The organism is Haloferax elongans ATCC BAA-1513, assembly GCF_000336755.1.
Classification (GTDB): domain Archaea; phylum Halobacteriota; class Halobacteria; order Halobacteriales; family Haloferacaceae; genus Haloferax; species Haloferax elongans.
In genome coordinates this window covers 106733-330982 of record NZ_AOLK01000022.1, presented here as the reverse complement: position 1 = coordinate 330982, position 224250 = coordinate 106733, and the positions used below count along the sequence as shown (strand labels likewise).

General features: G+C 62.4%; 227 protein-coding genes and 4 tRNA genes (2 of these 231 only partly in view). 118 read left to right on the top strand and 113 right to left on the bottom strand.

Annotated features, from left to right (window positions below; translation table 11 throughout):
- Positions 1-383: the 5' portion of an undecaprenyl diphosphate synthase family protein gene (locus C453_RS16150; protein ID WP_008326089.1), read on the bottom strand. It extends 226 nt beyond the left edge of the window; only the first 383 of its 609 coding nucleotides appear in the window; its start codon is at positions 381-383; its stop codon lies off the left edge, out of view.
- Positions 384-494: 111 nt separating this feature from the next.
- Here C453_RS16150 and C453_RS16145 point away from each other — a divergent pair, with 111 nt between their 5' ends.
- The gene (locus tag C453_RS16145; RefSeq protein ID WP_049907759.1) at positions 495-1808 is read left to right on the top strand and encodes a DUF92 domain-containing protein; all 1314 of its coding nucleotides are present in this window, start codon (positions 495-497) and stop codon (positions 1806-1808) included.
- Between the two features lie 8 nt (positions 1809-1816).
- Positions 1817-2221, top strand: coding sequence for a GNAT family N-acetyltransferase (locus C453_RS16140; protein ID WP_008326084.1), 405 nt, complete (start codon positions 1817-1819; stop codon positions 2219-2221).
- A gap of 6 nt (positions 2222-2227) precedes the next feature.
- On the opposite strand, the gene dnaG is transcribed toward C453_RS16140, so the two are convergent.
- Positions 2228-3661, bottom strand: a complete 1434-nt coding sequence (dnaG, locus tag C453_RS16135) for a DNA primase DnaG (RefSeq protein WP_008326083.1) — start codon at positions 3659-3661, stop codon at positions 2228-2230.
- 152 nt (positions 3662-3813) lie between these two features.
- Positions 3814-4551 (bottom strand): sugar phosphate isomerase/epimerase family protein, encoded by a 738-nt coding sequence (locus C453_RS16130; protein WP_008326080.1) that lies wholly within the window; start codon positions 4549-4551, stop codon positions 3814-3816.
- Between the two features lie 157 nt (positions 4552-4708).
- On the opposite strand from C453_RS16130, the gene C453_RS16125 reads away from it, so the two are divergent.
- The 8 genes from C453_RS16125 (at position 4709) to C453_RS16090 (ending at position 10464) form a co-directional block, all read left to right on the top strand.
- A complete protein-coding gene (locus tag C453_RS16125; RefSeq protein ID WP_008326076.1) occupies positions 4709-4924 on the top strand; it encodes a DUF3311 domain-containing protein in 216 nt (71 codons plus the stop codon).
- Positions 4924-6423, top strand: coding sequence for a sodium:solute symporter family protein (locus C453_RS16120; protein WP_008326074.1), 1500 nt, complete (start codon positions 4924-4926; stop codon positions 6421-6423). The genes C453_RS16125 and C453_RS16120 overlap by 1 nt, the downstream gene beginning before the upstream one ends.
- Before the next feature lie 84 nt (positions 6424-6507).
- A complete protein-coding gene (locus C453_RS16115) occupies positions 6508-6792 on the top strand; it encodes an amphi-Trp domain-containing protein (RefSeq protein ID WP_008326072.1) in 285 nt (94 codons plus the stop codon).
- Positions 6793-6859: 67 nt separating this feature from the next.
- Positions 6860-7333, top strand: a complete 474-nt coding sequence (locus tag C453_RS16110) for a GNAT family N-acetyltransferase (protein WP_008326070.1) — start codon at positions 6860-6862, stop codon at positions 7331-7333.
- An 88-nt stretch (positions 7334-7421) separates the two neighbouring features.
- Positions 7422-8219 carry a YqcI/YcgG family protein gene (locus C453_RS16105; RefSeq protein WP_008326069.1) on the top strand — a complete coding sequence of 266 codons (798 nt, stop codon included), beginning with the start codon at positions 7422-7424 and terminating at the stop codon, positions 8217-8219.
- Positions 8219-8809 (top strand): cysteine hydrolase family protein, encoded by a 591-nt coding sequence (locus C453_RS16100; RefSeq protein ID WP_008326067.1) that lies wholly within the window; start codon positions 8219-8221, stop codon positions 8807-8809. Before C453_RS16105 ends, C453_RS16100 begins: the two co-directional genes overlap by 1 nt.
- A gap of 62 nt (positions 8810-8871) precedes the next feature.
- Positions 8872-9258: a hypothetical protein gene (locus C453_RS16095; protein WP_008326064.1), complete on the top strand. Its 387-nt coding sequence runs from the start codon at positions 8872-8874 to the stop codon at positions 9256-9258.
- Positions 9259-9342: 84 nt separating this feature from the next.
- Positions 9343-10464 (top strand): putative sulfate/molybdate transporter, encoded by a 1122-nt coding sequence (locus C453_RS16090; RefSeq protein WP_008326062.1) that lies wholly within the window; start codon positions 9343-9345, stop codon positions 10462-10464.
- An 80-nt stretch (positions 10465-10544) separates the two neighbouring features.
- On the opposite strand, the gene C453_RS16085 is transcribed toward C453_RS16090, so the two are convergent.
- Entirely contained in the window at positions 10545-10736 is a 192-nt protein-coding gene (locus C453_RS16085) for a hypothetical protein (protein WP_008326059.1), read from the bottom strand.
- A 167-nt stretch (positions 10737-10903) separates the two neighbouring features.
- On the opposite strand from C453_RS16085, the gene C453_RS16080 reads away from it, so the two are divergent.
- Both C453_RS16080 and C453_RS16075 read left to right on the top strand, forming a co-directional pair.
- Complete coding sequence (locus C453_RS16080) at positions 10904-11830, top strand: HFX_2341 family transcriptional regulator (protein WP_007542667.1); 927 nt, start codon at positions 10904-10906, stop codon at positions 11828-11830.
- A gap of 165 nt (positions 11831-11995) precedes the next feature.
- The gene (locus C453_RS16075) at positions 11996-12418 is read left to right on the top strand and encodes a DUF6789 family protein (RefSeq protein WP_008326056.1); all 423 of its coding nucleotides are present in this window, start codon (positions 11996-11998) and stop codon (positions 12416-12418) included.
- A gap of 65 nt (positions 12419-12483) precedes the next feature.
- Here C453_RS16075 and C453_RS16070 read toward each other — a convergent pair whose 3' ends face one another.
- Together C453_RS16070 and C453_RS16065 are read right to left on the bottom strand one after the other, a co-directional pair.
- Entirely contained in the window at positions 12484-13539 is a 1056-nt protein-coding gene (locus C453_RS16070) for an enolase-like domain-containing protein (RefSeq protein WP_008326054.1), read from the bottom strand.
- A gap of 160 nt (positions 13540-13699) precedes the next feature.
- On the bottom strand, positions 13700-14464 hold the full coding sequence (locus C453_RS16065; RefSeq protein ID WP_008326052.1) for a DUF1405 domain-containing protein: 765 nt from the start codon (positions 14462-14464) through the stop codon (positions 13700-13702).
- 121 nt (positions 14465-14585) lie between these two features.
- On the opposite strand from C453_RS16065, the gene pdxS reads away from it, so the two are divergent.
- The gene (pdxS, locus tag C453_RS16060) at positions 14586-15494 is read left to right on the top strand and encodes a pyridoxal 5'-phosphate synthase lyase subunit PdxS (protein WP_008326050.1); all 909 of its coding nucleotides are present in this window, start codon (positions 14586-14588) and stop codon (positions 15492-15494) included.
- 105 nt (positions 15495-15599) lie between these two features.
- Here pdxS and C453_RS16055 read toward each other — a convergent pair whose 3' ends face one another.
- The 3 genes from C453_RS16055 to C453_RS16045 all read right to left on the bottom strand — a co-directional run bounded on the left by C453_RS16055 (position 15600) and on the right by C453_RS16045 (position 18889).
- Positions 15600-16091: a universal stress protein gene (locus C453_RS16055; RefSeq protein ID WP_008326048.1), complete on the bottom strand. Its 492-nt coding sequence runs from the start codon at positions 16089-16091 to the stop codon at positions 15600-15602.
- 133 nt (positions 16092-16224) lie between these two features.
- On the bottom strand, positions 16225-17106 hold the full coding sequence (locus tag C453_RS16050) for a homoserine kinase (RefSeq protein ID WP_008326047.1): 882 nt from the start codon (positions 17104-17106) through the stop codon (positions 16225-16227).
- Between the two features lie 61 nt (positions 17107-17167).
- A complete protein-coding gene (locus tag C453_RS16045; protein WP_008326040.1) occupies positions 17168-18889 on the bottom strand; it encodes a sensor histidine kinase in 1722 nt (573 codons plus the stop codon).
- A 97-nt stretch (positions 18890-18986) separates the two neighbouring features.
- Between C453_RS16045 and C453_RS16040 the strand changes: the two genes are divergently transcribed.
- The 3 genes from C453_RS16040 to C453_RS16030 all read left to right on the top strand — a co-directional run bounded on the left by C453_RS16040 (position 18987) and on the right by C453_RS16030 (position 22592).
- On the top strand, positions 18987-20303 hold the full coding sequence (locus C453_RS16040; protein ID WP_008326039.1) for an NAD(P)/FAD-dependent oxidoreductase: 1317 nt from the start codon (positions 18987-18989) through the stop codon (positions 20301-20303).
- A 208-nt stretch (positions 20304-20511) separates the two neighbouring features.
- Positions 20512-21111, top strand: a complete 600-nt coding sequence (locus C453_RS16035; protein ID WP_394295330.1) for a TetR/AcrR family transcriptional regulator — start codon at positions 20512-20514, stop codon at positions 21109-21111.
- Positions 21108-22592, top strand: a complete 1485-nt coding sequence (locus C453_RS16030) for an MATE family efflux transporter (RefSeq protein WP_008326037.1) — start codon at positions 21108-21110, stop codon at positions 22590-22592. Before C453_RS16035 ends, C453_RS16030 begins: the two co-directional genes overlap by 4 nt.
- Before the next feature lie 15 nt (positions 22593-22607).
- Here the strand turns inward: C453_RS16030 and C453_RS16025 are convergent, their stop codons facing one another.
- Positions 22608-23210: a DUF6149 family protein gene (locus tag C453_RS16025; protein ID WP_008326036.1), complete on the bottom strand. Its 603-nt coding sequence runs from the start codon at positions 23208-23210 to the stop codon at positions 22608-22610.
- Positions 23211-23345: 135 nt separating this feature from the next.
- On the opposite strand from C453_RS16025, the gene C453_RS16020 reads away from it, so the two are divergent.
- From C453_RS16020 to C453_RS16000, 5 genes are all read left to right on the top strand, one after another.
- Entirely contained in the window at positions 23346-24254 is a 909-nt protein-coding gene (locus C453_RS16020) for a winged helix-turn-helix domain-containing protein (protein WP_049907794.1), read from the top strand.
- Between the two features lie 88 nt (positions 24255-24342).
- Positions 24343-24729 carry a hypothetical protein gene (locus C453_RS16015; protein WP_008326033.1) on the top strand — a complete coding sequence of 129 codons (387 nt, stop codon included), beginning with the start codon at positions 24343-24345 and terminating at the stop codon, positions 24727-24729.
- A 105-nt stretch (positions 24730-24834) separates the two neighbouring features.
- Positions 24835-26076 (top strand): NAD(P)/FAD-dependent oxidoreductase, encoded by a 1242-nt coding sequence (locus C453_RS16010; RefSeq protein ID WP_008326032.1) that lies wholly within the window; start codon positions 24835-24837, stop codon positions 26074-26076.
- A gap of 256 nt (positions 26077-26332) precedes the next feature.
- On the top strand, positions 26333-26572 hold the full coding sequence (locus C453_RS16005) for a hypothetical protein (RefSeq protein WP_008326031.1): 240 nt from the start codon (positions 26333-26335) through the stop codon (positions 26570-26572).
- 147 nt (positions 26573-26719) lie between these two features.
- A complete protein-coding gene (locus C453_RS16000) occupies positions 26720-27118 on the top strand; it encodes a DUF7124 domain-containing protein (RefSeq protein WP_193788081.1) in 399 nt (132 codons plus the stop codon).
- A 100-nt stretch (positions 27119-27218) separates the two neighbouring features.
- Here the strand turns inward: C453_RS16000 and C453_RS15995 are convergent, their stop codons facing one another.
- Positions 27219-27545 carry a NifU family protein gene (locus tag C453_RS15995; protein WP_008326029.1) on the bottom strand — a complete coding sequence of 109 codons (327 nt, stop codon included), beginning with the start codon at positions 27543-27545 and terminating at the stop codon, positions 27219-27221.
- Positions 27546-27733: 188 nt separating this feature from the next.
- On the opposite strand from C453_RS15995, the gene mptA reads away from it, so the two are divergent.
- A complete protein-coding gene (gene mptA, locus C453_RS15990) occupies positions 27734-28660 on the top strand; it encodes a GTP cyclohydrolase MptA (RefSeq protein ID WP_008326028.1) in 927 nt (308 codons plus the stop codon).
- A 16-nt stretch (positions 28661-28676) separates the two neighbouring features.
- Here mptA and C453_RS15985 read toward each other — a convergent pair whose 3' ends face one another.
- Together C453_RS15985 and C453_RS15980 are read right to left on the bottom strand one after the other, a co-directional pair.
- Positions 28677-29480: a TrmB family transcriptional regulator gene (locus tag C453_RS15985; RefSeq protein ID WP_008326027.1), complete on the bottom strand. Its 804-nt coding sequence runs from the start codon at positions 29478-29480 to the stop codon at positions 28677-28679.
- Positions 29481-29554: 74 nt separating this feature from the next.
- Positions 29555-31204 (bottom strand): DUF255 domain-containing protein, encoded by a 1650-nt coding sequence (locus tag C453_RS15980; RefSeq protein WP_008326026.1) that lies wholly within the window; start codon positions 31202-31204, stop codon positions 29555-29557.
- A gap of 126 nt (positions 31205-31330) precedes the next feature.
- Here C453_RS15980 and C453_RS15975 point away from each other — a divergent pair, with 126 nt between their 5' ends.
- Both C453_RS15975 and C453_RS15970 read left to right on the top strand, forming a co-directional pair.
- Positions 31331-31828, top strand: a complete 498-nt coding sequence (locus C453_RS15975) for an FxsA family protein (RefSeq protein WP_193788076.1) — start codon at positions 31331-31333, stop codon at positions 31826-31828.
- Positions 31829-32019: 191 nt separating this feature from the next.
- Positions 32020-32093 (top strand) — tRNA-Ile (locus C453_RS15970).
- 242 nt (positions 32094-32335) lie between these two features.
- Here C453_RS15970 and C453_RS15965 read toward each other — a convergent pair.
- Positions 32336-33286, bottom strand: coding sequence for a sensor histidine kinase (locus tag C453_RS15965; protein WP_008326024.1), 951 nt, complete (start codon positions 33284-33286; stop codon positions 32336-32338).
- A gap of 408 nt (positions 33287-33694) precedes the next feature.
- Here C453_RS15965 and C453_RS20865 point away from each other — a divergent pair, with 408 nt between their 5' ends.
- On the top strand, positions 33695-33823 hold the full coding sequence (locus C453_RS20865; protein ID WP_007542708.1) for a hypothetical protein: 129 nt from the start codon (positions 33695-33697) through the stop codon (positions 33821-33823).
- Positions 33824-34005: 182 nt separating this feature from the next.
- A complete protein-coding gene (locus C453_RS15960; RefSeq protein ID WP_008326023.1) occupies positions 34006-35679 on the top strand; it encodes a DUF3604 domain-containing protein in 1674 nt (557 codons plus the stop codon).
- A 33-nt stretch (positions 35680-35712) separates the two neighbouring features.
- On the opposite strand, the gene C453_RS15955 is transcribed toward C453_RS15960, so the two are convergent.
- Positions 35713-36735, bottom strand: a complete 1023-nt coding sequence (locus tag C453_RS15955; protein ID WP_083881615.1) for a sodium:calcium antiporter — start codon at positions 36733-36735, stop codon at positions 35713-35715.
- A 79-nt stretch (positions 36736-36814) separates the two neighbouring features.
- A complete protein-coding gene (locus C453_RS15950; protein ID WP_008326021.1) occupies positions 36815-38050 on the bottom strand; it encodes a GNAT family N-acetyltransferase in 1236 nt (411 codons plus the stop codon).
- Between the two features lie 141 nt (positions 38051-38191).
- Here C453_RS15950 and C453_RS15945 point away from each other — a divergent pair, with 141 nt between their 5' ends.
- From C453_RS15945 to C453_RS15935, 3 genes are all read left to right on the top strand, one after another.
- A complete protein-coding gene (locus tag C453_RS15945) occupies positions 38192-38422 on the top strand; it encodes a hypothetical protein (RefSeq protein WP_008326020.1) in 231 nt (76 codons plus the stop codon).
- Positions 38423-38530: 108 nt separating this feature from the next.
- Positions 38531-38782, top strand: a complete 252-nt coding sequence (locus C453_RS15940; RefSeq protein WP_008326019.1) for a hypothetical protein — start codon at positions 38531-38533, stop codon at positions 38780-38782.
- Positions 38783-38853: 71 nt separating this feature from the next.
- Positions 38854-39384, top strand: a complete 531-nt coding sequence (locus tag C453_RS15935; RefSeq protein ID WP_008326018.1) for a DUF5815 family protein — start codon at positions 38854-38856, stop codon at positions 39382-39384.
- Positions 39385-39412: 28 nt separating this feature from the next.
- Here C453_RS15935 and thiC read toward each other — a convergent pair whose 3' ends face one another.
- Together thiC and C453_RS15925 are read right to left on the bottom strand one after the other, a co-directional pair.
- Positions 39413-40810 (bottom strand): phosphomethylpyrimidine synthase ThiC, encoded by a 1398-nt coding sequence (thiC, locus tag C453_RS15930; RefSeq protein WP_049907792.1) that lies wholly within the window; start codon positions 40808-40810, stop codon positions 39413-39415.
- Positions 40811-40990: 180 nt separating this feature from the next.
- Positions 40991-42013, bottom strand: coding sequence for a S66 family peptidase (locus C453_RS15925; protein ID WP_008326016.1), 1023 nt, complete (start codon positions 42011-42013; stop codon positions 40991-40993).
- Between the two features lie 144 nt (positions 42014-42157).
- Between C453_RS15925 and carB the strand changes: the two genes are divergently transcribed.
- Both carB and C453_RS15915 read left to right on the top strand, forming a co-directional pair.
- Positions 42158-45412: a carbamoyl-phosphate synthase large subunit gene (carB, locus tag C453_RS15920; protein WP_008326015.1), complete on the top strand. Its 3255-nt coding sequence runs from the start codon at positions 42158-42160 to the stop codon at positions 45410-45412.
- A gap of 126 nt (positions 45413-45538) precedes the next feature.
- A complete protein-coding gene (locus C453_RS15915) occupies positions 45539-46264 on the top strand; it encodes an SDR family oxidoreductase (RefSeq protein ID WP_008326014.1) in 726 nt (241 codons plus the stop codon).
- A 25-nt stretch (positions 46265-46289) separates the two neighbouring features.
- Here C453_RS15915 and C453_RS15910 read toward each other — a convergent pair whose 3' ends face one another.
- Positions 46290-47111, bottom strand: a complete 822-nt coding sequence (locus C453_RS15910) for an NAD(+)/NADH kinase (RefSeq protein WP_008326013.1) — start codon at positions 47109-47111, stop codon at positions 46290-46292.
- A 140-nt stretch (positions 47112-47251) separates the two neighbouring features.
- On the opposite strand from C453_RS15910, the gene C453_RS15905 reads away from it, so the two are divergent.
- Positions 47252-48493 (top strand): KaiC domain-containing protein, encoded by a 1242-nt coding sequence (locus C453_RS15905; protein WP_049907752.1) that lies wholly within the window; start codon positions 47252-47254, stop codon positions 48491-48493.
- Positions 48494-48537: 44 nt separating this feature from the next.
- On the opposite strand, the gene C453_RS20255 is transcribed toward C453_RS15905, so the two are convergent.
- From C453_RS20255 to C453_RS15890, 4 genes are all read right to left on the bottom strand, one after another.
- On the bottom strand, positions 48538-48699 hold the full coding sequence (locus tag C453_RS20255) for a hypothetical protein (protein ID WP_160163410.1): 162 nt from the start codon (positions 48697-48699) through the stop codon (positions 48538-48540).
- Between the two features lie 58 nt (positions 48700-48757).
- On the bottom strand, positions 48758-49429 hold the full coding sequence (locus tag C453_RS15900) for a nitroreductase family protein (RefSeq protein ID WP_008326010.1): 672 nt from the start codon (positions 49427-49429) through the stop codon (positions 48758-48760).
- Between the two features lie 196 nt (positions 49430-49625).
- The gene (locus C453_RS15895; RefSeq protein ID WP_008326009.1) at positions 49626-50060 is read right to left on the bottom strand and encodes a universal stress protein; all 435 of its coding nucleotides are present in this window, start codon (positions 50058-50060) and stop codon (positions 49626-49628) included.
- Positions 50061-50145: 85 nt separating this feature from the next.
- The gene (locus tag C453_RS15890) at positions 50146-52089 is read right to left on the bottom strand and encodes an ATP-binding protein (protein ID WP_008326008.1); all 1944 of its coding nucleotides are present in this window, start codon (positions 52087-52089) and stop codon (positions 50146-50148) included.
- A gap of 132 nt (positions 52090-52221) precedes the next feature.
- On the opposite strand from C453_RS15890, the gene C453_RS15885 reads away from it, so the two are divergent.
- Complete coding sequence (locus tag C453_RS15885) at positions 52222-52572, top strand: DUF7113 family protein (RefSeq protein WP_007542737.1); 351 nt, start codon at positions 52222-52224, stop codon at positions 52570-52572.
- Here C453_RS15885 and C453_RS15880 read toward each other — a convergent pair whose 3' ends face one another.
- Complete coding sequence (locus tag C453_RS15880; protein WP_008326007.1) at positions 52573-53847, bottom strand: DNA double-strand break repair nuclease NurA; 1275 nt, start codon at positions 53845-53847, stop codon at positions 52573-52575.
- Positions 53848-53978: 131 nt separating this feature from the next.
- Here C453_RS15880 and C453_RS15875 point away from each other — a divergent pair, with 131 nt between their 5' ends.
- Positions 53979-54638, top strand: coding sequence for an HAD family hydrolase (locus tag C453_RS15875; protein ID WP_008326006.1), 660 nt, complete (start codon positions 53979-53981; stop codon positions 54636-54638).
- 67 nt (positions 54639-54705) lie between these two features.
- Here the strand turns inward: C453_RS15875 and C453_RS15870 are convergent, their stop codons facing one another.
- Both C453_RS15870 and C453_RS15865 read right to left on the bottom strand, forming a co-directional pair.
- Positions 54706-55104 (bottom strand): hypothetical protein, encoded by a 399-nt coding sequence (locus tag C453_RS15870; protein WP_008326005.1) that lies wholly within the window; start codon positions 55102-55104, stop codon positions 54706-54708.
- 64 nt (positions 55105-55168) lie between these two features.
- The gene (locus C453_RS15865) at positions 55169-55615 is read right to left on the bottom strand and encodes a DUF2240 family protein (RefSeq protein ID WP_007542741.1); all 447 of its coding nucleotides are present in this window, start codon (positions 55613-55615) and stop codon (positions 55169-55171) included.
- Between the two features lie 150 nt (positions 55616-55765).
- On the opposite strand from C453_RS15865, the gene C453_RS15860 reads away from it, so the two are divergent.
- The gene (locus tag C453_RS15860; RefSeq protein ID WP_008326004.1) at positions 55766-56143 is read left to right on the top strand and encodes a 30S ribosomal protein S8e; all 378 of its coding nucleotides are present in this window, start codon (positions 55766-55768) and stop codon (positions 56141-56143) included.
- 174 nt (positions 56144-56317) lie between these two features.
- On the opposite strand, the gene C453_RS15855 is transcribed toward C453_RS15860, so the two are convergent.
- The gene (locus tag C453_RS15855; protein WP_008325997.1) at positions 56318-57319 is read right to left on the bottom strand and encodes a phosphate signaling complex PhoU family protein; all 1002 of its coding nucleotides are present in this window, start codon (positions 57317-57319) and stop codon (positions 56318-56320) included.
- A gap of 346 nt (positions 57320-57665) precedes the next feature.
- Between C453_RS15855 and C453_RS15850 the strand changes: the two genes are divergently transcribed.
- The 5 genes from C453_RS15850 (at position 57666) to phoU (ending at position 63093) form a co-directional block, all read left to right on the top strand.
- Positions 57666-58727 (top strand): PstS family phosphate ABC transporter substrate-binding protein, encoded by a 1062-nt coding sequence (locus C453_RS15850; protein ID WP_008325995.1) that lies wholly within the window; start codon positions 57666-57668, stop codon positions 58725-58727.
- Between the two features lie 62 nt (positions 58728-58789).
- Entirely contained in the window at positions 58790-59749 is a 960-nt protein-coding gene (gene pstC / locus C453_RS15845) for a phosphate ABC transporter permease subunit PstC (RefSeq protein ID WP_008325994.1), read from the top strand.
- Position 59750: 1 nt separating this feature from the next.
- Positions 59751-61379 carry a phosphate ABC transporter permease PstA gene (gene pstA, locus C453_RS15840; protein ID WP_008325993.1) on the top strand — a complete coding sequence of 543 codons (1629 nt, stop codon included), beginning with the start codon at positions 59751-59753 and terminating at the stop codon, positions 61377-61379.
- 50 nt (positions 61380-61429) lie between these two features.
- The gene (gene pstB, locus C453_RS15835) at positions 61430-62278 is read left to right on the top strand and encodes a phosphate ABC transporter ATP-binding protein PstB (protein WP_008325992.1); all 849 of its coding nucleotides are present in this window, start codon (positions 61430-61432) and stop codon (positions 62276-62278) included.
- A 134-nt stretch (positions 62279-62412) separates the two neighbouring features.
- The gene (gene phoU, locus C453_RS15830; RefSeq protein ID WP_008325989.1) at positions 62413-63093 is read left to right on the top strand and encodes a phosphate signaling complex protein PhoU; all 681 of its coding nucleotides are present in this window, start codon (positions 62413-62415) and stop codon (positions 63091-63093) included.
- Between the two features lie 576 nt (positions 63094-63669).
- Here the strand turns inward: phoU and C453_RS15825 are convergent.
- The 3 genes from C453_RS15825 to C453_RS15815 form a co-directional block, all read right to left on the bottom strand.
- Complete coding sequence (locus C453_RS15825; RefSeq protein WP_008325988.1) at positions 63670-64764, bottom strand: DUF418 domain-containing protein; 1095 nt, start codon at positions 64762-64764, stop codon at positions 63670-63672.
- Positions 64765-64981: 217 nt separating this feature from the next.
- Positions 64982-65551 carry a GNAT family N-acetyltransferase gene (locus tag C453_RS15820; protein WP_008325987.1) on the bottom strand — a complete coding sequence of 190 codons (570 nt, stop codon included), beginning with the start codon at positions 65549-65551 and terminating at the stop codon, positions 64982-64984.
- 286 nt (positions 65552-65837) lie between these two features.
- Positions 65838-66044: a hypothetical protein gene (locus C453_RS15815; RefSeq protein WP_049907747.1), complete on the bottom strand. Its 207-nt coding sequence runs from the start codon at positions 66042-66044 to the stop codon at positions 65838-65840.
- A gap of 114 nt (positions 66045-66158) precedes the next feature.
- On the opposite strand from C453_RS15815, the gene C453_RS15810 reads away from it, so the two are divergent.
- Entirely contained in the window at positions 66159-66530 is a 372-nt protein-coding gene (locus tag C453_RS15810) for a hypothetical protein (RefSeq protein ID WP_008325985.1), read from the top strand.
- A 146-nt stretch (positions 66531-66676) separates the two neighbouring features.
- Here C453_RS15810 and C453_RS15805 read toward each other — a convergent pair whose 3' ends face one another.
- Positions 66677-68905, bottom strand: a complete 2229-nt coding sequence (locus C453_RS15805; protein ID WP_008325984.1) for a CDC48 family AAA ATPase — start codon at positions 68903-68905, stop codon at positions 66677-66679.
- A 196-nt stretch (positions 68906-69101) separates the two neighbouring features.
- Here C453_RS15805 and larC point away from each other — a divergent pair, with 196 nt between their 5' ends.
- On the top strand, positions 69102-70586 hold the full coding sequence (gene larC / locus C453_RS15800) for a nickel pincer cofactor biosynthesis protein LarC (RefSeq protein ID WP_008325983.1): 1485 nt from the start codon (positions 69102-69104) through the stop codon (positions 70584-70586).
- An 18-nt stretch (positions 70587-70604) separates the two neighbouring features.
- Here larC and C453_RS15795 read toward each other — a convergent pair whose 3' ends face one another.
- The 3 genes from C453_RS15795 to C453_RS15785 form a co-directional block, all read right to left on the bottom strand.
- Positions 70605-71024, bottom strand: a complete 420-nt coding sequence (locus C453_RS15795) for a VOC family protein (RefSeq protein WP_008325982.1) — start codon at positions 71022-71024, stop codon at positions 70605-70607.
- 46 nt (positions 71025-71070) lie between these two features.
- A complete protein-coding gene (locus C453_RS15790) occupies positions 71071-71994 on the bottom strand; it encodes an alpha/beta fold hydrolase (RefSeq protein ID WP_008325980.1) in 924 nt (307 codons plus the stop codon).
- A gap of 135 nt (positions 71995-72129) precedes the next feature.
- A complete protein-coding gene (locus C453_RS15785; RefSeq protein ID WP_008325979.1) occupies positions 72130-72861 on the bottom strand; it encodes a hypothetical protein in 732 nt (243 codons plus the stop codon).
- Positions 72862-72957: 96 nt separating this feature from the next.
- Here C453_RS15785 and radB point away from each other — a divergent pair, with 96 nt between their 5' ends.
- Complete coding sequence (radB, locus tag C453_RS15780) at positions 72958-73647, top strand: DNA repair and recombination protein RadB (RefSeq protein ID WP_049907745.1); 690 nt, start codon at positions 72958-72960, stop codon at positions 73645-73647.
- A gap of 74 nt (positions 73648-73721) precedes the next feature.
- Here the strand turns inward: radB and C453_RS15775 are convergent, their stop codons facing one another.
- Positions 73722-74864: a CBS domain-containing protein gene (locus tag C453_RS15775; RefSeq protein WP_008325977.1), complete on the bottom strand. Its 1143-nt coding sequence runs from the start codon at positions 74862-74864 to the stop codon at positions 73722-73724.
- A gap of 470 nt (positions 74865-75334) precedes the next feature.
- Between C453_RS15775 and C453_RS15770 the strand changes: the two genes are divergently transcribed.
- The 6 genes from C453_RS15770 (at position 75335) to C453_RS15745 (ending at position 85082) form a co-directional block, all read left to right on the top strand.
- Positions 75335-77425, top strand: a complete 2091-nt coding sequence (locus C453_RS15770; RefSeq protein ID WP_008325976.1) for a type II/IV secretion system ATPase subunit — start codon at positions 75335-75337, stop codon at positions 77423-77425.
- Complete coding sequence (locus tag C453_RS15765; RefSeq protein ID WP_193788075.1) at positions 77415-79547, top strand: type II secretion system F family protein; 2133 nt, start codon at positions 77415-77417, stop codon at positions 79545-79547. Before C453_RS15770 ends, C453_RS15765 begins: the two co-directional genes overlap by 11 nt.
- A gap of 4 nt (positions 79548-79551) precedes the next feature.
- Entirely contained in the window at positions 79552-81759 is a 2208-nt protein-coding gene (locus C453_RS15760) for a hypothetical protein (protein WP_008325974.1), read from the top strand.
- 3 nt (positions 81760-81762) lie between these two features.
- On the top strand, positions 81763-83547 hold the full coding sequence (locus tag C453_RS20535; protein WP_008325973.1) for a DUF7289 family protein: 1785 nt from the start codon (positions 81763-81765) through the stop codon (positions 83545-83547).
- 85 nt (positions 83548-83632) lie between these two features.
- A complete protein-coding gene (locus C453_RS15750; protein WP_008325972.1) occupies positions 83633-84010 on the top strand; it encodes a hypothetical protein in 378 nt (125 codons plus the stop codon).
- Between the two features lie 151 nt (positions 84011-84161).
- Positions 84162-85082 carry a hypothetical protein gene (locus tag C453_RS15745; protein ID WP_008325971.1) on the top strand — a complete coding sequence of 307 codons (921 nt, stop codon included), beginning with the start codon at positions 84162-84164 and terminating at the stop codon, positions 85080-85082.
- Between the two features lie 72 nt (positions 85083-85154).
- On the opposite strand, the gene C453_RS15740 is transcribed toward C453_RS15745, so the two are convergent.
- The 4 genes from C453_RS15740 to C453_RS15725 form a co-directional block, all read right to left on the bottom strand.
- Positions 85155-86537 carry a dihydrolipoyl dehydrogenase family protein gene (locus tag C453_RS15740; protein ID WP_008325970.1) on the bottom strand — a complete coding sequence of 461 codons (1383 nt, stop codon included), beginning with the start codon at positions 86535-86537 and terminating at the stop codon, positions 85155-85157.
- A 107-nt stretch (positions 86538-86644) separates the two neighbouring features.
- Positions 86645-87565 (bottom strand): DUF7282 domain-containing protein, encoded by a 921-nt coding sequence (locus C453_RS15735; RefSeq protein WP_049907744.1) that lies wholly within the window; start codon positions 87563-87565, stop codon positions 86645-86647.
- Between the two features lie 399 nt (positions 87566-87964).
- Entirely contained in the window at positions 87965-88399 is a 435-nt protein-coding gene (locus tag C453_RS15730; protein WP_008325966.1) for an ester cyclase, read from the bottom strand.
- A gap of 194 nt (positions 88400-88593) precedes the next feature.
- Complete coding sequence (locus tag C453_RS15725; protein ID WP_008325950.1) at positions 88594-89073, bottom strand: hypothetical protein; 480 nt, start codon at positions 89071-89073, stop codon at positions 88594-88596.
- A 114-nt stretch (positions 89074-89187) separates the two neighbouring features.
- Between C453_RS15725 and C453_RS15720 the strand changes: the two genes are divergently transcribed.
- Positions 89188-89589 (top strand): hypothetical protein, encoded by a 402-nt coding sequence (locus C453_RS15720; protein WP_008325949.1) that lies wholly within the window; start codon positions 89188-89190, stop codon positions 89587-89589.
- Between the two features lie 152 nt (positions 89590-89741).
- On the opposite strand, the gene C453_RS15715 is transcribed toward C453_RS15720, so the two are convergent.
- The 5 genes from C453_RS15715 to C453_RS15695 form a co-directional block, all read right to left on the bottom strand.
- Positions 89742-89816, bottom strand: a tRNA-Val gene (locus C453_RS15715).
- Positions 89817-89886: 70 nt separating this feature from the next.
- Positions 89887-90135 carry a hypothetical protein gene (locus tag C453_RS15710; RefSeq protein WP_008325948.1) on the bottom strand — a complete coding sequence of 83 codons (249 nt, stop codon included), beginning with the start codon at positions 90133-90135 and terminating at the stop codon, positions 89887-89889.
- 263 nt (positions 90136-90398) lie between these two features.
- The gene (locus tag C453_RS15705) at positions 90399-90605 is read right to left on the bottom strand and encodes a hypothetical protein (RefSeq protein WP_241430783.1); all 207 of its coding nucleotides are present in this window, start codon (positions 90603-90605) and stop codon (positions 90399-90401) included.
- Positions 90606-90769: 164 nt separating this feature from the next.
- Complete coding sequence (locus tag C453_RS15700) at positions 90770-91303, bottom strand: cob(I)yrinic acid a,c-diamide adenosyltransferase (protein WP_008325945.1); 534 nt, start codon at positions 91301-91303, stop codon at positions 90770-90772.
- Positions 91300-91542: a glutathione S-transferase N-terminal domain-containing protein gene (locus C453_RS15695; protein WP_008325942.1), complete on the bottom strand. Its 243-nt coding sequence runs from the start codon at positions 91540-91542 to the stop codon at positions 91300-91302. Before C453_RS15695 ends, C453_RS15700 begins: the two co-directional genes overlap by 4 nt.
- A gap of 199 nt (positions 91543-91741) precedes the next feature.
- Here C453_RS15695 and C453_RS15690 point away from each other — a divergent pair, with 199 nt between their 5' ends.
- The 5 genes from C453_RS15690 to C453_RS15675 all read left to right on the top strand — a co-directional run bounded on the left by C453_RS15690 (position 91742) and on the right by C453_RS15675 (position 96080).
- The gene (locus C453_RS15690; RefSeq protein WP_008325941.1) at positions 91742-92833 is read left to right on the top strand and encodes a metal ABC transporter substrate-binding protein; all 1092 of its coding nucleotides are present in this window, start codon (positions 91742-91744) and stop codon (positions 92831-92833) included.
- A complete protein-coding gene (locus C453_RS15685) occupies positions 92830-93630 on the top strand; it encodes a metal ABC transporter ATP-binding protein (RefSeq protein WP_049907743.1) in 801 nt (266 codons plus the stop codon). The genes C453_RS15690 and C453_RS15685 overlap by 4 nt, the downstream gene beginning before the upstream one ends.
- Positions 93630-94625, top strand: a complete 996-nt coding sequence (locus tag C453_RS15680; protein WP_008325936.1) for a metal ABC transporter permease — start codon at positions 93630-93632, stop codon at positions 94623-94625. The genes C453_RS15685 and C453_RS15680 overlap by 1 nt, the downstream gene beginning before the upstream one ends.
- Before the next feature lie 123 nt (positions 94626-94748).
- Complete coding sequence (locus C453_RS20860; protein WP_275039779.1) at positions 94749-94877, top strand: hypothetical protein; 129 nt, start codon at positions 94749-94751, stop codon at positions 94875-94877.
- A 147-nt stretch (positions 94878-95024) separates the two neighbouring features.
- On the top strand, positions 95025-96080 hold the full coding sequence (locus C453_RS15675) for a phosphotransferase family protein (RefSeq protein ID WP_049907742.1): 1056 nt from the start codon (positions 95025-95027) through the stop codon (positions 96078-96080).
- Between the two features lie 10 nt (positions 96081-96090).
- Here C453_RS15675 and C453_RS15670 read toward each other — a convergent pair whose 3' ends face one another.
- Positions 96091-96486, bottom strand: a complete 396-nt coding sequence (locus tag C453_RS15670; protein WP_008325928.1) for a hypothetical protein — start codon at positions 96484-96486, stop codon at positions 96091-96093.
- Positions 96487-96661: 175 nt separating this feature from the next.
- Between C453_RS15670 and C453_RS15665 the strand changes: the two genes are divergently transcribed.
- Complete coding sequence (locus C453_RS15665) at positions 96662-96844, top strand: DUF7838 family putative zinc beta-ribbon protein (protein WP_008325915.1); 183 nt, start codon at positions 96662-96664, stop codon at positions 96842-96844.
- Positions 96845-96866: 22 nt separating this feature from the next.
- Here the strand turns inward: C453_RS15665 and gcvPB are convergent, their stop codons facing one another.
- Genes gcvPB through gcvT form a run of 4 tightly spaced genes read right to left on the bottom strand, consistent with a single transcriptional unit; the run spans position 96867 to position 101104 of the window.
- On the bottom strand, positions 96867-98288 hold the full coding sequence (gene gcvPB / locus C453_RS15660; protein WP_008325914.1) for an aminomethyl-transferring glycine dehydrogenase subunit GcvPB: 1422 nt from the start codon (positions 98286-98288) through the stop codon (positions 96867-96869).
- Positions 98288-99631, bottom strand: coding sequence for an aminomethyl-transferring glycine dehydrogenase subunit GcvPA (gcvPA, locus tag C453_RS15655; RefSeq protein ID WP_008325913.1), 1344 nt, complete (start codon positions 99629-99631; stop codon positions 98288-98290). Before gcvPA ends, gcvPB begins: the two co-directional genes overlap by 1 nt.
- 1 nt (position 99632) lies before the next feature.
- Entirely contained in the window at positions 99633-100013 is a 381-nt protein-coding gene (gene gcvH / locus C453_RS15650; RefSeq protein WP_008325912.1) for a glycine cleavage system protein GcvH, read from the bottom strand.
- Entirely contained in the window at positions 100013-101104 is a 1092-nt protein-coding gene (gcvT, locus tag C453_RS15645) for a glycine cleavage system aminomethyltransferase GcvT (protein ID WP_008325911.1), read from the bottom strand. The genes gcvH and gcvT overlap by 1 nt, the downstream gene beginning before the upstream one ends.
- Before the next feature lie 182 nt (positions 101105-101286).
- Between gcvT and C453_RS20855 the strand changes: the two genes are divergently transcribed.
- Positions 101287-101409: a hypothetical protein gene (locus tag C453_RS20855; protein ID WP_275039778.1), complete on the top strand. Its 123-nt coding sequence runs from the start codon at positions 101287-101289 to the stop codon at positions 101407-101409.
- A 40-nt stretch (positions 101410-101449) separates the two neighbouring features.
- On the opposite strand, the gene C453_RS15640 is transcribed toward C453_RS20855, so the two are convergent.
- A complete protein-coding gene (locus C453_RS15640; RefSeq protein ID WP_008325910.1) occupies positions 101450-101662 on the bottom strand; it encodes a hypothetical protein in 213 nt (70 codons plus the stop codon).
- A gap of 502 nt (positions 101663-102164) precedes the next feature.
- On the opposite strand from C453_RS15640, the gene C453_RS20850 reads away from it, so the two are divergent.
- Positions 102165-102296 carry a hypothetical protein gene (locus C453_RS20850; RefSeq protein WP_275039777.1) on the top strand — a complete coding sequence of 44 codons (132 nt, stop codon included), beginning with the start codon at positions 102165-102167 and terminating at the stop codon, positions 102294-102296.
- A gap of 72 nt (positions 102297-102368) precedes the next feature.
- Here C453_RS20850 and C453_RS15635 read toward each other — a convergent pair whose 3' ends face one another.
- Positions 102369-103625: an aminoacyl--tRNA ligase-related protein gene (locus C453_RS15635; protein ID WP_008325909.1), complete on the bottom strand. Its 1257-nt coding sequence runs from the start codon at positions 103623-103625 to the stop codon at positions 102369-102371.
- A 688-nt stretch (positions 103626-104313) separates the two neighbouring features.
- Here C453_RS15635 and tuf point away from each other — a divergent pair.
- Positions 104314-105576: a translation elongation factor EF-1 subunit alpha gene (gene tuf / locus C453_RS15630; protein WP_008325908.1), complete on the top strand. Its 1263-nt coding sequence runs from the start codon at positions 104314-104316 to the stop codon at positions 105574-105576.
- Between the two features lie 52 nt (positions 105577-105628).
- On the opposite strand, the gene C453_RS15625 is transcribed toward tuf, so the two are convergent.
- From C453_RS15625 to C453_RS15615, 3 genes are all read right to left on the bottom strand, one after another.
- A complete protein-coding gene (locus C453_RS15625; protein ID WP_241430782.1) occupies positions 105629-105895 on the bottom strand; it encodes a hypothetical protein in 267 nt (88 codons plus the stop codon).
- 359 nt (positions 105896-106254) lie between these two features.
- A complete protein-coding gene (locus C453_RS15620; protein ID WP_008325906.1) occupies positions 106255-107547 on the bottom strand; it encodes an ATP-grasp domain-containing protein in 1293 nt (430 codons plus the stop codon).
- Between the two features lie 253 nt (positions 107548-107800).
- The gene (locus C453_RS15615; RefSeq protein ID WP_008325905.1) at positions 107801-109360 is read right to left on the bottom strand and encodes a S8 family serine peptidase; all 1560 of its coding nucleotides are present in this window, start codon (positions 109358-109360) and stop codon (positions 107801-107803) included.
- A 218-nt stretch (positions 109361-109578) separates the two neighbouring features.
- Between C453_RS15615 and C453_RS15610 the strand changes: the two genes are divergently transcribed.
- The 7 genes from C453_RS15610 to hmgB all read left to right on the top strand — a co-directional run bounded on the left by C453_RS15610 (position 109579) and on the right by hmgB (position 120230).
- Positions 109579-110055: an NYN domain-containing protein gene (locus tag C453_RS15610; protein ID WP_008325904.1), complete on the top strand. Its 477-nt coding sequence runs from the start codon at positions 109579-109581 to the stop codon at positions 110053-110055.
- 52 nt (positions 110056-110107) lie between these two features.
- A complete protein-coding gene (locus C453_RS15605; RefSeq protein WP_008325903.1) occupies positions 110108-110956 on the top strand; it encodes a TatD family hydrolase in 849 nt (282 codons plus the stop codon).
- Between the two features lie 138 nt (positions 110957-111094).
- The gene (locus tag C453_RS15600; protein ID WP_008325902.1) at positions 111095-111682 is read left to right on the top strand and encodes a DUF2150 family protein; all 588 of its coding nucleotides are present in this window, start codon (positions 111095-111097) and stop codon (positions 111680-111682) included.
- A 79-nt stretch (positions 111683-111761) separates the two neighbouring features.
- Complete coding sequence (locus C453_RS15595) at positions 111762-113954, top strand: LamG-like jellyroll fold domain-containing protein (RefSeq protein WP_049907741.1); 2193 nt, start codon at positions 111762-111764, stop codon at positions 113952-113954.
- 44 nt (positions 113955-113998) lie between these two features.
- A complete protein-coding gene (locus C453_RS15590; protein WP_008325900.1) occupies positions 113999-116020 on the top strand; it encodes a hypothetical protein in 2022 nt (673 codons plus the stop codon).
- Between the two features lie 100 nt (positions 116021-116120).
- On the top strand, positions 116121-118829 hold the full coding sequence (locus C453_RS15585; protein ID WP_008325899.1) for a PKD domain-containing protein: 2709 nt from the start codon (positions 116121-116123) through the stop codon (positions 118827-118829).
- 63 nt (positions 118830-118892) lie between these two features.
- Positions 118893-120230, top strand: coding sequence for a hydroxymethylglutaryl-CoA synthase (gene hmgB, locus C453_RS15580; protein WP_008325898.1), 1338 nt, complete (start codon positions 118893-118895; stop codon positions 120228-120230).
- A gap of 89 nt (positions 120231-120319) precedes the next feature.
- Here the strand turns inward: hmgB and C453_RS15575 are convergent, their stop codons facing one another.
- Both C453_RS15575 and C453_RS15570 read right to left on the bottom strand, forming a co-directional pair.
- The gene (locus tag C453_RS15575; RefSeq protein ID WP_008325897.1) at positions 120320-120622 is read right to left on the bottom strand and encodes a DUF5789 family protein; all 303 of its coding nucleotides are present in this window, start codon (positions 120620-120622) and stop codon (positions 120320-120322) included.
- Between the two features lie 139 nt (positions 120623-120761).
- Complete coding sequence (locus tag C453_RS15570) at positions 120762-121469, bottom strand: helix-turn-helix domain-containing protein (protein ID WP_049907790.1); 708 nt, start codon at positions 121467-121469, stop codon at positions 120762-120764.
- A gap of 141 nt (positions 121470-121610) precedes the next feature.
- Between C453_RS15570 and C453_RS15565 the strand changes: the two genes are divergently transcribed.
- Positions 121611-122249, top strand: a complete 639-nt coding sequence (locus C453_RS15565; protein WP_008325895.1) for a metal-dependent hydrolase — start codon at positions 121611-121613, stop codon at positions 122247-122249.
- A 50-nt stretch (positions 122250-122299) separates the two neighbouring features.
- Positions 122300-122827 carry a GNAT family N-acetyltransferase gene (locus tag C453_RS15560; protein ID WP_049907789.1) on the top strand — a complete coding sequence of 176 codons (528 nt, stop codon included), beginning with the start codon at positions 122300-122302 and terminating at the stop codon, positions 122825-122827.
- Between the two features lie 24 nt (positions 122828-122851).
- On the opposite strand, the gene C453_RS15555 is transcribed toward C453_RS15560, so the two are convergent.
- The 4 genes from C453_RS15555 to fabG form a co-directional block, all read right to left on the bottom strand.
- The gene (locus tag C453_RS15555) at positions 122852-123433 is read right to left on the bottom strand and encodes a hypothetical protein (RefSeq protein WP_008325893.1); all 582 of its coding nucleotides are present in this window, start codon (positions 123431-123433) and stop codon (positions 122852-122854) included.
- A 102-nt stretch (positions 123434-123535) separates the two neighbouring features.
- Complete coding sequence (locus C453_RS15550) at positions 123536-124261, bottom strand: GNAT family N-acetyltransferase (protein ID WP_008325892.1); 726 nt, start codon at positions 124259-124261, stop codon at positions 123536-123538.
- Positions 124258-124896 carry a GNAT family N-acetyltransferase gene (locus C453_RS15545; protein ID WP_008325891.1) on the bottom strand — a complete coding sequence of 213 codons (639 nt, stop codon included), beginning with the start codon at positions 124894-124896 and terminating at the stop codon, positions 124258-124260. Before C453_RS15545 ends, C453_RS15550 begins: the two co-directional genes overlap by 4 nt.
- A gap of 260 nt (positions 124897-125156) precedes the next feature.
- Positions 125157-125894 (bottom strand): 3-oxoacyl-[acyl-carrier-protein] reductase, encoded by a 738-nt coding sequence (fabG, locus tag C453_RS15540; protein ID WP_008325890.1) that lies wholly within the window; start codon positions 125892-125894, stop codon positions 125157-125159.
- A gap of 141 nt (positions 125895-126035) precedes the next feature.
- Here fabG and C453_RS15535 point away from each other — a divergent pair, with 141 nt between their 5' ends.
- Complete coding sequence (locus C453_RS15535; RefSeq protein WP_008325889.1) at positions 126036-127499, top strand: replication factor C large subunit; 1464 nt, start codon at positions 126036-126038, stop codon at positions 127497-127499.
- A gap of 30 nt (positions 127500-127529) precedes the next feature.
- Here C453_RS15535 and C453_RS15530 read toward each other — a convergent pair whose 3' ends face one another.
- The 7 genes from C453_RS15530 to C453_RS15500 all read right to left on the bottom strand — a co-directional run bounded on the left by C453_RS15530 (position 127530) and on the right by C453_RS15500 (position 134176).
- Positions 127530-128234, bottom strand: a complete 705-nt coding sequence (locus C453_RS15530) for a UbiA family prenyltransferase (RefSeq protein ID WP_008325888.1) — start codon at positions 128232-128234, stop codon at positions 127530-127532.
- Between the two features lie 163 nt (positions 128235-128397).
- Positions 128398-130056 (bottom strand): histidine kinase N-terminal 7TM domain-containing protein, encoded by a 1659-nt coding sequence (locus C453_RS15525; protein WP_083881610.1) that lies wholly within the window; start codon positions 130054-130056, stop codon positions 128398-128400.
- A 400-nt stretch (positions 130057-130456) separates the two neighbouring features.
- On the bottom strand, positions 130457-130690 hold the full coding sequence (locus C453_RS15520; RefSeq protein WP_008325886.1) for a hypothetical protein: 234 nt from the start codon (positions 130688-130690) through the stop codon (positions 130457-130459).
- A 58-nt stretch (positions 130691-130748) separates the two neighbouring features.
- Positions 130749-131477 carry an amino acid ABC transporter ATP-binding protein gene (locus tag C453_RS15515; protein ID WP_008325885.1) on the bottom strand — a complete coding sequence of 243 codons (729 nt, stop codon included), beginning with the start codon at positions 131475-131477 and terminating at the stop codon, positions 130749-130751.
- Positions 131474-132307, bottom strand: coding sequence for an amino acid ABC transporter permease (locus C453_RS15510; protein ID WP_049907740.1), 834 nt, complete (start codon positions 132305-132307; stop codon positions 131474-131476). Before C453_RS15510 ends, C453_RS15515 begins: the two co-directional genes overlap by 4 nt.
- Positions 132308-132354: 47 nt before the next feature.
- Positions 132355-133158: a basic amino acid ABC transporter substrate-binding protein gene (locus C453_RS15505; RefSeq protein WP_049907739.1), complete on the bottom strand. Its 804-nt coding sequence runs from the start codon at positions 133156-133158 to the stop codon at positions 132355-132357.
- Between the two features lie 226 nt (positions 133159-133384).
- Positions 133385-134176 (bottom strand): COX15/CtaA family protein, encoded by a 792-nt coding sequence (locus C453_RS15500; protein ID WP_193788080.1) that lies wholly within the window; start codon positions 134174-134176, stop codon positions 133385-133387.
- A gap of 250 nt (positions 134177-134426) precedes the next feature.
- Between C453_RS15500 and C453_RS15495 the strand changes: the two genes are divergently transcribed.
- Both C453_RS15495 and C453_RS15490 read left to right on the top strand, forming a co-directional pair.
- On the top strand, positions 134427-135533 hold the full coding sequence (locus C453_RS15495) for a M24 family metallopeptidase (RefSeq protein WP_008325881.1): 1107 nt from the start codon (positions 134427-134429) through the stop codon (positions 135531-135533).
- 131 nt (positions 135534-135664) lie between these two features.
- Positions 135665-137920 (top strand): NADP-dependent malic enzyme, encoded by a 2256-nt coding sequence (locus tag C453_RS15490; protein ID WP_008325879.1) that lies wholly within the window; start codon positions 135665-135667, stop codon positions 137918-137920.
- 167 nt (positions 137921-138087) lie between these two features.
- Here C453_RS15490 and C453_RS15485 read toward each other — a convergent pair whose 3' ends face one another.
- Complete coding sequence (locus tag C453_RS15485) at positions 138088-138774, bottom strand: twin-arginine translocase subunit TatC (protein WP_008325878.1); 687 nt, start codon at positions 138772-138774, stop codon at positions 138088-138090.
- A gap of 128 nt (positions 138775-138902) precedes the next feature.
- On the opposite strand from C453_RS15485, the gene C453_RS15480 reads away from it, so the two are divergent.
- Entirely contained in the window at positions 138903-139679 is a 777-nt protein-coding gene (locus tag C453_RS15480) for a sulfite exporter TauE/SafE family protein (RefSeq protein WP_008325877.1), read from the top strand.
- 107 nt (positions 139680-139786) lie between these two features.
- Here C453_RS15480 and C453_RS15475 read toward each other — a convergent pair whose 3' ends face one another.
- On the bottom strand, positions 139787-140419 hold the full coding sequence (locus C453_RS15475; protein ID WP_007542884.1) for a ribonuclease H family protein: 633 nt from the start codon (positions 140417-140419) through the stop codon (positions 139787-139789).
- Between the two features lie 152 nt (positions 140420-140571).
- Here C453_RS15475 and C453_RS15470 point away from each other — a divergent pair, with 152 nt between their 5' ends.
- The 6 genes from C453_RS15470 (at position 140572) to C453_RS15445 (ending at position 147810) form a co-directional block, all read left to right on the top strand.
- Entirely contained in the window at positions 140572-142197 is a 1626-nt protein-coding gene (locus tag C453_RS15470) for an ABC transporter substrate-binding protein (protein WP_008325874.1), read from the top strand.
- Positions 142198-142200: 3 nt separating this feature from the next.
- Complete coding sequence (locus C453_RS15465) at positions 142201-143199, top strand: ABC transporter permease (RefSeq protein ID WP_008325872.1); 999 nt, start codon at positions 142201-142203, stop codon at positions 143197-143199.
- 16 nt (positions 143200-143215) lie between these two features.
- Entirely contained in the window at positions 143216-144280 is a 1065-nt protein-coding gene (locus C453_RS15460; RefSeq protein ID WP_008325870.1) for an ABC transporter permease, read from the top strand.
- Between the two features lies 1 nt (position 144281).
- Positions 144282-145448, top strand: a complete 1167-nt coding sequence (locus C453_RS15455) for an ABC transporter ATP-binding protein (RefSeq protein ID WP_008325868.1) — start codon at positions 144282-144284, stop codon at positions 145446-145448.
- Positions 145441-146772 (top strand): ABC transporter ATP-binding protein, encoded by a 1332-nt coding sequence (locus tag C453_RS15450; protein WP_008325867.1) that lies wholly within the window; start codon positions 145441-145443, stop codon positions 146770-146772. Before C453_RS15455 ends, C453_RS15450 begins: the two co-directional genes overlap by 8 nt.
- A 99-nt stretch (positions 146773-146871) precedes the next feature.
- A complete protein-coding gene (locus tag C453_RS15445; protein ID WP_008325865.1) occupies positions 146872-147810 on the top strand; it encodes a DMT family transporter in 939 nt (312 codons plus the stop codon).
- Between the two features lie 6 nt (positions 147811-147816).
- Here C453_RS15445 and C453_RS15440 read toward each other — a convergent pair whose 3' ends face one another.
- Positions 147817-148098 (bottom strand): hypothetical protein, encoded by a 282-nt coding sequence (locus C453_RS15440; RefSeq protein WP_008325858.1) that lies wholly within the window; start codon positions 148096-148098, stop codon positions 147817-147819.
- Positions 148099-148463: 365 nt separating this feature from the next.
- Between C453_RS15440 and C453_RS15435 the strand changes: the two genes are divergently transcribed.
- From C453_RS15435 to C453_RS15420, 4 genes are all read left to right on the top strand, one after another.
- A complete protein-coding gene (locus C453_RS15435) occupies positions 148464-148727 on the top strand; it encodes a hypothetical protein (protein WP_008325857.1) in 264 nt (87 codons plus the stop codon).
- Positions 148728-148854: 127 nt separating this feature from the next.
- Positions 148855-149838, top strand: a complete 984-nt coding sequence (locus tag C453_RS15430; protein ID WP_008325856.1) for an aldo/keto reductase — start codon at positions 148855-148857, stop codon at positions 149836-149838.
- Positions 149839-149907: 69 nt separating this feature from the next.
- The gene (locus C453_RS15425; protein WP_008325855.1) at positions 149908-150477 is read left to right on the top strand and encodes a DUF1684 domain-containing protein; all 570 of its coding nucleotides are present in this window, start codon (positions 149908-149910) and stop codon (positions 150475-150477) included.
- A gap of 53 nt (positions 150478-150530) precedes the next feature.
- On the top strand, positions 150531-150719 hold the full coding sequence (locus C453_RS15420; RefSeq protein WP_007542906.1) for a hypothetical protein: 189 nt from the start codon (positions 150531-150533) through the stop codon (positions 150717-150719).
- A 51-nt stretch (positions 150720-150770) separates the two neighbouring features.
- Here C453_RS15420 and C453_RS15415 read toward each other — a convergent pair whose 3' ends face one another.
- The 4 genes from C453_RS15415 to C453_RS15400 form a co-directional block, all read right to left on the bottom strand.
- Positions 150771-151244, bottom strand: a complete 474-nt coding sequence (locus C453_RS15415; protein ID WP_008325854.1) for a type IV pilin — start codon at positions 151242-151244, stop codon at positions 150771-150773.
- 99 nt (positions 151245-151343) lie between these two features.
- On the bottom strand, positions 151344-151814 hold the full coding sequence (locus tag C453_RS15410; protein WP_008325853.1) for a type IV pilin: 471 nt from the start codon (positions 151812-151814) through the stop codon (positions 151344-151346).
- A gap of 104 nt (positions 151815-151918) precedes the next feature.
- Positions 151919-152377: a type IV pilin gene (locus tag C453_RS15405; protein ID WP_008325852.1), complete on the bottom strand. Its 459-nt coding sequence runs from the start codon at positions 152375-152377 to the stop codon at positions 151919-151921.
- Positions 152377-152808, bottom strand: coding sequence for a type IV pilin (locus C453_RS15400; protein WP_008325851.1), 432 nt, complete (start codon positions 152806-152808; stop codon positions 152377-152379). Before C453_RS15400 ends, C453_RS15405 begins: the two co-directional genes overlap by 1 nt.
- Positions 152809-153665: 857 nt before the next feature.
- Here C453_RS15400 and C453_RS15395 point away from each other — a divergent pair.
- Entirely contained in the window at positions 153666-156392 is a 2727-nt protein-coding gene (locus tag C453_RS15395) for a BGTF surface domain-containing protein (protein WP_008325850.1), read from the top strand.
- 491 nt (positions 156393-156883) lie between these two features.
- On the opposite strand, the gene C453_RS15390 is transcribed toward C453_RS15395, so the two are convergent.
- Positions 156884-157032 (bottom strand) — tRNA-Met (locus C453_RS15390).
- Positions 157033-157160: 128 nt separating this feature from the next.
- Here C453_RS15390 and C453_RS15385 point away from each other — a divergent pair.
- The gene (locus C453_RS15385; protein WP_008325849.1) at positions 157161-158222 is read left to right on the top strand and encodes a DUF7115 domain-containing protein; all 1062 of its coding nucleotides are present in this window, start codon (positions 157161-157163) and stop codon (positions 158220-158222) included.
- Between the two features lie 26 nt (positions 158223-158248).
- On the opposite strand, the gene C453_RS15380 is transcribed toward C453_RS15385, so the two are convergent.
- Entirely contained in the window at positions 158249-158620 is a 372-nt protein-coding gene (locus C453_RS15380; protein WP_008325848.1) for a DUF5830 family protein, read from the bottom strand.
- A 90-nt stretch (positions 158621-158710) separates the two neighbouring features.
- On the opposite strand from C453_RS15380, the gene C453_RS15375 reads away from it, so the two are divergent.
- Positions 158711-159352 (top strand): TVP38/TMEM64 family protein, encoded by a 642-nt coding sequence (locus C453_RS15375; protein WP_008325847.1) that lies wholly within the window; start codon positions 158711-158713, stop codon positions 159350-159352.
- A 6-nt stretch (positions 159353-159358) separates the two neighbouring features.
- Here C453_RS15375 and gpmI read toward each other — a convergent pair whose 3' ends face one another.
- Positions 159359-160942 (bottom strand): 2,3-bisphosphoglycerate-independent phosphoglycerate mutase, encoded by a 1584-nt coding sequence (gpmI, locus tag C453_RS15370; RefSeq protein ID WP_008325846.1) that lies wholly within the window; start codon positions 160940-160942, stop codon positions 159359-159361.
- 124 nt (positions 160943-161066) lie between these two features.
- Here gpmI and C453_RS15365 point away from each other — a divergent pair, with 124 nt between their 5' ends.
- Both C453_RS15365 and C453_RS15360 read left to right on the top strand, forming a co-directional pair.
- On the top strand, positions 161067-161759 hold the full coding sequence (locus tag C453_RS15365) for a DUF1405 domain-containing protein (RefSeq protein ID WP_008325845.1): 693 nt from the start codon (positions 161067-161069) through the stop codon (positions 161757-161759).
- 65 nt (positions 161760-161824) lie between these two features.
- Positions 161825-162496 (top strand): ArsR/SmtB family transcription factor, encoded by a 672-nt coding sequence (locus tag C453_RS15360; RefSeq protein ID WP_008325844.1) that lies wholly within the window; start codon positions 161825-161827, stop codon positions 162494-162496.
- A gap of 12 nt (positions 162497-162508) precedes the next feature.
- Here the strand turns inward: C453_RS15360 and C453_RS15355 are convergent, their stop codons facing one another.
- Both C453_RS15355 and C453_RS15350 read right to left on the bottom strand, forming a co-directional pair.
- Positions 162509-163009: a hypothetical protein gene (locus C453_RS15355; protein WP_008325843.1), complete on the bottom strand. Its 501-nt coding sequence runs from the start codon at positions 163007-163009 to the stop codon at positions 162509-162511.
- Between the two features lie 120 nt (positions 163010-163129).
- Entirely contained in the window at positions 163130-163333 is a 204-nt protein-coding gene (locus C453_RS15350; RefSeq protein ID WP_008325842.1) for a PLDc N-terminal domain-containing protein, read from the bottom strand.
- A gap of 274 nt (positions 163334-163607) precedes the next feature.
- Here C453_RS15350 and gatD point away from each other — a divergent pair, with 274 nt between their 5' ends.
- Both gatD and C453_RS15340 read left to right on the top strand, forming a co-directional pair.
- On the top strand, positions 163608-164855 hold the full coding sequence (gatD, locus tag C453_RS15345) for a Glu-tRNA(Gln) amidotransferase subunit GatD (RefSeq protein WP_008325831.1): 1248 nt from the start codon (positions 163608-163610) through the stop codon (positions 164853-164855).
- A gap of 4 nt (positions 164856-164859) precedes the next feature.
- A complete protein-coding gene (locus tag C453_RS15340; RefSeq protein WP_008325829.1) occupies positions 164860-165777 on the top strand; it encodes a GNAT family N-acetyltransferase in 918 nt (305 codons plus the stop codon).
- A gap of 18 nt (positions 165778-165795) precedes the next feature.
- Here C453_RS15340 and C453_RS15335 read toward each other — a convergent pair whose 3' ends face one another.
- Together C453_RS15335 and carA are read right to left on the bottom strand one after the other, a co-directional pair.
- Complete coding sequence (locus tag C453_RS15335) at positions 165796-166818, bottom strand: sensor histidine kinase (RefSeq protein WP_008325820.1); 1023 nt, start codon at positions 166816-166818, stop codon at positions 165796-165798.
- Between the two features lie 151 nt (positions 166819-166969).
- Complete coding sequence (gene carA, locus C453_RS15330; protein WP_008325819.1) at positions 166970-168052, bottom strand: glutamine-hydrolyzing carbamoyl-phosphate synthase small subunit; 1083 nt, start codon at positions 168050-168052, stop codon at positions 166970-166972.
- A 97-nt stretch (positions 168053-168149) separates the two neighbouring features.
- On the opposite strand from carA, the gene C453_RS15325 reads away from it, so the two are divergent.
- The 4 genes from C453_RS15325 (at position 168150) to C453_RS15310 (ending at position 170392) form a co-directional block, all read left to right on the top strand.
- Positions 168150-168563: an Lrp/AsnC family transcriptional regulator gene (locus C453_RS15325; protein ID WP_008325818.1), complete on the top strand. Its 414-nt coding sequence runs from the start codon at positions 168150-168152 to the stop codon at positions 168561-168563.
- 91 nt (positions 168564-168654) lie between these two features.
- Positions 168655-169224 (top strand): NUDIX hydrolase, encoded by a 570-nt coding sequence (locus tag C453_RS15320; protein ID WP_049907738.1) that lies wholly within the window; start codon positions 168655-168657, stop codon positions 169222-169224.
- On the top strand, positions 169211-169630 hold the full coding sequence (locus C453_RS15315; protein WP_008325804.1) for a desampylase: 420 nt from the start codon (positions 169211-169213) through the stop codon (positions 169628-169630). The genes C453_RS15320 and C453_RS15315 overlap by 14 nt, the downstream gene beginning before the upstream one ends.
- A 63-nt stretch (positions 169631-169693) precedes the next feature.
- A complete protein-coding gene (locus C453_RS15310) occupies positions 169694-170392 on the top strand; it encodes an SDR family NAD(P)-dependent oxidoreductase (RefSeq protein WP_008325803.1) in 699 nt (232 codons plus the stop codon).
- Between the two features lie 51 nt (positions 170393-170443).
- Here the strand turns inward: C453_RS15310 and C453_RS15305 are convergent, their stop codons facing one another.
- The 9 genes from C453_RS15305 to C453_RS20845 all read right to left on the bottom strand — a co-directional run bounded on the left by C453_RS15305 (position 170444) and on the right by C453_RS20845 (position 179012).
- Entirely contained in the window at positions 170444-170629 is a 186-nt protein-coding gene (locus tag C453_RS15305) for a hypothetical protein (protein ID WP_008325802.1), read from the bottom strand.
- 44 nt (positions 170630-170673) lie between these two features.
- Positions 170674-171951: a kynureninase gene (gene kynU / locus C453_RS15300; RefSeq protein WP_008325801.1), complete on the bottom strand. Its 1278-nt coding sequence runs from the start codon at positions 171949-171951 to the stop codon at positions 170674-170676.
- A gap of 95 nt (positions 171952-172046) precedes the next feature.
- Entirely contained in the window at positions 172047-173072 is a 1026-nt protein-coding gene (locus C453_RS15295; protein WP_008325800.1) for an AIR synthase family protein, read from the bottom strand.
- Positions 173073-173392: 320 nt separating this feature from the next.
- Positions 173393-174343 (bottom strand): alpha/beta fold hydrolase, encoded by a 951-nt coding sequence (locus C453_RS15290; RefSeq protein ID WP_008325799.1) that lies wholly within the window; start codon positions 174341-174343, stop codon positions 173393-173395.
- A 153-nt stretch (positions 174344-174496) separates the two neighbouring features.
- The gene (locus C453_RS15285; protein ID WP_008325798.1) at positions 174497-176722 is read right to left on the bottom strand and encodes an amino acid permease; all 2226 of its coding nucleotides are present in this window, start codon (positions 176720-176722) and stop codon (positions 174497-174499) included.
- Positions 176719-177192 carry a universal stress protein gene (locus tag C453_RS15280; RefSeq protein ID WP_049907786.1) on the bottom strand — a complete coding sequence of 158 codons (474 nt, stop codon included), beginning with the start codon at positions 177190-177192 and terminating at the stop codon, positions 176719-176721. The genes C453_RS15285 and C453_RS15280 overlap by 4 nt, the downstream gene beginning before the upstream one ends.
- Before the next feature lie 208 nt (positions 177193-177400).
- The gene (locus C453_RS15275) at positions 177401-177799 is read right to left on the bottom strand and encodes a hypothetical protein (protein WP_008325796.1); all 399 of its coding nucleotides are present in this window, start codon (positions 177797-177799) and stop codon (positions 177401-177403) included.
- Positions 177800-177879: 80 nt separating this feature from the next.
- Complete coding sequence (locus tag C453_RS15270) at positions 177880-178884, bottom strand: YeiH family protein (RefSeq protein ID WP_008325795.1); 1005 nt, start codon at positions 178882-178884, stop codon at positions 177880-177882.
- A complete protein-coding gene (locus C453_RS20845) occupies positions 178881-179012 on the bottom strand; it encodes a hypothetical protein (RefSeq protein WP_275039776.1) in 132 nt (43 codons plus the stop codon). Before C453_RS20845 ends, C453_RS15270 begins: the two co-directional genes overlap by 4 nt.
- 207 nt (positions 179013-179219) lie before the next feature.
- Here C453_RS20845 and C453_RS15265 point away from each other — a divergent pair, with 207 nt between their 5' ends.
- The 4 genes from C453_RS15265 (at position 179220) to C453_RS15250 (ending at position 182433) form a co-directional block, all read left to right on the top strand.
- Positions 179220-179846 carry an adenylate kinase gene (locus C453_RS15265; protein WP_049907737.1) on the top strand — a complete coding sequence of 209 codons (627 nt, stop codon included), beginning with the start codon at positions 179220-179222 and terminating at the stop codon, positions 179844-179846.
- 114 nt (positions 179847-179960) lie between these two features.
- Positions 179961-180878 (top strand): DUF106 domain-containing protein, encoded by a 918-nt coding sequence (locus tag C453_RS15260; protein WP_008325793.1) that lies wholly within the window; start codon positions 179961-179963, stop codon positions 180876-180878.
- Positions 180879-180982: 104 nt separating this feature from the next.
- Positions 180983-181561 (top strand): (d)CMP kinase, encoded by a 579-nt coding sequence (gene cmk / locus C453_RS15255; RefSeq protein WP_008325792.1) that lies wholly within the window; start codon positions 180983-180985, stop codon positions 181559-181561.
- 2 nt (positions 181562-181563) lie between these two features.
- Positions 181564-182433, top strand: a complete 870-nt coding sequence (locus tag C453_RS15250) for an RNA-guided pseudouridylation complex pseudouridine synthase subunit Cbf5 (RefSeq protein WP_008325790.1) — start codon at positions 181564-181566, stop codon at positions 182431-182433.
- Between the two features lie 33 nt (positions 182434-182466).
- Here C453_RS15250 and C453_RS15245 read toward each other — a convergent pair whose 3' ends face one another.
- Positions 182467-182745: a hypothetical protein gene (locus C453_RS15245; protein ID WP_008325786.1), complete on the bottom strand. Its 279-nt coding sequence runs from the start codon at positions 182743-182745 to the stop codon at positions 182467-182469.
- A 146-nt stretch (positions 182746-182891) separates the two neighbouring features.
- On the opposite strand from C453_RS15245, the gene C453_RS15240 reads away from it, so the two are divergent.
- From C453_RS15240 to C453_RS15225, 4 genes are all read left to right on the top strand, one after another.
- Positions 182892-182962, top strand: a tRNA-Pro gene (locus C453_RS15240).
- 1161 nt (positions 182963-184123) lie between these two features.
- A complete protein-coding gene (locus tag C453_RS15235) occupies positions 184124-184429 on the top strand; it encodes a hypothetical protein (RefSeq protein WP_008325784.1) in 306 nt (101 codons plus the stop codon).
- A 92-nt stretch (positions 184430-184521) separates the two neighbouring features.
- Positions 184522-184875 carry a hypothetical protein gene (locus C453_RS15230; RefSeq protein ID WP_008325782.1) on the top strand — a complete coding sequence of 118 codons (354 nt, stop codon included), beginning with the start codon at positions 184522-184524 and terminating at the stop codon, positions 184873-184875.
- Between the two features lie 79 nt (positions 184876-184954).
- Entirely contained in the window at positions 184955-185404 is a 450-nt protein-coding gene (locus C453_RS15225) for a VOC family protein (protein ID WP_008325781.1), read from the top strand.
- A 47-nt stretch (positions 185405-185451) separates the two neighbouring features.
- Here the strand turns inward: C453_RS15225 and C453_RS15220 are convergent, their stop codons facing one another.
- Positions 185452-186198 carry a sensor domain-containing protein gene (locus C453_RS15220; protein WP_008325779.1) on the bottom strand — a complete coding sequence of 249 codons (747 nt, stop codon included), beginning with the start codon at positions 186196-186198 and terminating at the stop codon, positions 185452-185454.
- A gap of 101 nt (positions 186199-186299) precedes the next feature.
- On the opposite strand from C453_RS15220, the gene C453_RS15215 reads away from it, so the two are divergent.
- Positions 186300-186653 (top strand): helix-turn-helix domain-containing protein, encoded by a 354-nt coding sequence (locus C453_RS15215; protein ID WP_049907784.1) that lies wholly within the window; start codon positions 186300-186302, stop codon positions 186651-186653.
- On the top strand, positions 186650-186988 hold the full coding sequence (locus tag C453_RS15210; protein WP_008325774.1) for a DUF7521 family protein: 339 nt from the start codon (positions 186650-186652) through the stop codon (positions 186986-186988). Before C453_RS15215 ends, C453_RS15210 begins: the two co-directional genes overlap by 4 nt.
- On the opposite strand, the gene C453_RS15205 is transcribed toward C453_RS15210, so the two are convergent.
- The gene (locus C453_RS15205) at positions 186968-187480 is read right to left on the bottom strand and encodes an HPP family protein (protein WP_008325768.1); all 513 of its coding nucleotides are present in this window, start codon (positions 187478-187480) and stop codon (positions 186968-186970) included. The two genes, C453_RS15210 and C453_RS15205, sit on opposite strands and share 21 nt — an antisense overlap.
- Before the next feature lie 110 nt (positions 187481-187590).
- Here C453_RS15205 and C453_RS15200 point away from each other — a divergent pair, with 110 nt between their 5' ends.
- Entirely contained in the window at positions 187591-188163 is a 573-nt protein-coding gene (locus C453_RS15200) for a GNAT family N-acetyltransferase (RefSeq protein ID WP_008325766.1), read from the top strand.
- Position 188164: 1 nt separating this feature from the next.
- On the opposite strand, the gene asd is transcribed toward C453_RS15200, so the two are convergent.
- Positions 188165-189199 (bottom strand): aspartate-semialdehyde dehydrogenase, encoded by a 1035-nt coding sequence (gene asd / locus C453_RS15195; RefSeq protein WP_008325763.1) that lies wholly within the window; start codon positions 189197-189199, stop codon positions 188165-188167.
- Positions 189200-189395: 196 nt separating this feature from the next.
- Here asd and pccA point away from each other — a divergent pair, with 196 nt between their 5' ends.
- Positions 189396-191198 (top strand): propionyl-CoA carboxylase biotin carboxylase/biotin-carboxyl carrier subunit, encoded by a 1803-nt coding sequence (pccA, locus tag C453_RS15190; protein WP_008325762.1) that lies wholly within the window; start codon positions 189396-189398, stop codon positions 191196-191198.
- 66 nt (positions 191199-191264) lie between these two features.
- A complete protein-coding gene (locus tag C453_RS15185) occupies positions 191265-192236 on the top strand; it encodes a biotin--[acetyl-CoA-carboxylase] ligase (RefSeq protein WP_008325760.1) in 972 nt (323 codons plus the stop codon).
- A gap of 1 nt (position 192237) precedes the next feature.
- On the opposite strand, the gene C453_RS15180 is transcribed toward C453_RS15185, so the two are convergent.
- Positions 192238-192777, bottom strand: a complete 540-nt coding sequence (locus C453_RS15180) for a universal stress protein (RefSeq protein ID WP_193788078.1) — start codon at positions 192775-192777, stop codon at positions 192238-192240.
- A gap of 213 nt (positions 192778-192990) precedes the next feature.
- On the opposite strand from C453_RS15180, the gene C453_RS15175 reads away from it, so the two are divergent.
- The gene (locus tag C453_RS15175) at positions 192991-193425 is read left to right on the top strand and encodes a hypothetical protein (protein ID WP_008325758.1); all 435 of its coding nucleotides are present in this window, start codon (positions 192991-192993) and stop codon (positions 193423-193425) included.
- 16 nt (positions 193426-193441) lie between these two features.
- Here C453_RS15175 and C453_RS15170 read toward each other — a convergent pair whose 3' ends face one another.
- From C453_RS15170 to C453_RS15140, 7 genes are all read right to left on the bottom strand, one after another.
- Entirely contained in the window at positions 193442-194455 is a 1014-nt protein-coding gene (locus tag C453_RS15170) for an amidohydrolase family protein (RefSeq protein WP_008325757.1), read from the bottom strand.
- A gap of 82 nt (positions 194456-194537) precedes the next feature.
- Positions 194538-195761 (bottom strand): HD domain-containing protein, encoded by a 1224-nt coding sequence (locus C453_RS15165; protein ID WP_008325755.1) that lies wholly within the window; start codon positions 195759-195761, stop codon positions 194538-194540.
- Between the two features lie 119 nt (positions 195762-195880).
- Positions 195881-196942, bottom strand: coding sequence for a lipid II:glycine glycyltransferase FemX (locus C453_RS15160; RefSeq protein ID WP_008325754.1), 1062 nt, complete (start codon positions 196940-196942; stop codon positions 195881-195883).
- A 2-nt stretch (positions 196943-196944) separates the two neighbouring features.
- A complete protein-coding gene (locus tag C453_RS15155) occupies positions 196945-198582 on the bottom strand; it encodes an alkaline phosphatase family protein (RefSeq protein ID WP_008325753.1) in 1638 nt (545 codons plus the stop codon).
- Entirely contained in the window at positions 198579-200573 is a 1995-nt protein-coding gene (locus C453_RS15150) for an asparagine synthase-related protein (RefSeq protein WP_008325751.1), read from the bottom strand. Before C453_RS15150 ends, C453_RS15155 begins: the two co-directional genes overlap by 4 nt.
- 129 nt (positions 200574-200702) lie before the next feature.
- Positions 200703-202121, bottom strand: a complete 1419-nt coding sequence (locus C453_RS15145; protein ID WP_008325750.1) for an oligosaccharide flippase family protein — start codon at positions 202119-202121, stop codon at positions 200703-200705.
- Between the two features lie 103 nt (positions 202122-202224).
- Entirely contained in the window at positions 202225-203394 is a 1170-nt protein-coding gene (locus C453_RS15140) for an HD domain-containing protein (protein WP_008325749.1), read from the bottom strand.
- A 131-nt stretch (positions 203395-203525) separates the two neighbouring features.
- Here C453_RS15140 and C453_RS15135 point away from each other — a divergent pair, with 131 nt between their 5' ends.
- The 6 genes from C453_RS15135 to C453_RS15110 all read left to right on the top strand — a co-directional run bounded on the left by C453_RS15135 (position 203526) and on the right by C453_RS15110 (position 207393).
- Positions 203526-203786, top strand: coding sequence for a hypothetical protein (locus tag C453_RS15135; RefSeq protein WP_008325744.1), 261 nt, complete (start codon positions 203526-203528; stop codon positions 203784-203786).
- A 91-nt stretch (positions 203787-203877) separates the two neighbouring features.
- Entirely contained in the window at positions 203878-204873 is a 996-nt protein-coding gene (gene cofD / locus C453_RS15130) for a 2-phospho-L-lactate transferase (RefSeq protein ID WP_008325743.1), read from the top strand.
- The gene (locus tag C453_RS15125; RefSeq protein ID WP_008325742.1) at positions 204873-205664 is read left to right on the top strand and encodes a tRNA-dihydrouridine synthase; all 792 of its coding nucleotides are present in this window, start codon (positions 204873-204875) and stop codon (positions 205662-205664) included. Before cofD ends, C453_RS15125 begins: the two co-directional genes overlap by 1 nt.
- On the top strand, positions 205664-206518 hold the full coding sequence (locus C453_RS15120) for a triphosphoribosyl-dephospho-CoA synthase (RefSeq protein ID WP_008325741.1): 855 nt from the start codon (positions 205664-205666) through the stop codon (positions 206516-206518). Before C453_RS15125 ends, C453_RS15120 begins: the two co-directional genes overlap by 1 nt.
- Positions 206515-207180, top strand: a complete 666-nt coding sequence (locus C453_RS15115; RefSeq protein ID WP_008325738.1) for a DUF447 domain-containing protein — start codon at positions 206515-206517, stop codon at positions 207178-207180. The genes C453_RS15120 and C453_RS15115 overlap by 4 nt, the downstream gene beginning before the upstream one ends.
- A 24-nt stretch (positions 207181-207204) precedes the next feature.
- Positions 207205-207393: a 30S ribosomal protein S17e gene (locus C453_RS15110; RefSeq protein WP_007543007.1), complete on the top strand. Its 189-nt coding sequence runs from the start codon at positions 207205-207207 to the stop codon at positions 207391-207393.
- 20 nt (positions 207394-207413) lie between these two features.
- Here the strand turns inward: C453_RS15110 and C453_RS15105 are convergent, their stop codons facing one another.
- The 4 genes from C453_RS15105 to C453_RS15090 are packed head-to-tail and all read right to left on the bottom strand — an operon-like array spanning position 207414 to position 211712.
- A complete protein-coding gene (locus C453_RS15105; RefSeq protein WP_008325736.1) occupies positions 207414-208592 on the bottom strand; it encodes an ABC transporter ATP-binding protein in 1179 nt (392 codons plus the stop codon).
- Between the two features lies 1 nt (position 208593).
- On the bottom strand, positions 208594-209454 hold the full coding sequence (locus C453_RS15100) for a carbohydrate ABC transporter permease (protein ID WP_008325735.1): 861 nt from the start codon (positions 209452-209454) through the stop codon (positions 208594-208596).
- A 1-nt stretch (position 209455) separates the two neighbouring features.
- The gene (locus C453_RS15095) at positions 209456-210349 is read right to left on the bottom strand and encodes a carbohydrate ABC transporter permease (protein WP_008325734.1); all 894 of its coding nucleotides are present in this window, start codon (positions 210347-210349) and stop codon (positions 209456-209458) included.
- Positions 210350-210371: 22 nt separating this feature from the next.
- Positions 210372-211712 carry an extracellular solute-binding protein gene (locus C453_RS15090; protein ID WP_008325733.1) on the bottom strand — a complete coding sequence of 447 codons (1341 nt, stop codon included), beginning with the start codon at positions 211710-211712 and terminating at the stop codon, positions 210372-210374.
- Between the two features lie 169 nt (positions 211713-211881).
- Between C453_RS15090 and C453_RS15085 the strand changes: the two genes are divergently transcribed.
- Entirely contained in the window at positions 211882-212559 is a 678-nt protein-coding gene (locus C453_RS15085) for a glycerophosphodiester phosphodiesterase (protein ID WP_008325732.1), read from the top strand.
- A 6-nt stretch (positions 212560-212565) separates the two neighbouring features.
- Here C453_RS15085 and C453_RS15080 read toward each other — a convergent pair whose 3' ends face one another.
- The 6 genes from C453_RS15080 to C453_RS15055 all read right to left on the bottom strand — a co-directional run bounded on the left by C453_RS15080 (position 212566) and on the right by C453_RS15055 (position 219532).
- On the bottom strand, positions 212566-212835 hold the full coding sequence (locus C453_RS15080; protein WP_008325727.1) for a hypothetical protein: 270 nt from the start codon (positions 212833-212835) through the stop codon (positions 212566-212568).
- Complete coding sequence (locus tag C453_RS15075; RefSeq protein WP_008325725.1) at positions 212832-214376, bottom strand: acyl-CoA carboxylase subunit beta; 1545 nt, start codon at positions 214374-214376, stop codon at positions 212832-212834. The genes C453_RS15080 and C453_RS15075 overlap by 4 nt, the downstream gene beginning before the upstream one ends.
- 217 nt (positions 214377-214593) lie before the next feature.
- On the bottom strand, positions 214594-216012 hold the full coding sequence (locus C453_RS15070; protein ID WP_008325723.1) for a sodium-dependent transporter: 1419 nt from the start codon (positions 216010-216012) through the stop codon (positions 214594-214596).
- 171 nt (positions 216013-216183) lie between these two features.
- Positions 216184-217521, bottom strand: coding sequence for a sodium-dependent transporter (locus tag C453_RS15065; RefSeq protein WP_008325721.1), 1338 nt, complete (start codon positions 217519-217521; stop codon positions 216184-216186).
- A gap of 264 nt (positions 217522-217785) precedes the next feature.
- Positions 217786-218493, bottom strand: a complete 708-nt coding sequence (locus C453_RS15060) for an SDR family oxidoreductase (protein ID WP_008325720.1) — start codon at positions 218491-218493, stop codon at positions 217786-217788.
- Between the two features lie 73 nt (positions 218494-218566).
- Positions 218567-219532: an NADPH:quinone reductase gene (locus tag C453_RS15055; RefSeq protein ID WP_008325718.1), complete on the bottom strand. Its 966-nt coding sequence runs from the start codon at positions 219530-219532 to the stop codon at positions 218567-218569.
- A 138-nt stretch (positions 219533-219670) separates the two neighbouring features.
- Here C453_RS15055 and C453_RS15050 point away from each other — a divergent pair, with 138 nt between their 5' ends.
- The 3 genes from C453_RS15050 (at position 219671) to sucD (ending at position 222245) form a co-directional block, all read left to right on the top strand.
- A complete protein-coding gene (locus C453_RS15050) occupies positions 219671-220153 on the top strand; it encodes a hypothetical protein (RefSeq protein ID WP_008325717.1) in 483 nt (160 codons plus the stop codon).
- Between the two features lie 80 nt (positions 220154-220233).
- Entirely contained in the window at positions 220234-221379 is a 1146-nt protein-coding gene (gene sucC, locus C453_RS15045) for an ADP-forming succinate--CoA ligase subunit beta (RefSeq protein WP_008325715.1), read from the top strand.
- Complete coding sequence (sucD, locus tag C453_RS15040) at positions 221376-222245, top strand: succinate--CoA ligase subunit alpha (RefSeq protein WP_008325713.1); 870 nt, start codon at positions 221376-221378, stop codon at positions 222243-222245. The genes sucC and sucD overlap by 4 nt, the downstream gene beginning before the upstream one ends.
- 11 nt (positions 222246-222256) lie before the next feature.
- Here sucD and C453_RS15035 read toward each other — a convergent pair whose 3' ends face one another.
- Positions 222257-222556 carry a zinc ribbon domain-containing protein gene (locus C453_RS15035; protein WP_007543035.1) on the bottom strand — a complete coding sequence of 100 codons (300 nt, stop codon included), beginning with the start codon at positions 222554-222556 and terminating at the stop codon, positions 222257-222259.
- A gap of 213 nt (positions 222557-222769) precedes the next feature.
- On the opposite strand from C453_RS15035, the gene C453_RS15030 reads away from it, so the two are divergent.
- On the top strand, positions 222770-224250 hold the 5' portion of the coding sequence (locus C453_RS15030) for a methyl-accepting chemotaxis protein (protein ID WP_008325712.1). It continues 859 nt past the right edge of the window; the window shows 1481 of its 2340 coding nt (coding positions 1-1481); its start codon is at positions 222770-222772; its stop codon lies off the right edge, out of view.

The window sequence follows — 224250 nt, the reverse complement described above, 5'->3', positions numbered from 1 at the left end:
TCCAACTCGCCGTCGTCGACTTCTTCGGCCAACGACCGAACGACGTTTGCGAACTCGCGTTTGCCACCGAGGCCGATGTTCACCTGTACGGGTTCGTCGACGCGTTCGGTGTCGCCGGGTTCGCGGACTGCGACGGGATGGGGACTCTCGATATCGCGGAGTTCGCGCGAGAGAGTCGGAATCACTGCTTCGTCGAGGACGCTCACGGAGACGGTGACGCGCTCGGTGCCGTGCTCGAACGCCCAGTCGAGGAACTCGGCGAGCGTGTCGTAGGCACCCTGTTCTAACAGGTCGCGTTCGGTGATGACGACCGCGACGTGGTCCGGGGTGTCGGCACTGTCGAATCGAAACCGGAGGGCGAGGTAGTAGTCGTACAGTCCCACACGATGTCGTCGCGCCGCGGACGCCCCTAATGCTTCGGGTTCGCCGTGGGAGCCGTCCCCGAAGTCACCGATGTCGGGAGGGTTAAGTGCGCGTCGGGGAAACCGAACGATGTGACTTCCACACTACGGCGAGCGGGTGGATTCGCGGTTGTCGGGACGTTGGCCCTCGCGGCCCCCAGTCTCGGCTCGGCCGCGTTTGCACCGTTCGCCGCAGTCGCGCTCTTGGCGGCCTTCGTCATCGACGACGGGCCGCTGTTCGAGCTGTTCGCGCGACCGGGAGACCGCGAGGACGGCCGTCTCAACGGACTGGCCGGATTCGCGCTCGCCGCGACCGGACTGGCACTTCTCGCGACGGTCCCCCGGGTCAAGATGCCACTCACGGCGTTCGTCGCTGCCGTGTTGGTACTCGCCTACGGGAACCTCGGAGGGCGACTGGCTGACGCTCGCCTCGACGACGAGTTCTTGCAGACCGCCGGATTTGTCGGCGCGGGACTCGTGGCCGCGACTGTCGGCCAATTGGCCGTCGCCAACGTGACGGGAGCGCCAGCGCCGCTCGCTCGGTTTACGTTCGTCGCAGCACTGGGCGCTCTCGTCGCTGCACTCCTCCGAACGGCCTTCTACGAGCGCGACGACCCGCTGGTCATGATTACCGTCGGGTTCGTCCTGTGGGGTGTCGAAGTCCTCGCAGGCCCCGTCTCACCCACCCAGACCGGCATCTCCATCGCGCTGACGGTCGCACTCGGTTATGCCGCCTACGCGCTCGGAACCGCGTCACTCGCCGGGATGCTCACGGGCGTCCTTCTCCTCTTGGTTGCCATCGGTCTCGGCGGGTTCGGCTGGGCTATCGTCCTCGTCTCGTTCTTCTCTATCGGCGGCCTCGCCACCAAGTTCCGCTACGACCACAAGGCGGAACGCGGCGTCGCAGAGAAGAACGAAGGGGCTCGCGGGACGGGCAACGTCCTCGGCAACTCTGCGGTGTCGCTCGTCGCGGTCGTCGGCTACGCTGCCACACAGACTATGGGGCACAATCTCGGTAGCAACCTCTTCATCCTCGCGTTCGGCGGCTCCGTCGCCGCCGCGATGAGTGACACGCTCTCCAGCGAAATCGGCGGCCTGTTCGATAACCCGCGGCTCATCACGACGTTCAAGCCCGTTCCCCCGGGAACCGACGGCGGTGTCACGTGGCAGGGCGAAGTCGCCGGTATCGTCGGTTCGGCACTCGTCGCCGCGCTCGCGTACGTCCTGTTGCCGCTTTCGACTGAGCCTGCTGCACTCGCGGTGCTCGTCGGCGGCGTTGCGGGCATGACAGTCGACAGCCTCCTCGGCGCGACCGTCGAAGGCTCCGGCCTCGGCAACCAGGCGGTCAACTTCCTCGCGACCCTCGCCGGGGCGCTGGCAGCCGTCGTTGCGTGGCTTCCGCTGTAACTGTGCCTGTGAGACCTGCGCGTCCGGGCGACCGCTCGGCTCTCTCGTCGCTCCAGCGACTCATCTCTGAGCCGTCGCCCGAACTTCTCGATGCGTGGCCAGCGGTCGGGACAGTTCTCGTCTCTGTCGATACTGCTGACCGCCCGGTCGGGTATCTTCTCGCCACCGGCGACCACATTGCCGAACTCACAGTCTCACCCGATGCACGACGCGAGGGGCGTGCCACCGCGCTGGTCGATGCACTCCGAACCCGGCGAGGAGACGCGTCGCTCACCGTGTTGGTGCATCCCGACAACGAAGCCGCCCGAGCGTGTTACGAGGCTCTCGGATTTCGCCACGATGGGCGCGTCGCCGACGCGTTCGAGGACGCCGACGCGATTCGGCTCGTGTCCGACTCGCCCGACCAGCGATGAGTCGTCTCAGGCGAGCAGCTGGTCAGCCGTTCTGACGCGGACGCTAACGGGCTTTTTGACGAACTCTCCGATAGAACGCCCGACGACGTGCTCGACGCCGCGCTGGGCCGCGATATCGACGAGTTTCTGACTCGTTTCGCCGTCGACGACCACGAGCAACGGCACCGATTCGATGTCTTCGAGCGCGTCGTACACTGCTTCGACTGCGACTTCTTCGAGGAGGTCGAGTTCGTCGTCGAGGAAGCGAGCGCGGCCACTCTCTTCGGTGACGACTTCGCGCACGTGGTCGGCGAGCGACTTCGATTCCGGAACCTGTTCGTCGGCGGTCGTCTCAGCTGTGGTGGCAGCCTCCGGCGGTGCACCGGCGAGGACCTCCGGTTTCGGAATCGGTTCCTCTGCTGTGGCGTTCGGCGGCTCGCTCGTCGTTTCGACGGTTATCGTTCCGCTGTTATCCGATTCTGTCTCGGTGGTCGCATCGGTGGTCGAGGTAGCGGATGCGTCGGTACTCGGGGCGGCGGATGTGTCGGAGGTTGAGGCGGCCGACGTGTCGTCAGGACCTGGTGACTCCGGTCGTGAGTCTGAATGCACGCCCGACGCGTCGCCAGCGGCTGCGACAGCCGCCCGCAAGTCGCCGTCGTCCGGCAGTGCCGAGAAGGCAATCTTGTTCCGAAGAGACCGGAGCACGTCGCTCCGGTCGAGGTCTTCGACCGACTGCCCGTCTGGTGCGAACGCGACGTAGTCCACGTCGCCGACCTGTGCGAGTTCCCGAAGGATGAGTTCCCCCCCGCGGTCGCCGTCGAGGAAGGCGGTGACTGTCCGGTCCTGGGTGAGCGATGCGACTGCGTCGGGGACGTTCGTCCCCTCGACCGCGACGGCGTTCTTGATGCCGAAGCGGAGGAGCGTCAGCACGTCGGCACGGCCTTCGACCACGATGATTGCGTCGGAGTCGGTGACACGTGGTCCGGCCGGAAGTCCGTGGTACTCGGAGATGTCTTCGACGCGGACACTCTCTTTGACCTCTTCGAGAATTTCGGTCGAGGACATCACGGTGTCGTCGAAGGATTCGGTGAGGAGTTCCTTCGCCCGCTCGACGACCTTGCGGCGTTTCGCCTCGCGAACGTCTTCGATACTCGTGACCTCGATGGCCGCCTGACAGGGGCCGACGCGGGTGAGCGTCTCCAGCGAGGCCGCGAGGATGGCTGTCTCGACCTTGTCGAGACTGCTCGCGATGGTCATCTGGCCGAACGAGTGGCCGTTTTCGGAGTCTATCTGTACGTCTATACGTCCGACTTTGGAGGACTGCTGGAGGTCACGGAGGTCGAGTTCGTCGCCGAGCAACCCTTCGGTCTGCCCGAAGACGGCGCCGACCACGTCGCTCCGTTCGACAACTCCATCGGCGGAGATTGAAGCGTGGATGAGGTATTTTGCGGTGTCGTCCATTGGTGAAACCCCCCTGCAGGGGGTGGTGTGATGATGATGGTGATGATGCTGTTGCAGGTCGCTCCTGCGAACGTCGTTATATAAATTGTGCTGCAGGGAAATATCTATCGCGGCTGGTGTGTCGGCTCGGTAATTTCCTTCGTAACAGCGCTCTATCGGTAGGTAGCGAACGTCTCGCCGGCGTCTCGACAGAACTCTGCTGGGTCGTCTGGGTCGTCGTGTTCCGCGATGACCCACTCGACGAACTCGGCGTCGGCTGCGGCGGCCAGACAGTTGTCGATGTCCAGTTCGCCCTCACCGAGTGGGACGGGACGCCCGCCGCGCTCGGCCGCGGAATCGATGACCACGTCTTTGAGGTGGACAAGCGGCGTCCGGTCGGCATACGTCGTCAGATAGCTGACCGGGTCGTAGCCAGCGGCCAGAACCCATGCGAGGTCGAGTTCGAATCCGATGCCTGAGTGGTCGGCCAGTCGGTCCAAGGCGGGTCCACCGTCGACTGACCGGAGTTCGTGCTCGTGGTTGTGATAGAGGAGCCTGATTCCTCGGTCGTCACACCGGGCAGTCAAGTCGTCGAGACGGCGTGCTGTCTCGTCTACCGAGTCGGCGTCGGCGAAGTCTTCCGGTGGAAGATACGGGACGACGAGCGTCTCGACTCCCAGTTCCCCGTACTGTTCGCACACCGCGTCGAGGTCGGACTCCAACTCCTCGATTGGGACGTGGGCGGCGGGCGCGTCGAGTCCCGTCTCCGAAAGACTCGCTCGAATCGCATCGGTGTCGTCGAGCCCTGCGAACTCGACCCCGTCGAACCCGGCGTCGGCAGCACGCTCGACCAGTTGGGCTGTCGATTCTCCGAGATTTCGGAGTGAATAGAGCTGAATCCCGAATTCCATACGGGTTCCTCGACCCGCATCGAGGAAATTGTTTCCACCACACTGGACGAGCAGGGAAGTTCGACGTAGACGATTGAAGAAAATTCTTCTTCAGTAGCTCCCGACGTAGGAGAATAGAGTAACATTTACGTCCGGTTATCAACTATCGTTTCCAGTAATGACGAGAACGCGCACCGATTACCTCTGGATTGCGACTTTCGCAGTCCTCGTGGCGCTCGCCGTCCCGTGGTTTCTCTGGGGCGATAGCCGCGTGTTCGCTGGCCTCCCACTGTGGCTCTGGTGGCACATCGGCTGGATGTTACTGACTGCTGCGGTCTTCCACCTGTTCACGCGCCGGGCGTGGGACCGCGGGATGGGCGAGGTGAGCAACTGATGGTCTCCGCGCTCGGCATCCAACTCGGCGTCGTCGGCGTGTACCTGGTAGTCGCGCTCGCTATCGGGCTACTCGCCTACCGACTGACCAGCAGTGACGCCGAGGATTACTACCTCGCAGGGCGCTCTATCGGCACCGTCGTCCTGCTGTTCACGACGTTCGCGACGCTGCTTTCGGCCTTCACGTTCTTCGGCGGGCCGGACCTCGCGTTCCGCGCTGGACCGGAGTGGATTCTGGTCATGGGCGTCATGGACGGTGTGCTCTTCGCCATCCTCTGGTACGTCGTCGGCTACAAGCAGTGGCTCGTCGGCAAGGTCCACGGCTACGTCACGCTCGGCGAGATGCTCGGCGACCGCTTCGGGTCCAAGCGCCTCCGCGCCTTGGTCGCCGGAATCAGCCTCTTTTGGCTCTTCCCGTACGTGATGCTCCAGCAGATGGGTGCTGGCGAGGCTATCGTCGGCCTCACGAACGGTGCCATTCCCTACTGGGCGGGTGCCGCCGGAATCACGGTGTTCATGATTGCTTACGTCGTCATCGCGGGACTCCGCGGCGTCGCGTGGACTGACACGCTCCAAGGGCTGTTCATGCTCGGTGTCGTCTGGCTCGCCGTCGGGTGGGTCGCAGTCGCGGCTGGCGGGCCAACCGCGCTCTCGAACGCGCTCGCGACCAACAAACCCGAATTCCTCGCACTCGGCGGCGGTCTGTACTCGCCGCAGTTCATCATCTCCACCGCCGTCACTATCGCCTTCGGCGTGGCGATGTTCCCGCAGATAAACCAGCGTTTCTTCGTCGCCAAGTCCGGCAAGGTTCTCAAGCGCTCGTTCGCGCTGTGGCCCGTGCTCGTCGTCTTGCTGTTCGTGCCAGCGTTCCTCCTCGGGACGTGGGCTGCCGGGCTCGGTATCTCCGTTCCCGAGGGCGCGAACGTCCTGCCAGTCCTGCTCAACGAGTACACGCCGGTCTGGTTCGCTGCGCTCGTCGTCGCCGGCGCGATGGCGGCGATGATGTCCTCGTCGGATTCGATGCTTCTCTCGGGGTCGTCGTACTTCACGCGTGACCTCTACCGGCCGTTCGTGAATCCGAGTGCGACCGACGCCCGCGAAGCGTGGCTCGCCCGCATCGGCGTCGCCGTGTTCGCGACGCTGACCTTCGTCGCCAGCCTGTTCCGCCCCGGAACGCTCGTCGAAGTCGGTGACACTGCATTCGGCGGGTTCGCACAGATGGCGCTCCCCGTTATCGTTGCACTCTACTGGCCGAAGACGACGCGCTCGGGGATGTTCGCCGGTATCATCGGGAGTCAGGCGTTCTACCTCGCGCACGTGTTCGTCCCGCCTGTAGACCTTGCCGGTGTGACGCTCTTCGGCGCGACGTACCTCACGTGGGACTTCGCCCTCTGGGGCATGCTCCTCTCGGCGCTGTTGACCGTCGGCGTCTCCGTGCTCACTGTCGCTGCCCCCGAAGAGAACCAACAGCGGTTCTCTGAGGGAATTCGCGCCGACTGAGGTCGGCGACCACAAACACCCTCGCGTTCCTCCGAATTGGGAGGCGGGGGAGGATTAATCTCCTCGGACGCCGTCTGTTGTTCTATGCCTGAAGAAGTCCTCTTCAAATCCGAGAGCAAGCAGTCGCGCGCGGACATCGCATCGTACCTCCGAACCGTCGCCGACAAACTCGACGCCGGCGATTCGATTACGCTGACCGCTGGCGACCAGTCCGTGACGCTCGACCCACCCACCTCGCCGACCTTCGAGGTGAAAGCTGAACGCGAGGGACCGACCGGCCGTCCGGGCGAACTGAGTATCGAGTTCGAACTGGAGTGGGACGAAGACGGCGGCGATGGCGGCGGGTCCGGCAGTCTCGAAATCGAATAAGCGAACCGTCGCCGTTCATCGAGAGAAACAATAGATTTTTGACACACAGTCGAGTGGTCGAAGACCAATGGACGTCCGGCCCCTTCGACCCGACGAGGTCCCCACGTTCGTCGACGACCTCTGGCTCCCGTTCGCCACTGAGATGGGTGACCTCGACGAGTACGACGCCCTCGCCGGTGACGAGTACGTCCGAGTCAATGCACTCGCGTATCGTCAGGCGCAGCTTGCGGACGAGGACGTACAGACGTTCGTTGCCGAAACCGATGGGTCGCAGACGGGGTACACGACTGTCTCGTACTCGGAGTCACCGCCAGTGTTCGACCGCGGGGCGACGGCGAAGGTGACTGAACTGTACGTCGAGCCGGACGCTCGTGGTAGTGGTCTGGGGACGGCACTTCTCGAACGGGCACACGAGTGGGGCGAGAGACGCGGGTGTGAACACGCGGAGCTGTCTGTCCACACCCGCAACGAGACGGCACAGGCGTGTTACGAAGCAGCGGGCTACGAGACGCGGTACCTGAAAATGGACCGACAGCTCTGAGTCGACGTCGACAAACACCCGTCGTTTCGAGGGGGTGATTCGGGTAGTAAACCCGAACTCTCAAATCGTCACACGCCAACTCCCGCGCATGAACGAGTCGGGACTGCAAGTGCTCATGGAACAGGACGTGCTCCGCCGCCGCATCGACGATGGCGACCTCCCCGAGTGGGCGGTGAAGCACTACGAGACGTTCCGCGAGACGATGCTCGGCGAGCGCGACGGTGCACCATTCCCGTGTTACTTCGGGGTCGAATCCGAGCGCAACGGCGACGCACTTTACACGTTCGTCGAGTCCTCGACGGACAAAGACGCCCTGCTGGCGCTTCGCGACAACCTGCTCGAGTACCTCGACGTGTATCGAGACTACTCGGACGCGTGCTCGCTCGTCACGTTCTTCAAGCCACCCGAAGAGGACCTGACGGAGGCCGATTATCACGAGCGTCTGTGGCACATCCTGCAGTTCCTCCACGTCAACGACCCCGAACCGTGGCCGGAAGACATCCCCACCGACCCCGACACCCCGACGTGGGAGTTCTGCTTCGGCGGCGAGCCTATCTTCCCGACGACGCGCGCGCCGTTCTACGACGAGCGACTGAGTCGCTACTGTCCGTGGGGCCTCGAAATTACGTTCCAGCCCCGACCGCTCTTCGATGGCATCACTGCCGACACCGAGGCCGGACAGAAAGCTCGTGCGGTCATTCAGGACCGCATCGAAGAGTACGACGGCGTCTGTCCCCACGCCGACCTCGGCGACTGGGGCGTCGACGGCGACCGTGAGTGGCCGCAGTACATGTTCTCCTCGGACGAGTCACAGGCCCCCGACGAGTGCCCGATTCGAATCACCCGCGAGCACCCGAAGGTGCCGATGGCACCGGCGGACGACTGATGGCTGACGACGACACCACACCGACACCGGGGCTCGAACTCCCCGAGGACGCTGTGCTCGTCTGCATCGACATGCAGGTCGGCTTCGACGCGCCGGGCTGGGGTGACAGAAACAACCCCGAAATGGAAACCCGTATCGCCGACTTGCTGGCGGCATGGCGCGGCGTGGACGCTCCCGTGGTGCACGTCCGCCATGAGTCCACAGAACCCGACTCACCGCTCCGCAGCGATGGCGAAGGTTTCGACTGGAAGCCCGAAGCCGAACCCGTCGAGGGCGAACCGGTGTTCACGAAACACGTCAACAGCGGGTTCATCGGCACCGACCTCGAAGGATGGCTCCGCGAGCGCGACTACGACACGCTCGTCGTCTGCGGCCTGACGACCGACCACTGCGTCTCGACGACGACGCGGATGGCCGAGAACCTCGGATTCGAGGTGTATCTCCCGTCCGACGCGACCGCGACGTTCGACCGCGAGGGGCCGGACGGCGAATCCTACTCGGCCGACGAGATGCACCGAACCGCGCTGGCGCATTTGAACGGCGAGTTCGCGGCGGTAGTACCGACGGAAGCAGTGTTGCAGGCGCGGTAGGCCGACTTACGCGCCACAATAATGTCGGTGGATTTACACCGTCACTGGGTGAGGTCACCCGTGTGAAACGACGGTTTCTCTTCGGACTCGGCGTGTTCGACATGGTCGTTCTCGCCCTCCCGATAGCACTCTTTGGCTCGCCCGAACACCTCCACCAATGGGTCTGGATGGGCGGGTTCGCCATGGCCGGACTGCTCTTGATTACCGCCGCACTGCGCGACTCGGTCGGCGTCGGAGCAGCATCGCTCGACTGGCACGTCGTCGCAGGCCTCGGATACCTCTGTTTCGGCATCGGGATGGTCGCAAACGTTGCGCCAGAGCTCGGTGGAACGCGCGGAGACGTCTTCTTCGGCGCGCTGGCCATCGTCACAATCGTCCCCATGATGGTCTTCATGGGAATCGACTTCATCCGTGGCGGCGTCCACCTCGACATCTCGAAGTGGGAGTAACTGAATCCAGTTTCAATTCACTCTGTCTGCGCACACCTATCGTTACGCAAACATATTTGCAGGAATCCATCGTACTGTGTCTGGATGGCCGTATCGCTGCCGTATCGCGACGAACTCGCCGTCGATTTCGCGTGGAACGAGTTCACCGGTGCGGTCGGTGATTCGGTTACGGTCCTCCCCATCGTGGTCGCCGTCGCACGGCTGACCGACCTCTCGCTGACGCTCGTCCTCGTCTGGTTCGGTGTCTTTCAGATCGTGTGGGGCCTGTACTACGCGGCCCCGCTTTCGGTCGAACCGATGAAGGCGCTCGCGGCCCTCCTCCTCGCCGAGACAGTCACCACTGGTGAGGCGCTCGTCGCCGGTCTCGTTCTCGGTGTCACCCTCCTCGCTATCGGTCGAACGAACTCACTCGGCCGACTGAGCCACTACATCGGCGCGCCCGTCGTTCGCGGCGTCCAGTTCGGCGTCGCACTCGTTCTCCTCTCGACGGGCATCGAACTGGGTGTCGGCGACCCGCTTTTGGCCGGTGTTGCGGTCGGCATCGCCGCCTTCGCGGCTCTCGCCCGGCGCTGGAATCTGAGCGCTCTCGCCGTCCTCGTGGTCGGTGCCGGGATTGCAGCGTCCGACGTTGGAACGCTCGGACTCACGATTCCGTCGCTCGGCGACAGCGCGCTGTTCACGCCTGCAACGTTCACGCTCGCGACTGTCACCCTCCCGGCGTTCGAAGCGGCGGCCGCCCAGTTGGCGATGACCGTCGGCAACGCCGCCCTCGCGACATCGGTCCTCCTCTCGGATTACTTCGACCGCGACGTGTCGGCCGACGAACTCGCCTCCAGCATGGGCGTGATGAACCTCCTCGCGGTCCCCTTCGGCGGCCTTCCGATGTGCCACGGCAGCGGCGGGGTTGCCGGGAAATACGCCTTCGGTGCCCGGACTGCGGGCGCGAACGTGGTGTTGGGGGTTGGATACGTGCTCGTCGCCCTGTTTGCCGTGGACGTTGCGGCCGCGTACCCGGTTTCGATGCTCGGCGTCGTACTTGCGATTATTGGGGTACAGTTAGGCCGGACGAGTCTTCGGGAGGTTGGGGTCGGTGCGTCCCCGTTTGTCGTCGCGATTGGGGTCGTTGGCGTGGTGGTGAATCTGGGAGTGGCGTTTGTGGGTGGAGTTGGGGTTTGGTTGGTGTGGGAGTGGTGGAGTGGCGATTGAAGCCCTGCGAAGATGTGACAACGAGAATCTGCTGTGGAATTACTGTCAGTCGAATCGTGGTCTCACGAGTGGGTCGGAACTTACTGCTTCGATAATTCGTCTTTCTTCGTGTGGACGATTAGTGTCAAGACCACACCGAATGCGGTCGTCAACAGGCGGAGTTGGTTGAGACTGACGCTGGTAGAGAGCTTCGTGAGTGCGGCCACGAAGACAATCCCAAACAGGAGACACGGGAGGATGACGTACACCGTGAGCGCCTTGTTTCGTTCCATGGGCGACCTGCAGTAGTGTCAGCAATAAAATTACTTTCCTTCGCCTCTCTGTGGAGTCGTTCGTCGGGTCCTCGAACTCCACGGTGCAGAAGAGACACACCGCCAGCGCCCGGCTCACCGACCGACAGTCTGGCCATTTTTATAACTGCCACACCACCGTTCAACGTATGCAGACGCACATCGTTCCCGTCGGGTTCGACTACGACCGACTCATCGCGCCGCTCATTCGCGACCAGTTGGACGTCGACCGCGTCATCCTGCTGGAGGGGGCCGTCGGGAGCGAGGCGAACGTCGAGTACTCGAAGGACCTCTCTGGAAAACTCGAAAAGGACTTCCAGAACCTCCTCGGCGCGGAGACCCACCGGGTCGTCGTCGACGACGTGTACGACTACGACGCCGCCTTCGAGCAGGCGTACGACCTCATCAACGCGGAACTCGACGCCGACGACGAACTCCGGGGCGACGACGACGAACCGGGCGAAGTCTGGGTCAACGTGAGCGCCATGCCGCGGCCGGTCTCCTTTGCCTTCGCGACCGCCGCGCACTCGATTATGGTCGAACGGCAGGCCGACCGCGAGCGCATCCACACCTACTACACGGCCCCGGAGAAGTACCTCGAAAGCGAACTCGCCGAGGAGTTGCGCACGGGGCGTGACCTCCTCGAAGACATCCTCGAATCCGGCGAGATAGACGACGAGCGACTCCGCGAGCGAATCGAGAGTTCGTCGGACCTCCTGGCGGAGTTCGACGAGCGCGGAACCACAATCGGCGCGAAGCAAATCGACGACCGACACATCGTCGAACTCCCGGTCGCGTCCTTCTCGAACGTCAAGCCCTTCGAGGAAGTCATCCTGTTCAAACTCGGCGAACACGGCGAGTTCGGGTCCGTCTCCGAACTCGCGGAGGCGCTCGCCCGCGAGATGAACGAGGAGTACACCGACTCCTTCCGGTCGAAGGTCATCTACAACGTAGACCGCCTCGGTCCCGGTGGCAAAGGCTACATCGAACAGCAGGAACGCGGGAAATCCTACCGAACGCGACTCTCGCGCATCGGTGAGTTGTGGGTGCGCGCCCACGCCGACAGCGACGAGTAAGCCGCGTGAACCAACCCATGGGCGGAACGATGTGCAAGACGGGACGGGGCTGTGCGTTCTGGTCACTATCGTGTATATAAGCCTAGGGGCGCGGTGCATCCGGCAAACCGTGCCGCCTCGCGCTTAATCGGGTTCCGCCCCCAGTTTTAGCCGGGTGAACAACACGTGGCGTCGATACTCGCAGGCCTCGTCGGTGGGCTGCTCGCGACCGTAGTCATGACCGCCTTGATGATGACGATGGGAGACGATTCTCCGCCGCCGACTGCGGCCTTCTGGTCGAAGTACGTCGGCGACGACCCCCCGGCGGAGTACATGATGCAAGGCATGGCCCTGCACTTCCTGTACGGAACCGTCGCAGGCATCGTCTTCGTGCTCGTCGTCCCGCTAGTGCTGAGCGTCTCGACGCTCACTGCGGGCATCATTGCTGGCCTCGCCTACGCAATCGTCCTGTTCGTCGTCGCCGCCGTGTTCTGGATGCGACTCGTCCTCGGCATGCAAGCCGATATGCAACAGGCGGTCGGCTTCCTCGTGTTCCACCTCGCGTACGGGCTGGTACTCGGGGGCGTCGTCGGCCTCAACGTCCTCTAAGCTGGCACGGACGCACGTCGTTCACCCTTCCTGTACACCTTCCCCCATCCCTCATTTTTTGGTCCTCAGAAGTCGAGCCCCGCTGAACCTTCGCTCGGCGTGAGTGGACTCGTCGGCAACCCTGCCGGTGGTTCCGGGAGGTTGAACTCTCGGGGCGCAACGTCGTTCGGCCCGTCGGGGTAGAACACCGACGCGAGCAACTGAATGTGGTCGCGGCCGACGTCGAGTTCGAACTGACCGCCGCCGTAGAGTGACATCCCTCGTTCCTCGGCGTACTCGATAGTTTCGAGGAGCGATTCGACGGTTCCGAACCGCGAGGGCTTGATGTTCAACCACGAGGGCTCGAACGGGAGTGCTTCGACCGATTCGACGCCCGTAATGGGTGCGTCCCACGAGACACGGTCTTCCGCACCGTCGAACACCGGGCGCGTTTCGTCGGTAAAGGCCGGGTCTTCGACGACGGCCTCGGGGAACCCGGTGACGACTCGCTCGTACAGTTCTGGGTCGGGGTCTTGGTCGACGTCCGTGCCTTCGTACTGGCCTTTCAAGTCGAGGATGCGGACACAGTCTCTCTCCGAGAGCGACTCCACGAGGTCGGCGTCCCAGTCGCTCGTCGGGTCGAGTTTGAACTCGCAGTCGGGGTCACGTTCGAGGAGCATCTCGACGCGGTCGGCCGACGGTGGGTCGCCGAGACGTGTGCTCACGACGAACCGGACCGGGTCGCGCTCGCGGTCGAGCACGCTCGCGAGGTCTGTGTCGTTCTGGCGGAGTGCGAGGTCGAGCCCGGCCGATTCGAGCGCCCACCGTCGGTAGTGAAGCGAGGGTTCGCGCTCGGGAACTTTCGTCGGAAAGAGGTCGGTCCCGTCGAGTGCGGCCGAGAAGTTGACGAACGAGTCGTACGACCCGACGATGTCGAACACGTTCCCGGGCGTCTTGGTCAGCGCGTCGTGGTCCTCAACGTCGTAGGTCACGTCTTCGCCTCGCCCCGTCTCGCCCTCCCCGGAGAGCTTGAAAACGGTCGTCTTGCGGTGAAAGCCACTCGACGTGTCGCTCTCGAATTGCTCGCGCGAGACGGACTCGATGGTGAGCGGCAGGTCGGCCACGCGGTCGAAGAGAGTCATTGCGCGGCGATTTGCACGCGACGAGCAAAAGGCTAGTCCGGGGTCGTATCGAGTTCGGAACCCCAGGGCCGTATCGAGTTCGGAACCCCAGGGCCGTATCGAGTTCGGACCCCCGAGCCGTATCGAATCCAGAGGCGTCAGGCGGCCCGCCAGCCCCGACTCACGCGAGACCGCCGAGTTCGAGCTTTTTCACGCGAGTTGCGAGCGCGAGGAACGTCGCAAAGAGCGTCAGGAACACTGCGCCGGCGGCCGCGACCTGAAGCACCGTCGTCCCGTAGGCGGCCGCCGAGTCAGCGACCGGGAGCGCCGTGTGGTGCGGGTCGCCGACGAGTGGAACGAAGTAATCGACGAGGTCGTTGAAGCCGTACCACGCGACGGCGACGGCGACGGCGCGAATCGGGAACGCCGAGTAGCGCTGGATGAGGAACGCCTGGACCACCATGGCGAGGTGGCTGAAGAACAAAAACAGATACATCGGGAACCACGTGACCGCGAGGAACGAGTCGGCGAAGGCCGCGAGGACGAACGGCGTCCACAAGCCGAGCTTCCAGCAGCCGAAGAAGGCGAGCGCGTTTATGTACTCGTTCGAGCGTCCGAGTTTCCAGAGCGCGAGCGAGAGAGCGATAAAGAGTGTCGCCACCGGGCTGTCGGGGACGAACGGCCACATCACGAGTGGTTCGCTGGCGAACTGCAGTTGGACGATTGGGTCAGAAAACGGGTGGATGCCGTAGTACCAAAACCCGAACGCGGTGCCGACGAGGTTGATGGCGACGACCAGCCACGCGACGTTGAGGCCGAAGTTCTCCAGCCACGTGGGAAGCGGCGCGAGCCACCACGGCAGGTTCGTGTTCGGTGGGAGGTCGTCGTCACCGAAGAGGCGTCTCGGGTCGTCGAGTATGCGGCGCAGTCGCGTCGCCTCGTCCATAACCGGGCGAAAGCGTGGCCGAGTAAAAGCGGTGCCGGTCTTCCCCATGCGGCCGCCGCCCGTGGGAGTGACTGACGACCGGAAGCGACCGCTTAAGTGTACCCAGTCGCAAGCCAGAAACATGGCAGAGGAGACCGACCTGGAGGAACTCCGGCGCGGGACGGAACTCGTCAAGCGCGGGTTCGCCCAGATGCAGAAGGGCGGCGTCATCATGGACGTCGTCGACGCTGAACAGGCGAAGATTGCCGAGGAAGCTGGCGCGGTTGCCGTCATGGCCCTCGAAGCCGTTCCGGCCGACATCCGCAAACGCGGTGGCGTCTCTCGCATGGCCGACCCAGAGAAGGTCAAAGAAATCATCGACGCCGTCTCCATCCCGGTGATGGGGAAGGCCCGAATTGGCCACTACACCGAAGCGCAGATTCTCGAATCTATCGGCGTGGACATGGTCGACGAGAGCGAAGTTCTCACCCCCGCCGACAACGACTATCACATCGACAAGCGCGAGTTCACCGCCCCGTTCGTCTGCGGTGCTCGCAACCTCCCCGAAGCGCTCCGCCGCATCCACGAGGGTGCTGCGATGATTCGCACGAAGGGCGAAGCCGGCACGGGCGACGTGAACCAGGCTGTCACGCACCAGCGCACTATCAAGAACCAGATTCGCACGCTGACGGGTCTGAACCACGACGAGCGCGAGAAGTGGGCCCGCGAACACGAAGCCCCAGCCGACCTCGTCCACGAGACGGCCGAGATGGGCCGCCTGCCGGTCGTCAATTTCGCCGCCGGTGGCATCGCGACGCCTGCCGACGCCGCGCTCATGATGTACCACGAGTGTGACGGTATCTTCGTCGGCTCCGGTATCTTCGGCGCAGAGGACCCAGAGACGATGGGCAAGGCAGTCGTCGAGGCGGTCAACAACTGGGACGACCCCGACAAACTCGCCGACATCGCCTCCGGCATCGGCAAGGGCATGAAGGGCGAAGCGAACGTCGACATGCCCGAAGAGAAGAAGCTGCAGGGCCGCGGCGTCTAAGCCGAGTTCTTCACTTTCTATTCGTTCGACGCATCACAGAGCGAAGCCGCCCGCAATCGAGCAGTTGCTCCGGGGTGGCTGAGAAAAGAGAACTAGTCGTCTGTCTCAGGCGAACAGCTCGCGGTCTTCTTCCGCTTCTGCTTCGTCTTCTTCGCCGAGGAGGACGGTGACTGGCCCGTCGAACTGCAGCATCAGCGTCTGCGTCAGGTCGCGCGAGATGAGCTTTCCGGCTGGCGAGCGGCGGCGACCCGAGATGAACAGGTGGTCGCACGCTTCCCACTGCGCCGTCTCCAGCACGGAGTCGACTTCTGGGCCGATGTCGGCGACGATGCGGTAGTCGACGTCGAGTCCGTCGAGGGCTTCGCGAGCGACGCGGTCCGCACGGCGACGCGCGGATTCGGTCGCTTGGTCGATACCGTAGACGACGTCCGACGAACCAACGTCAGCGAGTGCCGAGCGTGTTCGCTCGAACTCCTCGCTGGGTGTGACCGTGAGGACGACGAGTTCCGCTCCACTGCCGGCGGCGAATTCACCGGCTTCTCGGAGGATGCGCTTCGACCGCTCGTTCGGCGAGACGACGACGAGTGCTCGTTTCATACCCACAACGTCTCGCGTTAATGAGAAAAGTCTTCTCGGAATCGTGCTAGCACGAGCCATGTCAATTCGTTCCAGTAGCTTACAGCGCTGAATACGGGACCATAAACGGAACGCACGTCTGTCTAACTACTACTCAGAATTCGAATATTTCTGCGCCACTGCCGACGCGAGTCTTGTAGGCTTGGGCGGATACGTCGACGTCGTCGAAGGCTTCGAGCATCGCGGCGGCGACGCGGGTTCGGTCGTTCGAACCGCAGACAGCGAGAATCGACGGGCCTGCCCCGGACACAGTCACGCCGTCTGCTCCGGCGGCGAGTGCAGCGCTGCGGACTTCGTCGTAGCCGGTGATGAGTTCCGCACGCGCTGGCGTGACGACTCGGTCGTCCATTCCAGCACCGACGAGTCTCGGGTCGCGGCGGCACATTCCCACAGAGAGCGTCGCTGCGCGCCCGACAGTGTGGACGAGGTCGTCGATACTCGCCTGCTTCGGGACGACTCGGCGCGCGTCCCGCGTCGAGACGACGATTTCGGGGAGGCACGCGACGAGCGGAATGTCTGCGTCGATGGTGGTGACGCCTTCGTCGGTTGCGACGGTGAACCCACCGAGGAGCGCAGGCGCGACGTTGTCGGCGTGTGCCTCGCCGGAGACGACCGCTTCGCCTTCTGCGGCGATTGGGACGAGTTCCTCACGCGAGAGGCCGCGGTCGTACAGTTCGTTCAGTGCGAGGGCGGCGGCCGCGGAACTCGCTGCCGACGACCCGAGCCCAGAGGAGGGTCGAACACCCTTGTCGATGCGGATGTGCGCCGGTGCGTCGAGCGCCTCGGCGACAGCCCCCACGACGTTGCGGTTCGGGTCGGTGGGGATGTATTGGCTGCCGACGCCGGTCACTTCGATTGTTGTGCGGTCCGCTCGCTCGACGTGAACCACGTCGGCGGGACGGTCGAGTGCCACACCGAAAACGTCGAACCCGCTGCCGAGATTTGCGCTCGTGGCGGGTGCGCGGACCGTAACCATGCCCCGCTGTTGCCGTATCGCAGATAAAAATGTGGCGAACGTCGCAACTGCGGCGAATATCTCAACCCGTAGTGATTTCGGGCGTCGCGGTGTCTTGAACGTCTTCGACACCGTAGAACTCGAACCGAGCACCGCCGGTCTCGCCCGTGGTCAGTTCGATTGTCCACCCGTGTGCTTCTGCCACCGAGTGAACGATTGGCAGTCCAAGTCCGGTCCCGTCATCGTGGGTCGTATAGCCGCGCTCGAAGACCTGCTCGCGGTCTGCTTCGGGAATCCCGGGGCCGTCGTCTTCGACGTAAAACCCGTCGTCGAGCGTGTCGACGACGATGGCGACTGACGAATTCCCGTCGGTGACACCGTGTTCGGCGGAGTTGCGAAAGAGGTTCTCGAACAGTTGCCTGAGTCGTCCCCGGTCGGCCATGATGGTCCGGTCGACTGCTACGTCGACGGTCACGTTCGCCGCGGCCACGCCGTCCCACGCCTCGCGTGCGACAGTTGCGATATCGACCGGCGAGAGGTCCGAGAGCGTCTCGCCCCGTCTGGCAAGCGTCAGGAGGTCTTCGATAATCGCTTCCATCCGGTCGTGGGACTCTTCGATGCGCTCGAAGTGCGCGTCCTCACCCGTCTCGTGTGCTAACTCCAGATAGCCACGCGCAACCGTGAGTGGATTTCTAAGGTCGTGTGAGACGACAGATGCGAACTCGTCGAGGCGTTCGTTCTGGCGTTCGAGTCGTCGCTCTCGCTCTTTGCGGTCGGTGATGTCGCGGACGAGCAGCAATCTGCCCGCGGCGACTGCGTCCTCGCCGAGCGAGTTCGTCTCGACCAGCACGTCTTTCGTGTCGCCGTCGCAGGTGAGGACCACCTCCGAGTTGGTTTCGTCTTCGAGCGTCGCGACGAGTGTATCGGGAAGGACGGCAGACGCGGGGCGGCCGTAGGCGTCGTCGAGGTCGACGCGGAGGCACTTTTCGCCCGCCGAGTTCGCAGCGAGTATTATGTCGTTCGCGTCGAGGACGAACGCTGCGACGTCCATCGATTCGACGGCCGACTCCCACGCCACTGGGACGAGCGTGAACAATCGGTGGCGGAAGACGCTCCACGCGACGGTTCCCGCAGCGAAAGAAAACGAGAGCGTCGGAAGGTTGAGGCCGGTGACTGGGCTCGCGCCGAGGACGTAGACGAGACCCGCAACTGCGGGGACCGCCCCGCCGACGAGCAACCCAGCGGTCTGCTTTTGGTAGATGCCGTCGGCCCGGACGAGTTCGTGGACGAGAACCGCGAGACCGATGACGATGAGGACGTACGCGTAGACGATGTACCCTAGGAACGCGATTCCGTGGTCGTTGACGAGGATAGCGTACCCGCTGTCCATGGATATCCAGAGGTGACGCCAGATGAGATGGTGCCAGTCGTTCGTCAGCACGAGACCGATGACGACGACCGGAACGGTCCCGAGCGCGGCCCAGACCGACCGCGGGAGGTCGGCAATGTCGGTGTGGCGCATCACGTAGGCGAACCACAGGACCGGAATGGGGGCGATACCGACGTAGCCGAGTTGGTTCAAAAGCACCTTCGTCGCGAAGTCGGTCCGAGAGAGTTCGAGGGCGTACATCCCCATCCACAACCCAGAAGCGAAAAGCAGGAGCGCTCCGAGTACCGTCCCCGGGACGAGTCGCTGTTCCGAGCGTCGTCGGAGCAGGTACACACCGAGTGCTACGAAGACTCCTGCACCGACCCCGAGCGGGAGCGTATAGGGCGTAGCCTGCCAGTGAGACACGCCGTTCATGCTCGTTGAGTTGTTTGACGTGGGATAAATCCCTCTACTTCTCGTACGGGAGCAGTCAACCAGAAAGGCCTTTCGTGCCCCCGGCAAACTCCGGCGCATGATAGGTATCGTCGGCGGCGGCATCGCGGGTCTCGCCGCGGCGTATCGACTCCGGAAACGGGGTCACGACGTGCGAGTCTTCGAGGCGAGCGACTCGCTCGGCGGACTCGCAGCGACGTACGAGACGAACGGCGACGACATCGAACGGTACTACCACCACCTCTCGAAGTCCGAAGAGACCATCGTCGAACTCGCCGACGAACTCGGCCTCGGCGACGACCTCGAGTGGCGCATCGGCAAGAACGCCTACTACGTCGACGGCGTGGTCCATCCGCTGGACACGGCGTGGCAAATCGCCGCCTACCCGCATATGAGCCTCTACGACAAGTTCCGCCTCGGCATGCTCACGCTCGGTATCGACGTGCGCGGTGGCATCCCCGACTTCGACGCCTACGAGGAACTCGCCGAGTACGAACACACGCCAATCGAGGACTTCGTGGTCGAACACACCACGCGAGGCGTCTACGACAACTTCGTGGACCCGCTTCTCGACGGCAAGTTCGGCGAGCGTAAACACGACGTGTCGGCGGCGTGGTTCCTCGGCCGCGTCCGCTTCCGCGGCGAGCGTGACCTTCTTCGCGGCGAACTGCTCGGCTACTTCGACGGCGGATTCGCCCCGCTTATCGATGCGCTCATCGACGCCGTCGGTCGCGAGAACATCCAAACCGGGTCGCGAGTGACCGAACTCGACACCGAGGGCGACGAAGTCGACACCATCACCGTCGAAACGGCAGACGAGACTGAGGTCCACGAGGTGGATTCGGTGGTCGTCGCGGCGATGCCGAACGTCCTCGAAGACCTGACCGGGTTCGAGTGCGAAATCGACTTCCAAGGGGCGGTCTGCGGGCTTGCCACCATGTCCGAGTCGCTGATGGACACCTACTGGCTCAACATCGCCCACGACGCACCCTTTGGCTCGCTTATCGAACACACGAACTTCGTCCCGACCGAACGCTACGGCGGCGACCACCTGCTGTACGTCGCAAGCTACGTTCAGGGGCCGCACGAAGACCTCTGGCAACTGTCCGACGAGGAAGTCGAAGACGTGTGGTTCGACGAAATCGAGGACATGTTCCCCGACTTCGACCGCTCGGCCGTCGAGGAGTTCAAGGTCTCACGAAACCCCCGGGCTGGCCCGGTCTACGAACGCGGCTACCTCGACCTCGTCGTCCCGTACGACCTCGCAGACGACGTCGCCGAGGGCGTCTACTACGCGGGGATGGCCTCGGAAGCGCAGTATCCCGAGCGCTCCCTCAACGGCGGTATCGTCGCAGGCTACGAAGTCGCCGACAGAATCGACAAGCGGCTGCAGTAACCGACTGACTGACGACTGCAACAACCGACCGGCGACTGTAGCACGCTCTCGTTTTTTAGTCTCACTCGGCACGACACACCGAGCCACGCTTACCGGCAATCTGTTTCGGATTCGGAACCCCTTTTCACGTCGCTGACTGACTAGTCAGTTAGTGACTACGGACTCCACCTCGGACCGGTCGGTCCCCGACGAGGTCCACGAGACGTTGATGGAGGCGACCTATCGGGCGTTGTGTGCCCACGGGTACGCCGAGTTGACGATGCAGCGAATCGCCGACGAGGCTGGAAAGAGTAAGTCCCTCCTCCACTACCACTACGGGACGAAACGCGAGCTGCTCGTCGCGTTCCTCGATTTCCTCCTCGACCACTTCGAACAGCGAGTCGAAGAGACCGAAGGCGACGCGCCCGAGGAGCGACTTCGGTTCCTCCTCGACAAGATGGTCCCCGACGAGGACGACGACGGCGAGTACGACCGCTTCGGTCTCGCCCTCGCCGAGATTCGGACCCAAGCCCCCTACGTCGAGGCGTACCGCAAGCAAATCGCCCAAAACGAGGCGGCGATTCGAGGACGCCTTGCGGACGTCATCCGCGACGGTATCGAGCAGGGTGTCTTCCGCGATGTCGACCCTGACCGGACGGCCACACTGCTGTTCGCTGCACTCGACGGGGCACGGCTCCAGCGGGTCGTCGTCTCGGAACCGGACGCGGAGAACGAACAGACGGCAGCGACTGAGGCACCGAACGAGGTTCGGGCGGCGCTCGAAACGTTCGTCGTCTCGGACCTCCTCCGCGAGGAGGGGTCGCAGTGAGCGCGAAGCCGAAAGACGTCAATCTCGTCGACGGCGAACTCGTCAAGCCGATGTTGGTGCTGTCGCTCCCCATCGTCCTCTCGCAGATGATGCAGGTGGCGTACAACCTCGCCGACACCTTCTGGGTCGGCCGCGTCGGCGCGAATGCGGTCTCTGCGCTGTCTTTCTCGTGGCCGCTCGTCTTCCTCATGATTTCGTTCGGCGGCGGCTTCACCGTCGCCGGGACGGTGCTCGTCGCCCAGAACAAAGGCGCGGGCAACGACGACGAGGTCGACCGCGTCGCCGGACAGACCCTCGGCTTCGTCATCCTGTTGTCTGCTGGATTCGCCGCGCTCGGCTATCTTCTGACGCCGGTGTTGCTGCCGCTTATCGGGACGACGCCCGGAACAGAGGTCCACCAGCTTTCGGTCGATTACACGCGCACTATCTTCCTCGGCGTCGCGTTCATGTTCGGCTTTTTCATCTTCCAAGCCCTGCTGCGCGGCTGGGGCGACACCAAGACACCGATGTACCTGATGGCATTCGGCGTCATCATCAACGTCGTTCTCGACCCCTTCCTCATCCTCGGGTTCGACGCGAATCCGGTCTTTGCCGTCCTCGGTCTCGACGGGCTACGCCAGTCGCTTTTCGCCGCGACTGGATTCTCCGGGTTCGGCGTCCAAGGAGCAGCTATCGCGACGGTGTTCTCTCGCGGTGTTGGCGCGCTCGTCGGCTTTTGGCTCTTGCTGTCCGGTCGCGTCGGTATCAGCCTCTCGCCGCGGGACCTCATCCCTGAGCGCGAGACGGTCGAGAAAATCGTCCGTATCGGCGCTCCGTCGAGCATCGAGCAATCGACGCGCGCACTCGGTGTCACGGCGCTCACGGCGCTCGTGGCCTACGCCGCAGTGAACGCGGGCGGTGTCGACACCGAAACCGCAGTCGCGGCGTTCGGTATCGGCAACCGTCTCAACTCGCTCGTGTTCCTCCCCGCAATCGGACTCGCACAGGGGACTTCGACGGTCGTTGGGCAGAACCTCGGCGCGGACCAAGCCGACCGGGCGGAGCGCGCAGTCTTCTGGGCGGTCGGCATCATCGTCGGCGCACTCGTGTTCGTCTCCACGATAGCGTACTTCTTCGCCGAACCCATCGTTGCGGTGTTCATCCCCGGTGAGGAGACGGTCATCTCGATTGGCGTCGACTATCTCCGAATCATCGGTCCGACGTTCCTCTTCCTCGGAGCGTTCAACATCGTCAACGGTGGCTTCCGCGGCAGTGGGTCGACCCGGACGGCGATGATATTCTCGCTCATCTCGCTGTGGGTGCTTCGAATTCCGGCGTCGTTCGTCCTCGTCGAGTTCTTCTCGATGGGGCCGACGGGAGTCTGGTACGGTATCGCCTTCTCGAACGTCGCCGCGGCGCTCCTCGCGCTGGCGTGGTTCACGCGCGGAACCTGGAAAGAAAGCGTCGTCGACACCGGCCCACCGATTCCGAGCGACGACTGATTGGAGAACTGTGATTTAGGCCGCTTCTTCGTCGACGTCGTCGACCTCTTGCATGCCGGGTGCGACGCTCACGTCGACGTCGTCTGGCTCTTCGGTACCGCCGGTGGCGACCTCACCGCTGGCGTCTTCGACGTACACGTCGTCGGCGAAACCGCCTTCGGCGTGGGGATGTTCGGGGTTCTCCAACTTCTCCAGCGTCGCGGGCGCGTCCGGGATGTCGATGGTGCGGAATTCGCCCAGCGGGTTGGCGATGTCGATGTCGTAGCGCTCGAAGAACTGCTGGTAGCGCTCGTAGTGGGCTTCGAGTTCGTCTGCCGGGAACTCCATCATCTCGGTCCAGCCGTGGTTGTAGAAGTCGAAGTTGGCCTGGATGTGGGTAATTTCCCGGGCCTCGGCCTCCGGGAACCCCTCACCCAGTGCCGCCAGATAGGTGTCGAAGGTGCACTCGAAGAACGCCGCCATGTGCGGTTCGCGCTCCTCTCGGTGGTCGGGGTCCGCGCGCTCGCCGAAGACGCGAACGTGAAGGTCCACCATCTTCTCGGTGGCGATGTCGCCGATGACGGGCATGGTGAGCGCCTTTTTCGTCGCGAAGTGGCGGATGTTCTGACGAATCTTCATTTCGTCGCCCGCTAAGGGTCGGATGCACGTAAAGACCACGTGTACCTGTGGATGCCCACTCCCCACGTGTTCCGCAGGAGACAAAAGAAAATTACACGACCTGTTTTATTGTCGCTCGAAGTCGATGAGTACGATATGAGCGATTCCGCCCCCACACACGAGGACACGCTCCTCGGCTGTGAGGACTGCATCTCCCCGGCCGAAGCGTTCGCCATCGTGGCCGACGAGACGCGATTGAACATCCTCGAAGCACTCTGGGAGTCACCCGACAGACCGGTTCCGTTCTCGGAACTCCGACGGCGTGTCGGCGTCGACGACAGCGCCCGATTCAACTACCACCTCGGCAAACTCCGCGGCCAATTCGTCCGCAAGACTGACGACGGCTACGACTTCCGCCACGCCGGGGAGAAGGTCGTTCGTGCCGTGCTCGCAGGGACGTTCAACGAGGACCCGGTGTTACCGGCGTTTCCCGCACCGGGGACGTGTGTCGACTGTGATGGTGCACTCGAAGCGACCTACGCGGACGAGAAACTCACCATCGCGTGTGCAGACTGCGGGCGCGTCCACGCACACGAGGAGTTCCCACCGGGCGGAATCGACGGGCGCTCACCGGAGGCGCTTCTCGGCGCGTTCGACCAGCGCGTTCGACACCTCCACTGTCTCGCCGCCGACGGGGTCTGCCCGGAGTGTGGCGGCACGACTGAGACAGTTCTCACTCCCGAGTCGGACCTGTACGACCTCGACGTAGTCGTGAGCCACCGATGCGGACAGTGCGCCTACGAAGCCGTCTCACCCGTTGGACTCGTGCTTCTCGACGAAACGACAGTCCTCGGCTTCCTCTCGTCGCGGAACACCGACTTCTGTGCGACCCACTTCTGGCGCTTCCCGTGGGTCGTCGGCAACGAGGCACTCACCGTCGTCGATACCGACCCGTGGCGACTCCGCGTTCGCGTCGAAGACGGTGACGAAGCCCTCGTCGTCGAACTCGACGAGACGCTCACGTGTGTCGATTCGTACACGGAACGTGTCGAACAAGTTGCATAATACAGCTACGGTAAGGTAGCTTACAAAACTATCATTCTGCTTACGCTTTTGGTGTCGGGGGTCGTCTATCCAAATGAGGAAAACGACCATGGGACACGACACTACTCTCGGACTTCCCGACCCGCTCGACCGCGCCCCACAGGGCGTTGAAACGCTCGTAGACACGTTGTTCGTCGTCATCGCTGCCGTCGTTGGCATCACTACGGCGACCCTTCTGGCGGCAGTTCTCGCACCACTTGGTGCCGGGGTTGGCCTCGTCGCATTGTTCGTCGGTTGGCCACTCGGATTTGTCGGCGCTGGCATCGTGCTCCGCGCTGGCGTGCGTGCCCTCGCCGATAGCGGTGTTCTCGTCGACCTCCGACGCGCACTTTGGCGCGTTCGCGCCGGAATTCGACGGGTTCGAACTGGTGCATCGCCGGTCGTCACCGACGGCGCTGGGACCGCCGACTGTGACACTGCCAACGAGTGCCACTAGCCCGTCATATTTTGGGGTTGTCGCCTCTCGCTTCGGTTTTTGGCCGCCTCATGAATAATGAGGGAGATAGCAATCCACATTAACCCCGAATACAAACGTCGGGTTATGAGTCAATCGTACGTGATCGTCGGCGACGGTATCGCGGGTGCCTCCGCCGCGGAGACGCTCCGCGAGGAGGACCCTGAGGCCGACATCACAATCCTCACCGACGAGGGTGAAGCACTGTACAATCGTATTCTGATCAAAGAATTCGCCAAGGGCAAACTCCCCGAGGCGCCGATCTCTATCCACGACGAGTCGTGGTACGACGACCGCGACGTCGACCTCGAACTGAACACGCTCGTCACGAACATCGACCCCGACGCGCACACGGTCACCGCCCACGACGGGACCGAGTACGAATACGACAAACTCCTCCTCGCTATCGGTGGCACGCCGACGCAACTCCCTGTCGAGAACTCCGACGCCGAAGGTATCCACCACTTCTGGACGTTCCAGGACGCTCGCAACATCAAAGAGCACATGGAACAGGCCGAGAACTCGGTCGTCATCGGTGCGGGCCTCCTCGGCATCGACCTCGCGGCTATCACCGCCGCACAGGACGTCGAAGGCAAGTACCTCATGCGCGGCAAAGCGTGGTGGCGCTACGCGCTCTCGCAGGACGGCGCAGAGATTATCCACAACGCGCTCCGCGAGCGCAACGTTGAACCCGTCTTCGACTCCGGCGTCGACCACTTCGAAGTCGACGACGAGGACCGCGTCACGACGGCTGTCGACCCCAACGGTGACCACTACGACGCTGACTTCGTCGGCATCGCCATCGGTCTCAACTTCAACACCGAGATTCTCCGGGGCACCGACATCGAGTACGACAACGGCATCTACGTGGACGAGTACATGCGGACGAACCACGACGATATCTTCGCCGCCGGTGACATCACCGAGTTCCACGACCTCATCCTCGGCGAGCGCGCCCAGAACGGTGCGTGGGGCTCCGCCAAGGAACAGGGCACTATCGCCGCGAAGAACATGGTCGACTACGGCACCGAAGAGTTCCGCTGGGTCTCGTCGTACTCCATCACGCACTTCGACTTCCCGTTCCTCTCGTTCGGTCACCCGACTCTCGGCGACGACCACGTCGAAGCCAAGTACTCCGATACCGAATGGCGGCGTCTCGCCATCAAGGACGGCAAAATCGTCGGCGGCGTCCTCATCGGCGACCTCTCGCCGCAGACGAAGTACAAGAAGCTGATGCGCGAACAGGTCGACATCAGCGGTCAGAAGGAAACTCTCGTCAAGCAGGACTTCGAACTCGAAGACCTCGAAGGCGCGGCGGCCGAGCAGTAAGACCGCGTCTCTCGACGTTCTTCTGGACGGATAGCGTTCGTTCAGTCTCTCACTCTCACTTCTCCGTCTCTTTCACTTCCACCACTATCTCTCACTCTCACCTCTCTACCTCTCTCATTCTCACTCTCACCCTCGTTTTCGACGCGGCTGGCTGTCGAACACGCCGACTCTCCCAGTAACCCTGTCACTCATTCATGGATTGTGATACGTTGATATGTCACAAACACTTATGGTATCCAAAGCCATGTGTTACCATATGTCATCGAAGGATGGACAGCCGGCATCGGCGTCAGCGTTCAAAGCTGCTCCTGCCGTCGTGCCAATCACGGACGTTCCCCCGGGTGCTCGGGTTCGACACTTCGACGAACTGAGCGACCGGACGCAACAGGCTCTCACGACTGCGCTTCCCTCGGGTCACCTCGATATCGACCCGGAATCCACGAATCTCTCGCGTGGAGACGTCGTCGTATTTACTGAGTACGTCCGCATCCAGTAGACGTCCCACTGTATCGTTCGCTTACAACGACTTTCCTGTCGTCCCGTCACCCGCGAGCCGTGCTGCCGAGCGACGGCGAGGACCGAAGTGGTTTTCCACGCTTCGCCGCTATCGCAGGACATGGCAGCAGGCGGCGGCCAAGGGACGATGACGCTCGCGTTCGAACTGGAGGCGCTCAAGCGCCTCGCCGACCCCAATGGGGCCTTTAGCGACGCGCGGCGCTGGTCGAAGTACGTCGGCGTGGTAAGCGAGAAGCCGACCTACGTCGTGACCAACTTCACCCGGAAGGAGCGAATCCGTCAGGACTTCTTCTCCGGGCCGCGCGGCGTCGAGGAGAGCCTCGAAAACGTGATGCGTCAGTTCGACACGGACAGACACGTCTTCGTCGGCACGACCGACGACGACCGCAGTATCGCCGAGGAAGCCGGCTGGGAGTTCCTCCCCGTCGAAGAGGCGGCCGACGCCGCCGAGTGGCCTCTCGCTGGCGACGACGACCCGGTCGAAGACCCCTTCGAAGACGACGACGGCCGCGACGACTGGCCGTAGTCAGCGAGTCCGGGTCTCGGGTCGGGCCGGTGCAACCGCTCGATAGCGACGCAACCCACAGCCGAGACGCTCGAACGAAAACAGTCGGACTACCGACCGCTCAGAACGGCGGTGAGTAGTCTTCGTACTCGTCCATCTCTTCCATCTCCTCGGTCTTCGTCGGCATGACCGCGGCTCGCGGCCCGCCCGCGCGAACCACGTTCACTTTCGAGATGCCGTCGAGTTCTTCGGGGAGGCGGTGCCGTATCGCTTTCATCGTCATCGGTGCGATGCCACACCCTGAACACGCGCCACCGATTGCGACTGTCACTTCACCCGCTTTCTCGTCCACGTCTTGAATCTCGAAGAACCCGCCGTGTTCCTGAATCTGCGGGATGTTGTTGCTGAGGTAACTCCGGGTCTGTCGTTCGAGGCCTTCGGCACTCATATCATGTCATACGCCAACATTATGCAAATAGATTGTCCCACTAACACGAGCGCGAACACGAACTGGTCGAACGGACCCGCAACCGACTGCTGTCTTTCCACGAGCCGTCGCCGTACGCCACCGCGAGTTGCACCGATTCGGGTCCCCTACCGAAAGCCCTAATCACGGACAGTCCTTTTGCTTCCCCGATGAGTCACCAGTTGCCTGACGTACAGGCCTCTCAGCCCGACGTAACGGTCGGATTGAGTCAGGTCGGCGTCACAGGCGTCGAGAAGCTCGTCAAGATTGCCCGTGACGACAAGCGGCCGCTCATCTTGATGGCTGAGTTCGAGGTATTCGTCGACCTGCCCGGCGGACGCAAGGGTATCGACATGAGCCGTAATATGCAGGTTATCGACGAGGTTCTCGAAGCTGCGGTCTCCGAACCCGCCTATCGCGTCGAAGACATGTGCGGCGACGCTGCCGAACGATTGCTCGCAAAACACGACTACACGACGACCGCCGAGGTCAAGATGACCGCCGAACTCGTCATGCGGGAAGACACCCCTGCAAGCGGGCTGGCGACCCAGAGCACCGCGAAAATCATCGCCGGTGCGACGGCAACCGACGAGGGAACCCGCGAAGAGATCGGTGCCGAAGTCGTCGGCATGACCGTCTGTCCCTGCTCGCAGGGCATGTCGGCGTCCCGCGCCCGCGACGTCCTCCAGGACCTCGCGGTCGACGACGACACTATCGAGGAGTTCCTCGACCAAGTCCCGCAACCGGGTCACTCCCAGCGCGGTCACGCCACGCTCACCGTCGAGACCGAGGGGTCACCGGATGTCGACCTCATCGACCTCGTCGACATGGCCCGTGATTCGATGTCAGCGCGCATCTACAACCTCGCGAAGCGCCCGGACGAAGACCACATGACGTACCACGCACACGCGAACGCGAAGTTCGTCGAAGACTGCGTCCGGTCGATGGCCGAGATGGTCGTCGAGAGCTTCGACCACCTCGCAGATGACGCCGTCGTTCACATGAAGCAGTCGAACGACGAATCGATTCACCAGCACAACGCCCACGCAGAACGAGAAGTGACGCTGGGACAGCTTCGCGACGAACTCGCGCGCTAACCCAACCCGACTTTCCTTACAGCGCCAGTGGGACCGCCCGTTCCCACCGGGGCTCGAACGTTTCTCGAAGGTCCGCGGCGAAGTCCGGGTCTTTCAGGTCGATCATCGCAAAGGCCTGTCCGGGGTCCAGCGGATTCGGCACCTCGATACAGACTTCGACGTCGTCGATGAGGTTGAACACGCCCGTCAGATTCTCTGCAGTCCGAACGTGGAACTTCGGGTGGTCAGAGAGCTGGTCCATGTAGCGCCGCCCGACACTCTCCGGGAGCGAATCGACCATATCGGGAGACATGAGAACCGAAACGTCGACGCCGCGTTCGAGTGCCGCCTCGATTTCTTCGACGACGAGGTCGCCGACCGCTCCGAGGTCGAACTGCGGCGAGGGCGTCCCAGCAACCATCACGAGGCTCTCGTCGGCCGCCGACAGTCGCTCGATGAGCAGGTCGACCGTCTCGTCGTCGCCGACTGCGGCCGTCCAGAACTGGTCGTGAACCGGCTCTGCGGCGTCGAGTTCGGTCGTCAACTCGTCGACGACTTCCTGGTACTGCTGGGCTTTCTCGTCTAACTCCTGTCGCTTGCTTTCGAGCAGCCGGTCGAGCGCCGTGTCGGGTTCGACGGCGACGTACTTCTTGGGCCGACTCGCTGCCTGACTCCGAATGAGGTGGTACTGCTCGAGGCTGTTCAACACGTCGTAGATTCGGCCCATCGGAACGTCACTCGCCCGTGAGAGTTCTTTGGCCGTCGTTGCTCCCGTCCGAAGGAGCGCGCGGTACGCCCGCGCTTCGTATTCCGATAATCCAAGATCTCGAAGACTCGCCATGCTCCGTCTGTCTCGTTTCTTCGTTATAAACAAACCGGATGTTTACACCAACATCCGGTTGGAAAACCGCCGACTTAGGCGTCGGGTGTGACTGAAGACACCGCTCGCATCAACTCGTCTGGAGTGGTTGCCTCTCGATTTGTCTCTCCGAGGCTGACACGTGCAGTCTCGTGTTCGACGTCCGCGTCGGGGACGACGAGGGCCTCGTGGTCGGCCACTCTGAGTGCTGCTCGGTGGAGGTCTGTCCCCACGTCGCCGCCGATTTCGACCACGAGTGGGTCGCGGAGGAGACGGGCGGCGACGGACCCGAATTCGGCGACCTGGACGCCGATGCGGTCCCACGCTCCTGCGAATGCGGCCATGGTCTCTTCGGCAACGTCGCGGTAGCGGTCGTCACCGGTCAGAATGGCGAGGTCGACGAGCGCGTTCGCCATCTCGACATTTCCATCGAGCGGGCGGAGGGGATGTGCGAGGAGGCCGTCGCCGGTCGCTGGCCCGTCGCGGAACGACCCGTCATCCAAGAGTTCGTCGATGGCGGTATCCGCGACAGATGTCGCGAAGTCGAGGTACGATTCGCCAGCGACACCGTCGGTTCCCAAGACTTGTCGGGCGCGACAGGCGGCCGCGACCACGCGGGCGTGGTCTTCGAGAAGGAGCGACTCGCCTGTGTCACCGCCGGACCGGAAGTGTGTCACGACCCCGTCGTCGACCAGGTCTTCTCCGATTCGATGGAGCGCCCGGTCGGCGTACTTGCGGGCGGTCTCGTCGTCGGTGAGCCCGGCGAGGACGAGAAGCGCGTCGACTGCGAGGGCGTTGCCACCGGCGTAGACGGTGAAGTCGGTTCGCGGGCCGGGCGAGTCCTCGCGCCCTTCGGCACCGAGGAGGTAGTAGTCGGTTCCCGCAGCCGGGCCCATGCTTCCGCCGAAGCCCGTCCCCGACCACAGCGACTCGACGAGGAAGTGCGCCGTCTCGACTGCCGGGTCGCGGTATGCGCTGTCGCCGGTGTATCGATACCCGTTTGCGAACGCTCGCAACAGGGCGGCGTTCGATTCGAGCGTCTTCTCGCGGTGGGGATTCGTCCACGAGCGGTCGTCGGCGTAGCGGAAGAACCCACCCTCGACAGGGTCGAAGAGGCCGTCTCGAACCGCGTCCAGACTTCGGAGCGCGCGCTGTTGGTCGCGCTTGAGTGCGAACTCGATGGTGCGTGGGAGTGGGAACTTCTGGGCGTCGCCCCAGCCACCGTGCTGCTCGTCGAAGGTGACCTCCAGTTGCCCCGCGAGGTGTTCTTCGATTCGCTCCGATAGCTCGCCACCCGGCGGCAGGTCGCCGGCGAGCGCGCGAGGCATTCGACCGGCGTCGGACCCCTTCTTTTCCCACACCTCTCTGACGCGCTCTATGACTTGTCGCATCCCGTCCGGTCGGACGAACGTCGTCCCGGTCATGGGCCGCCCGTCGGGCGTGAGGAAGACTGTCGACGGGAAGCCACCCATGTTGTAGCGCTCTCGAATCCGTGGGTGTCGGTCCACGTCGACCCGAATCGGGACGAAGTCGTCGTTGATGTTCGCAGCGATGCGCGGTTCTGCGTACGTTTCGGCGTCCATCTCGTGGCAGTCCGAACACCACGTCGCTGTCAACGACAACAGAATCGGCTTGTCGGCCGACTGCGCCTCGGCGAACGCGTCAGCACCCCACGCTCGCCACTCGACGCGCGTCTCGTCGGTCATGTCAGTTCATGCGCGGTGGATGCGGGTAAGCGCTTCGAGGTGGCAAGGCACACGGCGGGGTGTCGATGACCCCCGCGCCACTCCGGTGACAAAAGGGCTATGGGCCGCGACCCGGTAGTGGCGACCATGCGAACGCGCACGCTCATGGCGCTCTTGCTCCTCATCCCTCTCTCCGACGCCTTGCTCCTCGTGGTCGTCGCGCAGTACATCGACCTCGTGCCAACTGTCGCGCTCGTGGTCCTGACCGGCTTGGTCGGGATGCTCATCGTCCGCGCAGAGGGGAGACACACGCTTCGGAATCTCCAATCGAAGTTCGCGACAGGCGACCTGCCGACGAACGAACTCATGGACGGTGGCCTGCTCATCGCGGCGGGCGCGTTCCTCCTGACGCCCGGCCTCGTCACCGACACTATCGGCTTCCTCATCTCCATTCCGGTGACGCGCTATCCCATCCGCGAGGTGCTCAAGCGGTTCGTCGTCAAGCCGTACCTCGACAAGCGCGCCGACGGGTTCGTCTCGGGCACGGTGTGGACCGCTGGCTTCCCGCAGGGCGACTCCAGCGGCGACGGCGTCTACGACGCCGACCCCAACTCGTATCGATTCGGCGGCGACGACTCCGAGTAACGCGCTGATTCTGCTGTTCTGTCTCGTGTCCCGTGGTTCTCCGGGGCTTTCACACCTGTAGCCGTGTGCATAGCGACTGCTCGAAATCACGGAATCGACCGACGACGGCGACATTCACTAACACGCACCAACGCTGGTTCGAAAAGAAAGTCTTAAAATCAACAGCGCACAACGAGTGAATGCGCTTACCTGGGCCAATAGCTCAGTCAGGTTGAGCGCTCGGCTGATAACCGGGAGGCCCGCGGTTCAAATCCGCGTTGGCCCACTCACATCGGGAACGATTCGTTGCCGATGAGAGTTAGGGGCTCAAACTCCCCGGCCACCCAACTTCTGACGAAACTACACCCGATAGAGAGTGTTCTCTCGCGGTCGTGCAACAACATCGATTACGGCTGTCGACACTGCGTAGTGAGTCATATCGACGCTGTCTGGCGAGTGAGAGAGCTGAGAGCGTGTCAGAGACTCCGAACGCAACTTTGAGAAGTGCATCCAGAAGGCCGATTAGCATCATCTCTCGGCACCCTGCAGTACAAACACCACGTGCCCGCCCGAACCGGACGGCCGAAACCGAAGCGCCCCACCAGATTGCCGAAGCACCCAGTTCATCATCCACATGCCCAACCCAGAGCCATGCGTGATGGACGTTTTCGGACCGGACTCTAACGCCTCGTATTCGATGTCTGGAATCCCCGGTCCGTCGTCGACGACGTGAACCACCACGTTCTCGCGGGTTCGCTCGGCTGATACCTCGATATGCGGTGAGTCGGCACCGGCGTGTCGGTACGCGTTCGAAATCGCTTCTTCGAGGGCGGTTTCGAGTTGTGGATGTGCCCGTGCAGTCAGGTCGTCGGGAACGTCAGTGGTGATGTCGACGTCGGGGTACTGGGCTCGGATTTCGGTGACGGTGGCGTCGACGAGTTTCGAGAGGTCGATGGCGACGTGATTTTCGTCGTCGACCATCGTCGTCTCCTCTATCGTCGACGCGTGTTCGCAGAGCCTGACCACGCGGTCACTCTGTCGGAGAATACGGTCGATATCCTGGTTGTCGTTCGGGGCTGGAAGGTCCCGAGCAAGGTTGGTCGCCGAGCCTTGGACGATGTTCATGCTGTTCCGGAGGTTGTGCCGGAACACGCGGTGAAGAACGGTGCGTTCTTCTTTCAATTCCCGGAGGGACGCGTTCTTCTGTTGCAGCGAGCGGCGACTCCGCTTCGTCAACACGTAAATGAAACCGGCGGTGAAGAGCACTTCCAGCCCTCCTTTAGCGGCTTGCAATTGGGCGAGCAAGGCCGCTGATTCGACCCGCTGGACCAACAACACGTCCGAGAAAAAGAGCGACCCTGTCCCGAGAACCAGATAGAGCAACGAAATTCGAAGCGGCGTCAACTCCCACCGGAGGACGGTTTTCAGCCACTGTTCGATGGAAAATCCGTACTGTTGGTGGGTTGATGGAATGGACATGGTGGGGCGCAACTCCGTTATTTATTCGCCTACAATATCATTTTCAGATTACAAGTTAGCTCTTCCCCCGAAGGAATAAAATAGACATACGAATAATATGTAGAGATTCGGCTGGCGACACTCTGGGGTAGTCGAGCCAAAGTTGGTGTCGCAGCTTCCCCGTCGACGACGAAAGCTAGTCGACGGTCACGGAGATAACCACGGCCGGTGGCCGAGCGATTGTCAGCGAAAACCAACGAAATCTGATATATGGCTGTCCCTCAAAGTCACCATTTCGGACCCTCGAACTCGATGAGAAATACCGAGCAGTCGTGCGATTCCCCGCTACCAGCCTCTCGCCCTCCGACCAAATTTACTCAGTTCTGTATTCCAGTAGTATTAAAACCATACACGACATATGGACTGGTGATGCCTACCATCGACGTTTCCGAACACCTGTACCGACAGCTCCAGTCCGCTGCCGACGGCGAAGACCTGAACGCAGCGATGTGGAAGATGGTCGGTCGCTACCAGCGCGGCAACACCCCGGGCGACTAAGCAGGTTCGGAACCCTCCGACCCCGGCCGCTCTTGCGGTCAATATCAACCTCGCTCGTCGCGACAGTTCCCTTCTCGCGGCGAGTTAGTTTTTTCCTCGGTGAGCGACTGCGCTCGCGAACCCGACGTTGATTCGTCGTCTTCGCCATCCGATTCTTGGTTCCCCCGGTCCTACCGTCCGGTGTGCTCGACGACACGCTCACGAAGTTCGCGGAGACTGCCCGCATCTTCGCCGAGCGACGGCCGTCTCTTCGTGGTCTGTGGGCCAGTCGAACCGGGTCGTTCGACCGCGTTCACGCGATTCTCCCTTCGACGGCCGCCGTGGGCGAATCGCTCGACCTGACGGTGCAGGTGTGGGACGAGTACGAGCGACTCCACGACGTGTACGACGGCGACCTGCACGTCTCGGCGACTGACGACGAGGCCGACTATCCATCGCGCGTCTCGTTCGCCGGTCGAGACGAGGGGTACGTCACGCTCCCCGGCACAGCGTCCTTCGAGACGCCCGGCATCCACTACCTCACGTTTTCCCGTCCCGGCGGCGACAAGCGGTACGTCTCGAACCCGGTGTCGGTGACGGCCGAAGAGCCAGCCGAACGCGTCTACTGGGGCGACATCCACCTCCACTCGCGGCTCTCCGATGGGACCGGGAATCCATCACGTGGCTATCGGTTCGGCCGCGACGTGATGGCGCTCGACGTCGTCGCCTACACCGACCACGACACGATGGGATTTTTCATCCCGCCGACGCTCCAGCGCGCGCTGATGCACAACTGGTACTTCGACCGACTGCGGCGGGTTGCAGACCGCTTCGACGACCCCGGTGAGTTCGTCACGCTGTTCGGCTACGAGTGGACCAAGCAGCCGAACTGCGGCGGCCACATCAACGTCTACTTCGAAGACGGAGACGACGCCATCCTCTTCGACTCGCGGACCGGAACGACGAACACCTACGAGAAGCTCTGGGACCGCCTCCGCGAGTTCGAACAGACGCACGACTCGCGAGTCGTGACGATACCCCACCATCCGACCGAGGCGATGTATCCCTTCGATTTCTCCGCCGTCGACTACGACGACGAACTCGCGCCGCTGGTCGAAGTGTACTCACAGTGGGGCTCCGGCGAGCGCCCCCGGGCCGACGGGAACCCCTTCCCGCTGGCGATGGGTCGCGGCGAGATTCCCGACCCGGGCCATTACGTCCGCGACGCGCTCGCGATGGGAAACCGAATCGGGATGATTGCCGGGGCAGATTACCACGGCCCGCATCCCGGCCACTCGCTCATCCACGCCGACCCGCATCTCCCGTCGACCATCGAGTGGCTCAGAGACGGCGTGGGCTGGGCGAGCATCTGGCGAATCTGGAACGAGCGAAGCTACCCCGGCGGTCTCACGGCGTTCCGCGCTCCTGACTTGACCCGAGCGTCCATCTTCGAGTCCCTTCGGTCGCGCCGAGTGTACGGTACTTCTCAACCACACCGCATCCTCGCCGACATTTCGGTTGCAGGTGTCTCACCCGGTGAGACCGACAGCACGGTCCGACTCGACGCCCGCGACGAGGCCCGGGAAGTCGCCGTCGACGTTGCTGGTACCGCTCCGCTCGAACGCGTGGAAGTCGTCAAGAACGGCGAAGTGTGGCGAACACAGGCGCTCACCGCCGACCCCGACGCCCCGCTTTCGACGTACACGACGAGCGTCTCGTGGACCGACGACGACCCTGTCGAGGGGATGACGTGGGACGAGAAGCGACGGTCAGAGGCCGACGTGTACTATCTTCGCGTCACGCAGGTTCCGCGACACTGCGAGTTCCCCGGGGCCGCGTGGGTTGGCCCAATCTGGGTCGAGCCACCGGGTGCGTGATGGTGTCACAGGCTCTCTGAGGGGCGCTCCCGGTCAGCCGAGGAGCTGAATGACCCCGAAGCTCTCCGCGACCAGCCACGCGAGAAACAGGCCGTAGGTTCCGAGTAGGACGAACGACTCTCCGCGCGTCAGCGCCATCTCGGTTCGGAGGACGGCGAAGAAGACGATGGACGCGCCGGTCAGAAAGCCCATCATGGGCACGACTTCTTCGAAGGCAATGACCGCACCGCCTGCCACGAAAATCCCCGCCGGGAGTGCAACGAGGAGCGCGAAGACGTTGCTTCCGAAGACGTTCGCGAGACTCATGGTCGCGTTGCCTTGTCGGGCGGCCGTGACACTGACAAACGTGTCGGGGAGGCTCGTCCCGGCGGCGACGACGGTCAGCCCCCAGAGGAACGTCGAGGTGCCGAATAGTTCGCCGAATCCGACCGCCGCACGCACGAGTAGTTCGGCTCCGACCAGAATCACGACCAGCGAGACGACGAGTGCGACCCACTGCCGAAGCGGGTCGATGTCGTTTACGACTTGCGTCAATATTGCGCGGTGGTCCAGCGTGTCGTGGTACTGCATGAAGAGATAGAGGCCGTACAACGCGAGCGGAATCGTCGCGAGCGCGGGCGTGACGACCCCGTCCAACTGCTCGGGGCCGTTTGTGGGACGGTAGATAACCGCCAGCGAGAACGTCAACACGAGGACGGCGAGCGCGAGCAGGTAGAACTGCGCTTCCTTGTACACGAGGTCTCGATTCGACGCGAGCCGTTGGTTCTCTCCCGCCAGCGCCGACACCGCCGGAATCACGAGGATGTTGAAGACCGCCGAGCCGACGATAGCGCCGATACCGATGTCGAATGCGCCGTACCGGAGCGTCGCGATGATGATGCTCGACAGTTCGGGAAAGCTCGACCCGACGGCGGCGATGACTGCGCCCTGAACGATAGCCGGGAGGCCATAGTACGCGCCGAGACGGTCAGACGCCCTGACGAGTAGGTCGCCACCCTTCCACGCGAGGGCGGACCCGACGACGGCGAACACGACGAGGACCGGAAGTGATGTCACGGCGACCATTCGAACCCTGTCGACAAAAAAGCGTACCGAACGAGCAGCCGAAGCGACGCCCCGACTTGGTCGCGCGACTTCAGAAAAACTCGCGGAGGTAGCAGTCTCGCTCTGTGAACGTCGCCGTGAGCACGTCCCGAGTCGCATCGTCCCGAACCGAGAGCGAGTCGGTTCGGACCAACTCGTCGACCGACCGGGCACCGACGAGCAGTTGTGAGAGCGCGCCGATATCGGTCGTCGCGTCGGCGTCGGTGTGGCTATTGGTGGTAATCTCCACTGATTCGACCCGCGCCTCCCCGTCCGCGACGACGACGTGGAAGGTGCCGTCGTTCCACGGGCAGTGGTCGTCAGACACGTCGAGGACGAACTCGCCTGCTGCATCGGAGGGGAGCGATACGGCTTCGAGCGCGGCTTCGACATCGACGATGCGGACCATCGGGCCGGGTTGTATCTCGACTGTCGCAGCGCGCGGGTCGGTCAGGTCGTCGATGAGGCGCGTCGATTCGTGTTCGCGCCGAATGGTCACGGTCGCTATCTGCGAGTCGTGGTCACGGACGAACCGCAGGAGGTGCCCCCGCGCTTCCGCATCGACGGCGGCGAGTTCCTCGATTTTCATCGTCCGGTCCCCGGAACTCCCGTCGATTCGGTAGATGAGGTACCCTCGGAGGTCGCCGTCGCGTTCCCACCCGTAGACGTACGGGTCTTTCTGCCAGCCGCGGAAGACGCGGTGCCGCCACCACCCTTCGGTCCGGTCGAGTGCAAGGTCTTCGGGCGACGCCTCGGCGTAGACCCTGTCGAGTCGCGCCCAGTCGTCGGTCTCGAAGCGGACGAACTGGCCGCTTGCTCGGGGGGCGACAGCATCGAGTTCGTCCACGGGGACGGTCGTCTTCGCGTAGTTGTTGGTCCGTTCCCAGCCGAGTCGTCGGTAGAACTCGTACTCGAAGGGCCAAAGCGCGGAGAGATACCGACCGGACTCGCGGAACTCCACGAGCAGTTCGTCGAGCATCGCGGACACGTGCCCCTGACGGCGGGTTTCCGGTGGGGACGCGACCGCGGAGATGCCCGGAAGCGGGTGCCACTCGCCGCGGACACGCGCCGTGAAGTCGTAGAAGGCGCAGACGGTCACGAGGTCCGAGGCAGAAAGGTCCTCTTCGGCAATGTCGGGAGGGGCGTCGTAGAAGCCGCGAGGGTTGTAAATGTCTGGGTCGGGTGGGTTCTCGTCGTCCCAGTCGGGGCCGTCTTCGGCCCGGAAGGAGTAGTAGAGGAACTCGTCGTACGTCTCTAGGTGCTCCTCGGGAAGGGGACGAAGATGCATGGCACCGCTGCGTCGGCGGTGAATATATGTTTTGGGTGAGGGGTCTCGGATTTTCGTGCTGCAGTCGGGTGATTTCGGCGCACGCACCGTGCTGTCGGACGAACCGTGCCATTCACGTCGTCGCGCCCCCGACGCGAAGACATGAACGAGACACAGGGGTCGTGGTTCACCCGTGGCCGACTCCTCCTCATCGCGGTCGTGACGGCCGGCATCGTCGTTCCGGGCGTCTTGCGCCGACTGCTCGGAGAAGCGGGATACAACGACCTCGGGATGGTCGTGTTCGTCCTCGGCTACGCTGGGATGGTTTTGGTCGTCTGGTACGGGTGGATTCGCCCGCTCGAAATTAATGGGCCGGACGACCAGCAGCACTGAGCGCACCTAGAGGCGACACCCCACCACCATATGGGGGGCTGTAGGTCCCAAACGGAACGGCAATAACGGAACTTTGATAGTCGAATCGAACCGACCGAGAAAACAAGAATGCTTCCCCTTCAGCTCATCGACAGCTTTCTGCTCAATTACAACATTGGGCAGGCGCTGCTGCTCGTGTTCATCCTGTCAACCGTAGGGGCACTGCCGCTGAAGTCCCGGCGTATCCTCGGCATCAACACCATCGTCTTCGGGCTCATCTTCCTGTTGACCCCGGTGGCAATCGCAAAGCCCCACTACCTGTTCCTGGGCATCGCGCTGCTCATCGTCGGCCCCATCCTCTTCGTTTCGGGCCGTCGCTGACCACACTTCTTCTCCACGGGGTAACACCCCAGAACGCGACTTTTAAACACCGAGGACCGTAATCCCTCGGTATGTCTGAACCGCGCGTCCCCGGCGGACGCGGGGCGGTCCTCGACCTCCCCTGCGGCGAACAGAAACGCGTCCGTGAACTCGACCTCGGGAAGCGAGAGTTCGACTGTCCCTGTGGCGACGCCCACGCCGTCGTCATGGACGTCCACCCTGCCGACCGATTCCTCCCCGAATTCCTCGTCGAGGTGCTGCAAGGGACCATCGAAACGACGAGCGAGGACATGCCGGAGTTCGGCACGGCCCACCTCATGGGCATCGTCCTCGAAGAGTTCCCCAAGGCGGTCGTCTCCGAGGACGTGTCTGACGACGGCGAAGTCGGGGCCGGCATCGTCTGGGTGACTGACTTCGACTCTCGCCGACTCCACGAGATTATCGTCGAACTGGTCGTCGAACTCATGGAACACGCCGTGAGCCACGCGTCCGACGACGGCGCAATCACCGAGTTCGAAGAGAAGATGCTCCAGTTCGACGTGAGCGAGTTCGTCGAGCAGTACCGCGCCCAGCGCGACCTTGACCCCGGGCCGTACGCCTAACGACGAACCGCCAGCAGGGAGTGCCGGCTTAGTCGTCCGCGTGTGACGACTCCGGCGTGAAGGTGACGCCGTCGATTTCGATTTTCTCGGGGACGCGACTCGTGTCGTGCGTGCCGACCGGCGGGAGGTTCGTCTCCGCCGCGAGCGACTCGCTCAGGTCGGTCTCGTCTTCGATGGCAGTCATCTCGCCGTCCGCGTCGCGCGCGTCCTGGTCGATTCGCATCGAACAGAACTCGACGCCGCACATCGAGCAGAAGCGCGCTTCTTTGTAGTTGTCGCCGGGGAGCGTCTGGTCGTGATAACTCTGGGCGCGCTCGGGGTCGAGCGCGAGGTCGAACTGTCGCCGCCAGTCGAACTGATAGCGCGCTTCCGAGAGCGCGTCGTCCCAGTCGCGCGCGCCGGGCAGGTCGTTCGCAACGTCGGCGGCGTGGGCGGCGATTCGATACGCGGCCAACCCTTCTCGAACGTCTTCCTTCTCGGGTAGCCCGAGGTGTTCTTTCGGCGTGACGTAACACAGCATCGCGGCACCGGCGCGTCCCGCCTCGGTCGCGCCGATGGCGCTCGTGATGTGGTCGTAGCCGGGCGCGACGTCGGTGACGAGCGGGCCGAGGACGTAGAAGGGCGCACCGTCACAGACTTCCTGCTGTTTCTCGACGTTCTCCGCGACCTGGTCCATCGGGACGTGGCCGGGGCCTTCGACCATGACCTGTACGCCGTGGTCCCACGCAGTGCGAGTGAGTTCGCCAAGTGTCTCCAGTTCGGCGTACTGCGCTTCGTCGCCCGCGTCGGCGACACATCCGGGCCGGAGACCGTCGCCGAGCGAGAAGGTCACGTCGTGCTCGGCGAATATCTCACAGAGTTCCTCGAACGCCACGTACAGTGGGTTCTGCATGCTGTTTTCTTCCATCCACTGGGCGAGAATCGACCCCCCGCGTGAGACGATGCCCGTCTTTCGGCCGTCTGTGAGCGGTAGGTGTTCCATCAGCACGCCAGCGTGAATCGTCATGTAATCGACGCCCTGCTCGGCCTGCTTCTCGATGACGTCCACGAGGAGGTCGCGGGTGATGTCTTCCGGACTCTCTGCTTGCTTGACTGCCTCGTAAATCGGGACCGTTCCGACGGGCACGGGCGAGTGAGCCACGTTCGCCTCGCGAATCTCGTCGAGGTTCGTCCCGGTCGAGAGGTCCATCACCGTGTCAGCGCCGTAGTGGACTGCCGTGTGGAGTTTTTCGAGTTCGCCTTTCAAATCACTCGTCTCTTCGCTGTTCCCGATGTTCGCGTTGACCTTCGTGGAGAACTCTCGGCCGATAATCATCGGGTCCAGCGACTCGTGGTTGTGGTTACTCGGGATGACTGCCTGCCCGGATGCAACCTGCTCGCGAACGAACTCCGGTGTTCGATTCTCGCGGTCGGCGATTCGTTCCATCGCCGGGGTAATGGTACCCTCGCGTGCGTGTTGGAGCTGTGTCTGCGCCATATGACCTAGTGATATCACTAAGTAATAGATTTTCTGATGGCACGCTGATGACACGCCGTGCTCACGCTTTTACGCCTAGTAGAACGCTGGCAGCAGAGCGCGCCGAAAACGAGACGACAACGGTGACGGCTACTCGAACCGAACTCGCCCGACAGTGGGGTCGAGCGTCGCCTTCGCGCCGAGTGGAAGCGGGACGTTCGGGTCGGCGTGCCCGAACTCGACGTCGAAGACGGCGGTCGCGTCAGGGTTGTACTCGTCGAGGACAGACAGGACCTCCTCTCGGAGTTGCTCGCCGTAGTCTTCCGGTGGCTCCCACTCTAAGTCAGGTGAGAACGTCCGCGGTCTGCCCATCATCACGCCGTCGAACCGTTCGAGAAGGCCGCGTTCACCCATGGTTCGCAGGGTGTACCGAACCTCGCGGGGAAGGGGCACGTCCTCGGACGTTTCGAGCGCGAGAACCGTCCCGTCGAGGTCCGTGGGGTTCGGAAGGTAGCGATTCGTCTGGAGGTGCCACTTGACGATGGCGAACGACCCGCCCCAGAGGCGGCCTGTCACGCGGTTTTCACCGTGCCACGTCCGGCCGGAGTTTTCGTGCCACTCACGCGACTCTCCAGAGTCGAAGTCGAACCACTCGTCGGTCCACTCGGGAGCCGGTTCGACGACGCCGAGAGACGACTGGAAGAACGCGCGCCGGAGGTAGCGTTCGAGGTAGGGGTGAATCGCCGGGTCGACGGTAAGCGTCGGGTGAAGCGTCGCACCGTAGCTCACGATACCGTGGTTCCAAAGGAACAGCCGAAGGTTGTCGTTGTCGCTGTAGCCGTAGAACCGTGTCGGCGACGCGGTCAGTCGGTCCGGGTCGAGGTGCTTCAGCAGTCGAATCTGGTCGTCGCCGCCGGTGACTGCGATAATACCCCGAATCGTGGGGTCCTCGAACGCGTTCATGATTTCTTCCGCGCGCGCCTGCGGATTGTCTCGAAGCCACTCCCAGTCTTTGTGTGCCGACTCGAAGACGACTGGTTCGAGGTCGAACGTCTCCCGCAACCGGTCGCACGCGCGGTCCAGCATGGACTCGTCGATTGGACGTGAGGGGGCGGCAACGGCGATTCGACTCCCCGGTTCGAGCGGCGGGGGAGTCGTGAACACGTTAGGCATGCGTAGCGTGTTCTCACAACCTCCTCAAAAGCCTTCCCCGGGCGGTCTGTCGGCGCTCGGTGTGATTTTCGAAATTCGCAATCGAGTTTCGGACCTCGTAATTTTTCGCCGGACTTATTACGATGTGCGGATTGGATTGCGACGATGACTGACGAGGACACCCCGGCCGGGACTCAGACAGGAACCGAGGACCGGACGATTCTGCTCATCGGAAGTGGCCCAATCCAGATTGGACAGGCGGCGGAATTCGACTATTCCGGCGCGCAGGCTTGCCGCGCGCTTCAGGAAGAGGGTGCACGAGTTGTCCTCGTCAACTCCAACCCGGCGACGATTATGACGGACCCGGAGATGGCCGACAAGGTCTACATCGAGCCTATCACGACCGACGCCATCGCCGAGATTATTCGGAACGAACGCCCCGACGGCGTCATCGCCGGGCTGGGCGGTCAGACGGGTCTGAACGTCACCGCAGAGTTGGCTGAGGAAGGCGTCCTCGACGAGTTCGATGTCGACATCATGGGGACGCCGCTGGACACGATTTACGCGACCGAGGACCGCGACCTGTTCCGCCAGCGGATGGAGAAAATCGGACAGCCCGTTCCACGTTCGACCACCATCTCGCTGGAAGACGGCGAGAAGGTCTCGAACATCACCGAAGAGGACCTCGAAGTGCGCGTCGAGGACGCCGTCGACGAAGTCGGCGGCCTCCCCGTCATCGCCCGCACGACCTACACGCTCGGCGGCTCCGGGTCCGGCGTCGTCCACGAGATGGACGAACTCGTCGCCCGCGTCCGCAAGGGACTGCGCCTCTCGCGCAACAGCGAGGTGCTCATCACCGAATCCATCTCCGGATGGGTCGAACTCGAATACGAAGTGATGCGCGACGCCGACGACTCCTGTATCATCATCTGTAACATGGAGAACATCGACCCGATGGGTATCCACACCGGCGAGTCGATGGTCGTCACGCCGTCGCAGGTCATCCCCGACGAGGGGCACCAGGAGATGCGCGACGCCGCGCTCGAAGTCATTCGCGAACTCGGGATTCAGGGTGGCTGTAACATCCAGTTCGCGTGGCACGACGACGGCACGCCCGGCGGCGAGTACCGCGTCGTCGAAGTGAACCCACGTGTCTCCCGGTCTTCCGCGCTCGCCTCGAAGGCGACTGGCTACCCAATCGCCCGCGTGACCGCGAAGGTCGCACTCGGCAAGCGCCTCCACGAGATTACCAACGAGATTACCGGCGAGACCACCGCCGCGTTCGAACCCGCAATCGACTACGTGGTGACGAAGATTCCGCGGTGGCCCAAGGACAAGTTCGGCGACGTGGACTTCACGCTCTCGACGGCGATGAAGTCCACGGGCGAGGCGATGGCAATCGGCCGGACCTTCGAGGAGTCGTTCCTCAAGGCGCTTCGCTCCACCGAGTACGAACCCGCTCCCGACTGGGATGAAATCCCGGACGACGAACTCGAAGCCGAGTTCCTCGAACAGCCCTCGCCCGACCGCCCCTACGCCATCTTCGAGGCGTTCGAGCGCGGTTACACGGTCGAGGACGTCGTCGAGATGACCGGCATGAAAGAGTGGTACGTCGAGCGCTTCAGCCGCGTCGTCGAAGCGGTCGAAGCGGCCGCCGAAGGTGACTTCACCGAAGCGGCGACCGTCGGCCACACGAACGCCAGCATCGCAGCGACGACCGGCGCGACCGTCGACGAAGTCGAACAGGAAGTCCCCGGCCGCTCGTACAAACAGGTCGACACCTGTGCTGGCGAGTTCGCCGCACAGACGCCGTACTACTACTCCTCGCGCAAGCCGGAGTTCTTCAGTGGCCCGCTCAAGGGCGCGGCCGCTGGCGAAGAACTGCAGGTCGACCGCGACCTCGAAAGTATCGTCGTGGTCGGCGGCGGCCCGATTCGCATCGGACAGGGTGTCGAGTTCGACTACTGTTCGGTCCACGCGGTGCAGGCGCTCCGCGATATGGGCATCGACGCGCACGTCGTCAACAACAACCCCGAGACGGTCTCGACCGACTACGACACCTCCGACGGCCTGTTCTTCGAACCCATCACGGCCGAGGAAGTCGCGGACGTCATCGAGGCCATCGACGCCGACGGCGTCATGGTCCAGTTCGGCGGCCAGACTTCGGTCAACATCGGCCACCCGCTCGAGTCCGAACTGCAGCGCCGCGGACTCGACTGCGAGGTGCTCGGCACCACCGTCGACGCGATGGACCTCGCCGAGGACCGCGACCGCTTCAACCGCCTGATGGACGACCTCGGCATCCTCCAGCCAGAAGGTGGCTCTGCGACGAGCGAAAAAGAGGCGCTCGAACTCGCCAACGACATCGGCTACCCCGTCCTCGTCCGCCCGTCGTACGTCCTCGGTGGCCGTGCGATGGACGTGGTCCACTCCGACGACGAACTCTGTGAGTACATCGAGGAAGCAGTTCGCGTCTCGCCCGACAAGCCAATCCTCATCGACGAGTTCCTCGCCGACGGCGTCGAACTCGACGTGGACGCTGTCTCCGACGGCGAGAACGTCCTCATCGGTGGTGTGATGGAACACGTCGAGGCCGCTGGCGTCCACTCCGGCGACTCCGCGTGTATGATTCCGCCGCGCTCGCTCGACGAAGAGACGCTGACACGCGTCCGCGAAGTCACAGAGGACATCGCCACGGCACTCGACACGGTCGGCCTGATGAACGTCCAACTGGCTGTCAAGGAGAACGAAGACGGCTCGAACGACGTGTATGTCCTCGAAGCCAACCCGCGTTCCTCGCGTACCGTCCCGTTCGTCTCGAAGGCGACCGGCGTTCCGATTGCCAAACTCGCCGCGAAGGTCATGGCGGGCCAGACGCTGGACGAACTTGACGCAGCCGAGCAGATTCCCGAGCAGGTCTCGGTCAAGGAAGTCGTCCTTCCGTTCGACCGCCTGCCGGGTTCGGACCCGCGCCTCGGCCCGGAGATGAAGTCTACGGGTGAGGTCATGGGCACCGCGACCACGTTCGGCAAGGCCTACGAGAAGGCTCAGGCCGCCGCGGGCGACGCCGTTCCCGACGCTGGAACGGCTCTCATCGACCTCTCGGACTCCGAGTTCCCGGACGCCGACAGTGAGGCCGGACAGGAGCTCCTCGACGACTTCGCCGAGTTCTACGATGTTGTCACGCCCGACGACTTCGAGGGTGACGCCATGCTCACCACGCTCCGTGAGGGCGAAATCGACTTCGTCGTCTCGCGGAACCGCGAACTGCTCATCGACTGCGTCGAAGAAGACGTGAGCTACTTCTCGACGCTCGCCTCGGCGAAAGCCGCGCTCGAAGCGCGCGCCTCGGCCGACGAAGATATCGACGTCCACCCCGTCTCCGAGCGTCCGCGCGTCGTCGCCAACTGGGGCCAGTAAGGCACTCCGACGGCACGCTGCGACCCGCTTTTACACACGCGAACCGCGTTTCGACCACTCCCTTTCGGGATACCCGACTTTTGACGCGTCCACGAAGGTTATTGACCCCCGCCGCTACGTGTGGGTATGACACGGACCGACGGACGCGTGCTCGTGGCAGGAGCGACAGGAAAGACCGGCCAGCACGTCGTCGAGGCGTTGTCGGAGACGCCGTTCGTCGTGCGGGCGGTTACTCGCGATGCGGACGCTGCCGATTCGCTCCGGGCGCAGGGCGTCGACGAAGTCGTCGTTGGCGACCTTCTCGACCCTGACGACGCGGCGCGTGCGGTGGCTGATGTCGATGCGGTCGTCTCAGCAGCCGGGGCCGCGCTTCGCCTCGAAGATATCCGCGGCGACCTCGTCGACGGCACGGGCCTCGTCAACCTCATCGACGCGGCGGCCGACGCGGACGTCAAACGCTTCGTTCTCACCTCGTCTATCGGCGTTGGCGACTCCAAGGGTGGTCTTCCGCTCTCTATTCGCGCAGTTCTCACCGCTGGGGGTGTCCTCTCGGCCAAAGAACGCAGCGAGGAGCGCCTGAAAGAAACCTCGATGGACTACACTATCGTCCGACCGGGCGCGCTGACTGATTCTCCGGCGACAGGCGACGTGCTCGTCGGCGAGGGCGGCGACTCGGTCTGCGGGAGCATCCCCCGCGCCGACGTTGCAAACGTGCTCGTTCACGCGCTCTTTACGCCGGAGACGGAGAACCGAACGTTCGAAATCGTCTCGCAACCCGGACTTCGCGACCCGCCGAACACACTCGTCGATGTCGAGTGGGGGCAGATTCCGCGCGCAGAACCAGCCGAGTGAGTGGCTGTCGAACGGCGGCGGCGTACTAGTCGAGTTTTCCGAGGGCTTCGAAGAAATCCGAGGTCGGTCCGGCGAGTCGGACTGGTGAGTCAGACTGCTCGATAGTGACCTCGATTGGGGGTTCGACGGTTCGTCGCGTCCGACCGTCGCCGACGACGATGGCTTCCTCGGCATCTGTGACCGTTACGGTCACTGTGGCGTCGAGTGGGACGACGAGCGAGGGCATCCCCTCGCTGGCGGCCATCTCCGTGACGACGAGACCTTCGACGCCGGGGTGGACGAGTGGGCCGCTCTCGCTGAGGTTGTAGGCCGTGCTCCCTGCGGGCGTCGACACGAGGACGCCGTCGGCGTGCCCGCCGGAGTACAGCGAGCCATCGACACGAACCTCGATGCCTGCGCCCCCGCCGTGGCCTCGGCGGGGGCCGTGGACGACGACCTCGTTCATCGCGGGGTCCAGTTCCCAGTCGTCGCCCCGGGCGACGATGCGCGGGACTTCGCGAATCGCTGGTTCGTCGGCGCGGATTTGTTCGACTACGTCGAGGACGGCGTCGATGGCGTCGTCGGGCGAGACGGCGTTGAGAAAGCCGACTTCGCCGAGGTTGACGCCGAGAATCGGCACGCCGTCGCCCCCACGGGCGGCATAGAGGAATGTACCGTCACCGCCGATACTCACCACGAGGTCGCAGTCGGCGAACTCCTCGACCGGGAGGCCGTCGATACCGAGTTGTTCGGCCGTCGCGTCGTCGACCAGTGCCTCGGCATCGACGGCCGCGAGTGCCTCGCGCATGTCTGCCGCGAGATACGCGGCTCGACTGTTACCCTTCTGCGCGACGATGCCGACGTTCATAGCCCGCGGTTCGATGGCCCCGGTCAAAAGCCCACCGTCACAGGCGGGCCAATACGGGAAACGTTCATCACGTCCGCTGCCAACGTTGTTGTGATGGCAGCGACGGAAGTCGTCCACTTGGGCTCCCGCTGGTGGTTCCCGTGAGCGACGACGACTGGTTCGAACGGGCCCTCCAAGAGGCCGACGAACAAGCCGACACCGACGAACAAGCCGCTGACGAGGAAGAAATCAGCGACGACGAGGAAGTCGACGACCACGCGGAGTCAGAGTCCCCAGCCGACGAGACAGCATCGGCGGTTGACGAGACGGAATCTGAGTTCGACGAGACGGAAACGGCAGTCGACGAGACAGCAACTGAGTTCGACGACACGGCACCGACCCCCGACACAGAGACACCTGTCGAGACGGACGACGACACACTGTCTGCGCCGGGGTCGGACGCCGGTTTCGACGCCGAAGGCGACGCATCGATGCCCGAGACGTCCGCGGACGAGTCGGACGACAACCCCTTCGGAACCGACTTCGCGACCGCGCTCGAGAATGCCCCGTCGCCGGACACCATGGGTGGCGCACCGGGCGAAGGTGGGTCGAGTGAACCGGGTGCAGGATTCGGATTCGGCGGTGGCGGTGGTGCCCCCGGCGGGCAAGGCTCCCCATCGTTCGACGACGAGGACTTCGAATCCGATATCGACCGTATCGACGTCGGAATCAGCGGTCTCGACGAGATGATTCTCGGCGGAGTTCCGAAGCGTTCGCTCATGGTCGCTATCGGGAGCGCCGGGACAGGGAAGACGACGTTCGGAATTCAGTTCCTCCACGAAGCGCTCAAAAACGGTGGCAGTGGAGTCTACATCACGCTCGAAGAGAGTCGCGAACGCATCCTCGATACGGCCGACGAGAAGGGATGGGACTTCTCAGGATACGAAGACGATGGCCAACTGTCGGTCGTCGCCATGGACCCCGTGGAGATGGCAAACAGCCTCACGAGCATTCGAAACGATCTCCCGCGTCTCGTCGAGCAGTTCGGTGCCGACAGGCTCGTCCTCGACTCGGTGTCGCTTCTCGAGATGATGTACGACCACCCGTCGAAGCGCCGCAGCGAGGTGTTCGACTTCGCGCGGTCGCTCAAGAACGCCGGCGTGACGACGATGCTCACTTCCGAAGCAGACAGAGACAATCCGCACACGTCGCGTCACGGCCTCGTCGAATATCTCGCCGACGCCGTGTTCGTCCTGCAGTACGTTCGTCCCGACGACTTCCGGGAGACGCGACTGGCAATCGAGATTCAGAAGATTCGCGATGCGAATCACTCGCGGGAGACGAAACCGTACGAACTCACCGACGAGGGTATCAGCGTCTACCGACAGGCGAACATCTTCTGATTGCGAGAAACGAGCCTTCTTCTATCGGGTCACGTCCTGTCGCGTCACTCGATGTCTTCGAGCGAGTCGTAGTCGCTCCAGCACTCACACTCTAAGTCGTCGATAGAGGTCACCTCGTCGGGCAGGTCGGAAATCGACATTCCGGCGCCGACGTCCTCGCAATCGTCGGCATGTATCGAGAAGTCATCACTCGACATGATTGGCATACTCGCACGTACCGACTCATCTGTGATAAAGCTATGAATTATCGCTCGGAGTTGCGGATTAGTCGTCTGCCGGGGCGGGGTCGGCAGACTGCTCCGGGGTGAACTCCTCGTAGTGGACGACTTCGTCTACTGGGCGGCGATACTTGCGCTCGGCGTCCAGTTCACCAGCGTCGGCGGCGGGGATGCCCATCGTCAGCAGCATCACGGGTTCGTACTGGTCGCCGTCGACGTCGAAGGCGTCGAGGACGGCGTCGGAGTCGAAGCCGCCGATGGGACAGGTGGCGACGCCCTCGTTCCACGCGGCGTGCATGAGCGACATCGCGACGAGCGAGGTCGAACGGACGGTCCAGACCCGGCGTTCCTGTTCGGGGAGGTCGGCCATGCCAGCGATGTTTTCGAGAATCCCATCGCGGACTTCCTCGTTCGGCAGGTAGCCCTTTTCGAGCATGTCGTCGGCGACGGTTTCGGCGTGCGCTTCGGGATCCTTGTTACCGAGGATGACGACCGATGCGGCGGCACCAGTGACGTGCTCTTGGTCGTAGGCGGCTTCACGGAGGGCTTCCTGCGTTTCATCTTCGCGCAGGACGACAAACTCCCACGGCTGAAGGTTGTAGCTCGACGGTGCCTGAATCGCGTTCTCGAATATTGTTTCGAGCGTCTCGTCGTCGAGCGGTTCGTCGGCGTACTCGTGGAGCGAACGGCGGGTCGTGGCGACCTCTTCGAAATCCATTATTTACCGAAATGGCCCTCGGCATAATAGGACGTGTGAACCCGGTCGAAAACGCCGATTTCGGTGTGCTCGCACCACTCGTTGCGTCAATCTCACCTAATAACACTCGTGTAACTACGACGGCAACGTGGGCGGCCCCCGAGAAACAGTCACTCGACGCTCGTCACGTGCCCGCGTTCGAAGCCGCGTGTCTGTCTCATCTGACGATAGTCACCGGAACGGGCGCATGTCGAACGACCGCTTCCGCGACGCTCCCGAGGACGATGCGCGAGACACCCGTGCGGCCGTGGCTGCCCATCACGACGTGGTCGAAGTCCGCGTCGTCGGCTTCCAGTACGTCCACGATGGTTCCGGCAGGGCTTCCGACTGCGATTTTTTCATCGACCTCGCGGTCGCTGTCGACCAGTCCGACCTCGGCTTTCGCCTCTGCGAACGTCTCTCGTGCCTCGCGTTTTTCTTCTTGGTACCACTCTTGGGTTCCGCTGAGCGCCCGTTCTCTGTAGTCGGCGTTGGAGGGATTGATGATGTGAAGCAGCGTCAGTCGTGCGTCGGGCCACTCCGAAGCGGCAAACCGGAGCGCAGCGATGGACTGCGGCGACCCGTCGACAGGAACGAGCACGTGTTCGGCCATGCAACGCCCTAATCGGTGCGAGGACAAAAACCCGGGCGACGGGCGGGGAAGATTCGCTGTCGTGATGCAGTCGTGGCGACGCGGGTCAGTCGCCGTGGCGCGTCACACACGTCGAGAGGCCAGTCAGTTCGACCGGTTCGGAGTTGTCCGGCGAGTAGACGACCATCTGGCCTTTCTCCATGTACGGGACCTTGTCTTCGAGGTTCGGCGGGATGTTGACGCTCTTGATAGCGTCTTCGTCACCGAGGTTGAGCACGACTTTCGTGTTCACCTGTTTGAACACCGGGTCGGCGATGTCCTGTGGGTCCTGCGTGATGAGAAACAGGCCGAGTCGCTCTTTGCGACCCTGTTTGGCCGCTTCCGTGAACTTCTGGATGACCTTCTGGGCCTGCACGGTGTCGGCGTCGGTCAGGAAGTTGTGGGCCTCGTCCATCCCCAGCACTAGCGGTGTCTCTTTGATTCGCTCGCTTTCGGGGTCGTTCGAGAGTTTGTCGTCGATGAGAAGCGACGAGACGGCGAGGACGAATAGCTCTTTGGCGCGACTCGACGGCAGGTGATAGGTTGGAACGACGGTCAGGCCACCGGGTCGGACGAGTTCGTGGTCGAGGTCCGTGATTGGCCGCGCATCTTGGTCGAACACCCCGCTCGGAACGCCTCGAACCCGGCGCTTGACCGCGTCGAACGTCGCTTCGTGGACGCGCCCGGACTCGTGGAGTTCCTCTTTGAGCGCCGGGTCGTCGAGGAACGTCAGGAACTCGTCGTAGGTTCCTTGGTCGCCGTAGTTGCGGAAGAACCGATTCAGCAGTTCGAGGAGCGCCGGATACTGGTTATCGTTGAGATTGCTTCCAGCGACCAACCACGGGAGGTCTCGGGCCATCGAGAAGGGGATGGTGAACTCCAACTGCTCGGCGCGGTGGTTCGACCCCGGATACGACGACCCGGCCATCTTGGGGACGAGTGCGACAGTGTCGTCGTGGCCGCCGTACGCGATACCCTCACGCTCGTAGCGCTGGGCGGTTTCGGCGTCCATATCCGGGTTGTCGTCGTGCATCTGGGCGTATTCGTCCTGTGGGTCGAACTGGACGACTGCGGTCTGTACGTCTCGGCCGTCGTCCATCTCGTAGGTTCGCTCGGGAGAGAGATACTGCCGGAGGATATTTTTCGACCCGTGGGTTTTTCCCGACCCGGTTCCGCCCGCGACAAGGGTGTGTCGGAAGACCAGTGGGTCGCCGTCGGTGTAGTCGTCTTTCAGTCGATAGTCGATGGTCGGCGGTTGTGCCGCGGTTCGGACCTTCTCGCCGCTGACGGAGAGATGGCCGAGGAAGACGCCCTCCTCGGGAATCTTCAGTCCGGTCTTGATTTGCGTCGCGTCGTCTGCTTCGCCGACTGTCGCACCCGGTTTGGGCACGCGGTCGACCATCCGGCGCTTCAGTTCGCCGCGGTCCGAAAACAGCACCGCGATGGGGTCGAGTTCGGCGACGAACTTGTAGTCGCGCTCGGCAAACTCCTCGGCCGACCGGCGCATCGCCCGGCGGGCGTGAATCTCGGTCGCGTCGTCGGCCTGGAACTCCTGGGCGTACTCCAGGCCGACGATTCGGCAGAACAGCAGTTCGTCGCCCGGATAGGGGACGATGAGGTACTTTCCGAGACGGACGTGCTCGCGGTTGCCCGCCGTGACGAACGCCCGCAGCGTCGTTCGGTCTCGGTCCTCAGAGACGCGAAGCCCCTGCGAGACCGAGAGCGCACCGAGACCGCGTTCGGTGCCGACGGGGTCCGCATCGTACTGTTCGAAGGAGACGCTGTCGTCTGCTGTCGCCTCCGCCGCGACGTCGCCGCGCTCACTACCAGTCTCGCCGCGGTCAGCGTCGTATCCTGTGACGGCGTCCTCGCCTTCGCTGTCGTCCGACTGGTCGCGTGGCTCGGGCTGAGACGCAAGCTCGGACTCGGACTCAAACTCGGACGCGGAGTCAGTGGTCGCGTCGTCGTCCTCGTCGCCGACGAAGTCGTTGAAGTCCCCCAGGTCAGTCATGTCCGAAGGCTCTCGGGCGACGAGTAAAAAGTCTCACCACCGGCCGTGGTGGGGATGCCACCGACCATCGCGTCGTCTCGGCGGACACGCTTTTCTCGCACGCCTTTTCAGTGTCGCCGCCCTAGGATAGCTATGCTCTTGGTCCGCGGTCACGGCGGCGGAACTGCCCTCACTGGCACGATTTTCGAACGGGGTGAAGAAGCGCCCAGCTACCGGGGTGCGCCCGACGAGGACGCGCCCTACGTCTGGGTCTGCGACGAGTTCTACGAAGTCGAAAGCGGCGGCACCGAAACGACCATCGACGGGCAGAAGATTCGGGTCGCGTTCGACACGCCGCTTCCCCGCGGCTTCGACACTCGCGAGCAAGCGATTACGGCGGCAAAAGAACACATTCGGACGCAGTTCGCGCGCGTCGGTGTCGCCAGCACCGACGTCCGAATCGAAGTTATCAGGCCGGAAGACGAAGGCGACGCCGCGGCCTGACTACTCGCCTTCGCCTTCGTGCCAGCGCACGTCGTCGTAGGTGCGCATCGACCCCGACGACAGCGTCTCTTCTAACTTCCGGCGAAGCGCGGCTTTTTCGACGCCACTCACCCGCGCGAGTTCGTCGGCTTTCGCGATTGCCTTCGGCGGGCCGCGCTCGGCCGCCACATCGCGAACGAGGTGGTGCATTAGGTCCTCGCGGACGTCCGGGTCTTTCGTGAACGCGTAGGGCGCTTCGATTCGGTAGCAGACGTCGGTCCGCGGGTCGTACAGGACGAAGAACGTGACCGTGTACGCCTCCGGGTCGAGTTTTCGGTCGATACCGAAGGCGTCGCCGTCGGCGCTCAACTGACGGTCGGCCCCGCCGCGCGAGACGAACCAGTTCGTGAACGTGAGCGCGTTCGTCTCTCTGCCTTCGTGGTCGACTCCATCGCCACGTTCGAGCAGGTGGACGAAAAACGAGGTGTCGTCGATCCACGGTACGTCGCCGCCGCCGGTCTCCCGGAAGTGCTTCTGGACGGTCTTGACGATGTTCTTCGCGGCGGGGTTCTTGACGAATCCGGCCAGTGGAACGTCTCGCTCGACGAAGTGTTCGACGAGACGGACGTAGTTCTCGACGACCTGCTTCGGCTTGGCCTCCCGCGCGAGGTCGCGGAGTTCCGCGTCGCGGTCTTGCCAACTCAGGAGTTCCTTGGGGTACAGCGGGCCGTCGAGAAGGAGCAGGTCGTCGACCTTCTCGGCGTGTTCGAGCGCGTGCGAACTCTCGGCGAGATACAGCGAGAGCGCGTGAACGACGCCCTCTGCGTACTTACTGACCCGCGGTGCACGGAGCGTTCGACGACGACCGTATCCTTCGTCAGAGCGGTACCACTCGTCGTCGAAGTGGGCGGTTCGGTCGCGCGTGTGGACCGTCATGACGATGCTGCGGTGGCGGTGGAGGTCGAGGTTCGAGGGGTCCGACGCCATCGCGGCGTGTGCGACGTCGAGGACGAGGCCGTTCTTGAACGTCGTCGGGTTGATGGTCCCGGAGTCGAGTCCGTGGACGGTTGGAAACGGCGAGTCCGCGAGCGCGATGTCGTCGATTGCGGCCGCGTAGAGTTGCTGGTCGCCCAGCGCCTCGACGATGGGCAAGCCGCCGTCGGTGGCGCGAAGCGGGTCGAGCCACTGTTCCCACACCGTCCGCGCGATGTCGTCGTGGTCGGCGTCGTCGACCGACGTGGCGATAGCGCCCGCCATCGACGCGATGTCGTCGACGTGGACGGGGTCGAGCGTCATACCTCGGCGTCGTCGCGGACAGTAAAAAACCCGCCTCTCCATCGGAGGCGACTCCCGCGCCCAAACGACAGTTGATGCACTGCCGGTTCCCGGCACGCTCATATCACTTGCTGTCCAAGGCTCCGACGACGATGTCTGTCACCGCAGTCGGGTTCGACCTCGACTACACGCTCGCCGTCCCGACGCGGGACCGCGAGACAATCCTCGAAGAAGCTGCGGCTGCGGCGGGCGCACCGCAACTGTCTCGAGAGGCGTATCTGGAGGCGCACCAACAAAACCTCACGAACCGCACTCGGACGCCGATTTTCGAGTCACTGCTCGCCGAGCACGACTCGGCGGTGGATCCGAAGCACGTGGCGACGGCCTACCGCGAACGCATCACTGACGCTGTCGTCCCCGTCGAGGGCGTCGCGGCGATGCTCGCGGGGCTTAGAACGACCTACCGCGTCGGCCTCCTCACCAACGGTCCGGTCGTCGCACAGGAGGCGAAACTCGACAAACTCGGCTGGAACGACTACTTCGACGCCGCCCTCGTGACCGGCGCGCTCCCGGCTGGCAAACCGGACGGACGGGCGTTCGACGCGCTCCTCGATGCGCTCGACGTCGAGCCCGACGAACTGGTCTACGTCGGCGACAGCGTCCACCACGATATCGCCGGTGCGCACGACGTCGGTATCCGTCCCGTTCAGGTGCTCGGCGAGGGCTGTGACGACCCGGACCCACGGGCTATCGCACACATCCCTCGCGCCGAACTCCCGACGCGACTCCCCGAACTGCTCGCCGACCTCTGAAACTGCTCGCTGACCGCTGATTTTTCTTCTCGCGTCTGCTCTCGGTTCGATTCGGCTGCGTTCGCTCTCAGTTCGATTCGTCCGCGTCAGCTTCGAGTGCTGCGACTAACGCGCGGAACGCCGGAAGCGTCCACTTCACCTGCGCACCGTCTTCGACGAACACCAGCGTCCGCGGAGGCCGGACTGCTTTTGGACGAACCCGGAGCCCTTCTTCGTCCGCTGCCTCGGCGGTTACGTCGGGGTAGGCGATGAATTCGATTCGGGTCCGGTCGGGCTGGACGTACACTTCGGCAACGCGTTCGTTGTCGGCCGCGACGGCGTAGGCGAGCGCCCCGTCGTCGGTTGGCTCGACGTCGGCGTCGGAATCGACGATGGAGAGAATCGAGAACGTGTCTTCGTGCCCGGTCAGTTCGGACGCGAGAAGCTGTGCGATGCGCTTCCCGTCCGAGAGTCTATCGACGACCATACCCGACGTTCGCGGGGCGACGGTTTTGGGGTGTCGCTTCGGCCGGACCGTGTCGCGCCGGGTGTTACTCCGCTAACCCTGACTTGGCCTTCGCAGCCGCGTCGCCTACCTCGACGCCATTCGAGCGAGCGAAGAGCACGGCGGCAGCCTCGGCGGTCACACCAAGTTTCGACTGTCGCTCGTTGATACCGGCGACGGCAGCCTGTTTTTCGATGCCAGCAGCGACGCAGGCGTCGAGAATCTGTTCGAACGCGGACTGCTCGCGGAGGACCGACGCGTCTGGTTCGAACTCCTCGGGAACCTGCACGTCGGCGGGGTCGAACGTCGCGACGATTTCGGTGCCGTCGCGTTCGACGAGGCCGCGGCCCGCGGCGAGGTCGATGAGGCGTTTTGCCTGGTCTGGCGAGAACCAGTCGCGGTCGAGCGACAGGGCGACGACGAACTCGCCCTCGCCGAGGCGGGTCGACCCGTGCTGACGGAACGGGACGGCGACGGTGACGTCGAGACTCATTGGTTCGGAGGCGGCGGTGGGCGACCAAAATGGTTTGTGTTCGCTTCGGTGCGTCCCTCCACACGCTCAGCTCCCCGCCACACACATATGCGAACGCCTCACAAGAGCTGATTCGAGCGATTCAAGTAGTCACCGAGGTTTTTACCCCGTATGAAGGACCAAGGACGCTCCAAGCGGAAGCGAACCGGTGGGCGGCTCAAGCCGTCTTCGAACAAGAAGCGCTACCAGCTGGGTCGCGAGCCCGCCGCCACGACGGTCGGCGAACCCCGATTCCAGACCATCGACTCCCGCGGCGACAACGAGAAGCTCCGCACGCTCTCGACGAACGTCGCACAGGTCGCCGACGGCGCAGAGGTCACGCAGGCCGACATCGAAGGCGTCATCGACAACCCGTCGAACGTCAACTACGCCCGCCGGAACATCATCACGAAGGGCTCCATCATCGACACGAGCGCCGGTCGCGCCCGCGTTACCTCCCGTCCCGGTCAGGACGGTCAGGTCAACGCCGTCGCCGTCGACGAAGAATAACGTTCTCTCTGCCGCGTCGCTCCTGACGCGGCACCGACTGTCTTTTTGCTGAGAGCCAGCGGCATGCCACTCGCCTCACTGAGCGATAGCACCGCCGCTCGAGGAAGCACCGTGAAATAAACTCAATAGATTTGGAGAGGCGCCTCCGACTCTCTGGTGGTCGAAAGAGAGCGGTTAGGGCGTCGGTGCGGCCTTCTGAAGCGCCGTCTCGGCGATGTTGCCGCCGTAGTCGGCACTCCGGGAGACGGAGTCGACGATGAGACCGAGCAGTTGCGCACGGGCTGGGTCGAGACCGCGGAGGAGTTCGTCGATTTTCCGGGCTCGCTCGTCGATGGCCTGGACGGCCTCACGCGACTCGTTTGCCAGTCGCGTCGCCTCGTTGCTGTCCTCGGCGAACAGGGCGTCCATCCCGCCGTTGACGACCTTCTTGGCCTCGTCGAAGAGGTCCTCGATGGCAACGACGATTTCCTCGTCGACGGGTTCTTCGAAGTTCAGCGTCAGGTGGGCAATCTTGGTCGCGTGGTCGCCGATACGTTCGAGCTGTCGTGCGGCGGATTGGTAGTCGAAACACGCCTCACGGGGCAGGCCGAGTTCCTCGGCCGCCTTCGGAGTGCGGAGGGTGGCGCGGAAGATTCGGGAGACGACCATCCAGAGACGGTCGACGTCGTCGTCGCGCTGGATGACGTCGCGGGCCATGTCCGTGTCCAGTTCGGCAAGGGCCGCGATAGCGTCTTCGAGCATCGACAGTGAGATGAGTCGCATGCGCGTGACCGCGTTGTGAATCGAGAGCTCGGACGAGTCCAGCAAGTCGCGGATGACTACTCGGTCGCGCGTCTCTTCGAGCACTTCCAGCCCGACGAGACTCTGGGTCGCCTCGCGGATGGTTCGTCGCTGGTCGGTCGTGATGCGCGAACTCTCCAGCGCGATGATGTCGAACCCACTCACGTACATCGTCATGACCGCGCGCGTGAGTTCGTCGCCTTCGAGGTTCGTGATGTCGAGAGTACCCTCGGTTCGCTCCTCTTCGGAGCGCGGAGTCAAGAATAAGGAGTCGCCTTCGGGGTAGAATTCGACTTCGCTTCCGGCGGAGACGCCGTTTTCCGTCGCCCAGTCTTTGGGGATGGAGACGGTGTAGGTGGAACCGCCTGTCACCTGCACCTTTCGGGTTTCGACCATACGCGAGCATGGTCGTTTACGCACAATAAAACTGTCTATCTCTATATAATGGTGGATGGAATTACCCTGTTGGGTGGAGTTTCGGGTTAGTTGGGGGTGATACGAGTGCCAATATCCATCTCTTGGGGGGCAAGTGGTGTCAGGCCGTAATCATCACCCCGGGGGTTGCGGGGAGTCGAACGCTTCGGGAGATATTCACACGCCTCACTGCTATCCGAAGGACGGCTCACTGACCCGGAGATTCGCATCGAATGTTCTGTCAGTCCCCATGACCCACATACCAGAACGTACCTCTATATATTTGTCATAGCAGCGTATTTACCCACAAATCGGATTCATAGCGATAATGACGCGCAAGACGGACGACATCCTGTCGCGACGCAAGTTCCTGATTGCTTCTGGCGCGGCTGGACTCACCGGGCTCGCTGGCTGTACGGAAAACAACAGCAACTCTGAATCCGAACCCACCGAAGCGTCCGGTGGCTCGGGTGGCTCTGAGGACTCCGGTTCGGGGTCTGGCTCCGGCGAGAGCGCGACGCTCTCGGGCGACATCAACATCGCTGGCTCTTCGACCGTCTTCCCACTTGCTACCGCGATGGGAGAGCGCTTCAAGAAGGAGCACTCCGAGGTCAACATCAATCTCCAGTCCACCGGCTCCGGTGGCGGCTTCGCGAACTACTTCTGTCCCGGCCAGACGGACTTCAACAACGCCTCGCGCCCCATCAAGGGCGAGGAAGAACAGCAGTGTGCGGATAACGACGTCACTCCCGTCGAACTCAAGGTCGCAACCGACGCTCTGACGGTCATCGTCAACAACGACAACGACTTCATCGGCGAGGGACTCACCGTCGAGCAGCTCAAGACCATCTTCTCGGCCGAAGGGAAGCCGACGATGTGGTCCGACGTCAACTCCGAGTGGCCCGAGGAAGAAATCGAAATCTTCGGTCCCACCGACGCCTCCGGTACCTACGACTACTTCATCGAGGCCATCATCGGCGAGGAAGGTCCGGGTCACCGTCAGGACTACTCTGCGACCGAACAGGACCGCACCATCATTCAGGGTGTCATGGGGTCGGAGTTCGCTATCGGCTACATGGGCTTCGCGTACTACAGCGAGAACACCGACGCCGTCCAGGCAGTCGCTGTCGACAACGGCGACGGCTACGTCGAGCCGTCCCTCGACACGGCGCTCTCCGGCGACTACACGCCGCTTTCGCGCCCGCTGTTTACCTACCCCGCCAAGGGGTCGCTCGCGAAGGACCACGTCGCCGAGTTCGCCCGCTACTGGATGGAAAACTCCACGAGCAAGAAAATCGTCGCCGACGAAGTCGGCTACGTGCCGCTCGGTGAAGACGAGCAGCAGGAGATGCTCGATAAGCTCAATTCGGCCATCGAAGAGGCTAACTGAGCGTCTACTGCCAGAATAGGGTAACGAAGCGCTTTTTCATACACCACGATTCATACAATCCAATGAGTACAGATGACCTCGAAGCAGACCTCACGCGGAACACGGAGAACGCTCCGCGTGAGTTGCTGACGCGGTCGTTCTTCTTCCTGTGCGCGGCGCTTTCCGTCGTCACAACCCTCAGCATCGTTGGGCTCCTCATCACAGAGGCGTCCAAGTTCTTCAGCCTCACCGCACCGCTGATGGGTGTCGCAGGAGAGACGGCGAACCTCGTCGACTTCCTCACGGGAACGACCTGGCAAATACATAGCAAAGAGTTCGGTGTGATGGCCCTCATCTCGGCTACGCTGATGGTGACTTTCGGCTCCGCCATCATCGCACTCCCGCTCGGAGTGGCGACGGCCATCTACCTGAGCGAGTACGCGAGTCCGCAGGCTCGCTCCCTCCTCAAGCCTGCGCTCGAAATCCTCGCCGGCGTCCCAACCGTCGTCTACGGGTTCTTCGCGCTCATCTACATCACGCCCGCGCTGCGGGTCGTCTTCCCCGACATCGGGACGTTCAACATGCTCTCGGCGAGCATCGTCGTCGGCATCATGATTATCCCGATGGTCGCGTCCATCAGTGAAGACGCGATGTCGGCCGTGCCTGACGAACTCCGACAGGCCGGGTACGGGATGGGTGCGACGAAGTTCGACGTTTCGACGGGTATCGTCGTCCCCGCCGCGCTCTCCGGCATCTTCTCGTCGTTCATTCTCGCGCTCTCGCGTGCAATCGGCGAGACGATGGCCGTCACCGTCGCCGCCGGTGCGCAGGCGAAGTTCCTCAACCCGCTGAACCCGGCATCGTACCTCGAAGGCGCGCTGCCGATGACGGCCGCGATGGTCCAGCTTCTGACCGGTGACATCACCGGTGGCGGCCTCGCCTACCGCAGTCTGTTCGCAATCGGGCTGGTCCTGTTCGTCATCACACTCATCATGAACATCATCAGCGACTTCGTCGCACGACGCTACCGGGAGGTCTACTGAGATGGCAACCGAACAAGATTCCAGTTACGCACAAGGGTTCGGGCAAGTCAGCCGGACCGCCGGGCTCATCTTCCGGTACTTGCTGTTGGCCGCGACGATGTTCGGTATCGTCACGCTGGCGGTGCTTCTCGTCTACGTCGCCAACGACGCCATTCAGCCGCTCACGGCCGACGCCGGATGGCACCTGACGTTCTTCTTGACGCTCGTCCTTCCGACGATACTCGTCGGCGGCGCACTCTATCGTCGGAACCGCGAAGCGCTCAAACTCGGTGGCATGGTCGTCGGCGCGCTGCTCGTCTCGCTGATGTTCAGCGGTGGCGTCGCAATCGTCTTCATCGATATCATCCCGCCACTGACCGGGTTCTCCTATGCGGTCGGTCTCGTCGTCGCCGTGGCCGGGACCGTCCTGCTGACAAAGTACGAAAGGCAGATTCCCTTCACCGCACGCGTGGCCGCCACAGGCCTGTTGTTCTTCCTCTCGCTGTTTGGCGTCCCGGGCTACTTCCACAGCATCCCGGAACTCGTCCAGAAGGCCCCAGTCGTTCCCACTGACTGGATTATCCTGACGCTCGTCCTCGGCGGCGTCACTGCACTCGTCGTCGGTCAGTACATCGCTCGGGTTCGCGAAGACAACAAAGCTGGATTGGCCGCCGGTGCAAGCGCGCTCGTTCTCACGGCCCTCGGTGCTATCGTCGGACCGTTGGTCGGTATCGATGCCAACGCGCTCGTCGTCGTGACCGCGGTTTCGTTCGTTCCCACCGCGGCGTACGCTGGCGGTTCTGTTATCACCCGCGAAGAGCTGAAACCCGGCCTCGTCTTCGCGGCTACCGTCATCGTCGGCGCGCTCGTCGGCGCTGTCGCCGTCGACGCGCTCGGATTCGCCGGACCGCAGGCGTGGACCGACTGGCAGTTCCTCACCAGTTCGCACAGCGGGTCTGCCGAGAACGCTGGTCTCTACCCCGCCATCGGTGGGTCCATCCTCCTGATGGTCACCGTGGCCGCACTCTCGTTCCCGCTCGGTGTCGGTGCCGCGGTGTATCTCGAAGAGTACGCCCCGGACAACCGGTTCACCCGCTTTATCGACGTCAACATCTCGAATCTCGCTGGCGTCCCCTCTGTCGTCTACGGACTGCTTGGTCTGGGCGTGTTCGTCACGTACCTCGGACAGGCAACCGGGACCGTTCTCATCGGTGGTGCGACGCTTGCACTGCTCATCCTGCCAATCGTCATCATCTCCTCTCGTGAGGCGATTCGCTCTGTCCCGAACGACATGCGACAGGCATCGTACGGAATGGGCGCGACACGCTGGCAGACGGTTCGGAACGTGGTTCTCCCCGAGGCGTTCCCCGGAATCCTCACTGGGACTATCCTCGCGCTCGGCCGCGCAATCGGTGAGACCGCACCGCTCATCATGATTGGTGCCCCGAACGTGCTTTTCAACCTCCCGACGGAACTCTCGTCGAAGGTAAGCGCGATGCCGCTGCAGGTGTATGCGTGGTCGAGTCTGTTCGCCAGTGAGGACTTCTACACCAAGGCCGTGCCCGCTGGTGTCGTCGTTCTCCTCGCAGTGCTCCTCGCGATGAACTCCATCGCCATCGTCCTCCGGAACAAGTACGAAAGCGAAACCTAATACAGCCAATGAGCCAAAGAGACAAAGAGACCGAGGTTGAATCATCAGCAATGACCGGGACAAACGACCCGACGAACGACGAGATGCTCGTCGAGACCGACGTGAGTGATGGCCTCTCGGCGGCCGAGAGTTCGGTCACAGACGACGCCGATATCGTCATCGAATCGGAAGACATCAACGTCTGGTACGGCGACGACCACGCGCTCACGGATATCTCGATGGAGATTCCCGAAAACAGCGTCACCGCGATGATTGGTCCGTCGGGGTGTGGGAAATCGACGTTCCTCCGGTGTATCAACCGGATGAACGACCTCATCGACGTCGCGCGCGTCGAGGGGAACCTGACGCTTCGCGGCAAGAACGTCTACGACGACGACGTCGACCCCGTTGCACTCCGCCGTCGCGTCGGGATGGTCTTCCAGAAGCCGAACCCCTTCCCGAAGAGCATCTACGACAACGTCGTCTACGGTCTGAAGATTCAGGGTATCGACGGCGACTACGACCAAATCGTCGAGGAATCGCTGAAGCGCGCCGCCCTCTGGGACGAGGTCAAAGACCGCCTCCACGAATCCGGTCTCGACCTCTCCGGCGGCCAACAACAGCGCCTCTGTATCGCTCGCGCGATTGCGACCGACCCCGAAGTCCTCCTGATGGACGAGCCGGCATCCGCGCTCGACCCTGTCGCAACCTCGCAAATCGAGGACCTCGTCGAGGAACTCGCCGAAGACTACACCGTGGTCATCGTCACGCACAACATGCAGCAGGCGGCGCGTATCTCAGACAAGACCGCGGTCTTCCTCACCGGCGGTGAACTCGTCGAGTTCGACGACACCCAGAAAATCTTCGAGAACCCCGAGAGCCAGCGCGTCGAAGACTACATCACCGGGAAGTTCGGATAGTCGACCACACGGGGCAGTTGCGCCCACGTGCGGGGTTCCGGTCTCTCGCTTTCTTATCTGGTTTTTGCTTGTCACATGCTATCGTCACCAGTGGCATCACAAGGAATTTCACCACGCCTAACGCAACGCCACGTATGGCCCGCAACAGTTATCAAACGCTGCTCAACGAACTCGAAGAGGACGTCTTGTACCTCAGCGAGCTCGTCGCCGAGCGCGTCCGATACGCACTCGATGCGCTCGAAGACAAAGACGAGCGCAAAGCCGAGGAAGTCATCGAAGGTGACCACGAAATCAACCGCATCTACCTCGACCTCGAACAGGACTGCATCGACCTGCTCGCACTCCAACAGCCAGTCGCGAGCGACCTCCGGTTCATCACGGCCTCGTTCAAGATTATCACCGACCTCGAACGTATCGGTGACCTCGCGACGAACCTCGCACAGTACGCCATCGACGCGGAAAACGACGTGTACACGGAAGTCGATATCCGACGTATCGGCGATGCCGCCCTCGACATGGTCGACCAGGCCATGGATGCCTACGAGAGCGAAGACACAGAACTGTGTCACTCCGTGGCCGAGCGCGACGACAACATCGACACGATGTGTAACCAAGCCTCCCAGACCATCGTGCGCGACCTTATGACTGGAAGCGACTTCGAAGGCGACGGCGAACTCGACCCCGAAGAGTTCCTCATCGACGTCCGCCGCCTCCTACTTACGGTGCGTGACCTCGAACGCATCGGCGACCACGCGGTCAACGTGGCGGCGCGGACGCTCTACATGATTGACAACGACGACTCGCTTCTGTTCTAAGGGTATCGCTGCGGTTTCGTTTTGTTCGGTGCAAACAGACCCACCAGAGATGGGACAGTAGGTCAGGCCTGCGTCTGGACGAACAGATAGCCGAACGTCGAAGCGTGCCAGACAGAAACAGCAGTCGTGATTGTCACAAGTCTCAAGAAACCACAGACGACAGACATGCCGTCCAGCGAGAGTCGGTGTACGACTATCTCCTCGGCGACGAGTGGGGAGAGGACACTACGGCAGGTATCGAGGGGAACTCTAGTGGATGAATTTAGTCCCATTCACGCTGTTTGTGGTCATTCGTTTTCCTATGGCCTCATCCTGGTTGAATATCCTGTTGTTACTGCCGGAGTGAAATCAACAATTTATGTCACAGTACGTCGTTGTGTTATTTGCCGGAGTGCCTCTGACAGTAAACACCGGCGCCTTGCCTAACCGAGCTGCCCAACTCGGTTTAGGCCGTGGTGGGATACTCTCCGCGGTGGGGTGGGATTCCTCACCTGTTATATTATCACCCTGTTCTGAGAGCGCGAGCCGTGAAACAGTGATAGTAAACCCTAGCACGCGATTCACCACCTCCCGTTTTCACGACCAGAACGTCCTATCCGTCAGCGTGCGCATGACCTGTTCGAGTGGGCCGCGTGAGTACCGTTGGAGCCAGAGAGACGAGAAGATGATACCGAGTACGGAGAACGTGAGTGCGCTGGCCATCGCAAAGGGTGGCGACTGGTTTTCGAGGCGACCAACCATCTCCAGAACACCCATTCCGAGCAAGACGTGTGCGACGTAGAGGCTCAACGCCATCTGTCCGGTCGCGACGAATGGCTGCAGCAGGTCCTCATCAGAGACGTACTCACAGAGTTCGAGACACCCTGTGATAACGATAGTCGCGGTACCAGCCCCCGCGAGAATGTAGAGCGGCATCGGCGGCATCGGCTGAGTCCCGAACAAGGCCACGATATCCGACTGCGGAACCGATGGGAGACTACTGACGAGTGTCTCGGTGAGCATCCGGGAGGTCGCTTCTGCGACGACCACGACTGCGATTGCACCGGCCAGTACCCGCCGCCGAAGGGTGACGTTCTGCAGGTTCATCCGGCCGAGAAGCATCCCGTACAGCAGAAACGCCACCCACGGGAACACTGGGTGGAAGCCATTATACAGTAGATGTCGGACCATGCCGCGGACGGTCCAGAAGTTCGTGTAGGTGAGTGTCGCGAAATCCCAGCCGCGCTCGTAGTCGACGACGAACAGGAGCACCACGAAGCCGAGCACGAACCCACTCATGAGTATCCACAGTCGCCGTCTGGACGCGGTCACGGCGAGCGCACCGATGGTGAGATACAATCCGTAGAAGTGCAGGATGTCTGCTGGCCAGATAGGGACGTACAGTAATCCAACCACGAAGAGGAACACCGCACGTCTGAACAGCGTGTTCCGCTTTTTTCGGAGGGTCTCGCTATCTCCCGCCAGTCGCGCTCTGTTCGTGTACAGCGTTATTCCCACGCCCGCCAACACGACGAACAAGGCGGCCGCGCGGCCGTGAAACAACTGTGAGATAGACAACACCCAGTGTGGGCCATTCGAACCGGCCCCCATCACAATCTCGAAATTCACGATGACCATCCCGACGACGGCGAACGACCGTGCCACGTCGTAGCCGATAATTCGGTCACTCATGGCCTACAATCGGTGGGTTTGGATTCAGTGTCGGAACCGGTCTCTGAGAATATACATTCACCACGTTCCAAAGGAGCACACCGACATGTCTCTCCACTACCTCATCTACTTTCCTGTCAGTGCCTCCTCGATTGCTTCGTCAGGTCTGCCCATCGAGAGGGGTCGGTCAGTAGACGTATCCCCTGTACAGGGTACCAGAGACGACTTCGTTACCTCGTCAACTCTCCAGCACCTCGTTCGGGCCTTCCCACTCCGAAGCGAGTAACCCGTACCGTTCGACATCCACGTACTCCCCGTTCGCGAATTGTGATTGGCGAGCAGTCCCTTCGTGTACGAATCCGAGACGTTGACAAAGCGACTGAGAATCCTCGTTTGGGGCCATCACGGTCGCAGAGACACGGTGTAATCTGAGTTCTTTGAATCCGTATTCAAGCAGGTGTGCGCTAGCTTCGAGGGCGTATCCTTCTCCCCACGCCTTCGGATGGAACCACACGCCAAAGTTCGCGTATCCATCTGTATAGATAACGGGGGCGAGTTGTACCGAGCCAATTGGCTCCCCCGAGAGATCGCCGTCGGTCGGAACGACGAGTAGCGAGACAGTGTCTTCGTCGTGTTCTCTTGGCCAAAGCTCGTCTCGGTAGCGTTCTTCGGTGTACGGGGTTCTGAATACGTTGATGTATCGGCGGACGTCAGGGTGGTTCGCTCCCTCTCTGAGGAACTCGATGTCGTCTTCTTCAGGGGGCTTGAGTTCGAGCCGGTCGCACTCGATAAACGTTGGTCGTGACATGATGTATCTGTGGCTGCAGGGTGGCTAACGAGCGATACAGCGGCACGCGAAGCTGACGACACCCTCGATGGAGACGGAGGTGACAGTCAGCTCAGAAGCAGAAAGAAACGGTCATCGGTCAGCTCTATCACCTGATACTCGAATCCGTTGACAAAAATGTACTGGTCAGCCCTCTCGAAAGTGACTCACTCGCGGGATACACTCTATATGTGTGTCACACCAGTCCTAACTGACTCTGTGGGGGGCGTTGCGGTCGTGTTGGACTCTGGTTGGGGGTCGTCCAAAACTACTCGTGAATTCGTGGACTGGTCTCGCTGTGATGGACGTAGTAATTGACGAGCAGCAGGATAACCAGACCGAGGAGAAGGGCGACGTTGACTGTTTTTATCCCGTTGGTGATTGGAAAGGCGTCACCCCCACCTGCTGCTTGAACTAATAACACAGCGAGAATGTAACCGGCAAAAAGATAGCGCATAAGTCGTTTTCTATCCATTACCTTCTGTTCGGAACAGACTCACAAAATAATTCTGTGACAACAGGTTCGGGATTGACAGACCCATCTCACGTCTGACTCAACACTTTTATGTCTATATTCTGTCTCGAAAGCATGGTCGACTCCAAAGCCCTCTCAGTTGGTGTCATCGCTGGCATATTCGCGTCTGGGGTGTACTATCTCGATGGGTCGTGGGACGCACAATTACTGTTGTTTCTCGGACTCACGTGGGGCATGGCTGGGTGGTTAGTGGCCCGAAATCTGTCCAGTCTGGAGAACCCAAACACTGTTCCACAGATTCTGCTCGCTCTCTTGGTGACGGGAGTCCCGCTGTTCGGTATCCACTCAGACCTTCCACTTGGAAGCCTTCGAAGTCCGCTCGGACTGCTTGTTATGGGTGTCGCCGTTGCAGGAATCGGTCTCGGAGCGGAGATGAGTACGTCACCTGCTGAAGAACAGCGCACCACGGTCGCTCCCGCCGACTGACCTGCTGACCGATACACCCTCTCTATTCAACACGTCATCACTATCGTATTCTACGGATTCGGATTTTCGCCAGAGGCGGACCGCCAGATAGCGCCCCCGCTATCGGTCTGATACTCTTAAAAAACGAGACCCCCGCAGGCGTCGACTTACTGGAAGCCGATACGACCGTCGCGGGTGTCGGGGGAGAGTCCCTCGCGGGAGCCGCCCTTGAACTGGTCTTGAATCTCTTCGTAGTAGCGCATCAGGTCTTCCGTGATGGTCGGCCGCACCGCCTCCATCGCCTTGCGGAAGTGTCGCATCTCGATTTCCTCGGCCTCGTCGTCCTCGCGGAGCGCCTCGATAGCTGCCTCGCGGCAGATGGATTCGAGGTCCGACCCGACGTAGCCGTCGGTAATCTCGGCGATTTCGCGGAGGCTCACGTCCGGCGCGAGCGGGGTCGACTGGGTGTGAATGTCCAGAATCTGCTCGCGGCCTTCCTCCTCGGGCTGGCCGATGAGGACGAGTCGGTCGAAGCGACCTGAACGGATGAGCGCGGGGTCAATCATGTCCGGGCGGTTCGTCGCCGCGATGACCATGACGTTCCCGGCGTCTTCGAGGCCGTCCAACTCGGTCAGGAGCTGGTTGACGACGCGCTCGGAGACGTTGTTGCCCATGTCGTTGCCGCGGGCTGGCGCGAGCGCGTCCAGCTCGTCGAAGAAGATAATCGTCGGCGACACCTGCCGCGCCTTGCGGAAGGTCTGCCGAATCGCCTTCTCCGACTCACCGACCCACTTCGACAGCAGTTGCGGCCCGCGCACCGAGATGAAGTTCGCGTTCGTCTCGTTGGCGACGGCCTTGGCGATGAGCGTCTTCCCCGTCCCGGGTGGGCCGTAGAGGAGGACGCCTTTCGGTGCCTCGATGCCCATGCGGTCGAACTTCTCGGGAGTGACAAGCGGCCACTCGACGCTCTCTTTGACCTTCTGTTTGGGGTCTTCGAGACCGCCCACGTCGTCCCACGTGACCTTCGGAATCTCGACGAGCACCTCGCGCATCGCCGAGGGTTCGACCTCGCCGAGGGCACCGCCGAAGTCGTCGTTCTTGACGACCATCCGGTCGATGAGACTCGGTGGGATGTCCTCGCGGTCGAGGTCGATTTCCGGCAGGTAGCGGCGCAATGCCTTCATCGCCGCCTCCTTGGTCAGCGCCTCGATGTCGGCACCGACGAAGCCGTGGGTGTCGTCGGCCAGCGAGTCGAGGTTCACGTCGTCCGAAAGCGGCATGCCGCGGGTGTGTATCTGGAGAATCTCCTTGCGACCCTCCTCGTCGGGCACGCCGATTTCGATTTCGCGGTCGAACCGACCGGGGCGACGCAGCGCGGGGTCGACGGAGTCGACGCGGTTCGTCGCCGCGATGACGATGACCTGACCGCGGGCTTCGAGGCCGTCCATCATCGTCAAGAGTTGGGCGACGACGCGGCGTTCGACCTCGCCAGTCACGTCCTCACGCTTCGGCGCAATGGAGTCGAGTTCGTCGATGAAGATGATACTCGGCGACTCCTCTTTGGCGTCCTCGAATATCTCGCGGAGTTGCTGTTCGGACTCGCCGTAGTACTTCGAGATAATCTCCGGGCCAGCGATAGAGAAGAAACTGGCAGAGGTCTCGTTGGCGACCGCACGGGCGAGGAGCGTCTTCCCCGTCCCGGGCGGGCCGTGGAGCAGCACCCCTTGCGGCGGCTCGATGCCGAGCTTTTGGAAGATTTGCGGGTGCTTCATCGGCAACTCGACCATCTCGCGGACGCGCTGAATCTCGTTGGTCAGGCCACCGATGTCCTCGTAGGTAATCCCGCCGCCGGTCTTTTCGAATCCCGAAATCGGCTCCTCGCGGAGGTCGACCTCGGTGTCCTCGGTGACGAGGACGACGCCTTCAGGCTTCGTCTCGACCGAGATGAGCGGAATGGCCTGTCCCGGCGACCGCATGAATGGGTGGTTCGTACTCGACATCACCGGGACGATGTCGCGTTCGACCACGGGCCGCTTGAGAATCTGCCGCTTGACCATACCGGCCGCGTCAGAGCCGAACTGCACGCTCGCCTCCTCCGGCGGCGCGAGCACGAGCTTGTCGGCCTTCTTGGCCTCTGCCTTGCGAATAGTTACGCGCTCGCCGATGCTCACGTCGGCGTTCTGCCGAGTGAACCCGTCGATGCGAACCGTATCCGTATTCCAGTCTTGCCGGTCTGCCCGCCACACCTTCGCGGCGGTCGTCTTCCCTCCTTCTATCTCGATGATGTCGCCCGGTGAGAGCTTGAGATGGAGCAGGGTGTCCGGGTCAAGACGGGCGATACCGCGCCCCGAGTCGTTCGGGTACGCCTTCGCCACTTCGAGTTGGACTTCGTTCATAGTATCCTCGCGGGGATGCTGATACCTGTGAGATGCCTTCGGATAAGTCCTTCCCCGAGTCGACCTCGGTGACAGTCTTCCCGCAGGTGACAGCCTACCAGACCCTACGGCAGGTGGCTACTAATCCCTACCGACTAAACACCCCCCGGCCGCGACGATGCCGGGCGTTTTTACCCTTCGACAGCAACGAATTGGTATGCGACTGCTCGCGTTCGACGGCCGGATGGGTGCCAGCGGCGACATGCTTCTCGGTACGCTCGTCGCCGCCGGTGCCGACCCGGACGTCCTCTCCCCCGTCGAGGACGACCTCGACGTCTCCTACCGCATCCGTACCGTCGATAAAAACGGCATCTCGGCGACCAAAGTCGACGTGCTTCTCGCCGAGACCGACGGCGGCGACCCGCGTGGCGAAGGCCACGGCGCGGACGAATACGGGCACAAATCCGATTCAGACGCCGATGCCGACGAGGTCGCTGACGTCGATGCTGACGACGACGCTACCGACCACGACTCACGTCGTGAGCATCGCCTCCGTGGCAGTCTGGCCAGTGGGAGCGACCACGGGCACAGTCACTCCGACCACGGGCACAGACACTCCCACGAGGACGGACACACCCACGGACATTCGCACGACCACGGTGACGACGGCCACAGCCACCACCACGACCACACCCATGCCGAGGGGCACGGCCCACACCGGACCTACCCCGAAGTCGTCGAACTCGTCGAATCGATGGACCTGCCGGACTCGGTCATCGAGGACGCGACCGCTATCTTCCGCATCCTCGGCGAGGCCGAGGCCGAGGTCCACGGCACCGACCTCGAAGCGACCCACTTCCACGAGGTCGGCGCGGACGACGCCATCGCCGACGTGGTCGGAACGTGTCTCCTCCTCGATGACCTCGACGTCGAGCGCGTCGTGACCGGCCCCATCTCGGTCGGTGGCGGCGAGACGACGATGAGCCACGGTACCTACCCGATTCCCGCGCCCGCGGTTCTCAACGTCGTCGAACAGGCCGACTGGTCCATCCGCGGCGGGCCGGTCGAGGCCGAACTGCTCACCCCGACGGGGGCGGCAATCCTCGCGCACGTCGCCGAGGGCGTCGAGACGCTCCCCTCGATTTCGGTCGAGTCGTCGGGCTACGGCGCTGGCGGGTGGGACTTCCCCGACCACCCGAACGTCCTCCGTGCGCTCGTCGGCGACGGCGGCTCACGACTCGTCCGAGACGACATCTCTGTCCTGGAGACCAACCTCGACGACGTCGAACCCGAGGTTCTCGGGAGCCTCCAAGAGACGCTGAAAGACGCGGGCGCACGTGACGTAACCATCCTGCCGACGACGATGAAGAAGTCCCGACCGGGTCATCTCGTGAAGGTCATCGTCAAACCCGACGACGTCGAGCGCGTCGCCTACCGCCTCGCGGTCGAAACGGGAACCCTCGGAATCAGAGAACACGGCGCGGGCCACCGCTGGACGGCACGCCGCGAGTTCGAGACGGCGTCGCTGGATATCGACGGCGACACCTACGAGGTCGCGGTCAAAATCGCAAGCGACGTCGATGGCGATGTCTACGACCGCAGCGCCGAGTACGACGACGCGCTCGCGGTGGCGAAAGAGACGGGCCTCGCAGTTCGGGAAGTCATGCGCCGGGCGGTCGATGCGGTCGTCGAGAACGACTGACTGCACCGATTCGGCTGTTCAGTCGTCGGTGAGTTTCGGATACGCGACTTCCCACAGGTGGCCGTCCGGGTCGGCGAAGTACCCGGAATAGCCGCCCCAAAACACCTCTTGTGCGGGCTTGACGATTTCTCCGCCCGCGGCTTCGGCCGTTTCGAGAGCGGCGTCGACGTCCGATTTCTCGGAGACGTTGTGGGCAATCGTGACGCCCGAGAAGTCGCGTTCTGCTGGGGAGGAGACGGCCTCTGGCGGGACGGTCGCATCCTCGGCGAGTGCGTCCCACGGGTAGAGCGCGAGCCACGTCCCGTCGAGTGTGAAGAACGCGATGTCACTGTCGGGGTCGCGGTCGCGCAGGGGAAATCCGAGACCGTCGCGGTAGAAGCGAATCGACTCGTCGAGGTCCGACACGCCGAGCGTCACGACCGTTATGTTCGGGTCCATTCAGAAGCGGTTGCTCGGTGCGGTGATAAACACAGCGCGGGCGACTTCACAACGTTTCGAGGAAGTCCCGAACCAGCGGCACGAGGTCGGGGCCAAACTCCTCTTGGACGTAGTGGCCGACCCCGTGGAGTCGGACCGACGAGGAGTTCGCGAACAGCCCCTCGAACGTTCGAAGTTCGGCCGGACGGAACGCCATGTCTTCCATCCCCCAGATGATTCGCGCGGGGAGGAACGCGATGCGCTCGCGGCGTTCCCACAGCGACGAGAGCCACGCGGTCGAATCGAGAATCGCCTTCGGAAACACTGCTGTTGCGGTTCTGTCGCCGCGGTTCGCCATGCGGTACTGCTTGCGTGCCGCCGCCGAGAGCTTCGAGCGGTCGGCGAACCCCATCGGCATCATCACCCGTGTAAAGAGGTCGAACCGTTCGATGAGTTCGCGTCCGAGGCGACTTCCGAGGAGCGACGAGAAGCGACTGAAATGCGTCTCCTCGTTCACGGGCCACATCCACGTGTTCATCACGACGAGTCCGCGGACGTTGTCGGGGCGCTCGATGGCGTACGAGAGACCGATTGGGCCGCCCCAGTCTTGGACGACGAGGACGACGTCTTCGAGTCCGAGTTCGTGGATGAACTCCTCGACGACAGCAGCCTGGGCTTCGGGCTGGTACGAAAAGTCGTCGGGGCGGTCCGACAGTCCGAACCCGAGGTAGTCGAGTGCGACACACCGGTACTCGTCGCGCAGGCCGCGAATCAGGTGTCGGTAGAGAAACGACCACGTCGGGTTCCCGTGGAGCATGAGTAGCGTCGCCTCCCCGCCGTCGTCCGGTCCCTCATCGACGAAGTGAACTGCACCGGCCGAGAGACCGAGACACTTCGATTCGAACGGGTAGGCGTGTCTGTCGACCCACTCTGTTCCGTCGTGGACTGACGAGAGCGACTCGTCGAGTGCGCTCGGGCTGACGGATGTCATAGGCTGGAGATACGCGCCGAACCCGTATAAGCCCGAACCTCAAAACACGCGAATTCGGGAGTTAGACGCGGACTAATCGGAACAATTCGGGACGAAACGAGTGGTTGAACTGCCAGCGTGACACCGGCGACCGACTCACGTTTCACGCTCGCGGTGTTCGTCCAGTGCCTCCTCGACACTCAACTCGCCGCCAGCGACGCGGCGGGCCAGTTCGTCGTCTATCGTCCGGTTGTCACTGGAGCGCTCGCGGGACTTGGATTTGATGCGCTGGAGTTCGCCGTCGGTCGGTTCTATCTCGCGGGAGTCGATTCGCTCACCGTCTATGCGTGCGATGTTGACCGCGGCGAGCACGTCACCCATCCCGCGCGCACCGGAGCCGAGATAGGGGGTCGTTCCGGTCTCGTCGACGAGTTCGACCGGGACGTCGTCGAGGTCGTTGATGATTTTCGCACCCTGGAGGCGCGCGCCGTCGCCAATTCGGACCAGCGGGTCGACGGCGTCGTCCGTCTCGCTTCGGATGACATCGACGGCGTCTGCGAGCGGGACGTGGAACGCCGCGACGACAGTCTCGCCCGAGAGGACGGCGATTCCGGGTCTCGTTCCCGGGTCGACGCCGACGACGATTCGCCCGCCGCCGCCGCGGAGTGTTGCGAGTGCCTCGTCGACTGCGCGGCGAGCGTCGTCACCGGTCGCGGTCACTCGCGAGCAGTCGGTTTCGACCTCGTCGTCGGGGCTGGTGATGACGACTTCGGCGCGGTCCGGCAGGGGGTCACCCGGCTCGACGGTGGTGAAGGTGACCCCGCGACTTCGGAGTTCGGCCACGGCTTCGTGGTAGAGTTCGAAGTCCGCGGTGGCGACGACTATCACGCTGAGAGCTTCGTGACCGAGCGGATAAAACGTATCGCGATTTCACACCCCACCCGGACCGAGGACTTTTTCGGTCGGTGGCGCACACCTTCCGTCGTGACAGAGCCAGTCTCCACCGGGTGTAAACCCCTCGACGACCTGCTCGACGGCGGCTTCGAGCGCGGGACGGTCACGCAAGTCTACGGCCCGCCAGCGGCCGGAAAGACGAACGTCGCCCTCTCGGCAGCCGTTCGCGTCGCCGCCGAGGGTGGAACCGTCGTCTACATCGACACCGAGGGACTGTCGGTCGACCGGTTCCAACAACTCGCCGAAGCGGTCGCCCCCGGCGACGTGGAGGCCGTGACATCGCGACTGATGATAAGCGAGGCGTACGACTTCGAAGACCAAGAGCAAGCCGTTCGCGACGCCAGTGAGTTCGCCGAGCAGGCTGACCTCATCGTCGTCGACTCCGCGACGGGCTTTTATCGCCTCGAACGCGCCGGTGAGGGCGACGGCGGCGAAACGCTTCGCCGCGTCGCCCGACAGGTCACGCACCTCCTCTCGATTGCGCGCAAACACGACATCGCGGTCGTCCTCACGAATCAGGTGTACTCCGACCCCGAATCCGACCGCACGCGGGCACTCGGCGGCCACACCCTCGAACACTGGACGGGAACGGTGCTCCGTCTCGACCGCTTCCGGGGCGGCAACCGCCGGGCGACGCTAGAGAAACACCGCGCGAAGCCCGCCGGGGAGAAAGCAGCATTCAAAATCACCGACCGCGGACTGGCCGGGACTGAGTTTTAGCGACGCTGTTTGGATTCGATCTCAAAAAAGCGTTCGAGCGCGGTTCGGTGCGTTTGGACGGCGTCGTCGCCGAGTTACAGTTCGTTGAGCTTCCGCAGGAGTTGGCCGCGGTAGCGCTCGTCTGCTTCGAAGCCCTTCACTTCGAGGACGTTGCGTTCGAGCTTGTCGAGCGCGACGTGGAACGCGTGTTCGGCACCGTAGCCTTCGCCGCTTCCTGCCAGTTGGCCGTGACTCGTGCGGAGTCGAATCTGGCACTGGATGAGGGGCGTGCCGCGGAGTTTCTCCTTGTGTTCGTGGAAGCGCACGTGGGCGTGGTGGACGTTCATCCGCTGGTACTTGTCCGCCACCTGCGTGATGGCCGAGATGATATCGCCGCGCTGGAGCGTCTCCAGCAGGTCGATGTTCGTCACCTGGACGTCCATCTGTTCTTCTTCGGTGTAGGTGAGCGCGCGGAGCACGTCGGTCTTGGTCAGGACGCCGAGGACCTCGCCGTCGTCTTCTTCGGGCGTGACGACCAGTCCGGCGATGTCCTGTTCGAGCATCCGGGCGACCGCATCACGGACGCTCTCGTCGGGCGTCGCCGTGAGCGCCGGACTCGTCATCAGGTCGTAGACCGGTAGGTCGAGCATCCGGTCGGTGTCGCCGCGGCGGTCCTGCTTGCCCTGTCGACCCTCGTCGCGAACCATGAACTCGACGAGGTCGTAGGTGGTCAGAACGCCGGTGAGGCGCTCGTCCCGGTCGATGACCGGCAGGCGCGAGATACCGTGTTCGCGGAGCCGGTTGATAGCCTGTCCGAGGTGGTCGCGCTCGCCGATGGTCACGACGTCGCTCGTGAAGATTTGCTCGACAGTCAGCGTGTCGAGATTTTCGAGGACCGCTTCGAGGATGCCGTCCTGGGTGATGATGCCGTACTGCTTTTCACCCTCGTAGACGGGAGCGACCTTCGTGTCGCCCTCGACGAGCATCCGAGCGACCTCTCGCACGTTCTCGTGCCGGTCGAGTTTCGGAACGGGCTTCATCAGCGCCGAGGCCTTCGTATTGTCCTCGACGTGCGAGTTGATGAGTTGCTTCTCACCAATCACGCCCGCGTATTCGCCGCCCTCGCCAACGATGACGCCCTTAGGGTTCTCGCGCTCGAAGATTGCGCGGACCTTGCCTAATCGCTCGTTGGCATCGACCTCGACGAAATCAGGAGTGGCGATATCAGCAATATCCATAATACACGTTGATATAGGACCCATCCTCTCTTGAAACTTCGTCCCATTTTTACCCCACAAGAAACGTCGAAATCGCAAGGCCTCGGAGGGGTAGAACCCGCGAATTCGAACGATAGACGCCCCAATGACTGTGTTTAACATTGTCATGGCTCGAGGCAACATGATTCTCTGAGTACATCACCGACCAGTGTCCCGGGCAGCGACGACAGGCAGCCCGAATAGCATCGACAATTACGGTGTGATGTCGTGCGTGCGAGGAGCGTAACAAATCGTTCTCATTCGACAGAAATTCCGTTCCCGTTCGACAGGAATCACGTGTTTGAACGCGTGCTCACTTCGTCGGGAGAGGCCGCAACCCACAAATCAGAAGATGGCCGAATTCGGGCAGTAGGTGTGACCTAACCTGCTGAATTCGAACCCGTAGCCGCCCCATACTTACAGGTATTCCTACCGTTCTCTTCTCCAAGACAATGACGGCTCCTGACACTAACCCGACGAACAACGAAGACGGTACCGAATCGGCCCGCACCGACGGTTCCGGCACGGAACTGGCCCCAACGACTGGGCCAGAGGAGATAACCGAGCGGGCGTCGGAGCTTCCTATCCCAGCGTCTGACCGAATCGAGTACGGATCGACCGAAAACGTCACCGAAGCGTTCAAACACGAAGACGAAGCCGAACGGCCGGAGACGCTTCGCGAGGCGGTCCTCAAGGAAGTCAAGGAGTACTTCTCGGGCATCGACCCCGAGACTGCCTTCGCGCCAGCGCCTCCCGAGGAGTTCATCGAGACGCAATTTTTCGACTTCTCGTTCCTCGAGGGTGCCGAAGACGTCGAACACTACTGGGTGAACAAACCCTTCGCGTTCGTCTCCATCCTCTACGACCCCGAACTCCGCGAACACCGGTACCACGTGAGCGAACCACAACTCGACACGTTCGAGAACTTCGTCCGCGACGACCTCACGAAGATTCTCCGCAACAGCCTCCTGTACCGTGACCTCGAAAACGAGGGCGAACGTGAGGAGGTGTTCGACGAAGAAGCCCGGGATATCATCTCCGAGCACGCCGCGACGGTCGAAGACGGCTCTCTCTGGAAGCTGTTCTACTACCTCCTCCGCGATTTCATCTACTACGGTCGTATCGACCCCGTGATGCGTGACCCGAGCATCGAAGACATCTCCTGTGATGGCGACGAGGTCCCGGTGTACGTCTTCCACGGCGTCTACCGCGACATGCCGACGAACGTCGTGTTCGACGACGGCGACCTCTCGTCGTTCACGATTCGCCTCGCGCAACGCGCGGGCAAACAGGTGACTGTCTCGGACCCACTCGTCGACGCCAGCCTCCCCGACGGGTCGCGCGTGCAGTTGACCCTCGGCTCTGACATCGCCACTCGCGGGTCGAACTTCACCATCCGGAAGTTCTCGGACGTGCCGCTGTCGCCGGTGGACCTCGTCCGGTGGAACACTTTCAGCGTCGAGCAGATGGCGTACTTCTGGCTCGCCATCGAGAACAACCGCTCTCTCATCTTCGCGGGCGGAACGGGGTCGGGTAAGACCACCTCGATGAACGCGGTGTCCTTCTTCGTCCCCGGCCACGCGAAAGTGGTCTCTATCGAGGACACCCGCGAAGTCACACTCCCCCACGAAAACTGGATTCAGTCGGTCACGCGCGACACCTTCACCGCCGACGGTCGCGGTGAAGTCTCGATGTACGCGCTCTTGCAGGCTGCCCTCCGGCAGCGTCCCGAATACCTCCTCGTGGGGGAAATCCGGACCGAAGAGCGCGTCGCCCTGACGTTCTTCCACGCCATCGCCACGGGCCACACCGCGTACACGACGTTCCACGCCGACTCCGCGGAGGGCGTGGTCCACCGGATGCAGAACGAACCGCTCGGAGTGCCCGAACAGATGCTGTCGGACCTCGACATCATCTCGGTCCAAAAGCAAATCTACCTCGACGGTGACCGAACCCGACGCAACGTCGGCGTCACGGAAATCGTCGATGCGGACGGAGAAGGGTCGGTCGACCTCCACAACGTGTTCCAGCGGAACCCGACGAACGACGCCCACGAGAAAGTCGCCGACTCCGAGGTGCTCGCTGGCATTGCTGCCGAACGCGGCTGGACCAAGGCCGACCTCGAGTACGAACTGGACATCCGCGCCGACGTCCTCCGGTACCTTGCCGCAGAAGGTATCGACGACTACCGCGACGTGGCTGCGATGATTCGCCGGTTCGAACGCGACCGCGAGGGTGTTCTCTCGCTCGTCTACGAAAACACGTCGCTCGCGACGGTCGAAGACGCAGACGAGGACTCGGCGGAGGAGTCCGACGACGACGCCGACGAACTCTCTACCGAGACGGAGGAACTTCTCGAAGACCTCTTCGACCTCCACATCGGCGACGCGGCTACCGGTGACGATGGCTCTGAGACCGACGACGACTCGGACTCCGAGATGCTATTCGGTGAACCGGACCCCGAGGTTGCGAACGGCGACCCAGATGCCACCGATGCTGGCACTGGGGACGTCGACGACGAGGAGGATGCCGATGAGCTCTGATACCGAGACTTCGGTCCCGCTGCCCGACTACGAGGTCGAGCAGTACTTCCCCCGAGAACACCTCGACGAGTCACCCGAAGAAGTCCGCCGACTCCGTGACCGATACGGATACATCCGGGCGTACTTCAAGCGCCACCCGTCTGGGCACCGCGACTTGCAGCGCTGGCTGAACCAGGCACGGGTGGGAACGACCTACGATATCTACCTCACTCAGTCTATCAAGCTGGCCCTCATTACGACGCTCGTCGGGGCTGTCCTCGGAGGCGTTGCGGCTGTGGTACTGGCCCGTCTGGGCATCCTCGCGAACGTCTCCAGTCCCCTGCGGCTCGGTCTCTCATCCGGACTCATCGCGCCGCTCCTCCAGTACAAAGTCGCCATCCTCGCGTGGGCACTCGTGCTCCTCGCAGGGCTTATCTTCGGAGGCGGGACCTACTACGCTCGATACTACATCCCGAAGAGCCGAGCCGAGATGCGCGGCCGGAGCATCGACATCCTGCTCCCGCACGCCATCGTCTACATGTACGCCCTGAGCCACGGTGGCATGAGCTTCCTCGAAGTCATTCGGTCTGTCGCTGAGGCAGACGACTACGGCGAGGTCTCCCGCGAGTTCGAGATGATTGCTCGCGACATGGAACTGTTCGGCAACGACCTGTTCACCGCACTCCGCAACTCTCGGAACCTCACGCCATCGCTCAACTTCGAGCAGTTCCTCGACGACTTGCTGTCGGTGCTCGACTCCGGCGGCGACGTCACCGCGTTCTTAGACCGCGAATCGTCAACCTACCTCGAAGAGGCCCGCGACGAACAAGAAGAGTTCATCGAGACGCTCTCGATGCTCTCGGAGGTGTTCGTCGCGGCGTTCGTCGCCGCGCCGCTCTTGCTCATCGTGACGCTGATGGTCATCAGCTTCCTCGGCGGCGACACGCTCGTCCAACTGTACGCGCTGAACTACCTCATCTTCCCACTCGGGATGGCGTTGTTCCTGCTCCTCGTCGACGTGCTGTCGGCCCCGTACACGCAGGACACGGTCGAAACCCAACACGACGTGACTGTCGTCGAAGAGATTCGAGACGCAATCAGCGACGCAGCCACGGTCATCCGCCGCGAGATAGAACGCACCCGAGCGGAACGCTGGGGTGACGGCAGCGCCGTCGCCTCCGACGGGGGAATCGTCGATGTTCGATACGACACGTACCGCCGCTCGAACGTGCTGTACACGCTCCGTGACCTCGTCGGCAACCCTGTCGACCTGATGAAGCGACAACCGTACCTCTCGGCTATCGTCACGGTCCCACTCGCGCTCGCAGCGCTGGTCGCAGTGCTCGTGCTCGGACTGGCGACGCCGACCCTCGACGCGATGCTCGCGAACCCCTACAACACCACCGTGTGGCTGGCTGTGGTGCCTTTCGGCATTGTCGCGGTCCCGCTCATGGTGTTCCACGAGATGCGCGTCCGTCGCGAGCGAAACCTCGAACGTCGGTTCCCGGACACGCTCAACCTGCTTTCGAGTGCCAACCAGATGGGTATCTCACTCGTCGAGTCGCTTGCGCTCGTCGCACGCTGGTCGAACGGTGCCCTCGCGGACGAACTCCGCGCACTCCGAAACGACATCCGGTGGAATCACGACGCACACGCCGCGCTCATGGCCTTCGCCAAGCGACTCGGCGTCCCGCAACTGTCGCGAGTCATCCGTCTCATCGCCAGTGGTGGCCGGACCAGCGGTGACCTCTCGCGCGTCCTCAGTGTCGCCGCCGAGGACACCCGCAACCGGTACAAACTGGAGAAGTCGCGGCGTCGCGCCATGGGGTCGTACATCGCCATCGTGGTCATCGGGTACTTCGTGTACCTGTTTGTCATCCTGATGCTCGGCGCGAGCTATCTCGCGCCGCTCGCCGAGATGACCGTCCCCGAGACGTCCGCCGCCAACGGACAGAGCCTCCCCATCGGCATCTCGTCGATTCCAATCAGCAGTTACCACATGGTGTTCCTCCACTCCGCGCTCATTCAGGCGATTGGCAGTGGGCTGCTCGCCGGAAAACTCGCCGACAACAGCGCCCTCAGCGGGCTGAAGTACGCACTCGGTCTCGCTGCGCTGGCGCTCGTCGCGTTCGCACTGGTGTAAGACAATGACTCGAAATACCCCCTCCAACAGACACGACCATTCGCCTCACAGGCACGACCAATCGTCACGCAGGAACAACGTCCGCGGATTCGTCGCGAACGTCGTTCGCGGCTGCTCGCACTTCCGAACCGACGACCGAGCGGCTTCGGCCGTCCTCGGGACGATGTTCGCCTTTGCGCTCGTCGTCTCGGTTGTCGCGATGGTCCAGGTCTCGGCGGTCCCCGCGTGGAACCAACAGACCGAATTCCAACACCTCACCGCGGTAGAATCCGACTTCGCCGCGTTCGACGAGAGCGTGTCGAAAGCGGTCGACAACCGCCAGACGCGTGCGACCATCGACGCCGGCGTCGACTACCCGACCCGCGCGCTGTTCCTGTCGCCTGCAGCCGGGTCCGGAAACCTCCGGACGACTGCCCCCGCGACAGCCCGAATCGACGGTGCGGTTGCGACCGGCGCCGCCAGCACCTACTGGGACGGCTCAGAACACGCGTTCGACACCCAGCAGTTCGTCTACCGTCCAGACTACCGCTACCTCCAGAGTGAACCCTCACTCGTTCACGAAGGAACCACGCAGTACACCGCCTACGCCGGGAGCGAAGTCGGCGCGACCCAGTCGCTCATCGACGGGACGAAGATTTCGCTCGTCTTCCTCGAAGGAAACATCGACACCTCGGCTGGCGATGCCCAGACGTTCAGCGTCGTCCCGCTGAGTGCGGGCACCGACTACATCACGGTCTCTGACACCGGAACGCCGATTACCATCTCCGTTCCGACCCGCCTCTCGGAATCGACGTGGCGGTCGATGCTGGCTACGGAACCCAACGTCCAGTCCATCACGTACACGAACGGAACCGACTACAACACGCTGACTGTCGAACTCGTGCCCGGAAAGACGTACGACCTCCAACTCTCGCGTGTGGGCATCGACACGGCCGGAGCGCTCCAAGAGCCTGCTTACATAGTAGACGTCGAGGGCGACGACGCCGTCGTCCCGCCGGGAGCGACTCACCGCGTCGTCGTCGAAGTGCGCGACGCGCAGAACAACCCCGTGCCGAACGCGACTGTCAAAGCGAGCACCGGATTGACTGCCGAAAGCGGCCGGGTCGCTGCCCGCGACACGGGAACCACCTCGACTGTCACCGACACTGACGGACGAGCCACGTTCGTCTACACCGCAACGAGCAGCATCGACGGCGTCGTCTCCGACCAGTTCGACGTCATCGTCGAGAACTCCTCCGGAGCCGAGGTCGACCGCGTGACGTTCGACGTGCAACTGCAACAAGGCGGTATCACCGACCCACTTCGCGGACTCGTCGCCGCCGTGGGTGACCCCGGATTCGCCTACGCGGACGTGGACGAAAACGGTGAGTTCAACGGCGCAGACTACCGCGTCAACGACACCGGAAGCGGTTCGGACGTGGTCTACGACGCCGGCACAGACCGACTCGTCGTGCCGCCGAGCGTCGGAACCATCGCCACCGACGGCGACGTGACACTGGAAGGCGAAGGCGTCTCACTCCACGTCGACGTGGTGACGACCGGTTCGAACAGCGAAATCACGGTCGACGCGCACTCCAAATCCGTGGAGGCTGTCGGCGTGGGACTCCTCTCGGTCAAAGGAAAGGACGTGGAGGTGACTGCAGGCGACGAAATCGACCTCTCTGGGGCCTCGATAAACCAGGGTGGCAAGGGTGACATCACTGTCACCGCCACCAACGACCTCGACCTCGACAACGCCGGTATCAGCTCTATCGAGTCGAACCGCGACATCACCGTCGAGTCGACGGCGGGCGTCATCAGCGCCCGAAGCGCCGACTTCAGCGGGAACGGTGACGTCAGCGTCATCGGTGAGAACGGTGTCGACCTGTCGGGTGCCGCAGTCTCGGGCGTCAAGGACAACCGCGGTATCTACATCGACTCTGCATCCGCTGGCATCAACCTCAACGGCGTGGTCATCCTCGGCGACGGAGGAACCGAAATCGACGCCGAGGCCAACATCTACGTCGTCGGGGCAAACATCGCATCCTCGAAGGGAAGCGCGAACAGCGACGTTACCCTGACGTCCCACACCGGAATGGTCAGCGGTCGCGAAGCAGCCATCTCCGCGAAGCGTGACGTCGTCATCACCGCCGCGACGCGCATCTCCCTGCCAAACTCCTCGATAGAGGACAAGGATAGTCCCGAACTGAACGCCCCGGTGGTGGAGGTCTGAGCCATGTCTCGATTCATCATCTCCGACCGCGGAACCTCCGAAATCCTCGGACTCGTCTTCGCGTTCGGACTCGTCGTGTCCGTCATCGCGATGGTCCAACTCGCGGGCGCGCCGGTCTGGACGGCCGGTGACGAAGCAGACCACAACGAACGCGTCTCGAACGACCTCGCGTCGCTCGACACTGAGATCTTCCGCGCGTCAGGCGTCGACTCCGGCGGCCGCGTCGCGGTCGACAGCGACATCACGTACCCCGAGCGGTATATCGTGGTGTCGCCGCCGGATAGCACCGGAACGTTCCGGGTCGACGATACGGACTCGGTCACCATCACGGGCGTGTCGGCCGTCGGACCGGAGTCGGTCTTCTGGAACGGGTCGGACCACACCTACACGACCAGTTCCATCGTCTACGTGCCTGAGTACGCCGAGCGCGACGAATCCAAGTTGATCATCGAAAGCGGCGTGTCGTATCTCAACGACGACGGAAACGCCGTCGTCAACCGCCAGTCGCTCGTCCGTGGCACCTCGGTCACGCTCGTCTTCTTCGAAGGCGACCTCGATGGACACACGACTGCCGGAGACACCGTCTCGGTCTCGCCAGTCTCGGTTCGCACCGAGTCGCTTTCGGTCTACAACGCCACCGACCCGGTTCGCATCTCGCTTCCGACGTCGCTATCGCAGGCGGAGTGGAACGACCTCATGGCAGACGAACCGCACGCACAGGTGGTCTCGTACACGCCGAGTGGTGACCACGCTATCGTCACTATCGAACTCGACGCAGGCGTTCGGTACGACTTCCGAATCGCCCGCCTCAGTGTTGGCGAAGCGATAGAGCCGAGTCCCGCTGCCTACGCGATTCCAGTCGAGGGTGAGAACGCAGCGGTTCCGACTGGCGGGTCTAAGACACTCGTCGTCCGGGCGTTCGACCGATACGGCGCCCCCGCCGCAGGTGCGACGGTGACCATCCAGTCACCTACGCCACTCGGTGGGACTGTCGCCCCAACTCACGGAACTACGGCTGTCGCCGACAAATCGGGGCGAATCCGGCTCTCGTACACGGCTCCGAGCAACGTCACCGATATTCAGTCTGACACTGTTACCGTCACGCTTGACGGCGCGAGCGGTCCCGGCGCGACGGTGACGATTCCGCTGGAAGTCCGCGGTGTTGGCGAAACGTACGATATCGGGGATGTCGGTCCAGACCCAGACCCAGACCCAGACCCAGACCCTGACCCAGACCCTGACCCAGACCCAGGCCCGGACCCAGGGCCAACGCCTGTGGATAAAGACGACTTCGACATAGACAACGGTGAAGTCGTGCCCTCGGTGGACTTCAGAGGAGAATTCGAACTCCTCGGAAGCGCGATTAAGAGCGGAAACTGGGATGTCCCCGTCGAAGTGACGTTCATCGTCGGGAATTCGACGCACTCGCCGTCAGAGTGGGAAAACGTCAACGATGGCGAAAAGCGGTCGTTCAATGCCACTGGGAGTGCCGACGAAGGAATACATGTCGTCGCAGCTACGGATTGGTACGTCACAGCGAACTCTTCGGAAGACCACGACCAGGTCAGAGTGCTCCGCGACGGTGACCCAGTCCCGGACATCAAGGGCTACAACGGTCAAAACGACGCCGAAGAGTTCGTCAAACCCTACATCAGCGACGACGGCGAGACGATGGAACTCGACGACAACCAGGCCATCTACCTGTTCGAACTCGGGACGAGAAACGAAAACAGCGGTGCGTACGACCTCCAAGACGCCGTCATCCTTGTGACGCTCTGGGAGGACTGACGCGACTCCCATCGCGTCCCTCTCGAAACAGTCTCCACCGTAAAATGATAGTAACAGTATTTTATCTGGCAGACAACATCTAGCAATGGAACCGCGCAGAGCCAAGGGAGGACTTATTGCACTCATCGGCTTCGTTCTCTCGCCGCTTTCGTGGTGGAACGACCTCGTGGTCAATCTCCCGCTCGCGTACGGATTCGGCCTCCTCGTCGCGCTCGTCGCCCGCGAGTGGTTTCTGCCGGGCGTCGTCGCAGGGTACTGGCTGACCAATATCGTCGGCTTCGTGCTCCTGCACAAGGGCGCGCTCGATGTCGTGTCCGACGAACCCGTACCGTATTCGACACACGCCCTCGCGAAGGACCTCGCGCTCTCTGTCGGGTACACGCTCGTCGTGGTCGCGCTCATCTGGTACGGTGTGTTAACCGTCCCAGACGGTCTCCTCAGCGCCGTGGGAAACGGTCCGTAAGCGTAACTGTTGGTTCGGTTTTCGCCGAGTAAACCCCACTCGTATCATGTTATCTGAGGGTGAATAGACCGGAATTCCTGGCAATTGTTTTATAACAATACCGGCTTGGGTCGTCTCTCAGGTATAGTGGTGAGGCCACTTGAATCGAACAATGACTCACGACGAACAACTCGAATCATACGGACTGACGCGCCGGATACTGTTGAAGGCCGCTGGGACGGCGACTGCACTCGGTGTGAGCGCTGGTGCGTTTGCCGGAACGGCGCTGGCTGGCGACTTACCGGACAACATCAACTGGTGTCTGTGTAAAGAAGTGTACGCCAACGGGTTCAAATCTGAGGCCTTCGACACGATTGAGGTCGTCCTCTACGACGGGTCGAGTATCTCATACGAGGAGATAACGGAGTTCGACCCGTACAACGGAAAACTCGAATTCGCCTACGAGGCGGCCACCGGGGTGTATATCATCGCATTCCGCATCGACGTCGACACCGGTTCGGGAACAGACTATCAGTACTACCTGAATCCCAACGACTGCGCGGACGAGGGACTCGACGAACTCGGGAGCGTTCCAGAAGGCGCACTCGAACCCGACGGCACTGTCACGACTGACTGCGATGAACTCTGCCCAGCCCCAGACGACGTGTGGTTCTGTGGCTGCAGTCAGGTCAGCGCGCACTGCCCCGAAAATGGCAACGGCGAACACGGCTTCACCCTCGTCTTGAAGAAAGAGGGAAGCAGCGAACTCCACACCATGTTCGTCGCCGCCGACAGTGACGGACTCGTCAACAAGGAGGTCTCCGAGCCCTACGGTATCGTGGGTCTGAAGACCTCTGACGGAGTTATCCTCAACCCGAATAACTGTGCGGTTCGGTGGCGTGACACGGTCGAAGGAGACTACGAAACCCTCGAATTCGACCTCGAACACATCTGGACGGCTGCCTGCGGCAGCCGTAAAAAGGTAAAGAACGCCGCGGACGCCCCCAGTCCAGAGCGCGGCCCCGAGCGCGGACGCCGTCGTGGTCGTGGGCGTGGTCGCGGACGTGGTCGTGGGCGTGGACGTGGCAGATAAACTACCGGAGACACCCACGCCACCGCTCTGGAAGACCGCACCATCGGACCCGAAATCCTCTTTTCCCGCCCGCTACTCGTGAGCCACTCGCTCGCTCGCATCCGAGAACGCTTTCGCCATCACCTTGTTCAACGCCGGATGGACGTGGATGGTATCGGCCAGTTGGTGGACCGACAGGTTGTGTCTGACCGCAATCGTCGCCTCGTGAATGAGCATCGACGCCTCGTGGCCGATGGCGTGGACTCCGAGAATCTCCCCGTCGGTCGGTGACGCGAGAACCTTGACGAACCCGTCTTCGAGCTTCAGCGCCCGCGACATCGCCGTAGCGGTGAACGCCGCCCGTCCGACGACGTAGTCCGTGCCGTTCTCACGTACCTGCTTTTCTGTCGCACCGACGCCCGCGACTTGCGGGTCGGTGAACACTGCGTGGGTGAGCCCGTCGAAGTTCGCTTCGCGGGCCTTCCCGTGGACGATGTTGTCCGTGACGACCTCGACTTCGTAGTCGGCCGAGTGTTTGAACATCGCGTTGCCAGCGATGTCACCTGACGCCCAGACGCCCTCGACGCTCGTCTCCAGTCGGTCGTTCGTTCGAACGAATCCACGCTCGTCGAGTTCGACGCCCGTTGCGTCGAGATTCAGACGGTCGGTGTTCGGTCGCCGACCGAGCGCCACGAGGAGGTCGTCGCCGGAGACAGCGATTGTCTCGCCCGACTCGTTCTCGGCGTGGACGGTGACTGTCTCGCCGTCTGCGGAAACGCTGGTCGCTCGGTAGCCGGTGTACACCTCGTGTCTCGTCTCGGCGATGTCGGTGAACGCCGCGGCAACGTCTTCGTCCTCGCGCGGGAGGAGTGTGTCCATCATCTCGACGAGCGCCACGTCGGTCCCGAGCGACTGGAAGTAGTAGCCGAGTTCGGCGGCGATGTACCCACCGCCGAGGATGACAAGTCGGTCGGGTAGGTCGCGGAGTCGGAGCGCCTCGGCGCTCGTGAGATAATCAGTCTCTCGAAGACCGTCGATTGCACCCGGAACCAGTGGCCGACTCCCTGCCGCGATAAGAATCTGGTCTGCGGTGTACTCCTGTCCGTCGATTTTGACGGTGTGGTCGTCGACGAACTGTGCTTCGTGTTTGAATAGCGTGAGGTTTGCTTGTTCGACTTTCTGGGATGCCATTCGCTCGGCGATGGGGTCGAGCGTGCCGAACACGTCGTCGACGATACCGGGCACGTCCACCGATTCGACGCTGGCTTCGATTCTGAATCGGGCCGCATTCCGAATCTGGTTCAGGCGCGTCGCATGCTGAATCAGCATCTTCGATGGATTGCACCCGCGGTTGAGGCAAGTGCCGCCGAGTGGTCCGGGTTCGACGAGTGCGGTTTCCAACCCCTCGGCGGCCGCGTTCGAGGCCACCGTGTTTCCGGTCCCGCCGCCGATGACGACGAGGTCGAAGTCTGTCATATGTTGACAAACTCGGGATTCTCGAATAAGCTCACGCCGCTCTGGGAGTCCGGTCGCACAAACGGTGTGTCTGTGCCCGTCACCCACCAGTCCGTTCCGACCCGTCGTCACACGACGAGGACGGACTGGACGGTTGTGGTTTCGTTTGGCGTCGTCGTCGCCGTCTCGTTCGGTGTAGTTGTGGTTTCGTTTGGCGTCGTCGTCGGCTCCGACACGACAGTTACGACCCCGTCGTCGGTGACCGGCGTTCCGTCGTCCGTGTAGGGACCATCTTCGTCTCCGTTGGTCTGCACGAAGTCGAACGTCTCGTTACCGTTGGTGTCGAGGTGCGGCATCGCGGTTAGGGTGGTGTTTTCGACCACCGGAGTGTCGAGCACCACCGACACGTTCGTGTGGGTTCCGGGAGCGAGATACGTCGATGCACCGACAATTGCGCCGCTCTCGTTGTGGATTGCGACGAATCCTCCGTCAGAGAGCGTCGCGTTCGCGACGGTTACCGACGTCCCATCGCTGGTCTGGTTGTCGAACACGACGGTAGCCGTCGAGGGTGGCGTCTCTGACACCGTCAGGGTCGCCACCTCACCCGTGTCTCGCGCTTCGATACCGTGGATGTACGTTCCGTCGTCGAGACCCTCAGCGGTCAGCGTGAACGTAATCGTCTCCGTCTCGTTCGGGTTCAACGCCCATCCTCGTCGCTCGACGACGTCACCTTCGAACCGGAACTCGACGCACTGAATCAACGGAGCGTCGTTCGGATTGGAGATATCCGCCGAGACTACCACCTCGTCGCCCGGTTGGACGGTCGATGGTGCCGAGAGGTTCGACACGTCGAACGACTCGGACGACGCGTTCGCGGGGAACGGACACGTCGCCTGTGTCTGTCCGTGCTGTGCTTGATTGGCTGTCTGTACTGCTCGGTCAGTGGCGTGTGTGCCGTCGTCGACGGTCCCGATGCCGGGGGCAGCGGCCACCGCGGTGACGACCGCGACGACGACGAGCGTGCCAGTGAGGTACATTCGGAAACTCATGTTCCTGCGACGACACGCTACCGAGCGAACTGACAAATACCAGTGCGACCGTTTCACTGATTTTTCGACCCACGTGTCGAGTTACGTGACTACATACCCGGTTAGACACCGTTTGATAGCCGTTCAGCAGTGGGTCGATTTTCGAATCGTGACTTGTCGAGACCCACGATATTTTACGCACGACTGTGTCGGTTAATTGTCACTCTACCGAGTCTGTGTCGTTCGCGAGAGAGTCACCTCAGCGTGGCTCACTCCGGCCAATGAGCCGGCGGGTCGCTCGTCAGCATCGTCTCCGGGTGTCTGTCGTCACTCCGAGCAGTTGGTCCTGAAGTACACCGGCTCACCAGCTCTCGGACGAGTACACGACGAAAATCCCGCCTCGGAAGGCGGGAACGAAACTCAGTCGGCAGGTGACTCGACGACTCCAAGCTGCTGCATGACACCCATCATATCTGCCAGCGGCCACGATTCGACGAGTTGGTTGTCTACGATACGGTTGATGACGATGCCCTCGGATTCGACTTCGACTCCGGTTGGTTCGATGCCCATGAACGCACCTTCGTGAGTGCCTCGGAGCGTCACCCGGCTGACGACTTTGTCCCCCTCGACAATCGTGTCTTCTTCGGTGAGCGTCAGGTCGGGAAACGCCGCTCGGAACATCTGAACCGACTCTTTGTAGTCGTCCGGCCCGCGAGCATCGTGCGGGACTGTCGGATTGTGTTCGACGTAGTCCGCAGCCACGATTTCGTCTACGAGGTCGAGGTCTCCCTCGCTCCAGATTTCGCTGTGTAGGCGATGGACTACGTCTTTCTTCTCGGCTTCGGTCGTTGCCATCTTCTCCCCCTCCGGTGCTCGGTCGATTCTGGTGCCCCTTCTACCGGTCTCACTGCGACCCACCCGGTCTCCCTGCGAGCACCGTTTGTACTTTGATGTGTTCAATGTTAACTATTGTCTATGTTGTGGAGGAGAGGTTCCATCCCACCAACTCCCGAGGAGGTGATTCGGTAGTGTCCGGTTCGAGAGCGAACTCACCTGACAGCCACGCGGACGAAGTACCACGTGCCTTCGTGGTTCACGAACTCGGGGCGGCTCTCGTCGTAGTAGTCGAATGGATTGGTCTCGTTCGGCCGGAAGGTGAGTTGGCCGTGGTCACGGACTCGCTGGAACGTCTGTCGCTGGTCGGCCGTGAGATTCTCGAAGGTGCGGCAGGTGACGGCCTCCGACGAACAGTTGCCGGGGTCGTTCTGGCTTATCGAGACGAACTGCGTGCCGTGGCCGTATCCCGACGTTGCCGAGGTCGATGTGGGTGTCGCGGTGGTCGAAGTCGCGGTCGTCGTGGTCGTTCCCGAAGTTGAGGTTGTCGCCGCCGAAGTCGATTCCGGAGGTGCCGCAGTCGAGTGTTCAGCCGCGCTCGTTGCTGCGGGCGGCGCTGTCGGAGTCGTTGTGGCACAGCCTGCGAGAAGCACCAAACTCACCACAAGGACAGCCTGGAGGGCAATTCGTGGCATTTGAGTTTCATTTTAGACGAGGCTGGTAAATGATTTTGTTCTGTGATTTCCGCGGCTGTCACTCGGTTTCCCCACCCCCGAAAGCACATATCCTTCCTCGCATACTGTCCTGCCATGGAGAACGCATCCCGCCGGAGCGTCGTCGGTCTCTCGGCCCTTGCCTTCGCCGTCTGCTTCGGGGCGTTGACCGCGCTGCGGGAGTTGCAGGCAGCGCCCCCGACGTCTGTTCAATCGCTCGTCGTCGACGTGGCGCTCCTCCTGCTCGTCGCCGCCATCGCATACTTCGTCTACCGGGGCGGCGGTGCCATCGAGAGTTGGATACTCGCGCTTGGCCCGAGTCTCGCGTTCGCGTTCAATTTGTTCATCCCCGTCTCCGCGATGGAGTCGATTATGTGGGTTCTCTACCCTCTCGGGAGTGGAGTGCTCATCTCAGTCCTCCTCGGCGGGATGGGCTTTGGCGTGGGCTACGCCGGGCGGACGTTGCGGAAGGCGCAGGGCGTCGTCGAGTCGTCGTAGGGGGGTTTTGCTTGTTGGGGCAGATTCGAACTTTGGTCGCTTCGCTCCCGAGTTCGAACTGCCGTCACCATTTTCGATCCCACGGACTCCTCGCTCCGCTTCGTTCGCTTCGCTCACGGACGCGACGCTCGTCGTTGCGAGGAATCAGAAAATGGGTTGGGGCAGATTCGAACTGCCGACCTGCTCCGTGTGAAGGAGCCGTCATAACCTGGCTAGACCACCAACCCGGCTACAAAGTCTGCTTCCCTTCGCCGTCAATTAAGACTTACGTTGTGACCCGATTAGGGAGCCGAGCCACTACTCAGTCCGCTCGACGCGACGGCGAACCTTTCTGGCAGCCCGCCGCCCACGAGTGGCCGCCCGGCGCGCACCGTACTCCACGCGCTCGCGCCGCGACTGCGGCTCTATCTCTTCTTCTTCCATCTCTCGTCCCATCGCTTTCATGATGCGCCGGCGCAGTGGCTCGCTCTCCTCTTTCAGGCCAGTGTAGAGGTGGTCGAACCCGCGTCGGAAGTAGTACCGTGCATCGCTGAAGTGTCGATTCATACCTACTGATAGTCTCGGAGAAAAGAAAACCATTATGCCACTCGGTACCGAGTATCATATTTCTCTGAAAGAGCGATACACTTTAGTAATTCTTAGGCATGCCTAAAACACGGGCAAGTCGGCCACCGGCTTTGCCGACACCCCCGTCATGCGTCTGTCCCTCCGGGACGGTAGAACCGTGGGCACGATTCATCCGTCCTGGACCTCTTCTCTCGCCGAGCAGTGCGTCTAAACTCCCGTACAGCGGTCTCGCCCGCGTCGTCTCACTCCGATTCGTCGTCCGGCACCCGGTCGTACACGCCGCAACTCGTCGTGGTTATCTCGCCCGCCGCGACCAGTCGCGCGCAACAGGCCTCGACGCTGAACAGGTGCGAGTCCAGCATGAGTGCGACTTCGGAGGCGTGGAGCGGTCCCCGGCGTTCGAGTACCTCGATCACTCGCGCGTCGAGGTCCATCGCGTTAGTCTGCACCTTGTGGTTCCCACCACGAACACTCGATACAGCGGTCGATTCCGGTTACGAGCGTGGTCTCTCCGCCGCAGTTTGGGCACGGTTGTCGTGTCATCGTACGCAGTCGGTCACGCGCCATCGGATAGGAAAGGATACCCAACCATAGACGGGTTCCGTTCAGAATCTCAGTATGTCGGCGATTCTTCGGGCACGCCGTCGCGCGCGTTCACCAGTCGAGCGTAGACGAACAGCGCGTCCGAGAGGCGATTGAGATACGCGACGACCGACTCGTTGACCGACTCTTCACCGGCGAGCGCGACGACGCGGCGTTCCGCGCGACGGCTCACTGCCCGTGCGTGGTGAAGCTTTGCCCCCGACTCGCTTCCGCCGGGGAGGATAAACGACGTGAGTGGGTCGAGTTCCTCGTCCGCGGTGTCGATCCAGTCTTCGAGGTCGTCGACGTGTTCGTCTCGAATCTGCGGGTCGTCTTCGTCCGGGTCCGGGTTCGCGAGGTCAGCCTGCACGATGTGGAGGTGGTTCTGAACCAGTTCGAGCACTTCGTCCACGTCGTCGTACCCCGTCGGCCGGACCGTTCCGAGCAGCGCATTAAGCTCGTCGACGGTGCCATAGGCCTCGATTCGGTGGCCCGTCTTCGACACCCGAGTCATGTCCCGGAGGTCAGTCATCCCCTCGTCGCCGCGGCCGGTGTAGACCTTCATTGTGCTAGTGTCTGCTCGATGTACTGCAGGATGTTCTCGCTTTCTGCCATCGTCACGCCGCGCTCTTCGTCGACGAGGACGGGAACGGCGCGCTGGCCACTCACTCGCTTGACCTCGTTGCGGTCGGAGTGGAGTGGATCGACCCAGTTCGTCTCGTAGTCGATGTCGGCGGTCTGGAGGGCGTCGTGGACCGCTTCACAGTACGGACACCCATCGAGCGCGTACAGCACGGTTTCCATAGTCCGGCGTTCGGTCCCCGCGGCCAAAGAGATACTGGAGGCTCCTGCTCTCGTTCAGCCTGCTCAGCGAAAATCACGTTTTCAGATTCTCTCTGCCCGCCTTTCAGGCTTATTGAGTGGTGTTTTTGCGCTTTTTAGATTCGTCTAAACATCAGATTAGAACAGCAATCATAAATACTGTCACTGTACTACAACTGAAATGATGAAAGACGAAACCCGCACAGACGGATCGTATCTCTCTCGCAGACGTGTTCTCGCAGCAGGTTCGAGCCTCGTCGCAGCAGGGCTCGCCGGGTGTACCGGTGGCGCTGTAAGCGGAGACAATGACGAGAGCTCCGGGTCGGGCGAGAACGCCGACTCAGAAGATGGTCCCGTCGCTGTCGCGTCTTTCTTTAGTTTCTACGACTTCGCTCGCAAAATCGCAAAAGACACCCCGGTCACGGTGAAGAACCTGATTCCGACCGGGCTTCACGGTCACGGCTGGGAACCCGACGCAAGCGTCACGCGCGACATCATCGAAGCGGACGCGTTCATCCACGTCGGCAAGGACTTCCAGCCGTGGGCCGACCGTGCGATTCAGACACTGAAAGACGACGATGTCGACACCCAGCTCATCAACGTCCGCGAGGGCGTCGAACTCGTCGAACTCGCCGCCAGCCTCGACAGGGACGAAGAGGGTGTCGGTGAGGGACGCGGCAAGGACCCGCACTTCTGGCTCGACCCACAGCGCGCGAAAACCTCTGTGGACAACATCACGGAAGGTCTCGTCGAACTCTCCCCCGACCACGAAGAGACGTTCCGAGAGAACGCGTCGGCCTACAAGACCGACGTTCTCGACCGAATCGACCAAGACTACCAGGACATCTTCGACCGTGCATCGCGAGACGTCGTCCAACTGGCCGCCCACAACGCGTTCCAGTACATCGGCGTCCGCTACGGCGTCGAGATGCGCCCACTCGTCGTCAACCTCGCGGCCAGCGGCGACGTGAAACCCTCCGACATCACGGAGGCAAAGGAGGTCATCAGCGACAACAACATCAAGTACATCGGTGCTGGGGTCTTCGAGACCCGAAAGCCCGCGAAACAGCTCATCGCCGAGACTGCAGTCGAGGCGTACTACCCCGTGACTCCGTACGCGGGCGTTCGCAAGGACTGGGTCGAGAACAACTGGGGCTACGAAGAGATTGCGTACAAAATCAACATGCCCACCTTCGAAGTCGTCCTCGGCAACAAGTCCCCGGCCGAGGCGGGCTACGACGGGTGGGACAGTGAGTGGAGGAACTTCGAATGAGCATCCTGAACGGTGAAGAACAGTCCGAAGCGGAGTCGACCGCCGACTCGCCAGCCGAGCCAGCGGACCCGCTTATCGAACTGTCGGATGTCGAGTTCGGCTACACCGCGGCACCCGTCGTGGAGAACATCTCGCTCAGTATCACTGAGGGCGAGTACGTCGCCATCGTCGGCCCGAACGGGTCGGGCAAGTCGACGCTGATGAAGCTCATCCTCGGCTTGCTCCGCCCCGACGAGGGCTCTGCATCCATCTTCGGTGAACCGTCGCACACGTTCGACGACGGTGCCCGAATCGGGTACGTCGCCCAGCACGCGAGCGCCTCGAAGGAGATGCCCATCACGGTCCGCGAAGTCGTGAAGATGGGTCGGTTCCCCCACGTCGGCTTCGGGATGCTCTCGGCCGAAGACCACAAAATCGTGGACGAAGCACTCGCGACAGTCGGGATGTCGGACTTCGCCAACCGACGAGTGACGCAACTCTCCGGCGGCCAGCGCCAGCGAGCATTCATCGCCCGCGCACTCGCGGGAGAAGCCGACTTGCTCGTCCTCGACGAGCCGACTGTCGGTGTCGACGCAGAGTCGGTCGACGCATTCTACAACCTGCTCGAATCGCTCAACGACGAGGGTATCACTATCCTCCTCATCGAGCACGACCTCGGCGCAGTCACCGACCACGCAAAGCGCATTATCTGTCTCAACCGCGAAGTGTACTTCGACGGCCCGACCGACGACTTCGTCGAGAGCGACGCTCTCGCCCGGGCGTTCGGGACGGCCGCGACGGTGATGGGTGAGACGTGATGCACGTCGAACTGTTCACTTTGTTGCAGGCGGGGCCGTTAGACACGGTGCTCGCACCGCTCTACTGGTTCCTCTCGCTTTGGTCGGACCTGCTGTTCTTCGTCGAGGGCGTGACTGGATTGGAGTTCCTCCAGTACCAGTTCATGCACCGTGCCATCCTCGTCGGACTCTGTATCGGCGTGATGGCTCCCCTCATCGGGACGTTCCTCGTCCACAGGCAACTCGCACTCATCGGTGACGCGTTGGCACACACCGCCTTCGCCGGTGTCGCCGTCGGGTTGTTCCTCAACGGCGTGTTCAGCCTCGGCGTCTCGCCGTACCTGACTGCCGTCATCGTGGCCGTCATCGCGGCGCTGCTCATCGAACTCATCTCCGAGGCGACCGACGCCTACAACGACGTGTCGATGGCAATCGTGCTCTCGACCGGGTTCGCACTGGGGACCGTCCTCATCAGCCTCAACGCGGGCGGTCTCGCGGTCGGCATCAATCAGTACCTCTTCGGGAACCTCTCGACGGTCTCCGCCGAGAACGCGGCCATCCTGCTCGTTCTCTTCGGTATCATCGTCGCAACGATTGCCCTCACCCGGAACCAACTGCTCTACGTCACCTTCGACGAGACCGCGGCCGCGGTCTCGGGCATCTCGGTCACGTGGTACAACCGCGTGATGGTCATGCTGACAGCGCTGGTCGTCGTCGGTGCGATGCAGATTATGGGTGTCATCCTCGTCGCCGCGATGCTCGTCGTCCCCGTCGCGGGCGCGGCGCAGGTCTCGAAGAGTTTCACCCAGTCGCTTCTGGTCTCCGTAGTCCTCGCTGAACTCGCGGTTCTCCTCGGTATCGGCGTGTCGTACTACGGCGGTGCGACCGCCGGGGGCGTCATCGTCCTCGTCGCCGTCGCCATCTACGCCGTCTCCGTCATCGTCGGCAAACTGCAGGAACGCGCGAGCGACGATTCCGTCCCCGAACTGGGAAGCATCGACTCCACCGAAGCGTAACCAACCACTCTGAACGCTGCGGCGATTCGGTTCGTGCTCGTAGTTCGATATCGGGTGGTGGCGAACGTACCGATTCTATTCCCGAAAAAGATACCACGAATCCAACAGAACTGGAGACATACGATGAGCACTCACTCACGTGGTGGTATCGGTGGCATTCTCGTATACTCGCTTTTCCTCCTTAGTACAGTGATTATCGGCCCGCTCGAAGCAGTACTGGGTCTCGCGCTCTACTGGCTGTTCAGTGACTAGAACGACCGTTCTCGGGAGCAACCGAACTCTCACCACGAGATAGCCGGTCGTCGTTGATTTCGCCCCGGGGAACCACGAGCTACCGGTTAGCGGAGACAACACCGTGGCTCCGAAACCGTATTGTGCCGTTACTGTGTGGTGGTTGCCATGTCGACACCATCGTCGTCTCTCACGCGTGCCGACGTTTCTCAGGCGCTCCATCGGGTGGACGCGCCGGAACTCGAAGCATATCTCCCGCTCTCGGAGGCATCGATGATTCACGTTGGCGACGGTGTCAACGACGTGTTCGTCCTCTCTCCGACCCAAGGTGACAGCCGAGCCGAACCCCAAGACGACCGAGACGCCGACCGACTCGTCGCCAAATTCGGGACGTACTCCGAACCGGGACACCTCCGCTCGGGCGTGGCCGCGTACCAACTCCTCGCCAAGTTCACCGACCTCCCAGTCCCCGGCGTCGTCGCGCTTGACGAGGGAGACGACCAAACTCTCCCGTTCGTGGTGATGGAGTACCGCCCCGGCACGGCACTGGCCGGTGGGTTTCCCGACATCGAGCGGGCGACGAACCCCGGCGCAGTTCGACTCCTCGGCGCGGTCATGGTCGCGTTCGGGTCGATTCCTGCACACGCCACCGACGGCTATGGGTATATCGAGCGCACCGACTATCGGGACGGAAGTCCTGTCGCGGTCGGCGAGTACGACGACTGCACGACGTGGCTCGTCGACTACGGAACCGAACTCTACGAGGCGGCGGCCGAACACGAGCAACTTGACCCTCTCGTCCCGGACGTGTTCGACTACCTCCAAGCGAGCCGCGACCGACTCTCAGAATCCCCATCGCCGTCGATTCTCGTCACCGACTTCTCACCGGCGAATCTGATGAGTCGAGATGGAACCCCACCAGAGAGCGCCGCGGGACTCACCGGCGTTATCGACCTCGAACGAGCGAAAATCGGCCCGCTGGAGTTTGCGGCCGTCAACGCCGAGTATCTGTTGACGCGCTACGTCGACGACCCGGAGCCAGTTCGTGAGGCGCTCTACGACCCATTGCCGTTCGGTCCAGCTATTCCGAGACGTGACTTCTATCGCGTGCTCGCGATGGGGCGGTCGGTGGCGGCGCTTCCCTTTTGGTACGACCCCGAGAGCGAACTGTACGAAAAGCGGGCGCGTGTGATTGCGAGTGAACTCGTCCGAATCGTTCGCTGAATCCGGTCTCTCACTTCGAGTCACTTCCGTAGACGTTGCCTGTCGGGTCCCAGACGAGGTCGACGACGCTGCCGATACCGAGCAGGATGAGCAAAATGGGCAGGTCTGTCGGTGCGCCGAGGATGTACGCTCCCACGCCGATGACGCCGAGAGGAACCGCAGCGATGCGGCTGATGTGCGGTATCCGCTGCGAGAGGAGGTTGCTCCCGGCGTACGCCGTCAGCGAGGCGAGAAGTATGACGCGAATCACTGCTTGTCCACGGAGGAACGACCAGACCGTCATCGCACCGAGGAGAATCGTGAGCAGGCCGAACGCAAGTCTCCGAGCGTTTCGTGCGGTTGGGTCGAGGAAGGCGAGCACGGCCAGCGTTTCGTCTCGGGCGAGGATAATCTTTTGACACATCATGCTTGGGTTGCGAGCCGACGTTCGTCGAGCAGACGCCGTCCACGCCGGATAGTGGTCCGAGCGCGCCTGCTTTCGAGACCAATCACTATTTCATATCGCGTTATTTGATTTATGCAGGCTGTCACAGCGCCCGCGAACCAATATCTTCAACAACGACTACAACGGATTCGACCCCATGAGCGACCTCGAAATCGAACGCGACTGCCCCGAGTGCGGCAACGACACGTTCTACCTCGCCGCCAGCATGGAGATTCACCTCGGCAAGAAGACCAAGTGGAGCTGCACCGAGTGCGACTACGGGTACATCCACATCACGGACGATATCGAGACGTACGCGAAAGCGGAAGCAGAAGCGTAAGACCGTAAAAGAGGGTTTTTCGTTATTCGTCGTCGCCGAGCGCCTGCCACGAGAGCCGCGGGTTCCGCGCCGCCGACACCTGGTCGATGCGGCGGGCGCTCGTCTTCGTTGGTGCGGTTTCGAGCGCTTCGTCGGAGTCCGCGTAGGCGGCGTTGAAGGCGTGCGCGAGGTCGTCCAGCGACGCCTTGTCTTCGACTTCCGTCGGTTCGGTGAGCATCGCCTGCGAGACGAGTTCGGGCCACTTCGTCGTCGGTGGGTGGACCCCGTAGTCCAGCATGCGCTTCGCAACGTCCGCAGCATCACGGTCGCCCGACGTGGCCGCGAACTCGTGGTGGAACGGTCCGTACGGGACTTCGAGGTCGAGTTGCGAGGCCAGATAGTTGGCGTTCAAGACGGCCTTGGCGCTGGCGTCCGACAGGCCTGAATCGCCGAGTCGAGCGATGTAGGCGTAGGCTTTCACGAGGACGAGCCAGTTACCACCGAAGCCGTGGACCTTGCCGATAGACGACTCAGGCTCGGTGAGTTCGTAGCCTGCGGCCGTCTCTTGGACCATCGGACTCGGAAGGTACTCGGCGAGTTCCTCGACGACACCGACCGGTCCGGCACCGGGTCCACCGCCGCCGTGCGGCGTGGCGAACGTCTTGTGCACGTTGTAGTGCATGATGTCGAAGCCCATGTCACCGGGTCGAGCGCGGCCCAGAAGGGCGTTGAAGTTCGCGCCGTCATAGTAGAGCAGGCCACCGGCGTCGTGGACCATCTCCGAGATTTCGAGGATGTCGCGCTCGAACAATCCGAGCGTGTTCGGGTTCGTGAGCATGAGCGCGGCCGTCTCCTCGGAGATGGCGGCGTCGAGCGCCTCGATATCGACGCGACCGTCCTCGTCAGATGGGAGTTCGACCACGTCGTAGCCCGCCAACGCAGCGGACGCGAAGTTCGTCCCGTGGGCGGACGCCGGAATGATGATTTCCGAGCGGTCGTCGCCTCGGGCCTCGTGGTACGCTTTTGCGATGAGGATACCGGTGAACTCGCCCGCGGCACCAGCGGGGGGCTGGAGCGTCACGGCGTCCATGCCGCCGATTTCGGCGAGTTGCTCCTGAAGGTCGTGGAGCAGACCGAGCGTCCCCTGAATCGTCCGGTCCGACCGGTCCGGGTGGACTGCGGCATTCGGGTCGGCCGCAACGTCCTCGGTGAACGAGGGGTTGTACTTCATCGTACAGGAGCCGAGCGGGTATGGACCCAGCTCGACGCTGTAGTTCATTTGCGACAGGCGCGTGTAGTGACGCGCAAGTTGGGGTTCGGACAGTCCCGGCAGCGTGAGTTCGTCACGCGTCAGGTCGTCAGGCAGGACGCCGTCGTCGTCCACTTCGACCGTCGTGCTGTCCTTCTCCGAGAGGAGCGGTTCGTAGTGGTCGTCGCGGCTGAAGCGTGCTTGGTCGAAGTTCATCAGGCTACCTCCTCGAAGGCCGCGACCAGTCTGTCGGCGGCATCGGCGTTCACGTCGGTGATACAGACTTGCAGGTGGTGGTCGTCGAGCGTGTGGACCGCGAAGCCGCGCCCCGCGAGGTCGTTCGCGATGGCCGGTGCTGGTTGGTCCGTGTGGACGACGAACTCCCGGAAGTGATGTCGGTCGTAGACCGGGGCCTGCAGGCCGGAAATATCGTCGAGTCGCGCCGCGAGGTCACGCGCGTCGGTGACTGCGCGGGTCGCGAGGTTGACGAGGCGGTCCGGGCCGAGCCACGCGATGTGCATGGCGGTTCGGAGCGCGACCCACGCCTGATTCGTACAGATGTTGGACGTGGCGCGCTCCTTCCGAATGTGCTGTTCGCGCGTCTGGAGCGTCAGCGTGAACGCACGCATGTCTTCGGCGTCTTCAGAGGCACCGACGAGACGACCCGGAACCTGCCGGAGGAACTTCTCGCGTGTCGCGAAGATTCCCAGTCCCATGCCGTAGGAGGTGCCAAGCCCGAGGGCGTCGGCCTCGCCGACGACGACGTCAGCACCGACGCTCGCGGGTTCTTCGAGGAGCGCCAGCGCGACCACGTCGCTTCCGAGACAGAACAGCGCGTCGTTCTCGTGGGCGAGGTCGCCGATTTCAGACAGGTTCTCTTCGATAACGCCCCGGACGGTCGGACTCTCGGCGTACACCATCACGGTCTCGTCGTCGACGAGGTCCGAGAGGGCGTCGAGGTCGACAGCGCCGTCATCCATCGGGTAGTTGCCGATTTCCATGTCGGCACCGTCGAGGTAGTTTTCGAGGACGCCGAGGCGACCTTCTTGGAGGTGTTCTGGAACGAGCACGCGGTGGCCGCTCGCACCGCGTCGAAGGCGGTTCGCGAGCAGCGCGGCCTCTGCGAGGGCCGTCGCGGCGTCGTACATCGAGCAGTTCGCGACCGGGAGGCCGGTCAGTTCGACCAGCATCGACTGGTACTCGAACAGGGCTTGCAGGAAGCCCTGTGCGATTTCCGGCTGGTACTGCGTATAGGAGGTGAGGAACTCCGAGCGACGCGAGAGGTCGTCGACTAGCGCGGGCACGTAGTGTGCGTGGTGGCCGCGACCGAGGAACTCGGTCAGCTCCTCGTTGCGAGCGAAGAGGTTCGCGATAGACTCGCGAAGGTCGCGTTCGTCGGTGGCGTCGATGCCGAACTCGCCATCGAATCGAACGTCTTCGGGGATGTCGAAGAGCGATTCGGCGCTCTCGACCCCGACGGCGTCGAGCATGGCGGCTTCGTCGGCGTCAGTGTGTGGCGCGTAGGGACTGCCGTCCCGGCGTCCGTTTCCAGCCGTCATCTCACTCCGTCTGCTCGCGGTACTCCTCCGGCGAGAGGAGGTCGTCGAACTCGTCGGAGGAAGACGGTTCGAGTTCGAGCATCCAGCCGTCGCCGTAGGGGTCTTCGTTGACGAGTTCCGGTGCGTCGAAGAGGTCCTCGTTAACGGCGACGACCGTCCCCGAGATGGGTGCATAGAGGTCGGAGACAGCCTTGATACTCTCGACGACGCCGAATTCGTCGCCGGCGGTAATCTCGTCGCCCTCGTCGGGGAGTTCGACGAACACGACGTCGCCCAGTTCGTCCTGTGCGAAGTCGGAGATGCCGATTTTGACGGTGTCGCCGTCAGTGGTCGTCCATTCGTGCGATTCCAGGTACTTTCGGTCGTCGGGAATTTCGAACATTAGTTGTCGATGAAGGGTGGTGTAACGATTTCTGCGCGTTTCTCACGGCCACGAGCGAGGACGATGAGTGCTGTTCCGTCGTCGGCGTACTCGACGGGGACGTATCCGAGTCCGATAGGCTCCGAGAGCGTCGGACTCATGGTTCCGCTCGTCACGGTCCCGATGACGTCGCCATCCTCAGTCGCGATGTCGTAGCCGTGTCGGGGGACGCCTCTGTCGAGGAGCGTGAAGCCGACGAACGTCTCGTCGACGCCAGCTTCGTGCTGCTGTTCGAGAGCGTCGCGTCCCACGAACTCGGTGTCCAGTTTGACGACGAAGCCGATTCCGGCCTCGTACGGCGTGCGCGGTTCGTCCTCGGGGTCGAAGTCCTGCCCGGAGAGCAGGAACCCCATCTCCATGCGGAGGGTGTCGCGGGAGCCGAGTCCACACGGGGTGGCGTCCAGTGCCGACCACACGGTCTCAGCGTCGTCCCACGGACAGAGGACTTCGAAGCCGTCCTCGCCCGTGTAGCCCGTTCGGGCGACCCAGCACTCGACGCCAGCCACGTCGGCGTACTGCGCTTGGAACTTCGAGAGGTCGCCGACCGGCGCGTCGGTCGTCGCAGAGACGGTTTCGAGCGCATCTGGACCCTGTACCGCGAACATGGCCCAGTCTTCGGTCACGTCTTCGACGGTCGCATCGAGGTCCCACTCGTCGCGGAACGAGGTCCACCGGTCGTACATCTCTTCGTCGTGCCCCGCGTTCGGGATGAAGAGGTACACCGGGTCGTCCCGGTCAGGAAGACGGTAGACGACGGTGTCGTCGATGATGAGTCCATCGTCGTCCACGATGGCCGAGTACTGCGAGTCACCCGGTTCGAGGACCGCCACGTCGTTCGTCGTCAGGCGTTGCATCAGTGCGGTGCCGTCCGGCCCGGAGACTTCTATCTCACTCATGTGTGAGACGTCGAAGATACCCACGGACTCGCGAACGGCCGCGTGTTCAGCCCTGATGGAGTCGTACTCCACGGGCATGTCCCATCCGCCGAACTCGGTGAACTGTGCCCCCGCGTCGGCGTGGACATCGTACAACGGCGGCTTGCGAAGGCCCATACAGGCCACTGCGAACTACGGTAAGTAATGCTTTGGTATCTTCTCTCCCAGTGTATGCACGATAGTGTATCAATTAGTACTTGTTAGTGGGTAAAAACACCACAATCCCGCAACTCACGTGCGAAAAATTGCCATCGAAGTCGGTCTTGGAACCGCTGGCGAATAGGGAGGTAAACTAGATAGTGCGATACAAAATCTGGGTTCGACGGGTGATCGACCGACGAAAACGACTGTCCCCAGAGATATCTGCCGACGAGCAGCTGTTCGACCGCCAGCACGTCGCGGACATCATCAACGAGTTCTGAAAACGGAGCACAGCCAATTTCCAACTACTGAGCACACCGCTCAGTTGGGCTTCGATTCAGAGGGAGTACTCTGCCGGGACTGTTCGTCGGGAGCCGGAGCCAAGTGTACGAGTTCTCCGGCGTCCGTTTCCATCCACTCTTCGCCTGTCTCTGCGTTCCAACAGCAGACACGCCAGATACCGTCCTCCAATCGCTCCCAGATTTCGGTATCCGAGTAATACTGCCCGTCCGAGCCGGAGTACCAAGCGTTCATTCCGTATCGACCCTCCCCCCACCGCACTGTCCGAGCGTTTCGCCGAGGTTCATGGTTTCTGTCACCAATCGCACCGACCACACAGGTGCACCACGACCAGTCTGGCCCACGACCAAACTGAGACGACTGAGTCACCCATCATGAAGACTGGACCGGAGTCGTGCCCACCACAGCACTATTTCGTGGTCCACCGTGTAGACGGTACTCGCACGAACGCTCTCCTCCGATACGAATTCGATACCTAGCCACCTAGGTGAGTGCGGTGAAAAGTGTGGCTAGCAACCTAGGTCGAACCTCGCGCCACCGTCTGTACGAGCTGAGACTTCAATTTCCACCATAAATTAGTGTGTATAAAATTACCAATATGTTTGAATAAACGGCCACGAACAAATGACAACTACCTATGGAAAAAGAGATGGGAAACGTCTGGGAGGTAGTTAATCAGCGGTTCGAGCACCCACTAGTGAGCGCTCTAATTGTTGGGTTATTCGTTGGCCTCGGAATGATGTTGATCGAAGATGTCGCTACGACCGTCGTCAGCGCTCCTGACGTTCTCGTCGTCGTCACGATGATTCTCGGTGGAGCGACGGTCGCACTGGTCATCTCGTACTCGCTTTTGAAAGCAGGCCTCTGATACCGACACCATCTACGGTAGTCATTCGAGGTGGTGGGTTCGGCTAACTGGGAGAGTCACCCGGGGGTACGACTACTCGGAGACGACGTCCGAAACCACCTCGGGTGCGACGAAGCGCGTCTCGCCGTCTCGCGTTTCGAGTTCGACATCGCCCGTCTCACGGAAGCTGTTTCCGAGGATGACCTTTCGGGGAATTCCGAGGAGGTCGCTCTCGGCGAATCGCTCGCCGATAGTCTGGTCGTCGTCGTCGAACAGAAGCACCTCGTCGCGACCGCACGCGTCGTAGATGCGGTCGGCCGCGTCTGCGAGGTCGCCCTCGTATTCGAGGGGGATAATCGAAACCTCGTAGGGGGCCACGCTTCCGTGGTCGGTGACGGGCCACCGGAGGCCGTCGTCGTCGCCGTGTTGTTCGACGAGCGTGTGGAGGAGGCGCTCGACGCCGATGCCGTAGCTTCCCATTCGAACGAGTTGCTTCGAGCCGTCGGCCGTGTCGAGCGTGAGGTCGGCGGGCTCGGAGTATCGCGTCCCGAGTTTGAACACGTGGCCGACTTCGATGCCCTCGCCCGCGACGAGGGTCGCCCCGCAATCAGGGCAGGTGTCGCCCTCCCTGAGAGTGGTGCCGGGTGATTCGTCGGTGACGCCGACGCGACATCCGTCAGTTTGGCAGTAGACGAGTTCCTCGGACCCGGTTTCGACGGGTGCGACGAACTCCTCGGAGGTGGAGCCACCCATCACGCTGTTCGACGCGTCGACGACGACGAAGTCGAGGCCGACGGCATCGAAGATGCGACAGTAGGCGTCGCGGACGCGAGCGTACCACCCGTCCAGCGACGCGTCGGTCGCGTGGAGGCTGTAGGCGTCTTTCATCGTGAACTCTTTCGTCCGCAAGAGCCCGTTTCGGGGGTGGTCGTCGCGGTGTTTCCGCTCGACCTGATACAGGAGGCAGGGAACGTCCTCGTAGGACCGAACGGTGCCCTCTACGAGGTGAACGATTCCTTCTTCGTGCGAAGGTGCGAGACACATCGCCTGCCCCTCGCGGTTTTCGAAGGTGAACATCTCGCCTTCAAAACTCTCCCAGCGACCGCTCTGTCTCCAGACGTCGCTGTATTGGAGGTTGGGGAGGCTGATTGCCTGTCCACCGATGCCGTCCATCGCCGTTCTGATTCGGGAGATGAGTTTTCGCCGGACGCGCTCGCCCGTGGGTGTGAACCCGAATAGCCCGCTTCCGAACTGTCTGACGAGCCCGGCGCGCACCGCGAGTTCGACTGTGTCGTTCTCCCAGCCCTCGGTCTCGCGGCTGGTGAATAGCGTCGCGTCGCTACGCCGCATTGCGCTCACCTCGGGCGTGGCGGCTGCTACGAAACTCGACAGATGACAGTGAACTGCTCGTCAGTACTCGGGGAGAAACAGCGTCGATACGACTATCGCGGAACCCAGCCGTGAGCCACGTCCGACTCACGGCTTCGAATGCAGGTTCGGTTGCTTCGAGTCATGCGCCCGGAACGACTCAGTTCCGATTATTAAAACCACAGGACAGTACCGGCGAGACCGGGCGCTTCGACTGCCGTCTCGGACGCTCGATAGTTCCAGCAACCGCAGATAGATTTATCAACTCGGGACACGATTTGGTTACTATGATAGTTGTAAAGAATTCCGAACTCGACACTACCGCTCGCCAGACACCCCTCCGCCGCACGGCCACCTTCGCCGAAATGGCCGAAACGATGCGGAACATCTGATTGCTTGAACTTATCCACTCCTTTTCGGCGTTTTGACCACTTTAGTGACTCCGACAGTCACTCCTGACAGTTACACCTAGCTTGGCACTTGGCTCCGACAATCGCACGTCGGTATTCTAACACATCGTGTCTAGGAACATATGTTCTGGAAGAAATATCAGCTTGATTGATAAATCTAAACGGGCGAATTTCAGGTTCTCACAGCGTACATTTCGGGACAACGGATATACTCTTGGATGTCATATTCAACTAGAATGGGCGACAGCGCCCTGGATACTATGGCAGACAAACCACACCAAAACCTGGCCATCATCGGGCACGTCGACCACGGGAAATCGACCCTCGTCGGCCGACTCTTGTTCGAGACAGGCAGTATACCCGAGCACATCATCGAGCAGCACCGAGAAGAGGCTGAAGAGAAGGGGAAGTCCGGGTTCGAGTTCGCGTACGTGATGGACAACCTCGCAGAGGAGCGCGAGCGCGGCGTCACCATCGACATCGCCCACCAGCGGTTCGATACGGACAAGTACTACTTCACCATCGTCGACACGCCCGGTCACCGCGACTTCGTCAAGAACATGATTACGGGCGCGTCGCAGGCGGACCACGCACTTCTCGTCGTCGCCGCCGACGACGGTGTCGCGCCGCAGACCCGCGAGCACGTCTTCCTCGCCCGGACGCTGGGCATCGAGACGCTCATCGTTGGGGTCAACAAGATGGACGTCGTCGACTACAGCGAAAACACCTACAAACAGGTCAAAGAGGAGGTTCAGCAACTCCTCCAGCAGGTCCGGTTCGACTCGGACGACGCCCACTTCATCCCCATCTCAGCGTTCGAGGGGGACAACATCTCCGAGCACTCGGAGAACATGTCGTGGTTCGATGGACCGACGGTGTTAGAGTCGCTGAACAACCTTCCAGAACCGTCGCCGCCGACCGACGCACCGCTTCGCATCCCGATTCAGGACGTGTACACGATTTCCGGTATCGGGACGGTTCCCGTCGGCCGCGTCGAGACGGGCATTCTCAAAACCGGTGACAATGTGAGGTTCATGCCCTCGGATGCGGGCGGCGAGGTCAAGACTATCGAGATGCACCACGAGGAGGTCCCGGAAGCAGGCCCCGGTGACAACGTCGGATTCAACGTTCGCGGTGTCGGCAAAGACGACATCCGCCGCGGGGACGTCTGTGGTCCAGCCGAGGACCCGCCGTCGGTCGCCAAGACCTTCCAGGCACAAATCGTCGTCATGCAGCACCCTTCGGTCATCACCGCCGGGTACACGCCGGTCATCCACGCTCACACGGCACAGGTCGCGTGTACGTTCGAATCAATCGACCAGAAGCTCGACCCCGCGTCGGGTGAGGTCGCTGAGGAGAACCCGGACTTCATCAAGGCTGGCGACGCCGCAATCGTGACGCTCCGGCCGCAGAAGCCACTCAGCATCGAGCCGTCGTCAGAAATCGCCGAACTCGGAAGCTTCGCCATCCGCGACATGGGACAGACCATCGCGGCCGGCAAAGTCCTCGAAGTCCACGAGTGAGCCTCTCGCTGGCAGCGCCCCACTCAGCTATTTTCTCGCACTCGCAGGACAGTTAGCGATTGCTCTCGGTGATGGGCTCCCCCGAGTAGAGTGCCGACACCTTCCAAACGTTCGCTCTGACTCCTGCTCTCACGAGGTCCATCCGAACCCGGTCACCAGCCCGGAGGTCCGCGAGGTACGCACGAAGCATCTCGTCGGCGTACGCCGCGACGTGATAGGTCGACCCGTTGTCCCCCCGGACTGTCGCTGCTCCGTGGTCGTTTACTTCTCGAACGACCGTGTACACTTCCGGCTCCCCCACCACCATTGTCTGAGACATGGTTGTGAATCACGGACACATTGCCAATAAATCTGCCTAGAAAATCAATAAACACGAAGATTGTTGTCGTTCTGTTGCTTATATGCGTACAAGTATACAACTACCGGGTGGTGAGTGTTCGACGGGCGGCAGAAAGGTTCGAACCCGAAGCCGCTCCGTGAACGAATACCGTTCTCCGACCGATTGTGGGATGGGTGGAGTGGGACATCTCGCGGGGGTGGACACCATCCAGAAGAATGGTGGTGTCGTGGGAGTCGACACGCCACACGAGTACGGTCTGTCAGCATCGGAGGGCCCGGGCTCGAATAATCTATGAAGGAACGAAGGAAAACAAACAGGCTTGATATAGCAAGGTCAGTTTACGTGTCCGAGTCGTCTTTGACGCGGCGACGAACGTCGACGTAGAAATTCCGCAGGACGTCGCGGCCGATGTGGAGTGGGTCGTCGGGGTCTTCGACGAGGACAGCCGTCACGGTCTGGCGTTGGTCTGCGAGTTCGACGACGACATCGACCTGTGGTTGGACGTCCTCGTCGTCGAGGACTGATGGGGGCTCGGCGCCGACTTCGGTCGCGAGCACTGCGTCGAGACGCGTCTTGGCCGCTCCCGTGTCGATGCGGGCGAGCACTTCCTTCGAACCGCTGATTCCCGTGACGGTGACGCGCTCTGCGTAGCCGACGACTGGAACACGGTCGTCGCGGACTGACGACGGGGCGTCTTCCGGGGGCGACCCGTCGAGGACGTGCGACAGGCGTTCGACTGTCTCGTCGTCAACAGTGTGACCAACACGTTCGAGCGCGAGGCGGGCGATGTGCACCGCCGGAGAGCGTCCAGTCGCCCGGAAGAGTCCGCGGAACCCGGCGGTCGGATTGACCTCTAAGACGAGCCATCCGTTTGGTCCTTCGATGAGGTCGACACCCGCGTAGTCGAGGTTGAGCGCTCGAACTGCTCGGAGTGCGATACTAGTAGCCTGCTGGGACAGGTCGTCGGTAGCGTCTTCGACTGTCCCGCCGAGGGCGACGTTCGTTCGCCAATCCCCTGCCGGAGCGTACCGATACATGGCCCCGATGATTTCGTCGCCGACGATGTAGACGCGCAGGTCGCGGTGGTCGTCGTCGTTGGGGTCGAGATACGTCTGGATGAACGCACGCCGACTATCCACGGTCGGTGAAATCGTCTTATCGTGGTCGACCAACCACGCGCCACCGCCGTTGGTTCCGATGGCGGTCTTGTAGACGAACGGGAGTTCGAACGCCGAGCGCGCGTCGTTCAGATGCGCTTCGTCGGTCGCGAGGTAACTGTGCGGGACAGGAACGTCTGCCGCAGCGAGTCGGGTCGCAGTCGCGTGCTTGTGGATTGCGAAGAGGACGTTTCTCGGGTCGTTGAGGACGGGACGCGCGGCGGCGTAACAACTGGCGATAGAGAGATCTTCGAGCGGTGTCGACGACTTCGAAAGGAGGAGTCGATTGACGACGACGTCTACGTCCGGTTCGAATGCAACACCCGACTCCGAGACGTCGATACCGATTGCCTCCTCGTGGAGCCAGACGGCGTCGTGGCCGACTGCTGCGACCGCGTTGCTAATCGCCTTCGTCTCACGGCTATTGTGAAACGACAGAATTCCAACCGTCACTGTCGCCGAGTCCTCAGACATACGAGACGTAGGCGACGAAGGTGTATCAGCACGTCGGGGCCTGTGATGGGAGACGGTCGTTCGCAACGGCGTCAGCCCAGACGACGGACTGCCGCCTGTGATGGCGCGCGGGAACTCGGCCCCACCGTGCTCATGAAGATGTCACAGTCATGGACACTAGCACCACTCTCTCGCGTGGTGATTCTGGTACCTGCTCGGCCGAAACCGGTGACGGCGGGAATGACTTACCCTGCCGTCGCCGATGGTGTGGTGCTTACTCCTTTTCGGTGATGGTCACCGTGTAGCTGCCACTTCCCGAGTAGCTGTCGACCATCATGGCGAGGTCGGCAGCCGTGTCGGGGTTGTCGATGGTAATCTGCTCGTTGCTGTCGGTGGTCCACGAGCGGTAGTCGTAGGTGCTCGTCGAGGGGCACGTGCCGGAGCCCTCGTTGACGTAGAGGTCGAAGTCAGCGTTGGACGGGCCACTGAGTTCGACGACGACCTGGGACGGGGAGCTGTACTCCCACGTGTAGGACCAGCAGTCGGAGTCAGCGTTCGACGAGAGCGAATCGTCGATGGTCGTGGTGGTCGACCCACCGCCGCCACCGCCGCCGCCACTTCCTGGGTCAGTGGTGACAGCGTTGGCAGCGTCGACGCGGCCTGAACCCTGCTTCGCGCTGCTCAGTCCGACGTTGACCGCCGTGTTCTTCAGGTGGTTCCGAAGGTCGGACGGCGAGAGGTCGTAGACGTCGAGTGCGAGTCCGGCCACACCGGAGACGACGGGCGTCGCCATCGACGTACCGGAGATTTCCTTGTACTCGGTGCTGGTCGTCCAGCAGGAGAGCACGTTGGTACCGGGTGCGGCGACGTCGATTTCGTCGCCGTAGTTGGAGTAGCGTGCGAGCGTCTCGTCGGGGTCGAGCGCCGAGACAGCGAGACACTCGCTGTAGGCGGCCGGGTAGGAGACGTTGCGGCGACCGTCGTTACCGGCAGCGGCGACGACGAGCGAGCCCTGCTGGGTCGCGTAGGTCACGGCGTTCTTCATCGTCGAGGAGTAGCCGCCACCACCCAGCGAGAGGTTGATGACGTCTGCGCCCTGGTCTGCGGCCCACTCGACGGCGTCCGCGATGTCACTGGTAGCGCCAGAGCCGCCCTCGGAGAGCGCGCGCCCGGAGAGAAGCGTCGAGTTACTGATGCCGCCAATACCCTCGTTGTTGTCCGTCGTCCCGGCAGCGATACCGGCGACGTGCGTCCCGTGGTACTCGTCGGAGAGCACGTCCGGGTACGGGTCGTTGTCGTTGTCGACGAAGTCTTGGCCTTTGTCCGACCCGAACTGCGAGGAGAGGTCGGGGTGGTCGTACATGACGCCCTGGTCGACGACGGCGATAGTCACGTTGGAGCTACCGAGCGTCGTATCCCACGCGGAGTCCGCGTTGACCTGCTGTGGGGCATACTGGCTGCCGTACTTGGGGTCGTTCGCCGTATAGAGTGCTTCGAGCGTCGCGTTCTCTTCGGCGTACTTTACTTCGTCTTTCTTCGTGATTGCCTCGATGAAGTTCTCCCGAGCGTGCGAGGGAGCATTCGAGGGGAACTTGACTGCCGCGTAGCTGAGCGACTTGTTTTCGTGAACAACCTCGGCGTTACCCGGAACGTGTTGTTCGACGGCCGCTTGCGGACTGTCGGCAGTCTTGGAGACACCAACGAGAATCTCGTCTTTCTTCGGCCCGGGGTCGCGTCCGGGCGTCGCGGAGGTCACGCCAGCCATTCCGGCGAGACCTGCAGCTGCGGACAGTTTCAGGAACGTTCGTCTGTCGAAGTTCGGTGTGCCTGCCATGGGCAAACAATGCTCAGTGGGGTAAGGCAATATTTGTTAGCTTGACTGAAATTCGGATTTCACCATTGGTTTCAAGGTACAATTGGAAGAACCTAGTAAACCTAAATAAATTCTATAACGATTTTGGTTAGATTCGAACAATTGGGTTCGGCGTGCAGTGTTCCGACTGTCGGAGACTCGCTCGAAATGTATAAACCGGAAACTGGGAGAGGTTGTGTATGGACCTCCTGCGGCGATTGTTCGGTCCTGAGGGCCTTCCCTCGGGACGTGTCGCCCTCTTCGTGGACGGGCCGAACGTCCTCCGCGACGAGTTCGACGTCGACCTCGACGATATTCGGAACGCTGCGCGGTCGCTCGGCGACCAGACGAGCGCGATGCGACTCTATCTCGACGAGCACGCCACGCCGGGACTCATTCAGGCGGCCGAAGCCCGCGGCTTCGAAGTCGTCATCACGAGCGGCGACGTGGACGTGAAACTCGCGGTCGACCTCACGCGCTTTGCGGCCGACGGGTGCGCGGACGTTGTCGCGGTCGCCTCGCGAGACACCGATTTCAAGCCCGCACTGGAAGTCGCAAACGAGTACGGTGTCCGAACGGTCGCTATCGCACCGGGGAGCTACGGCCGGTCAGACGCGCTCCAGAACGCGGCGAACCACGCCGTGACGCTCGACGAACTCTCCGACAGCGACGACTGAGAGTCGCACGCGAACGGTTCGTTTTTTTCCTGCGCCACTCGACCACTCGACCATGCAAACGTTCGATACGCCGGTCGTGGACAACCACCTCCACCTCGACCCGGACCACGGTCGCGGGGTAGAGGCGGTGAAAGACTTCGCTCGAAGCGGCGGCACACACCTGTTGGTCGTGAACAAACCGTCGTGGCTGCTGGGCCACGAGGTCGAGACGGGCGAGGACTTCCGGCCGGTCTTCGAGACGACTATCGACGTTGTTCGTGACGCGTCCGAACTTCTCGACGGCAAAGCGTGGCCCGTCCTCGGTGTCCACCCCGGACTTGTCTCGAAACTCGTCGACGACCGGGGCTACGACCCGGCCGACGCGCGCGACCTCATGTGCGCCGGTCTGGACGTCGCTGCCGAGTACGTGCGCGCTGGCGACGCGCTCGCACTCAAATCAGGTCGGCCGCACTACGACGTCACCGACGCCGTCTGGGACGCCTCGAACGCGGTTCTCAGACACGGACTCGACCTCGCCGCCGACTGCGACTGCGCGCTCCAACTCCACACGGAATCGACGACTGACCTCTCGGACGTTGCCGAGTGGGCCGACGAGCGCGACGTCCCACGCGAGCGCGTCGTGAAACACTACGCGCAGGGACATCTCACCGGCGGCACGCCGAGCGTCATGAGCAACAAAGACCGTCTCGAAGACGCGGCCGAGCGTGGCGTTCCGTTCCTCATGGAGACTGACTTCGTCGACGACCCGGACCGTCCCGGCGCAGTGATGGGCCCAAAGACGGTACCCCGGCGAGTAGATTGGCTCCTCGACGAGGGTCACGACGACGCGGTCCGAAACGCGCACGTCGAGACGCCGGCGCTCGTCTACGATATCGACACCGAATCGACGCTCGATAGATAACTCGGGCGCATAGAACAGGGGGAAACGAGAGACACAGTCGGTTCGGGTCCCCTGTCGTTGGAACACACGCTTCCGAATCACACACAGTTGCCAAGAGGATAAGAAAGGCATTTGAGTCCGGCACGGGAGGGTGTAGGTATGACCGAGGCCGAGGAACGATACTACTCCCCGGAACGCTGGCAGAATTGGTTGACGCGCGTCGAAGAAGAAGACCTGGACCTCGAAAGCGAGGAGACGGGTCGGCTTCTGATGAACATTCAGAACGACGCCGCCATCGCTCTCGCCAAGATTCTGACCGCGCACGACGACGACACGCTCGACGAAGAAGAAGCGCTCGACGAACTCGCGACCGTCCACGACATCGTCATGGCGGAGCCCGAGTTCGAGTCCGAGAACGAAGAGGCGGAGATTCTCATCGGAAGCGTCCAGACGAGTCTCTCGTGTGCGTTCTTCGCGGCCGAAGAGTACCTCGTCGCAGGTCCGTCTGACCTCGAAGACGAGATGTCGGCGTACATCATCGCCGCCGCAGACGCCGAAGAAGCAGACGACCTCGACGCTGCACTCGGCTACATCGTGCAGGTCGGCACGAACGTCATCGCCGGCGAGGAACTCGACCTCGATGTGCTCGAAGACATCGAGTTCGGTCTCGTGACCGAGTGGGTCGACGGCATCGAGAGCCTCCAGAGCGGACTGGCGGAGCCCGAAGTCGTCGAAGAGGAAGACTGAACTCGGCCTCTCTCGTTTCGTTGCCCTCCGCTCGATACGGGGGATAGCCTTTTTATAGTTCAAGCCGCCCTTCTCAATGATGAACTTTCGGGACGACCGACGAGGCGTCGCCGTACAAGTCGCTGTTATCGTCTTGTTCGGCTTTTTCGTCATCAGCGCCTCACTCTATCAGGCGACAGTCGTCCCAAACGACACAAAGCGGACCGAAGCAGCCCACAATCGAATCGTCGAACGGAATCTCGAAACCCTCCAGCGAACAGTCGAGACCACGGCTCGAACTGGTGGGTCTGTCCCTGTCTCGGTAGCGCTTGGAACGAACTACCGGCCCCGCGTGCTTTTCGTCACGCCGCCACCAGCGAGTGGCCGCCTAACAGCGACACAGAGTAATAGCGGGCCAATTCGCGTCGAGAACGCAGTGGCTGTCGACTCGGAGACGGCAGATTACTGGAACAACTCGACGAAGACGTTCTCGACGCAGGTAGTCGAGTACGAAGCCGAGTACAACGAGTTCGAAGGGGCACCCCGGTACCACTACGAACACGGTGCGCTGGTGAAGCAGTTCGACAACGGGAAGGAACTCCTCGTTGGTACCTCAACACCGCTCGTCGACGGCCAGCGGCTCTCTCTGACGTCTATCGACGGGTCGGTCGACACCTCGTCGAGCACGACGACTACACTCGACGTTCGAGCGACCAGTGCGACTACTCGTGTCGTTCGTATCCGCAACGAAACCGGTGAGAACGTCGTCATCGAACTCCCAACAGACCTAGCGCAATCGACGTGGGAGAAACGATTCGAAGATGTCGAGAACGCGAACGTCAGTGTCGCCGGTGGGTACGCCCGAATCGTCCTCGACCCCGGCGAGTACGAACTCCGACTCGCCGAGGTTGCTGTCTCACCGAATGCGACACAACCCGACGGACAGTACGTGACGGCCGTCGGAGCGACTAATAGAACCGTCGCACCGAGCGAGACGCAATCGCTGACAGTCGAGGTGAGAGATGGGTTCAACAACCCTGTGAGTGGTGTCGCGGTCGACAGCCGTGCAACCGGCGGCACGATTGAGAATGTTGACTCCCCGTCGGACGAGTCAGGACAGGCGACAGTCCGGTACACGCCGCCAAGAACTGCAGGTATTGCGACGGTAACGGCATCTATCGACGACGACTCGACCGCCGCAGAACGCGTCACGTTCACGATTTCTGTGGCCGGTGTCGATTCGCTTTCGTGGTCGCTGGCGGAGTGGGACGCAGCGTCGAAAACAGGCGAACGAGGAGTCGTCCACGACGACGGCGGGAATCATGACCCTGCGGAGGTCGCTGTTGGCTACCCGAAGAACGGCTCGCGGTGGGACGTCGGTCCCAATGGATACTGGGCGTTCGACGATTCGCCCGACGACGCAACCGGAAACTACTCTGGAACCGTTGTCGGTGCGGCCCCGACGAGTGGCGTCCTCGGCGGGAACGCATACGAGTTCGACGGGAACGACGATTACATCGGTGTCAATCGGAGCCTTCAGGATCCACTCGGCGGCACTGCATCCCTGTCGGTGTGGTTTAAGACGAACCAGACTGGCGATGGGGACGTCAACTGGCGACAGCCCGGAATCACGGGCGTCGAATCGAACGGCGACGTGAACGACATCTTCTGGGGATGGCTCGACGGCCAAGGGCGAATTGGGTTCACGGTCGGTGACGACAGCGGCGGCGAAGTCAAGAGTCCGTCTCGTGTGGACGACAGCGCGTGGCACCACCTCGTGTTGACGCGAAACGCCACGACTGGACGGCTTAGAATGTATCTCGACGGGTCACTCGTCGACAGCAGCGTCTCCACGACCGGTGTCAAGACAACGGACTTCTCCTCGATTGGCCGAATCGAGGACACTAGCCCGTCACCGGAGTACTTCCCTGGAACGCTGGACGAGGTCCGAGTGTACGACCGAGACTTGTCGCAGTCAGAGGCGCTCGCGCTGTACGACCCTGTCGACGCGGCGAGTTATCGGACGGCCACGCTCAACTTCACGTCTGACCGTCGCCCGGACATCCAAAACATCACGTACGACGCTGATGGGGGGAGTATCCACGTCCAGGTTATCGGCTCGCCGGGTGAATCCGGGGAAGAGCGGTCAAAGACGGTGACGCTCACTGGCAGTGGCTCGGAGAGCGAGTCGCTCTCGTGGGGGTCGTCGCACGACTCGTTCGCGGTGCAACTCAACTTCACGGTCACGGACCCCACACAGCGGCCAGCAGTCTCCCGGGTGGAGATTGGGTGAGACCGACGATGCGTTTTTTACCGGGCGCGCTGCGAGATAGGGTAATGCGACTTCACCGGGACGACCGTGCAGTGACAGCCCAGGTCGGTGCTGTCCTCCTGCTCGGATTTCTCGTCGTTGCCCTCTCGGTGTACCAGGCAGCGGTCGTCCCGATGGAGACAGAACAGACGGAGTTCAGGCACAACCAACAGGTGCAAGGAGAACTCCAAGACGTACGGAACGCCATCGTCGGGACCGCGACGACCGGGCGAACGCACTCGGCGCTCGTCACGCTCGGAACGCGATTCCCCGGACGAGTCGTCGCCGTCAACCCGCCCCCAGCGAGTGGGACGTTGTCTATGAAACGTCTCCCGAGCGGAAGCCAGGCTTCGATTCAGAACGTCGAAGCCCACGACGACGAGACGAAGGAGTACGTCACGGGAACGCTTTCGTTCCCAACGGCCGGGTTGGTGTACAGCCCCGACTACACGAGATACGGCGCTGCACCGACGACGAAATTCGAGAATACCGTCCTCTACAACAACTTTTCCGACTCGAATACCTCCCGTGCGCTGACCGAGCAGCGACTCGTCGAAGACCGGACGCTCTCGGTCGTGACTCTGGACGGGAACATATCGAGGGGCGGTGTCGACCCTGTCTCGGTCGATGCCCGCGCGCTGAGCCCCGAGTCGATGTCCGTCAGGACAGTCGCGGTGACGAACAGTAGTTCCGGACCGCTCGTGCTGAAGATCTCGACAGACCTCTCGGAACCGACGTGGCGGCGACTCCTCGAAGACGAGATGGCACCGGACGGCCACGTCCAGTCTCTCTTGGTAGCCGGCGGGACGCTCACCCTCGAACTCGAACCGGGTGTGACGTACAACCTCAAGACGAGTCGTGTCGGCATCGGTCGCGACCTCACAGCTCCCGGCGAACGATACCTCACGGGTGTGTCGTCGACGCGGGCGACGATTCGGAACGGTACGACCTACGAGATGGTCGTCGAGGCGAGAGACGAGTACAGTAACCCGGAAAGCGGGGTCGAACTCACAGTGAGCGACGATGCTGACGGGCCGAACGGTGGGCTCTCGCAAACGGCTGTGACTACCGACGGAGAGGGACAGGCACGCATTCTCTATCAGGCCCAGGGGACCGGAACCGACAGTATCACCATCTCCTTCGGTCCGGGAGCAGAGCGGCGAGTCGTCTTCGACGTGACCGTGATTTCGAACAGTGGCGGTGGACCACCGGGGGTGACGTACACGCCGTCGTGGACCGCCCCTGACACGACCCCTGGGTCCGGCGCAGGGACGTTCGACCCCACGTCGCAGTCGGGTGGTATCGACCTCGAAGCGACTGTCTCCCCGAAGGACGCCAACGTCGACGTGACGTTTTCCACGAACGATTCGGGAATCGTGAGTCTGAATCGGTCGACTGCGACGACCGGCGGTGGCGGACGCGTGGCCGTCACGACCGACTCCGGTCAGTACTGGTCGGCTGGAACTGGGACCGCGGCGCTCACGGTCTCGACAGACGATGGGTCAGACTCACTGACCGTCGAGAATCACATCGTCGAGCAGTTCGAATCTGGGTCGCTTCCGCCGGGGTGGACGAAGACGGCAGACCGTCCGGGGAACAACGATGCGCGGCTCGTTGGCCCGAATACGGAGACCTCGAACTCCGGGAGCCGAAGCGTCCGCATCGTAAACGACCACGGCAATGGTAACAACGACGAGACGAACGCGGCGCTCGTCTCACCAGACGTTGACGCCGCCGGTACAGACCTCCTCACCGTCGAGTACTGGGTCCAGCAGGGCGACTCACAGGGTGGGCCTGAGTCAGATGACTCACCGCCAGAAGACCTAATCGTCGAATATCGCCGCCCGGGCGGCGGGTGGACTGAAGTCGACAGAGTGGCTCCCCAGTCGGGCCAGAACCAAGACAGCTGGTTCCGCCGAGTCCGAATCGACAACGCGAACGCCCTCCACGACACCGTCGCTATCAGGTTCCGGCAGCCAGCTTCCACGGCCGATGGGGACAGATGGTACGTAGACGACGTGCGAATCACCACGCTCTCGACCGAGTGAGAGCCATCACTCTCTGGACTGAGTGAGAATCACCACCTTCTCCACCGAGTGAATTCCACTCGTGCGAGCCTTTTTTACTATCGTCCGCAGACGGCTAGACGTGCTTTCCGAGTGCCGTGCCCAGTCAGAGACAATCGGCGTTGTTACACTCGTCGGAGTCGTACTCGTCGGTGTCTTCATCTTCGGGTTCGCGTATCTCGGAACCGTTCCGACGGACGAAGCGTCCGTCGCGGACCTCTCTCTCGAACGCGACGGTGCCGATCTCATCGTCGTTCACGAGGGTGGTGACCCACTCCCGATAGCAGAGACCGAGGTGGTTGTTCAGGGAGCGAACGGGTCAGTTCGGCGGTCACTCGCAGACGGGTCGCCGTTGAGTGCCGACGGAGACGACCTGTTCGAACCCGGTGAACGCTGGCGACTGGTGGATGCAGCCACCGACGACGACAAATTCTACCGAGTCGTCAACGCAGATGCAAACGAAGTCGTCTACGAGCAGTCACTCGACGGAGAGACCGCTGCAACCTCGACGCAAACGCCGACACCCGAGCCCACGCCTACCCCAACACCCGAACCAACTGACGCCCCCGAGGCCGACGCTGGGAGCGACGTGTCTATCACCGGCGAAGAAGACGAGACACAGACACTCGACGGTGGCGGGAGCTACGACCCCGACGGCGGTCCAGTGTCCTACGAGTGGCAGGTTGTGGAGTACGATGGGCTCGACGACGAGGTTGGAATCCGCGATTCGACTCGACAGGCCGAGCGTGCGACGGTCGAAGTCACGGAGAACGTCACCGACCGAAACCACACGGTCGTCGTCGAGTTGACCGTCAAAGACGACGAAGGAGACACAGCGACCGACCGAGTGAACGTCAGCGTCGAGAAGATAAACCGCCCGCCGAACGCGGATGCAGGCGAAGATAAAAACGGGACGCCGGACTCCGATGGCGGCAGCCAAGGGGCCGTTCGCAACCCGTCAGCCTCGGTGGTCGAGCGAGCCGATCCGTCCGCGAGTGAGAGCGAGGTCGTATTCGAGCGTGTCGAGAAGCCGGTGTACCAACTCGGCGGGACTGGACTACTGACCTTCTCCCTCGACGGGTCGAACAGTTCTGACCCTGACGGCGACCCACTGACGTATCAGTGGTCTATCGCCAACGAGGGGTCGCTTCCCCCGCTGCTCCAGAACGCACTCACGCTGTCGAACGTTGGGAGCCAGACCGCACAACTCAGCGTCGACCCGCTGTTGTTACTCCAGAGCCGAACGGTCGAAGTCGAACTCACGGTTACGGACGACGACGGGGCGACTGACACCGATACGGTCAACGTCACGCTCCTGCCGAACAACGAGGCACCCGAGGCAGACCTGATCGCCGACTGTACTGGCCTCACGTGTGAGTTCGACGCCAGTGGCTCCTCAGACCCAGACCTTGGTTTGCTCCCTGACGACGAACAAAACCTGACCTACGAATGGGCGTTCGGCGACGGAACGACGCAGACCACTGACTCACCGACGGTTTCTCACACCTACGACGAAAGCGGCACGTATGACGCGAGCGTGACCGTCTCAGACGGTGTTGCGTCGGATACGGCGACGATGACGGTTCAGTTGGGGTCGCTCCAGTACGTCGACGGCACCGGAACTGCGATCTGTCGCGACGAGGCAAACGGGGGCGGAGACTGCACCGGTGACGACGACGACCACGTCCGATTCGACGTCCGAAACGGTGCCGGCGAGGCGATTCGAATCACGGGTGTGAGTATCGTCGACGCTGGAACCGACGACGTGTACGTCCGGGAAGACGACTGGCCGTTCGACAACCCGACCATCGAGACGGCCGTAGAGGTCTCGGGAGGGTTCAACGACGATTGGACCCGCTTGGAGGGGCTGTTTGCAGCGCTACTGTACGACACCGGGACCCAGAACGAACTCGCCTCGGACCCGAGATACATCCCCATCGTCGACACTGTACCGTTTGTGGGGAGTCGCACACTGGACTCGAGCGAGACGGCCACGATGACTATCGGCTCACTCTATCGGAATCCCGGCGCGACGCAGCCAATCGACCTCGACGGCGAGGACGTGACTGTCCGGGTCTCGTACGAGTACGTCGGCGGGTCGGGAAGCGGTGAACACGAATTCACGTTCACGGATGGTGGCGACGACTCGAGCGACGACACCTCGGTCCGCGGACTCCGTCTCGAAGACCAGAGTCAGTACTCGAACGCCGAGTACGACATCTCCTACGACATCTCGAACGCCGACCCCGACGGCCGGGTTGAGGTCTCTGTCGACAACCGGCAGAACACGTGGTCCGATCGCCTCTTGGAGTCAACTGATACCCGAGGAACGTTACAGTATTCCAACGGCGGGACGATGGGCGACACGTACGAAATCACGGTTCGCGCGTACGGCGCTGACGGGACGCTTCTCACGGAAGAGTCCATCGTCGACGTTGCGGACGGCACCGACCCGCCGCAGAAGGGGACCCTCACCAAACCCACTAGTCCGACGATAGAGAGTGTCTCGGTCAAAGACAAGACCAAGCGCGACAACGGCGACTATCAGGTCAAGGTCAAGGTCGAGGATAGCGACGACGAGTTCTCTCGTACGGAAGTCATCTTCCAGAACAACGACCACTCGTGGGCGACTCGCACCGAGTCGAGTACGCAGAAGAACGCTGTGCTACGATACCGACAGGGTGGCGTCGAGGACGATTCGTACGATATCGTCGTCCGCGTCGTCGATAGCGATGGTATCGTCGTGGACGAACAAGTCGTGACCGACACGGCCGACGGGAACGACCCGTAATTTCGACGTTCGACGTAAGTCCTCATCGACAAAATCTTATCCCCCGGTTCTGTATGGCCGACCATGACTTCCGTCGGCATCGACGCCATCGAGATTTGGACGGGGAAACTCGTTTTAGACCTTCCTAACACCTTCGCGCCGGTGAAGGGCGAAGACCCGGAAAAGTACACGAAAGGCCTCGGGCTGGAGAAATCGTCGTTCCCCGACGTCTACGAGGACATCGTGACCATGGGTGCGAACGCCGCCAAGAACCTGATGGTCCGAAAGGGTCTCTCGCCCGAAGACATCGGCCGCATCGACGTGGCCACCGAGTCGGCGTTCGACAACTCCAAGCCGGTGTCGACGTACATCGCTGGCTGTCTCGAACAGGTGTTCGAGGGCGACTTCCGTCACGCCAACAAAGGCGAGCGCAAGTTCGCCTGCATCGCCGGGACGCAGAGTCTCGACGACGCGTACAACTGGATTAAGGCCGGTCGCAACCGCGGACGCGCTGCACTCGTCATCGCCACCGACACCGCCCTCTACGAGCGCGGTGACCCGGGCGAGGCGACGCAGGGTGCCGGTGCGGTCGCGATGCTCATCGACGAGGACCCAGACCTCGTCGAACTCTCGACCGAGCAGGGCTACGGCAGCATGGACGAGACGGACTTCCTGAAGCCCAACCAGCAGTTCCCGTCCGTTGACGGCAAGCGCTCCATGCAGGTGTACCTCGCACGCATGCGCGAGGCGCTCGAAGATTACGAGAGCGTCGCGGGTCGCACACACCCCGACCTCTTCGAGTACATCCCGTTCCACACGCCCTTCCCGGGCATGGTGCGCAAGGCCGCGCTCCTCGGGTTCCGTCACATGACCCGCGACACCGACATCGAGGACGACCTCGAATCGGAAATCGGTCGCCAGCCGCGCGAGGCTGACTTCGAGACGTGGGACGACTACGAGGAGGCCATCCGCGCGTACATGGACAAGCTGAAAACGACCGAGGAGTACCGCGACTGGTACGGTCGCGTCATCGAGCCGACGCTCGACATCTCCAGTCGCGTCGGCAACTGGTACACTGGCTCTGTCCACATCGCCCGCGCGTCGGCACTGAAAGCCGCCGCCGAAGAGGGCAAGGACATGGTCGGCAAGAAGCTCCTCGTCGGTTCCTACGGCTCCGGTGCACAGGCCGAGATTCACGCCGAGACCGTCCAAGAGACGTGGCTCGACGAAATCGAAGCCCTCAACGTGGACGAGCAACTCGCCGCACGCAAGGAGATTACCTTCGACGAGTACGAACTCATCCACGACGTCCACAACCACGAAAAGGAAGTCGAAGTCGAGGAACTCACCCAGCCCGAAGACGAGTTCGTCTTCACCGGGTGGGGTCGGATGAACGAGCGCCGCTACGAATACGTGGAGTAGCGGGGACCGTCCGCGCGAACGAAGTGAGTGCGGAGACGAAGCGCCCGCTGGCGCTTCGGAAATACGAATACGTGGAGTAGCGGGACTCGTCAGAACGACCTGTTTTTCTCGTTTACGACACCCCACGACTCCGCCGGGTCGCCGCCGCGGTCGTCGTAGAACTTGCGACCGATGTAGTCGTCGGTCACGCTCCCGATAATCGTCGTGAACAGTTCGTTCCCCGAGGTGTAGGTCTCCGACCCCAGTCGAGCGAGAATCGACTCGATAGTCTCGGAGTCTTCGTGGTCCGGCGCGTCGACGGCAACGTGGCCTGCCTGCGCGACGACGTAGTCGGTGGTGACTGGGTACGTGAACTCCCGTTCGACGAACGAAGCGAGTTCGTGAAGATTCATGAACAATCCTTGTCGCGCGCGACGTTTCGGTGTTTTTTGCCTTCGCGGTGACAGTCAGGAAAGACAGAGGGAGTTGGAATATCCTAACACGGTGGGGTCAAAGTGGGCGAGAAACCGAGAAACGCGTGGTTCGAGCCGGTTATGGGAGCTTCCGCAGCGCTTCGAGCATCTCGTCGAGGTCGCGGTTGGTCACGGCGAGACCGAAGCCGTCGATGGTCGCGAGCGACGGCGCGTGTTCCCAGAGGTCGTCTTCGGTGAGTCCGTGCAGGACGACCGCGTTCGGCGTGGGGGTGACGACCCGCATGGCGACAAGCGGCGACTCACCGCGGGTGACGTCGGTGAAGACGAGCGAGCGACTCGTCGATTGGCCGTAGAGGCGGTAGAACTCCTCGGAAGAGAGGCGCGTAATCGCCTGGATGCTGTTGATGACGGTGTGGCCGCTGATCCGGTCTTCGTCACCGCTGACGATTTCGGTTGCACCGATGGCGTCGTAGAAAGTGTCCAGCGGAATCGACGTCGGATACTCCCGCAGGTCTTGGACGATGTCGCTTTCGAAGCCAGCCGAGAGGACGCGCGCGTACTGTCGGATGCGACTGCCGCCGCGGGCTTCGTCGATGTCGAGGAGTGCCTCGACCATCCGGCGGATGACACCGATTCCGGGGCTCTCGCGACGGCCGCTTTCGTAGTCCGAGACGACCGACGAAGAGACGTCGAGTTGCTCGGCGAGGGCAGTCTGCGAGATATCGAAGTCCGTGCGCCACTTGCGGAGGGTTGCGCCGGGGTCGTTAGAGAGCGTAATCTCGCCCGCGATTCGGCGAGCGAGGTCGTCGCGAGGTGCTGCGGTCACCGGGCGCACCTCCATACGACGGGGAGGTCGGACATGCGAGACAGTGCGAGAGTGTCCCGCAAAAGCGTGTCGAAAGGGGACATCGTCGCCTGACGAATCTTTCGGGGAACGCTTCAAGTCTATCGCGTTCCACGAGTGGGTATGCCATCGACACTCGTCCACGTCGCGGTGGGCGGACTCGTCGGGGCGGCGTTGCTCGGTCGCTGGTTCGACACGCGAAGCATCGCCGTCGTCCTGGTCGCAGCGGCGGTGCCGGACCTCGACTCGTTTACCAGCACGCTCCTCCCCGGTAGTCATCGAGCCCTCCTGCACACATTGTTGCTCCCGCTCGTACTCGGCGCGGTCGTGCTGTACGACACCAGAATACGCGAGAACTCACAGATTCGAGGTCGGTGGGGGTTCCGCGGCGTCGTCGTCGCGTGGGTCGCCATCGCCGCACTTCTCGGTGGCGGTATCTTCCCCGACCTGTTTACCAACGGCGTCAACGCCTTCTATCCCGTCCACGACGCGTTTTACTCGGTGACTGGGAAAGCCGAGTTATCGAGTACGCAGGGGTTCGTCCAGACGTTCTTCGAACTCCAGACCGAATCGGCTCCGCCGACGACGGAGAACTTCCACTACAGCACCGCTGTCGACCCGACGCCGGGAGCCGAACCCGAGAACGTCGAGCGAATTGCCCCACTCGCCTCCTCGGGGCTGGAACTCATGCTGGTGTTACTCGGCGGCGGTGTCGTCGGGGGGCGACTTCTCTCGGAGCGGTGGCGGCGGTCGTCGGAGTAAGCGCGGCCGGTCTCCGAGAGTTCATAACGAATGCCGACCCACCGCTTTCCATGAGCGACCTACCCGAGGGCGTCGCGGTACGCCCGTACGAGCCGACCGACGCCGACGCATTTTGGGAACTCAAACGCGGGTTCGAACTCGGAATCGGCGAGGGGACCGGCGGCGACGACAAACTCGACACGTACGAGGCGAAACTCACCGACGACTACCGCGAGCGATATCTCTCGTGGGTCGAGCGCTGTACGACCGAGGACCACGGGTGTGTCGTCGTCGCCGAGGCAGAGAGGGGCGAAGACGACACGGAGTCATCTCTCGCCGGGTACGCCTTCGCACTCCCCGAGGAGATGACGTTCATCTGGGACGCGGCGGTGCTCAACGAGATATTCGTCGCACCCGAGTTCCGTGGGACGGGTGTTGCCGACGCGCTCATGCAGGCCGTGCTCGACCACGCGCGCTCGCAGGACCTCCCGTTAGACCGGATGGTCCTCGACGTCGACGAGGCAAACGACCGGGCGCGGGCCTTCTACGACCGCTACGGGTTCGACCACTGGGGCGAACTCGTGGCACGCGACCTCTGAGGCGGCTGCGAACGGCAGGGAGAATTATCGAATCGCGGAGGCTGCCACACCGCCCACGGTGCCGAGGACGGCGGGGTAGACGATACCGGCGAGGAGCACTGACGTCACCGGGTCGGGCCGGGCGACAGCGTCGCCGATGGTGATAGCGAACAGCGCGAGTCCGGCGAGCGCGACGGGGAGATAGCCCAGTACGGTCGACCCGCCTGCTATCGCCCCCGATTTGGCCGACGATGCGCCGCAGGCGACGGCCGCGACGACACCTGCCGCGAGGAGTGCCACCGCGGGGACGGCGTACAGCGCGGCTGAGAACGCTTCGGCACCTTCGATGAGGTTCGTCGAGGACGTCGTTCCGAACAGGCCGGGGAAGTTCGTCGTCACACCGTGGGCGTTCATGAACACCCACCCCACGACCTTCCACGTGGAGATGTTCGACCCGAGTGCTTCGAGCACTTGGCTCGCGGTCGAATTCTCGATGGTCGACGCGGTTGCGACGTAGGTAGCGAGGTACCCGAGGAGGGCCGCACCCAGCCCGGCCACCGCACCGATACCGACCGTTTTCGCCGTCGATTGCGTCGAATCGCTGGCTGACCCGGTTGTCACTGACATTGTGTCGGAAGCGATTGTGGGTCGCCGGTATATGTCTCGTGGCCGCCGTGCGAGGCGTGCTCGTGACGCGTGCGCCACTGAATCACGCCGCAACGAGACGAGTCAGTGGTCGGCGTTGGCGTCGTCGTCTGCGGTGGTGTCGATGGCGGCGCTGGTGTTGTCGTCCGGAGTGGTGTCGGTAGCGATGCTGGCGTCGGCAGCGCCATCCCAAGAGAGCTCGGCGTCAAAGTCGCCGCCGGTCGCATCCAGCCACTCGTCCTGTGAGACACTGTAGACGAACTGGTCGGCGACGCCGTCTTCGACTGGCAGGCTGTTTCGGTCCCGCCCGTCGCGGCCACCGCCGAGTGCGTCCATGTACTTCTCGATGGCGCGTTGGGACTTCTCGTTCTCGACGGCGTGTTTGACCTCGACGACTTCGAGGTCGAGTACGTCGAACGCCAGTGCGGTGAGGGCTTCGGCGCGCTCACCCGAGTAGCCTCGGCCCCAGAATTGCGGGCGGAGCCAGAAGCCGAGCGTGCCAACCCGACGGGGCCACTCGGTGTGGATGCCACCGAAGCCAGCGAGTTCGCCTGCACCGTCCTCACCATCGCGCGGGTAGACCGCGTACTGGGCGCTCTCGGCGTCGTCCCACTTCGACGCGCAGTCGTCGAGGAAGTCTTTCGAGACTTTCGGCGTCTCGTGGCGCGACCACGGCATGTACGTTGCCACGTCGTCCATCTCCGGTTGCGAACAGGCTTCGTACACGTCGAGCGGGTGGACGTTCTCGGGGCGGGCAGCCACGAGTCGCAGGCGCTCGGTCTCGATGACCTCGGGAAAGAGGTGACTCATTGACGGTCCTCCCAATGGAATTCGGCGTCGTAGTCGCCGCCAGTCGCATCGAGCCACTGCTCGCGCGTCACCGAGTAGGTGTGAGCGTCGTGGGGCGTCCCGTCCATGTCGACTGAGGCGTTGCGGAACAGACCGTCGTGTTGGCCACCGAAGCGGTCGATGTACTTCTCGATGGCCCGAATCGACTGCTCGTTCTCCGGGAGCACCTGCACGTAGGCGAGGTCGAGGTCGAGCACGTCGAAGACGGTGGCAAAGAGTGCGGCGGCGCGCTCGCCCGAGTAGCCCCGCCCCCAGAACTTCTTTCGAAGCCACATGCCGAAGACTGCTCGGTGCGTGTCCCACTCGGGGTTGAATCCGGTCGTGCCAGCAAATTCGCCAGCGCCGTCTTCTCCCTCGCGGGGAAAGATAGCGTAGATGGCGTTTTCAGCCTCTCGGTGGCCCTTCTCGGCCTGCTTCAGGAAGTCGAACCCTTCTTTGGGAGTCTGGTGGGGGTTCCACGTGACGTATTCAGTCTCTTCTTCGATGGTGTCCGACCGCGACGCCGCGAAGTAGTCGTATGCGTCTACAGGGTCGACAACCTCCCGCGACAAGGCGCGAAGCCGAAGCCGCGGGGTGACAATTTCGTCGGGAAACATGGACCAGAGCGCACTCGGAGGGTGGTAATAAATTTTCCGTGTGTTGACATACGTGAACACCGGACAGTGTACAGGTCGAGTCACTCCGAGACTACCGGCTAGTCGGTCGTCCACCGAGGCTCTCGGCTGTCATACTCGCCGACGGCGACGACCCAGCCCACGACGAGAATCAGTTGGCTGTGTCGTCGCGTTGTCTGGCTCCCAGTCCCCATGTTTTCTTCCAGTGTCTGTCGAAGACGGCATTTCGAAAGACGAGGTTGTTAGAGGTCTTTGCCCCCGTTAACGTCGATGACCTCGCCAGTGATGAACGACGAGCGGTCGCTCGCGAGGAACGCGACGACCTCGGCGACTTCCTCGACGGTGCCGAGTCGCCCGAGAGGCGTGTCCTCACGGATGCGGTCTTTTATTTTCTCGGGGAGTTCCTCGACCATCTGCGTCGAGATGAACCCCGGTGCGACGCAGTTGGCAGTCGTGCCTTCACGAGCGAGTTCGAGGGCGAGCGTCCGGGTGAAGCCGAAGATTCCGGCCTTGGCAGTCGCGTAGTTCGCCTGCCCGAAATTGCCGCCCTTGCCCACGATACTGGAGATGTTGATGAGGCGGCCTTGTTCGGCAGCGACCAAATCGTCGTAGAACGTCTGCGTGCAGTGAAACGTCCCGTCGAGGTGCACGTCGAGAACGACGTCCCAGTCTTCGTGGGACATCTCCTTGAACAGGATGTCCTGATTGATACCTGCATTGTTCACCAGCACGTCGACCGGTCCAAAGGTCTCGTGGACCTCCTCGCGCATTCGTTCGACTTGGTCGACGTCGGTCACGTCAGCCTGCACCGCGATAGCTGACCCACCTGACGACTCGATTGCGTCGACGACTGCTTCGGCCGCTTCCGGGGAGGACCGGTAGTTGACCGCGACCTCACAGCCTTCGTTCCCAAACCGCTCTGCGATTCCACGACCGATTCCACGCGACGACCCCGTGACCACGCACGTTTTCTTCCGCATAGTACTGTCCATACAGTCCGAACCATAATGTAATCTAGCGGTGACACTATCGACGACCGTTCTCGGCCGTTTACTCCGAAGACGGTGCTCGTCGAACAGCGCTCCGCAACCACTAAACGCGCCTCGGTCCTTCCTCCGGTAATGGTAGATTGGACGGAGAAGTACCGCCCATCGACGCTCTCGGAGGTGCGCGGGAACAACAAGGCCCGGGACGCACTCGCCGAGTGGGGCAAATCGTGGGATGACCACCGAGAGGCGGCTATCGTCCACGGCAGTCCGGGTATCGGGAAGACCTCCGCCGCCCACGCGCTCGCGGCCGACATGGGGTGGGAGACAGTCGAGTTGAACGCCTCGGACCAGCGGACTGCCGACGTCATCGAGCGCTTCGCCGGTCGGGCCGCGAAGAACGCCACGCTCGCCGGGTCGTCGGCGGGCACGTCCACACGGCAGTTAGTCATCCTCGACGAGGCGGACAACATCCACGGCAACTACGACCGCGGCGGTGCCAGCGCCATCACGAAACTCGTCAAGTCGTCGAGCCAGCCTATCGTTCTCATCGCCAACGAGTTCTACGACATGAGTCGCGGCCTGCGGAACGCCTGCCGCGAAATCGAGTTCCGAGACGTGTCGGCGCGCTCTATCGTCCCCGTCCTCCGCGACATCTGTCGAAAAGAGGGCGTCGAGTTCGACTCGGCGGCCCTCGAACGCATCGCGGACATGAACAGCGGCGACCTCCGGTCGGCGGTCAACGACCTCCAGGCAATCGCCGAAGGTCGCGACCAAATCACCGAAGAGAACGTCGTGATGGGCGACCGAGACCGCTCGGTCGGTCTCTTCGAATTCCTCGACGCCGTCCTCAAAGAGAAATCCGCACAGGAAGCACTCTACACCGCATACGACGTGGACGAGACGCCGGACGACCTCACGAAGTGGATAGAGGACAAGGTCTCTCTCGTCTACGAACCGGACGAACTCGCACGGGCATACGAGTTCCTCGCCAACGCGGACCGCTGGCTGGGTCGCGTCCGCGCCACGCAGAACTACTCCTATTGGCGTTATGCGACTGACAACCTCGCCGCTGGCGTCGCCGCCTCACGAGACCGTACCCGTGGTGGGTGGACCCGATACGGTGGCGCACCGTATCGCTCGACGCGAGACAAGACGCGCGACACTGTCGTACGGAAGATTGCCGAACACGGCGGATTCAGCATGGCCACGGCGCGGCGTGAAGTGCTGCCGTTCCTCTCGGCTATCACGCACCACTGCAAACCGCGTGAGTTGACTGTGGCGATGACGGCGTACTACGACTTCGACACCTCGCACGTCTCGTTCGTCACCGGAAGCGGCGAGACGACGAACAAGGTCCAGTCCATCGTCGAAGACGCCGAGGAACTGCGCGAGGAATTAGTCGAAGAGCACGCCGGGGGTGCCTTCGCCGGGATGGACGACCTCGAAACTGGCGAGCCGGGTGACGGAGGACGAGCCGATGGCGACGCCGACACCGGCTCCGACGACGTCCTCGATAGAGACGCCGACGAGACAGACGAGACGGGTGAGGCGTCTGCGACGGACGACGGACAGGCTGGTCTGTCCGACTTCTTCTGACTTCGAGCGGCGTCAGCCATCGGTAGCTGGTCACTCTCCGACGTGGGGCGTCTCCCACCGAGTCAACGCCCGAAAGAGCCGGAGGACGATGAGATAACAGAGCGCCAACCCAGCGACGGCACGGCCCGAAACGACCCAGAACGTAATCACACCGAGCGATTTTACGAGTCCGACCAGCGCGATGGTTGGCTTGCGACCGAGATACCCCGCCAGCGTGGTCTTGTTCGACTTCGAATCACCGTCGATATCTTGGATATTCCGCGATTCGACGCCGGCAAACGCAATCAGAAACCAGCCGACGAAGACGCCACCGAGTTCCCAGCCAACCGTGACCGTCGTCGAAACCAAAAGGGAGAAGACGACGACGAACGCCCACGTCGCCCCGACAGCCAGTGAGTCGAACGTCGGATGTTGCTTGAGGTGGCCGTAGACGAGCAAGACGAGCAGCGGAAGTTGCCCGAGAGCGAGGTACTCGACGCCGAGGTCCGGGCGTTCGAGAACGAGCATCCCCGAGAGGGCGACGTATCCGAGCAACGCGAGCAGTTCAGTCACGAGGAGGGCAGACTGATGCCGTCGAACCAATTCGGTTCGGTACGGCTGGTTCACCTCGTCTTCTGGAGCGACTCGCCGTCTGTCTTCGACGTAGATGAAATAGAACAACAACGGGGGAAGAACCAATCCGACGCCGACAGACGAAAGCGGAATCGAGAGTGCCACCGCAGAGATTGCGACCATCAGCGACGACGCCAGACACAACCAGATATTCAATTTCAAAAACAGAAACCGTATCTCGTGGAGGGACATATGAATTGGTCTGTAGTTGGTCTGTTAAGCTTGTTGCCAGTGCTGTCGGCCAAACCGGGTCGGTTTGTCGGTTACAGTCGTCATACTGATGGTGTTACTGGGCTGGGACGCCGTCGGCTTCTGACGTCGTTTGGTTCTGTGGCAGTCGTGGAAGGGGGATTTTGATTTTGGTACCCGACTCGGTCACTTCCGTCGTCAGTTCCCCGTTCGACCGGGCGACGATCCAGTGGACTAACCACAAGCCGATTCCGGAGCCGTGTTGTAGGTCGGTCTCTTCTTGCGCCTTTAGGACGCTGACTTCGACCGATGGAAGTCCTGGTCCGTTGTCCTCGACGACGAGGGTAACACTCGTGTCGGTCAGCTCGGTGGAGACGACGATGTCCGCCGGTTCTGAGCCGTGGTGGTGTGTGAGGGCGTTGTCGATGAGTTCCAATACAGCAAGGTCGAACCGTGGGTGGACCTCGACTTCTACGTCGTCAATATCGAACGAGACGGCCGCGGGGGGTGTAACCTGATATCCTTCCCGGGCTTTCTCGATGTCTTCTCTGAGTGGTCGCTGGACTGTCTCGTCGTACGAAAACACCGACTCGATTTTCCCCGCCTTCTCGGCTTGCTTGACGATTTTTGTCGACCGGTCGTTGATTCTCTCCGCCCATTCGGCAATGTCTCCACTGGACGCGTCTTCGATGATTTGTGCGTACCCGGAGATGACATTGAGGTCGTTGCGGATGTTGTGGCGGAAGACACGAGAGAGAATCTGTTTGAGGAGGTCCAACTCGTTTTCGCGTTTCTTGAGCGCAGTGATATCACTCAACACCATTATCTCACCTTCGAGGCCTCTCCCGTACGCAATCGTAGAGGTCTGCACCGAGAAGAACCGTGTCTCGTCGTTGCGCCGGAATTCGAGGGTCGAGGCAGCACCACCAGTCGAGGTCACGTGCTCAGAGAGGACGGCGTCGATTTGTTGGCCGATGATTCCGGCCCCGAACAACTGCCCGGCGGCGTCGTTCACGTCGACGATATTCCCTTCGGGATTGATGACAAATATCGCATCAGAGACCTCCTGGAACGTCTGTTCTCGGGCGACGGGGACGAACTTCATGAATCCGTTTTTGCTGATAGAGAACGCGAAAAACACGCCGGAAAACGAGTAGACCACGGAAGTCAAGTCGAAGTATACCGGTACCAACTCCGCGACCTTGACGACCGTCGAGAGAACGAGCATCGAGAAGATAACTAAGAGATAGAGCGTCTGCCGGCGGTGGGTGCCATTCGTTCGGAGTGCTTCGCCGACGAACATCCCCGCGGCTAAGAACACCAGCAAGTATCCGTATATTTTCGTGACGAAGATTTTGAGCGGACCGCCCAAATCAGGGGCATGCAAGTAGCCGTTTGGTCCGACGTGGTATTCTGGTGTGTACACCAGGTTATCGGGATTGAACCACGACACGACAAACAACACGAGTATCGGGAGGAACGAAGCGACGGCGACCCTTCGTGAAACGTTGTGCTTGAAGACGAACTCGTAGGCGAGCAGGAACATCGTGACCGCTGCGGTCGGTATCATCACCCAGAAGAAGTTCGCGAGGGCGAGTGTGAGCCCTGGGTCGGAGACGAGCGTAAACGTCGCAAAGAGGAACGCCCACGCACCACCGGTTGCCATCGACAGGATGAACCAGAGCACACCGGGTTTGCGTCGGTCTCCCCAGAGGACGTAACTGTTAGCTATCGATGGAATCACTCCAAGATACATCAAAGCGATAGCAATTTCGGGAGTGAGCCAACTTTCCATTCGCACGTGTGCAATTCTGGAGGGTGCTATTCAATTGTTCGCCTACTTGATGGTCAAGTTTTCTATCTATTGACAACAGACACGAGAGGGGTATATAAAAACCCGATAAAAATGAAATATAAAGAAAGGGACACAGTAGACGGTATATGTCTACACGAGATACCACCGGTATGTCTGATTATTGGTGTATTAATCGCGGTCGCCAAAACCTGTTGACGAGCCGAATTTCACAGTTGTGATTGTAATTCGATTTTGGGAGTACTACCGCGACGGGCTGGGCTTCCTCTGCTGTCTGTCTCGACAAAAGAGTCGCAGTCAGTTCGGTTCCGAAACGGTGTGTTGGGGGCGTGGAGACTCGAACTCAGGGAATCGGTGCCGACACGGTGCGGCCCGCGCTGTCGTCGTCAGCGGTAAACCCACGCCACACGGTCGCTCCGCAGTCTGGACAGTCGATACGCTGGAGTTGGCCGTCTACTTCGTGTGTAGGCCAGTCACCGAGCGCTGCTGCGCGGCCACAGGTTTGGCAGAACAGTATCGCCTTGCGGTGGTCGAAATCGGGGGGGTCGGTACTGAATTCGCCGGGTGTATCGCTCATGCCGCCACAACCGTGATTTCCGGCAATAAGACTGTTGGGAGGTGTGTTCCCGAGTGGCTCAGAACAGCTTCGAGAGGAACTGCTTCCCGCGTTCGGTCTCGGGGTCCTCGAAGAACTGCTCGGGCGGAGAGTCCTCGACGACGCGCCCGTCGGCCATGAGGACGATACGGTCGCCCACTTCCCGAGCGAAGCCCATTTCGTGGGTGACGACGAGCATGGTCATGCCCTCGTCGGCGAGGCCGTGCATGACGTCGAGCACTTCCCCGACGAGTTCGGGGTCGAGTGCACTTGTGACCTCGTCGAAGAGCATGACGTGCGGGTCCATCGCCAGTGCGCGGGCGATGGCGACGCGCTGTTGCTGCCCGCCGGAGAGTTGGTTCGGGTAGGAGGCGGCTTGGTTTTCGAGGCCGACTCGGTCGAGCAACTCTTCTGCTCGCTGTACGGCGACCCCTTCGTCGAGGTCCTTTACCTTCTTCGGAGCGAGAGTCACGTTCTCCAGCGCCGTCTTGTGCGGGAAGAGATTGAAGCTCTGGAACACCATCCCGATGCGCTGCCGAAGGTGATTGATGTCTGCGTCAGGGTCGGATATCGAGGTGCCGTCGAGTCGAATCTCTCCGTCCTGAATCTCTTCGAGTCGGTTGGCACAGCGAAGGAGCGTGGACTTCCCCGAGCCGGATGGCCCGATGATGACGCACACTTCGCCCTCTTCGACTTCGAGGTCGACATCCTTGAGGACGTGCGTCTCGCCGAAGTATTTGTCAACCTTGTCGAATTCAAGAAGACTCATCGGCGGTCACCTCCCCAGTCCGAGCGGGTTTCGAGGTGACTGACGATTTTTCCAAGCGGAATCGTAATCATGAGGTATGCGATAGCGACGAGAATAATCGGTGTCCACGGGTCGAACGTAGCCGAGTTGACGTTGCGGAACGCACTGATAAGTTCGGGGACGGCGATAACTGTCAGGAGTGAAGTGTCCTTCACCAAAATAACTTGGTCGTTACCGATTGCAGCAAGCGCGTTGCGCCACGCTTGTGGGAGGACGACCTCGCGCATGCCCTGAACGTAGGACATCCCAAGCGAGCGGGCGGCTTCCATCTGTCCTTCCGGAACGGCGTCGATGCCGCCGCGGACGGCCTCACCGACGTAGGCCGCGTGGTTGAGCGTCAGACCGATAATCGCGGTCGGAATCGCCCAGTCGGAGATAGGAAATTGACCAGGCGGCCAGAACGCTGGGATTCCAGTGAAAATGACGAGTAACTGGAACAAAAGCGGTGTGCCCCGGAAGAACTCGACGTACCCGGTCGCAACGGCGTTCGTGAATCTCGTGTTTGACACCCTACCGAGACCGACGATGACACCTGCGGTAACAGACAACATACTGCCGACGAGGACGATACCGAGCACCCGTAGGAACGCCTCGAAGAACTGCGGGTAGATGATCTCCACGAAGAGTTCGAAATCGACCTGCGTGAAGATAATCACCGCAATTAGCCCGCCGACCCCGAGCGTAAATAGCCCCGCGATGGTCGCGCCCAGTCGCCTGAGTGTTTTGTCGTTCAAAAACTGTTCTTGGTACTCCCCGTCTCTTGTTCGCCCCTCTGAGTAAGATTCGGCCATGGTGTTTTTTCTCACAATAGTGGGATAAAAAATGCGTCTGGTTTGGCTTACCCGGAGAAGTACTTGGAGTAGATCTCGTCGTACGTCCCGTTGTCGCGTATCGTCTGCAGCGCGCCGTTGACCTCCTCGCGGAGTTCGTCGTCGTCTTTCCGGAATCCGATACCGTACTCCTCGACGGTGAAGGTGAGATACGGTGGGGCATTTTCTTTGCCCTGTTCTTCGGCGGCACCGGTCCCTTCAAGGAAGCGGACGTTGTCACTTTGCTCGGCGAACTCCGCGTTGACGGTGTTATCGTTGATGACCGCGCTGACCTGGTTGTTTCGGAGCGCATCGAACGCACCGGTTACTTGGTCGTAGCTCTGAATCGTCAGGTCGCCGTCAAACTCTTCTTTGAGGCTCTTCGCGGCACTCTCGCCGGTCGTCCCCTTCTGGACACCGACGGCGACGCCTCGGAGGTCTTCTTTCGAGGAGATGTCGCTGCTGTTCAGGACGATAGCCGTCTGGTACGCCGTGAAATACGGGTCTGAGAAGTCAATCTCCTCTGCACGGTCTTCGGTGATGGTCATCGCGGACATGATGACGCGGAAGTTCCCGTTGTTTAGCGAGCCGATGATGGTATCGAAGCTTGTCTCTTGGAACTCGTGCTCGTAACCGAGTTCATCAGTGAAGACGGCCTGTGCGATGTCAACGTCGAAACCGACGAGTTCGTTCTCGGTCGTCCTGTACTCGAACGGACGGTATGGAATGTCAGACCCGATAGTAATCGTATCACCGCCGCCGCCGAGACAACCGGCCATCGTGAACGTGGCTGCAGCCCCTGCGGCACCCTTCAGATAGGTACGACGTTGCATAACAAGGCACAGGTAGCACATCCGCCTATAACACTTCTTCGGTCCGTCCCCCGATTCACGTTTGTTTTGGTGAAATTTGCCAGAAAAACGTGAGAATGAATAAGAAATAAGCACATCATAGAAAATATATCAATTCAGGTTAAGAATCTTGGTCGATGATACAACATAGCAAGGATATTTTGATTCATCGAACTGAAAAATCGTCGTGAAAAATCGAGTCGAGAAGTTAGTCTGCGTCGTTGGTGACGGCGGTCCGGGATGCGGGGAGGCCACCGCGAACCACGGAGAACGCGGCGACGACGAGGACGAGTGCGACGACCGTTCCGCCGAGGTGAGCGAGTTGGAGCGTCGACCCGTACACCTGCCGACCGACGATGAGGAGTGCGACGACAATCACGCTCGCGGGCGCGGCAAGTAGTCGCAGTTTGCCGTACGCGTCCTGCCGAGTACCGTGTGCCGCAGACGCCCAAAGAGTCGCACAGATGAGTGCGGCGTAGGTCGTGAGGCCGACGACGTAGTAGGTCGCCTGCGTCATCGGGCCGAACGAGAGGAAGCTGTGCGGTGCGAGGACGAGCATGATTGGCATCCCGAGGAGTGCCAGTCGGACTGCGTCAGCGGTACGTCCGATACCGCGGTTGGCGAGTCCCCACGCGGCGGCGGCGACGACGGCGGTGAAGATGGATGTCGCGACGACGTAGTGGGCGGTCAGGATGACCCACTCGTACTCGGTGACGGTGAGCGCGCCGAGGACGATTTGGAACGGGAGGATGACCGTCGCGACGACGAGCGCGTAGCGGACGCGTGCAGCGACGCCCTCGCGCCACGCTTTCACCGTCGTTCCGAGGATGACGAAGCCAGTGAGCATCGCGACGAGGCGGTGGAACCACTCGATGAAGCTGCCCCAGTTGGCCGGGAAGAGGCCGAGAAAGCCGTCGCAGAACGGCCAGCGACCGGCACAGGTGAGTCCAGCGCCCGACGCGGCGGTGTAGACGCCGAGGACCATCAGAATGCCGGTCATCACGGCACCACCGGCGAGGAGGCGACGAAGCCGAGGTGTCATACGCGGGGGTCAGGTCCNGAATGCCGGTCATCACGGCACCACCGGCGAGGAGGCGACGAAGCCGAGGTGTCATACGCGGGGGTCAGGTCCGCGTAAACTTATACCTCGTAGGTATGGTCGTCGAAGGCGGCGTCTCCTGTGAGTCGTTTCCTTCCGCCACCGAACGCGAGCCGTCCCATTCAAGTCGATTCGGTTGGACGCCCGAGATATGAACGAGCGACTCGAATCACGGGCCGAGCGTCTCGACGCGTACCTCGCCGAGCAGGACGCCGAGGCGGTCTGGTTCGCCCGCCCGAACTCCTTTGCGTGGCTCCTCGGCGGCGACAACGTCGTCGACCGTGACTCCGATGTCGGCGTCGCAGCCGCTGGATACGACGGCGACGAGTTCCACGTCGTGACCGACAACATCGAAGCGACCCGACTCCTCCACGAGGAAGTCCCTCACGAGGACGTGCAAATTCATCAGTACCAGTGGTACGAAGGCTCTCTCGCGTCTGCCGTCGCGACTGTGTCGCCGACGCCCGCAGCCGCCGATTTCGACGTCCTGGGTTTCAGTGAGGTCGATGCCGGAAGCCTTCGACAGCCACTCAGCGAAGACGATATCGAGGCCTATCGCGCCCTCAGCCGCGACGTGGCCGACGCAGTCGAGCGCGTCTGTCGCGAACTCCATCCCGACGACACCGAACACGAAGTCGCGTCCGGCCTGCGTGTCACGCTCCACGCGATGGGTATCGAGACGCCAGTGACCCTCGTGGGTGGTGCGCGCCGGGCACAGAAATACCGGCACTACACGCCGACCAAAGAGCGACTCGGCGACTACGCGCTGGTGTCGGTGACGGCCCAGCGAGACGGGCTTTACGCGAGTTGCACGAGAACCGTCGCATTCGACGCCCCCGAGTGGCTCGAAGAGCGCCACGAGAAGACGATGCGCGTCGAAGTGAACGCGCTCGCCGCAACACAGCGCGTCGCCGCCGAGGATGGTACCGCCGCAGACGTGTTCGATACGATTCGCGACACCTACGACGAGGTTGGCGTGCCAGACGAGTGGCTGAACCACCATCAGGGCGGTGCTGCAGGGTTCGCCGGACGTGAGTGGTTCGCGCGCCCGGACGCCGACGACGAGGTTCGCGTTCCGATGGGCTACGCGTACAACCCGACTATCGAGGGTGCAAAGAGCGAAGACACGGTGCTCGTCACCGAGGACGACGCCGAAGTGCTGACGACGACAGGGTCGTGGCCGACTCGAACCGTCACCGACGAGACGGGCACCTTCGAACTCGAACGCCACGAAATTCTTCACATCGATTCGGAGTAATTTTTGTTCGCGTGCGGCGTCGAAGCGTCGCTTTCATCGAACTTCCGTCTGGCGACAATTCGACGACCGTCGAACTCGATATTCGACGCCCTTGGATAGTTTTTTGCCTCCGGACTGAGGACCACTGAGTCATGGGACTGGACGACGACTCACGGGAATACCACCGACGGGACCCGCCCGGAAAGATAGAGATTGCGACGACAAAACCGACAAACACGCAGCGTGACCTCTCGCTCGCGTACTCGCCGGGTGTCGCGGCACCGTGCCGCGATATCGACGAAGACGAGGACGCCGCATACGAGTACACCGCGAAGGGGAACCTCGTGGGCGTCGTCTCCAACGGGACGGCCGTCCTCGGCCTCGGCGACATCGGCGCATCGGCGTCCAAGCCCGTCATGGAGGGCAAAGGCGTCCTGTTCAAACGCTTCGCCGACATCGACGTGTTCGACGTCGAACTCGACATCGCCGACGTCGACGACTTCGTCGCGGCGACGAAGGCGATGGAACCGACGTTCGGCGGCATCAACCTCGAAGACATCAAAGCGCCGGAGTGCTTCGAAATCGAGCAACAACTCCGCGAGTCGATGGATATCCCGGTCTTCCACGACGACCAGCACGGGACGGCCATCATCTCCGGGGCGGCGCTGTTGAACGCCGCGGACGTCGTCGACAAGGAACTCGACGAACTCGATATCGTCTTCTCTGGTGCGGGCGCATCTGCCCTCGCGACCGCTCGGTTCTACGTCTCTCTCGGCGCGAAAAAAGAGAACATCACGATGTGCGACTCCTCGGGTATCATCACGGAGGCGCGTGTCGAGTCGGGCGACGTCAACAAGTACAAAGCCGAGTTCGCCCAGCCAGTCGAGGAAGGTGACCTCGCGGACGCGATGCGGGGCGCAGACGTGTTCGCCGGGCTTTCTGTCGGCGGCATCGTCTCGCAGGAGATGGTTCGGTCGATGGCCAACGACCCCATCATCTTCGCGATGGCGAACCCAGACCCCGAAATCACCTACGAGGACGCCAAGAATGCCCGCGACGACATGGTCATCATGGCGACGGGGCGCTCCGACTACCCGAATCAGGTGAACAACGTCCTCGGATTCCCCTTCATCTTCCGCGGTGCGCTCGACGTGCGCGCCACCGAAATCAACGAGTCGATGAAGCGTGCGGCCGCCGAAGCGCTCGCCGAACTCGCTCGGCAGGACGTTCCCGACGCGGTCGTCAAGGCGTACGGCGACCACCCGCTTCAGTTCGGTCCCGACTACCTCATCCCGAAGCCACTCGACCCCCGCGTCCTGTTCGAAGTCGCGCCCGCAGTGGCACAGGCGGCGGTGAACTCCGGTGCGGCCCGCAAGCGCGTGGACCTCAACGAGTACCGCGAGCGCCTCGAAGCCCGCCTCGGCAAGTCCCGCGAGATGATGCGCGTCGTCCTCAACAAGGCGAAGTCTGACCCCAAGCGCGTCGCCCTCGCCGAGGGGACTAACGAGAAAATCATCCGCGCAGCCTACCAGATGCAGGAAGAAGGCATCGCACAGCCAATCCTCATCGGGAACACCAAACGTATCCTGCGGAAGGCGGAGGAACTCGGCCTCGACTTCGACCCCACGATCGCCAACCCGCGTGACGGAGAGTGGGACCACTACGCCGACCGTCTCTACGAACTCCGCAAGCGCAAGGGACTCACGAAGTCCGAGGCGAGCGAACTCGTCCGCCGAGACTCCAACTACTTCGCCAGCGTGATGGTCGAGACGGGCGACGCCGACGCGATGCTGACGGGGCTTACCCACCACTACCCCGGTGGGCTTCGCCCGCCGCTCCAGGTCGTCGGCACGGCCGAAGACGCCGACTACGCGGCCGGTGTCTACATGATGACGTTCAAGAACCGTGTCGTCTTCTGCGCCGACGCGACGGTCAATCTCGACCCCGACGAGGAAGTTCTCGCGGAGATTACGAAGCACACCGCGGAACTCGCTCGCCGGTTCAACGTCGAACCCCGAGCAGCCCTGCTGTCGTACTCGAACTTCGGCAGCGTCGACAACGAAGGCACGGCGAAGCCACGGAACGCCGCGCAGTTGCTGCAGGACGACCCGGACGTCGACTTCCCGGTCGACGGTGAGATGCAGGCCGACACGGCACTCGTCGAAGACATCCTCACGGGCACCTACGAGTTCGCAGACCTCGACGAACCCGCGAACCTGCTCATCTTCCCGAACCTCGAAGCGGGCAACATCGGCTACAAACTCCTCCAGCGTCTCGGCGGTGCGGAGGCTATCGGCCCCATGCTCGTCGGCATGGGCAAGCCCGTCCACGTCCTCCAGCGCGGCGACGAAGTGAAGGACATCGTCAACCTGGCGGCGACTGCGGTCGTGGACGCACAGAACGAGTAGACGCGCCCGAGCGGAGCGAGGGCACTTTTTGGTCCAGATTTTTCGAGGAGCGGTCGCCGGAGGCGACCCGACGTAGAAAAAGGTGGTCGTTCGATCTGGCGGCGACTGCGGTCGTGGACGCACAGAACGAGTAGTCGCACCCGAGCGGCGCACCCGTTTTCCAACTTCTATCGAAAGTCGACCCACGCAACAGCGACAGCGACGCCAGCGAGCGGCGGGGCCGCATAGAGGGCGAACGTCGTCGGGTCCGGCGGCGAGAAGAACGCGGCGAAGGCGACGATGAAAAGCAGCGCCACACCACTGGTTCGACCGCCGAGTCGAGACCAGAGTGCATTTGCCCGGACTAACCCGACCAAAAGCGGTGGGATGGCCGCACCGAGTCCGACAGCGACGGGGAAGAATAGTTCGAGTTCGAGCACCGCCTGTTGGGCCGAGAGCGCGATACGGTCCGCATCGGCGAGGATATCGACGAGCGTCGGCGTGGCGAGCCACGCGAGTCCGACACCGGCGACGAACAAGACCGCGGCGGCGACGAGATGGGGCACAGCAGTTCGAAGGGAGACACTGGAGTCGCGGCCAGTCAGCGAGATGAGGTGCACACCGCCTGTGAAGACGCCCACGAGGACGGCCAGTTCTCCGCGGACGAGGAGGTCCGAAGACGCGCCCAGTACGTCGCGTCCGAGTTCCGCAGTTGGCGAGAGATACCCCGGGTCGGAGACGAGCGCGAAGACGACCGCCGATGCGACGAGACTACTGACGGCGACGTCCGGTGCTCGACACCTGAGCGTCGCGGCGAGCGGGGACAGACCGAGGCCGCGTGGGTCGAACGACTCACCAGTTTCCGTCGCGTCCATGAGCGCCAGTCGTCACACTTCGTTGTCAACTTTGTGCCGGGGGGAGTTCCCGTTCGTGACGGAGCGCCCCTGTACAGCAGGCGCACTCGGGACGCAGATTCATACCCGTCTCTTCCGAGAGTCGTCCTATGGAGGTCACACTGGCCACCGCCGCGCTCGTCTTCGGCATCGTCGCGTTCGGTGGCTTCGTCACCGGTGTCAACGGATTCGGGTTCTCTGTCGTCGGCACGGCACTACTCGCAGCGACGATTGGCCCGCAACTGGCGGTTGTCGTGATGATTCTCCCGATACTCGCCGGTAACGTCTCTCTCGTGCGCGAACTCGACCGGTCGAGCCTGCAATCTTGTGTGCGCCGCTTTTGGCCCTACGTCGCTGCGGCGGCCGTCGGCACCGTCGTCGGGATGGTACTCCTGTCGGCGATTCCGACCGGGCCGTTGACCCTCGCGCTCGGTGTGTTCGTCCTCGTCTACGTCGCTTTCTCGCAACCGTGGGTGCCGATTCCGGGCGAGGACCGGTTCCGAGAGGTCTGCTTCACCGAGGGGTCGGGCATGAAAGCGGCGCTCGGTCTCGTCTCAGGGGTTGTCTTCGGCGCGAGCAACGTGGGCGTACAGGTCGTCGCGTACCTTCAGAGCCTCCGACTCGACCGCTCGACGTTCGTCGGCGTCGTCGCGCTGATATTCCTCGGTATCTCGACGGTTCGTGTGGTCCTGGCGGCGTGGCTCGGGTTGTTCGGTGGGACCGACCTGTTAGCGCTGTCTGCGGTGGCTTCACTGCCGGGATTGGTTGGAGTACAGGCGGGAAAATGGGTGCGACCGAAAATTCCGCAGTCGTCCCAGCAGGCCGCGACGATGGGCCTGCTCGCGCTCATCGGACTCCGGTTGACGACGCGTGGGATTGGGCTCTGAGAGCGAGGGTGGGCCCTCATGTACGTCCCGCGAGCGCGAGACTGACCCATAGCGAGGGTGCGGGTGAGGTCACCCGCGCCGGGAGTTGAGGGGCGTTCGTTCGGGACTTAGTCGCCTGCCTGCCCTTCGAATCGGGAGGGTGGGAGGTAGCTCGCATCCTGCTCCGATTCGAAGCCGAGGGGGTCCGGGAGGACACACCGGTCCGGTTGCTCGTTGACGTGTTTGTACTCGTTTGGTGAGTTCGCCAACGGATGCGCCGGGTTCTCTCTCCCGTCGATACTCGCGGCGCGAACCTCCTCGAAGCCCGCGATGCGGGCTCGAATCCCGCGCCAGTGGTATTCGCTTCCGGCGGGGACGCTGATTGGCTTCGGCGGTTTCCAGTCGGGGTGGTCCGACGCGAGTACGGCGTTGTTCACGTTTGCAGCCAGGTCGTCGAGGTCGACGAGGACGCCAACGCGGGCCCCGGGCGGCGCTCGATGAGCGAGCACGTCGAGTCCGAGGTGAAGTGCGCGATACTCCGAGACGTTGTTGTCTGGAGCCACGTCGGGAAGCGAGAGTCGGGTCACTCGTTCGCCATCGCGGGTTTCGATTACCACACCGAGTCCACCGGAGTTCGGGCGGTACGACCCGTCCGTCGCGACGTAGAAGTGACGCCGATGCGTCCACGGCGGGTGCGCGATGTGAGGCGTGGGCGACTCGTCGAACAAGTCCCTGAGTGTGGGACGGCCGGTCACGGCCATACCGAATCTTCTGCTATGGAGGATAATAAGCGTACCCCGGGTTTGTGTCGGTCTAACTCTATGTTATAAGGTACCAATATATAGAGTCGCTGCGCTGGATGGGGGTCGAAACAGGCAATGGTTATAAGAACGACGGCGACATTTTTCCTTCGATGACTGATAACAACCCACACATTGGCAGACGGAAATACCTCACACTGGCTGGTGGCGCGGCAGCTTCTGCCGCAATCGCTGGGTGCGCCGGCGGTGGCGGCGAAGAGACGACCACCACCACGGAAGACGACGGGGGGATGACAACCACGACCGGAGAGACGCCGACGCCGTCGCAGGAGTCGTTCGACGTGACGATTACGCAGGGCCAGATGCCCTCGGGTCTCGACCCGCACGACCACCGTGAGACGCCGACCGACATCGTGGTCCTCCACGCCTACGAGGGCGTGCTCACTCGTGATGCGGCCGGTGCGATGCAAGAAGCGCTCGCGACGAACTACGAGCGAATCGAGGGCGAGAACGCGGTTCGGTTCGACCTACGCGAGGGCGTCACGTTCCACAACGGCGACGAACTCACGCCCGAAGACGTCGCGTACAGTATCAACCGCGTCGTCGACGAGGAAGTCGGCTTCGCGAGCCCGCAGAGTGACCAGCTCGCTGGCGTCACCGGCGCGGAGGCTATCGAGGGCGAGATGGCCGTCAAAGTGACCAACGACGGGCTGAACCCCATCGTGTTCTCTGAGTTCGCGACCTATCTCGACGTGATGCAGCAGTCGTGGGTCGAAGAGCGCAGCAAGGCCGAAGTCGGCCAGCAGATGAACGGGACCGGTCCGTTCCAACTCAGTTCGTACACCGAAGACGAGGAAGTCGTCCTCACGGCGTACGAAGACTACTGGCAGGACCCCGCCGCCGTCGACACACTCACCTTCCGCGCCGCATCGGAAGCGAGTACCCGCGTCAATCAACTTCTCCAGGGCGAGACAGACGTTGTCGTCAACGTCCCGCCGCAGGAGGTCCAACGCGTCAACAACTCCGAGAACGCTCGGGTTGCTGCCGCACCGTCGACACGCATTATCTACAACGCGATGCGCTTCGACGTGGAACCGTTCACGTCGGTCGAATTCCGGCAGGCGATGAACTACGCTATCGACCTCGAAAGCATCGTCCAGAACGTTCTCGGCGGCTTCGGTGCGCAGACGAGTCAGCCGACGCTCCCCGAGTTCGTCGGCCACAATGCCGACCTCGACCCCTACCCGTACGACCCCGACCAAGCCGAGCAACTGGTCGAAGACTCCGGGTTCGCCGGTGCCGAAATCGAGCTTCACACGCCCGTCGGGCGCTACCTGAAGGACCTCGAAATCGCGCAAGCAGTCGCGGGCTACATCGACGAACTACCGAACGTCACAGCCACGGTTCGCCAGCGCGACTTCGGGTCGCTCGTCGACGAACTCCTCGCGGGGTCCATCGAGGCGCGACCGCCTTGGTTCCTCATTGGGTGGGGTGAAGCAACGTTCGACGGTGGCCTCGTCATGCAGGCGCTGCTCGCTTCGGACGGGACGCTCACCACGTGGCAAAACGAGGAGTTCGACGCCCTCCTCGAAGATGCCGGGACACAGACCGGAGACGCCCGCGACGCCACGCTTCAGGAGGCCAACGCGATGGCGCACGAACAGTGCCCGTGGATATTCCTGAACCAGCAGTTCAGCGTCTACGGTGTCAACGACGCTATCGCCTGGGAAGCCCGCTCCGACGAGCGCATCGACGCCTACGCGATGAGCCTGAAGTAGTCAATGTCACTGTCGAGGTTCCTCGTCAAGCGCTCGCTGCAAGGGCTGTTCGTCATCTGGGGGGTCATCACCGTGGTCTTCGGACTGCGGTTTATCTCCCCCGGCGACCCGGCGAACGTCCTGTTACCGCCGGACGTCGACCCGGAGGTCAGAGCTGAGGTCATCGCCGAACTCGGGCTGAACGAACCCCTCTACGTCCAGTATTGGGACTTCATCTCGGGTATCCCGCTCGGTGAACTCGGCAACTCGCTCGTGACTCGCACCCCGGTCGCGGCGCGCGTGCTCGCGAAGCTGCCAGCCACGCTCGAACTCGCTATCGCGGCGACCATCGTCGCAATCGTCATCGCCATCCCCCTCGGTGTCATCTCGGCAACGCGCCGACACCAGCCCGCCGATTACGGGGCGACGGTGTTCTCGCTGGTCGGCATTAGCACGCCGAACTTCTGGTTGGGCGTGATGCTCATCATCGTCCTCGCGGTGCAGTTCGACCTGTTCCCGACGAGTCAGCGACCTATCGGTGTCGACGGGATTGTGCTGCTCTTCGTGAGCGGGAGTCTCGGCGAGGCGGTCAATGGGCTGACGACGTGGCTATGGCACATCACGTTGCCCGCAGTCACGCTCGGGACGTACTTCACGGCGCTCATCACGCGACTCACCCGCAGTGGGATGCTCGACCAACTCGGGCAAACCTACGTTCGGGCGTCGCGTGCGAAGGGGCTTCCCGAGACGCTCGTGCGGTACAAACACGCACTTCGGAACACACTCATCCCGGTCATTACCGTCATTGGCCTCCAACTCGGCACCCTCATTGGCGGGGCCGTCATCACGGAGGCCGTCTTCGCGTGGCCGGGATTGGGGACGTTGATTATCAACAGCATCAACGCGCGCGATTGGCCGGTCCTTCAGGGGTCGCTCATCGTCGTGGCTGTCGGCTTCGTCCTCGTGAACATCCTCGTTGACGCGCTCTACGCGTACGTCAACCCACAGGTGGCATACGATTGAACCACGTCGTCTATCGATGATATCGGAACGCACACTCAGGAATCTCCGCCGCGAACTCAGGCGGAGCCTTCTCGCGAAGATTGGCATCGTCGTCGTCGTCTTCATCCTCTTGATGGCAGTCTTCGCGCCGTTCATCTCGCCGTATAGCCCGGGCAAACAGAACCTCGACGAAGCACGTCTCCCGCCAGTCGGCTTCAGTACTGCCGAGACGAGGGAGGTGACCAAGATGGAAAACGGGAGCGTCGTCATCGAAGGCGGTGAGGTCGTCACCGAAGAGCGAACCGTCTACACGAACGCGACCGCGGCCCATCCGCTCGGGACCGACGGGAACGGCAGAGACATCCTCTCACGCGTCATCTACGGCGCGCGAACGTCCATCCTCGTCGGCATCTTCGGAACCTCGTTGGCCGCTCTCATCGGCGTCCTCGTCGGGCTGACAGCGGGGTATTACCGGGGGCGCGTCGACGACGTGTTGATGCGGAGCGCCGACATCATGTTGGCGTTCCCCTCGCTCGTCCTCGCTATCGCCCTCGTTGGCGTCTGGGGCCAAGCGCAAGCACCCATCCCCGACCCGTTCGTCGTAACCGGACTCGCACCCGCGTTCCGGTCCGCGCTCGGATTCACCACGGGGATGCCGGACACGGTGGTCTTACCGGGGACCGTTATCGTCGTCGTCGCGCTCGTCAACTGGGTGTGGTTCGCCCGCGTCGCGCGCGGCGAAGCGCTCTCGATACGCGAAGAAGAGTACGTGAAGGCCGCACGCGCACTCGGCGCGAGCGACGGGTGGACCGTGCTTCGACACGTCCTCCCGAACGCCATCACGCCGATTCTCGTCCTCGCGACGATTCAGGTGGCGGCTATCATCCTGCTCGAATCCGCGCTGTCGTTCCTCGGATTCTCCGGGGCCGACGTGTCGTGGGGCTTCGACATTGCACTGGGTCGCCAGTACCAGTCCACTGCGTGGTGGATTTCGACGATACCGGGGCTGGCAATCGTGATTACCGTCGTCGGCCTCAACCTCGTCGGCGACTGGCTCCGCGACGCGCTCGACCCCGGCATCGAAGGCGAGGGAGGTGTCTGAGATGGCCGAACCCATCCTCAAGATTCGCGACCTCTCGACCAGCTTCTTCACCGAAGAGGGGAAAGTCAACGCCGTCGATTCGGTCACGTTCGACGTCGAAGACGGTGAGATATTCGGCATCGTCGGCGAGTCCGGGTCGGGGAAGTCGGTGACTGCGTTGTCGGTTATCGACCTCATCGACTCACCCGGCCGCGTGACCGGCGGCGAGGTCTGGTACCGAAACGCCGACCTCGCCGAGGAGTTCCGCGGGTCGAGGCCCGAAGCGGTCGACGGCGACTTCGTCGACGTGCGCCGTCTCCCCAAGGGAGTCCGTCGGTCGCTTCGCGGGCCGTCGTTCAGCATGATTTTCCAGGACGCCATGAGCAGTTTCAACCCCTCGATTACCGTCGGCGAGCAAATCGCCGAGGCGGTCGAGGTACAGCGTCGCGCCCGCGCCAACCCGCGGCGCACGCGCTCGCGAACACAAGGCTACGGACTCGGGTCTGCCATCCTCGATACGTTCCTGCCCAACCGAGACTACGTCTCGAACAAGAGCATGGACCGTGCGGTCGAATTGCTCGACCAAGTCGGAATTCCAGACCCCGAAGACCGTGCCGAGGAGTACCCACACCAGTTCTCCGGTGGGATGCTCCAGCGGGCGATGATTGCACAGGCGCTCGCGGGCGAACCGGACATTCTTGTCGCCGACGAACCGACGACTGCGCTCGACGTGACGATTCAAGCGCAGATTCTCAACCTCCTGCGCGACCTGCAAGAACAGGAGGGCATGAGCATCCTGATGATTACGCACAACTTGGGCGTCATCGCCCGGATGTGCGACCGCGTCGGCGTCATGTACGCCGGAGAAATCGTCGAGCGGGGGCCACTCGGCGACATCTTCGAGAATCCGGTCCACCCGTACACGCAGGGCCTACTGGGGTCTGTTCCGGACATCGACGACCCCTCGGACCGTCTCGAACCTATCACTGGCAACGTTCCGAGTCTCCTCGAATCAGAGATGCCCAACGCGTGCTACTTCGCGGACCGCTGCCCGAAAGCGATGACAGACTGTATGACACGCATCCCAGAGTACGACCTCGACGGCCGCCACAGCGTTCGCTGTGTCCTGGCCGAACGCGAGTACGACGAAGCAGACGCACTGGAGCAGGAGGTGATGGCCGATGACTGAGCCACTCCTGTCCGTCCGCGACCTCCAGAAATACTACTACGAGCAGGACACGTTCGTCGATACCCTGCTCGGTCGGGAGCGACAGAGCGTCAAGGCAGTCGATGGCATCTCGTTCGACATCGAACCCGGCGAGACGCTCGGACTCGTCGGCGAGTCCGGGTGCGGGAAATCGACGACTGGCGAGACGTTGTTGCGACTCCGCGAGGCCACCGGCGGGGCAGTCGAGTTCGACGGCGAGAACGTCTTCGAGATGGGCTCAGCTGAACTCAAGGCATTCCGAAAAGAGGCCCAAATCGTCTTCCAAGACCCGTTTTCGAGTCTCGACCCACGGATGACTATCGGCGACATCATCGCCGAACCGCTTCGGATACACGACATGCCCGTCGACCCGGGCGACAAGTCCAAACGAGAGTGGCGGCGTGACAAGGCAAGTGAGCTGTTGGCGCGCGTCGGCCTTTCAGCGACCCAACTCGACCGCTATCCACACGAGTTCTCCGGCGGCCAGCGCCAGCGTATCGGTGTCGCCCGCGCACTGGCGCTCGAACCCGAGTTCATCGTCCTCGACGAACCCGTGTCAGCGTTGGACGTGAGCGTGCAGGCCCAAGTCCTGAACCTCCTCGACGACCTGCAGACGGAATTCGGCCTGACGTACCTGTTTATCGCCCACGACCTCTCTGTCGTCCGGCACATCTGCGACCGCGTCGCCGTGATGTACCTCGGAAACATCGTCGAACTGGGGCCGACGGACGAACTGTTCGAATCGCCGAAACACCCCTACACGGAGGCGCTGTTGGAGAGCGTCCCGCGACCATCGACGGGCGAGCAGGGTCGCCGCGTGGACGCACTCTCGGGCGACGTTCCGTCACCGCGGAACCCGCCGTCCGGGTGTCGCTTCCGAACGCGCTGTCCGAAGGTCATCCCGCCAGGCGACCTCAATATCGACCAAGAGGCGTACCGGGCCGTGATGGACCTCCGCGACGCGCTCGTCGTCGGCGACGTGAACCCGGACCACATCTGGGAGGCGGCCGACCCTGAGCGAGTCGACGAGGAAGCGTTCATCGAAGAAGCTCGTGCTCGACACGTCGACGTCGAACTCAGAGGCGCAGTCGCCAGCGTGGTAGACGCTGCACTCGGTCACCTCGCTGACGGCGACGTCGAGCAGACACAGACTGTGCTTCGTGAAACGTTCGAAAGCCCCTGTGAGATACGTCGTCCGGGGGTCGGTGATACGAGCCATCCGGCCGCGTGCCACCTCTACGAAGGGTCAGACGAGGTCGAAGTCATCGAGACGACGGCGGACGCGCCCGTCTCAGCCGACGACTGAGCGTTCCAGCAGGGGGAACCCGCCGATATTCTCCGCTCATCTTCCGGCGAAACCTCCCCAGAACGAAACGTTCAGGCACACGCATAGCACATCATCTGTGTGACACGGTACCGCAACCTCGGACTCTTCGTCGTTCTCGCAGCCGTATGGGGCTCTGCGTTTATGGCTATCAAGGCCGGATTGGCGTACTTCCCGCCAGTGCTCTTCGCCGCGCTCCGCTACGACGTGGCTGGCGTCGTGATGCTCGGATACGCACTTTATGCGACCGACACACCGCTTCCTCGGGGTCGCGCAGAGTGGACTGAAGTGGCGATTGGAGCCGTATTCCTCATCGCCGCCTACCACGTGCTGTTGTTCATCGGGCAAAACGACCCCACGGTGACGAGCGCTGCTGCGGCCGTCATCGTGAGTCTCAGCCCGATTCTCACGACCGGGTTCGCGCGTGCACTGCTTCCGAGCGAGCGGCTGACCGCACTCGGTATCGTCGGGATGCTGCTCGGACTCGTCGGCGTCGCCGTGCTGTCGGAACTCGACCCAGCGAACCTTCTTGCGGGTGGCACCGTCGCCAAGCTACTTATCTTCGGGGCGGCGGCCGCGTTCGCCCTCGGGGCAGTGCTCACCCGGCGGGTCGACTCGGACCTGCCCATCGAGACGATGGAAGCGTGGTCGATGCTCGGCGGCGCGCTGTTGATGCACGTCGTCTCATTCGGTCTCGGCGAGTCGCTTGCGACCGTCGAGGTCAACTTGCAGTCGATGCTCGCACTCGGCTATCTCTCGATTGCAGCCAGTGCGCTCGGCTTTCTCATCTACTTCGACCTCTTGGAACGGCTCGGGCCAATCGAAATCAACCTCGTCTCCTACGTGGCCCCGCTTTTCGCTGCACTCGCGGGGTGGGCGTTCCTGAGCGAGGTTCCGAACACAGCAACTGCTGGTGGATTCGGACTCATCTTCGTTGGATTCGTGCTGCTGAAACGCGCCGCGATTCGCCGCGAACTCCGACATCGGTTTGGGGACGGCGGCCTCGACGCAGCAGACTAAACGGTCTTACGAGTCGATTCGCTCGACGGACGCGACGTTTCCGACCATCTGCCAGCCGTCGCTGTCGGGGTCTTGTCGGCCAACGATGACTGCATCGTTGTCTTCGGTCGTCGTAAACCGATAGACGGCGTCGTCGCCTTCGCGGCTCCCTTCGGCCTGAAAATCAGTCTGGAAGAACTCCGCACTATCGAGGGTGAACGTCCCCTCGATGTCGTCGCCGACGACGAGACGCATCGGCTTCGGATGGATGTTGTACATGCGCTTTGCGATGCGATTGAGGTCAGCCATGCCTCGTCTCTCGTTCCGGTCGAATAAATCGGTGCGGGAAACTCGTCGCGAACGACGGTCTCTGTGTGGCTCGAATAGACCGATTAACCCGCTACTTGCGCTCACTCTCCAGTATTCACGACGTTCGTGTTTTATGTGGCTGTTTAGATAGACATTCAACCAATTACGATGGTACAATAAGAGAGAGTGAATATCTGAATAAAAGAGTTAGCGAACGTTATGAATCGTTAAATCGGTTTTGAGGACATGATAAAATTTCACATTTATAAGAATATACTGCCTAAACGACCATAAAACGAGCCGAATTCTCGCGCGGAATTATGACCCCTCACGTCGATATACAGGTTGTAGGTGAGCCCTCCACTATGTCAAACTCCTCATCGACGGTCCCCCGAGAACGCCTCGCCCAAGTATGGGACGTTCTCGCGAACGTACAGCACAACAAATCCGGCGTCAAACTCGTCGCCGCTCCACTCAGATTCGTCGGCTTCTGGACCGCTGTTGCCCTTCCATTCCTGTACCTGCCCCTCCTCCACGGTGGTCTCGAGTCGAACGAACTCTCGGTGTTCGTCGCACTCGTCGCGGTAAACGCGGTCGCGCTCGTCGTCGGACACAACTACGGCCGGTAACGAACGCACGTCGCCCCTCCCCGCTCCGTTTTCGATTGTTGGCTGTCGCGCTCGCGAGTGAAACAGCCGTCGAACTGTTCGGCGAAAAATCGTGGACCTTTACCACCAGCCTTCCGTCGGTCTTCGTATGTCGCTCGAGACGGTTCCACTGGGACGGACCGGGACGAAGGTCTCTGAGATTGCCTTCGGAACGTGGCGGTTCGGTCGCCGTAACGACGCCGACGAGGTCGAAGTCGATGCCAACCAGGCGCACGAACTTCTCGACGCGTACGCCGCGGCCGGCGGGAACTTCATCGACACCGCCGACATGTACGGCGAGGGCGCGAGCGAGACCTACATCGGCGAGTGGCTCTCGACGCGAGACCGCGAAGACTTCGTCATCGCCTCGAAGATTTTCTGGCCGACGAGAGACGACCCGAACGGTCGCGGACTGAGCAGAAAGCACCTCCGTCGGCAAATCGACCGCATCCTCGACCGCCTCGGCACCGACTACATCGACCTCCTGTACATCCACCGCTGGGACGACGGCACGCCGGTCGAAGAGTTCATGCGGACGCTCGACCAGTTCGTCCGCGACGGGAAGGTCAACTACCTCGGCACCTCGACGCTCGAACCCAACGCGTGGAAGGTCGTGAAGGCGAACGAACTCGCGGACAAACGCGGCTACGAACCGTTCCGCATCGCCCAACCCCGATACAACGTCGTCAACCGTGAGGTCGAAGGGAACTATCTCGATATGTGTGACGACTACGACATCGGCGTCGTTCCGTGGTCGCCACTTGCCGGCGGATTCCTCACCGGGAAATACACCCGTGGCGAGTCACCGCCGCCAAACTCCCGGGCTGCGACCGACCAGCGATTCGCCGACTCGTATCTCACGTCGGCGAACTTCGACGTGCTGGACGCGGTCGAGGCCGTCGCCGAGGAAGTCGACGCCACGCCCGCACAAGTCAGCCTTGCATGGCTCGTCAACCACCCGCAGGTCACAGCACCCATCATCGGTGCACGAACCGTCAGCCAACTTCGGGAGGACCTCGCCGCTGCGACTATCGACCTCTCGTCCGAGCAGTTCCACCGGCTTTCGGCCGCCAAACGAGACCATTCCGTCTGAGTCGAGAACCGCCTCACCAGTCCGTACAGAACCGTCAGGTGTAGGTGTGGCCGGTGGGTATCCCCGGCCATGACCGACGCTGACGCGTTCGACCCCGAGGCCTACGTGACGTCGCTCCGGGCGAAGCGCCGCGAGAAGGACGAGTTCTTCGACAGCCACCCGCAGTCACCCATTCCGCCCGCAGACCGCGACGACTTCGACGGACTGGATTTCTTCGAGCCAGACCCCGAGTTCCGTATGACGGCGACCGTCGAGACACACGTCGACCCCGAACCAGTCGTGATGGACACCTCTGCCGGTCGGGAGGTTCGGTACCTGCGCGTCGCGACGTTCCACTTCGAACTCCGCGACACCGACCTCGTACTCGGAGCGTACCGACAGGAACACGACGATTCTCAGACGCTCTTCGTCCCCTTCCGCGACAAGACGACCGGGCAGCAGACCTACGACGGCGGGCGATATATGGAACTCACGCCGGACGCCCCGCTCGACGAACTCGACGAGGTCGTGGTCGATTTTAACCTCGCGTACAACCCCTTCTGCGCGTTCACCGATACTTTCGACTGTCCGCTCCCCCCGGAAGAAAACTGGCTCGACGTGGTCGTGCCCGCGGGCGAGAAGAAGTACGAGTCGGCGTAGCTCGCCACGCAAAAGCGCAAGTTCCATATCGCCCCCTTCCGCAGAGACACGACATGGGACTACTCACCTCGCGCAAAGCGCTCATCGGACTGGTTCTGATGGTCGTTGGGACCCTTGGCATCATTCCGGGTGCGCTCCCCGGTTCCGCACAGACGATGACCTACGCACTCGTCCCCGCCGCAGCCGCACTCACCCTCGGTACGTGGCTCGTCGGTACGTCTGAAGGCGGCCGTCCGGTCTAAACGCGGCTCTCCGACGAGGAATCGGCGTTCAAAAAAGAATCTTCTCCGCGGTTACGCGTTCGGTCCAGTCCACTTCTGGAGCGTCGCGGACGAGGAACCGGACTCGGAGTTCCAGACAACGCGGACGGTCTGGTCGGCGAGGGTGGAACTAGGTTCGGGGTAGATTGTGACTCCCGAACCTGCCTTCACGTCCTCTGGACCATTGTTTAGGAACGTCCATGACACACTGTTCGAATTCTGGTTGCTCGTATTCTCTGTGGAATTGATTTCCACACCAGTACTCACACTCAGCCGGTCTGAGTTAATCGCTTCACCGCTCTCGTGGGTGATGTTCAAGTAGTCGTTGGAGCTTTGGTTGTACTCAAAGCTGAAGCTGGCTTGTGGTGCGGTCTCCGTCTGTTCACCGAGGCCGAGGACGAACGTCCCGATGACCGCGGCAAGGATGACGGTGATTGCCACCATCAGGATGACCCCGATGACTGGCGATACCGCGTCGTCGTCTGTGATAAGTTCTTGGAGTTTCATGGTTCCTGAATGTGTTAACAGTTGACCATTCTAGTTGATTTCACCTAAGGCTATCGGGGATTTGGGACAAAGAAAAGAGCAGCGGTGGCAGCTGTCGGTTTAGGCGTCCGGGCCAGACCACTTCTGGAGCGTTGCGGACGAAGAACCAGAGTCCGAGGTCCAGACGACACGAACGGTTTCACTACCGAGCGTGTTGCTACTCGGTTTGATCGTAATTGAGGACCCTGCGGTCACGTCGACTGCTGTTCCAGTATCAAGGTCAGTCCAGCTTAGACTCGTTGCAGCAGCTGGGCTACCCGACTGGTTCGTGATTTCAGTACTGGCAGTGACATTCAAGCGGTCAGAGTTGATCTCTTCACCGCTCTCGTGCGTAATCGTTAGGTTCGAGTTCCCGCTGCTGTCGTATTCGAAGCTAAAGCTGGCTTGTGGTGCGGTCTCCGTTTGCTCACCGAGGCCGAGGACGAACGTCCCAATAACCGCGGCGAGGATGACGGTGATAGCCACCATCAGGATAACTCCGATGACGGGAGATACTGCGTTGTCGTCTGTGAGGAATTTTTGGAGTTTCATAGTCCGTGACTGTGTGTGTAGGTGACTATTCGAATTCCCGTACCTAAGGCTATCGGGTAGTTATCACATCTGAAGAAGAACGGATGACTGAAGGTTGGTTCCGATTAGGCGTCCGGTCCAGACCACTTCTGCAGGGTTGCAGACGTGGAGCCGGATTCTGCGGTCCACACGACGCGGAAGGTTTCGGAGTTGAAGTCGCCTGTCACTTCAACCGACGTCCCGGCAGTTACGTCGCCGCTGACGCCGAGGTCGGTGAAGGTTAGCGAGGTTCCAGAGCCACTGCCAGTGATTGCAGTGAAGCTCGAACCTGCAGTCAGGTTCACATTGTCCGCATTGATTGCCTCACCACTGTCGTGGGTGACAGTAAGATTGTCAGTTGCACCATTATCTGTGTAGTCGAAGCTGAAACTCGCCTGCGGAGCTGTTTGACTCACTTGGTCGCCGAGGCCGAGGACGAACGTCCCGATAACCGCAGCGAGGATGACGGTGATAGCCACCATCAGAATGACTCCGATGACTGGGGACACCGCGTCGTCGTCAGCGAGGAGTTCTTTGACGTTCATTACCCATTGTAAGTCCACTTTTGGAGGGTAGACGAGGTGCCACCGCTCTCGGAGCTCCAAACGATACGGACGGTGTCCCCGTCAGAGAACGTCCCTGCCGAGGAGTTTACGACGACACTTCCGCCTGCACTAATCGGGTCGGAGCCGCCGAACGAGGTCCAGTTGCCACCGTCGCTGTTGATGGGCCCAGTAACTGTCACTTGATTAGCTGCGATCTGTTCACCACTCTCGTGAGTGATGGTGAGGTTGCCTGCACCATTGTAGTCAAACGCGAAACTCGCTTGGGGTGCCGTCTCCTGCACTTGGTCGCCAAGCCCGAGGACGAACGTCCCGATAACGGCTGCGAGAATCACGGTGATGGCCACCATCAGGATAACCCCGATGACTGGCGAAACTGCGCGGTCTTCTGTGAAGAGGTTCTTGAGTTTCATGTGTTGCGTTGTGTCCCACACCGAGACGGCCGTGAGTACACCCTGTTACAGATGTACTAAGGGGGATGGGTTGCACTCCCCCTCTGCCCGGTGGCCGTCCTAGTGTGTCCAACCGATGGTTATCGTGGGGTGACTTAAAACTGGGTGCCAAATTAATGGTATGTTAGGGCCGATAAATTCTCTCTTAATATAGGGTTTATATGGGGTTTATTCTTGGAACGGCACCCGAAATCGGCCGTTCAATAGGAACTATTGACACGTTTGGGGGAGTTGTCACTCTATTGCTGTGCACGTCGGGGCAGGTGGCAAGGGCGGCGAACTCCCAAATGGGGTTGCAGGAATAGTCCCAATTGAACAGTAATTCTTGAGAACTTATTTTCGAGAGAATTGCTTCTTATCGCGCGCTCGCGCGAGAGAGAAGTGTAGTACATCACTTGAGTATATTACTTGACTACAGTTCAGTCAAATCCGAGTAAGGTACGACTCAATGAATCAGTTGTCGAGGAAAGCGCGTCCGCTCTACAGTTTGTTTCGTCGAGAACGAAGAAGTCCCCGGCGAACCGGGGACATCGTTCCTACCCAAGGTGGCGTGCGCACGCGTTAAACAGATACACTTTCTGTCTACATATGTCTTGTGGGGTACATTGGCGTTTCTGGGCCTGTACTACATGTTTGTTAACGTTTCAGATTAAGTCAATCACACAAAGTATTTACCGTGAACGCCCAACATGTCCAACCGTACCCCTGCCCATGGAGACACCTGTGAGTACCCCACCTCGGTCCGGGTTTTGCCCGGTTCGACTCAATCCGAGGATTGACGAAAACGGTGTCCCCGACTGCAACACCCATCAACAACAATGACACGTAACAAACAGATCCGTGCAGTGCTTCTCGCTGCGCTGATGGTCTTCTCGGTTTTCGCCGGGACCATCGCGTTCTCGGGCAGTGCTGCTGCGGCTGCGTCTAACGTCTCTGCATCTGCGAGCGGTGACACCCTTACGGTAAGTGGTGACCTCGCAGGTACGGAAGACAACCTGACGGTTTTCGTCGACGAAAACGGCGACGGAAACTTCCAGGCAAATGAACCGCACACGAACAACACCTCGCTCAGTGGCGCTAGCTCCTTCTCCGAGACGATCGACATCTCGAGTCTCGACGAGGGTCAGTCCTACACGGCTGGCGCAATCGCACAGACGGGTGCTCCGTCTGATGGCGATGCTGCCGACGAGACCGACACGTTCTCGGTCTCGGACGGCGACGACCCCGAGCTTGACTCGGCCGTTCACTTCGTGAACGACACGAGCACGAACGTCGTCGAGCTCGCATTCAGCGAGGAGATTGACATGAGCAGTGTCAGCGCGGCTGACTTCACGCTCTACCAGGACGATGACGAACAGTCCGGTGCCATCACGGCAGTTACCCAGAAGAACCCCGGTCAGCTTCTTCTGACGACTGACGAAGTCTACACCGGTGAAATCGAGGTCATGGTTGGCGACGACGTCACAGACCTCGACGGTAACAACGTCGACGATGGTCTCGACGACGACAACAACGCGTCCGTTACGGTCGCGACGGTTACGGTTACAGACGACGACTCTGTTTCCACCACCAGTGCCTACAAGGGCGAAGTCGTCGCTCTGACCGGCGGTAGCGTCGCACAGGACGTCTCGATCGAGTCCGACGAAAGTCAGGACGACAACGAAGGCTTCTTCCGCGACGGTAGCACCGGTTCGAACTCCGAAGTCTTCATCTTCGACACGACCGACCGCAACACCGAGCGCTACAACATCACGATCGGTTCGACGCTCGACGAGAAGGTCCAGATTCGTGACCTTAACCTGAATGTCGCCATCGAGGACCTGAACGTCACCGACGAGGACCTCATCGAAGGTGAGGTTAGCGCTCGCGCAGACCAGCGTAACATCGAAGTCCGCCTCCTCGACGACGACGGCGACGAAATCGAAGAAGTTACCATCACCGCGACCACGGACGGTCAGGGTGACTACGAATTCGAATTCAACGCCTCCTCCGATGACATCGGCACGGGCGACTACACAGTCGAAGTCATCGACAGAGCCTCCGGCGTGACGGTCGAATCCGACACGATCACGGTCACCGAGGCTGGAGAAGGTAAGACGAACTTCGGTGGGGATGGCGTCATCAACGACGAACGTGGTGACGTCGTCGCAATCCCTGTTACGCTCTCGAACACTGATGAAGCTACTGTCACCATCGGTGACGACGGTGATGGTTACCAGGCTAACGTTACCGTCGAAGACGGCGACGAGGACGGCGAAGTTGTCATCCTCTGGGACAGCTCCGAATCCACCAGCTCCACCGTGGATGACGTCTTCGACGTCGAAGACGGTGACGACGAGATCCTGACGGGCAACGACGGTTCCACTGGTGTCAGCGAGACGACCAACGATCTCATCGACTCCGGCGACTACGAACTCGAGATCCGTACCGGTACGGACTCCGCGAAGGACGCCGACAACGTCGGTTCCCTCGTCCTTGGTGACGCCTCCGTCGACACGGTCGCAATGTGGACTGCGCCGGACTCTGAGTCCCTCAGCGACCTCGACGACGTGAACGAAGCACTCGAAAACGGTAACATCACGCAGGACAGCAAGGTCGCCTTCGGCGACAAGGCTGTCATCCAGATCGTCGCCCCCGGCCTCGAAGGCTTCGTGGGCGCTCAGGACGACGAGACGCCGAACTTCTTCAGCGGCGCTTACAACGACTCCTACCGCCTCACGGTCAACCAGAGCAACCCTGGTCCGAACCGTGACGCAAAAATCATCAACGTCAGCAACGCGTCGGTCGTCGCTGACGGTGACAACGACACCTACTTCGTCGTGTTCAACACGGAAGAGATCGACGCAGTCCGTGACGAAGACGACGACGGTATCATCGACAACAACGAGAACGACAACGCTGAACTCGAAGACGACGACGCGTTCAACGTTGAGTTCAAGATGGTCGGCGAAGATGACGTCTCGAACAGCAACCTCGCGCTGGTCGAAGACGACAACTCCATGACGACCTCCTTCGAGAACATCGAAGCAGAGCACACGTTCGACATGGACCCGGTCAACGTCACGAACGCGGAAAGTCAGACCGTCACGGGTACGACTGACGTCGCACCCGGTACGGAACTCACCGTCCGCGTGAAGTCCGACGGCGACACTCAGCCGCGCTTCCTCAAGACGGCGACCGCCTACGTGACCGAGAACAACACGTTCTCCGCCACGTTCGACTTCTCCGAGCAGAACGTCGGTGACACCTTCACCGTGACTCTCTCCGGTGCTGGCGACGTCGCCTCTGACGAAGAGGTCGACGGCAACGTCGTCGAGTCTGTCGACACGGCAACCCAGACGCCGGAAGAGACGACGGAGACTCCTGAACCGACGACGGAGACTCCTGAACCAACGACGGAGACTCCTGAACCAACGACGGAGACTCCTGAACCGACGACTGAGACGGCAACCGAAACGACCAGCACCGACACGCCTGGCTTCGGCATCGCCGTTGCTCTCGTCGCGCTCGTCGCTGCGGCGCTCCTCGCAGTCCGCCGCGACTAACTCGGATAACTAACCACCGGGACTTTCCCGGCTCTATTCTTTCTTTCGACGCTACACCAAGAGCCGCAGCACTCAACCCAATACGAACAGTCACCGGTGAGTCGGAGGAGTAGATATCTCTGGTCGACGTAGTCGGCTCAGAAAGTGAGAGAGGCAATTGGCCAGAGAGCGTGTGCTCTAGGGAGTAGTCACGACGATTCGTCGTCGGTGCGTCCCCGTAATTCCAGGGTCGATAGCAGGGTCGCGGTGTTGCTTTCGTGCTCGTTTCCTAGCGGCACCAACGAGTGAATCACATTCCTTTGACGTTCGACGAACTCCGTGTCTCCAATTTTTCTTGAAGCGATCTGGTGGAGGCCTGCGTTGTTTGAGTCACCGGAGGATTCGAAGTTTCGAACCAGGGCTTCGCTGAATCGCTGCAGTGTCCAGGCTGGTGAAAATCAATAGACTGCGACGCGACTATCTAATCCAAGTGAGTATCTTCAGAAATGGTATGCCCGGGGTGGGCTCCGAACCCACGATCTCCGCATGTCCCAGGTGCGAGGCCGGCATGACCTCGCGAGGGGCGGAGGCTTCCAAGGCGTTCCGCACCGATTGTGAAACCCTATGAGTGCGGCGCTATGTCCAGCTAAGCCACCCGGGCTCAACTTCCCGTTGTGTGCTGGTTGTATTTAAGCTTCTCATCTTCGACGGCTTCGAGAGGAGTCACCACGGGACTCGATTGGCCGCATCACCCACGGATTTATGCCCTAACACTGGGTGACTCAACCCATGAGCCAACCGGAGATCGTCCAGTCCATCCTCGACGAGGAGACCGTGGTGTCTCGCGTCCACCTCGGGGGCGAGGACGAACTGTTTGTGACTCCGAACCGGACCCTCGTCTACCGTGCAGAGGGCCTGCTCTCGGACGAGTCCGTCGACGAATTTTCGCACGCCGCCGAGCGGGTGTCGGTGAAAGAAGGACGACGAAAAGCAAAGATATCGCTCGACTACGGCCTCGATGGGTCCGAAACGTTCGGCCTGTCGGCGAAGCGTCTCGACGAAGCACTGCAACCCATTCTTGAAGGCGTTCTCACGAGCGCGGGCGTCGTCGGCGACGACGAGCGCCTCGTCGAGGCGTTCCGATTCAGCGAACTCACGTTCGTGGTCACCGAAAAGCGCGTGGTCCGACACATCGGAAGCGCGGTGTGGGACGAAGACTACGAGACGTACCACTACGACGATGTCACAGACCTGACGTTCGAGTCGGGGAGCGTCGCCACGACGGTCGTTCTCACGGTCGATGGCCGCCAAGAGCGGTTCAAGACGCCGAACGAGGACGCACGCCTCGTCCGCGAGAAGCTTTCGAAGGCAATCTGTGACCACCACGGCGTCGGGAGTCTCGAAGAGTTCCGGGTCAAGATGGCCGAAGCACAACAGCAGGCGGAAGCAGAACCCGAACGTGACAACACCAACTTCGGAGAGGGTCCAGACCCATTGAGTGCCAATCCGGCGGAACTCTCCGAAGACCCGACGAACTCGACACGTGAAGAAGAACCCGCCGAAAGCGTCGAACGACAGCCAGTCGAGGCAACACCGACGACAGGTGGGCAAACAGAGACGGGGACAGAGACGGAGCCTGTCGAATCCACGAACGCTACAGTCGCAGACGCCGGGGACCTCGGGTTCGAGGGGTCTGGCTTCGAACCTGCCGACGAGGCAGTGTCGTCGGAGGAAGACATCGTCGCCGAGATTCAGTCACTCCGCGAAGTCGTCGAGACACAGGGCGAGCAGATTCGCTACCAGCAGGAACTCATCGAACAGCTCATCGAGGAATTGCGACGCGGCCGATAGAGACGGCGCACCGAATCTCCGCCGTTCTATTCTCTTCCGAGTACCTTTCTGATACACGACGACCCGAAGGGGCCGAGTTCGCCCGATTCGAACTGGACGAAGTGTCCCGTGGTTATCGACGCACCGCAGCGCCGACAGTCGAACTCACCTTCTTTTTGGACCACTTGGCTCTCGAAGCGCACGAACGTCCCACCGCGATTGTGACGGATTCGACCGCCTTCGCGGTCGATGATACCGCGCATCTCGGCCGTATCGAGGATATCGCGTGTGAGCGTCGGGTCAGTCGTCACCGTCTCGATGCGGTCGACGACCTCGGCGAGCGAGAGCTCGTCGGCTTCGAGGTGGGCGAGGAGTTCGAGCGCGAGTTCCACGAGCTCGTCGCGTGTCGGACCAGTCACGGTTCGACTCTGTCTCGGAGCGGTGCGGGCTAAAGCCCACCGAAGCACAAAGCGTTTGGTCGCCGCGAGCACATCCACGGTCGAGACCCCGTGCCTCGTACCCGCCTCGCTGCTGGACTCGCTTTCCTGTTCGTCCTCGCGGGCGCGCTCGCTGTCTCTCCAGAGACGGTCTTCAGCCACGTCGCGTGGCTGGCTGCCGACCCAGTTCGGCTCGTCGTCGCGGTGAGTGCACTCGCACTCGTCAGGCCCTTTGTCGCGTGGCCGACGACGCTTCTCGCACTCGTGGCTGGGTTCGGACTCGGTCCCACGGCGATTCCGCTCGCGCTTGCACTCATCGTCTTGACGAGTATCCCACCGTTCCTGTTCGCCCGTCACGTCGGTGGCGCGGGCAGACTCGCAGACGTCGGCGAGCAAACTGTCGCGGTGACTGGCTCGGTCCGCGGCGTGACTGCGAGCCGACTCCTTCCGATACCTTCGGACGTCGTCTCGGTGGCCGCGGGCGTGTCGAACGTCTCGCTCGGTGCGTTCGTCCTCGGGACTGCGGTTGGAGAACTCCCGTGGGCTGTCGCGGGCGTCGTCGCGGGCGCATCCGTCGAGACGCTCACGACCGAGTCGCTGCAGGCGGTGATTCAACCCGAGTTCGCTGCCCTCGCTGCGCTGGCGGGAGTGTCGCTTCTCGTCCCACCGGCGTACCGCCGTTACCGTGGCGGAGTGGGCGTCGACGGAGGATAAGCCGCGTTAGTCGAGCAGCGACTCGCCCGTCATCGCGGACGGTTGGTCGAGGCCGACCAGTTCGAGCAGTGTCGGTGCGATATCACACAGCGACCCGTCTTTTCGGACAGTTCGGCCGCCGGAAAGCGGACGGTCTGGGTCGGTGTCATCCTTCTCATCAGGGATGGTCGGCGATTCGGTCTCCTCTCCGTCGACTGCTTCGGGAACCAAGTAGACGAACGGGACTGGATTGAAGGTGTGCGCCGTGTGAGGGTCGTCTTCGGTCCCCATGTCGTCTGCGTTTCCGTGGTCGGCCGTGAGACAGGCGTGACCGCCGTGGCTGCGGACCGTCTCGACGAGTCGGCCGAGTTGCTCGTCCACCGCTTCGACCGCTTCGATAGCCGCCTCGTAGTCGCCTGTGTGGCCAACCATGTCTGGGTTCGCGTAGTTGAGAACCATCAGGTCGGGGTCTTCGGTCTCGATGAGGTCGATGGCCGTGTCGGTGAGTTCGGGTGCGGACATCTCCGGTTGGAGGTCGTAAGTCGGAACGTCCGGACTCTCGACGATGCGCCGAATCTCGCCGTCGAACTCGATTTCGCGGCCGCCGTTGAGGAAGTAGGTGACGTGCGGGTACTTCTCGGATTCGGCGAGGCGCAGTTGCGTCATCTCGGCTTCGGAGAGCACGTCGCCGATAGTGTCTTCTGGCTGCTCCGGTGGGAACGCGACGGGGAGGTCGAACGTCTTGTCGTACTGCGTCATCGTGGTCAGCAGCGTCTCCGGCGGCGTCGTCTCGACGGCCCACTCGGGTTCGATATCGGCGAGCATTCGGACGAGTTGGCGAGCGCGGTCCGCGCGGAAGTTGAAGAAGACGACTGCGTCGCCGTCGTCGAGTGCGGGCGCGTCGTCGACGAGCGTCGGTTCGACGAACTCGTCGGTGTCGCCGCGGTCGTACGAGTCCGTGACCGCATTGACGGCCGTTTCTGCGGTCCACCCGGCTTCGCGCTCGACGATGGCGTCGTAGGCGCGCTTGGTGCGCTCCCAGTTCTCGTCGCGGTCCATCGCGTAGTAGCGCCCGCTGACGGTCGCGACCTGTCCGGTGCCGTGTTCGGCCGCGACAGATTCGAGGGCCGAGAGATACTCCTCGCCGCCGTGTGGGCTGGTGTCGCGGCCGTCGGTGAAGGCGTGGGTGACGGCCTCGATGCCGCGGTCTGCAGCGAGTTCGATGAGCGAGTAAAGGTGCTCTTGGTCGGAGTGGACGCCCCCGTCGGAGACGAGCCCCATGAAGTGGATGCGGCCGTCGTTCTCCTCGGCGTAGTCGAACGCGCCCGTGAGCGCGTCGTTCTCGAAGAACGAGCCATCGTCGATGCTGTCGCCGATGCGCGTGTAGGCCTGTTTGACGACGCGACCGGCACCAATGTTGAGGTGGCCGACTTCGCTGTTGCCCATCTGCCCGTCCGGGAGGCCGACGCGACGTCCGTCGGTGACGAGCGTGCCGAAGGCTCCGGTGTCGCGATAGCGGTCGAAGTTTGGTGTGTTCGCTGCCTTGACGGCGTCTCGGCGGTCGTGGTCGCCGAGACCCCAACCGTCGAGGATGACGAGGGCTGCTTTCATTATCGGCCATTCAGTGTGCCCGGCTAATTGTCCTTCGCTCTCGGCAGTCACGAACAGTGGTGTGTGCGGGGTACTGGAAGCAAGCCCGACGGCCTTTTCTCCTGCCGCCTCCTCGATTTTGCCGATGCGCCGTCGTGACTTCGATTTCGACGAACGGGTCGACGAGTGGGTCGAGTACTACCTCGGAAACGGACCCAGTCTCGTCGTCTTTCTTGTCCTCACCGGGTCGGCGTTTCTCGTCGGCGTGAGCTTCTACGTCCACTCTGACCCGTCGCTTTCGGACCTTCCGACGTTTCTCTACCCGCTTTTCGGTGACTCACCGACCGCGCTCGCGCTGTTGACGCTCTCGGCTGCGACGTTGCTTCCGAACCTTGGGCGATCGGTTTCGGACGCGCCGGTCAACCGCCCACTCGCGTATCTCCACACGCTCGCGTTCGTTTGGCTCGTGAAGTACGGCATCTGGACGTTCGTCGCCCTCAACCTTCGACCAGACCTCTATGTTGGCTTCTCCGGAGCTGCGCTCTGGGACTACTGGGGCATCATGCTGACCCACCTTGGATTTCTCGTCGGCGCGTATCTCGTCCCGCGATACGGCGCAACGACGCGGGGCGCGCTCGCCTTTGCGCTCACGCTCGCGCTCGTCAACGACGTGTTCGACTACGGGTTCGGCTACTACCCGCCGCTGAAGTACGACGCTGGCCTCTTACTGGCTGGAATTACCGTTGCACTGTCGTTTGTCGCGGTGGCGCTTGCCGCCCGCGCGTTCGACCGCCTCGACCGGACACCAGACGGGAACACTGTTCCACAGAAACAGTAATCGCACGACTGCGGTCCATTGTCTATGAGAAGGGCTTTTGCCCGCCCACGGACTATGGTCGGATAATGGACTCCGCGGTACTGCTCGACTTACTCGGGAACGAAAACCGGCGACGAATCCTCCGGTTGCTCTCGCACAAACCGTGCTACGTCACCGAGATCAGCGAGTACCTCGGCGTCAGCCCGAAGGCGGTCATCGACCACCTTCGGAAGCTGGAAGACGCGGGGCTCATCGAGTCCCGGACCGACGACCAGCGCCGCAAGTACTTTCATATCTCTCGAAACCTCCGACTGGAGGTCAACGTCTCGCGCTACGGCTTCGGTGCCAAGAGCGCCTACCCACCGAGTCCGAGCCTCGACATGGCCGGGCGGTGCCCACACGTCTCACTCGAACTCGACAATAGCGATACGGACGACATCGCCGAACTCGCACGCGAACTCGGGAAGTTAGAGGACCTCGACAACGAACTCTCGCTCGCACAGCGCTGGGTGCAAGGAAAACAAACAGAGGTGTTAGACCGCATCAACGACCGCCTCGGCGTCGACGCAGACAGCCGGTTCTACGCGGAGATTCTCGCGGCACTGGCGAACGGGTCGAGCGCGACAGAGAGCGTCGCGCGCGACGTCAACGCCGACCCCGAAGCGGTCGACGCCGCACTCCGCCACCTCGCCGACAACGGCCTCGTCACCTACGACGGCGACAGGTGGGATATCGCGTCGTCGACAGCCGACCACTGACGACAGCTTTTTTCAGACGTCGCGGGTCAGCCCGTCGCGCAGGTCGCGCCCGAGATAGTGTCCGACGAGCCCTGCGAGCCCTCCGCTGAGTGCACCCACGCCCGCGATGGCGAGCCCATAGTCTGCGAGCAACTGCACCGCAAACGGCGCGAAGACCGAAGCCAGCGTCGAGAGGACGAACGCGAGCCCCGCAGCGATGGCACCGGCCAGTCCGATTTCGACGTACCGGCGTTTCGAGCCGACGAGTCCGAGCAGGAACCCGGCAGCGGCGATACCGACAAAGCGGCCGATGAAGCCGACGATGGGGATGGCACCGCCGACGACGAGGCCGCCGATGGAGAGCGCGAGCGCGAGCAGGAACGTCCGGGCAGAAAACAGGCCATCGAAGCGTCCTGTCTTCCCGCCGCCCGACTGTGTCGGCGGCGGCGACGACGACTCGTCCTCGCCGAGGTCGAGGTCCGAGAGGATGTCCTCGGCGGACCGCTCAGACTCGCGTTGGTCTGACCGTTGCATGTGTGTCAGGACGGCCGGGAGGCTGATGGCTCTTGTGCCGCGTGCGCTGTTCGTCAGAAACTAGCGTTACAATGTCTTTGCCACGGTGACCGTCACCGAGTCGTCGCGGTCGCAGTCCCGTCAGTTCCGGCCGAGAAGGATGTACAGGAGGATTCCAAGGATTGGGGCGAGAAAGACGACGATGGCCCAGAGGAACGCTGGGTGACCGCTGTTCCGCCGCGCGTCGCTGTACGTCCAAACGGCTAACCCAATCGTCACGAGGAAGAAGAGGAAGAACACCGCACCTGCGCCGCCGCCTGACTGGAGGAGTATGCTGGAGGGCATACTGTAGCCGACGACCCTTGGGACAAAATGATTTTTGGTTGCCATTTATGCACTTTCGTCGGAATGTGCCGTTGAGGAAAATCGCTCCAGCTACCGTACCGAAAGCGAGCGAAGCGAGCTTTTCGGCTCTTTTTGGTCCACTGTGAGACGCGCTGCGTCTCACGAGCCTCCGTTCGCTCACGCTCACGGAGACAGGTTTTTGCCGGAGGGATGGCGCTGCCATCCCTCCGGTAAAAAGGTGGGTTTGAAGTCTGACCCCGCGGTATCCCGCGATATGAACGCAGGGGACCTCGTCCGCGTCACCCGCGCGGGCGTCACGAACGAAGGCGTCCTGATGCCCTCTTCGACGGAGGAGTACCTCGTCGTCAAGCTCGACGGCGGGTACAACATCGGCATCGCGCGCGAGGACGCAGACGTCGACGTACTCGAAACCGACGTGTACGACATCGAAGACGCACAGACCGACAGCGACGGGACCTCCGAAATCGAGTTCGACGAGGACCTGCCGACCATCTCGCTTATTTCCACCGGCGGGACCATCGCCTCGACCGTCGACTACCGCACGGGTGCGGTGACCGCCCAGTTCGACGCCGAAGACGTGCTTCGGGCCGTCCCGGACCTCGCAGGGCGGGCGAACTACCGCGGCCGCGTCGTCGCCAACATCCTGTCTGAGAACATGACGACCGACGTGTGGTTCGACCTCGCGGAGGCCGTCGTCGAGGAAATCGAAGCCGGAGCCGACGGCGTCGTCATCATGCACGGGACCGACACGATGCAGTTCTCCGCGTCGGCGCTGGCGTTCATGCTCGATACGCCCGTTCCCATCGTGTTCACGGGAAGCCAGCGCTCGGCGGACCGCCCATCTTCAGACAACGTTATGAACGCGGTCTGCGCCGTCGAGGCCGCGAAGGGCGACGCAGCGGAGGTCATGATTTGCATGCACGCCTCCGAGTCCGACGACGCCTGTGCCCTCCACGAGGGGACGCGCGTCCGCAAGAACCACACCTCGCGCCGCGACGCCTTCCAGACCATCGGCGCGAAGCCACTCGGTGAGGTCGACTACGAGAGCGAGGAAATCACGTTCCGTCGTGGCTACACGCCGCGAGGCGAGACCGACCTCGCACTCCACGCCGACCTCGACGACGAGGTCGAACTCGTGAAGTTCACGCCCGGGATGGACATCGCCGCGCTGGACTACCTCGACGAGAAGTCCGGCCTCATCATCGAGGGGACGGGTCTCGGACACGTCCACACCGACTTCATCCCGCGTATCGAGGAACTCGTCGACGACGGCACTGTCGTCGCGATGACTTCGCAGTGTCTCGAAGGGCGCGTCTGCGACCGGGTTTACGACACGGGCCGCGACCTGCTCGATGCGGGCGTCGTCGAAGCCGGAGACACCCTGCCGGGAACGGCGAAAGTGAAGCTCATGTGGGCGCTTGCGAACCTCTCGGACCCCGCAGAGGCGATGGGCCGAGACCTCGCCGGGGAGTTGACACAGCGCTCCGTGCCGTGGGAGTGACCTGATGGAGATACGCCCCGCTCGACCCGAGGATTACGACGCGGTCGCAGCGTTCACCCGCGACACGTGGGCCGACCGCGACGGCTCGGACTATATCCCCGACATCTACCACGACTGGATTGCCCCTGACGACCCCACACAGGCGACCCTCCTCGTCGATATGGGCGACGAGACGCCCTCCGACGATATCGCCGCCATCGCCCAGATGGTCATGCTCTCGGAGTACGAGGCGTGGGCACAGGGGATGCGCGTCGCCCCCGACTACCGCGAGCAGGGGATTGCGACGACGCTCACCCACGCGCTGTTCGACTGGGCGCGCGAGCAGGGCGCACGTCGCGCTCGGAACATGATTCACTCGTGGAACATGCCCAGTCTCGCGAACGCCCGTCACGTCGGGTTCGAACCCGGTGTGGAGTTCCGGTGGGCGATGCCGGAACCGGACGCTGACGCCGGAAGCAGCGAGTTCGACTACCGCGTCGGCGACGATGCGGACGCGGCGTGGGCGCTCTGGACCGGCAGCGAGATGCGAACCGAACTCTCCGGGCTCGCACTCGACCCCGACGAGTCGTGGGCGCTCTCGGAGTTGACTCGCCAGCGACTTCACGATGCTGCGGCCGACGACCGTCTCTTCGTCGTCGCCGACGAGCGAGTCGCGGGTTTCACCCACCGAGTTCGAACCTACACTCGCGAACCCGAAGACGGGGCGGAAGTGACGTGGGCGGAGTACGCAGTCGCCGCGTGGACCGACGCGGACGCCTGCCGTGCCCTCATGGACGCGATTCGCCGCGACGCCGCGGCGGTCGGTGCCGACCGGACGCGAGTGCTCGTCCCGGAAGCACTCGAATGGCTCTCGGACGTTGCACTCGCCCGAAGCGACCTCGCAGACGAGCCGACGTTCGTGATGGAAGCGGACCTCACGTAGGCCGCACCGTCGACACGCTCAGGTCCACGTCACCCCGTCGATTTCGTATCTCGAACCGCCGAGTTCGGAGTCAGTGACTTCGAGCCCCCACCCGTGGAGGTCGGCAATGCGGGAGACGATTGCAGTGTCGACCATCTCGTAGTCGGCACCGAGAAGTTCGTCGTCGGAGAATTGAGCGCGCTCTTTGGCCGACATTTGCGGGCCGTCGTCGTCGATGAAGAACCCGTCGCTGGTCGTGCCGACGATGATTCGCGAGAGGGACGCGGCGGTCGCGCCCCGATGGCTGCTGTGGTTTAGAAGCAACTTACAGAACAACCCAAAGAGGTGAGCGTCGGCCATGAGATACCCGCGTCCGACGATTCGAAGCGACGCACCGGCGGGGTCGATATCCTCCCACGCGACTTCGATTGCCGACCGGAAGTCGACCGGTTGCGTGTCGACTCGTGCGGTATGGCTCGACAGCGCGACGCTCTGCTCGACGACGCTGTCCATACGCTTGAGGGCCTCGGCGAGCACCGCGGCGTCTGCACCATCGGTGGCGACCAGCCGACTAGCAGTCTCCATCGCCGACGAGAGCGGTTCACGAAGCTCCGCCGAGAGGAACCCGACGAGCATCGCGAGTTGACGATTCTTCCCGCTTATCTGCAACTCCATGAGGCGACGCTCGGTGATGTTCTGGTGGACGATGAGGGCGAACCGGCCGTGTCTGGGTGTGTCGAACGGCACCGCCTGCATCGTGAACCACCGAAACTCAGACGGCGAGTGACACGGGTACTCGACCGTAAAGAGGTCCTGTGTTCCCTGCAGGAGGTCCCGAATCCCGTCGGCGACGACGCCCGCGACTGCCTCGTCGTCACGGGCAGCGTCGCACGTGTCTAGATAGTTGACGCCAAGCGAGTCCGGCGATCCGACGTAGTCGTTCGCGCTGGCGAACGTTCGCCAGGCTCGATTCGTGTAGACGATGTCGCCGTGGCTATCGAGTATCGCGACTTCTGTCGGTAGTTCGTCGAACGCCAGTTCGAGAAACGACACCTCCTCCATGGCTAATAATGACTCCCAAGCATCTTTGGCCTTTCTGTGGGGTGACTGTCTGTCGTTCGAGGACAATCGGAAGGGATGCACAGCGACCAGTGTCGAGAAAGCGGGAGCTACACAGAGCTATCTACGTCGAAAAAAGAAAACGTCCGTTCGGTCAGTCCGAGGCGACGACGCGCCGCTTACGCCCGTTTCCCTCTGACTCCGTCATCGCGAGGACGTCGTCGAAGAAGTCGAGCGTGTCGTTCGGGCCGGGGTGGGCTTCGGGGTGGTACTGGCGCGTGATGACGTCCAGTTCCTCGCTCGCGAGGCCCTCTGCAGTGTCGTCGTTGACGTTGATTTGGGTGACGTCGAGGTGTTCACCTGGGTCAGCAACGGTGTAGCCGTGGTTCTGGGTGGTCATGACGACGCGACCCGTCTCGATGTCGCGGACGGGCTGGTTCACGCCGCGGTGTCCGAACGCCATCTTCTCGGTGGTGCCGCCGAGCGCGCTGGCGATAATCTGTTGGCCGAGACAGATGCCCGCCATCGGAACGTCGCCTGCGAAGTAATCGACGAGTTCGTGGGTCGGCTCGTAGTTTTCGGGGTCGCCGGGGCCGTTGGAGATGAACAGGATGTCGGTGTCGAGCGCGTCGACGTCTTCGGGCGACGCGTCGTACGGAAGGACGTGGACCGTCGCGCCGCGCTGGACGAGCGAGTCAACGATAGACTGCTTGGCACCGCAGTCGACGAGCGTGACGGTGGTGTCGCCGTCGCCCTCGTAGGTCACTGGCTCGGGCGTCGTGACCTGTGCGCCGATTTCGGTGTGGTCGCTCATACCCTTGCACTTGGCCAGTTCCTCTTTTGCGGCTTCGGGCGTCGCGTCGTCGCCGACCGCGATACCGACTTTCATCGCGCCCTCCTCGCGAATCGACGTGACGAGGTCGCGCGTGTCGAGGTGGTCGACCGCCGGGACGTCTTCCTCGGCGAGCCACTCGACGACTTCTTCGGTGAACTCACGGGCGACAGCGGCGCGCGGGTGAACCCGGTCGGATTCGAATCGCTCCGCTCGGACGCCGTAGTTCCCGATGAGAGGGTACGAGAAGGTGAGAACCTGTTCTTCGTAGGATGGGTCAGTCAAGCTCTCTTCGTACCCGGTGTATGCAGTCGTGAACACCAGTTCACCACGTGTACGTCCCGGAACGCGACCACGCGCTTCGACCACGCGGCCGTCTTCCAGGGCCAGATAGGCGTCCGACATTACGAGAAACGAACGGAACACGGGTGCATAAGTGTTGCTTTCGAAGCCGAGTTACGAAATTCGTAATCGGTAAGTCGCTGGGGTGGCCAGGAAAGATATGGACGAGTTGGATAGGCGAATCCTCGACATCCTCCGGCGGGACGCACGAACCCCGAACACGGAGATTGCGGCCGAAGTCGGAACGTCCGAAGGGACGGTCCGAAACCGTGTCGAGCGACTCGTCGAAGAAGGCGTCATCGAGCGATTCACGATCTCGACCCGGACGGGAAACCTGAAGGCGATGATAGAGGTGACCGTCGCGGTTGACGTCGACACTCACAGCGTCTCCGAGCGCATGGCCGACTGGAAGGACGTCGACTTCGTCTGGCAGGTCTCCGGTGAGGAGGATATCGTCCTCGTCGTCGACGCCGCCGACACCCGCGCCGTGAACGAACTCATCACGCGAGCGCGCGAGCACGACGACGTGAAGAGTACGAAGACGCGCCTCATTCTCGACGAACGGTTGGGCTGAGGAAACGGTTAGGCTGAGGACCGCACTCCACGCGCCGACCTCACCGCGTCGCATCGAAGCTTAGTTGTCCCCCGACTTCGACGAACGTGACATGAGCGACACACAGGCCTCTCAAGCGACTGAAATCCACAAGAACGCCGAACAGGACGTCATCGCCGTCGACTCCGACGACAACGCCGAGGGAACGGTCAACCGCCTCGACGCCCACACGGGCGATGGCATCCGCCACCGGGCCTTCACGTGTCTCGTGTTCAACGAAGAGGGGCAACTCCTTCTCGCCCAGCGTGCGCCGAACAAGCGTCTCTGGGACACCCACTGGGACGGCACCGTCGCCTCCCACCCCGTCGAGGGACAGACGCAGGAGGAAGCGACCGAAGAGCGCCTCGAAGAGGAACTCGGTATCACGCCCGACCAGTACTCCGACCTGCGCGTGACGGACAAGTTCGAGTACAAGCGCTACTACGGCAACTCCGGTCTCGAATGGGAAGTCTGCGCCGTGCTCAAGGTCACCCTCGAAGACACCTCGCTCGACCCCGACGAAGACGAGATTGCCGGCATGCTCTGGGTGGACTACGAGCACCTCAACGACCACCCCAAGTGGTACCGTCAACTGCGTCTCTGCCCGTGGTTCGAAATCGCGATGCGCCGTGACTTCGAGTAAGCTCTCGCTCGCCGCATCCGCCCGCGACGAGATTCGTTCGCACGCACGCGACGGGGCCGCCAGCGACCCTCCAGCAGAAGTCTGTGGCGTCCTCGTCGGCGACCGAACCACCACTACCATCTCCGCCTCACTCCCCATTTCGAACGTGGCCGACGAGCCACGCGTCGCCTACGAACTCGACCCCTCGGAGACGGTCGCCGCCTTCGACGAGGCCGAGGCTGCGGGTCACGAAGTCGTCGGATTCTATCACTCTCACCCAGAATCAGAGCCAGTCCCAAGCGCCGCCGACCGCGAGCAGGCGTCGTGGCCGGGGTACGTCTATCTCATCTGTACTCCTGACGGGCGACTCACCGCTCACGAGTGGACCGGCGACGAGTTCCGCGAACTCGATATCGACATCGACTGACTCCGGCTTTCCCGTTCGGTCGTTTTCGGTGAGAATAACCCGGGTGAGTGCTCACGGACTCGCATGGAACCCGACATCTACGACGACCTCGACGGACAGGTCGCCCTCGTCACGGGCGCGAATCGGGGGCTCGGCCGCCAAATCGCCGAAAACCTCCGCGACCTCGGTGCGACGGTCTACGCCGGGTCCCGAAGCGTCACGAACGAGACGCCCGAGGGGACAGAGCGCGTCCTCCTCGATGTGACCCAAGAAGGCGACATCAAGGACGTCGTCGATGGCATCTTCGCCGACCAGGGGAAACTCGACATCCTCGTCAACAACGCCGGTATCGGCGGGGATGAGGAAGACATCGTCGCCGAACCGACTGACAAAATCGACCGCACCCTCGGTGTCAACCTTCGCGGGCCGGTACTCATGTGCAAGCACGCCGTTCCGCTCCTCCTTCAGAGCGACGCGGGTCGCGTCGTCAACGTCTCGTCCGGACTCGGCGCGCTCGAAGAAGGCCAATCCGGTGGCTTCCCCTCGTACCGAATTTCGAAAACCGGCCTCAACGGCCTCACCGTCTACCTCGACGGCCAGTACGGTGAGGATGGACTCATCGCCAACTCGGTCTGTCCCGGGTGGGTCCGAACCGACATGGGCGGCGAGGAAGCCGACCGCCCCGTAGAGAAGGGTGCCGAGACACCGACGTGGCTTGCGAGATTCGAAGCGGGCAGCCCGTCGGGGAAATTCTGGCGGGATAAGGAAGTTATCGACTGGTAAACGGGCGAGTCCAAGACTCGGAACGCTGCTCTCCTCTTCTCTCGACGATAGCTACTGGACGAACGTCAGCCCGAACCAGACGACGACGAAGAAACCGAGCATGCCGAGAAGAGGTAATAAAACACCGGAGAAAATTGAATAGTTACTCAAGGTCATGTAGTAGGTCTGAACGATGAGAAGGAGCGAGATGAACATGAGCCACCGCTGTATCGACAGGAGTTGCGTCTCGGGGTCCATACGAACGTGTTCTGCTAACTTGTTATATTTCTGACTGCATCGAATTACGTCACCCCGCCGCTTTGCTTTGCAAACTCCTCGTACTCTCCTTCATCAAGCACCTCACGCAAGTGCTCGACCGCCTGAAACACGTCCTCGAAGCCGACGTAGGACGGAATCGGCGCGATGCGAATGACGTTCGGTTGGCGGAAGTCCACGACGACACCGCGCTCCTTGAGCGCGAGGCTGATGCGGTACGCTTCGGGGTGTTCGACCGCAACGTGGCCGCCGCGGGCCGCCGGGTCGCGCGGGGTGCCGACCTCGCAGTCGGGCAGTTTCTCGCCGACGAGGTCGATGAGGAAGTCGGTGAGCGCGAGGGACTTCTCGCGGAGCGCGGCCACGCCACCGGCGTCTTCGACGATATCCAGTGCGCCGTCGAGGGGCGCAGTCGAGAGAATCGGAATCGTCCCGGTTTGGAACGCGGCGGCGGAGTGTTCGGGGTCGTAGGTCAGCGCCATGTCGAACTGCGTCTCCTTGTCGTTGCCCCACCAGCCGGCGAGCGCGGGCGTCACGCCGAAATGCCGCTCGTTGACGTAGAGACCCGCAATCGCACCGGGACCGGCGTTGAGGTACTTGTAGTTACACCAGACGGCGAAATCGACGCCGATGTCCGAGAGGTCGTGGGGGACCGCGCCAACCGAGTGCGCGAGGTCGAATCCGGCCAGCGCGCCTGCGTCGTGGGCCGCCTCGGTGATAGCCTCGATGTCGAACAGTTGGCCACTCCGGTAGAGGACCGAGGGGAGAAACACCATCCCCACGTCGTCGTCGATGGCGTCGAGCACGTCTTCGGTGGCGATAGTTCGGCCGTCGCGGCTCTCGACGACTCGGAGGGCGTCGTCGGGGTCGCGGCCGTGCTGGCGGAGTTGCGCCCGAATCGCGTAGTGGTCGGTCGGGAAGTCGAGGTCGTCGACGACGATTTTCTCGCCGCGGTCGGGGTCGTAGAAGGTGCCGACGAGCGTGTGGATGTTGACCGTCGTGGAGTTCGCGACGACGACTTCCTCTGGGTTCGCGCCGACGAGCGGGGCGAGACGCGCGCCGAGTCGCTCGCCGTAGCTGTGCCAGTCGGGGTCGGCGTCGGTCCACCCGCGGATGGCGAGTTCGCGCCACTCGTCGACGACGTGTTCGAGGGTTGCTTCGGCGTCCTTCGAGAGCAAGCCGAGCGAGTTCCCGTCCATGTAGAGGTCGCCATCGGGGATGTAGAAGCGGTCGCGTAGGTCCGAAAGCGGGTCTGCCACGTCCATCTCACGAGCGTCTGCGATGGTGATTGGGTCGCCGTCACTCATACTCACTACTACGGCGTTTTCTGCGAAGTAGGTTCGCGAGCCATACGGCAAGGCATACTCCTCGGGGTGGATAGTTCGAGGACTCCTGTCGGTGGTTAGTCGTCGCGTCTGCCAGCCAGTCGGTCGTAGGCGTCCCACGCCGGGTCGACGTCGGGGTGTTCGACTCGCTCGCCATCGACGACGACACCATCGCCATCGACGACAGTTCCCGCGACACCGACTGGTGTCCCGCGCGAACTGAGTGCGGCGAGCACATCGTCGGTGACAGCCGGGTCCGTGGCGATGACGAGCGTTCCGGCAGTCGTCGAGTGCCACGGGTCGATGTCGAGGTAGTCACAGACGTCCCGGACGCCGGGTCTGAATGGAATGCTCGACGTGTCTATCTCCAGTTGCACGCCAGCACTGTTCGCAATCTCGTTGAGTGCGCCGTAGAGGCCGCCTTCGGTGGCGTCGTGCATGGCGTGGACGTTGCGACCACCAGCGGCCGAGACGGTCATGGCGTCGCGGACGGCGTCAGTCTCGTCTAGCCTGTCCTGTGCAGTGGCGAGGACCGCCGGGTCGAGGTCGTCGAACCCCTCCGGGAAGAGCGTCGTCAGGAGGCCAGTAGTCTCGACGCCCGGACCCTTGGTTACGAGCACGTCATCGCCGGGGCGGGCACCGTCGGGGCGAATCAGGTTGTCGTGGTCGCCGACTGCGAGGGCGGTCGCGCCGCCGACCCACGGGTACGAACAGCCCGAATAGCGGGCCGTGTGGCCGGTGACGATGCTCACACCAAGGTCGTCGGCCTCGTCGTGCATCGCGGTCCAGAGTTCGGCGAACTGGTCGTCTGTCATCTCCGGAGGGAGCGTAAAGGAGATGGCGAGATGTGATGGGTCGAGACCGGAGACGGCGACATCCGACAGGACGATGTCGAGTGCGAATCGACCTGCACGGTCGAAGCCGAGTTCCGGGAGGACAGAAAGTGGGTCGGTCGCGAGCGCGACGGCGGTGCCGTCGATATCGAGCACTCCGAAGTCGACGCCGTGTGTCGGGCCGAGCGTCACGTCGTCTCGGGAGGCACCGAGATGGGGGTAGATGTACTCGGTGAAGAAGTCGCGGTCGACCTTTCCGAGGTCGGTCATATTCGCGCTCAGCGGCGCGTGAGTAAGAACGTACTCATCCCATCTCTGAGTGGTAGGAAAGTGGGACGGTCCCCCGTCCCTGCTCATGAAGAAGGACGCGGCGCGGTACGAAGGGATACAAAACTCCCACCACCGGACTGCTCCCGCGTCATTGCTGTCTCTTGGCCGGTGATACAAGAACCTCGCTAAGTTCCCTCGGTGGACCTATATAGGGGAATCGAGGAACACCCAAACAGACCCTACTTTTGACTGACGATTTCGCTGTCGTTCACACGTGAGCCGCTTCGCAGTACACCCACAGAACCGAGACGATGCCCGACTTAGATTGGTCGGTGGCCGGCTTCGTCGGGCGTGTTGTTCGGTGTCCGCCACGCGTCGTCGAAGTGGTCGACCAGCGCCCGGGCGACCGCCACCGGTTCTTCGTGGTGGACCCAGTGTGTCGCATCGTCGAACGTCCTGAGGTGACTGTCGGCGCAGTACGTGAGGCTCTCTCTGGCCATCTTCTGGCGAAGGAATCGGTCGCGCTTCCCCCAGACGACGAGCGTGGGCGCATCGACCTGTGTCTCTCGTGGTTCTGGCCGACTGCGCACGACAGCACGATACCAGTTGACCATCGACCCGTAGGCGTCGGGGACAGCCCACGCCTTCCGGTAGTGTTCGAGGTCCGTCGGTGTGAATGTTCCCGGAAGTGCCGAATCCCGAAGTGTCCGTTCGAGGAGGGCATAGTCACCGAGTGGTGCGAGTAACTCTGGAACCTTTGGGAGTTGGAAGAACAGCACGTACCAACTCTTGAGCTGTTGTGCCGGGTCACGTCGCAGATGCCGTGCGAAGACGGTTGGGTGCGGGAGGTTCATCGCGGTGAGCGAGTGGACTCGGTCTGGGTGATGAAGCGCGGTCCACCACGCGACGGCACCGCCCCAGTCGTGGCCGACGATGTGGGCGCGTTCCTTGCCGAGCGCCCGAATAAGGCCGACGACGTCGCTCGCGAGTTCGTCGATGTGGTAGGCATCGACGGCTGCCGGGTGGTCGCTCAGGTTGTAGCCCCGTTGGTCGGGAACGACGACCCGGTATCCCGCCTGCGTCAACGGGCGGAGGTACTCGCTCCACGCGTACCAACACTCCGGGAAACCGTGGAGAAGGACGACCAAGTCACCGTCTTCAGGCCCTGCCTCGACGGCATACAGCGTCACGTCGCCGACATCGACGTACTTCCCCTCCGCCTCGACCGGGGCGTCCACCGTGTCGAACGTCAGACCCGATGTACTCGACATAGAGTTCGGTACGAGAGGGGTGATTATAGATGCCGTGGTGGGGGTGAACTCATATCAAATTAAACTGCGTTGGAAATTCGCTGCGTTAAACAAGCATCGAAAACGGCGAATCGCCGAAAACAGAAACTCGATTCGCAGTAGTGGGTGCGCGTCTCAGTCCGACCCAAAGAGCCGCTCGCGGAGGCTCCGCTTTCTGGATTGTTCGGCGAGGAGAACCGAACACTCGACGTCGTCGACGACGTTCAGCACCAGCGCCCCTCTGACGAGGCGTGAGAGCAAGCCGCGTTCGGTCGCACCGATGAACAGGAGCGAACAATCGGCCGCGTGCGACTCGATTGCCCGCTCGACATCGCCGGTCTCGACGACCAGTTTGGCATCGCCGAGGCCCCGCTCTTCGGCCCACTCGCGGAGGAAGGCTTCACCCTCCTGTTTGTCGTCGGCGACGTGCAGGAGCGTCACTTCAGAGTCGTAGAACTCCTGCATGACGTTGGCGACGGACGCCGAGAGGTCGGAGTCCGGGCCACCGGCGGTCGGGACGAGCACGCGAGATGGGTCGAAGCCGCGGTCTTTCAGGACCAACACGTCGTAGGACAGCGAGTGGGTCATCTCTTCGATGGCACTCTCTGCGCGGCCGGGCGCACCGTGACTGTCGGGACCCCAGCCCATCACCATGAGGTCGGCGTTGTAGGTCTCTGCGGCGTCGAACACCTCTTCGAACGACCGGTGTGAGAGGATGGTGTGTGTCTCGATTGGGACACCGAGTTCGTCGGCGTCGATGCGGGCCTGCTCGAGCAGTTCGTCCGCCTCTGCGAAGTCGAATTCTTCGCGGGCAGATTCGAGTGCCGTCTGGTCGGGAACTTGTTCGATGTGGACACCGACGAGCGTTCCGTTCCGCGCTTTCGCGACCGACCCGGCGAGTTTGATGAGGTCGGCCTCGCTCTCGGGATTGGCCAGCGGGACGATGACGCGGTAGCCACCGTCAGGTTGGACCGAGGTGGTCGCCGAGACGGCAGCGTCGGGAATCTGCTCCGACCGCGAGAGGATGTACTTCCCGAGGATGCCCTGCTTCGTCGCCTTGCCGCGGGCGTAGACCGCGTACCAAATCATGGCGAACACGACGAATCCAACCGCAAGCAGGACGATGGTGTTGGCGAAGAAGGCGATGAGCGCGAACGACGTAATCGCCCCAATGATTGGCGTGAACGGGTACAGCGGCACCCGGTAGTCCGGTTGGTAATCCTCGGGGTCGGACACGCGCATCACGATGAGCGAGACGTTGAGCAGGCCGTAGATAATCAGGTGGAGCACGCTCCCGGCGTTCGCGAGCGTTCCCACGTCGGCCAAGAGGATGAAAAGCAGGATGAACCCACCAGTGATTCCAATCGACCGGTACGGCGTTCCGAATCGGGGGTGAATCTCGTTGAGTTCCGACGAGACGATTTGGTCGCGCCCCATCGCGAAGTTGATGCGCGAGGACGCGAGGATGGAGGCGTTCGCGGACGACGCCGTGGCGAGGAGTCCTCCGAAGAGCATCGCCCCTGCACCAACCGGACCGATAAGGTGCCGAGCCACGTCGACGACTGCGGTCTCGTTTCCGGCCACGAGACTGTTGTCGACGGCGGCAAGCACCGTTACGAGGACGAGTGCGTAGACCGCGGTGACGATGATAACGCTCCCGAGCACGGCACGTGGCAGGTTCTTACCGGGGTTCTTGATTTCCTCGGCGACCGAGGTAATCTGGACGAATCCGAGGTAAGAGACGAAGACGAGGCCCGTGACGGGAAGCAGCGGGCTGATGCCCTTGTCCGGCGGGACGAACGGTCGAAGCTTGGCGAGGTCGGCGTTCAGCAGGCCGAACACGGTGAAGACGGCCAAGATTGCGAGGAGAATCAGAACAATCGCGTTCTGTAGTTTCCCGGTCTCTTTCGCGCCGACGTAGTTGATGAACACGAACAGTGCACCGCCAGCGAGTGCGACGATTTTGACACCGGAGATAGTTATCCCGGCGATAGACAGGCTCGGGACGGGAAGGAACGTGACGACGTACTGCCCGAAGCCAGTCATGTAGAACGCGGACGCGAACGCGAGGCCCATCCAGTTGCCCCAGCCAGCGACGCTCCCGAACAGTGGGCCGAGTGCGTGGTTGATGTAGTAGTACGCACCGCCGGATTTCGGCATCGCAGTCCCCAGTTCACTGGCGGAGGCAGCGGTGAAGATGGCAATGGTGCCACCGAGGACGAATGCACCGGCAGCGAGCGGCCCCGCCTCTTTGACTGCGGCACCGGGGAGAACGAAGATACCGGCACCAATCATCGTCCCGATACCAATCGTCAGCGCTGCGAGCGGGCCAAGGTCTTTTGCGAGTTCTTCGTCAGTCATGTTTCACCGTCTATCGTCTCGGAGTGGTCATCGCGCTGTGCTGGCAACACGACAACCGGGCGGTCGCTGTTGCGGACGAGTCGGTCCCGAACGTCACCGGAAAACAGGTCCCACCACGACCGGCCGCCGCGGGGCGTAAACACGATGGCTGTCGCGTCGATATCCTCGGCAGCATCGAGAATCGCGTCGCCGACGTCGGTTCCGAACCGAAGGTCGGTGTCGAGTTCGATGCCAGCCTCGGTGGCGACGCCGCGGGCGAGCGAGAAGATGTCCTCCGCGACCGTTTCGCGCTGCTCGACGCTGGCCTTGTCGGGGGCACCGCCAGCCTTCTCGATGACGTGGACGACGTACGCGTGGCCGCCTTCGGCCACGATACGGGGGGCTGCGGCAGCACAACTCGCCTCGGCGTCCGCCTCGTTCGCAAGCGGGAGAAGCGGACGCGAGAACAGGGACTCGACCTCGTCAGTCATGGTTTCGTGCACATTGATACGGGGTGTACAGTAGTCGATTCGACCCGGCGGAGCGGTGTTGTGCCGGGACAGCACGGCCCGGTCCACAACGTGACCGTCGGGAAGTCATACCGCTTTCTTGGGAGCCAACTGGTTTAGAAGTTCCCAAATCATGTCCGGAAATAGGTGATATTCGCCGCAGAAATATCACGTTCGTTTAGTTCGGTCGTCAAATAGCGACGACCCACGCACGATAGTCTTCCGCACGGCCGTATACCGCCTGAAACACCTCGTCGGCGAATCCAGCGAGTCGGTTCGCGTCCGAGCGCGCAGTGATGCGAACGTTGGTTCCTTCGGCCTCTTCGGGGCTCTCTAACTGGTCGATTCGGAACTCGGGAAACGACGAGAGTAGGTCTTTCAGCCGGTCGAGTTCCTCGTCGGTCACGTCCATGTTGAACGTCTTATCGGAGAACTGCACCCACGGGCCGGGAGCGTCCTCACCGTCGAGGTCAGGGTCGCGGTCCGCTTCGATAGTCAGGAAGGCGCTGCCGCGGTTTCGGTGCGCCACGACTGCGTCAGCGAAGAGTTTCCGGCGCTCGCGAGACGTGTCGGCCTCGAATCGGGTCATGAGCGGTCGTTTACTCCCTCGGTACAAAAACCGCCCGCGTCGTGTCGATTCTAGAGCGATTAGCGCGCCGTACCTGCCCTTCAGAAGATGGCGAGGACCAGCCCCAACGAGACGACACTCACTGCCACGAGATGTGCCGCGAGGACGACGACAGGTGCCACGCCAGTCTTGCGCATCGAATCGACCCGAACGCCGAGTCCCAACCCGACGAACGCGAGGGCGAACAGCGCGCCACTCGCCGAGTCGATTATCGACAGTGTCTCCGGGTCGAAGAGGCCGAGATTCGCGGCCGCAGCGACGAGACCGAATCCGACGAGAAACCGTGGGACGCCTTCTGCCGCCGAGGCGAGACTGTCCGTGCGCCCGCCCGCGTAGTGCACTGCGTACCAGAGCGCGACGACGCCGAGCATCGAGTTGCGCGCCAGTTTCGTCACGGTAGCCCACTGCCCGGCGACATCCGAATGGGCGAATCCGGCGGCAGTGACGGGGCCGGTGCTGAACATGCTCAGACCAGCCCAGATACCGAACTGCTGCCCGGACAGCGGAAGGAGGCTACCGAGGGCGGGAAAGATGGCGAGCGTGAGTGCGTCGAACAGGAGGACGGCAGCGACGACGTGCGTCAGCGACTCTCCGTCGGCGTCGATGGTCCCCGCGATGGTCGTCGCCGCGGAGACGCCACAGACACTCGCTCCCGCTGCGAGAAGCGACCCCATCTCGTCGGCGAGTCCGAACACGCGTCGTGAGATGAGTTCGACGAACGCGACGCTCGCGACGACAGTCGCGACGACAGCGCCGACGAGCATCGGCCCCGACGCGACGAGTTCGTCGATGGCGATTCGCGCACCGAGGAGGACGATTCCGGTTTCGAGGAGGAGCTTCCGTGTTCGGATTCCCGGCTGTGCGATGTCGGGGACACCAGCAGTATTTGCGACAAGTGCACCGAGTGCGACGCCGAGGAGGAGAGCGTTCACGCCCGGAACAGCGTCCGCGAGGAGAACGGAAGCGGTGGCGATGAGGACGAGAAGTGCGAATCCGGGAAGGAGGCGACGGACAGCGTCGAGCGGTCCCCGAGAATCCTCACTCACGGCCCAACAACGGAGAGGGCGCTCACCAGCACGACACCGAGTGTGGTCGCCTGCCACCCACGGTCGAGCGAGTGCCACCAGCCAATCAGCCGCGCGAAGGGACCAGTGTTGGACAGTAAGCCACGCATCAGTCGTGACAACGTGGTCGTTCCCGTTGAACGTGTCGCTCCACGTCAGAAAAACCAGCAAATAGTTCTTGTATCTGTGTCGTTCGGGTCTCGTCCTTCGTGACGCCCTCGATAGAGAGGGGACGAAAGCGGTACCATGGAGCACTTTCGTCGCAGAACTGGGCGCGTATCTTCAACACTATATGCTCTCGCCGGGTGGTGGACGATATGGGAAAGCGCATCCTCCTGCTCGGTGCCCCCGGCGCCGGGAAGGGCACGCAGTCGAAGCGACTCGCCGAGGAGTACGACGTCGAACACGTCACCACAGGTGACGCGCTCCGCGCGAACAAGGACATGGAGACGGAGTACGGGACGCCGCGGTCGTTCATGGAAAAGGGAGAACTCGTCCCCGACGCCGTCGTCAACGAAATCGTCAAGGCCGCTCTGGAGGACGCCGACGGCTACGTTCTCGACGGGTACCCGCGAAACCTCTCGCAGGCGGAGTACCTCACCGAGATTACGGACCTCAACGCTGTCGTCTACCTGAACGTCGCCGAAGACGAACTCGTCGAGCGTCTCACCGGCCGCCGCGTCTGTTCCGAGTGCGGCACCAACTTCCACGTGAAGTTCAATCAGCCCGAAGAAGCGGGCGTCTGCGACGAGTGCGGTGGCGAACTCATCCAGCGCGACGACGACACCGAAGAGACCGTCCGCGAGCGCCTGTCGGTCTTCGACGAGAACACGGCTCCCGTTATCGAACACTACCGCGACGAGGGCGTCCTCGTCGAGGTCGACGGCGAGCAGACGCCGGACGAGGTCTTCGAGGACGTCGCCGACATCGTCGACGACGCGTAAGCCTCCATTTCGTCTTTTTCGACGCTATCGTCCGTCTAGCGGCGAGTCTCACTTGTGCGCGCTCACGCCCACAGAGTAAAAGCTTGATAACGGCCGATTGCCAACGAGTCCGTAATGGCACGAATCGAATCGAAGGTGCGCGACCTCGTCGGCACAGACGCCGACATGCGCACCGCCGTCGAAGTCGTCCTCGAACGGGCGGACGGCGGCGAAGTCGAGTGGGCGGACGTCCGCGACGAACTCACGAGTGGTCAGTGGGGTCGTCTCATCGAGAAGGGAATCCTCGTCGACGGCGAGGAGGGTTTCCGACTCGCGGACCCCGAAGGTGCACGCGCCGGTCTCGAAGACGACGATTCTTCGACGAGTTCGTCGTCGACGTCGACGCCGTCTATCGACACCGGCGACTCCTCGTGGTCGAAGTACGACAAGGGCGCGGCCGTCGTGACCGTCGGCCTGTTCCTCGGCTACTCGGTCTCCGAAGTCCGAAACATCATCGGCGGCGCTATGGACCTCGCGCTCGGCCCGCTGGCCGAGATGCTCCCGTTCTACGCCGTCGTGATGGTGCTCGCGCTCGCAACTGGCCTCTACTCCACGCTCCTGCAGGCGAACCTGATGGACATGGAGAAGATGGGCAAGTACCAAGAGCGGATGAAGGACATCCAACGGCGGCAGAAGGACGCCAAGGAACGCGGTGACGACGCCGCACTGGAGAAGATCCAGGAAGAGCAGATGGAAGCCATGGGCGACCAGATGGGGATGTTCAAAGAGCAGTTCCGCCCGATGGTCTGGATTATGTTCCTCACCATTCCGGTGTTCCTCTGGATGTACTGGGCCATCGGCGTCGGCGGGAACGCAGAGCCGCACATCATCACCGAGAACATCGTGCTCCCGCTCGTCGGCTCCGTCGATTGGACGGCGGGCGTCCTCGGTCCCATGCAGGCGTGGATTGTCTGGTACTTCCTGTGTTCGATGGGCTTCACCCAGATTATCCGCAAGGCGCTCAACATCGACATGACGCCGTCGTCCGCCTGACGGACGCACTTTCTTCTCCTCTCCGCTCCGCTCGGGCGTGAGAAGCCCCCACAGGGGCCGTCGCCAACGATAACCTCTTTTAGGCGACCCACCCGAGCATGGATATGTTACTGACCGTCTCCGGTCCACCGGGCAGCGGAAAGAGTACGACCGCCGCCGCACTCGCCGAGGCGTTCGACCTCGAACACATCAGCGGTGGAGACATCTTTCGCGAACTCGCGGCCGAACACGACATGTCTGCGGTCGAGTTCAACAAACTCGCAGAAGAAGACGACCAAATCGACCGCGACCTGGACCGTCGCCTCCGCGACATCGCACTCGAACGCGACGACGTGTTGCTCGAATCGCGTCTCGCAGGCTGGTTAGCTGGCGACGCTGCCGACCTTCGGTTCTGGCTCGACGCTCCCGTCGACGTTCGCGCCGAGCGCATCGCCGACCGCGAGGACAAAGACGCAGATATCGCCCGCGAGGAGACTGTCACCCGCGAAGAGAGCGAGGCGCTTCGCTACGAGGAGTACTACGACATCGACATCACGGACCTCTCTATCTACGACGTGGCGCTCAACACGGCTCGCTGGGGTCCCGAAGAGGTGACGTCCATCTGTACCGCGGTCGTCGACTCGTACGACCCGGCAGCGGACGAAGGCAAGTATCCCGTCGAAGGCGTCCGCTACGACTTCTGACCATGCTCCGCGACCCGCCCGAAGACCGAAGTCTCGACGCGCTCCTCTCCTTTGGCGTCGTCAATCTCGACAAGCCGCCGGGGCCGTCGGCCCACCAGGTGACCGGGTGGGTCCGCGATATGGCCGACCTCGACCGAGCGGCCCACTCGGGGACGCTCGACCCCAAAGTCACCGGCTGTCTCCCCATTCTTCTCGGCGACGCCACCCGCATGGCGCAGGTGTTCCTCGAAGGCTCGAAAGAGTACGTCTCCGTGCTGGAACTTCACGGCCCTGCGCCCGCCGACATCGAATCGACCGTCGCGGAGTTCGAGTCCAAACTCTACCAGAAACCGCCGCGCAAATCGGCCGTCTCGCGTCGCCTGCGCGTGCGCGAAATCTACGACCTCGACCTCCTCGAAGTGAACGACCGACAGGCGCTCCTCCGCATTCGGTGTGAATCGGGGACGTACATCCGGAAGCTGTGTCACGATATCGGGCTCGCGCTCGGTACCGGCGGCCACATGGGCCACCTGCGCCGCACCGCGACCGACCCCTTCGACGACACGACGCTCGTGGATATCCACGACCTGAAAGACGCGCTCGCGTTCGCCGAGGAGGGCGACGAATCGTGGATTCGCGACGTCGTCTCACCCGCCGAGCGCGCCCTGACGCACCTCCCGTCTGTCACCATCGCCGACAACGCCGCCCGGGAGGTTGCAAACGGTGCGCCCGTGTACGCCCCCGGCGTGCTGGCCGTCGACGACGACGCCTCTCGCGGCGATTTGGTAGCGTGCTACACCGAAAACGGCTCGGCCGTCTGTCTGGGCGAACTTACCGGCGACGCCGACGCGGAATCGGGAACTGTCGTCTCCTTAGAGAGCGTTCTGGTCTGAGTTCTCGTCGGAGGCCGCCCCCGAGTCGTGTTTCTATCGGCGCTTCTTTTCTGCCTTGGCGAGCGTTTCGGCTTGCTCGTTGACGGAATTGACTGCCCGCTTCGCATCCGGCTTGTCGAGGTCGTAGACGTATCGCCACGACGCCAGTGGGTAGCCGTGGGACTCCTCGGGCTGTCGCTCCGGTGGGTGCGAATCCTCGTTGCGTCGGAGGGACCACCATCGCAGGCCGCCAACCGTGACGGCGACGACGACGAGGGCTACCGTACCCAGATAGAGGAGGTCGAACGGGATTGCATCCAGGACACTTGGCATTGTGTTGTCAGTAGTTAGCGCGAGCGTAAAGTCGTATCCCCCGATTTGGGTCGATGACTGCGACGTATTCGCACGACAGACACTCGCTCCCCGACGACGAAACGAAGGGCTTAACCGCGAGACACGCATCGCTTTGAATGCACCCTGGGACCGTGGGGTAGTGGTATCCTCTGCCGATGGGGTCGGTAGGACCTGAGTTCGACTCTCAGCGGTCCCATACTTTTCCCGACGCTACCCTTCGAGCCGTGAGTCCGTCAGGACTCCGGCGAGAACTCCTTGCGTCGGGTGGATTATGCACGGAGCTGAGCGTCGAGCCCGGAAGTCGCAGCCGACGAGCGCAGCGAGGAGGACCGTCTTCCGACGTTCAAATATCTTTTCTGGGTCAGGTTTGTCTCTGGCGACCTACTGCATGCAGGGTCTCGATTAATCCTAAGTAGTCGTACCGGGAGTGTCCAGAGTGGTATACAAATTTAGTTTCAGAAAGTGCAATTGGTCTTTAGAAAGTTACATTAGTCACACAGTCATACCTTCAGTCGGACACCCTATCATCCCGCACCGTGTCCACTGAAAGCCGCTAAGTAGCAAAAAAAGGTTGCTCAGTAGGCTATTCAGTCGTCATCGTAGCCGCAATCGAGACTAGGACAAATCCTTCTGGCCGGCCAGCCAAGACGAGGATTGTCCCACAGATTGCGACTACGATTAGTCGCTTTTCGGAGATTGTGTTCACCTCCTAGATACTTGTTTTAGACGCCTCATATGGCGTCAGCAACGTCTTGGTGACGTGCTAATATACCCCTTGAGAGATTAACGGGAAAGGCTTCGGACTTTGCACCCGAGTTAGCAGAATCGTCAGGATTCTGAATTAGCCATTTACCCTGTGTTCCCAAAGGGTACTAATACAGTGGGCTGGGAGACACATAACGGTAGCCAGAGCGGAGTGGAAGTGAATTATACAGCGGACTAATCGAAAGACAATGGTGGAGTTTTCAATTGAACATGAGGGGGCAGATAACGCCTCAGAAGTATTCACATGATATAGTACTGAGTTGAGTTTTGAAGTCCGCATATCAGACTCAGATTCAGAAAATGTCAGATACCAAAGTGTGGTGGTGGAACCCTGATTTGGTATAGAACCAAGCAAAATTGATTGGCCAATTCGTCCCCAAATCTAATCCCGAGAACACCTCGCTACAGACCTCCTCTGTATCTCAATTCTCCACCCCCCAAACCCACAACCAAACCACCCGAACTCTAAGACCACCGTCCACAACACAAAACCGCAAGACGCACCGCCAACAGCACAAATTCCGATACCAAATAGTTAGAATATAATAATGTATTTGTAGTCTCAGAAACATTTGCTAGTCGGTGTTACACAATGCCAACTGAATTAGAAACAGTCCAGTTCTCGTTCTCGGACGTTACAGGACACGAGTACACTGCCTCGAAAGACGTCGGTGTTCGTGGACGGATTATCGCCGCAGAGACAGCCATCAAGAGCTTCGACATCGGCTACGACGGCGAGGACCACCACATCATGACCGAGAAGATTCAGACCGACGCTGACGTTCACGGCGACACGGTCAACGTGAGTCTGCACGCGCTCTTCCGCGACGCCAGCGGGCACATCGACGACCCTTACGGTGGCAATATCGAGGTCCTCATCATCTCCGAGACTGAGTAATCCGACCGGTAGTTTGGATATTTTTCGCGGTCCGTACCCCACCAGTCCGATTCCCAAATTGTCATATCCGGCCATCCGAAACGCACTCGTCTATGGATGACGCCAGCGAATCGACCGAGGGGAGCGGTGTTTCGCTCCTCTCGTTCATCTCGCGTGATGCGGTCGGTACCGTGGTGAGTCTCGTCGGGGCGAGTGGGGCACTGCTTCTGCGTGGCCACCCCTCGATGATACTGGCCGGGGTGAGTGGCGTCGGTGCGATACTACTCTTCGACTCCGAGGCGACCACCTCGACGAACTCGCTCGGCTACTTTGTCACGCTCGCGTCGTGGTCGCTCCTCGCGTGGGCTGGCCTGACGACACAGCTCTCGATTGCGACAATCCTCAGTGCCTTCTGGTTCGGCATCCAGGCGGACGGAAGGATTACGATTGAGGCGTACAAGTCGTGAGTCCGAGTCAGTTCTCTCCCCCAGACTGCCGTCGGGAATCGCCACCAACTCTCATTACCTCCCCGGAACGACAGGTAGTATGACCATCCACGGACTCCACCATCTCGTGCTCCTCGTCGACGACCTCCCGGACGGTGAGGCGTACTACCGGGAATTGTTCGACATGGAGGTGCTCTTCCGCGAAGGAGTCCGCGGAGACAAGCCGGGAACACTCCCCAAGGATATGGACTGGGACGAGGCTCGCGAAGCGGGCATCACCCCGACGATGTCGTTTCTCGGACGCGACGACTTCACCCTCGCCGTCGCAGCCGAGACAGCGGCGTTCGCAGACGGGAGGGTCGACCACGTCGCGCTGGCCGTCGACGACGACTCCTTCGAGGCAATCTCCGAGCGCGCCGAGGCAGCCGGGCTGGAGGTCGAACACACCGCGCCACACCACCGGCTGTTCACCGATAAATACGGTCTCGAATGGGAGTTGAACGCGAAACCCCGGCCGCCGGGGCGGGCGTTCGAGACGTTCGATGTCTGAGGCCTCCTGCTGCGTACAACCTGAGAGCGCCGCTTTAGGACTGGACCTCAGTCGCGGGAGAAAACCCGCGCGTGGGGTGCGACCTGTTTCGTCACGTAGCCGAGCAGCCACGCCGTCGCATTCACTAGGTTGAGGCCGACGAACAGGAGAATGACACCGACGACGGAAACCAAAAGTGCGCCTTGGAGGGACGTCACCTCACCGTTGACGAGATGAATCGGCTCGGCGATGGTGAACGTCCAGAGGTCTTGGGTGAACTGGATTGCCGGGAGGATCTGCACGTTGTCGGCGGTGATGCCGAACGTGACGCCAGGCATGTCGTAGTACAGCGGGAGCAGGATGAACGAGACTGTCAGGGAGACCCAGGTGGTGAGTGCCGTGAACAGTCCGATACCGACCCAGAGCTTCGCAGAGGTGAAGACGAGACTGACATACGTGCCGTAGTCGGTCGCGAGGTCTTTGATGTACGGAACGAGACCGTCGTCAAGCGTCGCTTCACCTGTTCGGTGTGTCAGGTCGAAGCCGAGGAGTCGGCGAGCGCTCTCCGTCTCGATGCGCATGAACGCGGTACCGAGAAGAAGCGTCAGTACGACGAGCGGGGCACCAAACAGGAAGAGGATACCCGCGCCGCCGATGCTCCCCGTCGTGATGAGCGTCACGAAGTACACGAGGCCGAGCGGGAATGCGGCCACGAGATACAGGAGGTTCTTGTACGTCTGTGCGTGGAAGGGCGCGCCCACAGCCTGCGTGAGCATGGCGGGAACGTCGAACGAACGGGACTCCGTTTGCGTCATCGTATAGTCAATCTGCCAAGGGAAAATAATAGCTTGGCTCCGACTTTCCAGGGTGGAAACTCGGCACTATCTTATATACTCTCCTCGTGGCATCGAAGAACGTGAGTGAGGATTGCAACGACGCGACGGTACTGAGCCTCCTCGACGACGAGTACGCTCGGACCATTCTCACCGCAACCAGCGAGAAACCCATGTCCGCGACCGAACTCGCAGAGACCTACGACATGTCTCCGCCGACCGTCTATCGCCGCGTGGAGTCACTGAAAGCGTGTGACCTCCTCTCTGAACAGACACAATATGCCGAGTCCGGACACCACTTCTCGGTCTACAGCGCGAACGTCGGCCAGTTCACGGTCACGTTCGAAGACGGGGAGATGACCCTCGACGTTGCCCGCGAGTCGGAGCCAGAGTCCACCGCTGACCGCTTTACCCGCCTCTACGAGGACCTACGATGAGCCCACCATACGCCCCTGCCCTTCAGATCGCTCTTCAAGTAACCGAGACGGGGTCGGACACGCAGGTCGCCCTCGTCTTCGCCAGTTTCGTCGCCTCAGCACTGCTCGGACTGTTTATCGCGAGAAAGGCCTACCAGGGCTACCGCCGCAACGAGAGTTCGCCGATGCTCTTTCTCGCCATCGGTATCGTCCTTCTGACCGCCGTCCCGGCGGTGTTCTCGTTCGGACTCTCGACGTTCACGTCCCTCCCGGGGTCGGCCGTCGTCATCGTCACGAATCTGACCGAACTCGCCGGACTGGTCGCAATCGCGTACTCACTGTACGGTCGGTTCTGAGTCGAACACCGACGACGCCGCTGCCTTTCTGACGACGACGTCCGCCGCAACGAGGAGCACGACGCTCGCGACGATGATTCCGACCTCTCTCGGCGTCGAGAGCAAGCCGAGCGAGACGATGAGCGTCGTCGCGCAGGCGGGTGCGTGAACGGTGTCGGTGGCGACCATCCCCCAACTCGTGGCGACGACAGACACGAGACCGCTGGCGACGAGTCCGAGTCCGGCGAGCGAGAACGCCGGTGGTGAGGCCGTGAGTGTCGCACCCGACGCGAGAACAGTGTAGGCGAGGAGCCCTGCGACCGCACCGATAGCGTGCCCCCCGACGACGCGCTTGCCCCGTGGTCGCTCAGACCCGACGGCAAAGGCGAGGACGAACGCCGACGGCCCGAGACTCGGGAAGATAAACGCCGACCCGGACCCCCACGCGACGACGCCGAGCGTGGCAAAGAGCAGACCGGCTGTGAGTCCCGTTTCGAGTCCGCGGCGTTGCATACCGGTAGCTCGGCGGGTGCTCCCTGAAAACAGTGTCTGACTGGACTCACGACGCGAGTCAGCCCTCGGCGACGGACGGATTCAAGTGTTGCCCTCGCAACAACACGGACATGCCCGGTGCAGTCTTTCTCGAAGGCGACCGCGTCGAACTCCGAACTGTCGACGAGTCAGACGTGGAGTTTCTTCACCAACTCGTCAACGACCCGCGAGTTCGACGCGGCATCGCCGCCGTCGACCCGGTGACACACGCCCAAGAGCGCGAGTGGGTCGATTCGCGGAGCGATGGCGACGACATCAACTTCGTCATCTGCAACGATGGCCAGCCGGTCGGAACCATCGGTCTCAAGCCACCGAACATCACCACCGGTGCGTCCGAAGTTGGATACATCGTCGCGCCCGACGAGTGGGGCAACGGGTACGCAACCGACGCGCTGCGGGCGATTTGCGGCTACGCCTTCGAAGAGCGCCGACTGCACAAAGTGTACGCGAACGCCTACGAGACCAATCCTGCGTCGTGTCGCGTCTTAGAGAACGTCGGGTTCGAAAAGGAGGGCGTCCACCGCGACCAGGGGTTCGTCGACGGGGACCACGTGGACGTGTTCCGATACGGGCTGTTAGCTCACGAGTGGCAGCACACAGCGGACGAATCCGGTCGCGAGACCGACCGCGACAGTTGGATTTAGTTTAAATCCAGCCTTCTTCGACGAGGAGTTCGCCGTTGAGGACCGATGCACCGGCCGCGCCGCGAATCGTGTTGTGGGCGAGACAGTTGTACTTCACGCCGCCCTCGGTCGCCTGAATCGCGCCGGCGGAGATTTGCATGCCGTCGCCGCGGTCGCGGTCGAGACGAGGCTGTGGACGGTAGTTGTCTTCGAAGACGTGAATGAGTTGCTCGGGCGCGCTCGGGAGGTCGACACCGGGGTACTCGCGCATCGCGGCCGCGACATCCTCGGGCGAGGCGTCTTCTTCGAGGTCGGCGAAGACGCTTTCGAGGTGGCCGTCGAGCGTCGGAATCCGGTTACAGGAGGCGTTGACCTCGGCATCGTGGAGCGCGACTTCCGCGCCGTCGAAGCTGCCGAGAAGCTTGCGCGATTCGGTCTCCATCTTCTCTTCTTCGCCGCCGATGTGGGGGATGGCGTTGTCGATAATCTCCATCGAGGTGACGCCGTCGTAGCCCGCGCCGGAGACGGCCTGAAGGGTCGTGACGTGGACGCGGTCGAGGCCGAATTGGTCGAGCGCGGCGAGCGTCGGAACCATCGTGATAGTCGAGCAGTTCGGGTTCTTCACGAGCGCGCCGTCCCAGCCGCGCTCGTCGCGCTGGACCTCGATGAGGTCGAGGTGGCCGGGGTTGATTTCGGGGATGGTAAGCGGCACGTCGGGTGCCATTCGGTCGTTCGAGGAGTTCGACGAGACGACGTAGCCCGCGTCGAGGAAGTCAGGTTCGACCTCCGCGGCGACAGACGATGGAAGAGACGAAAACAGGAGGTCGACGTCGTCAGACACTGCCTCGGGCGTGGTTCGAGTGACTTCCATCGACGCCACGTCGTCCGGAATCGGAGTATTGACCCGCCACTTAGCGGCCTCACCGTAGGTCTTGCCCGCGCTCGACTCGCTGGCGGTCACGGCCGCCAGTTCGAAGGTCGGGTGGTCGTCGAGGAGTTGGATGAATCGCTGTCCGACCGCACCGGTTGCACCGAGAATTCCGACTTGTACTGCCATTACCCGTGTCGTAGTGTGTCACACGCATAAGGTCGTTTGGATTTGGGCCGATTTTCGCGGTATTCCGCTTGTACGTCACGTTCTCGGGCGTTTCCTTCACGGTCGAACAGGTAAATCGTCGTCTGTCGAAGAACGAACCGACGTGCGTTGGAGAAACCGATAGAATAACGTGTGGTTCCCTGAAAGATTACCGCAAATGTTCAGCAAGGTTCTCGTCGCCAACCGAGGTGAAATCGCAGTACGCGTTATGCGTGCCTGCGAAGAGCTGGGTGTCCGAACCGTCGCGGTCTACAGCGAGGCCGACAAGCACGGTGGTCACGTGCGCTACGCGGACGAAGCGTACAACATCGGGCCTGCCCGCGCGGCAGATTCGTATCTGGACCACGAGTCCGTTATCGAGGCCGCCCGGAAGGCCGACGCCGACGCTATCCACCCCGGATACGGGTTCCTCGCGGAGAACGCGGAGTTCGCCAGCAAGGTCGAAGAATCCGAGTTCAAGTGGATTGGCCCGTCGGCCGACGCGATGGAGCGACTCGGTGAGAAGACGAAGGCGCGCTCGCTCATGCAGGACGCCGACGTGCCCGTCGTCCCCGGAACGACCGAACCCGCTGAATCCGCCGAAGACGTCAAGGCTGTCGCCGAGGACTATGGCTACCCGGTCGCCATCAAGGCCGAAGGTGGCGGTGGCGGTCGCGGCCTGAAGGTCGTCCGCACCGAAGAAGAAGTCGACGACCAATTCGAGACGGCACAGCGCGAGGGTGAGGCGTACTTCGACAACGCCTCCGTCTACGTCGAGAAGTATCTCGAAGCGCCGCGCCACATCGAGGTGCAGATTCTCGCCGACGAACACGGCAACGTCCGTCACCTCGGCGAGCGCGACTGTTCGCTTCAGCGCCGCCACCAGAAGGTCATCGAGGAGGCACCGTCACCAGCACTCTCAGACGACCTGCGCGAGCGCATCGGTGAAGCCGCACGTCGCGGGGTCCGCGAAGCGGGCTACACCAACGCCGGGACGGTCGAGTTCCTCGTCGAGGACGGCGAGTTCTACTTCATGGAGGTCAACACGCGGATTCAGGTCGAACACACCGTCACCGAGGAAGTGACGGGCCTCGACGTGGTGAAGTGGCAGATTCGCGTCGCCGCCGGCGAGGAACTCGACTTCTCGCAGGACGACGTGGAAATCGAAGGCCACTCCATGGAGTTCCGTATCAACGCGGAGGCTCCCGAGAAGGACTTCGCGCCCGCGACCGGCGAACTCACGACCTACGACCCACCGGGCGGCATCGGCGTCCGCATGGACGACGCTGTCCGACAGGGCGACGAAATCGGCGGCGACTACGACTCGATGATTGCGAAACTCATCGTCACCGCCTCGACCCGCGAGGAAGTCCTCGCCCGCGCCGAGCGCGCGCTCGCCGAGTTCGAAATCGAAGGTCTTCGAACGGTTATCCCGTTCCACCGGCTGATGCTCACCGACGAGACGTTCCGCGAGGGCCGCCACACCACGAAGTACCTCGACAACGTCCTCGACCCCGACCGTATCGAAGCGGCAGTCGAACGCTGGGCTCCCGACGCCGTCTCCAACGACGACAGCGACGAAGACGTAACCGAGCGCACGTTCACCGTCGAGGTCAACGGCAAGCGCTTCGAGGTCAGCCTCGAAGAGCGCGGCGCGCCCGCCATCCCGCTGGGCGACGTCAGCGGTGGCAGCGCCTCGAAATCGTCCGGCCCGCGCAAGCGCCGCGAGGACAGCGGTGGCGACCAACAGCAGATTATCGAGGGTGACGGCGAGTCCATCACCGCCGAGATGCAGGGGACGATTCTCTCTGTCGACGTCGACGAAGGCGACGAGGTCGAACCCGGAGACACCGTCTGTGTCCTCGAAGCGATGAAGATGGAAAACGACGTGGTCGCCGAGCGCGGTGGCACCGTCTCGCAGGTCCTCATCGGCGAGGGCGACAGCGTCGACATGGGCGACGTGCTTCTCGTCCTCGAATAGACGACTCACCGCGAGTCCCAGACAGGAACCACGAACCTCTTTCTTCGCGCCGTCGTAGCCGCCTGCATGAGCGACACGCGACGCGCCCTCTTGTCCGCCCTCGCCAACGGACCCGTCTCTGGTCCCGAACTCGCCGACCGTCTCGACATCTCCCGCGCCGCCGTCTGGAAACACGTCGAGTCGCTCCGCGACGAGGGATTCGTCGTGGAGAGCGAAAGCGACGGCTACGTCGTCACTGAAGTTCCGGAGTACGGCGGTCCGGCAATCGAATACGGTCTGGAAGCCGATTACGATGTGGCGTTTCATAACGTCCTCGGGTCGACGAACGACACCGCCCGCGAACTCGCCACCGAGGGCGAAAGCGACGTCGTGGTCGTCGCCCGCGAGCAGTCAGCCAGCAAGGGCCGAAAAGAGCGCGCGTGGACCGCCCCCGACGGCGGCGTCTGGATGAGTGTGCTCATTCGCCCCGACGAACCGCCCGCGTTCGCCCCGCTGTACACCTTGGCGATGGCCGTTGCCGTCTGTGATGCGGCGCGTGAAGCGGGCGTGGATGCGAGTATCAAATGGCCGAACGACGTGATTGTGAGCAGTGACTTATCTGACTCAGGCGAACAAGCGTCCGGCCGTGGCTACCGAAAACTCTGCGGCATCCTGACCGAGATGGAAGGCGAGGCCGACCGCGTCTCGTGGTTAGTCATCGGACCGGGCATCAACGTCAACATCGACCCCGAAGAACTCCCCGAGGAAGCGACCAGCGTCTCCGCAGAGGCTGGCCCGGTCGAGCGCCGTATCTTCGTCCAGCGAGTGCTCGAACGCTTCGACGAACTCCGCGCTGACCTCGACAGTGTGCTTCCGGCGTGGCGCGAGCGAGCAGACACGCTCGGGCGACGGGTGCGCGTCCACACGGCGAATGGCGTCGTCGAAGGCGAAGCTATCGACATCGAACACCCCGGGACGCTGGTCGTCCGAACTGACGACGGCGAAACGCGAGTCCACGCCGGCGACTGCGAACACCTTCGTCCAGTGGCAGAAACGTAGGTTACTCGTCGGCGGTTGCCGCGGTGTCGGTGCCCGAATCGGCCGATGCGCCCGCCTCTGATTCAGCAGGCGTGACATCCACCAGTGGGTCAGACTCCTGTCCGCCCTCGATTCTGACAGTCAACACGGGGACGCTCGACGCGCGGACGACTTTCTCCGCGACCGACCCGAGAAGCAGGCGGTCGATACCGCCGCGACCGTGCGTTCCCATCACGATAAGGTCGCACTCGCCGCGCTCGGCGAACTCGACGATTTCGCGACTCGGCGTCCCTTCGAGGATGTGCGTCTCGACCGGGATGTCCCGCGCTCTCGCAGCGCGCTCGACGAGTTCGACCGCTGCCTCGGCGTCTTCTCGCAACAGGTCGTCGAGTCCCTCCCACGAGGACTCCATCGGCAACCCTGCAAAGCTCCCGGCGTTCACCACGTACACCCCGTGGAGTTCTGCACCGTGTACTGATGCGAGAGCGGCGGCGTGGGCTGCGACGCGGTCTGAGCCGTCTGAGCCGTCGATTGGGACGATGATTCGGTCGTACATTTCTATGACACGTGGTAACATATTATCGAGTTCGGTAATAACACTTTGCTACGGGAGGAGTACTGCGAGAATATGTATGGGTGCTGTGGCGTCGGCTCCATTGCGGTGAATGTCAAATAGAGATACAATAACGGCCGAACTCGTCATCGCTCCCCGCAGCGTTCTCATGGGACTGGAATCACCTCCCAACTAATTGGCCCTGGTCTCGTTTGTTCACATATGTCACGAATCGCGTTCGCTATCCTCGGAGCCGTCCTCGCAGTGTTTCCCAAGCAAACGCTCGCAGTGTACGAATCGCTCGCCATCGAGAACCGAGACGAGTGTACGCGCCGGTCGTGGGTCGGCCCCGCTGTCCGAGTCGAGGGTGTCGTCATCCTCGCCGCTAGCCTCCTCGGGGGCAAGACGTACCAACGACTGCTCGACTTCGTCGGTGCTGCCGGGGCTGTCGCACTTGCCGCACCGAAGCAGTATCTCGGAGTCGGTGGCTGGCTCGGCTACCAGTCGTCGGGAACTGTCGAGTGGAACAGCCGATTTATCACGGTCGCCCGGTCGCTCGGCGGCCTGGTCCTCCTGTCCGCGATTCGCTCGCACAAGCGCGGCGGTAACGACGCCGCCGCGACGGAGGAACTCGCCGCAGACGACGAGTCACCCTAACGTGTCCGTCGGACGCTCAGAGATACACGTCTTTTACGTCCGCCATTCCGGCGCGGCGGACGACGGCGCGAACCACGTCCTGCACGCCGGCTAAGTTGTCCGAGTCGCCGTCGAGGACGAGGAGTTTCGCGTCGCGTCCCTCCTCGACGAGACCGTAGTTCAGGTCGGCGATGTCCGCACCGTTGATGGTCGCCATGCGAAGAATCTCGACTGCGGGCACGTCGGCCAGTTTCGACGTGAACTCCATCTCGCGGAACATCGAGGGACTGTTCAACATGACGTTGTCCGTGCCGAGTGCGACTGTCGTTCGCTCGACGAGGTCGCGAATCGGCGGGACGCCGACGCCCGTGACGAGGTTCGACCGCGGACAGACGGCGATTGGAATCTCGTCGTCTTCGACTCGCTGGAGGTGCTCGGGTTCGGGGTAGACCATGTGGACGAGGAAGTCGGGGTCGAGGTCCAACGCGGGCGTGATGTCGTGTGAGTCGCGCTCGCCCGCGTGAATGCCGAACAGTTTTCTGGCGTCTGCGGTTTCGGCTCTGAGTTCCCCGAACTCCGCGTCTCGTGCCCCTGACGCACCGAATCCGTCTGCTTCTCGCATCGCATCCGCCGTCTCGCGGCCGAGGACGACTGCTTCGATGTCGCGGCCGTCGAGCGCCTGGCGAATGACGTCGACACCTTCGACGCCACCTTCGCGGAATTCGAGACACGCCGCTGTCCCGCCGTGTTCCATCATTCGGAGCGAGCGAGCCATCGCGGCCGCCTTCTCGTCGGTGCTCGCCGCCCGGAGGAGACGGTGTTTCAGCCCGTCCGGTGGTGCGACCAGTTCGTCGAGCGAGAGCCCGCCACCGGCCTCCTTCGCGATGGAGTCGCCGAGATGGGTGTGCGCGTTGACGAACGCAGGAAGGATGATATCGGTCGAATCGGTGGTCGTCTCCTCGACGGCGGTTATCGTTCCGTCTTCGACGACGACCCTGCCTTCGACCGGTTCGAACGCCCGGCCACGAAGTACGGTCCCCTCGAGTTGCATCGCTCACGACTCGGTCGTCGCGCCGCTTGAACCTCCCGCATCGAGGTGGAACGCGGCCGCCCGCCCGTCGGCGGCGACACCCTCACTCGAACTCGTCGAGCGTCGTATTCAGACCGCCTCGGACCTCGTTGACGAGCGCCCCACTCACATCCAACCCGAGAACGTCGGCGGCGGCGCGGCCCACCGTTTCGGTCACGCCCTCTGGGGCGTACACGCCGAGTCGCCACTGCTGTTCTTGGGCGGTTCGAAGCGCCTGAACGAGCGGTGATTCGCGTTCTAACTGCCGAATCTCGCCGTTGACCATCACCCGCGAGGACGATTCTGTCATCGACGGCCGAGACGGGATATCGACGATGACCGACTCGGCAGGCACGCCCGCAGTGTCGGCGATATCGCGTTCGAAGCCGACGATAGTCTCGTGGTCGGCGTCGAGAAGCGACCCGGGAACGTCGGAGAGTTCGGCCCAGACGGCCCGTTTGTACAGGTCTCGGGTTGCCAATCGGTCGGCGAAGTCGGCGGTCGAGGGGTTGAGTCGGAGACCGACCAAGAGGTCGTAGTCGTCCATCCGCCGGAGTTCGTGGGCGTCGATGTCGGGTTCTGAGAGCAGTTGCTCTGACGCTCGGCGCAACATCGCCTTCGAGATGCGGGCGACGTGGTGGGCGTAGACGGTCGGGTTCATCAGGGCGCGAGCGAGGAGGAGTGATTCGGCGGTCTGGACGTTCCCCTCGGCGAGGACGAGTTCGCCGTCGACGAAGGTGAGTTCCCGAATCAGGCGCTCGTGGTCGATGGTGCCGTAGGGGACGCCCGTGTGGTGGGCGTCGCGGACGAGGTAGTCCATGCGGTCCACGTCGAGTTCCCCCGAGACCAGTTGGCCGAACTTCGCGTCCCCGGAGACGAGTCGTGCGACTCGTTTGGGGTCGAGTCCGTGGTCGTCGAGGACCGACCCGACGGTCCCGCGCGTGACGAGTTCCTCGACGTCGTCGTGGTACTTGCCGGTGTGGCGGTGAGTCACTTCCTCGACGTTGTGGCTGTAGGGACCGTGACCGACGTCGTGGAGGAGTGCAGCGGCCTCGACGTGGGCGGCAGCATCGCCTTCGATGCCGAGATGCGAGAGGGCGCGCGAGGCGAGGTGATAGACGCCGAGGCTGTGTTCGAATCGCGTGTGATTCGCGGAGGGGTAGACCAGTTGGACCGTCCCCAACTGCTTGATACGGCGGAGACGCTGCATCTCCGGCGTGTCGAGAAGGGCTTCGGCGACGCCCGTGACCTCGATGTGGTCGTGGACGCTGTCCTTGATGGTCGTCATGGTGAGGATTCGACCGTCATCGGGTAAAAAGGGTCGGGCGCAAGGGAATCGCCGGACGGCGAGGTAGAATCGACGGCAAGGCGACGAGGTAGAATCGACGGCAGGGCGGTGACGCGAAGTCACCGCTCCGTGAGGAACCCGCCGAGCGGGCCGGGGAGCGAAAACGGCACGGCGGGTGCAACGGTGGCGGCAGCCATCTGTCGGAGCGCCATGGGAGTACTCCGCCACCGGAGATTGTAGTACACAGCGAGTTCGGGACCGAGTTTGGCTTTGAACCCGGTGAGTCGCTTCATGTTCGCCCCGCCGAGGTCGTAGACGCTCGCTCCCTCGGCTTTTGCGGTCTGCATGATGTGCCAATCGAGGAGGCTGACGACCGGGAAGCCGACGCCGGGGTCGACAGCGCCCTGCCAGCGATACACTCGGTCGCCGTCGTGGATGGCGATGATACCCGTCTCGGGCTCGCCGTCGACGACCGCGACGTGGGTTCGGACTGTTCCGTCCGGCAGTGCGTCGGCGAGGTCGCGGACGAACGCAGGCGTGACGCGGTAGGACTTGTCCTGTTGTTCGTGGCGGTCGCGGACGAGGTCGAGCACCATGTCGATATCGTCGCGATCGCCCAGTTCGAACGTGAGACGGTGGTCGTCGAGGTCCTTGATGTTGCGCCGGATGTTCCGACTGAACCGCGATTTGATGGTCTCCTCGTCGGCCGTCAGGTCGACGTGGTAGGTGTAGTCCGGCGTCGCGTCGAAATCTGCCCAACGATAGCACCGCACGTCGGTGAGGTCGGTCGTCCCGCGGAGGTGGACGAAATCGGGGTCGAACGTGTCGTGGAGCCACTGGACCGACCCGGAGACGAACTCGTCGAGGGTCTGTTCGCGCCGCCGTCGCTTTCCGGTGTTGTCCGTGTTCAGTACGGGACCGAGCGAAAAGCTCTCCAGTATGTGTGGGGGCGAGACGACCGCCGGTCGCCCGTAGCGGGTCGTCTCGAAGACCGGAAGCAGACCGACCGGTTCGTCGCCGTGAAGGCCGACGAGGCAGTGAAGCGTCCCCTTCGAGTGCGCTTCGAGGACGCGAAGCGCCTCGGCGCGGTGAAAGGGGGTCGCGCCAGTGACGTGGTCGTGGTCGACGTACCGGTTCCACGTCTCAGGGTCGTCCGTCAGGTCGACGAATTCGAGCGACATGGTCAGAGATAGCCGAGTCCTTGCAGCCGCGATTCGACGTCGTCGCCGACGTCACGGGCCGAGTCGCGGTCGACGGGGCGTTCGTAGGTTGCTTCCGCCGTGGGCGTGACGCCGGGGAGGACAGTCCCTTCCATCCGGTCGCTTCGGGGCAGGCCGAGGAGCGAGAGGACTGTCGGAGCGATGTCGAGGAGATGCGGCGTCCCGAGCGATGCAGTGGGGTCGAACCCGTCGCCCGCGATAGCGACGACGCCGTACGGCTTGTGATTCCACGGTTCGTACATCGGCCCGAACAGGTCGCCACGAAGTTCGGCTTCCGGGAACGTCTCGAAGTCGCGCGGGAGGAGCATGATATCTGGTGCGGCTTCGATAAACGGCCCCTCGAACACCGCTTCGCGCGGGACGACGGCGTCGAATACAGGGTCTCCGTCCGGGGTGCGAACGGTAGAGAGTTTCTCGATGAGTTCCAGCCGAAGCGACTCGTACTCGTCGGGGGAGACGACACCCGCCGGTTCGCGGCCGGCGAGGTTGATTCGGATGCCCAGTTCGTTCGACGTACGCATGTAGGCCCGTGAGTTCTCGAAATCGACGCGGGCGGGCACGTCGGCGGCCCTGAGCGCCTGCTGCGGGACGAGGCGCTTGACGACGCTGGTCAAACCGAGCCGTTCGACGGTGTTCGCCGCGGTCGTGAGTGTTCGGTCCCGTACCCGGTCCACGACAGAGGGGTCGCTTCCGGACTCAGACGCGGACTCGCCGGGCGCTTTCAGGTCTTGTTTCCAGAGCGGAATCCACGATGGGCTTCCTTCCTTGTCGCGGACCGTCTCGACGTAGCCCGCTCGGCTGAGGAACTCGTTGACGCGGAACTCCACGTCCTCGTAGGGCCCGATACCGTGGTCGCTGGCGACGAGCACGACATCCGGGTCGAACGCTTCGACGGCGCGGCCGACCTGTTCGTCGGTGGCACGGTAGACCTCTCGCAAGAGGTCGAGGTCGCCGGGGAAGTCGTGGACCGCGGTGTCGGTCCGCTGGAACTCGACGAAGCCGAAGTCGGGGTCGAACCGCTCTGTCAGGTAAACGAACGCCTCGCCGCGCGAGCGAATCAGGCGTTTGTACTCGTCGGCACGGACCGAGGCTGGCACGCGCTCTGCGTCCGACGTGGTCCGGTTGAATTCATCTTCGCCGTAGACGCGGTACTCGCCGATTGCCTCGCGAACGTCAGCCAAGAGCCCCGGTGGGTGCGTCGCCGGGTCTTCGGGACCGATGTAGCCCGGTATCAACGCGCCGTCGAACTCGCGTGGCGGGTGTGTCACCGGGGCGTTGACGACGACGCTGCGCAGTCCGCGCTCCGAGAGGAGTTCCCAGAGCGTCGATTCCGCGATGTCCGTCGCGTCGGAGATGCGCCAGTCGTAGCCGTCGTACGTGAGGAACCCGAACACGCCGTGTTTGGCAGGGTTGACGCCGGTGTACAACGAGGGCCACGCGCTCGGCGTCCACTGGGGGACCTGTGATTCGAGTGGGGCCGACCCTCCGCTTTCGAAGATTTCCTGAAGGTTCGGCAGGAGCCCGTCGTCGAACATCGGCTGCATCACTTCCAGACACCCCGCGTCGAGGCCGACCAGGAGGACTCTGCGGTCGGCGTTCATCGGTCGTCACCTCCGTCGGAGCGAGCTATCGAGTGCCTGTCGTCTGTGCCGTGTTCGTACAACTCGCCGTTTGTACTTGCAGACGTCGGCCGGAGTTGGCCGACCGGCGTCGCTTCTGTCTCGGCCATCTCTGCCGCATCGACCCCGTCCTCGACACCAGCGAGGTGCCGCACGGCGGGCATCCTGACGAACGACAGAAGGGTGTAGAGCTGGTGACTGTAGTCCGCCCCGGCGAGGTGGGCGTGATAGGTTCGGACCACGCCCTCCCAGTCGAGGAAGGGAAGTGCGTCGATGACTGCGCGGCTCTCGGCGAGCGTGTCGAGGACGAACGAAGTGTCTCTGATGTACTCGCCGTCTTCCATCCACGGGCCGGAGACATGGTACGACTTCTCGCCGTGTTCGGGGCGGACGAACAGGTGGTCGAACGCGTTTACCTTCGTCTGGAGGAAGTCCAGTGGATACCGCCGCGACAGCGGGACGCCCGTCGACGCGTGGGGAATCGCGGCGAGGTCGGCGTCGAGTCTCGCAACGGCGGCGTTCACGAGGTTCGGGCCGATGAGGTGCTTGACGGGGACGGTCAACGCGAGGTCGACGAGTCGGTTGTCGAGGAACGGCGTCCAGTGTCGCTTCGTCTGTGTCAGGCCGTAGTAAAAGAGGTCGGCGTCGTTGGACATCGGGTAGCACTCGCCGTAGGAGACGAGTTCGCGAAGCGACGGGTACGTGACACCGTGGTATTCGAGTCCGTCCTGTCCCGTTTCGACACCGTCGGCAAGTATCTCGTCGAGCGATTTCGAAGCCGATGCCGAGAGATACGGCGGCAACTCAGTCGAACAGCGCTGGACGTACTCGTCGGCATCTGCTGGCGCGTCTTCCCACGGGAGTTGGAACGTCCCCAGCGGGCCGAGTGGAATCGTCCATCGTCGTATCGAGAGGCCCTTGAACAGCCAATCGCTGTAGAGTCCGGTGACCAAGAGGTCCACCTCGTCGTGGATGTCGTCGAGGAAGCCCGTGACGTGGCCCTGATTGAACTCGCCGTAGAAGTTCATCACTGCCGCGTTGTCGTCGAGGATTCGCGCCGGGTAGTGGTCGTCTCGCTGGAGCAGCGAGAACGGAACGCCCGCAGTCTCTGCGGTACGCTCCGCGACGCGAGCCTCGCGGTTCATCCAGTCGTTCATGTGGTAGGTGACGACCGAGGAGTCGTCTGCTGCGGCAAGGATGAGCCGCGAGTCGCTGCCGCCGCTCAGGAGGACGCCAGCCCGCTCGTCGGTTCTCAGGCGGTCGTTGACGACTGTCTGAACCGTCTCGGTGAACTCGTCTGCGACCTGGTCGAACGGTCTGTCGACCGGGCGGTACGAGAGCGTCCAGTACTGCTCGCGGGTCGTCTCCCCCGTCTCGAGGTCGTACGAGAGCGTCGTTCCGGGTTCGAGTTCGGTGACGTTCTCGAAGACGGTTTGCGTCCCCGGAACCGCCGCGGTAGCGAAAAACGCACTAAGTGCGTCGGCGTCGAAGCGAGCGTCGATGTTTGGGTAGACGGCAAGTGCCTGCAGGTCCGTGCCGAAGACGAACGCGCCGCTTGCAGTCTCGGCGAGGTAGATTGGGTGTGTCCCGAGGCGGTCGGTCGCGATGTGAAACCGCTCGCGCTGTCGGTCGTAGAGTGTGACTGCAAAGGTCCCGTTCACTCGCGAGAGGAAATCGAGGCCGAAGCGGTCGTAGAGGCCGCGGCAGTACGCGGGTGTCGATGGTACGTCGTCAGCCGCGTACCGACTCTCGTAGCCGTCTGCGGTCTGTATTCCGTGGATGTCTCCCCAAACCCAGATACGAACGTTCGACGTCGCCAAAACCGGTTGGTCGGCGTCTGTCATCGTCGAAACGCCGACGCGAACGTCGCCGCTGTCGTACGACTGGGGTGTTTCTCCGGTCCTCGTGTGTTCCGTCAGGAGTGGTCCGAGTGGACAGTCTCTCGGACCGACGATGCCACATAACCCTGCCATGCCTGACAGGAGGTGAGAAACGGGGTTAGTTAGTCACGAACCAGTGACTGTTAGCACAGTCGTAACGTCTCTCGAGAGGTACTGTTACGAAGGCAATAACGGATTGCAACCGCATCTCCGGTTTCACGCCTACCCTCCCGAGGTGACCGCTCGCGCGAAGTCGAACACGAGCGACCGAATCGACTCGAAGCTGAGCGCGGCGACAGCGTAGACGACGCCTCCGAAGCCGACGTACGCGAGGACGGCGAGGAGGCCGCTCGGCGGGGCGACCTGCAGCAGTCCCCCGACGGCGACACCCATCACGGCGGCCGCGGCGGTGAGCCGAAGCAGGTTGGCAACGGGAAGCCGATAGGTGACGAGGCGAGAGAGGTACACAACCCGAATCACCATCCCGGCAGTGTACGCGAGTGTCGTCGCCACGGCCGCTCCGATGAGACCGAACTGGAGGATGAGCACCACGTTCAACACGAGGTTGAGCGAGATGCCGACGACTGTCGCGCGGGCGACCAAATCCGGGCGGTCGAGGCCGAGCAGACACCGTCCGACGAGTATCTGAATCGCTTCGGGAATTTTGCCCACGATGAGGACGACGAGGACGAGCCACGCGCCGGCGAACGGCGGGCCGAAGACCGCTTCGAGAAGGTCGGAGCCGATGAGAAACGCGCCGACTGCTGCGGGAATGATGAGCGCGAGGGCGGGCGTCGTCGCCCGAGTGAGAAGGCGACCGATACGGTCGGCGTTCGCCTCGGCCCACGCGCTGGTCTGCGGGAGGATAGACGGCCCTATCGCGTGTGTGAGAAGGAGCGTGACGCCCGCGACGCGCCACGCGATTTCGTAGGTGCCGACGGCGTCCTGCGTGAGGATGAACCCGATGATGAGCACGTCCATCCAGCTGTGGACCTGCAGGCCGATTGTGGGAATGATGTTGTACTTCCCGAAGGACAGAAGTGACCGAATGCGGGCGAGAGAAGGCCGAGCAATCGACGGGCGAAGCTTCCAGACGGCCCAGACGAACCGGACACCGAGGCCGACGAGGTAGGCACCCACGAGTTCGAGTGCGCCGCCGCCGGCGACGACGAGCGCGGTTGCGAGTCCGATAAACACCAGTTGTTGGACCAGTTGGAGCGCGGCCGTCTCGCCGACGCGGAGTTCGCCGCGAAGGGCGCTTTCGGCAATCGTCGTCGCCCGGGAGAGGACGAGCGCCGCGAGAATAAACGGTGCGGCGTCGACGCCGACGTAGGCCGTCACGTCGCCGCGGAAGACGAACAGGCCGAGGCCGACGAGTCCAGCACCGCCGACGGTGATTGCTGCCGCGGCCGCGACGACCTCTCCGACTCGCTCGCCGCGACCGATTCGCTGCTCGACAGCCGTGCCGATTCCGGCGTCGGCGACGATAGAGAGGACGCCGAGGAGCGCCTGAAACAGGAAGAACGTCCCGAGGACGCCCGCGCCGAGTTCTCGCGCGAAGTACGCGAAGGCGGCGAACGACAGGACGGTGTTCGACACCTTCGCGATGAAGAGTTTCGAAGAGGATAGGGAGATGTTCATTGGGGGACTCGCACGGGGTTCGCGGCGGAACGTTCCCCCGCAACGTGATTAGTTATACACCGATTGACGGAGAACGTAGCCGGTCGCGTCGGTTATGAGCGGTCTACTGCGAGACGACGTGCATCGGGAGGTCGAGCACGTCGACCGCCGCCGCGGCCACCTCGTCGCGGGCGACCTCGGGAGCGTACACGCCGAGTCTCCACTGCGCGCGCTCGGTCGCCCGGAGCGCGCCGACGAGTTCGGAGGCAGATTCGAGTCGCTGAACCACGCCGTCGACGACGACGCGACTCCGCGATTCCTTGATTCGCGGCGTCGGCGGCGCGTCGATAATGACCTTCTCGGGCGCGACGTCGGAAATCTCTGCAATCTCACGCTCGGCAGCGCGGGTCTCGTCGTGGCCGAGTTCGACCACGTCTGCGGGGACAGCACTGAGCGGTGCCCAGATAGCTCGCTTGTAGAGGGTCCGACGTTCGATGCGTTTCCCGAGGTCGGGGACACGTTCGCCCAGTGCGACGAGCAGGTCGTGGTCGGCCATCCGAACGAACTCCTCGATTGGCAGGCCGTCGTCGACGAGGCGTTCGGAGGCGCGTTCGAGCATCGCGCCCGCGATACGTGACGTGTGATGGCGGTACACCGTCCCGTTCATCAGGGCGCGAGCGAGGAGGAGCGATTCGGCGGTCTGGACGTTCCCCTCGGCGAGGACGAGCTGCCCGTCTCGGTAGCGGAGTTGGCGGACGAGCCGACCGTGGTCGATGGTTCCGTAGGGAACGCCCGTATGGTGGGCGTCGCGGACGAGGTAGTCCATGCGGTCCACGTCGAGTTCCCCCGAGACGAGCTGGCCGAGGCCGCCGCCGCCGTCGACGATATCGGCGACGTGCATCGGGTCCAAGCCGTGGGTTTCGAGCGTCTCACCGACGACAGAGCCGTCGAGCAGGTCGTGAATCTCGTCGTGGTCGCGGCCGGTTCGGCGGCGGATGAGGTCCTCGGTCTGGTGGCCGTACGGGCCGTGGCCGATGTCGTGGAGGAGCGCGGCGGCGCGGACGTGGGCGGCTTCCTCGCCTTCGATGCCGAGATGCGAGAGGGCGCGCGAGGCGAGGTGATAGACGCCGAGGCTGTGTTCGAATCGGGTATGGCTCGCAGAGGGGTACACGAGGCGAACCGTCGAGAGTTGCTTGATATGGCGGAGACGTTGGAATTCGGGGGTATCGACGAGGTCGGCGGCCACGGGGTCCAGAGAGATGTAGTCGTGGACGCTGTCCTTGACGGCGGTCATATCGGCTGTTGTGCGACTGGCATCAAATAGCCGACCATTCACTTCGGAGCGCACTCCGTGGATCGAAGCACCCCGACTCATCGTGTCATCCTCACCACAATTCCTTTCAGTTGCGGATGAGGTTTCCGAATATGGGTCTGAAGTCCATACTCGGGAACGCCCTTGGATACACGCTTCTCGGGTTCGCGTGCATCTCTGGTCTCTTTGCAGTGTACTGGGCCGGGATGAGTGTGCTGACCGGCGCGACACCGGGCCGCATCATGTTCGTGCTGTTCGGCCTCGGGTCGATGATGACGTCCGGGTTCTTCGGCTATTTCGTCCGCAAGTCGGTCGCGGGGCAGGTGCTACCGTCGGGTTTCGACCGGTCTATCGCGTATCGCGGCGGCCAGTGAGTCGTACTGCGGACGGTCGCTGACAGACGCCCCGACTGCGGCCGTCTCCGGTGAAGGAACTTTCAAACCGCCGGTCACCCTACGCCGGAGCATGGTAACGTTCCTCGCCGGGGGCACGGGCACCCCCAAACTCCTCGATGGGGCCGCCGAGGTGTTCGACCCCGCCGAGACGACAGTCGTCGCAAACACCGGCGACGACGTCGAACTCGGTGGCCACCTCGTCTGTCCCGACCTCGACACCGTCCTCTTTTCCGGTGGCGGCGTCCTCGACACCGACCGTTGGTGGGGCATCGCGGGCGACACCACCGAGACGGACGACGAACTCCACCGCCTCGCCGACGCGGCGGGCCTCGAATCCGGCCCGCGATACCTCTCTCCCGAGGCCCAGACCGCTGGCCGCGATATCGCCCGTTGGCGACGCTTCTCCGGCGTCGCAGAGTTCATGGAAATCGGCGACCGCGACCGCGCGGTCCACATCACACGAACCTCGCTCCTCGACGAAGGAAACTCGCTGACTGAGGTCACACAGACGCTCGCGGACGCCTTCGACCTTGACGTGTCGCTCCTGCCCATGAGCGACGACCCAGTAGCGAGCCTCATCCACACCGAGGAATCGGGCGTCATGCACTTTCAGGAGTACTGGGTTCACCACCGCGCCGAACCCGAGGTTCAGGACGTAGAGTTCCGCGGTGCCGACGAGGCGACAATCACACCCGAGGTTGCCGACGCGCTCTCGGACCCCGTGGTCGTCGGCCCCTCGAACCCGGTCACGAGTATCGGCCCGATGCTGGCCCTCGACGACTTCGCCGACGCGCTCGCCGAGACGCCGGTCGTCGCCGTCTCACCGTTCGTCGAGGATACCGTCTTTTCGGGACCAGCAGCCGACCTCATGGAAGGAACCGGCTACGAACCCTCGACAGCGGGCGTCGCCGAGGCGTACCCCTTCGCGGACGCGTTCGTTCTCGACGACGAGGACGGGACCGATCTCGACAGGCCAATCGTCAAAACCGACACGCGAATCGACGGGCCAGAGGACGCCGCTCGCGTCGTCCGTGCGGTCGCCGACGCGCTCGCGGAGGTGTCGTGATGTTCGCCCCTCGCGTCGCGGTCGCGAGCCTCAGCGGCGAATCTGACGCCGACTGGGCGCGTGCTGCCGCCCCGTACGTCGGCGCGGCGTTCCTCGGCGGCGTCGCTATCGACGAGGCTGCACAGGAAGCTGCGGAAGAACTCGTCGCACGCGACCGCTCGGAGTTCATCACCGACGACCCGACAGAGTTCATCGACGAACAGCTGGCCGAATTGGACGCCGCAGACGGCCCGGATATCTTCGCCGCGGTCAACGTCCGGGCGACGACAGTCGACCCGATTGGAGACGCAGCGTCAGTCTGCGCCGACCACGGTGCAGGCCTCGAAATCAACGCCCACTGCCGCCAAGACGAACTCTGTGCAGTCGGGTGCGGAGAGGCGCTCCTCCGCGGCACCGACAGACTCGTGGAGTACGTCGAAACGGCGCGAGCAGCGGGCGCAGAAGTGGGCGTGAAGGTTCGCACGGAAGTCGAGGGCGTCGACCTCTCGGACCTCGCCGCGGCTCTCGCAGACGCCGACGCGAACTGGATACACGTCGATGCGATGGACTCCGAGGCGGTCGTCGCCGATGTCGTCGCGGCCGCACCCGACCTGTTCGTCATCGCCAACAACGGCGTCCGCGACCGCGAGACGGTTCGTGAGTATCTCGACTACGGGGCCGACGCCGTGAGCGTCGGGCGGCCGAGTGACAACCCGGAAGTGCTCCAGCGCGTGCGCGCCGCGACCGACGAGTGGTTCGCGGAGCAGGCCAGCCGTGCGGATTCGGACGACGAGCAGGAGGCGACCGTCTGATGTCGAACCCAGTTTCGGAGCGCGGATTTGAACCTGCCCGACACGCCGAACTCGCACTCCTCCTCGAAGTCGCCGGGACGCCAAAACCCGGGAACGTCGACCGCCGACGCGACCTCTCGGGCCTCTGCTTCGAGCACTTTCTGACCGGGGCTGTCGGCTCGGCGGCGGGGCTTCGACTGGCCGAAGACGGTGCACCGGTCGGAGAAGCGTTCGAGACCGCAGTCGCCGGGATGAGCAAACAAGGCGGCGGCAACACGCAGTTCGGCTGTCTCCTGCTTCTCGTCCCGCTCGTGAAGGCCGCGGTCGCAGGCGACTTGTCGCCGGAGGGGGCGACTCGCGCCGCGGAAGCGACGACCGTGGACGATGCGGTATCGTTCTACCGAGCCTTCGAGCACGTCGACGTCGCGGTGGGCGACCCACCGGGAGACGCCTCGGACCTCGACGTTCGGCGTGGCTCGGAGGCCGAATCCGCTCTCCGAGCGGAGGGACTGACCCTCTCCGACATCATGGAACTCAGTGCCGAGCGAGATGCGAACGCGCGGGAGTGGACCGGCGGCTTCGCCCGAACGTTCCGCGCGGCCGAGTCCATCCTCAACGACGAGGGCCCAGTTACCGACCGCGTGGCGCGGGCGTTTATCGACCTTCTCACCGAGGAGCCAGACACGCTCGTCGTGACGAATCACGGCGAGGATGTCGCCCGCGACGTGATGGACCGCGCGGCGTCCGTCTCCGACCTCGACGAGGCCGAGACGCTGGCCGAGGAGTTCGTCGCCGAGGGAATCAACCCCGGGACGACTGCCGATATTGTCTGTGCGGCGACGTTCGTCGCGCTGGAACGGGGGGTGCCACTGTGACCCGCACTGGTGATGCTGGCGGCGACGGCGACGACAGCGAGGCCGACGGGACCGTCGAGTGGCCGGTCGAACTTCGCGGCGTCACCGAATCGGTCGTCGCGACGCTGGGACCGAACGGACTGTGGAACTTCGCGGCACTCGGGCTTCACGCGCCCGACACAAACGACGACGTTGTCACCGCAACCACGTGGGGAAACACCCGAACCCGTCGCAACTTCCACCGGCAGGAAGGCGGCGTCGTCCAGTTCGTCACCGACCCGCGTGACTTCGTGGACGCCGCGATGACAATCTGGGAGGAAGAGACACCCGTCCTCGACTCGGCGGACGCGTGGGCCGAAGTCGAGGTAGAGATGGTCGATTCGGGTGACGACGGCGGAACCGACTGGGAGAAATGGAAGCTTCGACCCACGGAGGCGGCAGTCGAAGCGACTCGCCCGTTCACCATCAACCGGGCGTTCGGAGCCGTGGTCGACGCGACGGTCGCCGCCTCCCGACTCGACGTGCCCGCGTTCGACACCGACGAACTGCTCTCTCGACTCGCGTACTTCGAAGAGACCGTCGAGGCGTGCGGCGGTCAGACCGAGCGCGAGGCGTTCGAACGCATCGATGAACACACCGGGTGGCGCAAGTTGGCCGCGGAAAGACGGAACGAATCGTTTTAGTGTTCGTCCGGGGAAATCTCGGACATGGCAATCAAGCCCAAATACGTCAAGCAGTTGGGTAACATCCTGCTGGAGCGCTACCCGCAGGCGTTCAACACGGACTTCGAGACCAACAAGGACAGCGTCGACCAACTGACCACCGTCGAATCGAAGAGCGTTCGAAACCGCATCGCGGGCTACATCACCCGCAAGAAGGGCGGTCAGGCCGCGTAATTTTCGACACAGACGATTCTCTACTGAATCTCTTCTCCGCCCGCTCCGGGAGCGACTGCGTCGGCGCGCTGCGTCCGGTCTTCGGACGACCCGACTGCTGTGTTCGGGGCGTGGTACACCGCCTCACCAGTCTCGCGGTCGAACAGGTGTGAGCGGTCGGCATCGACCGTCAGGACAACCCGTTCACCGGGGTCGAACGCCGCCCGCGGGGTCGTCGAGACTTGCACCGTCTCGTCGCCGAGTTGGCAGTGGACGAGGAGGCTGTCGCCGAGGGGTTCTGTCACGGTCACTTCGGCAGTCGCGGTGCAGGTGCCTGCTGACGCGTCGTCGAGAGGCGCAATGTCGATGTCTTCGGGTCGGACGCCAAGGTCTGCTGCGTCGATGTCGCCCTTCAGGGCCATCTCGCCCGCCGCGATGGGGACTTCGAGACCGGTGTCGTGGACGACGGCGTCGCCGCGGACTTCGACCGGGAAGACGTTCATCGCGGGTTCGCCGATGAACTCCGCGACAAACCGGGTCGCGGGTCGGTCGTAGAGTTCCTGCGGCGGAGCAACCTGCTCGGCGTGGCCGTCGTTCATCACGGCGACGCGGTCGCCGAGTGTCATCGCCTCGGTCTGGTCGTGGGTAACGTAGACCGTCGTCGTCTGGAGGCGGCGATGGAGCGAGGCGAGTTCCGTCCGCATCTGGATGCGGAGCTTCGCGTCGAGGTTCGAAAGCGGCTCGTCCATCAGGAAGACCGAGGGCTCGCGGACGAGCGCGCGGCCGATAGCGACGCGCTGGCGCTCGCCACCGGAGAGCGCGGCCGGTTTGCGGTCCAGCAGGTCTTCGATACCGAGCATCTCGGCCCCCTCGGCCGCCCGCTTCGAGAGTTCCGACTCGGAGATGTCGCGGGCGGCGTCCGCGCCGAAGGTCATGTTGCGCTCGGCGGTCATATGCGGGAACAGCGCGTAGTTCTGGAACACCATCGCCACATCGCGGTCCTTCGGTTCGACGCCGTTGACTCGCTCGCCGCCGATTTCGAGGGAGCCGTCGGAGACGGTTTCGAGACCGGCAATCATTCGGAGCGTCGTCGATTTCCCGCAGCCGGACGGCCCGACGAGGACGAGGAACTCGCCGGGTTCGACCGCGAGGGAGATGCCGTCGACGGCGGTCACGTCTTCGAATCGTTTCGTCACTGAGTCGAGTTCGATTGCAGTCATGTCACTTCTGTTGGAGCGCGAATGTTTCGAGGAGCGGTCGATGCAGGGCGACGAGGACGACAAGCGGGACGCTGAGCGCGAGTATCGACCCCGCCATAATGAGTCCCCACTGCGTCTGGCCTGCCTGACTGGCACTTTGGAGATAGCTGATTCCGACCTGGACGACCTGCTTTTGCTGGTCGGAGACGACGATGAGCGGCCAGAGATACTGGTTCCACGCGTAGACGAACGTGATGACCGAGACGCCGGCAATCATGCCGCGCGACATCGGAACGAGTACGTCCACGAGGAATTCGATGGGACCGACGCCGTCGAGTCTGGCCGTCTCCACGAGCGACGAGGGGATGCTCAGGAAGTGCTGTCGGAACAGGAACACCGCCGTCGCGCTGGCGATGTACGGTCCGGTGATAGCGAGCATCGAGTTCGCCCAGCCGAGGTCGGCCATGAGTTCGAAAAGCGGGACGATACGAACCGGAACCGGGAGGAGCAACGTCAAGAGGACGAACGCGAAGATAGCGTCCTTGTACGGGAAGTCGTAGTAGACGATAGCCAGCGCCGCCAGCAGCGACAGCGACACCTTCCCGACGACGACGATAATCGACATCACGAACGAGTTGACGATGTACCGCGCGAGGTCGTACTCGAAGAGGGCGCTTTGGTAGTTTTCGAGAGCGTGCCCGCCGGGAGCGAGGTTCGTCACGTCGTAAATCTGGGCGGTCGACTGGGTGCTCATCAGCAACGCGAGGAGCAAGGGCGCACCCATGAGAACGATGGAGACGACGAGCGAAAGGTGAACCCACAGCGTGTCCGGAAGTCCGACGGTCGCCGACTCCGACGTGATAGAGGAATCTTCGACCGCCATGTTAGGCCCCGTAGTGGGCGTATTCGCCCGTCAGTTTCAGTTGTGCCAACATCAGTATCGAGACGATACCGAAGAGGACGATGGACTCCGCCGAGGCGAGACCGAGGCTGTTGAACTCGAACGCGTCGCGGTAGAGTTTGAAGATGAGGAGGTTCGTCGCCCCGTTCGGGCCGCCACTGGTCATCAGGTCTACGAGCGGGAACGTCGCGAAGAACGCGTAGATGGTGTCCATGACGACGAGGAAACCGAGCGTGGGCGAGATGAGGGGGACGTACACCTCACGGAGCATCGTCAGCGACCCGACGCCGTCAAGGCGGGAAGTCTCCGCCAGCGACTCCGGGACGTTGTGGAGCGCGGCGAGCAGGAAGACGATGTTGTAGCCGAGTTGCTTCCAGATGGCGACGACGGCGAGGACGCCGAAGGCGAGTGGCCCGTTCGTGAACCAGTCGAACTCGACGCCGGGTATCATCTCGATGTAGTGGGTGATGACGCCGAGGTTCGGGTGCAAGAGGAACAGAAGAACCGTCGCGGCGACGGCCGGTGGAAGTGCATACGGCCAGATGGCGGCGACCAGATAGATGGACCGCCACTTGTCCACGCGATAGAGTTGGTAGGCGACGAACAGCGCAATCGTCAGCGACCCGACGACCACGACGGCCGCGAAGGCGAACGAGACGAACAGGCTGTTGTGATACTCCGGCGACGTGGCGAGCGTGACGAAGTTGTCGAGGCCGACGAACGTCGTCTGCTGGCCCAACAGCAACGTCTCGTAGAGACTGAGCCGGAACGTCTCGAACGATGGGTAGTAGAGGAACAGTACTAACACGGCGAGCGTCGGTGCCAGAAACACCGCCGCCGCTCGTGAGTCGTCGAACGCGCGAATATCTCGTACCATAGAAATGCGAGTGTGGAGGCGTTCAGTTGGTCTTCTCGGCGTGCGCTTCGAGTTCAGACTCGACCTTGGAGTCCATGTTCGAAAGCGCGTCGTCCACCGGGGTTCCCTGAATCATCGAGACGTACCCCTCCTCGATGATGGTCCGGGTCTTCAGGAACGGTCCCATGACCGCCCCACGGGTGGCGGGGCTGTCTTTCGTCTCTTGGAGTTGCTCGAAGGCCGTGACGTAGTTGGGGTTCTCGTCGAACCAGCCGTCGTTTTCGAGGGTGTCGACGGCTCCGGAGTGAATTGGGAAGTAGCCGGTGCCCTTGTGCCAGCGAACCTGCTGTTCGGGCTGGGTCAGCCACAGAAGGAACTCGGCGGCGGCTTCCTGCTGGGCGTCCGAGAGGCCCGAGGGGACCCACAGCGACGCCCCACCGATGACCACACCGTTTCGAGACCCGTTCGGAACGGGCAGGTAATCGACGCCGACTTCGAAGCCATTTTCTTTGCCACCGGTGGTCAGAGACGTGATTCCCGAGGTGGAGGTGATGTGCATGCCGGTCTTCCCCGAGAGGAACGCCTGGTCCGCTGCGCTCCACGCTTCGACGCCGGGGTTGAGGTAGTAGCCCTCGTCGTACATGTCGGCCCACCATTCGAAGATGTTCCGCGAGGCGTCGCTCGTCAGATTAGCCTTCGTCGGCGTCCCAGCGCGGCCGTTCTGCTTTCCGACGAGCAGCGCGTCCTGCTCTGCGAACCACTGCTCGACGAACCACGAGTGGTTGGCGAACGTGATTCCTTTCTCTACGTCCGCGTTCGCGACGAGCGCTTCAGAGGCCGCACGGACTTCCTCGAACGTCTTCGGTGGCGACTCGGGGTCGAGTCCGGCCGCCTCGAAGGCATCCTTGTTGTAGTAGAGAACCGGGTTCGAGGAGTTGAACGGCATCGAGTTGAGCGTCCCGTCGATGCGGTAGTAGTTCATCACCGAGTCGAGATACTGGTCGTAGTCGATGCGGTCCGACGGGATGATTTCCTCGACGGGGACGAACGCACCACTGTCGATTGCGAGTTGCGTCCCGACCTCGAAAATCTGAGAGACTGCGGGCGGGTTCCCGGCTTTCACCGCAGAGGTCGTCGCGTTCAGCGTCTCACGGTAACTCCCTTTCGAGGCCACGTCGAGTTCGATGCCCTCGGTCTGGGATTCGAAGTCCGAACCCATATTGTCGAGCAACTTCGCCGTGTCACCGCCCATCGCGTGCCAGAACTTGATTGTCGTCGTGCCGCCGCCGCCGAGACTGCCTGTACACCCGGAGAGTCCAGTGAGTCCAGCAACGCCTGCCGTGCCTGCTCCTTTGAGGAAACGTCGTCGGTTGAGACCGTGCATCGCTCGGAGGGAACCAAGCGTCGATGAAAAGCCTTTCTTTCAGATAATAAATTAGAGAAAATAGATTTGGGTGTCATAATAATTGTCTATCCAGGCATCATGTTTTTCGTTTGCCACAGTGTGTCAATTGAGAAATGGCTTTCAACCGGGGTATCTCACACATATCTCCATGCGCGCTTTCGCTCACCGGGGCTGTCCCGTACTCGCGCCCGAGAACACGCTCGCCGCATTCCGCGCTGCCACACCGCGTCTCCCTTGCGTCGAACTCGACGTGCGTCGCTGTGGGAGTGGAGAACTCGTGGTCTTCCACGACGAGACGGTAGACCGCATGACCGACGGGTCGGGAGCAGTCGCTGACGCGACGCTCTCAGAACTTCAGGAACTTCGTGTCGGCGACTCGTCGGAGTCGATTCCGACACTCGCGGCGGTGTTCGACGCACTTCCGGATTCGACGTTCGTCAACGTCGAACTGAAGGAGTCGGGACTCGCCACCGACCTCGCAGCCATCGTCGCCGACGTTCCCAACGAGGTTCTCGTCTCGTCGTTCGACGCCGATGCGCTCCGCGAAATTCGGGAGGCGTCTGCCCTCCCAGTCGCGTACCTCTTCGCCGACGACTGGGCCGACTCGCTCGCTGTCGCCGTGGACCTCGACTGCGCGGCCGTTCACCCGTACTACGAACTGCTCTCGGCGGCCCGCGTCGGGGAAGCACAGGACGCCGGGTTCGACGTCAACACGTGGACGGTTCCAGACCGCGAGACGGTCGAGAGACTACGCCAGTGGGGCGTCGATGGCGTCATCGTGGACGACCCGGCGCTCGTCGCCGAGAAAGAAACTGAGAGCAGTTAGAGTAGATTAGAAGCGTTCTGTGCGTCCCGAGGCGGCCCACGCGTCTGTGGGTGCGCCCGACGGAACCCGACGCCCGCATCCGGTGACCGATTCGAGTCGGCCGGCGTACTGCCAGCGCTTTTCGTTCCACGTCTCTTCGTCGCCGTTCGCGGCTGCCGCTGCTGCGGCCGCGGCTTGGTCGCGGATGTGTGCGCCGACGGCGGCGACGATGGCTGCGGCCTCTTCCGGGTCCGCGTCGTCCGGAATCGACAGCCCCGACTGGATGTTTTCGCTCATAGCGGGATGTTGCCGTGCTTCTTGTCCGGTTGCGACTTCCGCTTGGACTTCAGCATCGTGAGGTCGGAGACGAGCCGTTTGCGCGTCTCGGCTGGCTCGATAACGTCGTCGACGTAGCCGCGGTCGGCTGCGGTGTACGGGTTCGCGAACTCCTGGCGGTACTCGTCGATGAGTTCGTCACGACGCTCGTCGGGGTTTTCGGCGGCCGCCAACTCCTCGCGGTAGAGGATGTTGACTGCGCCCTGCGGACCCATGACTGCGATTTCGGCGGTCGGCCACGCGTAGTTCACGTCCGCGCCGAGGTGCTTCGAAGCCATGACGTCGTAGGCACCACCGTAGGCCTTGCGCGTGATGACCGTCATGAGTGGGACGGTCGCCTCGGAGTAGGCGTACAACAGCTTCGCGCCGTGGCGGATGATGCCGTTGTGCTCCTGGTCGGTTCCGGGGAGGAAGCCGGGAACGTCCACGAACGTGAGAATCGGGACGTTGAACGAGTCGCACATACGGATGAATCGAGCGGCCTTCTCGGAGGCCTCGATGTCGAGCGTCCCGGCGTTCACACGCGGCTGGTTGGCGACGATACCGACCGAGTGGCCGTCGAGTCGCGCGAAGCCGACGACGATATTCTTCGCGAAGTCCTTCTGGACCTCGAAAAAGGAGTCCTCGTCGAGGACTCCGCCGATAACGTCGTGCATGTCGTAGGGTTTCTTCGGCTGGTCGGGGACGACTTCGGCGAGGTGTTCGTCTTCGCGGTCGGGGTCGTCCCACGGCTCGACGCGTGGCGGGTCTTCGACGTTGTTCTGGGGGAGATACGAGAGGAGATGACGAATGTCGTCGAGTGCCTGTTCTTCGGTGTCGGTCGCGAAGTGGGCGACCCCGCTCGTCGCGGTGTGGGTCGTCGCGCCACCGAGTTCGTCGAAGGTGACTTCCTCACCGGTGACCGTCTTGATGACGTCCGGTCCGGTGATGAACATGTGGCTAGTGTCGCGGACCATGAACGTGAAGTCCGTCAGCGCGGGGGAGTAGACTGCACCGCCAGCACACGGCCCCATAATCGCGGAAATCTGCGGAATAACGCCCGACGCCTCGGTGTTGCGGCGGAAGATTTCACCGAAGCCACCGAGCGACTGGACGCCTTCCTGAATCCGCGCACCTGCGGAGTCGTTCAGGCCGACGACGGGCGCACCGACTTCCATCGCCTTGTCCATCACCTTACAGACCTTCTCGGCGAACACCTCGCCGAGCGACCCACCGAAGACGGTGAAGTCGTGGGCGAAGACGAAGACGGTTCGGCCGTCGACCTCCCCGTAGCCCGTGATGACGCCGTCGCCGGGGAGCTTCGTCTCTTCCATTCCGAACTTGTGGTTACGGTGGGTTCGGAACTGGTCGAACTCCTGGAACGTGTCGTCGTCGAGGAAGTAGTCGATGCGCTCGCGCGCAGTCATCTTGCCCTTCTCGTGTTGCGACTCGATTCGGTCCTCACCGCCGCCTTTCTTCGCTTCCTCGCGCTTCTCCCGCAGTTCGTCGATCCGGTCTTCCATCGTCATGCCAGACCACCTTCGCTCATTGAAATATCGGTGCGTATCCTGGGGTCAAAGGAGTTCCGCAATCCGGCAACCTGGTGTTCGACAGTCGTCGAAATCTACACGTAACAATCATCACATACCGGTGTGACGAATCGACAGACTGCGTGGGGTGGTGTCGGCAGCGACCACACAAACGGAAAAATGGAGTCGGAGTGCGTGGGTCTCCGCTTCGTCAGACGACCGACTCGGGTCGGCGAAGACCGAAGAATGCGACGGCGCTGGCGACGACTGCGATGCCCACAGTCCGCCAGAAGCCGATGCTTCCGTCCACGCCGAAGTGCGTCAGGAGCGTGAAGACGAGGAACAGTGGGAGCACGATGCCGACGGCAAAGAGCCACGGCGTACTGAGAGAGCGACCGAGCGCTCCTGCGCCCGACGCCAACTCCTCGATAGCGTCGCGTCCCATGACCCAACCGACGAACAGGAGGAACGCGGCGAGTCCGGCAGTCAGGAGGATGTTGACGAGCGTTCCGGCGACGAAACCGAAGATGGAGGGTTCGAATGCGCAGACAGTTCCAGTGACCGCGACGAGACCCGCCATTCCAGCGACTGCGCGCTTGCGAGAGACGTCGTATTCGTCGACGAGGAACGCGACCGGGATTTCGAGCATGCTGATAGAACTCGACAGCGCCGCGAGCGTCACGACGGCGAAGAACGCGGTGGCGATGAGCGTTCCGGCGGGAAGTTGCGAGAACGCGCCCGCGAGGCCGACGAAGAGTGCGCCGGGTCCAGTGCCCGTCTCGGTCGGGTTGATACCCTGCGAGAACAGAAGCGGGAAGACCACCAGACCGGTGATGACGCCGACGCTCGTGTTGAGCACGGCAATGGCGCTGCCGTCGAAGGGGAGCGAACGGTCTTCACCGAGGTAGGAGGCGTAGGTAATCATCGTCCCTGCGCCGAGAGAGAGCGTAAAGAGTGCCTGTCCGGCGGCGGGACCGAGGATAGCGAAGAAGTTCTCCGAGATAACCGAAGGGTCGAAGCGGAGGAAGAACGCGTAGCCTGCGGCCGCGTTCGGTTGGGTCGCGGCCCACGCAGCGAGCCCGCCGAGGAGGACGAGCACAGCGGGCATCATGATTTTGGTGCCGAGTTCGATGCCCTTGCGGATGCCAGCGAAGACGATGAGTGCGGTCAGTCCGAGGAACAGCAGGTGGTAGAGCGCAGCATCCGCTCCGGCGGAGACGCCGCCGAAGTACTGTCCGGGGTTCGTGAAGTACGCGGGGTCAGAGCCGACGAGAGAGACGCCGCTTTCGAGGAGGTAGCGAATAATCCAGCCGCCGACGACGCTGTAGAACGACAACAGCGAGATGCCGGTAATGACCGAGAACATGCCGATGAAGCCCCACGAGCGCTGCCCCGAGAGTTCCCGAAGTGCGCCGACAGGTGATTTGTTTGCGCGGCGTCCGATGACGAACTCCCCGAGGAGTCCGGGGACGCCAACGAGGAGGACGATTCCGAGGTAGACGACGAGGAATGCACTCCCGCCGTTTTCTGCGGTCTGCCACGGGAACCGCCAGATATTCCCGAGACCGACCGCGCTTCCGACGGCGGCGAGGATGAATCCGAGCCGCGTCGCCCATGTTTCTCGTGCCATTGACACTCATTGACAGCCCATCCCTAAAATGACTTTCGGACCGAAGATACGTCACCACAGAAATTTAACGGTTTTACCCGCCTTAAACGCAAAATTCTCCGTCGGATTGTCGGAGAAAATGCATCGCTATCGAGGAATCGTAACTGCTCAAAAATGTGTCGATTCGCCGCCTCAGATGGGCGGAATGATAGCCGGACTCTCGCCGAGGAACAGGGTCTGGAAGCCCAGCACCAGCGTGGCGACGACAGCCACGATGACGAGCGTGCGTGCGAGCCAGAGCCACGTCAGGCCGACGCCGTCGCCGAGGCCGCTTCCCTTCATCACTTCGTCGAGGGCTGGTGCGCCGTAGACCCACGCGACGAAGATGAGGATACCGAGGACGCCCACGGGCAGGAAGAACTTGTACGCCAGCGTGTCGAACCAGCCGAGCCACGCCGTGTCGAGTGCCGAGGGGACGCCGAGCAGGAAGATGATACCACCGAGGAGGACGGCCATCTGCGGGCGCGTCACGTCGTAGTTGTCGATAGCCCACGAAACGACGACTTCGAGGAGGCTAATCGCCGACGAGAGCGCGGCGATGAGAACCACGAGGAAGAAGATGAGACCGATTGCCTGCCCGCCGGGGATGTTGGCGAACGCGCCGGCGACGCTGATGAACACCGCACCGGCACCGCTCGTGTTGGGGTCGATACCCTGTGCGAACAGGAGCGGGAGGACGACGAGACCGGCGAGGATGCCGACGAAACTGTTCAGGAAGACGATGGTAATCCCGTCACCGAACAGGCTCTGGTCGCCGTCGATGTAAGAGGCGTAGGTAATCATCGCACCCATACCGAGCGACAGCGAGAAGAACGCCTGCCCGACGGCGAAGGGAACGATGTCGCCTAAGTTCGCAAAGAGCGCGTCGAAGTCGGGCGAGAGGAAGTACGCGTACCCCTCGGACGCTCCGGGGAGCGTGAAGGCGAAGATTGCGAGCGCACCGAGGATGACGATGATGCTCGGAACCATCAGCTTCGTCGCCTTCTCGATACCGTCTTCGATACCGGCGGCGACGATGACGACCACGAGTGCCATGAAGACGGCGTGGAGCGCGAGCGCGTCCATACCGGCCGAAACCTGTCCGAAGTACTCTGCGGGCGCACCGAAGTACGCACCCGTCAGGCTACCGCCGATGTAGCGGAGGACCCACCCGCCGACGACACTGTAGTACGACAGAATCCAAAAGCCAGTGAACAAGCCGAGGGCACCGACGAAGCGCCAGTTCTTGTGGCCGAGTTTCTCGAAGGCGCTGATGGTATTCAGGTTGCTTCTCCGCCCGATGACGAACTCGGCGAGGATGGCCGGGAGGCCGATGCCGAGTGCGGCGATAACGTAGACGATGAGGAAGGATGCCCCGCCGAACTGCGCAGTCTTGAACGGGAACTGCCAGATGTTCCCGAGACCGACTGCGCTGCCGACTGCAGCGAGGATGAAGCCTGCTCTCGTCGCCCAGGTTTCACGTTCGTTCATGTTCTACCACCGTGTTGCTGACGAGGGTGTGATAAATGACGCGGTATGCAGTCGCATATCGGGCGGAAAACCTACACATTTCTCCAAACGATTATATATGATGGCACGTTCGTCCGAATCTTGGCGATTATTCACCCCTGATTTCTAACGCTTGTCGTGTTCGTGAATGTCATGCGCTCGCTGCAAAAATTCGCGCGCACCCCTCGCAAGTCGGTGGTAGTAGCGCCTAATCAGGGCCGATGTTGTCAAATTAATAATTGTTTCTCACGCTTCGCCGTACACCGGGACCGCCGCCCCACTCGTTGCCGATGAGGCGTCCGAACAGAGGAACAGAATCGTCTGTGCAATCTCCGCTGGCGTGACCCACGTTTCGAAATCCGCGTCGGGCATCATCTCGCGGTTCATCGGCGTGTCGATGATGCTCGGCATGACCGCGTTCGCACGCACGTCGCCGAGGTTCTCCTCCGCAATCGTCTCTGTCAGGAGTCGAACGCCAGCTTTCGACGCCCGGTAGATGCCGTCGCCCTTGCCCCCTTCGAGCGACGACCGAGCAGAGACGCTCACGATAGTCCCTGACGTCTCACGGAGGTGCGAAATCGCGTGTTTCGAGGCGAGGAACATCGTCTTGAGGTTCACGTCGAAGAGGAAATCGAACGTCTCGGCGTCGGTCTCGTCGATGGGCGTCCCGCCGCGCCACGTTCCCGCGATGTTCGCGAGGTGGTCGATGCGGCCGAAGTCGGACGCGACGGCGTCGACGACGCGGGCAACCTCGTCTTCGTCCGTGAAGTCACCCTCGTAGAAACGGACGCCATCCGAGTCGAAGAAGCCGTCTTCGTCGTCCGGTTCGACGACGTCCGCGGCCGCGACTGACGCGCCCGCAGCGTGGAAGGCCCGGGCGACTGCACCGCCGAGTTCCCCGCTGGCACCGGTGACGAGTGCGACTGTTCCTTCGAAATCGAAATCGACAGTCATTGCAATGACAATTGGTCGCACACGACATAAGATGCGGTGGCCAGTCGAGACGACGCAGTAGCCGGAGGGCGATTCAGGGCGTGATAACCAGCTTTCCGAGGAAGCTGTCTTCCATGACGGCTCGTTGTGCGTCTGCAGCCTCGTCGAGGTCGTAGGTTCGCGCAACGTCGATTTCGAAGTCGCCAGCGCCCAGTAGTCCGGCGAGTTCCCGGAGCGGGGCCGTGAGTTCCGGCGTGTTGAACATGCTCATCATCGTAATTTGTAGGTCCTTCCCGCGAGCGGCGGACGACAGTTCGAACCCGACTTGCGGGTCGTTCTCGCCGATGCCGACGACTCGTCCCCCTGTGGCTGCCACGTCGGCGTCGAACTGGAGGTAATCGTCGAGGCGGTGGTCAAGCGTCAGGTCTACCCCACCACCCTTCGCGGCGTCTTTCACTGCCTCGGCGAGGTCGTCGCGGCCGTAGTCGAGAACCACGTCGGCGCCGAGTTCTGCCACGCGGTCGTGATATTCTGGGGCCGCCGTGGTGATGACGTGTGCGCCTGCTGCGTTGGCGAGTTGGACGGCCGCGTGGCCGACGCCGCCTGAGCCGCCGTGAATCAGGACTGTCTCGCCGAGTTGCATTCCACCGTGGTCGACGAGCGCCCGCCACGCGGTGACCCCCGCAACTCCCGCGCCGCCCGCCGCGACGAGGTCCGCGTCGTCTGGAAGGACCGCGAGACGGTCGGTCGGGACCGCCGCGAACTCGGCGTAGCCGCCGTAGTGGTCCTTTCCGATACCGGTGCCGACGACGGAGTCACCCACTTCGAAGTCGGTGACGTCGGTGCCGACGGCTGCAACCTCGCCAGCGACATCGACGCCCGGAATCATCGGCATGGCGAAGGGTTGGTACGACCCGTCTCGGAAGTAGGTATCGACGGGGTTGACGCCGGCAGCGGCGACTTCGACGAGCACCTCGTCGGGCTGTGGCTCGGGCACGTCGATGTCGTCTACCTGCAACACGTCGAGTCCGCCGTGGGTGTGGAATCGAACGGCGCGCATGGCTCTGCGTGCGTCGCCATCCCTGATAAAAACGGAGTCACCGGAGAGATTGGTGGGGGAGAAAAGAGAGCGAGTCGGTTCATTGGGGCGTGTCGGCTGGCCGAAAACACTTACCGGCGTATCGAGAATCACCCGCTGATGCCCTCCCGACGCGTTCTCACGCTTGTTGCGGTCGCCGTCGTCTTTTTCGCCGGAGCGGCGGCGATGCCCATCGTGGACACGTCCCGAGACATCGACTACGCCGTCGAAGTTCACCCCGCGACCGGCGGGACCGTCGACGGACTCTCGTACAGCGAGTCAGACGTCGTTCCCTACGAGTACCTCTCGCCAGCAGCACAGCGTGCCTTCGACCGGGCGAGAGCCGCGTCGAACGACACGTACGTGGTAGACGACGAGAACCAGACCGCACCGGACCTGCACTACGCGACGGACCACATCGACGTCGGCTACGGTCTGTACCCGGTCAGATACGAGGGTGAAGTGTACTCACTGCGCGCCGACCAAGTAGGCGGCGGCATCGACGTGGGTGCGCTCATCCAACTCTATCTGGTGCGTCCGGTCCTCGCTGCGTTCGGTCTCGTATCCGGGCTCTTTGGTGCGTATTATTTCGTTCGCGAGTAATCACTGTCGGCGAATTTCACCGCCCTCCGACGAGGAGATGATTGGGATTTAAGCGCGTGCCTTCCCCTCCCACGGATGGCATGAAGCTTCACGAATATCAGGCGAAGAATATCTTCGCCGAGGCCGGGATTCCGGTGCCCGAGTCCCGTCTCGCATCGTCGGTAGACGAGGTTATGGAGGCGGTCGAGGACATCGGCTACCCTGCTGCCATCAAGGCGCAGGTACACGTCGGTGGGCGTGGCAAGGCTGGCGGTATCAAAATCGCCATGGACGAAGACGAAGCTCGTCAGGCCGCCGAGGACATCCTCGGAATGGACCTGAAGGGTTACACCGTCGAGAAAGTTCTCGTCGAGGCTGGTGTCGACTTCGAGAACGAACTGTACGTCGGTATCACGATGGACCGCAGCGAGGGCAAGCCCGTCGCGATGGTCTCGACCGAAGGTGGCGTCAACATCGAGGAAGTCGCCGAAGAGAACCCCGACGCCATCGCACGCGAGCACATCGACCCCGCGTTCGGTCTGCACCCGTACCAGGCCCGCAAGGTCGTCTTCGAGGCTGGTATCCCGCGTGACGTCGCGTTCGACGTCGCCTCGTTCCTTTCGACGCTCTACGACCTCTACGAGGCCAACGACGCGTCTGACATCGAAATCAACCCCGTGATGATTACCTCGGACCGCGACGTGGTGGCCGCGGACGCCGTGATGAACATCGACGACGACGCGCTCTTCCGCCACGACGACCTCGCGGCGATGGAAGAAGACTCCTACGAGGACGAACTCGAAGCCAAGGCTGGCGAGTACGGCTTCGACTACGTCCGTCTGTCGGGCAACACTGGCATCATCGGCAACGGTGCCGGGCTGGTCATGACGACGCTCGACCTCGTCGACTACTACGGCGGCACACCCGCCAACTTCCTCGACATCGGTGGCGGTGCGAAGGCAGAACGCGTCGCCAACGCGCTGGACATGGTCTTCTCTGACGAGAACGTCGACTCTGTCGTCTTCAACATCTTCGGCGGCATCACCCGCGGTGACGAGGTCGCCAAGGGTATCAACGAGGCGCTGGAGCAGTTCGACGAGATTCCGAAACCGGTCGTCGTCCGCCTCGCGGGCACGAACGCCAAGGAAGGCATGGAGATTCTGAACACCGACCTCGTGCAGGTCGAAGCGACGCTGGAAGACGCTGTCCAGCGTGCTGTCGAGAACGCCAAGGAGGTGTCCCAATGAGCATTTTCGTCGACGACGACACGCGTGTAGTTGTACAGGGTATCACTGGTGGAGAAGGCAAGTTCCACACCCGGCAGATGGTGGAGTACGGCACGAACGTCGTTGCCGGAACGTCCCCCGGAAAGGGTGGACAGGACGTTGACGGCATCCCCGTCTACGACACCGTCTCCGAGGCCGTCGAAGAGGAAGACGCCACGGCCTCCGTCGTGTTCGTCCCACCGGCGTTCGCCGCGGACGCTATCTTCGAGGCGCTCGACACGGACCTCGACCTCGTCGTCGCCATCACGGAAGGCGTCCCGACGCAGGACATGGCCAAGGTCAACAAGCGCCTGTCGGAGACCGACACGCGTCTCATCGGCCCCAACTGCCCGGGCATCATCACGCCTGGCGAGGCCAAACTCGGCATCCTCCCCGGCAACATCTTCGAGGAGGGTAACGTCGGTCTCGTCTCGCGCTCCGGTACCCTCACGTACCAGGTCGTCTCGAACCTGACCGAGCGCGGTATCGGCCAGACCACCGCCATCGGTATCGGCGGCGACCCAATCATCGGCACTTCGTTCATCGACGCCCTCGAAGCGTTCGAGAACGACCCCGACACCGAGGCCGTCGTCATGTGCGGTGAGATTGGTGGCGAAGACGAAGAGCAGGCCGCGAAGTTCATCGCCGAGAACATGGACACGCCGGTCGCTGGCTTCATCGCTGGCCGTACGGCACCGCCGGGCAAGCGCATGGGTCACGCTGGCGCTATCGTCTCCGGTTCCGGGACGGGCACCGCAGAGTCCAAGATTAACGCCCTCAACGACGCGGGCGTCCCCGTCGGCGACACCCCGAACGAAGTCGCCGACCACATCGAAGACTTCCTCTAAGTCTTCCGCACCTATCTTCGTTTTAGCCGCGTTCCGCACATCCCACAGCGATTGCTCCCGACCACGTTCGGCGCACCGCACTCTCGACAGACGACCATTCGCTCGCGCGATTTTTCCTGTGCAGTCTGGAGGAACAGCGTCGGGTCGACTGTCGTCCCTTCACCCTCGACACCCTCGTCGAGTCGGTCGACGACCCGTTCGACGAGCGCGTCGTCCCGCATGCTATCGAGGAGGCGGACAAACCCGACGAAGAGGAGTGACGGGGCCACGATGCAAAAGCCCGCCACGAGGAGGGGAACGACAGCTTCCATGGGCAACGATAGCACTGGACAGACCTATCTGTGACGCTTGATTGGCGGAATCCAATATTTCCAACGAACACACAAGACGATTATCGGTGTTGATACTCGGGGGCGCGGATTTATCGGGGAAATTCTATTCCTGTCTCTTATACACATCTCNGATTATCGGTGTTGATACTCGGGGGCGCGGATTTATCGGGGAAATTCTATTCGTGTTGGATAATGGCTGGAAACATCGTCGAGGAAGCCGAATCTCGGCTTCCTGATGCGATTACGAAGAGCTACGTGCGACGGCTCGTCTCTGCGATGCTACTCGTCTCTATTCTCGTTGCTGGTGTTGGTGTGATTCAGTTCCAACAGACATCAGCGAGCATCAACGAAGACGCCCGCGCCAACTTGCTCACCGAGGCCGAACGTGAGGGCCTGCAGGTGAACTCGTGGATCGAAGAGCGGTCGAGACTCGTCAGCATCGTCGCTGCCGACCCATCGGCGGGGAGTACGACCGAAGACCGGTCCTCGCAAGCGCTCTCGCAAGCGAAAGAGGATATGCCGCAAGACGTGGCTGCGCTCCACTTCGTCAACACCGAGACGACGGAGGTTCTCGGCTCGTCTGAAGACGGCGTCGCTGGGACGAAGCTCTACGAAAACGGGCAAATTCCGCTCCCCGAGAGTGCCGACCTCTCTGACGACGGCGTGGAGCGAACGACGGTGTACGTCAAAGACGGCGTCGCCTACATGGCGTTCGTCGCACCGCTGCCCTCTATCGAACCGCAGGCTATCGTTCTCGTGGCCGAAGCCTCGTCGCTCGGGGCTGCATTTGACGGCGGTGTCGATGGAAGCTTCACCCAACTCGTCACGCAGGACGGGACTATCGTCTACGACGGTGGCGGTGGCCAAGCCGGTGTTGCATACCCTGCCGCCGACGCTGCGGCGCTTGACGCAGCGTTCTCCGGGGAAACAGGCGTGTCCCGTCTCGCGCCGGTCGAAGGGTTCGTCTCCTCACCGCACCTGGTTGCACACGTTCCGATTCACGGCGGCGGCGTGCTTCTCTTGCACGCACCCGCTAGCGCTGTCTTCGCACAATCGCGGTCGATTGGCATCCAGTTCGGGGTACTCCTGCTCATGAGTATGCTCGGCTTCGTCGGGTTCGCACTCATCATCCGTGGGAACACTGCCAAACCGCTCGTCGAACTCGCAGACACCGTCTCGACGCTCCGCGACGGCGACCTTGACGTGGAGCTGGAGACAGACCGCGACGACGAGTTCGGGCAGGTCGTTCGCGGTATCGACAATCTCCGCGACGACCTGCGCGACCAACGGGCGGATGCCCGACGCTACAGTGAGTCCATGGGGAAGGCCGCCGACGGCGACCTGACCGTCCGGCTTCCGACTGACTCGAAGAGCCAAGACATGCGCCTCGTCGCCGAATCGTACAACGAGATGATGGACGACATCGAACAGACGCTCGGAACTGTCGTCACGTTCGGCGACGAGGTTGCGACGCTCGCCAACCGGGTCGCGTCGCGGGCAGACGAAGTCTCCACCGCGAGCGAGGAGGTCTCCGAGTCCGTCCAGCAGATTTCTGACGGGGCGACCGAGCAGACTGACAACCTCATGGCCGTCTCCGACGAGGTGAACGACCTCTCGGCGTCCATCCAGCAGATTGCCTCCGCGGCCGACGAACTCGTCCGAATCACCGAAGA

Excerpts from the sequence above, each read along its gene's own strand:
- C453_RS15860 (WP_008326004.1), top strand. The coding sequence starts at position 55,766 with ATGAAGGACCAAGGACGCTCCAAGCGGAAGCGAACCGGTGGGCGGCTC.
- C453_RS15740 (WP_008325970.1), bottom strand. The coding sequence starts at position 86,537 with ATGACAGACTTCGACCTCGTCGTCATCGGCGGCGGGACCGGAAACACG.
- C453_RS15245 (WP_008325786.1), bottom strand. The coding sequence starts at position 182,745 with ATGCCAAGTGTCCTGGATGCAATCCCGTTCGACCTCCTCTATCTGGGT.
- C453_RS15605 (WP_008325903.1), top strand. The coding sequence starts at position 110,108 with ATGCAAACGTTCGATACGCCGGTCGTGGACAACCACCTCCACCTCGAC.
- C453_RS15095 (WP_008325734.1), bottom strand. The coding sequence starts at position 210,349 with ATGGTACGAGATATTCGCGCGTTCGACGACTCACGAGCGGCGGCGGTG.
- C453_RS15450 (WP_008325867.1), top strand. The coding sequence starts at position 145,441 with ATGACTGAGCCACTCCTGTCCGTCCGCGACCTCCAGAAATACTACTAC.
- C453_RS16085 (WP_008326059.1), bottom strand. The coding sequence starts at position 10,736 with ATGGAACGAAACAAGGCGCTCACGGTGTACGTCATCCTCCCGTGTCTC.
- C453_RS16090 (WP_008326062.1), top strand. The coding sequence starts at position 9,343 with ATGGCCGTATCGCTGCCGTATCGCGACGAACTCGCCGTCGATTTCGCG.
- C453_RS15915 (WP_008326014.1), top strand. The coding sequence starts at position 45,539 with ATGACACGGACCGACGGACGCGTGCTCGTGGCAGGAGCGACAGGAAAG.
- gatD (WP_008325831.1), top strand. The coding sequence starts at position 163,608 with ATGAACGCAGGGGACCTCGTCCGCGTCACCCGCGCGGGCGTCACGAAC.
- C453_RS15730 (WP_008325966.1), bottom strand. The coding sequence starts at position 88,399 with ATGGCAACGACCGAAGCCGAGAAGAAAGACGTAGTCCATCGCCTACAC.
- C453_RS16070 (WP_008326054.1), bottom strand. The coding sequence starts at position 13,539 with ATGACTCTCTTCGACCGCGTGGCCGACCTGCCGCTCACCATCGAGTCC.
- C453_RS15265 (WP_049907737.1), top strand. The coding sequence starts at position 179,220 with ATGGGAAAGCGCATCCTCCTGCTCGGTGCCCCCGGCGCCGGGAAGGGC.
- C453_RS15475 (WP_007542884.1), bottom strand. The coding sequence starts at position 140,419 with ATGGCCGTGACCGGCCGTCCCACACTCAGGGACTTGTTCGACGAGTCG.
- C453_RS15290 (WP_008325799.1), bottom strand. The coding sequence starts at position 174,343 with ATGTCGAGTACATCGGGTCTGACGTTCGACACGGTGGACGCCCCGGTC.
- C453_RS15320 (WP_049907738.1), top strand. The coding sequence starts at position 168,655 with ATGAGCGACACACAGGCCTCTCAAGCGACTGAAATCCACAAGAACGCC.
- C453_RS15935 (WP_008326018.1), top strand. The coding sequence starts at position 38,854 with ATGTCTGAACCGCGCGTCCCCGGCGGACGCGGGGCGGTCCTCGACCTC.
- C453_RS15135 (WP_008325744.1), top strand. The coding sequence starts at position 203,526 with ATGGGTCTGAAGTCCATACTCGGGAACGCCCTTGGATACACGCTTCTC.
- C453_RS15545 (WP_008325891.1), bottom strand. The coding sequence starts at position 124,896 with ATGTTTCCCGACGAAATTGTCACCCCGCGGCTTCGGCTTCGCGCCTTG.
- C453_RS15505 (WP_049907739.1), bottom strand. The coding sequence starts at position 133,158 with ATGCAACGTCGTACCTATCTGAAGGGTGCCGCAGGGGCTGCAGCCACG.
- C453_RS15275 (WP_008325796.1), bottom strand. The coding sequence starts at position 177,799 with ATGACCCGATTCGAGGCCGACACGTCTCGCGAGCGCCGGAAACTCTTC.
- C453_RS15600 (WP_008325902.1), top strand. The coding sequence starts at position 111,095 with ATGACCGAGGCCGAGGAACGATACTACTCCCCGGAACGCTGGCAGAAT.
- C453_RS15340 (WP_008325829.1), top strand. The coding sequence starts at position 164,860 with ATGGAGATACGCCCCGCTCGACCCGAGGATTACGACGCGGTCGCAGCG.
- gcvPB (WP_008325914.1), bottom strand. The coding sequence starts at position 98,288 with ATGAACTTCGACCAAGCACGCTTCAGCCGCGACGACCACTACGAACCG.
- C453_RS15295 (WP_008325800.1), bottom strand. The coding sequence starts at position 173,072 with ATGACCGACCTCGGAAAGGTCGACCGCGACTTCTTCACCGAGTACATC.
- C453_RS15710 (WP_008325948.1), bottom strand. The coding sequence starts at position 90,135 with ATGAATCGACACTTCAGCGATGCACGGTACTACTTCCGACGCGGGTTC.
- C453_RS20255 (WP_160163410.1), bottom strand. The coding sequence starts at position 48,699 with ATGCCAATCATGTCGAGTGATGACTTCTCGATACATGCCGACGATTGC.
- C453_RS15535 (WP_008325889.1), top strand. The coding sequence starts at position 126,036 with ATGGTAGATTGGACGGAGAAGTACCGCCCATCGACGCTCTCGGAGGTG.
- C453_RS15485 (WP_008325878.1), bottom strand. The coding sequence starts at position 138,774 with ATGGACGCGACGGAAACTGGTGAGTCGTTCGACCCACGCGGCCTCGGT.
- pstA (WP_008325993.1), top strand. The coding sequence starts at position 59,751 with ATGGCAACCGAACAAGATTCCAGTTACGCACAAGGGTTCGGGCAAGTC.
- C453_RS15770 (WP_008325976.1), top strand. The coding sequence starts at position 75,335 with ATGACGGCTCCTGACACTAACCCGACGAACAACGAAGACGGTACCGAA.
- C453_RS16020 (WP_049907794.1), top strand. The coding sequence starts at position 23,346 with ATGAGCGATTCCGCCCCCACACACGAGGACACGCTCCTCGGCTGTGAG.
- tuf (WP_008325908.1), top strand. The coding sequence starts at position 104,314 with ATGGCAGACAAACCACACCAAAACCTGGCCATCATCGGGCACGTCGAC.
- C453_RS15510 (WP_049907740.1), bottom strand. The coding sequence starts at position 132,307 with ATGGCCGAATCTTACTCAGAGGGGCGAACAAGAGACGGGGAGTACCAA.
- C453_RS15065 (WP_008325721.1), bottom strand. The coding sequence starts at position 217,521 with ATGAACGAACGTGAAACCTGGGCGACGAGAGCAGGCTTCATCCTCGCT.
- phoU (WP_008325989.1), top strand. The coding sequence starts at position 62,413 with ATGGCCCGCAACAGTTATCAAACGCTGCTCAACGAACTCGAAGAGGAC.
- C453_RS15360 (WP_008325844.1), top strand. The coding sequence starts at position 161,825 with ATGGACTCCGCGGTACTGCTCGACTTACTCGGGAACGAAAACCGGCGA.
- C453_RS15470 (WP_008325874.1), top strand. The coding sequence starts at position 140,572 with ATGACTGATAACAACCCACACATTGGCAGACGGAAATACCTCACACTG.
- C453_RS15870 (WP_008326005.1), bottom strand. The coding sequence starts at position 55,104 with ATGGTCGTCGATAGACTCTCGGACGGGAAGCGCATCGCACAGCTTCTC.
- C453_RS15735 (WP_049907744.1), bottom strand. The coding sequence starts at position 87,565 with ATGAGTTTCCGAATGTACCTCACTGGCACGCTCGTCGTCGTCGCGGTC.
- C453_RS15350 (WP_008325842.1), bottom strand. The coding sequence starts at position 163,333 with ATGCCCTCCAGCATACTCCTCCAGTCAGGCGGCGGCGCAGGTGCGGTG.
- C453_RS15625 (WP_241430782.1), bottom strand. The coding sequence starts at position 105,895 with ATGTCTCAGACAATGGTGGTGGGGGAGCCGGAAGTGTACACGGTCGTT.
- C453_RS20535 (WP_008325973.1), top strand. The coding sequence starts at position 81,763 with ATGTCTCGATTCATCATCTCCGACCGCGGAACCTCCGAAATCCTCGGA.
- C453_RS15200 (WP_008325766.1), top strand. The coding sequence starts at position 187,591 with ATGCCCGGTGCAGTCTTTCTCGAAGGCGACCGCGTCGAACTCCGAACT.
- C453_RS15910 (WP_008326013.1), bottom strand. The coding sequence starts at position 47,111 with ATGAACGTCGGCATCGTCGCGCAGAAGGGTAACAGTCGAGCCGCGTAT.
- C453_RS15925 (WP_008326016.1), bottom strand. The coding sequence starts at position 42,013 with ATGCCTAACGTGTTCACGACTCCCCCGCCGCTCGAACCGGGGAGTCGA.
- gpmI (WP_008325846.1), bottom strand. The coding sequence starts at position 160,942 with ATGAAAGCAGCCCTCGTCATCCTCGACGGTTGGGGTCTCGGCGACCAC.
- C453_RS15220 (WP_008325779.1), bottom strand. The coding sequence starts at position 186,198 with ATGACGCAAACGGAGTCCCGTTCGTTCGACGTTCCCGCCATGCTCACG.
- C453_RS15160 (WP_008325754.1), bottom strand. The coding sequence starts at position 196,942 with ATGTCGCTCGAATTCGTCGACCTGACGGACGACCCTGAGACGTGGAAC.
- C453_RS15435 (WP_008325857.1), top strand. The coding sequence starts at position 148,464 with ATGTCAAACTCCTCATCGACGGTCCCCCGAGAACGCCTCGCCCAAGTA.
- C453_RS15615 (WP_008325905.1), bottom strand. The coding sequence starts at position 109,360 with ATGGCAGGCACACCGAACTTCGACAGACGAACGTTCCTGAAACTGTCC.
- C453_RS15620 (WP_008325906.1), bottom strand. The coding sequence starts at position 107,547 with ATGTCTGAGGACTCGGCGACAGTGACGGTTGGAATTCTGTCGTTTCAC.
- C453_RS15125 (WP_008325742.1), top strand. The coding sequence starts at position 204,873 with ATGTTCGCCCCTCGCGTCGCGGTCGCGAGCCTCAGCGGCGAATCTGAC.
- C453_RS15100 (WP_008325735.1), bottom strand. The coding sequence starts at position 209,454 with ATGGCGGTCGAAGATTCCTCTATCACGTCGGAGTCGGCGACCGTCGGA.
- C453_RS16015 (WP_008326033.1), top strand. The coding sequence starts at position 24,343 with ATGGGACACGACACTACTCTCGGACTTCCCGACCCGCTCGACCGCGCC.
- C453_RS20860 (WP_275039779.1), top strand. The coding sequence starts at position 94,749 with ATGAGCACTCACTCACGTGGTGGTATCGGTGGCATTCTCGTATACTCG.
- C453_RS15325 (WP_008325818.1), top strand. The coding sequence starts at position 168,150 with ATGGACGAGTTGGATAGGCGAATCCTCGACATCCTCCGGCGGGACGCA.
- C453_RS15035 (WP_007543035.1), bottom strand. The coding sequence starts at position 222,556 with ATGGAAGCTGTCGTTCCCCTCCTCGTGGCGGGCTTTTGCATCGTGGCC.
- C453_RS15175 (WP_008325758.1), top strand. The coding sequence starts at position 192,991 with ATGTCACGAATCGCGTTCGCTATCCTCGGAGCCGTCCTCGCAGTGTTT.
- C453_RS16110 (WP_008326070.1), top strand. The coding sequence starts at position 6,860 with ATGGACGTCCGGCCCCTTCGACCCGACGAGGTCCCCACGTTCGTCGAC.
- hmgB (WP_008325898.1), top strand. The coding sequence starts at position 118,893 with ATGACTTCCGTCGGCATCGACGCCATCGAGATTTGGACGGGGAAACTC.
- gcvH (WP_008325912.1), bottom strand. The coding sequence starts at position 100,013 with ATGTTCGAAATTCCCGACGACCGAAAGTACCTGGAATCGCACGAATGG.
- C453_RS15635 (WP_008325909.1), bottom strand. The coding sequence starts at position 103,625 with ATGCGGCGTAGCGACGCGACGCTATTCACCAGCCGCGAGACCGAGGGC.
- C453_RS15070 (WP_008325723.1), bottom strand. The coding sequence starts at position 216,012 with ATGGCACGAGAAACATGGGCGACGCGGCTCGGATTCATCCTCGCCGCC.
- C453_RS15815 (WP_049907747.1), bottom strand. The coding sequence starts at position 66,044 with ATGGATAGAAAACGACTTATGCGCTATCTTTTTGCCGGTTACATTCTC.
- C453_RS15890 (WP_008326008.1), bottom strand. The coding sequence starts at position 52,089 with ATGACTGACCTGGGGGACTTCAACGACTTCGTCGGCGACGAGGACGAC.
- C453_RS15075 (WP_008325725.1), bottom strand. The coding sequence starts at position 214,376 with ATGGAAGACCGGATCGACGAACTGCGGGAGAAGCGCGAGGAAGCGAAG.
- C453_RS16055 (WP_008326048.1), bottom strand. The coding sequence starts at position 16,091 with ATGAAACGAGCACTCGTCGTCGTCTCGCCGAACGAGCGGTCGAAGCGC.
- C453_RS15310 (WP_008325803.1), top strand. The coding sequence starts at position 169,694 with ATGGAACCCGACATCTACGACGACCTCGACGGACAGGTCGCCCTCGTC.
- C453_RS16035 (WP_394295330.1), top strand. The coding sequence starts at position 20,512 with ATGGAGGCGACCTATCGGGCGTTGTGTGCCCACGGGTACGCCGAGTTG.
- C453_RS15415 (WP_008325854.1), bottom strand. The coding sequence starts at position 151,244 with ATGAAACTCCAAGAACTTATCACAGACGACGACGCGGTATCGCCAGTC.
- C453_RS15895 (WP_008326009.1), bottom strand. The coding sequence starts at position 50,060 with ATGGCCGAACACGTGCTCGTTCCTGTCGACGGGTCGCCGCAGTCCATC.
- C453_RS15750 (WP_008325972.1), top strand. The coding sequence starts at position 83,633 with ATGGAACCGCGCAGAGCCAAGGGAGGACTTATTGCACTCATCGGCTTC.
- C453_RS15940 (WP_008326019.1), top strand. The coding sequence starts at position 38,531 with ATGCTTCCCCTTCAGCTCATCGACAGCTTTCTGCTCAATTACAACATT.
- C453_RS15695 (WP_008325942.1), bottom strand. The coding sequence starts at position 91,542 with ATGGAAACCGTGCTGTACGCGCTCGATGGGTGTCCGTACTGTGAAGCG.
- C453_RS16000 (WP_193788081.1), top strand. The coding sequence starts at position 26,720 with ATGACGCTCGCGTTCGAACTGGAGGCGCTCAAGCGCCTCGCCGACCCC.
- C453_RS15230 (WP_008325782.1), top strand. The coding sequence starts at position 184,522 with ATGGATGACGCCAGCGAATCGACCGAGGGGAGCGGTGTTTCGCTCCTC.
- C453_RS15170 (WP_008325757.1), bottom strand. The coding sequence starts at position 194,455 with ATGCAACTCGAGGGGACCGTACTTCGTGGCCGGGCGTTCGAACCGGTC.
- C453_RS15685 (WP_049907743.1), top strand. The coding sequence starts at position 92,830 with ATGAGCATCCTGAACGGTGAAGAACAGTCCGAAGCGGAGTCGACCGCC.
- C453_RS15385 (WP_008325849.1), top strand. The coding sequence starts at position 157,161 with ATGAGCCAACCGGAGATCGTCCAGTCCATCCTCGACGAGGAGACCGTG.
- C453_RS16065 (WP_008326052.1), bottom strand. The coding sequence starts at position 14,464 with ATGGACGAGGCGACGCGACTGCGCCGCATACTCGACGACCCGAGACGC.
- pstB (WP_008325992.1), top strand. The coding sequence starts at position 61,430 with ATGACCGGGACAAACGACCCGACGAACGACGAGATGCTCGTCGAGACC.
- C453_RS15675 (WP_049907742.1), top strand. The coding sequence starts at position 95,025 with ATGTCGACACCATCGTCGTCTCTCACGCGTGCCGACGTTTCTCAGGCG.
- C453_RS15085 (WP_008325732.1), top strand. The coding sequence starts at position 211,882 with ATGCGCGCTTTCGCTCACCGGGGCTGTCCCGTACTCGCGCCCGAGAAC.
- C453_RS15560 (WP_049907789.1), top strand. The coding sequence starts at position 122,300 with ATGAGCGACCTACCCGAGGGCGTCGCGGTACGCCCGTACGAGCCGACC.
- C453_RS15480 (WP_008325877.1), top strand. The coding sequence starts at position 138,903 with ATGGAGGTCACACTGGCCACCGCCGCGCTCGTCTTCGGCATCGTCGCG.
- C453_RS15405 (WP_008325852.1), bottom strand. The coding sequence starts at position 152,377 with ATGAACGTCAAAGAACTCCTCGCTGACGACGACGCGGTGTCCCCAGTC.
- C453_RS15495 (WP_008325881.1), top strand. The coding sequence starts at position 134,427 with ATGAACGAGCGACTCGAATCACGGGCCGAGCGTCTCGACGCGTACCTC.
- C453_RS16080 (WP_007542667.1), top strand. The coding sequence starts at position 10,904 with ATGCAGACGCACATCGTTCCCGTCGGGTTCGACTACGACCGACTCATC.
- C453_RS15250 (WP_008325790.1), top strand. The coding sequence starts at position 181,564 with ATGCTCCGCGACCCGCCCGAAGACCGAAGTCTCGACGCGCTCCTCTCC.
- C453_RS15145 (WP_008325750.1), bottom strand. The coding sequence starts at position 202,121 with ATGAACATCTCCCTATCCTCTTCGAAACTCTTCATCGCGAAGGTGTCG.
- C453_RS16010 (WP_008326032.1), top strand. The coding sequence starts at position 24,835 with ATGAGTCAATCGTACGTGATCGTCGGCGACGGTATCGCGGGTGCCTCC.
- C453_RS15725 (WP_008325950.1), bottom strand. The coding sequence starts at position 89,073 with ATGCCACGAATTGCCCTCCAGGCTGTCCTTGTGGTGAGTTTGGTGCTT.
- C453_RS15855 (WP_008325997.1), bottom strand. The coding sequence starts at position 57,319 with ATGGTCGAAACCCGAAAGGTGCAGGTGACAGGCGGTTCCACCTACACC.
- C453_RS16005 (WP_008326031.1), top strand. The coding sequence starts at position 26,333 with ATGTCATCGAAGGATGGACAGCCGGCATCGGCGTCAGCGTTCAAAGCT.
- C453_RS15080 (WP_008325727.1), bottom strand. The coding sequence starts at position 212,835 with ATGAGCGAAAACATCCAGTCGGGGCTGTCGATTCCGGACGACGCGGAC.
- C453_RS15090 (WP_008325733.1), bottom strand. The coding sequence starts at position 211,712 with ATGCACGGTCTCAACCGACGACGTTTCCTCAAAGGAGCAGGCACGGCA.
- asd (WP_008325763.1), bottom strand. The coding sequence starts at position 189,199 with ATGGCAGTACAAGTCGGAATTCTCGGTGCAACCGGTGCGGTCGGACAG.
- C453_RS15775 (WP_008325977.1), bottom strand. The coding sequence starts at position 74,864 with ATGGATATTGCTGATATCGCCACTCCTGATTTCGTCGAGGTCGATGCC.
- C453_RS15440 (WP_008325858.1), bottom strand. The coding sequence starts at position 148,098 with ATGGCTGACCTCAATCGCATCGCAAAGCGCATGTACAACATCCATCCG.
- C453_RS15595 (WP_049907741.1), top strand. The coding sequence starts at position 111,762 with ATGAACTTTCGGGACGACCGACGAGGCGTCGCCGTACAAGTCGCTGTT.
- C453_RS15520 (WP_008325886.1), bottom strand. The coding sequence starts at position 130,690 with ATGAGCGATACACCCGGCGAATTCAGTACCGACCCCCCCGATTTCGAC.
- C453_RS15525 (WP_083881610.1), bottom strand. The coding sequence starts at position 130,056 with ATGTATCTTGGAGTGATTCCATCGATAGCTAACAGTTACGTCCTCTGG.
- C453_RS15550 (WP_008325892.1), bottom strand. The coding sequence starts at position 124,261 with ATGAGTCACCTCTTTCCCGAGGTCATCGAGACCGAGCGCCTGCGACTC.
- C453_RS15850 (WP_008325995.1), top strand. The coding sequence starts at position 57,666 with ATGACGCGCAAGACGGACGACATCCTGTCGCGACGCAAGTTCCTGATT.
- C453_RS15760 (WP_008325974.1), top strand. The coding sequence starts at position 79,552 with ATGACTCGAAATACCCCCTCCAACAGACACGACCATTCGCCTCACAGG.
- C453_RS15980 (WP_008326026.1), bottom strand. The coding sequence starts at position 31,204 with ATGACCGACGAGACGCGCGTCGAGTGGCGAGCGTGGGGTGCTGACGCG.
- C453_RS15765 (WP_193788075.1), top strand. The coding sequence starts at position 77,415 with ATGAGCTCTGATACCGAGACTTCGGTCCCGCTGCCCGACTACGAGGTC.
- C453_RS16130 (WP_008326080.1), bottom strand. The coding sequence starts at position 4,551 with ATGGAATTCGGGATTCAGCTCTATTCACTCCGAAATCTCGGAGAATCG.
- C453_RS15790 (WP_008325980.1), bottom strand. The coding sequence starts at position 71,994 with ATGACATCCGTCAGCCCGAGCGCACTCGACGAGTCGCTCTCGTCAGTC.
- C453_RS15140 (WP_008325749.1), bottom strand. The coding sequence starts at position 203,394 with ATGACCGCCGTCAAGGACAGCGTCCACGACTACATCTCTCTGGACCCC.
- C453_RS15355 (WP_008325843.1), bottom strand. The coding sequence starts at position 163,009 with ATGCAACGGTCAGACCAACGCGAGTCTGAGCGGTCCGCCGAGGACATC.
- larC (WP_008325983.1), top strand. The coding sequence starts at position 69,102 with ATGCGACTGCTCGCGTTCGACGGCCGGATGGGTGCCAGCGGCGACATG.
- pccA (WP_008325762.1), top strand. The coding sequence starts at position 189,396 with ATGTTCAGCAAGGTTCTCGTCGCCAACCGAGGTGAAATCGCAGTACGC.
- C453_RS15590 (WP_008325900.1), top strand. The coding sequence starts at position 113,999 with ATGCGACTTCACCGGGACGACCGTGCAGTGACAGCCCAGGTCGGTGCT.
- mptA (WP_008326028.1), top strand. The coding sequence starts at position 27,734 with ATGAGTCACCAGTTGCCTGACGTACAGGCCTCTCAGCCCGACGTAACG.
- C453_RS15050 (WP_008325717.1), top strand. The coding sequence starts at position 219,671 with ATGCCCTCCCGACGCGTTCTCACGCTTGTTGCGGTCGCCGTCGTCTTT.
- C453_RS15530 (WP_008325888.1), bottom strand. The coding sequence starts at position 128,234 with ATGGTCGCAATCTCTGCGGTGGCACTCTCGATTCCGCTTTCGTCTGTC.
- C453_RS15900 (WP_008326010.1), bottom strand. The coding sequence starts at position 49,429 with ATGGATTTCGAAGAGGTCGCCACGACCCGCCGTTCGCTCCACGAGTAC.
- C453_RS20845 (WP_275039776.1), bottom strand. The coding sequence starts at position 179,012 with ATGCGTGGCTTACTGTCCAACACTGGTCCCTTCGCGCGGCTGATTGGC.
- C453_RS15185 (WP_008325760.1), top strand. The coding sequence starts at position 191,265 with ATGAGCGACACGCGACGCGCCCTCTTGTCCGCCCTCGCCAACGGACCC.
- C453_RS15690 (WP_008325941.1), top strand. The coding sequence starts at position 91,742 with ATGATGAAAGACGAAACCCGCACAGACGGATCGTATCTCTCTCGCAGA.
- pdxS (WP_008326050.1), top strand. The coding sequence starts at position 14,586 with ATGGCAGAGGAGACCGACCTGGAGGAACTCCGGCGCGGGACGGAACTC.
- C453_RS16115 (WP_008326072.1), top strand. The coding sequence starts at position 6,508 with ATGCCTGAAGAAGTCCTCTTCAAATCCGAGAGCAAGCAGTCGCGCGCG.
- cofD (WP_008325743.1), top strand. The coding sequence starts at position 203,878 with ATGGTAACGTTCCTCGCCGGGGGCACGGGCACCCCCAAACTCCTCGAT.
- C453_RS15720 (WP_008325949.1), top strand. The coding sequence starts at position 89,188 with ATGGAGAACGCATCCCGCCGGAGCGTCGTCGGTCTCTCGGCCCTTGCC.
- C453_RS15210 (WP_008325774.1), top strand. The coding sequence starts at position 186,650 with ATGAGCCCACCATACGCCCCTGCCCTTCAGATCGCTCTTCAAGTAACC.
- C453_RS15965 (WP_008326024.1), bottom strand. The coding sequence starts at position 33,286 with ATGTCCATTCCATCAACCCACCAACAGTACGGATTTTCCATCGAACAG.
- C453_RS15365 (WP_008325845.1), top strand. The coding sequence starts at position 161,067 with ATGCGCCGTCGTGACTTCGATTTCGACGAACGGGTCGACGAGTGGGTC.
- C453_RS15460 (WP_008325870.1), top strand. The coding sequence starts at position 143,216 with ATGATATCGGAACGCACACTCAGGAATCTCCGCCGCGAACTCAGGCGG.
- C453_RS15205 (WP_008325768.1), bottom strand. The coding sequence starts at position 187,480 with ATGCAACGCCGCGGACTCGAAACGGGACTCACAGCCGGTCTGCTCTTT.
- C453_RS15225 (WP_008325781.1), top strand. The coding sequence starts at position 184,955 with ATGACCATCCACGGACTCCACCATCTCGTGCTCCTCGTCGACGACCTC.
- C453_RS15985 (WP_008326027.1), bottom strand. The coding sequence starts at position 29,480 with ATGGCGAGTCTTCGAGATCTTGGATTATCGGAATACGAAGCGCGGGCG.
- pstC (WP_008325994.1), top strand. The coding sequence starts at position 58,790 with ATGAGTACAGATGACCTCGAAGCAGACCTCACGCGGAACACGGAGAAC.
- C453_RS15280 (WP_049907786.1), bottom strand. The coding sequence starts at position 177,192 with ATGACTGACGAGGTCGAGTCCCTGTTCTCGCGTCCGCTTCTCCCGCTT.
- C453_RS15420 (WP_007542906.1), top strand. The coding sequence starts at position 150,531 with ATGGGACTACTCACCTCGCGCAAAGCGCTCATCGGACTGGTTCTGATG.
- C453_RS16120 (WP_008326074.1), top strand. The coding sequence starts at position 4,924 with ATGGTCTCCGCGCTCGGCATCCAACTCGGCGTCGTCGGCGTGTACCTG.
- C453_RS15110 (WP_007543007.1), top strand. The coding sequence starts at position 207,205 with ATGGCAATCAAGCCCAAATACGTCAAGCAGTTGGGTAACATCCTGCTG.
- C453_RS20865 (WP_007542708.1), top strand. The coding sequence starts at position 33,695 with ATGCCTACCATCGACGTTTCCGAACACCTGTACCGACAGCTCCAGTCC.
- C453_RS15465 (WP_008325872.1), top strand. The coding sequence starts at position 142,201 with ATGTCACTGTCGAGGTTCCTCGTCAAGCGCTCGCTGCAAGGGCTGTTC.
- kynU (WP_008325801.1), bottom strand. The coding sequence starts at position 171,951 with ATGAGTGACGGCGACCCAATCACCATCGCAGACGCTCGTGAGATGGAC.
- C453_RS15400 (WP_008325851.1), bottom strand. The coding sequence starts at position 152,808 with ATGAAACTCAAGAACCTCTTCACAGAAGACCGCGCAGTTTCGCCAGTC.
- C453_RS15335 (WP_008325820.1), bottom strand. The coding sequence starts at position 166,818 with ATGGAGGAGGTGTCGTTTCTCGAACTGGCGTTCGACGAACTACCGACA.
- C453_RS20850 (WP_275039777.1), top strand. The coding sequence starts at position 102,165 with ATGATGTTGATCGAAGATGTCGCTACGACCGTCGTCAGCGCTCCTGAC.
- C453_RS15515 (WP_008325885.1), bottom strand. The coding sequence starts at position 131,477 with ATGAGTCTTCTTGAATTCGACAAGGTTGACAAATACTTCGGCGAGACG.
- C453_RS16125 (WP_008326076.1), top strand. The coding sequence starts at position 4,709 with ATGACGAGAACGCGCACCGATTACCTCTGGATTGCGACTTTCGCAGTC.
- C453_RS15105 (WP_008325736.1), bottom strand. The coding sequence starts at position 208,592 with ATGACTGCAATCGAACTCGACTCAGTGACGAAACGATTCGAAGACGTG.
- C453_RS15260 (WP_008325793.1), top strand. The coding sequence starts at position 179,961 with ATGGCACGAATCGAATCGAAGGTGCGCGACCTCGTCGGCACAGACGCC.
- carB (WP_008326015.1), top strand. The coding sequence starts at position 42,158 with ATGACTGACGAGGACACCCCGGCCGGGACTCAGACAGGAACCGAGGAC.
- C453_RS15865 (WP_007542741.1), bottom strand. The coding sequence starts at position 55,615 with ATGAGTCTCGACGTCACCGTCGCCGTCCCGTTCCGTCAGCACGGGTCG.
- C453_RS16045 (WP_008326040.1), bottom strand. The coding sequence starts at position 18,889 with ATGAACGGCGTGTCTCACTGGCAGGCTACGCCCTATACGCTCCCGCTC.
- C453_RS15945 (WP_008326020.1), top strand. The coding sequence starts at position 38,192 with ATGAACGAGACACAGGGGTCGTGGTTCACCCGTGGCCGACTCCTCCTC.
- C453_RS15640 (WP_008325910.1), bottom strand. The coding sequence starts at position 101,662 with ATGAACGCTTGGTACTCCGGCTCGGACGGGCAGTATTACTCGGATACC.
- C453_RS15565 (WP_008325895.1), top strand. The coding sequence starts at position 121,611 with ATGCCATCGACACTCGTCCACGTCGCGGTGGGCGGACTCGTCGGGGCG.
- C453_RS15410 (WP_008325853.1), bottom strand. The coding sequence starts at position 151,814 with ATGAAACTCCAAAAATTCCTCACAGACGACAACGCAGTATCTCCCGTC.
- C453_RS15155 (WP_008325753.1), bottom strand. The coding sequence starts at position 198,582 with ATGAACGCCGACCGCAGAGTCCTCCTGGTCGGCCTCGACGCGGGGTGT.
- C453_RS15395 (WP_008325850.1), top strand. The coding sequence starts at position 153,666 with ATGACACGTAACAAACAGATCCGTGCAGTGCTTCTCGCTGCGCTGATG.
- gcvPA (WP_008325913.1), bottom strand. The coding sequence starts at position 99,631 with ATGACGGCTGGAAACGGACGCCGGGACGGCAGTCCCTACGCGCCACAC.
- sucD (WP_008325713.1), top strand. The coding sequence starts at position 221,376 with ATGAGCATTTTCGTCGACGACGACACGCGTGTAGTTGTACAGGGTATC.
- C453_RS16025 (WP_008326036.1), bottom strand. The coding sequence starts at position 23,210 with ATGAAGATTCGTCAGAACATCCGCCACTTCGCGACGAAAAAGGCGCTC.
- C453_RS15745 (WP_008325971.1), top strand. The coding sequence starts at position 84,162 with ATGACTCACGACGAACAACTCGAATCATACGGACTGACGCGCCGGATA.
- C453_RS16100 (WP_008326067.1), top strand. The coding sequence starts at position 8,219 with ATGGCTGACGACGACACCACACCGACACCGGGGCTCGAACTCCCCGAG.
- C453_RS15425 (WP_008325855.1), top strand. The coding sequence starts at position 149,908 with ATGACCGACGCTGACGCGTTCGACCCCGAGGCCTACGTGACGTCGCTC.
- C453_RS15555 (WP_008325893.1), bottom strand. The coding sequence starts at position 123,433 with ATGTCAGTGACAACCGGGTCAGCCAGCGATTCGACGCAATCGACGGCG.
- thiC (WP_049907792.1), bottom strand. The coding sequence starts at position 40,810 with ATGGAACGAATCGCCGACCGCGAGAATCGAACACCGGAGTTCGTTCGC.
- C453_RS15670 (WP_008325928.1), bottom strand. The coding sequence starts at position 96,486 with ATGATGTGTCAAAAGATTATCCTCGCCCGAGACGAAACGCTGGCCGTG.
- C453_RS15680 (WP_008325936.1), top strand. The coding sequence starts at position 93,630 with ATGCACGTCGAACTGTTCACTTTGTTGCAGGCGGGGCCGTTAGACACG.
- C453_RS15825 (WP_008325988.1), bottom strand. The coding sequence starts at position 64,764 with ATGAGTGACCGAATTATCGGCTACGACGTGGCACGGTCGTTCGCCGTC.
- C453_RS15610 (WP_008325904.1), top strand. The coding sequence starts at position 109,579 with ATGGACCTCCTGCGGCGATTGTTCGGTCCTGAGGGCCTTCCCTCGGGA.
- cmk (WP_008325792.1), top strand. The coding sequence starts at position 180,983 with ATGTTACTGACCGTCTCCGGTCCACCGGGCAGCGGAAAGAGTACGACC.
- carA (WP_008325819.1), bottom strand. The coding sequence starts at position 168,052 with ATGTCGGACGCCTATCTGGCCCTGGAAGACGGCCGCGTGGTCGAAGCG.
- C453_RS15500 (WP_193788080.1), bottom strand. The coding sequence starts at position 134,176 with ATGACCGGCATTCTGATGGTCCTCGGCGTCTACACCGCCGCGTCGGGC.
- C453_RS15150 (WP_008325751.1), bottom strand. The coding sequence starts at position 200,573 with ATGGCAGGGTTATGTGGCATCGTCGGTCCGAGAGACTGTCCACTCGGA.
- C453_RS15875 (WP_008326006.1), top strand. The coding sequence starts at position 53,979 with ATGTCTGTCACCGCAGTCGGGTTCGACCTCGACTACACGCTCGCCGTC.
- C453_RS15665 (WP_008325915.1), top strand. The coding sequence starts at position 96,662 with ATGAGCGACCTCGAAATCGAACGCGACTGCCCCGAGTGCGGCAACGAC.
- C453_RS15700 (WP_008325945.1), bottom strand. The coding sequence starts at position 91,303 with ATGAAGGTCTACACCGGCCGCGGCGACGAGGGGATGACTGACCTCCGG.
- dnaG (WP_008326083.1), bottom strand. The coding sequence starts at position 3,661 with ATGGACGACACCGCAAAATACCTCATCCACGCTTCAATCTCCGCCGAT.
- C453_RS15880 (WP_008326007.1), bottom strand. The coding sequence starts at position 53,847 with ATGACGCTCGACCCCGTCCACGTCGACGACATCGCGTCGATGGCGGGC.
- C453_RS15120 (WP_008325741.1), top strand. The coding sequence starts at position 205,664 with ATGTCGAACCCAGTTTCGGAGCGCGGATTTGAACCTGCCCGACACGCC.
- C453_RS15285 (WP_008325798.1), bottom strand. The coding sequence starts at position 176,722 with ATGACTGACGAAGAACTCGCAAAAGACCTTGGCCCGCTCGCAGCGCTG.
- C453_RS15165 (WP_008325755.1), bottom strand. The coding sequence starts at position 195,761 with ATGACGACCATCAAGGACAGCGTCCACGACCACATCGAGGTCACGGGC.
- C453_RS15805 (WP_008325984.1), bottom strand. The coding sequence starts at position 68,905 with ATGAACGAAGTCCAACTCGAAGTGGCGAAGGCGTACCCGAACGACTCG.
- C453_RS15975 (WP_193788076.1), top strand. The coding sequence starts at position 31,331 with ATGCGAACGCGCACGCTCATGGCGCTCTTGCTCCTCATCCCTCTCTCC.
- fabG (WP_008325890.1), bottom strand. The coding sequence starts at position 125,894 with ATGCGGAAGAAAACGTGCGTGGTCACGGGGTCGTCGCGTGGAATCGGT.
- C453_RS15060 (WP_008325720.1), bottom strand. The coding sequence starts at position 218,493 with ATGACTGTCGATTTCGATTTCGAAGGAACAGTCGCACTCGTCACCGGT.
- C453_RS15055 (WP_008325718.1), bottom strand. The coding sequence starts at position 219,532 with ATGCGCGCCGTTCGATTCCACACCCACGGCGGACTCGACGTGTTGCAG.
- C453_RS15455 (WP_008325868.1), top strand. The coding sequence starts at position 144,282 with ATGGCCGAACCCATCCTCAAGATTCGCGACCTCTCGACCAGCTTCTTC.
- C453_RS15575 (WP_008325897.1), bottom strand. The coding sequence starts at position 120,622 with ATGAATCTTCACGAACTCGCTTCGTTCGTCGAACGGGAGTTCACGTAC.
- C453_RS15490 (WP_008325879.1), top strand. The coding sequence starts at position 135,665 with ATGGGACTGGACGACGACTCACGGGAATACCACCGACGGGACCCGCCC.
- gcvT (WP_008325911.1), bottom strand. The coding sequence starts at position 101,104 with ATGGGCCTTCGCAAGCCGCCGTTGTACGATGTCCACGCCGACGCGGGG.
- C453_RS16040 (WP_008326039.1), top strand. The coding sequence starts at position 18,987 with ATGATAGGTATCGTCGGCGGCGGCATCGCGGGTCTCGCCGCGGCGTAT.
- C453_RS16105 (WP_008326069.1), top strand. The coding sequence starts at position 7,422 with ATGAACGAGTCGGGACTGCAAGTGCTCATGGAACAGGACGTGCTCCGC.
- C453_RS15950 (WP_008326021.1), bottom strand. The coding sequence starts at position 38,050 with ATGCATCTTCGTCCCCTTCCCGAGGAGCACCTAGAGACGTACGACGAG.
- C453_RS15810 (WP_008325985.1), top strand. The coding sequence starts at position 66,159 with ATGGTCGACTCCAAAGCCCTCTCAGTTGGTGTCATCGCTGGCATATTC.
- C453_RS15795 (WP_008325982.1), bottom strand. The coding sequence starts at position 71,024 with ATGGACCCGAACATAACGGTCGTGACGCTCGGCGTGTCGGACCTCGAC.
- C453_RS15885 (WP_007542737.1), top strand. The coding sequence starts at position 52,222 with ATGCTCTTGGTCCGCGGTCACGGCGGCGGAACTGCCCTCACTGGCACG.
- C453_RS15430 (WP_008325856.1), top strand. The coding sequence starts at position 148,855 with ATGTCGCTCGAGACGGTTCCACTGGGACGGACCGGGACGAAGGTCTCT.
- C453_RS15820 (WP_008325987.1), bottom strand. The coding sequence starts at position 65,551 with ATGTCACGACCAACGTTTATCGAGTGCGACCGGCTCGAACTCAAGCCC.
- C453_RS15305 (WP_008325802.1), bottom strand. The coding sequence starts at position 170,629 with ATGGACCCCGAGACGCAACTCCTGTCGATACAGCGGTGGCTCATGTTC.
- C453_RS16050 (WP_008326047.1), bottom strand. The coding sequence starts at position 17,106 with ATGGTTACGGTCCGCGCACCCGCCACGAGCGCAAATCTCGGCAGCGGG.
- C453_RS15235 (WP_008325784.1), top strand. The coding sequence starts at position 184,124 with ATGCCAACTGAATTAGAAACAGTCCAGTTCTCGTTCTCGGACGTTACA.
- sucC (WP_008325715.1), top strand. The coding sequence starts at position 220,234 with ATGAAGCTTCACGAATATCAGGCGAAGAATATCTTCGCCGAGGCCGGG.
- C453_RS15995 (WP_008326029.1), bottom strand. The coding sequence starts at position 27,545 with ATGAGTGCCGAAGGCCTCGAACGACAGACCCGGAGTTACCTCAGCAAC.